This window comes from Photobacterium sp. DNB23_23_1 (assembly GCF_052873815.1).
Window position 1 is genome coordinate 1 of sequence record NZ_JBNNXT010000008.1, and the last position, 168697, is coordinate 168697.

Below are 168697 nucleotides of genomic sequence, written 5' to 3' on the forward strand. Positions count from 1 at the left end.
CTGCCGTTGCCCGTGCCAAAGCGCGTAAGGCTGCCCAACAGGCGCAAGCTGAATCGGCTGAAGAAGCGAAACCTGAGGACGCTGAACCAGCACAAGCCGAGGTCGATCCGAAGAAAGCTGCTGTCGCTGCTGCCGTTGCCCGTGCCAAAGCACGTAAGGCTGCCCAACAGGCGCAAGCCGAATCTGTCGAGGACGCGAAAACGGCCGAACCAGCACAAGCCGAAATCGATCCCAAGAAAGCCGCTGTCGCTGCTGCCGTTGCACGTGCAAAAGCGCGCAAAGCCGCAAAAGAAGCACAAGAAAAAAATGAGGAAAACTAACTGTGGCTTTTAATATTGCAAGCTCTCCCCATGCCCACAGTCGCCGAAGCACCAGTAGCTTGATGCGCACTGTTATCCTTTGTACAACATTGGGCGTTGCAGCCCAATGGTACTTTTTTGGCTGGGGCGTACTGCTCCAAGTCGTATTAGCTGCGACGCTGTGTATCACAACCGAAGCGGTCATTTTAAAATTACGCCAACGCCCGTTAATGCCTTATCTACGAGATAATAGCGCACTATTGACTGGCGTCTTAATTGGCCTTTCCATTCCGCCTTTAGCCCCTTGGTGGATAAGCGTGATCGGCTGCTTGTTTGCGATTGTTATCGCCAAACACCTTTATGGCGGGTTAGGGCAAAACCTGTTCAACCCGGCGATGGTTGCCTATGTTGTTCTGCTTATTTCGTTCCCATTGCAAATGACCACCTGGCTGCCGCCACAGTCATTAGCTGCCGAGCCGGTCACTTTAGTTGATAGTGCAAACGCGATCCTAACAGGCTTCACTCCAGATGGATTCAGTGTCCACCAGCTTCGCATGTCAGTAGACGGCGTAACGATGGCGACACCGCTCGATACCCTGAAAACGTCGCTGACCACAGGTCACACTGCAACAGAGATCCTGTCCGGTCCCGTCTTTGGCCTGATTGGTGGTATCGGTTGGGAGTGGGTAAATCTTGGCTTCTTGCTAGGTGGCCTAATCATGCTGAAAATGCGCGTGATCCAATGGCATATCCCGGTAGGGATGCTGGGTGCCCTATTTATTATCAGCAGCTTGGCATTTATGATCAGCCCAGATAATACGGCTTCACCGCTATTTCACTTATTTTCTGGGGCAACCATGCTCGGTGCCTTCTTCATCGCAACCGATCCGGTTTCAGCTTCGACCACAGTCAAAGGACGTTTGATCTTTGGGGCCTTAATTGGTGTGCTGATCTTTTTGATCCGAACCTTTGGTGGCTTCCCTGACGGGGTAGCATTCAGTGTCCTGCTTGCCAACATGTGCGTACCACTGATTGACTACTACACCCGCCCACGTACGTTTGGCCACTAAGGAAGCAACCATGATCAATGCAATGAAGAAAAATGGTGGCACCCTGGCTATTTTCGCCATTTTGGCCACCAGCTTAGTCTCGATAACCAATATGCTCACTGCTGGGAAAATCGAGCAACAACAGCAACAAGAGCTACTCAAAGTACTCAACCAGGTTATCCCGGCAGAAAGCCATGATAATGAGCTATACAAAAGCTGTACCCTGATCACCAGCGAACAGTACTTGGGTACCGACAGCCCAATGCCTGCGTATATTGCAGAGAAAGATGGTAAGAAAGTTGGTATGGCTATCGAGGCAATTGCACCTGATGGCTACAGTGGTGCCATTAGGCTTATCGTCGGGCTCAATCTTGAGAGTACCGTGACCGGCGTTCGGATCCTAAGCCATAATGAAACCCCGGGGCTTGGTGATAAAATCGAAACCCGCATCAGCGACTGGATTTACAGCTTTACTGGCAAGCGTCTAAACGGTGAGAAAGACACACGCTGGGCCGTACGTAAAGATGGGGGTGAGTTTGATCAATTTACCGGGGCGACCATAACCCCGCGTGCCGTCGTGGGCGCAGTGAAAAACGTCTCGCTGTATTACCAGACCAACCAGCAACGCCTTTTCGAACAGTCACTGAACTGCCAGGGTGAGTGAAAATGATGAATAAAGAACTGATGAAAAATGGCTTGTGGAACAATAACCCGGCAATTGTCCAGTTATTAGGCCTCTGCCCACTTCTTGCCGTTTCAGCCACGGTCACCAATGCCCTCGGACTTGGGTTGGCAACGACTGCAGTGCTGGTAGGTTCAAACTTGATAGTCTCTTTGGTTAGACAATGGGTACCGTCGGAAATCCGTATTCCAGTTTTTGTGATGATTATTGCCTCACTGGTAACCTGCGTACAGTTGCTAATGAACGCCTTTACCTATGGCTTGTATCAATCTCTGGGGATCTTCATCCCACTGATCGTGACCAACTGTATTATCATCGGCCGTGCTGAAGCCTTCGCATCAAAAAATGATCCTATTCCAGCCCTACTGGACGGATTATGGATGGGCTTCGGTATGACAGCTGCCTTGGTCGTATTGGGCGCGATGCGAGAAATTCTGGGTAACGGCACACTGTTTGACGGTGCAGACCGCCTACTCGGCGATTGGGCCGCCTCATTGCGTATCGAAGTATTCAGCTTTGACAGTAGCTTCTTGCTTGCCATCCTACCGCCTGGTGCTTTCATCGGTGTAGGCTTTATGATTGCTCTGAAAAATGTTATTGATAACAAGCGTGAACAGAAAGCCGCCAAAGCGCAGGACAAACCTGTTATTGAGCGCGCCCGTGTCACGACGACGAATTAAAATAATCTTTAACTGCTGGTGAAGGATCACCAGTAGAACAATGTTGGCTTTATCGCTGGAAGTAAGTATGAACAATCAAAAGCGCGTCGAAATTCTGGAACGATTACGTGCGGAGAATCCCCACCCAGAAACCGAACTTAACTGGAGCTCCCCTTTCGAATTGCTGATTGCAGTATTGCTTTCTGCCCAAGCAACTGATGTCAGTGTCAATAAAGCCACTGACAAGCTCTACCCTGTCGCCAATACCCCACAAGCCATATTTGATCTTGGTGTTGACGGTGTCAAAGAGTACATCAAAACCATCGGTTTATTTAATTCCAAAGCAGAGAATGTCATTAAGACCTGTAGGATCTTGCTTGATAAACACGGTGGCGAAATACCCGAAAATCGTGAAGCGCTGGAAGCTTTGCCGGGGGTTGGCCGTAAAACAGCGAATGTGGTACTCAATACCGCCTTTGGCTGGCCAACCATCGCTGTCGATACTCATATCTTTCGCGTATCAAACCGTACCAAATTTGCGATGGGGAAAAATGTCGATCAGGTAGAAGAGAAACTACTGAAAGTCGTTCCGAAAGAGTTCAAAGTAGATGTCCACCACTGGCTGATCCTGCATGGACGTTACACCTGCGTAGCGCGCAAGCCACGCTGCGGTAGCTGCATTATTGAAGATCTTTGTGAATACGGTAGCAAAACAGAAATTTAACGGCTAAATATGCCAGTATTATCACGCCCGCTTAAGCGGGCGTGAGTTTTTCAAACCAATCTAGTTGGTCTCTTGAGCTAGCACCACAGCACATTAGGCGTTATCGGTGTTATACCAACCTACATAAATATTTGATCAACGACTTATCCAGATTGGTATTACTCAACTTTGCCGAAATATTCAGTGACCGTTGCGACGAAAGACTCATCATTACTGGTTGGATCGTTAAATTCAATGGAGTAATAAGGCATGATGCTATCTTTTAGCTTCTCAGCAATTTGCATCTCTAGATTATCTACGCTGACTGTACTGACAACCTCATAGCTCTCGGCACGGTTAAGCTCCATCTCTTCAGCCTGTTCTTTGGTTATGCGCTGTGATTTTATTTCAGCCGATAACTCTTTATTAATTTGGTCAGCACTGCTGTCTACTACCACGTCATTCTGAGCAAACGCACAGCCAGCACCGAACAGCATAATCCATAGAATGTTTTTCATAGCCACCACCTTACTTAGTTATTATTCCCCAATAAATCTAGCTTGTTGGGAGTAAGTTGATGTATACAAATTTAAGACTGCACATTTTTGCTAGCAATTTAGCGCATTAAAAGTGGTGCTAAATAATAGTACGGCCAAGGGAAATGACAACCCGGCGGTTTTTATTACGACCAATTGGCGTGCTGTTGTCTGCAACAGGGCGTCGCTCACCGTAGGCTTCCACCTGAATTCGGTCTTCCGGAAGGCCCATCGCCATAAAATAGTCCTCTAAACGCTCAGCACGGCGCTCAGACAAGGATTGATTTGCCATTTTTCCACCTTGGCCATCGGTATAGGCCGCAACCAAAACCAAATCAACATCATCACTATAGCGTACAAAATCTGAAATCTGGGCTAGGCGCTGCTGCGACGCTTTGTTGAGTTGATCGCTACCCTGATCATAGTGAAGTACCGTAAACGCGATATCTTCAAAGCTGTACGGCAACAAATTATTCAGGCACTGGCTGAACTGATTGTACGCAGGACGGAAGGTTACCGCTGACAAAGCCACATCAATACGTTTGTTCCGCTGCTGCCAGTCCTGATAACTGAATGTAGGGTAACGCCCCGCTTCTAACTCAGACAATATGACCCAAGCTGTTTGCCCCCCCACATAGCCGTCAAACTGTTTGAAGAAGGTTAGGTTAGTGATCGGCTCTGCCGCAACTCCCGGCATCCAGCGCGGTGGCATCGAGACAAGATTAACATTGCGAGTCTCCCCCATAGGCCGGCGCATCTTCAATTCGAAATCGAGGTTGATTTTTTTACTGGCTTTGGACGTAAATAGGGCCTCGCCATAATTGGGAATCGTATGAAGCATCCGACATTCCAACGGTGTATCTACCGCTACTTTCCACGTGGATTGTGACGGTTGAGCAACATAAACAGGTGTTGCGTTCGCTGCACTGGCCATCACCATGGCGAATAGTGGTGCCACAGTGCAATATTGAATTTTCGAGATAGCCATTTTTCCACCCATTGCTGCTGTCCTGCCCTTCACGCTGCCTGTTCGTGCGTGATATTTTACGGCTCTTTATTTTATATCGGAAAATACCGAAAAAACTTTATACCCAGTCACTCACCTTTCCGTTGCATGATGTTGCATTAGAGCAGGGAAAGGTTTAGCTCATCCATCGAATCTGACATAATGGCCGACTATTTTACATTGATTTGCCGGTTTATGAGCCAAGATAACGAACTAAATACTTTGAAAAGTCGCTTTCGCGGCTACTTCCCAGTCGTCATTGACGTAGAAACTGCAGGCTTCAATGCCAAAACGGATGCACTGCTTGAGATCTGTGCCGTCACACTTCAGATGGATGAAGATGGTTGGCTGAAACCCGCGACGACTCTGCACTTTCACATCGCCCCGTTCGAGGGCGCAGTGATCCATAAAGAAGCCTTGGATTTCAATGGTATTCGCGACCCATTCAGCCCACTACGTGGCGCGGTTTCGGAAGAAGCGGCCCTGAAGGAAATTTACAAGCAGATCCGCAAAGAACAAAAAGCACAAGGCTGCTCTCGTGCCATCATGGTGGCCCATAATGCCAACTTCGACCACAGCTTTGTCATGGCAGCTTCAGAACGCGCGAAGTTGAAGCGCAACCCATTCCACCCATTTGCAACATTCGACACCGCAGCATTGAGCGGTTTGGCGTTCGGACAAACCGTATTGGCCAAAGCTTGTGCCACAGCCGGAATCGATTTTGATAACAAAGAAGCCCATTCCGCACTGTACGATACCGAAAGAACCGCTGAGTTATTTTGTGAGATTGTTAACAAATGGAAAAAATTGGGCGGGTGGCCACTGCTAGAAAGTCAAACAGACGATAGCGCCGACACCGAATAATTCAAACAACCCATACTCATAAGACCTCTGACCAAGCCCTTTAAAGTTGGGCTTGGTCACACTTCGATTCAAACAAGCCCATCGTTTTATGCCATTGTTTTAAACAAAAGCTAATCAAACATCGCTCAATTAGACATGTTTTTCAAAAACAATGCGTTACACTAGGTTAACAATTCTAAATTCCCGTTTTATACTGCCCAAACTGTTTCATATTGTTTCAAGTGGTATCACCACATAAACGATAACCTCTGGCTATTTATCGTTTATGCGTCCCTGCGTGTGAACAAATATGCTGTTCCCCTGTCGCTAAGGACTCCCTCCGAAACCCCGTGGTTCAGTAACACCTTTTTGCGTTTTTCATTCATGGATCGAAGAACAAGAAGCAACCAACTCTAAAAGGCACGTATAATAATGACGAAAAAAATTACTCTAACGGCCCTTGCCGTATCCGCTGCGCTCCTCAGTATCAACGCTCATTCCGCCGGATTTCAAGTTAACGAACATTCTGCTGCCGGCCTTGGACGCGCTTTCTCCGGGGAAGCAGCTATTGCAGACAATGCCTCGGTCATAGCTAGAAACCCTGCCGCTATGACAATGTTCGACCGGATGCAGTTTTCCGGTGCTATCTCTTACATCGACCCACAAGTAGATATCACAGCGCAATCAAGCGGTGAAAAGGCCACAGATGTTGCACCAACAGCCGTCGTTCCAGCAGGCTACTTCATCCAGCCAATTAACAACAAGTTTGCTTGGGGTCTGGCAATGTTTTCCAACTACGGTTTTGCCACTGAGTACCCATCCGATTTCACTTATGGCACCGATGCAGGTACAACCGACCTTCTGACCCTGAACCTTAATCCTAATATTGCTTACCGTATCAACGAAAATTTCAGTATTGGTGCAGGTGTTAACTTGGTGTATGCCGATGCTGAGCTAATTCGCCACTACGGCGGCCTTCAGCCATCAAACCCAAGTGCAGATTTCCTAAAGCTAGAAGGAGATACTTGGGAGTGGGGTTGGAACATCGGTTTCCTTTATGAAGTAAACAAAGATAACCGATTCGGCCTTAGCTACCGCTCGGAAGTTGAACTGAAGTTTGATGGTGACTTCACCGACTACACCGGTGCGTTTCTAAAAGATGGGGATGCAGACGATACCGTACCCGGCAAACTGAACGTGATCACCCCGGCTATCGCTGAGTTTGGCGGCTTCCATCAGCTAAACAACCAATGGGCAGTTCACTACGGCGTACAGTGGGTACAGTGGAGCAAGTTCAAAGAGCTACGTGCCACCAGCGATCAGTGTGTCGACAATTTGTGCCTACTTAAAGAAGAAGACTTTGACGATAACTTCCGCTATTCCATTGGTGCAACCTACAACCTAAACCCAGACTGGATCCTTCGTGCCGGCTTTGCATTCGATGAGCAAGCAGGCCAATCAACTCTAAGTATCCCTGATACCGATCGCTACTGGTACTCCGCTGGCTTTACTTACAACTACAGTAACCAGATGACGTTCGACTTTGGCTTTACCTACCTCTACGGCAAGAGCAATAGCTTCGAAGAGAGCGGCGAGACATTCCACGCCAGCAATGATGCGTACCTAACCTCTGCGCAGATCAATTACATATTCTAAACCGCTAGGTAGACATAAATTCAGTTAAGGGAACACCACAATGAAAAAAAGTATTTTAGCACTGAGCATTGCAGCCTCATTGGCACTGGCAGGCTGTGGCAATGACGCCAAAGTCGAGAATAAAGTCAGCTACGAAGATCACATCGTCAAAAGCCTACAAGCCGATACCAAAATCAAATTTGATATATTGACCGCCCCTATCCTGCCAACGTTCTTGGCCATGGACAGCACTGACGGGACACTCTCAACCGAAGGTAGTGTGGGTGATGACAACTACAACACGGATCTGTCCGATCCGTTAACCGCATTGGGTAAAACAGACGGCTGGAGTGTCTCGCAGCCAATCGTTGTGCCGTTCGATGGCGATTTAAATATGGTGAGCGCACAAGGCGCTTTCCACCTGATTGAGACCACCAGCCCGCTTTCTGGCGACCTGCAGGTGAAAGATCTCTTGGTCAATGGTGAAGATTTCACAGTTGTGACCCAGAGTGGCAATCTAACCGTTATTCCGACCAATCCATTGAATCCAAAATCAGAATACATGTTCGCAATTACCGATACCTTGGTTGATGGCGAAGGCGAACCGGTAGGTATGTCTGAGTCATATGCTGTGTTGAAAACAACAGTTAAACCACCAAGCAGTGACCTTATTGATGCACAAAAAGTCACCCATGCAATAGAAGCTACTATCGCAAAGGCTAAGGATATCGATTCCGAATCAATCATATACTCAAGCTGGTTCACAACAGCTTCTGTCGGCGATGTGCTTGATACCACCAAAGCCATCATTGCCCAGACAATTGCCACGGTACAAGCCGGAGGTAAAGCTGAAGATGTCTTAAAAGGTGAAGCCAATCCAAATAATGTGGACTTGAGTAGCTTGTACCAAATGAATATCAGTGAAGTCACAGATATCGCAAGCTTTTTTGATAGCAATACGACCTTGAGAGCACTGGTTGGTGATGACCAAGCCACCATTGATGCGCTAGCGGCTGGTTACGCGAGCAACGGAATAAAGATTTACACTGGTACCGTCAGCCTGCCAAACTTCCTCAACAGCAACACTGAAGATGAAGCATGGAAGAAAACGCCTTGGCAAAGTGCAGTACCTAGCCTTGCCAAGATCAGTAACGTCATGACCAGCGGTTCCGATGCCGATAAGGCTGCCGTTCAAGCTTCGTTAGACGGTATTGATATTGCTAAGCTACTTGCTGGCGACAGTGCCGAGTTCATCAAGCTGATTGGCCTTAAAGTCACTCTAGCTGATGGTTCGCAACTTGACGAAGAGCGTCTAGTCACCCAGTACAGTCCACTACCGCAAATACAATCGGTCGATCAAGTACCGGTGCTGATGCTCCTTCCTCCTAACGCAACACCAGGCGCTGTCGTTTACCAGCATGGTATTACTTCAGTTAAAGAAACCGCTTACCTATTTGGTGCTCAACATATCGGTGCTGCAGCGGCTAACTTTCTTGCTCCGAAAGCCATTGTTGCTATCGACCACCCACTTCATGGTGAACGTGCCCTTGCCGATGGTACAGTAACAACCGGAGCAACCGCTGACGTTTATATGAATCTGGAATACTTAAACGTTGCCCGTGACAATATTCGCCAGAGTATCATTGATGATCTCGGTGTTCGTACATCACTAACCGTCATGGCAATGAGTGGACTACCTACCTTCCCAAGCTTGAACGTCATGGATGTCAGCTTCTTCGGTCATTCACTGGGCGCGATTACTGGTATTGGTACTTACCGCTTGGGTAATGACAACATGGGCATACCTGCTGCGGATGCGATGTTTAACTTCACCTCAGGGGCATTTGCCAACCCAGGCGGCGGTATCCCATCTCTATTGCTAGAGTCTGCAACCTTCGGCCCAACGATTAAACACTCACTATTAGTGGGTGCGGATGAAGCGGCGTATATTGCAGCCTGCGGGAGTGTCGAAGACGGCGGCGCATGCTTTACAACTTTCTATAACAGCCTAGATGATACAACCAAAGCCAAGGTTGACAGTACATTCACTTCCTTTGCCTATGCGGCTCAAACGGTATTGGATACCGTTGATCCATATAACCTAGCAAGCAGTGTAAACGGTCCGGTGTATGTGATGCAGGCAGAGGGCGATACTGTAGTACCAAATAAGACTGGGATGTTTGGTATTGGCGGTACAGAGCCACTCGTGAAGCAGCTAGATCTGACCGCGTTAACAGGGAGTATTACTGGGGAAGTTAAACACATCGCCCGCTTCAATGCTGATGTTTCAAAAGCCCAACACAGTACAGTTATTGGTCCACAACTTGTAGACGGTGAAGGCAATCCTATATCACCTTCAGAGGCTCAAGCTGCAACTAATGAAGCTCAACTACAAGTCGTCACCTTCTCAGCGAGCGCTGGACAAGGCGTTATGGTCGGTGATGACACGCTGATAAAATAACGCCATTGGCATAAGTGACAACCAAAAGGCTAGCCTCTCGGCTAGCCTTCTTTTTATCTACACTCTCGATCTTACAGGTCGTCAGTATGCTCAGACAGGTACGCAGCCACACCCTGTGGTGACGCATCCATGCCCTCTTTACCTTTCTCCCACTGTGCAGGGCATACTTCACCATGCTCTTCATGGAACTGAAGGGCATCAACCATACGCAGCATCTCATCAATATTACGACCCAGTGGTAGGTCATTAACGATCTGATGGCGAACTAGGCCTTCTTTATCGATCAAGAATGAGCCACGGAACGCCACACCCGCTTCTGGGTGTTCAACATCGTAAGCCTGACAGATTTCATGCTTGGTATCGGCAATTAGCGGATACTGGACAGGACCAATACCACCGTCTTCAACGGCTGTATTACGCCATGCATTGTGAGAGAACTGAGAGTCAATGGATACCCCAATCACTTCCACGCCTTTAGCTTGGAAATCAGCTAAACGTTTGTCAAAGGCGATCAGCTCCGATGGGCAGACAAAGGTGAAATCAAGTGGATAGAAGAACAGCACCGCAGGCTTGCCTGCAATATGACTGTGTAGGTTAAAGGCATCAACAATTTCACCGTTACCAAGCACTGCTGCTGCAGTAAAATCAGGGGCCGGGCGGCCAACTAGAACACTCATAACAAACTCCATGTTGTTGACTTAGGTTATCTTCTGGTTTGATAACCAAAACCAAAGTAAGGCGAAACAGCAATACTTATGTACTGCTGCCGAATATTCATACAAAAATAGCGAAACCAGTATAAACAGGGTAAGGTGACAAGGCTTAGACATGCTGCACATTAAAAGAAAATTCCCTCACAACATGAATTTTTATTCTACATGTTGTAAATTAATTTCCTTTGAGCAGAACAGCCAGAAATAAATAACAAATATTGCACATAACGTGCAAACCTCAAGCAATTCACGACATAACACAATGGACGGATCTTAAGTTTATGAACCCAGTAGTAATATCGGTATGCGTCATGCTTTTACTCGCATTATTGCGAGTAAACGTTGTTGTAGCGCTTACCTTCAGTGCCATTATTGGTGGCCTGATTGGCGGGATGCCTCTTTCGGAAACCATTTCAGCTTTCGAAGGCGGTTTGGGTGGCGGTGCCACTACGGCATTAAGCTATGCCATGCTAGGTACTTTTGCTGTTGCGATTTCTCGCTCTGGCATTACCGATGTCCTAGCGCAAAAAGTGATCAAGCGTATCAGTGGCCATGACAATGCAGCTGCTGCAACGGGCGTTAAGTATTCTGTTTTAATCATTCTTGTGCTTCTAGCCATTTCTTCTCAGAATGCGATCCCAGTTCACATTGCGTTTATCCCAATTGTGATCCCCCCCCTACTTCACGTTTTCGCCAAGCTAAAAATTGACCGCCGGCTGATTGCCTGTGTGCTGACATTTGGTTTGGTGACACCTTATATGGTTCTGCCTGTTGGCTTCGGGGGTATTTTCCTCAACAACATCCTGTTGAAAAACTTGCACGATAATGGCTTAGACGTGACCGCAGGCCAAGTACCGGTTGCCATGTTATTGCCTGCATTAGGGATGGTTTTCGGCTTGCTGTTGGCGACTTTCTTCACCTACCGTAAACCACGCGAGTACTCTGAAGAGAAAATCCTAGCATCAGAGCCGGAACACAAAACAATCAACATGCAGCATGTTTACATTGCTGTAGGTGCAATTGTAGCGGCTCTCGGTGCCCAACTTTACAGCGGCTCGATGATCGTCGGTGGCCTTGTCGGCTTTATGGTGTTCACCTTTGGCGGTGTGATCAAGTGGAAAGAAACCCACGATGTATTCACCAAGGGTGTGCATATGATGGCGATGATCGGCTTTATCATGATTGCCGCTGCAGGCTTTGCCTCTGTCATGAAAGCCACGGGCGGGGTTGAAACACTGGTTAACTCGCTGGCTGATATCATTGGTGACAACAAGCCGTTGGCGTCACTGTTGATGCTAGTTGTTGGCCTTCTGGTAACTATGGGTATAGGTTCTTCGTTCTCGACTATCCCTATTCTGGCAACCATCTACGTGCCACTGTGTTTGACCTTCGGCTTTTCACCGCTGGCAACCGTTGCACTGGTAGGTACAGCCGCAGCATTGGGTGATGCAGGCTCACCAGCTTCTGACTCCACACTAGGTCCAACAGCGGGCCTTAACGCAGACGGACAGCACGAGCACGTATGGGATTCGGTTGTCCCAACATTCCTGCACTACAACCTACCGCTTATTGCATTTGGTTGGCTTGCTTCTATGGTGCTATAGCACAATTAAATTAGGTCATACACCTAACAATCACATAGGCCAGCCGGTTTTCCGGCTGGCCTTTTTTGTGCCCAATGTCCGAAATCCTCGTCGAACAAAAAATCATACACAGGCATTGGGACAAGTTTACCGGCTAATCAAATTTAATCACTGTAATGTCCGCTTGCTCAAACTCAAAACCACCCTCTGTACTCTCACCGAGCAATTAATACCAATCTGGATAAGTAGTTGATCAAGTATTTGCACAGGAAAAATAGTTGCTATCAAGGCAGATATTGCATATCGAGAGACGTTCATACAAAAACACCCCAAAGGTCAAAAACCACCGGGGTGTTTCAAAAAAGCGGTAAATAGAACAAGGCCACAGCCTTCTTCTATAAGCCAATTTTATCTTTAACGATTACTCTGCAGATGCTTCGCCGTCGCGACGCTCAGCCGCTTCTTTTACCAATGGCTGAAGTTCACCTTTCTGGAACATCTCGATAATGATGTCACAGCCGCCAACGAGCTCACCTTCAATCCATAGTTGAGGGAAAGTTGGCCATTGTGCGTAGGCTGGAAGCTCAGCGCGGATATCTGGATTTTGCAGGATATCGACGTAAGCAAATTTTTCACCACATCCCATCAGCGCCTGTGCCGCCTGAGAAGAAAAACCACAGCTTGGTAGTTTTGGTGAGCCTTTCATGTACAACAGAATAGCGTTTTCAGAAATCTGTTGTTTAATTTTGTCGATGGTTTCCATAGCTTCCTCTTACGACTTTGCTTTTAAGTTGACTATCACAGACATCATTCTACTTGGTCACGCGCCGGAAAAAAACGCCTAAAGAAAATAAGGATATTATTTTTCACTTCTTTTTAACCTTCAGATCTTTTAATAAAGAAAAAACTTGCTAAAATGATTTCACTGTCACAATTTAGACCAATACCTAGCGGTATAGTAATTCAGTGACAATAGTCAGTTTCAAATAATAAGTTGGCCTTAGCCGACTGGAAGTAATGTCAAGGGAAACGCCCCTTAACCAAAATGGAGAATCGAGCAATGGCATTCGAACTACCAGCTCTACCTTATGAAAAAAATGCTCTTGAGCCACACATCTCTCAGGAAACTTTGGAATTTCACCACGGCAAGCACCACAATACATACGTGGTCAAGCTAAACGGTCTTATCGAAGGTACTGAGCTTGAAGAAAAATCCCTAGAAGAAATCGTTAAGACTTCAACTGGTGGTGTATTCAACAATGCAGCTCAAATTTGGAACCACACTTTCTACTGGCACTGCCTAGCACCAAAAGCTGGCGGTGAACCAACAGGTGAGGTGGCTGACGCTATCAATACCGCTTTCGGTTCTTTCGAAGCATTCAAAGCAAAGTTCACTGACTCAGCAATCAACAACTTCGGCTCATCTTGGACTTGGCTTGTTAAGAAAGCTGACGGCTCTCTAGACATCGTTAACACGTCTAACGCTGCTACACCACTAACAGAAGAAGGTGTAACTCCTCTTCTAACTGTTGACCTGTGGGAACACGCGTACTACATCGATTACCGCAACCTACGTCCAGACTACATGAACGGTTTCTGGGCACTGGTTAACTGGGACTTCGTTGCGAAGAACCTAGCAGCTTAATCGCGCTAACATCCACCTAATTCAGCTCAACAAGTTGCTTTAAGCGTTATGAAAACGCCTGCTCTTCTGTTAACCAGATAGAGCAGGCGTTTTTTTAGCACTATGGCACGGCTGACAAGAAACTTAGTGCTTTTCAGCCAAGATGATACGCAAAGTACGACGTAGCGGCTCAGCAGCACCCCACAGCAACTGGTCACCGACAGTGAACGCATTAAGGTAATCATCGCCCATTGCCAGTTTACGCAGACGGCCAACAGGAACAGATAGGGTTCCGGTTACTTTAGTTGGACTCAGCTCTTGGGCTGTCACATCACGATCATTCGGGATCACTTTTACCCAATCGTTATGTGAAGCGATGATTTCCTCCACCTCGTCCATTGGCACAGCTTTCTTCAGCTTCAACGTCAGTGCCTGGCTATGACAGCGCATTGCACCGATACGTACACATGTACCGTCGATTGGAATAGGCTTGCTATCAAGGCCGAGGATCTTGTTGGTTTCTACCGACGCTTTCCATTCTTCCTTGCTTTGGCCATTATCGCGCTTCACATCAATCCAAGGGATCAACGAACCCGCTAGCGGTACACCAAACTCTTGAGCCGGGAAGCTCTCAGAGCGCATGGTTTCAGCCACCTTGCGGTCGATATCCAAAATAGACGTAGATGGATCAGCCAATTCACTAGAAACCGCATCGTTGATCACGCCCATCTGGCTGATCAGCTCGCGCATGTTTTTCGCACCAGCACCTGATGCCGCTTGGTAGGTTTGAGAGGTCATCCACTCAACCAAACCCGCTTGATACAAACCACCCACAGCCATCAGCATCAGGCTCACGGTACAGTTACCACCTGCGAAAGTATTCACACCCTTGTGCAGGCCTTGTTTCATCTGTTCATAGTTCACAGGATCAAGGGCAATAATGGAGTCTTGTTTCATGCGCAAAGTTGATGCCGCATCAATCCAAAAGCCTTTCCAGCCTGCTTGACGTAATGCTGGGTATACTTTCTCGGTATAACTACCACCCTGACAGGTGATAATCGCATCCAACTGTTTCAGGCGTTCAATATCAAACGCATCCTGAAGGACGCCAGCTTCCTTACCAAAATTCGGGGCTGGGATCCCAATTTGGGACGTAGAGAAAAAAACTGGCTCGATGACATTGAAATCACCTTCTTCAACCATACGTTGCATCAGGACAGAGCCCACCATGCCTCGCCAACCCACTAATCCTACTTTCATCATCTGCACTACTCTCCCTGATCATTGTTCTATCGGTATAACTATTGGCATTCTGGTTAGACCATTTCAAGAGCAGTCCCCAATAGTTATAACGACAGGCAGGCCTCCATCTATAGTAATTTCAGCCCCGAAACTCAAGCATAACTTGCAAAAAACCTGTAAAAAAAATCACCACACAGTGAACAAATCCAGCAAATAATATTACACCCTACGGTGATGAATGATAAACCCCCACATGGACTTTGGTGAAATTTCGGGCTAGAAGGCAAAAAACATAGCTCAAAACGCACTTCAAGCGTGAAATAACCAACAAAAATATGACTAAAAAATGAAATCTTTACCGAATCTCCACAAGCAGTTCGCATTACTTGTTTTGATCATTTCACCACATATTGATAACCTACCATGACTCGATTTAGCGAATCTTAATTCTAGAATACCACCTAAATTGTGATTACATCATCTATCTATTAATGAAATGTCACAAATAGAAACAACATGAAAAGCAGACAAAAAACATACAGAAAACAAATTAATCACGCTAATTCAACAACAATTCAAAATGCAAACGTACTATTTTAAAGGGTACTGGCTGCATTTTGTATCAGATCACATCTAGAGACATTTTCTATCGTGAGCATGAAATCTATCCGCTAGAGTAGCGGCAAATCAATGCCAACACTCTTTAACTGGCCATTTTGGTCATCAAAATCATTAAAAATTAATTCCTTGGGGCAAAAATACACAGTTCAAAGGAATAATCATTATTTACAGGCTCGAACTTACAAGGTTAGAAGTATGAACAAACAGACTGTAAAACTACCGTCGCTGACTCAGGTCTTTATCGCTCTCGGTATTTTTCTTGCGCTGGCTTTCTCTTTTACTGCGAAACTCGATTTACCTATCCAGTTAGCGCTTTACATCGGCTGGTTCGTGATCATGGCACTGGGCATTAGGCTTGGTCATGATTATAAATCGCTAGAAACAGCAGCAACCAAAGGCATTGCTAACGGCTTGGGTGCCGTGCTCATTTTGCTCGCAGTGGGTGCGCTTGTCGGTACTTGGATTGCTGGTGGTATTGTTCCAACTATCATTTATTACGGACTTAAAGCCATTCACCCATCCATCTTCTTACTTGCCACTATGCTGATCTGTTCTATGACGGCGCTGGCAACCGGTACCTCTTGGGGTGCTGCAGGTACCGCTGGTATTGCAATGATGGGGATTGGCCAGGGTCTGGGGATCCCGGCTCCAATGACAGCGGGTGCGGTGCTATCCGGCTGTTACTTCGGTGACAAAATGTCACCGCTATCGGACTCGGTAATTCTAGCTTCATCAATGTCGAATGTAGAGATTGTCGAACACATCAAAGGCATGCTACCAATTGCTCTTATCAGCTACATTATTACCGGTATCCTCTTTACCGGGGTTGGCATTCATTATGCGGGCAATGTCGACATGTCTCAGGTTGAGTCTGTTATCGTTGCGATGGATCAGCAGTTCGTGATCTCGCCATTCTCATTCGTACCAGTGATCATAGTTCTTGCCCTACTGGCTTTACGGCTTCCTTCTTTCCCGGTTATTTCTCTGGGTTCGCTACTGGGTATTATCTGGGCAGTAATGGTTCAAGATATGGACCCACTGGTTGCATTCAACACCGCTTGGGCCCCGTTCTCTATTGATTCAGGTGTCGACTTCATCGATGCCATCCTTAACCGTGGCGGCATGTCATCAATGCTAGGCTCGGTGGCTGTTATCATCTTTGGTCTTGGCTTCGGTGGGCTTCTGGATAAGGTTGGAGTCCTACAAACCATCGCAAAAATATTCGAAAAACGTGTCAACTCTGCTGGTAGCCTATCGGTGTCAACAATTGCTACAGCTTTCCTAGGCAATGTCTTCGGCTCGGCGATGTATGTATCACTGATCCTAACGCCAAAAATTTGTGCCAAGAACTACGACCGCCTCGGTTACCAGCGTAAGAACCTCTCTCGAAATGCAGAGTTCGGCGGTACCCTGACATCAGGCATGGTCCCTTGGAGTGATAACGGTATCTACATGGCCAGTATTCTAGGTGTCGCAACCTTCTCCTATGCGCCGTTTATGTGGCTGAGCTTTGTGTGCATTATCGTCACTATTGTCTCGTCGTACATGGGTTGGTTCGTTGATCGCTGTCCTCCAACTGTCGTCACAGACGAAGCTGGAGAAGAGAGTCAGTCACAAGCGACTCAGAGTCCACAACAAACAGCTTAAGTTTCTTCGGTGGCAAATTGTAAGGGCGCCTCAAGGGCGCCTTTTATTTCCAGTCAAGAATATAGTTGTAAACAAACATTAACCAAGATTAGACTAACCAGCCGGCAACAACACGCAGAATTATCATTCCTACCCAGCCTCAAAAACACCGTTCAAACACTAAAAACACACCACTGAAATGATTAATTAATAATAAAAAAACAATTAATCATGCTTAAAAACATCAGTTAGAAATATTATCTTTTGTTAATAGGATATTAATGTAGATCACGATCACAAATACCAGCCATTAGACCCATTGGATTAGTATTGAGTAGCACATATTGACCCCCGTCAATTATTTCCTCATGAGATCGGGGACAATGACCTCGTTTCTTTTTTGAGGACTCTGTAACAGCCGCTTTCTTTGTGAAGAAATGTTACAGATTCCTTATTTTGGCCAATCGGCCTTTTTGATTCCTAAGAGGTTACATATGAGCAATCCAGCAGAGAAAAACCAAAAGGTAACGATAGGTGCATACATTGCCCTAGCGTTCGCTTTTGTGTTCTTTTCCGGTTTACTGCAAACCAACGAGTGGTACGGTGTATTTGATTTCAACACACTGAACGGTTCATTCGGTACAATGGCAAACACTGTCACTACAGCTGCTGACGGTGCAGTAGAAGTAACACAAACCACTATGCGCGGTACTGGCGGTAGCGGTGCACGTGACGGTTTCCTATTTGCCCTAACATTGGTTCCTACCGTAATGTTCGCATTGGGTATGATTAATGTTCTTGAGCACTACGGCGCCCTAAACGCAGCACGTAAGCTTCTAACTCCATTACTTCGCCCGCTAGTCGGTCTTCCTGGCGATACTGGACTTGCACTGATCGCTTCTCTTCAGAACACTGACTCTGGCGCATCAATGACCCGCCAGCTGCAAGAAAGCGGCCACATCAACCAGCGTGAAACCGATGTGTTTGCGATGTTCCAGTTCTCTGCCGGTGCCACCATTGTTAACTTCTTCTCTTCTGGCGCGGTATTGTTCACTCTAACCTACGCTGACGGCAGCAACGCAGTAACCTCTTCAATTGGTCTGGCTGTTGTGATCATGTTCGTGATGAAATTTGTAGGCGCGAACATCTTCCGTCTATACCTAGCTGCCACTGATAAGAAAAACAACGTTTCTACTGAGAAGGAGACCGCATAATGTCTCAAGCAACTAAAAAACCAATGGTTACTGATATCTTCGTAGAAGGCGCGAAGAAAGGCTGGGCTATCTCGACGAGCTCTACGATCCCGAACGTACTGATGGCATTCGTGATCATCAAAGTGCTTTCTCTTACTGGTGCACTTGACGCTATGGGCGTTTTGTTCTCACCTATCATGGGTATCTTCGGCCTACCAGGTGAAGCCGCCGCGGTATTGATCGGTGCGTGGATGTCGATGGGGGGTGCGGTTGGTGTGGTAATCACCCTGTTTGACAGCGGTATCCTTGACGGTAACCACATTGCTATCCTGGCTCCAGCTATCTACCTAATGGGTTCTCAGGTTCAGTACCTTGGCCGTATCCTAGGTGTTATCGGTACAGAAGGCCGCCACATCCCAGTAATGGTTGCAATTTCTGTCCTAAATGCATTCGTTGCTATGTTCGTAATGAACATCCTAGTGTAAATACCTTTAAGGGGGCATTGCCCCCTTTTTCCTGTCGCTATTCCTACCCGTACAGGGTTCTCTCAGGAGCTAATATGAGTTTCTCACTGCAAGATTACTTGGAAGAACTACGCCCGCTAATCGATGTCGACTGCGGTACGCTAACCAAAGAAGGCATTGAAGTTATTGCCAACCAGATGGAACAAAAATACGTTGATCTGGGCTGGAACGTGAAGCGTGTTGATTGTGGCATCGCCGGAACAGGCCTTGAAGTGCGCAATAAGCCAGATGCTGAACACATTGACGTAATGCTTATTGGCCACATGGACACCGTTTTCCCTGTTGGCACCGTAGCTGCTCGCCCAATGACGTTTGATGAAAAGCGTGCCTACGGCCCTGGTGTCTCTGACATGAAATCTGGCCTGCTAAACGTTGTTTACACCCTGCGTGACATGGATCAGGAAACACTAGATAAACTGTCTATCTGTGTATGCATGAACCCAGACGAAGAAATTGGTTCGCTGCACTCGGAAGAATGGCTAAAGAGCGTTGCCGTTAATGCTAAAAATGTACTGGTTGCTGAAGCAGCCCGTGCTGATGGCTCTTTGGTTAAAGCCCGTAAGGGTATGGCTCGCTACCGCCTGACATTTGCTGGTAAAGCCGCACACGCTGGTAACGAACCACAAAATGGCCGCAGTGCAATCACTGAGATGGCAAACTGGATCTTGGCTATCAACAATCTAACCAATTTCGAAAGCGGCACAACGCTTAACGTGGGCGTGGTTAAAGGTGGTGCAGGTGCCAATATCGTTCCTGATCACGCAGAAGCTGTGGTGGATGTGCGTTTCTGGGACAACGACGAATACGCAGATGCCGACGCTAAGATCCGTGCAATGGCTGAAACGCCATTTGTTGACGGTGTCGCAATTACCATTGACCGCGAAGCACACAAACCATCTATGGTTCCTTCAGAGAAAACAGAGTCTTTGATGGCGTTGGTAGAAGAAGCAGGCCAAGAAGTGGGCATCAACATCACATGGCAAGAAGTCGGTGGTGGTTCCGATGCAAACCTAACAGCGGTAATGGGTATCCCTACACTGGATGGCCTTGGCCCTGCCGGTGCTGGTTTCCACAGCGCTGATGAATACCTTGAGCTTGAAACAATCGAGCCGCGTATCCAGCTACTGAAAAAAGTACTAACCAAAATCGCAGGCTAATCTAACGATAGATTACCCAGCATAAAGAAGGGCGCGCAGATGCGCCCTTTTTAATCCCCATTTATCACCTATCCTCTATCCCGATCCTTTTCATTCACCCGGTACGCTGCTAAGTATTTTTTCCGCACTTTTACAAGGTGACGCTGAGCCAAATGTGTCTGTGCCTTCAAGGATACACTCATCTCATTTCCATATAAATTCGCTGCCTATTAATAGGCTACCTAAATTTAAAACAGCGTACAATAATACTAAGCCAATCCATACAATCCGATACAAATAGCAGAACCACCCCACATAAGTAGCATTTTATATGAATGTTATTGGCGGAAATGATCTCGATCAATGACGCTGCTTCGCTTTCCTCGTATTCTCGCACTATAAGTTGCAATATAAATACACCTTTAAGGAATGCAATAATGTCGAACTTAGCAATGTTTTGTCATCAGTGCTCGATGGCCCAAACTGGCGGCTGCGGTAGCACGGGAAAAACCCAAGGCACCTGTGGTAAAGACGAAAACCTTTCTCGCCTTCAAGATATTATGATTTTCGGTCTGAAAGGCCTTTCTGCTTACCGTACCCACGCCGATGATCTGGGTGCAGATACTAAATCGGTTGATGACGTAATTGCCGAAACCCTATATTTCACACTAACTAACGTTAACTTCAGCTTTGAGCAGCACATTGCCCAATTGATGAAAATCGGTGGTGCCGGTAGCGAGATGATGTCTCGCCTGGGCGAAGCCCACCATGGCCGCCTAGGGATCCCTACCCCTGTATGCGTGCCACAAAACAAAGCTGAAGGTAAAGGTATTCTGGTTACCGGCCACGACCTTGAACTGCTTGAGCGACTGCTTATTGCAACCGAAGGTAAAGGTATCAACATTTATACCCACTCAGAGATGCTACCTGCACACGGCTATCCAGAGCTGCGCAAATACAGTCACCTAAAAGGTAACGTTGGTAAAGCTTGGTTCGACCAAAAGCAGCTATTCCAAAAGTGGAACGGTACCATTATCGTGACCACTAACTGTATTGTTCCGCCAACAGGCCGCGCAGATTATGCCGACCGTCTATACAGCTACGGTATTGTCGGCATCGATAACTGCCGCCAGCTTGAAGACGACTTCTCTCCACTGATCGAGCAAACACTGAGCCTGCCGGATATCGAAGGCTTCGACAGTGAAGACACCCTGATGACCGGCCACAACTACAAGACGATTCTTGGTTTGGCACCGCAGATCCTAGAAGCGGTCAACGAAGGCAAGATCAAGCAGTTCTTCGTCGTGGCAGGTTGTGATAAGCCAGGAAAACCAAATGATTACTTCCGTGAGTTGGCTCTGTCTATCCCTGACGATTGCGTCATCCTGACGTCTTCATGCGGTAAGTTCCGTTTCAACGACCATGATTTTGGTACGGTTCCGGGCACTGAAATCCCACGCTACCTTGATCTTGGCCAGTGTAACGACAGCTACGGTGCCGTGATGATCGCGCTGGCACTGAGCGATGCAATGGGCGTTGCTGTTAACGATCTGCCGGTGAATATCGTTCTGTCTTGGATGGAGCAAAAAGCGGTACTGATCCTATTGGCACTGTTCAACTTGGGTATCCAGAATATTTACCTTGGTCCTAACCCACCGGAGTTTGTTAACGAAGATATCTTTGCCTTCCTCCAGCAGCAATTTAACCTGCAGCTAACCGGTAATGCCAAAGATGACTTGGCCCGCATGCTAAACCCTCAACCGCAGCTAGACGTGGTTGAAGTGTAAATCGCACTAATGCCCTCGGGCCGGCCCTCTGCTACCCACTAGGGGTCGGCCCACCCTATTAAAAAAACTATAAACGCAGCAACCTGTTTGCCTGTGTCGATTACCTGTACCTGTTAGCCCTATGGAGCTAGTCATGTCTACTCATCAAAAAAGCCAATCGCAGTTTGTTACCATGGACGGCAATGAAGCCGCCGCGTCTATTGCTTATCGCTGCAATGAAGTGATCGGTATCTACCCTATCACTCCATCTTCTCCGATGTCGGAAGCCTGCGAGACATGGGAATCCCAGCAGAAAGAAAATATCTGGGGCCAAGTACCCCGAGTGCTCGAAATGCAATCCGAAGGCGGGGCCGCCGGTGCCGTTCACGGTGCCTTGATGGCTGGCGCCATGTCGACCACTTTCACATCGTCGCAGGGTTTACTGCTTAAAATCCCTAACATGTACAAAATTGCCGGGGAGCTTACCCCATTTGTCATGCATGTTGCCGCCCGTACCCTTGCCACTCATGCATTGTCGATCTTCGGTGATCACTCAGATGTTATGGCTGTACGCCAAACAGGCTTTGCCATGTTGGCAGCAGGTAGCGTCCAGCAAGCCCATGACTTTGCTCTTATTAGCCAAGCGGCAACACTAGAAAGCCGAGTACCCTTCGTGCATTTCTTCGATGGTTTCCGTACCTCGCATGAAATCAATAAGATCAAACTGATTGATGATACGACCCTGCACACCATGGTGGACAACGAGCAGGTCAATGCCTTCCGCGAACGCGGGCTAACCCCTGATGCGCCGAGCATCCGAGGCACAGCGCAAAACCCAGACACCTTCTTCCAAGCCCGTGAAGCATCGAACCTGTTTTATCAAGCGTGTCCTGATATTGTCGCGAGCAAAATGGCACAATTTGCCGAGTTGACCGGCCGCGAATACCGCCCGTTTGACTACTACGGCCATCCGCAGGCCAATAGCGTTATCGTCGTGATGGGCTCAGCCTCTTCAACAGTAAAACAAGCCGTTGACCACCAACTGGCCCTCGGCCAAAGAGTTGGCGTAATCACCGTACACCTATACCGTCCGTTCTCTTTAGCACACTTGATAGAGGTGCTACCGACCTCTGTCACAAATATTGCCGTACTTGATCGCACCAAAGAGCCCGGTGCTGTGGGTGAACCACTGTACTTGGATGTTATGGCAACCTTGCAGCAAGCCGTTGCCAACCAGCAGTACCCTCAAATGCCAGCCATTGTGGGCGGCCGCTATGGGCTTTCTTCCAAAGAATTCACCCCATCCCATGCCGCGGGTATTTTCAATGCCATGCGTGAACAGCAACTCAAGCATTCATTTACCGTTGGGATCGTCGACGATATCACCCATTTATCACTGCCGCTGCCAATCTCTATCGATGTAGAGCCCGCAAGCCGTTTGCGTGCATTGTTCTATGGTATTGGTGCCGACGGTACGGTCAGCGCCAATAAAAACACCATCAAGATCCTCGGTGAAAATACCCCTCTTCACACCCAGGGGTACTTTGTCTATGATTCAAAGAAATCAGGTGGCATCACTACCTCGCACCTGCGCATCGATCCCCAGCCAGTTGAAGCCCCCTACCTGATTGAACAAGCAGACTTTATTGCCTGCCATCAGTTCCAGTTCATCAACAAATTGGAAATGTTCGAAAAGGCCGCGCCTAAAGCCACCCTGCTTCTCAACAGCCCGCACGATGCCGATACCATATGGCAGCACCTGCCACGTGAAGTCCAGCAGGTCATCATAGGCCGTCAGCTAAAACTGTATGTCATCGATGCAGTCAAACTCGCCCGCGACCTTGGCCTGAAAAACCGCATCAACACCATCATGCAAGCGGGATTTTTTGCCCTTAGCAACTTAATGCCACTTGAAGAGGCACTCGGGCAATTAAAGGCAGCCATTGAGAAAAGTTACAGCAAACGTGGGCCAGCCATTGTTGAGGCTAACCATGCTGCAGTTGATGCCGCCGTCGAACATATTCAGGTTGTCGCTATTCCAGATGACGTCACCAGTCTCTTCCGTCGTCAGCCGGTAGTGAGCGAAAACGCGCCAGAATTAGTCAAACGTGTCAGCGCGATGATGATGGCTGATAAAGGTGATCAACTGCCTGTCAGCGCCTTCCCAGTAGACGGCTGCTGGCCGACGGCCACAACCCAATGGGAAAAACGCAACATTGCGCAGGAAGTACCTGTCTGGGAAGAAGATCTGTGTACCCAATGTAATATCTGTACCTTAGTGTGCCCGCATGCCGCCATCAGAGCTAAGACAGTCGCCCCCGGTGAACTTAGCGATGCGCCTGACGGTTTCAAGCATACCGACTACAAGCAGCGCGACTTCAAAGGCCAGGCCTATACCTTGCAGGTGTCGCCAATGGATTGTACCGGTTGTAACCTGTGCACCACGGCGTGCCCGGCCAGTGACAAGGACAACCCGGCCCGCAAGGCCATCAATATGGTACCCAAGCAACAAGTCATTGAGCAGCAAAACACAAACTATGAGTACTTCCTGCAACTGCCTGAAGTGGAGCGCATTGATATCAAACGTATCGATGCCCGTACCAGTCAGCTTCTACAGCCATTGTTCGAATACTCTGGTGCCTGCTCTGGTTGCGGCGAGACATCCTATGTCAAATTGCTTACCCAGCTATTCGGTGACCGCTTACTGATCGCCAATGCAACCGGCTGTTCATCGATTTATGGCGGTAACCTGCCGACCACACCTTATGCGATTAACAGTGATGGTCGAGGCCCTGCTTGGGCTAACTCGCTGTTCGAAGACAATGCCGAGTTCGGCTTGGGTATGCGCTTGGCATTAGACAGCAAACGCCACCATGCCCTGTCATTGCTTGATACTGCGCGCGATATTATTCCGGCAGAGTTAATTGAACAAATCCGCGAGGATGCCTTCGATAACAGCGAAACAGCTGTCGTGCGCCAACGTGGCAACCTTACCCGTCTGCGTGCCGCACTGCCTTACTCTATGCGCCAGCTAGATATTTGTGCCGACGACTTGGTGGCGAAAAGCAATTGGATTGTCGGGGGTGACGGTTGGGCTTATGACATTGGCTATGGCGGCCTGGATCATGTGCTTGCTGGGGGTGATAACGTCAACGTTCTGGTAATGGATACCCAAGGTTACTCCAACACCGGTGGCCAGCAATCCAAAGCCACACCGACCGGCGCCGTCGCCAAGTTTGCAACCCAAGGCAAAACCAGCCAGGGCAAAGATTTGGCGCTCAATATGATGATGCACGGCAACATCTATATCGCCAAGATCGCGCTGGGTGCCAATATGAACCAAACCATCAAAGCCCTTCAGGAAGCAGAAGCCTATCCGGGGCCATCCTTGGTGATCGCCTACTCACCTTGCATTACCCATGGTTTTGACATGGCTGAAGGTGTTGAGCATCAACAACTGTTAGTCGACTCCGGTCTATGGCCATTGTTCCGCTTTGATCCGCGCCGGATTGCCAAAGGACGCGCAGCATTGCAGATGGACTCGAAGCCAGCGAAAAAAGACATCGAGGAGCTGATCGGCCGTGAAGCGCGCTTCACCCAGATCAAACGCAGGGATCCGGCACGCTATGAGCAGAACCTCAACCGCCTTCGCCAACAGGTCAGCCACAAGCAACAGCTACTTGAACAACTCGCCCAGTGGAAACCAGAGCAAGACGCGAACAAGTAACCAATACAGAATTATTAGTAAACCCAAAGCTCACAAAGCGGCTGGCCAGACAATTTTACCGTTTGAAGCCAGCCTGCACCAAACGCTAGGAGACATAAAAAATGGCTAACATCGGTATTTTTTTCGGTAGCGATACCGGCAACACTGAAAAAGTCGCAGAGAGAATCGCAGCGAAACTGGCATTAGACCCTCAGGATATCGCAGGTAACAGTAGTGACATTTTTGATGATTATGATCTACTTATTCTTGGCACACCAACGGCTAACTACGGTGAAATGCAGCCTGACTGGGACTATTTTGTACCGGAAATGGAAGATGCCGATCTAAACGGTAAAAAAGTGGCGCTATTTGGCCTTGGCGATCAGGTGGATTACCCTGATAGTTTCCTTGATGCCATGGGCGAGCTAGCAGAAATGGTTGAAGAAGCCGGTGGTGAGCTAATCGGCGAATGGCCTACTGATGGCTATGAGTTTAATGATTCACGAGCCGTAAAAGACGGGAAGTTTATCGGTCTGGCACTGGATGAAGACCGCCAGCCTGAGCTTACCGATGATCGAATCGCAACATGGCTTACAACCCTAGGCCTGTAGACTACGTTCGAAATGAAGCTGAAATAGTAAGGGCTGCCAATGCAGCCCTTTGTTTAATCCTATCTTTCAGCGTCTTAGTCAATAATGAGCAAAAGAGGTTATGTAACGTAAGCTACTGCTGTAAAGAAGATGAAGACGTATCAACCTGCTCGCCACGACGCAAACAGTCAAACTTGAATTTTAGTGTTTGAAATGGACGCCGCCATACCAATTTAGGCAGAGCCCAACGCGACACATGGTTGAAATGTAAGCGTTTTGCCGGTTGATAGCAGTTGCTCTTACACTGGCTACAGTTAGGCTTTTCATTGCCAAGACGACATTTTTGTACGCGGTGTTCGACATATTCAATTAACCCTTCGCATTCAGGGCACATGATGGCACCACGGTGCAGCGTTTTACAATAAAGGCGAATCATCGCCTTTGCGGTATCCAACTCACGCTGCTGTCGAGCTGGACCAGAAGTTTGAACGATCATAGTGTCGCTATTATCCACTGCCGTGACTGCATTTATATGATCTCGATCAATTCAGGCTGGCGAACCAAACAATCACCAGTCTAAAACGAACTTAACTAGCACAATAACCTGTTCTTCGGCATTTCGCTCGAGTTCTAAGCACCGATCGCCGTTTTAGCAAGATAAGCCTCAGCTTTGGCAATCGTCAGGTCCAATACCCGCTCTATTTCTCGGCACTCTTCGACGGATACTGGCTCATTGTGTTTGAATTTCGTCTCTGCCGCACCGCAGCAACTTTGCAGCGGTTGCGCGCTCAAATTTGCCGCCACGCCCTTCAATGCATGGACAATATTCAGTGCATGAGCTTGCTGTCCCGGCTCTGACACTGCCGCAACCAACACCTGCCCCTTACCTACATTATCCTCAATGAAGATCTCCAGCAACATACACACCGTCTCTTCGTCACCGTCCATTGCTTCACGCAGTGCGTTGACATCTAACCAACTGTCTGACTCTGCCCCCTTATCAGGGCCCTTTTCCTGAACCGGCTCCGAGACTATATTTGGCTGACCTTGCAGGGGGATTTCTTGGCTGGAAGCATCTGTAGCTGATATTTCTTGGATACATGTATCTTGAACAGATACCTCTTGGGTAAGTGTATCTGTATTCTTTGGCTGTAACGCTTTGATTTTGTCACCTTCATCAAGAAAGGCTTGGATTTCCAATGCGGCAGGCGTAAAGACCAACTTTAGTAACTCACACAAATTTTCCAGCTTTTCATTATCAACCTGCGTTTTGGCTCCACGCTCAACCTGCTCGGCCAATGCATGGATCTGCTCGACGCCCAAACTGGCAGCAACCCCTTTCAGGCTATGGGATAACATCTGTACTTGATCTATATCGCCAGCTTGGAGTGCCTTTACGATTTTATGTCCATCATCAAAATGCTCATCGACAAACACCTCTAAGAGCATGATAACCATATCACGGTCGCCATCCATGGTATCAAGCAGGTAGTCACTATCGAAAATGGCCAAGGACTCAACATCGGTGGAAAGGCTCAATGTCTCAGGAGTGCTGCTGGGATGGCTCTCAAACTTGGGTTCAGCTTCGGCTTTCGGAGCAAAGCTGTCTTCATCTTTGGGCTCGAGCATAAAACTGTAACCAATACCTAACGCGGCTACCAGCGCCATAATTGAAAACACAATCAATGCGTATCCCAGCACACCAGACTGAGCGGTCCCCATATATAAACTCGGTAGTGCCGCGACAATTAACACGATACCAATCAAGCTCTTCGTTGAACTGCGGGTCTGACTGGGAAAAGACAATCTTTTGCCTAACGTTTTTTTCATGGTCACTCCTGTCCATTACAGCCCATGGCAATAAGCCACACCCTAACCAAGGCATAAAACAAATTCAAAAGTATGGAAAACTATACAAAAACTGTAGGCAAAAAAATTAGAGAGGTACAAACAAAATCAAAAATTGGCTAAAACATTAATAAAAAATGCAGCAAAAGTACGAGCAGCGAGGAAGCTGCCCGCACGATCAAGGTATTTAGCTATCGCTATTTAGCCGACGCAGCAACTGATCTTTCAGGTTTGGCGGGATCCCCTTTAAGGTCAGTGTATCGGTATCGGCATCATAGAAAATACGCTCACCCAGTAGCATACCATCAAAGTTGATGGTTACGCCGCCACCGGAACCGACGAATTTGGTCAATTTACGCATCGCCGTTCTATCAGCTGGGAAGCTTTCCTCCAGCTCATAGCCTTGCTGTGACGTGAATTGGTAGAAATCGGTGCCGTCATCAGATTCAGGTAATTCAGCAGCCAGTTCTTTGACCGTCACTTCATCGCCAGACTGCAACTGACCGTTACAGTAGTCATAAACCTGCTTGCGGTACTCCTGCTTTTCTTCTTTATCCATGCGTGAATCGGCACAGAAGTCTTCCACCGCCTGCATCAATACCTGATTTTGCTCTTTAACATCCAGGCCGACTTCAGCCTGTAGGAAGTCGAGGAAGAAGTCCGCAATCTTACGGCCAACACGCCCTTTAATGTAAGTCAGGTAACGGTTCGAGTCCGCGTCAGTTTCCCACGACGACAAATCAATGCGGGCTACGATATCCATTTTCGACACATCAAGATAATCAGTCGCACTGATATCCAACTGCTCAGTCACCTTCATGCTGTGGCAGGTAGGTAGCAGGCCGATAAAGAGGTAATCGGTAGCTAAAGATTGGTATTCCGCAATGACTAAGGTACCAGACTCTGCAAACGGATATTTCACCAATTCAGCCTGAAGTCGCTGGGCTGATTGGTTAGAAAATGTAAGAAAGTCTAACTCGCCACGACGAGACTGTTTCAACCAATGACCAAATTCGCTATCTTCAGAGAAGTGACCAAACCCTTTTGCTCCCTTACTGCTGTATACTCGATGTAACTCGGATACCAGTTCCTCAGTCGCGGTGTTATTATCAAGGGATTGTTTTCTAAGATGAATTTCCAATTCATCGTTTTCATTCTTGACTAATTGATGAAGAATGACGTTGGAAAGTGTGAGGCTCATAATGGAAAAATTTCAGTTAATCTAAAGTGTAGGTTATTATAAGTCGCTTTCCTTAACATTAAACAAGATTAAACAAGACTTCCTATGCCAATTACTTCAAAATACACCAATAAAAAAGTTGAACAAATCATTGATGATATGTTCGATGTATTAGAGAAGCATGATGCTTCTGCAGAACTCGCTCTGATGATCGTGGGCAACATTGCGACTAACATCATCAATGCCGATGTTCCTGCATCGCAAAGGAAAGCAATTGCAGAAAAATTTGCACACGCTCTACAGTCTTCAATCAAAGAAGACTAATCTTGTTTGCTGTGCCACAGCTATATAGGACTGGGAAACACTGACATCTATGGTCTCCAGCGGTAACAATTACAAAGACAAAGTCTCTCAGCTTATCAGCTGGGGACACTGGTTCAGTTTTTTCAATATTATCGCTGCCATGCTGTTGGGATCGCGGTATATTGCCCATTCCGAGTGGCCAGCGTCTCTGGTTGGCCAATTTTACCTGCTGCTTAGCTGGGTTGGCCATTTTGGCTTTTTAGTATTTGGCTTTTACATCCTGATACTCTTCCCTGCCAGTTTCCTAATCCCATCGCAACGCTTGATGCGGCTTTTTGCCGTGTTGGTGGCCACCACTGGCCTGACTGCATTGCTGCTCGACACCCATGCCTACGAAACGCTAGAGCTTCACTTGAGTCCTCTGGTCTGGGATCTGCTGCTAAGCGGAGAACGAACCGAGCTCAATGCCCGCTGGCAATATCTGTTTATTACCGTACCGGTGATATTCCTGCTCCAACTCGTGCTTTCTGAGTGGCTGTGGCGCAAACTCAGAAAACTTACCCGCAAACATGTTGGGGTACCTATCGCAACGGTCTTTGGGATCTGCTTTATCAGCAGTCATTTGCTGTACATCTGGGCGGATGCCAATTTGTACCGTCCCATTACCGCGCAGCGATCTAATTTCCCGCTGTCCTACCCAATGACAGCGAAAACCTTCATGGAAAAGCATGGCCTGCTTGACCGTGAAGAATATGCCGAACGCCTCAATGCCCAAGGGGTGGAAACCAGTGAACAGCTGCGCTATCCCCTGCAAAAAATGGCATTCAACGACCCAGGCACAGGCAAAAACCTGCTAGTCATAGTGATTGATGGGCTGCGAAGCGATATGGTCGAAGCAGAAACTATGCCTTACCTGTCGGCTTTTGCCACCCAAAATATCGATTTCGAGAACCACTACAGCAGTAGCAACGAAAATACGGCAGGTATTTTTGGCCTGTTTTACGGTTTGCCAAGCAGTTATATCAACAGTGCCCGCTCGAGCAATACCAAACCACTGCTCATCAGCACACTTGAAAAACGCGGATACCAATTCGGCTTGTTCGGTGGCGATAATCTCAGTCAAGATCCGATTTATACCGAAGCGATCTTCAACGGCCTTGCGCTGGAGGAAATAACCGGCACCAGTCAAGATGCAGAAGCGGTGGATAACTGGGCTTCATGGCTTGAGTCTGAAAAGACCAATTCGCCATGGTTTAGCTATATCGAGCTAACCTCAGTACAAAACTTTGAGGAAGGCGGTGATTACTCACCAAAATTTGAACCGTCTTTGGGCTCAAATAATGTCTCGGGCCAAAACACGAATTTGATATTGAAAAACAGCTACCGTAACGCAGCCCACTTTATTGATGAGCAGCTGATCCGTATTTTTGACCAGTTGGTCAGCCAGCAACTAATGGATGACACCATTGTCATCATTACGGCCAATCACGGAACGGAATTCAACGAAACCGGTAGCAATAGCTGGGGTGCCAACAGTAACTACAGCCAATACCAATTAAAAGTGCCACTCGTGATCCATTGGCCAGGCAGTGTCTCATCAGTAAGCGATAGGCTAACCAGCCACCTCGATATCGCGCCAACGCTGATGGAGTCGCTTCTAAATACCACCACGCCTGCGACTGCCTACAGCAGTGGGAACAGCTTGTTTAGCAATTCGACCAAGCGTCGCTGGATTTTGGCAGGTAATGAGAAAGATATCGTGATGATCCAGCCTGAGTCCACCACCGTGATCGATAAATACGGTAACTACCTGGTGTATAATCAAGACTATAAGCGGTTGGATTCAGCTAAGCCTAAACTCTCCACACTGATGCAAGCAATGCACGAGATGAAACGCTTTTACAAAACTGACTAATCACAGATCAACAAATGAAGAGGGCAGCCATTGGCTGCCCTTTTTGGTATTCGCGGTTGTTAGCAATTCATACCGATCTGGATAATACCAATCTGGATAAGTAGTTGATCAAGTATTTATGTAGGTTGGTATCATTATAAGTAATCGTTATTGTCGGCATAGCATTGCTCGTAGCCATCCTGCCAGCCATAAGCATATTTAACCTCGACCTCCATTCTTTCGGGATCTTGGCGAAACCCCTCCAAATGCGTCGCCGGTTCATTCGTGCGGCTATAACACCCATCTTGGTAGCCATCAAGATATGGCCGGGTAAAGCCCAATTCGGATAACCTTTCATGCCGGGTATCTGCACAGCCGACAAGTATCGAGACAATGAAAGCGATACCCACATACTTTGGTGAATAAGTCATAAACATCCGTATATGAATATAAACACCTAAAATGTAGCGGAGCATACCTTTCTGGCCTGTCTTAGATCCGATACTTCCGCTATCTTATATCTCAAAGCAGTGTATTAAGGACAATAACATGAGTAAGACCGTCTTAATAACCGGGGCAAACCGTGGTGTGGGATTGGCACTCACCGTGGCCTACCTAGAGGCTGGCTGGCAGGTGTATGCCTGCTGCCGTGACATTGCCAGCGCAAGTGAGCTGACCCGCAGGCAAAACATATTTCCTCACCTAACCATCGTAGAGCTGGATGTCACCGACCATGAAGCGATTTTGCACCTAGCGCAATCAATGGAAGCCACTAACCTGGATCTCCTTATTAATAACGCCGGTTATTACGGCCCCAAAGGATACGGCTTTGGTAACACCGATGCCGATGAATGGCGGAAAGTGTTTGAAATCAATACGATTTCACCATTAAAAATTACCGAGGCTTTTTATCCCCAACTCAAACAAGGCTCGCCCGGTGTCATTGCTTGTCTCTCCTCAAAAGTTGGCAGCATGGCCGAAAATACCAGTGGCGGGGGCTATATCTACCGCTCCTCCAAGGCTGCACTCAACTCTGTGGTCAAGAGCCTGTCCAACGATCTGTTACCTGAAGGTATTATTGCGGTTGCCCTTCATCCAGGCTGGGTACAAACCGAAATGGGCGGACCCAATGCCAAAATATCTGCACCCATAGCTGCAAAAGGGATCAAGCAGGTTATAGACAACCTAACTGTAGCCGACTCTGGATTATTTATGGACTACCAAGGTAACTATTTACCATGGTAAGACTTAGGGTCGCTTAGCCCCACATCTACTCTCCGATAAGGCTTAAACCTCCCTCTGGCACTCTCCATAAAGGCACGGCGTTTGACATCAGGGTTGGCTGGGGGCGCGACCGCATGCTGCTGATTAAACTTCTGATTGAAGAAGGTTTTGATGCGTTCGGCTTCGCCAACGGCTTTATTCATGCTGACTACAACCGAGGTCACTTTACCAGCTGGTCATACTCGTAATCCCACCCTCTCTGTGTTTCTATAAGAGTACAGGGAGGTGCTTATGAAAAAATGTTTATTATCAATAGGCTTAGTAGTATTAATGACAGGCTGCGTCGGCAAACCTGATACCTATTATCACTGGAATAGACATGGGTTTATAGAAAGTTATCAATTGCCCGACAGTGTGGCGGCGGTCGAAGGCTATAACATTAAAGCGACCATGAGAGTTGTCAGTGCTATGGGAGGTTTAGACATTAGGAGACAAGAAGATAGGATTTGGATATTAAAGCATAAATATCGCCAACAGTGCCAAGATATCGAAATAGTCAATGAAACGTTCATTGCTCCGCCTGAATCTTCGTTTATCGGTCGCGGCTCTTACACAATGGATGCAAAGTGTCTTTAAAAAATGGGGGCGTGATAGCCCCCTTATTGGAGATGCAAACTACGCTGCAATGCCAAGACGATTTTTCGTCTTGATGTATTTTTTGACGAACTCATCACGGACGATATCGTCCTCGGTAAACTCAATAATGCCGACATCAAACTCTTCGGCCATCATCTGTAGTTTCAAGTAAAGGCAAATCATTTCCTAGCGAGTCAAAGCAGTCCAGTGTATCTATAAGGCTTGTTCAGATAGCTATAAACTCAACTACAACACCCCCTCCGGCTTTTTTCTGCTCCTAGGGCTTCCATTCTTTACCAACACCTCTCGCTAAGCCCCATAAAGAAGCTCAAGGCTAACGGTACAGATTAAGTCAAGGATTCAGTAACGTCTAGACTCTAGGCACTATTTCCAATCTTCCTTCACAACGCTTCAGAATTAAGCGTTACCTCTAGTTAGTCGTTTCCACTAAGAGATAACCACCCGAACAACACAGGGCGACATAATGACAAGCAAAGGATCCTATGAAAAAGACAATGGCACTTGGCTTACTCGCCAGTAGTGTGTTGCTGGCCGGTTGCGGTGGGCAGTCAAACGTTAAGTTGGTCAAGGAGGGTATACTGCATGACGATCCGTCCCTGACAGTGGCACAGGCCCTCGATACCCGCAAAGTATGAGTAGCTACTAGCTGGGCTGAGAAGACGGATAACATAGGCGGGAGCTGGTTGAATAGAGCTGTACTGTCGAACGAGCTCGCTACACGCCATGAAGCAAAGCTAGTCCGCAACAAAGAAACCATCGACAGCCGTATAGAATACTGGCACGGGGAAATTAAGAAGAACCAAGGCTATGCCGCCAAATATGACAGCCAGTTAGATTTCCTTGCCACGATAACGGATGATGAAATCAACCACTTTAATACCTCCCCTTCCAATAGCGATGCCTTCCACACCATTTCTGACAAGCAGTACAACTCGGATATCCGAAACTGCATCTTACGGACAATGCCGCGCCAGACCTGTGACCGTGAGCGATGCCAACAGCGGCTTGTGAGGGAGAGCCAGCGCTATGAGGAGCAAACGGCCATCAACCAACAGCGCATTGATGATTATGGCTACCCGCTAGATGAAATGAACAGAAAACCCGGTTATCTGGTACGGCTGGGCTGGTAGAGGTGATCCAGTTTGCCATTACCCACGAAAATAGCTTCGAGGTCCATTCGACCAGCGTGGTACGAGAAGACTTTGACGGCAACTTGTATGAGACATCGATGCATACTGGGGCAGCCATCAAGCTCGCATATACCGACCAAGGTAAACATGTGCTTGATTACAAATAACCTTATCAAGCTAGCCGGCATCTTCAAGCTCAACTAGATATAACAACACCCGACAATAGCCGCGGGTTAAGAGGGGGCTGTTAATGTGTTGCAGCCCCCTCTCCTCGTTAACACTGGGCTTTGTTGGATTCGGTTTTGCTTTTGAATCAAGCGATAGCCGAAAAAGCCCTAATATTGATAGCTTTAGGTTATCAGTGTTCTAACATCAATAGATAAAACCAAATAAAAGTAATTAGCGCCTCTATAAGGTCATTTCAAATCGCGGCAAACTCAATGACAGCACCCCCGCCGACCTTATACTGCTTCTAGGACTTCCACTTTTTGGCGACGCCCCTACTCGCCTTTGGTATATGCTGCTATGCCCTTACGTATCTCCTTCATATACCGAGAGGACACCTTAACCCGCGGAATAACGTTGCTACCATTAACCGCAGGTCTCAACCTACACCGGCTTCATGTTAAGCACACTAGCCACTCAGGAAAAACAACGCTATAGCGCCCTGTAAAGCCCGCAGCTTGCCTTTTAGCACTCTCCGCACACCTATCCACACTAACAACGACAAGTCCCGCTGGGCGCTTAATAGAGCTCTTCTTGCTTTCGTTTCCGCAGCTCCCGGCAGTCTTTAACCATCTTCTTTTTCTGCTTAATACTTAGTTGGGCTGTGGTATGGGTGTTGTCCGGAAAATACCGGCGGAATAGTTTCGTGTTCTCCCTCAACTGCTTCTTGAGGGACGCCTTATGCTTTAAACCGTACGTTGCCACAAGCTTTATCCCACTGGAGTTAGCGATGTCCTTGCTGATGTAGTCAACCCACCCGAGATCGACGGGCAATGTACAGTAAACATGATCACCTTTGCGGTGCTGGTTAGCCCAATACTCGTTATCATGGTTAGGTTCCGCAGGTATAGGGCCAAACTGCTCTTCCTCAAGCATGTAGTCGACATTGTAGCCACGCTTCCTTGTCCAGGTCGGCAACACACATACTGCTTTGTTGTAGCCTTTTGAGATGCGTTTGCACCAATCCCGCAGCTGTTGCTCATCATCTTGTATCCAAGTCAGCATATGTAGGTGCCGAGATAGACGCTTAGGCTCGTCCTCAATGAACTCAAGGTCAGGCTTCGCGACCTTTCCCTTCTCAATCACCAACATAAACGCCTTGTTCCAGCCGCAGCCAGATTTATGTGAGCCACATAACCGGTCTTTGATGTAATTGGCTGCGTTTGGTGTGTTTAACGCATCAGCTATCACCTCATCACTAAGCTGAACCGTGACATGAACTGGCGTACCACGCTGCACTTTGGCTTGCTTGAAGATGTCTATTGCGTATAAACGGAAGGCTGGAGAGTAGCGGAGATACTTTGAAGGCTGGTAATAAACGTGTGTAAAGTAATGCCGGTTATTAAACTCATCTTCGTATAAGAAAACCTCTTGCGAGTGTTGCTCTAGCAGAGGAGCACTGTGAACAACCTTGTTACGGTCTGCGCTTTGTAAGGGAGTGATATAGCGTTTATTAAACTTATTAATTGTGTTACTGATCGCCCCTACTGATTCAAGATATTTAAGCTGCACCGCTAATAGCGACTCACTGCCCGCCCTTACTGGCTCTGCGCCATTCTCAATGGTTGATTTATCGCAATCCCTTTCGGGAAAATGTCCGTTTTGGGTAACTACATTCTGCATCAATTACTCCCTGTAAAGTGATACGTAACCCAACTCACCTAAAGGCCAACTCTACCTTCAGAACCTCAAGCAAGTAGCTATTGACCACATTGCCATTAACTACATCTACGCTACACCAAAAACATAAAGCAATCTATTAACAATTACCTATAAGATCTTGATTTAAAATTCTTATACTTGTACCCCATGAAGCCATATCAGACAAGAAACGTTAGAAGTGAATGCAGAGAAAACAACGCTAATGCCGAGGGGGAATTATTTTTTTAAAGTGCAAAGTAGCTCACAGAGACTTCCTGCTTTTTTGATGGGCTTGCAACCTGAAAGTCGTACGCTTACCCACCTGTTTAGCTATGAGTATAGCAATGCGGCTTAACCTACAACCATACCTAATGAGGCTGACAAACAACTTTTTGATATAGAAGATAGTGATATGTTGAAAAAATCAACCTATTACACCAAAAACTTCGGTATTGCATTGCTCACCTTAACAGGGCTACATGGTCTCCCCCGGTTGTAAACAACAGCGTCAGGTAATGGAAGGTTGGGACTGCCGCTCTACATTCGATCCGTTTACTTGTTTTGTTAACCTCCCCCCTTTGAAACCGTAATCATGAACAGGTATCAACAAACAACCGTTTAATGATACCCAAGAGTGACGGACCTACCGGTATCATAAAAATACCCCAAGCACTTTTTGATACCTGAACTATAGTGATACTACATATATGATACCAACCGAGGTCCCCTGCCATGTCCCACCGCACCTTTGCCTACTGCCGAGTCTCCACCGTCGAGCAGACCACGAAGAACCAAACCCTTGCCATCCGCAGCGCCGGCTATGCCGTCCCGGATAACCGCGTGGTGGCCGAACAGGTCTCCGGCAGTGTCCCTGCCATGCAGCGCGAGGGGTTCCGCACCCTCATCGACCACAAGCTGGAGCCGCGCGATACCCTGGTCGTGCTCAAGCTGGATCGCCTCGGGCGGGACAATATCGATGTCCAGCAGACGATAGGGACACTGGGCGAGCGGGGGATCAATGTGGTCAGCCTCGACCTCCCCGTGGCCGACTTGGCCAGCAGCGAGGGCAAGCTGATGCTGCAGATGTTCTCGGCCTTTGCCGAATTCGAGCGTAATCGTATCCGTGAGCGGACACAGGAGGGCCTCAACCGGGCCAAGGCGCAAGGCAAGAAGCTAGGGCGCCCTGTAGCAACCGGTACGACCGAAAAAGTCTTACAATGCAAGGCAGAAGGCTTATCGCAGGGCCTGACCGCTAAGCAGCTTGGATTGGGGATAGCGACAGTAAAGCGCCATTGGAACAAGCAGCCCTCGACGACGTGATGGTAAGCAAAATATGGCCACCTCAGGATAGTTAACTACCAATAGTTAACTACCAGTATTAACTCGTTTTTGGACAAAAACGCGTTAGGGTTGATTTTCGAATTTAGCAACTTCAGATAAGCTGACTTTGGGGAAACGAACCAAAGTCCAGCTAAGGCATGCCTGTCTAGTCGTTGACTGTTCAGAGGTTGACGCTACATATATTAAGTTGTGAGATGGGTATCTTCCGTTAGCGCTCAGTAAAAGATAAAGCTCTCCATCAGGACAAGCTGATGAAGAGCTCCAGCTATCGATTAAACGTCATCGAGAGAGAATGGCAAAACAGAATTTGAACCATCAAGAATTTTTAGTATCGGTGTTGGTGTGATGACCCCGTGTTCCATGGCTCTATCCAACGTGCTCTTATCAACCTCTCCCCAATTTGCTCGAGATGTTAGCCAATAGTATGACGGTGAATATAGATAAGCGTTGTCCAAGGATAAATTGTTATAAACCTCAATGTGCCACGAACCAGAAACATCTAGTAATGTCCAATTAGTCCATACATATTTTAGCTGTGATTCATTAGTTGAGTCATTGTATGTATTGACTAGTCGCGACCCAGTATCTTCAACGACTATTGCACAAGAGAAAAAGAAATCTCGCTGCTTTTTAGAACGCATTATATCAAAGTTTGTAAAGCTTCCATCCTCAAGCTTAATATGGAACTCTTGGCATTGTTCAATGTCATTTCGTACAAATAAATCGAGCACTTCTGGGTAAGATCCAGACATACCGTTCATATAACGTGAAAGCTCATACTGATAATGAGTAGTGTCATAATCAAGGCTATCCAGGGATATCTTTAATGACTCTAGAACTTCTTGCCTGTTTCTCTTCCTAACATTATCAAGATCATCATGAGAATCTAATGGAATAGAACGTATTACTGAGTGGTATTTAATCGGTGTGGCCATTTGATCATTAACAGTAGTTGCTGCACCAGAAAGCAGGCTGCTACCTATACTCGCACCGCTTAACAAACTCATTGCGGTGAATGTACCACTAGTAATGTTACTGCGGCGAGCCAATCGGTTATGATAGTCACCGGTAAACTCATCGAGGTTATTTGGGTTCTTAGGCTCGATGTTGTAGGCCTTCATCATGATATTCATAGCCTTGCTATGCTCAGTAGAATGAGTATGCGAAAACTGGTTTGAGTATAAAAGCTCATCATGACTTTGTGTGCTTGCACAGCCAACTAAAATAGTTGACGCTACTGTAATAGCAAATAATCCCTTACTCATCATATACTTCCGTGTATTCTTAGTGATCAAAAATGACAGCTATGCTTATACAGGCATAACAAGCGGTAAGCCATTGAGTTATTGTAACTATTTGTAGATTTCTAAGGTGAATCACTTGTTTTGAGTAGCAGAACAAGAGTTTTTCATGGGATCTAAAGCATAAGAAGTTATTATGATTAGCCTCAATATTCGTAACAAAGTTAGGGGCAGAAGTTTGCCAGGATGAGTCCTGGCACGAAGCTGGACAATTCTGTGTCAGGAATTTTGCTAATTTAGAAAGTTATTGATTAGGTTTGATATGGCAAAGTGGTGTCGCCATACCAAGCCAATACATCTCTGTATAAACACACAGACCAATACCGAAATGTGCTGTATTAAGGTTGATTTTCACCCGACTTATCTCGACGACGGAACCCTAAAAGAACAGCAGCATAAATTATCATGCCTACAGATAAGAAGTTAATTGCAAAACCTCGTCTCTCTGCAGGTGGTGTGTACCTATCCCCCTCATAATAAGAAAAGAACATTGATAAGCCTGTCGTGAAGTTATAGTTAAATTCTGGGCTGAACACCCTTACAACTTGAATTAGAAAGAAGATAATAAACAACCAAAGTCCAACTGTTTTTCTTTTAAAAGTAAAGTAACATGCGACGATACCAAACATTAAATATAGTAAGTATATTGGGTTAATAATACCGAACTGCCAGAAATAACTCACTGAATTGGAAAGACCAAGTACTATTAGAATAAATGAGAACAATGTAAATGTACTCTCGGTAAACTTCATCTTGCTAATCTCCCTTTAGCTATCGCCTCTTATTAAGGTGAGAGACAAGCAACAACTAAGCCTCTGAATACCAACAAAAAGACAAACCAGAAATATGATGAAAGTGCAATGCGTTTATTGCCCAATTGAGACACTTGTTAACTAGCACTTTCTAGTGTTCTAAAAACATCCATTCATCATCCATACCCTGCATTAATATGAAGTTATGTCCAACAAAATTAGTATCATGAGTTGGGTTTGGAATAAGGTATTTCTTGGCGTGAATACCTGCATATTTCATCCCCTCCTTTTCAACAATAGGTTTAAACTTTTCCCAAATAAGATCTGCTTTTCTTTTCAACTCTGCGAGTTCTAAAGTGTCAGTACGATAATTAATAATTAAAATCCATGCTTTAGTCTCTGTAGCCCAAACTTTAGCTAAGCCTTCGATTTGTACTACCTCAGAGTTCGATAAAATCATTGGCTTTGTTTGCTCTCTAAAGCCTAACCTCATAACTTCGTCTTTAGTTGCAGAGTAACTTACTACAGATACCAACATCAACAACAAGGTAATTGTATACTTATATGCAGCCTTCACTTGACTCCCCTTTCCAAGTGACAATTTTCAAATTATCACATCAAATTTACTCAAAGAATTGTGGCATAGCTAACTAAATGTAAGTAATTTTTCGTGTGAATACTGTGTGATATGTTGAAGAAATCAACATATCGTCACCATCTTTATCAAAAGGTCTTCTGAAGCAATAAGCTTGTATGGACAGGCTCAGCATTCTAATGAGTCATAAATTTAGCAAGTGGTAAATTCAAGAAAAAGTACTCCCATTGAAAATCTGCTAACAAACTTTGGGGCATAAGTGAGCTTAACCGAACGATCAAGTTCACATGAAAACAAAAAGCCCTACAAGAGGGCTTTCACAGGTTATCTGTAATATTGCTTCCGTCGCTTAGAATTATGCTTCCAGCATCTGGCTAGCTCATAGACATCCGAGCGGTAGTCATCCCACGGGTTCGCTAATGCCCTCCCCCTCGCTGCTCTGAGCTTGATGGGATAGCCTTTGCATTCCACTTGGTGCAAGAAGTAGTAGCTTTGCTCCTGCTTGGTTGAGAAATGCTTGAATATCCGGTTTCGGACTCTCGGGTACAGTGCCCACCCCGAATTATATCGGCTATTGTACTCTTGACGACCATGGTACTGCCTTTTTAACTTTTTCATTTACCCTCCAGGTTTACATTACCTAGAAGGGGTCCTCAGCGAAGTAATTCAATATAAGTTTCCACTTACTATAAGGGAATTTCATGCATTAAAAGTATACGGCATCTTGCGAACCTAGCAGCATGTAGTCTGTTCGTAAACATTTGCTCGTGCTTGATTTATCTTTTTCTCCAGAGCTATCCCTCTCTCAACCTCCTTGCCATACAGCGTAATCCAGCCCCTAACCGTACTTTCGGCAAATCCAACTTGCCTTGCAAATGCAGCTTTTGATAACTCACCGTCCATAACTATGAAATCTCTAACACACTGTTTTTTTGTATCCTCTGAAAACCGTTGTCCCATTGCTATTTCTTCAGTTAATAACCATACAATGAAGACTAGCATCGACGTTACCACATATCAATAAGCCATTGTTTTATAAGCATTACTTATACTTTAACAAATTTTACAACTCCCTTACAGCAACATTAGCAGTTAACCCCCCTACTTCCAGGTAGGGAGTTGAACCCGCGTCCAAAAAAATACTAGGGACTCGTCGATGGGAAGATGGAACTGTGTATCCGGCGGCTTGCACTACCCGCCCGGGCAGATAGACTGAGGATAGGAGGGGTCACCAACGGGTGTCACGCCCTCTGCGGAGCTTGCACGGCGCTACCGCGTTGATTGCAAGGCATTTTTATATGATTAGTCACGCACCGAGCCAGCTCCACCCATCAATTATATGGAGCTTTACACCCGCTATGAAGCACGTATGTTCCGCACTTAAGTCATCTCACGTGTTTCAACCGTTATAAACCTTTCCTTTTGTTAGCTTCTCCTCCTGATATGGGTCATACCGTTTATTTGATGATTCAAAGCTTACGGAATATGGTTCAAAGCCATCATTAAACACAAGCTTCGCCACAAAACTCCTTTTATGCCCTTTCGCCGATACCGGCCAAACCTTTATCTCATTAACAGCCCGTTGCATTAATTCTCGCACCTCTAACCTTGCTTCATAGTTCGAGGTGTCAAGTGCGTCATCGGCTACTTTTTTCCATCGTTCACTGAGATCACCATCTACCTTAGCAACATTAATTTGCGCTAATGCCAATTTACCTTCTAGCTCTTTCTTGGTCGCTTTACACTCATTGAGCTTCAGGCTTATCTGCGCAATATCACCGCTCAAGCTTGCTAACTCAACTAGGCGTTCAATTTTGCTCTCCGTGTCGGCTATTTGCTTGCTCAAAGTATGTATTTCATCATCCTTAGGCTTATTAACGCGGAACTTACTCATTCTCAGACGACTATGTATCAGGATTTCCCTTTCAAGGTGGGCACCAGCACAAGTCCAACCTTTACAGTTTGTTTTCCTATGAGTTTTCCCTAAGCAGTTATAGGTTATGTTGCCATGCCGATTTCGGTAACTACCAATCGGTGCCCCACAAAGCGCACACCTAGCCACTCCAATACCTGTGATGAAGTTTGCATGCTTATCTGAGCCTCTTGGCCTTTTACGGGACTGCCTAGCATCAACTAACCGGAAGTACTCCATTTCAGAAAGCACTGGTGGATAGTAATTAGCAAGGGTGTGTTCCTGCCCATCGATGGTGATCGCTCGTTCTCCTATCAACGAGCGGTTTTGGTGAATCTTAGTAATACTGGCATACGTCCACCCCTCACTCTTTTTATTCTTTCGAGTGGCTGGTGGCGGAAAATTGGCATTAAGATAATCGAGAATACGCCCAGTGCCATAGCCGTCGAGAATCATCATGCATACATGTTTGGCGACATCGAAGTAAACTTCATGCTCTTTGACCTCACGAGTTACCGGGTCAACTAAACACCACCAAACATGTGTTCCAACCGATTGAATTGCGTATGCCAGACCATTTTCAGAACGCCCCCCCTTCTGATGCTCTGCAATTAGCTTTAAAGCATTTCCTTTCGTTCGGTTGGATTTATGCAGGCTCTCATTATGAGCGCGCTCAAGGTAGACCATACTAAGCAATATATCGGTAAAGTCAGAATTACCCTCGCCATAAAGCTTGTCATCAATGGCTGAATAAACCCGGATACCGCTTTCAATCAGCTTTAAAAACAAGCTCTGGGCTGCAACAATATTTTGCCGAGACAATCGATCTAGGCTAAACAAAGCCAATATTGAACCAGGCTTCACCTGCCCTGTTTTCACTCCATCAATGAAACGCCCGAGTGCACCATCAAGATGCTCACCGTGGTATGCTGACTTACCATCATCAACAAAGCTTTCACTCGATATAGGCAAATCGTACTTTTGAGATAGCTCTTCGAGTTTAATGGCTTCTTTTTGGTGCGCTAAGCCTGTTCCCTTTTTTTGCTTAACGCTCGATATACGACTGTAGCTGTAAATCATTGGCATCCTTAATACTCCTTTGGATGATCCATTTGCAGCCACTATATATCACTAGGTGCATACTTCCTAACGTTTGGCGGACCCAATGCCCTAATCGATACTCAGGCATCCGCCGCAGGTCTGAAAAAAGTCATCGATAACCTCACCCCATCCGATTCGGGTTTGTTTATGGATTATCAGGGTAACTATTTGCCGTGGTAAAAGTCGATATTAATTTGCCAAATTAATAATAGAGATTGGGTTTTAACTATTCTGTTAGTACCTTTAATTAATATTATCCGGGAGTCCGAGCGACTTGCTGCTGATTAGCCTACTGATAGAGGTAGGCTTTGATGTACGGGCTAACAATGGCTGAATCTATGCTGGCGCATCCGGGACTGTAATAGGAGCCTGTACAATGGACTCCTTAGTTCTTTCCAATTCACTCATCTACCACAACATAAATTTCTCATTATTGATCCATATTAAACAGCCAACCGGTTTAATTTTTGCAACTTTTTGCTCGTACCATTCAGCAAAGGATGCAATTGATGCCATATCAGAGAGTTATATTTCTATCCGTCATTTTTAACACTTTGTGTGGATGTGTGGGTTTGCAAACTGCGAATGAAACTGCGTCGCAATTTGACCATATTACCAACAGTTACGTTGTTTATGATATTAAAACCCACAATGCTTTTTCTGATATGGATCAGATCAAAAAGGAGATAAATAATAGCGGTATCACTCTATACACTCCTGATTATCTTAATGGGTTTACATTCTTGATCATCTCACAAATCACTTTTTTAAGAAGTGAGGTTAACCAAAAGTCAGTAGCCAATATATCAACAACCATAGAAGGAATAGCTGATGAAGAATTTGCTGACTTAGTTATGTCATTTACAGAAAAAGAACTTAGAACCAATTCAACCCGTGGTACTCGATTCTATGATTTGACTAACTTTAATGCCAATCATGAAAGATTCGCAGTGATTGTATATGACGAATACACACTCACCCGGTTTAAATGGCCAAACGAACAAGTGTTACAAGATGCAGTGTCATTTAGCCTACTTCATGAAGTTGGCCATGCCCTTGCTGGTGTTAAAGGGTCGCCTGTATACGACTATATTTCTCAAGATACAACAGTCGATGAAGACACTCTAAGGTATTATATGGAAACCTATGCGGATATCTTTGCTGCTCAATTCGCATATTCTGATTTATCACATGCAAAGGCGTCTCAATTATTACTGCATATGATTGGCTTTAGGGCAAAGACATTAACGAGTTTTACACATGATACTAGTGACGTACTGATAGGCTTCAGAAAAAAAAGGGATAGCCAAGGCTACCCCAATGATTGACGTCAAATTACGGGAAGTGTTTATGCAATATGGAGTTTATAAATTTAAAGAAGAAGTTCAGTCAGTGTCATTGCTGTCCTATCTTGGACAACTGGAATTGCATCATTGATATCAAGGTTCATCTGATTCGCAGTAGTTACAATGCGTGTTTCATGAACCAGCCAATTGAAGTTTTCACCACGCTCAATGCTACTAACACGTGTTGATGCAACCGTGCTGTTGCTGTTTGATAATGATGAAGCATTGGCTGAAGCAGAGCGTGTTACGCTCTTATCACCATCTAGAGGGCGTTCACGGACCTGAACATCAAGTACAAATGTAAAGTAGGTGTCCTCAATTAAAGTATCAGCAAGGAAACCTACAGCTGCCACGGCAAGCCCAGCGCCTGCAGTTGAACGACCATCTGCACCTAGTACAGCCGCTGTTGAAGCACCGATAAGTGCTCCTTCAAACCCTGAAGATAAATAGCCATATGCTTCTTCTTTCGATGTATTTTTAGCTTGGATAACAGAAGCATTGATCATCATGTTTGCCTTATCAGGGTCGTCAGTAACAACAAACCCTTCAAGGGCAAGCTGACTTTTCAGCTTCTGCATAGTATCGCGTCGCATATTATTACCAGTCAGATCTCTCACACTGATATATACGATACGTTTAGCCGGAGCTACAGGTTCTAGTACCACCGCGCCAGCAACCTGAGATTCAATTACTAAATCTTGTTTTGTCATTGCAGTTTGCATTGCACCACAGCCAACTAATAGTGTAACCATTGTGCCAATGACAAGTCCTTTCATCATATTCACAGTTTTCATTTTTTTTCCTTTTTATTTTTTCCCGTATTCAGGTTTAATTAAGTATTGTTGTTTTAGTGTTTTTATTTATTCATGAAGGTGACTTTGATTCAAACCCAAACCGTCATTTTTATTTTTTTTCAAAGGTAATTGTGAGCTTTAGCTTATTTAGTGATAACTAAGTGGAATAAAGATCATCACTTTCAGGCCGTATCGCGCATAAGTAAAGTATGTCCTTTATCAGTAAGTAAAATATAACATTGATTTAAAAGCAATTATTCGCACCCTCGACCTTTTGTTACGAATGAGCGGTACATCATTTTATGAAACAGAATAAATTGATTACTTAAGGTATGAGAGGTTAGATCAATATGAATAATTTTTTAATTATGGATTATCTTTAATTTCTGAGCATATTAACATTACTGATATATTTTTAATCTAAATGACAGCAACGAACTATATTAATTTCACTCATAATCTTCCAGATATGTTTGGATTTATACTCCCTAGCCACTTATGACTAAATAGCTGTTCCTAATATTAGCTCTTTCAATAAATTGAGCTCAGTCTAAATTGTGCTATCCGAACAGTTACTGCAACAAAATCCACCCATGCAGAGGACTGAACTATGGCCATTATAGTGCCGATTCCTCATCCTTAACGTTAAAGAATGCGCAATGAGATTCAATCGACACTAGATAAATTTTCTGCACGTCGCTGGTTACCTGTTGCTTGCATTATTTGGTGGCAATATACATAAGAACTCTTTATCAGGAACCCACACCACGCCAAGAAGATAAAATAATGAAGAAATAAGAAAACACAGTATCACTAAAGTGGAGGTGGTATTATTGCGTAATAATTGGTTGACCATGATACTTTTTATACGTAACTCATTGATTATTAAATGAGCCACACCACCAACATCTATTTCGCTGGTGGTGTGACTTTTAAGTCAATACACTTTTTTATTTAATCCTTCCTGACGATGCCAGCAAAGAGCGTGTTTCGATGTTTAAGCTGAATCGTACCCCCTAACATGTACATAGAATCATAAATCTCGATGAATAAGTTACCTGTCGAGTGCTCGTCGGTCACACACGTTGATTCCTGAATAATAACGTCGTAGTTCAACTGATCTTCATTACCCAATCCGAAGTTCAATGCTTTTGCAGTAGTTATGCATCGCCCCTGCCCGGTGATGGTAAAGGTGTTATTTCCATTGTATGTATAGAACATATCATTGGTCGGTACTGAGTACTTTTTATCAAGTAACTCATCTCCACCAGTATGGCCTTGGGTCTTCCCGTAAAGGACAACATCCGATTCGGTTTGTTTATGGATTATCAAGGTAACTATTTGCCGTGGTAAACGATTAACCTTGGTAACCGTGATGTGCCTTGGTAACCATTATTGCAACGACTTAGCCCCATACCACTTCTACAATACCCTCTTACTTTTAGCTGGCTGAGCAATTAGCCAGTTACACCTATCCGTGTAGTTCGTCGCATTTTCGTCAACCAATCGTTAGAAAAGCGCTAATTTGCTATACCCATAAGCCTTTTATCGTAAAAAATTCGTAACAATAGTACGTCACAAGCTGCATTTACGACTTCACTCAACCAAAAACTATACCGGATACACAACAACTGGAGTTCCTTGGGAGCTGCAGTGTGGTAATGACACGAATTAATATCAACTATTTGGGAAGGTCACTTGGCGCAAGGTTCACACATTCAAGACTTTTACGATCGGGTGATCTCCCTTTCAGGAAAGTCACACGGTTTAAGGGCAACCTGTGAACAAATTTGCAGGAACCTACTGTTGAGCTTTTCCGTGCAAGATGCCACCTTGGTCGTCGTAGACGGCTCTGAATGGAAAATACTGCTAACCGTAGATAATGCAGGGATCAATTACCAATCCCCACCAATTGAATACCAAGAAACCAAGATATTTCCATTTGATCAGGTCACTCAAGCCGTGCGGTTACAAGTGGCTACTATTCGCGAGCTAAACAATACCTACCGCCTTTATCTCCCCTTAGAAAGGCGTTCGACGATCATCGGCTGCTTCATTGCCGATTTTCCCCAAAATAGGGTATCCAAACAATTTAAAGCCAAGGACTTCAGCTTTCTGGGTGTTTTACTTGCCTCTGAACTCAGTACCTCGATGACTGATGCCATCATCCAAGATAAGCACAGCAGCTGGCGTATTGCTGAGCGGGAGCTCAAAATTCGTCAGCACGAACAGCACAGCTTGCAGAAACAGCTCCAAGCCCTGCATGACATCTCATTCAGGCTATGGCGTGCCGACTCGCTCAACAGCATGCTCTTTACTGCTGTTGATGAAGCCAAAAAGCAACTCAACATCGACAGGATGGCGATATTCCTGTTCAAACCTGGCAACCGAATGCAAGGTACTTATGGTACCGATGTTCATGGGAATACAGTCAATGAGCATTATTTTGAGACGGAAATTCCTGACCTGTGGTTTTCGGTAAATCCACTACAGAAAAACGAAGAATACTTAGCAATTGAGGAAAACACCCCGTTGTACCATAACCTCATGGTGGTCGGATTCGGCTGGAGTGCCTATATAACTTTGTGGGATGAAGATACGCCGATTGGCTGGATAGCCTGTGATAACTTACTCAGTGGGATGCCGCTGCCGACCCATTTGCACCAGTTACTCAAGCAATTTGCCTTCATTGTCTCCCAACACTTGGTCAGACGCCAAGCTGAAGAGAAACTTATCCAGCTCAATACCGAACTGGAGCTAAGAGTAGCCGAGCGAACCCAAGCTTTGCAGCAGGCCAACGAAAAACTAGAAAAAGTCTCCCGCGAAGACTCACTAACTCAAGTGGCCAATCGCCGTCAGTTTGATGAACGTTTTTTTGATGAGTGGCGACGGGCCGAACGACATAGCCTACCAATTTCGCTACTGATTATTGATGTCGACCACTTCAAGGACTATAACGATAGCTTCGGCCATGCTGCGGGCGATCAGTGCTTAAAAATGATTGCTGCGACGCTGGCCCCTTTAGAGCGACGGGCAGGCGCGCTTTTTGCCCGCTACGGCGGCGAAGAGTTTGTCTTGCTACTGCCTGGCCAAGACCAACATGCGGCGCAATATGCGGCCGAACGGGCACTGGAAGCCATCAGGGAGCTCGCTCTACCGAGGAGAACACAAAATAGCGACACTACCGACATTGTCACCATCAGTATTGGCGGATGCACTCTCACGCCTTCGGACAATAATTCAGCCGATACCTTCTTCAAACTCGCCGATAATGCACTATATGAAGCCAAATCCTGCGGCCGTAATCAGCTATTCATGAATAACTACATTAACGATTTTAATCACGAGTTACTTCCCTAGTCCGTTTTTTTCGGAGCACGACGACGAGGGGAACGGACTTTACCAGAAGAAGAGCTTCTCGTTGGCGACTTACCGCTACCTTTGCTATAACGGCGCTTCTTAAATGGTTCTGGTGACTTCAAGTCACGTAGGCTCTGGGGAACCTCACTGGTTTTCACCTTTTCCATCAATTGTGTGACCTGCACTTCCAGCGCATCCATGAAAGGCTTGTAAGCGCACTTTTTATCGGCCATATCCTGCAACTGGTGCTCCCAGTGTGCCGTCATATCCGGATAAGTCGCCTCATTTGGCAAGGCATAGATCAAGCCTTTGCCCGCCTCTGTCGCGTGGATGCTTTTGCCTTGGCGCATCAATAGCTGCCTTTTAAACAGAATATCGAGGATCCCGGCTCGGGTAGCTTCCGTACCCAAGCCATCGGTATCGCGAAGAATTTTTTTCAACGAACTGTCAGAGACAAAGCGGGCGATCCCCGTCATCGCCTGTAACAAGGTTGCTTCAGTAAAGGCTTTTGGCGGTTCGGTCATCTTGTCCAGGATCTCACCATCACGACAGGTTAGTACCGTTCCCTTTTCAAGCGGGGGGACTTTATCAGCCAAATCGGCCTCTTTATCTGTCGGTTCATCCCGCCCCAGTAATGCACGCCATCCAGCTGACATCAACTGTCGACCGCGCGCAACAAACAACCCACCAGCTATCGTGAACTCCAACTTGGCTTCGCTGTATATCGCAGCCGGGTAAAACTGCATCAAGTATTGCCTTGCGATCAGCTGATATACCTTCTGCTCACCGCCACTTAGGCTCGCGCTATTGACTGATTTAGGGGTCGGAATAATCGCGTGGTGGGCATCGACTTTTTTATCATTCCAGGCTTTTGATTTCAGGCTGGTATCGGCCCCTTCAACCGCATTCAATAGTTTGCTATCGGTGTTAGCAATCGCTTGGCAAACATCCCCGGCCTGCTTGAAATGATCCATTGGCAGATAGCGGCTATCAGAACGTGGATATGTGATAACTTTGTGCTTCTCATACAATGACTGACATGTTGCTAGGACATCAGCCGCACTCATACCAAAACGCTTAGCGGCATCAATCTGAAGGGCCGACAATGAATACGGTAAAGGCGGTGCCTGACGGGTTTCCTTGCGCTCGGACGCTGTGACTTCTGCTGGCTGGCCTTTTATTCGGCTGACCACGTTTTCACAAAGCTTGCGGTTGAGTATCCGGCCATCTTCATCCTGCCAAGGCTTGCACGATTCACTCGGTTTCCACCTCGCACGGATCTCCTGCTGCTGGTATGGGATCAAGGCAAAAAGCTCATAGAAGGGTTTAGGTATGAAGTTGGCAATATCATCATCGCGACGGGTAACCAAGCCCAGTACCGGCGTTTGTACTCGGCCAACAGATAGCACCCCTCGGTAACCTCCTTTTTGGCCAAGCAACGTATAAGCACGAGTCATGTTCATGCCATACAGCCAGTCGGCACGGGAGCGGGCCAGTGCCGATACTGACAGCGGAATAAAATCGCGGTTGCTACGCAGTTTCCCCAGCGCACGCTTCACTGCGGCAGGGTTGAGATCGGAAATCAATAGCCGCTGCATCGCCGCTTTTTTTCCTTGGGCTAAATTGACGTAGTCAATCACCTCATCCACTAACAGTTGGCCTTCTCTATCCGGGTCACCCGCGTGGATCACTTCCCCAGCTTGCTTGCAGAGCTTCCTTACCACTCCCAACTGCTTCTTGGCTGTTTTACGGGGCGTCAACAGCCACTGCTGCGGCACTATCGGCAAGTCGAGGATATTCCACTTTTTGTATTTCTCGTCATACGCATCCGGCTCGACTTGTTCGAGTAAATGGCCGATACACCAAGTGACGATATCACCGTTGCCCGCTTCAATATAACCGTCATGGTTCTTGTGGGGCCGAGGCAACACGGCGGCAATGGCACGCCCGAGGCTGGGCTTTTCTGCAATATATAGACGAGACATAGTTGGAATTCAGTTGAATAACGTTGGCAAGTATTGGCTGAACTATAAGAAAAAACTGCGGTGAGAACAAGAAAATACTGGATATAGATACAGGTTGACGTTGTGAAAAAATAGCCCAGTCACTGGTGCTGGGCTTGTACTTATGAGCTTAAGCGCAATTTTCTGCCAACCAAGCTTTAACATCGGCATATTCGCCACGATAGGCAATGCGCTCTGCCTTCTTGCTTAGCTGGTAGGTGTACATCGGATCGTAATACTGCTCGAGCAGCAAGCTAAGCCAGTCATAATGACCTGACAGTTCACCACTGGACTGCATGACCTTAATAGCCTGCTGCTGTACCAGTAGCAACTTCTCGTAGCGCTGGTAGCCAAGGCGCTTGCGGATACTGAACATACCGTGCTCAAGGTACTGGGTAAAACGCTCCCAGCCCTCTTGCTCGCCGAATTCAGTACAGAAATCACGTTGCATCTTAACCACGTAGTCGTCCAGCAATCGTTCCAGTCGGACATCGAGTGGATCATCAACAATCGCTATCGGTGCAGCCTTCATCGCCTGGACAATAGGCAAAGGCACGCCGACCGATCCGATGATCTTCCCTTCATCTTCATAGACAAAGTGCGACACGCCCGCTGCTTGCTTCTTAAGCATGGATATCGCCAGCACATTTTCGAAATTAATCTGGGTACGCTGAGCTGATACATAGCGGCCAAATGACGAACCACGATGATTTGCTGCGCCTTCCAAATCGATCCCATTGGCAAGCTCATTGACCATGATCGTCTTGCCACAACCAGTATTACCACCAATCAAGGTCATCGGTTTGGTGGCTACATCATCGATAGTCTCGATCAAGAAGCGTCGCAGCGCCTTGTAGCCACCCTCGATAAACGGATAATCAATACCCGCTTCTTTCAGCCACTGCTGGGTAATACGCGAACGTAAACCGCCGCGGAAGCAATACAGATAGCCGTTTGGGTTAGCCTCACAAAATGCTTTCCACTGCGCGACTCGCTCGGCTTTAACCTCGCCGTTGATCAATTCATGGCCGAGGGCAATCGCCGCTTCCTGACCTTGTTCTTTGTAACATGTCCCTACCGCTTTACGCTCTTCGTCCAGCATCAAAGGGAGGTTACGGGAAGAAGGATAAGCACCTTGTACAAACTCCACCGGCGCACGCATATCCATCAGCGGCGTATCGTTGATTAACAACTGGCGGAAATCTTGGCAATTAGGGCGAGACATACTTAGCAAATCTCAATCAGTACAGTGTCATCGGCTGCAGCTGCAACCAGCTCGCCAATAGCATTGAGTTCAATGTCATGTTGCTGTGCCAAGGCTTTGACCTCGGCCTCCGCATTAGGTGCGACAGCTAATAGCAGACCACCAGATGTCTGGGGATCGCAAAGCAAGGCTTTTTGCTGATCGGTCATCCCCCCCAAACGGTGGCCGTAACTAGCAAAATTGCGCCCGGTGCCACCTGGTACACAGCCTTGCTCAATATAATCAAATACGCCCGGAAGGCTCGGTACCTGTGCAAAATCAAGCTTGGCTTTCAGACCGCTACCTTCACAAATTTCATTGAGGTGCCCCATCAAGCCAAAGCCAGTCACGTCAGTCATGGCTTTCACGCCTTCTACGTTAGCAAAATCAACACCGGGTTTGTTCAATTGACACATCCAGTCACGAGCCAAACCACGGTGTTCATCAAGCAACTTGGATTTTTTCTCTGCGGTTGTCAGCACACCAATACCAAGTGGCTTGGTCAAATAAAGCTGACAGCCCGCTTCCGCTTGGTTGTTACGCTTGACGCGATCAGTATCGACAATACCGGTTACCGCCAAGCCGAAAATAGGCTCCGGTGCATCAATCGAATGGCCGCCCGCCAATGAAATTCCTGCTTCACGGCAAACGGCACGCCCACCTTCAATCACCTGCTGAGCAATTTCTGGCGCCAATACATTGATCGGCCAACCAAGGATAGCAATAGCCATGATAGGTTTACCGCCCATGGCGTAGATATCGCTAATTGCATTGGTTGCCGCAATACGGCCAAAGTCATACGGATCATCAACGATAGGCATAAAGAAGTCCGTGGTACTGACCACTGCCGTACCATTGCCGAGATCGTATACCGCGGCATCATCCTTACTTTCATTACCCACTAGCAGATTAGGGTCGGCAAACGGAGCGAACTGCGTTCGTAGAATAGTATCAAGAACTTGAGGAGATATTTTACAACCACATCCTGCTCCGTGGCTGTATTGGGTTAGGCGAACACTTTCCATGACACGCTCCGGTAAATTGACAAGAGCAATAAATTCTACTCCTGCTGCCAGATCCTGTCATCAACCTGGATCAAAAAGGGGAAACCTATTGGCTTCCCCTTTCAATCAATATAATAGCGGCTATAGGTATTCAACAAATTGGCTGAGATCCCGCCCCGGCGCTTTAGCATCACGGCATCCCGGGGTCCCCAGGTACAGAAAACCGACAATCATATCATCACCCTGTACCCCCAAAGCCTGCCTCACAACAGCATGATAGGCCCATTTACCGGTACGCCAAAATCCGGCAAAGCCCTGAGCGACCGCCGCTAGTTGCATCGCCTGTACCGCGCATCCTGCCGATAAATGCTGTTCAATCACTGGCACCTTGTCATGCTCAGAGACTTTAGCAACTACCGTTATGACCATCGGTGCTCTGAAAGGGGCTTTACTCGCTTTTTGCAAGGTAAGTTCATCAGCCCCCTCACTATTCGCGGCTTCAACAAAGATATCGGCAAGCTTTTGTCGACTGTCGCCTTGAACACCACCCTCATGAGACACAATGAACCGCCAAGGCGTCAGACCGGCATGGTCCGGTGCTCGCAGTCCTGCACGGAGAATGGCGTCCAATGCTTCTCCCTGTGGCGCGGGTGCCACCATTTTGGGCAGCGACCGACGGTTGAGCAATAAGGTAAGTGCGTCCATAACAACCTCGTAAAAATCAGTAGTCACAATAGACGGTAGCATAGTTTGTTCAAACTAAATCCATTAAGAATGAATGGGCTATTGGCACTCAAGACAACAAAGGGGGGATCTGTACGAGTGTCAATGCAATTTGTACATTTCAGAAAAAGCGCTGGGTACGCTTTTCTCGGTACCCAACTTCTTTTGCTGTTCCTATTGCCCCGAGCCTATGGCCGCTCTTGCCAAACGGGTTCCTACAACTTCGCTGCCAGCTCAACACCTTGGCGGATCACCCGTTTGGCGTCAACCTCACCAGCGACATCAGCGCCACCAATCACATGGACATTGATGTTCTTGGCCTTGAGCGCATCAGAGAGCTCATCGACAGACGTCTGCCCAGCACACAGTACAATATGATCGGCATCCAATACCCGCGATTGGCCTTCGACAGTAATGTGCAACCCTTCATCATCAACCTTCTCGTAGCCCACCCCACTGAGCAGCTCAACCCCGCGCTTTTCCAACACTTTCTTGTGGATCCAACCCGTGGTTTTACCCGGCCCTTTACCCATTTTGCCCGGACGACGCTGCATCAACCACACCTGTCGCTGGCTTACATACTCTTCATGGGGATACAAACCACCAGCATGCTCAATCGACTTGTCAATTCCCCAGTCTTTCAGCCAGTCGTCCAAGTTTTGGTGCTCAGGCTCTGTCAGCATCGTAGACACATCAACACCGATCCCACCAGCACCAATCACAGCCACTCGCGAACCCAACTCTACCTTGTCTCGGATCAGGGTTTGGTAATCAATCACCTTCTCATGGTCAATACCCGGAATAGGAGGACGGCGTGGTTGAACACCTGTCGCGACAATTACTTCATCATATCCGCTCAGTTCATCAACCGAAGCCGCTTGCCCTAACTTCACATTCACGCCAGTTTGCTCAAGACGACGACTGAAGTAACGGATTGTTTCCTTGAATTCTTCCTTACCCGGGATCTGCATCGCAAGATTGAACTGTCCGCCAAGGTGATCATTCTTCTCGAACAAGTCGACGTCAAAGCCCCGTTCGGCAGCAGCAACTGCCGTCGCCATGCCAGCAGGCCCTGCTCCGACAATCGCAATACGTCGCTGACTCGCTGTCGGAGACAATACCAATTCCGTTTCGTAGCACGCCTGCGGGTTAACCAAACAACTGGCCCGCTTACCAACAAACACGTGATCCAAACAGGCTTGATTGCAACCAATACAAGTGTTGATGTCATCTGCCCTGTCTTGTTCAGCTTTCACCACAAAATCCGGATCAGCAAGGAACGGCCTAGCCATCGACACCATATCGGCTTGGTTACTAGATAAAATGTCTTCGGCCACCTGCGGAGTATTAATCCGGTTACAGGTCACCAAAGGAATCGAAATTTCAGACTTAAGCTTTTCTGTCACCCACGCGAAGGCCGCTCTTGGCACTTGGGTAGCAATAGTTGGGATCCTTGCCTCGTGCCAGCCAATCCCGGTATTAAGGATCGTTACACCAGCTTGTTCTAGTTGCTTAGCAAGCAACACCACTTCTTCATGGGTACTGCCCTGCTCGACCAAATCGAGCATCGACAAGCGGAAAACAATGATGAAGTCACGGCCAACCCGGGCGCGAACCGCTTTGACCAATTCAAGCGGGAAACGCATGCGGTTTTCATAACTCCCGCCCCACTCATCATAGCGATGGTTCGAACGCTTACAGATAAACTGGTTGACTAGGTACCCTTCCGACCCCATCAACTCAACCCCGTCATACCCCGCCTCTCGAGCCAGCTCTGAACTGCGGGCAAAGGCCTCTATGGTTTTTTTAATTTGTCGGGTACTCATTTCCTTGGGCGTAAATTTTGAAATAGGCGCCTTAATTGCCGACGCACTGACGGCAAAAGGATGCATGGCATAACGACCGGCATGGAGCAATTGCAAGGCTATTTTCCCACCCTCTTGATGCACGGCATCGGTGATCACCCGGTGCGCCCTGGCGGCGCGACCCGAACTGAACTCGGCACTTAGCGGGTGAAGACGACCGCGAAAATTCGGAGAGAAACCGCCGGTAACAATGAGCCCGACACCGCCCTTGGCCCTGGCAGCGTAGAAAGCAGCTAGTTTTTTGAATCCATCGCGGGATTCTTCCAGGCCAGTATGCATCGATCCCATCAACACACGATTACGCAATTGAGTGAAACCAAGTTCTAGCGGCGCTAACAGATGAGGGTAAGATTTATCGTCCATGGCTTCCATTCTTTATATAGTTATGGTCTGACCAGTATACGAATCAGGCAAACATATTTCAAACAATCGTTTACATAAACGCAACAATATATTGATTTGGATCTAACTATTCGTAAGAATAATGCATCGACATATTGATCGATAACTATCCTGCATTTGTTTAGCTAAACGGTTCACCCAATACGATTAATTACTGTAATTACTTGATTACTCGGTTAGCATAGAACTAAACCATTATTATTACGTCCAATCTTATATAAATTGCGAAACAAGCAGGCCAAAGGCCATTGCGAAAAATCAGGAACCTTCATGAAAGTGATCTTTAAAGGAATTGGAAAACTCTTCCGTTGGGTATGGAAACTAATCAGCTTTACTCGTCAGCTGATCATCAACCTACTTTTCCTCATTATCATCGGTGCGCTTTTCTTTGCCTTTACCGAAAGCGGTAAAGAACCAGAGTTACCGGAGCAGGCAGCATTAGTCTTAGACCTTTCAGGGCCGATCGTCGAACAGCGTACCAATACAAGCCCGTTAGATAGCCTCACCAGCAGTGCCTTTGGTAATGAGCAGACACAAGAAAACGTGTTATTCGACATTGTCGACACCCTGCGTACCGCAGCCACTGACGAGCGTATTACTGGACTGGTCCTCAATCTCCGTGATATGCAAGAGACTAACCTGACCAAACTCCGCTATATCGCCAAGGCGCTAAAGGAGTTCAAGCAATCAGGCAAACCGGTTTATGCCATTGGCGATCATTACAAGCAAAGCCAGTACTACCTGTCGAGCTTCGCCGATAAAGTTTTCATGTCACCTGATGGCGGTGTGATGTTAACCGGTTACGGCAGCTATACCCTTTACTACAAGACTCTGTTCGAGAAACTGGACGTCAATACCCATGTCTTCCGTGTTGGCACCTACAAATCCTTTGTCGAACCTTACACTTTGGACGGCATGTCTGACGAAGCCCGAGAGGCAAACACCGCATGGCTCAACCAGCTTTGGGGCGCTTACACTTCTGACGTTGCCAGTAACCGCCAGATTGAAGCCAGCACACTGACACCTGAACTTGATCAGTTTGTAACCGAGCTGAAAAGTGTCGACGGTGACTTTGCTCAACTAAGCAAAAAAATGGGCTTAATCGATGAACTCGTCAACCGTCCGCAGCTTCGCCAGCAACTCGTCAACGCCTTTGGCGAAAACGACGACCACAGCTTCAATCAGATCAGTTACTACGATTACCAGCCTACAATTGGTGATATCCAGCTGCCGAGCGACAACCAAATTGCTGTTGTGGTAGCCAGTGGTGCCATCATGGATGGCACCCAACAGAGAGGCAACGTCGGTGGTGACACTACGGCAGCCCTGCTGCGTGAAGCCCGCCTTGATGACAAGGTTAAATCTGTAATTCTTCGTGTCGATAGCCCAGGAGGCAGTGCCTTTGCCTCGGAAGTGATCCGCAACGAAGTTGATGCACTAAAAGCGGCTGGCAAACCTGTTGTGGTCTCGATGTCGAGTGTCGCAGCATCTGGTGGTTACTGGATTTCGGCCTCTGCTGACAAAATCATGGCCCAACCAACCACGATCACCGGTTCGATCGGCATTTTTGCCATCCTGACCACTTTCGAGAAAGGATTGGAAAAAATGGGGATCTACAGCGATGGTGTTGGCACGACCCCATTCTCGGGCGTCGGGGTTACCCGCGAGTTACCGCAGGGCATTGCTGACATCTTCCAGCTTGGTATCGAAAATGGCTACCAGCGTTTCATCGGTTTGGTTAGCCAATACCGCGATATGACTCTTGAGCAAGCAGATAGCGTTGCACAAGGTCGAGTGTGGACAGGTAAAGATGCCCTTGCCCTTGGCTTAGTTGACGAGCTTGGAGACTTTGATGATGCCATCGCCAGTGCCGCTGAACTGGCGACGCTAGGGGACGACTACGAGGTTCGTTGGATGGCCAAGCCATTGAGTACTGCAGAGATGTTCATACAGCAATTCAGCTCTGAAGTTAAGGTATTCTTCCACCAACTGGTGTGGGGTGAGCTGCCTGAAGCAATGCAACCTGTCACACAAAAAGTAGTAACAGATCTCTCCACCCTTGGTAACTTCAACGATCCAAAAGGGCAATATTCCTTCTGCGTAAACTGCCCAGAACTATAAAAGTGAGATCAGCCCGGCGTCACCGGGCTTTTTTTACGCTACATACACCGTATAATGCGCCCACCAAACCGATAATTCTGTACCTTCATATGGAAAGAAAACACATTTACATCGCCTACACTGGCGGCACAATTGGTATGCAGAAGTCAGACCATGGCTACGTACCCATTGCTGGTTTTATGGAACAGCAACTGGAAAGCATGCCAGAATTCCATCGTGCAGAAATGCCAAAGTTCACCATCCACGAATACGATCCCCTTATCGACTCGTCGGATATGACGCCAGCGGATTGGCAGCGCATTGCTGATGATATTAAAGCGAACTACGACAAGTACGACGGTTTTGTGATCTTGCATGGTACGGATACCATGGCATACACCGCCTCAGCCTTGTCTTTCATGTTCGAAAACCTCGACAAGCCAGTGATTGTCACCGGATCGCAAATTCCGCTTGCGGAGCTGCGCTCTGACGGCCAGAGCAACCTGCTCAACGCCCTTCACGTCGCGGCAAACTACCCGATCAATGAAGTTACTGTGTTCTTCAATAACAAACTGATCCGCGGTAACCGCAGTACGAAAGCCCACGCTGACGGATTCGGTGCCTTTATTTCACCTAACCTACCACCGTTGCTGGAAGCGGGTATCAACATTCAAACCAATAATGTTGAAATCGACAAGCAGCCAGATGGGCCATTCAAGGTTCATAACATCACACCTCAACCGATTGGCGTGATCACCATGTATCCGGGGATCTCACCAGAGGTGATCCGCAATACCCTCCGCCAACCAGTCAATGCCATGATCCTACTGACATTTGGTGTAGGTAATGCCCCGCAAAACAAAGAATTGCTGGATCAGCTAAAAGAAGCGAGCGAGCGTGGTGTTATCGTGATGAACCTTACCCAATGTCTGTCAGGCAAGGTCAATATGGGCGGCTATGCAACAGGCTGTGCCCTTGCCGATGCCGGTGTCCTCAGTGGATATGACATGACACCAGAAGCCGCACTGGCCAAGCTACATTTCCTTCTGAGCCAAAATCTACCAGTAGAAAACGTACGCAGTCTAATGCAACAAGATTTACGAGGCGAGCTAACGCTCTAATCCTCAATATCGCGGCAAGATGAATATAAACGGCAACCATTGGCTGCCGTTTTTTCTAGTTCTTCCCGCATAAACAGCAACTCGGCTACACTTTGACTATTCCTGTCAGTGAAAGGCCGTACGTACATTATGATCCTACATGGTTCCTCGATTTCACCTTTTGTCAGAAAAATCATGCTGGCCCTTGCTTATAAAGGGATCACCTATGAGCTGCAGCCCCTCAATCCCTATGTCGAAAAAGAACTGGCCCAAAAGCGCCATCCGCTGGGAAAAGTCCCCATATTGGACGTTGAGCAACACAGCATCATGGACTCCACGGTTATTGCCCATTACCTAGATGACCAATACCCTATTCCGCCGTTGTACCCCGGAGATGCCATCACCAGAGCCAAAATCCGTTGGTTGGAAGAGTACGCCGATACCCGCCTTACCTCGCTCATTGGCGGAGTGCTGTTCTACCAAAAAATACTCAGGGGAAAGATGCTCGATAAAGATGTCGATGAAGAAGCCGTTGAGCAATGTCTCGAAATCCACCTACCAAGAGCCATACAATACCTAGAAGAGCAACTGCCAGAACAGGATTACATCGGTGAGCACTTGTCGATGGCTGAAATAAGCTTGTGGAGCGTACTACGAAGTGGCTGGATGGCAGGGCTGAGATTTTCGCATTACCCGCGCTTAGATAGCTACCTCTCACGTATTGAGCAAGAGCCTTGGGTTGCTAATCTGGTTGGCGAAGAAGACCACGAGCTATCTGGCTTCTATTGCCCGCCCGTGGTACTCGCTAGCATCAAATAGTGTAGCTTGGTAGCGACACCTCAAAGTTCGTCGTGGTCAAAACGAACAATATCATCTGCCGTCATTTCAGCGGTTGAGGCATTGTCGCCTGCAAATTCCTTTTTCAGCTCTGCCTTCGATTTAAATTTTATCTCTCCCCCTTTCTCAACCGTCATGTGGGCAGCATCGGCATTATGACGCGACTGATATAACATTACCGCTTGCATTGAAGAGTCACGCTGTTCAGGAGTCAGGGAGCTACCGTCTGGCCACTTACCAATTTCAACCGCAGTGGCTAGCCGTTGGTAAACCTCTGGGGTCATAGCATTAAGCAAAGTTTCAAGATCCATTGCGTTTCACTTTTTCCATTTAATATTGTTGTTGCCCGCAGTAATAACAGTTTCTATTAAAGCTCGCCAAGGATACGTCGATAAACTGCTTGGGGGATCACACTGCTGAAAACCAGCGGCCCGCCGCAATCTTTTATCTCTTTTTTGATAAACTCGTAAATTAAAGCCACCTTTGCCGAAGTCCTTGAAAACTATAATGAGAAAAGCCACATTAAAACTTACCCTACTGCTGGCCAGTACTGTACTCCTTAGTGGCTGCTTTGAACGCCACCGCTCGACAGACAGCTTATGTCAGGCCGAGCCACAGCTTTGTGCCGATACCAACCTCAATGATGGCCAGTGTCGCCTGCAACGGGTCAGCCTCATTTGGCAGCGATACGATGTGCAAAAAGATCCAACCGACAAAAATAAATTCAAAGAACTGCAATACACCTACGATTACCAAAAGTGCCTGGAATATGCCGCCCGTATCGAGCCTACGGAATTGAAAGAGCGTAAAACCCACCGCACCCAAGCAATGCTCAGTGCTTACGCCTCGATCGACCGACTCAACACTGAGCTTGCCACATCGAACGATCCTGAGATCCTCTATTTTCGCTGGAGCCAAGGAAATAAAGAGGCGTTGCGGAAATTCTTGAGACTCGAAGGATCTTCAGCAATGGAAACGCCAGAGATGCAATTGGCACTAGCCACCTTCTATACATCGAAGGATCAGGAGAAAACCATTGGCCTACTCAAGCGAGCGCTTGAGCTCTATGCTCGTAAGCCGAAGATAAAACCAGAAATCCTCCAAGGCCTGGCCACGTTATCCCATCAACAAGGCGCTAGGGAACAAGCCTACCTTTGGGCCAAAGTCGGTGAAGCGTTAGCGATGCCGGTTGCCAAACAAGACAAATTAAATGCGTTCTATCCGATGAGCGACGAGCGACGTAATGAATTGAATGGCCAGGCAGAGATGATAGCCCGAGCACTTTATGACGGTGACTTCAACGCCAGCATGGCCGAGTAGCACCATTCAGCAGAGAGGCTATTAGGCATTACTCAAAGGCGCCCCGTGTAGAATGCAGGGCGTCACGATGAGCATAGGCATGAATACCCGCCTAACGGCTACTCGTCCTGTTGTTCGGGATCCTCATTCTCGTTTTTAAAAATTAAAGATACCGAATTAACACAATACCGCTCCCCGGTGGTTTTTGGCCCATCTGGAAATACATGGCCAAGGTGGCTATCACACTGAGCACAGCGGATCTCAATCCGGTGCATCCCATGGCTGTTATCTTCAATATATCGAATCACATCACGCTCAGCCGGCGCATCAAAACTCGGCCAGCCACAACCGGAGTCATATTTATTGCTCGAGTGGAACAATGGGGCCTGACAACAAGTACAGCTATACACACCCGTTTCACGGTTGTGCAGTAACTTACCCGAGAAAGGCGCCTCCGTTCCTTGCTCCCGACAGATGCGATACTGCTCTTCCGACAGTTTATCACGCCAATAAGAGTCTGATTTAACTGACATTACATTCCCTTCATTGAATTTTAACGTTATCTATCTGAAAAATGGTTGCCATTTACGTCAACTGTGGCACATACTTTCTGCTCGAAAGGATTTTACATCTTCACTGCTCATTTAAGCATATTTTGGGTGGGCTTCGTGTTGATATTAAAAGTTAATAACAGCAATGATTGATATTCATACAACATCTGTACGAATTTGCAGCGTTGTAGTTGGAATGTAAAAAAGATCCGAACTTTTTTTTGACCTCACGCAATTTAAGTTCGTTTTTCACTTGCAGGGTCACGTTATATTCTGTAATTTTACTACCAGTTATCTTTCATTAGAAATTAAGTTGTGGAGCAACTGTAATGACTATCAAAGTAGGTATTAACGGTTTTGGCCGTATTGGACGTTTTGTTTTCCGTGCTTCTGTAGAGCGTAACGACATCGAAGTTGTTGGTATCAACGACCTAATCGACGTTGAGTACATGGCTTACATGCTTAAGTACGATTCAACTCACGGCCGCTTCAACGGTACTGTTGAAGTTGAAGGTGGTAACCTAATCGTTAACGGCAAAACAGTTCGCGTAACTGCAGAGCGTAATCCAGCTGACCTTAAGTGGGATGCAATCGGTGTTGACGTTGTTGCTGAAGCAACAGGTATTTTCCTAACTGACGAAACTGCTCGTCAGCACATCACAGCTGGTGCGAAGAAAGTAGTTCTTACTGGTCCATCTAAAGACGCAACTCCAATGTTCGTTATGGGTGTTAACCAAGACTCTTACGCTGGTCAAGACATCGTTTCTAACGCTTCTTGTACTACGAACTGCCTAGCGCCAATCGCTAAAGTTCTTAACGACAAGTGGGGCATCGAATCTGGTCTTATGACTACTGTTCACGCTACTACTGCTACTCAGAAGACTGTTGACGGTCCTTCTGCTAAAGACTGGCGCGGTGGTCGTGGTGCTTCTCAGAACATCATCCCATCTTCAACTGGTGCTGCTAAAGCTGTAGGCGTTGTTCTTCCAGAACTAAACGGCAAGCTAACTGGTATGGCTTTCCGCGTACCAACTGCTAACGTTTCTGTAGTTGACCTAACAGTTAACCTTAAAGAAGCTGCTTCTTACGACGAAATCTGTGCTGCTATGAAAGCTGCTTCAGAAGGCGAAATGGCTGGCGTTCTTGGTTACACTGAAGATCAAGTTGTTTCTCAAGACTTCATCGGTGAAGTTCAGACTTCAGTATTCGATGCTAAAGCTGGTGTTGCTCTGACTGACAAATTCGTTAAAGTTGTATCTTGGTACGACAACGAAATCGGTTACTCAAACAAAGTTCTAGACCTAATCGCTCACATTTCTAAGTAATGTAAGCTTTTAGCTAGATAATAAAAGGCGACGCTACGGTGTCGCCTTTTTTGTATCTGGCTTTATACAAAAGCCGATATCAATATCTGATCAGTATTTGCTGGTTACAGCCGTAGATCTCAGTGCTAGACATCAGAGTCACTCATTACGGTACTCAACCTTGATAACAACTTATTAAGCTTGGTCTTCGTGTCTCCCAGCTTAGAAGCAGTAAACACCAGCTAAAAAATAATTACATATTTAACAAATAAGTTTTAACATGGATTGTTAATTTTCAAATAAAAAGAAGTATATAAATAACTGTTACTTTCACGTCAAAGTGGCAATTATTTATACATTGCTACAACTAAAGGATAGTCTGATGGATTTCAATACTCTTCCAGCAGTAGCAGCCTTATCGGATGCTGTTACCATCTGTGAATACCAAGGGATCAAGATAGTAAGAATCAACCATGCCCAAGCAGAAGCCGGGATTTCCCTTCATGGTGGCCACCTGATTTGGTTTAAACCACAAGGTGAAGAAGACGTTATTTGGCTGAGCGAAAAAGCTGAATTTGATACCACCAAGGCAATCCGTGGTGGTATTCCTGTCTGCTGGCCTTGGTTTGGCAAAGCAGCAGCACCATCACACGGTTTCGCCCGTAACAGTGAATGGACTCTTCAGGAGCACCGTGAAAATGACAGCGGTGTTATTGTCGCCCTGACGCTGTCCGACTCAGAAGCAACCCGCGCTATCTGGCCGCACAAGTTCCACAATGTGCTGACCTTCGAAATCGGTACAACCCTAAAAGTCTCGCTAACCTCAACCAATACGGATGATACGGCGTGGAGCTTCTCAGGTGCACTGCACACTTATTTCAGTGTCGCAAATATCCATGATATCCACGTAACCCAGATGGGCAACGAGTATGCTGACAGTACCCAAGGCGGTCAAATTTGCCAAGGCGGCGAGCAGCTGAGCTTTGAAGGTGAAGTGGATCGTGTCTATACCCAACCAGAGCCAACGGTAATGATCCACGACGGTAATAGCCGTAAAATTGCCGTCACTAACAGCGGCCACAATGCCGCGGTGATCTGGAATCCGTGGCAAGCGCTGTCAGAAAGCATGGGGGATATGGCAAACAACAGCTTTGAAACCATGGTATGTGTTGAGTCAACCATCCACAACAGCCAGAGCATAACCCTAGCGCCCGGTGAAGTGCATACACTTACCACGGAAGTCAGTGTAAAACGCTAACAACCTTTGCGGGGCTACCGCGTAAGATCAGCATATTGAATACCTGTACGGCAGTTTGCCGTCAGGTATCTTTTCATCCTCACCAACGTGAGATCAAATGGCTTTAATCCCTTTAAGCTGCTCTGATACATCAAGCTAGCATCTGCGAGTTAGCCTCAATAAGTACCCAGCCATTGCCATCAGGATCGGCAAAGGTCGCAAAACGCCCCCCAATCAAAGTTACAATCTCTGATAATGACACACCTCGGCTTGAAAGCTCATCATACGTCGAGTGGATATCATCTGTCTGCACCACCAGCCCCTGCACAGATCCGGCTTTCATCCCTCCAAAGGGCATCACCAAACTGATCGTGGTCTCAGCTCCTTTCGGTGCAAGTTGGATCCAACGCTTATGCTTATCTGCTTGGTGATCACGTATCAGCTCGAAACCCAGTGCATCACGATAAAACGTCAATGACTGGCTTTGATCAGACACAGGGATCGAAACAGTATCAACACGAGAAATACTCATTAAATAGGCTCCCCCCAAATATCGGCATTTTTTTAGCTTAAGCCAGAGTTTTTGATTTAGCTCTCAAAATAACTCCGGATCGCAAATTTTTGACACTCAAGCTAGACCAAAACATCATTACATAATTACTTTGATTTCCCGCGTATTTGCAAAAATCAGCCTTGCAAATTAGTGATTTTGCAAAAAAGCCATCATGCACTAGCCAGAGCATCATTTGTTACCCGTTGGGAGCGATGAAAACCTTTACATTCAGTAAATAACTCTGCTCTGGAAATAAATTTCATCATTTATGACTGTCTATTTTGACAAGCATGGGGAGTCACAATACATCAACATTTTCGTGATTTTTTTTAAACAAGACCTCTTGCAGAACCTGATTTATAGGAGGATAGTAAACAAATGAGCAAAATTTATTCAGCTTGTAAGGAACATCGAAAAAGGAAATTTAGTTTATAAACCAACAACTCAGTCAAGCACTTTAATCAGTTAGGTCTAGTCTTAAGATATGGGGGATGTGAAAGATTTGTGTTTTCGTCCTTTCTAATTGATTAAAGAACGATTCAGGGGGCATACCATGAGTATTTTTGACCACTATCGTCAACGCTATGAAGAATCCAAGGATGAAGAGCTTTCATTGCAAGAGTTCCTTGAGATCTGCCGTAACGATCGAAGCGCTTATGTCAACGCAGCAGAACGTCTGTTGATGGCTATTGGCGAACCCGAGATGATTGACACCGCTCAAGATCCGCGCTTGAGCCGCCTTTTCTCCAACCGTGTAATTTCCCGCTATAAAACCTTTGAAGATTTTTATGGCATGGAAGAAGCGATTGAGCAGATCGTTTCCTATCTAAAACATGCCGCGCAGGGCTTAGAAGAACGTAAACAGATCCTCTATCTATTAGGTCCTGTCGGTGGGGGTAAATCATCACTGGCTGAAAAACTGAAAAGCCTAATGCAGAAGGTACCCGTTTATGTGCTGACAGCCAATGGCGAGAGCAGCCCGGTAAACGACCATCCATTCTGTCTATTCGATAAAACTGAAGATGGAGATATCCTCAAGAAAGAATACGGTATCCCAGAGCGCTACCTCAACAATATCATGTCGCCTTGGGCTGCTAAGCGCCTGCATGAATTTGGTGGCGATATTACAAAATTCAAAGTTGTGAAAGTACGTCCATCCATTCTTGATCAGGTTGGTATCGCCAAAACTGAACCAGGCGATGAAAACAACCAAGATATCTCCTCGCTGGTGGGTAAAGTTGATATTCGTCAACTTGAACATTTTGCCCAAGACGACCCAGATGCCTATAGCTACTCAGGTGCACTGTGTAAGGCTAACCAGGGCTTGATGGAATTCGTCGAGATGTTCAAGGCGCCATTGAAAGTTCTTCACCCGCTGCTAACCGCAACACAGGAAGGTAACTACAACGGTACCGAAGGCCTTTCAGCCCTACCTTTCGACGGCATTATCTTGGCTCACTCGAATGAATCCGAGTGGCAGACGTTCCGTAATAACAAGAACAACGAAGCCTTCTTGGACCGCGTCTATATTGTGAAGGTTCCGTATTGCTTACGCGTTTCAGAAGAAATTCGCATCTACGAAAAACTCCTGCAAAGTAGTGAACTATCAGCAGCACCTTGCTCGCCAAGCACGCTGGAAATTCTGGCCCGCTTCACAGTGCTTTCTCGCCTGAAAGAGCCTGAGAACTCGAGTCTGTACTCGAAAATGCGAGTCTATGACGGCGAAACACTCAAAGATACCGACCCGAAAGCCAAGTCTTATCAGGAATACCGAGACTACGCCGGTGTCGATGAAGGGATGGCCGGACTATCAACCCGTTTCGCATTCAAGATCCTATCTCGCGTGTTCAACTTCGATCATTCTGAAGTGGCGGCCAACCCTGTTCACCTATTCTATGTACTTGAGCAACAGATTGAGCGTGAGCAGTTCCCACAAGAGCTGGCAGAAAAGTACCTTGAGTTCCTTAAAGGCTACCTAACGCCGAAATACGTTGAGTTTATCGGTAAAGAAATTCAAACCGCCTACCTCGAGTCGTACTCTGAGTACGGCCAGAATATCTTTGACCGCTATGTCAGCTATGCCGACTTCTGGATCCAGGATCAGGAATACCGAGACCCAGAAACTGGCCAGCTGTTTGACCGCTCGGCATTGAACAACGAACTGGAGAAAATAGAGAAGCCTGCCGGGATCAGCAACCCGAAAGATTTCCGAAACGAAATCGTCAACTTCGTGCTCCGTGCCCGTGCCAGTAACGCAGGTAAGAATCCGAACTGGACCAGCTACGAGAAGCTACGCACGGTTATTGAGAAGAAAATGTTCTCGAACACAGAAGAGTTACTTCCAGTTATTTCATTCAATGCCAAAACATCAACGGATGAGCAGAAGAAACACGACGACTTCGTTGCTCGTATGATGGAGAAAGGCTATACCCGCAAACAGGTCCGCCTACTTTCTGAGTGGTACCTACGCGTTCGTAAGTCTTCATAAACTGAGTGGTTTGGATGAATAAGGGGAGAGCTTATGGCGCATTTTATAGACCGCAGGCTCAACGGTAAAAACAAAAGCACGGTAAACCGTCAGCGTTTCCTGCGCCGTCACAAGCAACAGATTAAAGAATCTATTGCTGACGCGGTAAATAAACGCTCGATTACCGATGTGGAAAGCGGTGAGGATATTTCTATTCCAAGCCGTGACATCCGCGAGCCAAGCTTTCACCAAGGCCGTGGTGGACAACGTGAAGTTGTCCACCCGGGCAATGACCAGTTCAGCCCCGGTGACCGCATTGAACGCCCCCAAGGAGGGGGCGGACAAGGTGGAGCCGGTGAAGGACAGGCCAGCCCCGATGGTGAGGGCCAGGATGAATTCGTGTTCCAAATCTCCAAAGACGAATATCTCGATTTACTCTTTGAAGATTTAGAGCTGCCAAACCTTGAGAAAAATCAGCTCAACAAAATTGTTGAATGGAAAACGTTTCGCTCGGGCTTCAAGTCGTCCGGCGTACCGGCCAATATTGCCATTGTAAAATCGCTCCAGAATTCTCTGGCTCGACGTACCGCAATGACCGCCGCTAAGCGTCGCCAGCTTCGTGAGCTTGAGAAAACACTGGATCTGTTAATGAATACCGAACCAGCCCAACCTTTCGAGGAAGAGCGGGTGAAAAATGAGATCCAGGGGCTACGTCAGAAAATTAGCAGCGTACCGTTCATTGATACCTTTGATCTACGCTACAAAAACTACGAACGTCGGCCACAGCCTAGCAGCCAAGCGGTTATGTTCTGTTTGATGGATGTTTCAGGTTCAATGGATCAGGCAACCAAAGATATCGCCAAGCGCTTTTATATCTTGCTGTACCTGTTCCTTAACCGGACCTATAAGAATGTCGATGTGGTATTTATTCGCCACCACACACAGGCCAAAGAGGTGGATGAACATGAGTTCTTCTACTCTCAAGAGACTGGGGGAACCATAGTGTCGAGTGCACTGAGGTTGATGAATGATATCGTGAAGAAACGCTACTCCCCTGCCGAGTGGAACATCTACGCGGCCCAAGCATCGGATGGGGATAATTGGGCAGATGATTCACCGGGCTGCCGTGAGCTATTGGACAAGGAACTCTTGCCAGTAACCCGTTACTACTCATACATCGAAATTACACGCCGGGCACACCAAACACTATGGCGGGAATATGAGGCGCTACATGCCAGCCACAGTAACTTTGCGATGCAGAACATAAGGAGCGTGGAAGACATTTTCCCTGTATTCCGGGAGCTTTTTAAAAAGCAAGTCAGTTAACGTCGCTTTAGGGGGGATGTGCTATGGAGACAGTCGCTAAATCAAAGACACTCAGTGACGGTCCAGATTGGACATTCGATTTGTTGGATCAGTACCACAAGGAAATCAAGCGGGTAGCCGACCACTACCGGCTTGATGCCTATCCCAACCAAATCGAGATCATCACTGCCGAACAAATGATGGATGCTTATTCCAGTATTGGTATGCCTATCAACTACCATCACTGGTCTTTTGGTAAGCGCTTCATCGAAACTGAGCGAGGCTATAAACATGGTCAAATGGGCCTTGCATATGAAATTGTGATCAACTCTGATCCCTGTATTTCATATTTGATGGAAGAGAATACCATCACAATGCAGGCGCTCGTTATGGCCCATGCGTGTTATGGCCACAACTCGTTCTTTAAAGGGAATTATTTATTCAAGACATGGACAGATGCCAGTTCCATCATCGACTACTTGTTGTTTGCCCGTAAATACATCACCGAGTGTGAAGAAAAATACGGCGTGAATGAGGTTGAAAGGCTGTTGGACTCCTGCCATGCGTTAATGAACTACGGCGTCGACCGCTACAAGCGACCACAGAAAATCTCTATGGTCGAAGAAAAGGCACGACAGCAAGCCCGGGAAGACTACCTGCAAACACAGGTCAATTCATTATGGCGTACCATTCCGGTTACCCATGAGGAAGAAATCGAAGCGGAAGAAATACGATTCCCGGCGGAGCCGCAGGAGAATATCCTTTACTTCATCGAAAAGCATGCCCCTTTATTGGAGCCATGGCAGCGTGAGGTAGTCAGGATTGTGCGCAAAGTAAGCCAATATTTCTACCCGCAAAAACAGACTCAGGTGATGAACGAGGGGTGGGCAACGTTCTGGCACTACACCATTCTCAATCACCTTTATGATGAGGGCCTGGTGACCGACCGCTTCATTATCGAGTTTTTGCACAGCCATACCAACGTAGTGGCGCAACCGGACTACAACAGCCCGTACTACAGCGGTATTAACCCCTACGCGTTGGGCTTTGCGATGTTCCAGGATATTCGCCGGATCTGTGAAAATCCAACCGAGGAAGATAAATACTGGTTCCCGGATATTGCAGGAAAAGATTGGTTAGATACTCTTCACTTTGCAATGGAGAACTTTAAAGACGAAAGCTTTATCAGTCAGTTCCTGTCACCGAAAGTGATGCGTGACTTCAAGTTGTTTGCCGTCGATGACGACGACCGACATAACTATGTCGAAGTCAGTGCAATTCACAATGAGGAAGGTTACCGGGCTATCCGGGAGAAGCTCTCGTCACAATACAACCTCAGCAACAATGAGCCGAATATCCAAGTATGGAATGTCGCACTGAAAGGTGACCGCTCGCTAACCCTGCGTTATGTACCGCATAATCGCATCCCGTTAGCCGACAGCCACCAAGAGGTTCTGAAACACATGCACCGGTTATGGGGCTTTGACGTCACACTGGAGGAAGAGCTCGCCGATGGCCGTTCCCATATATTAGGAACCTGTCCAAACCGCGCGCAGTACAATACGGAGATCTGACCGAAGATTAAATTGCCTGTCAGCCTGTACCGACAACGCCAAAAACACCGTGTTGCCGCCACATACTTATTAACACTTAGAAACAAAAAGGAGATGCCATGGCATCTCCTTTTCTTTTGTACAATGTAATTCGCTTGGCTTACTGTTCTTCTTCGTACAGGTAGCGAGCAATTTCAATACGGTTAGCGTACCAAATTGCCCCACTCTCACGGCCGTATTTGCGGATACGATCAGCAACCATCTCAGGCTGACTGTTTTCACAGTATGACTTCATGTCTCTGTAAAATTCTAGAGCAAGCTCACAGGCTTCTCTCGACATAAAGTAGTAACCACCGACGCGGGTATAAATTTTGCGTAGACCATTGATTGTGAGTACATACAGGGTATTGCCTGATTTCGTCGCCAACCCTTGGAACATGCGGTAATCAAAGTAATTGAAAGCACGAGCGCGGCTAATAGCCTCGCACAGCTCAGGATCGTCTTTACCGTATTTATCGACGATCTTTTTTACTTCCTGCATCAAGTCAGCTTTGTCTTCACTGTGTTCAATATAATCAGCGAAGCTATCAGCCTTCAACAAGGCTTCACACTCTTCGATAACATGATCAATCAAAGTAGAAGATTCTTCCGGGTTACCCTTGATGGCATAGCGCATGTATACACTGCTGATGTCTGTGCGCGCCGAAAGAAGATCTTCCATCACGCCTTGAACATCTTGGCCATCAAGTGTAATTAGGGTATCGAGAATGCTCAGTCCCGAGGTGTCCATGTAGTTATTCACCCGTGTCGGTTTACCGTGCTGAATTGTCAGCCAACCATCACGAGCGAGACGCTGCAATACCTCACGAAGAGTCGTCCGTGTAACACCAATTAGTTCTGACAATTCTCGTTCTGCGGGAAGGATTGAGCCCTGTGGGAAGTGATTATTCCAGATACTCTCAATAATATATTTCTCAGCAAATGTTGCTGGGCTATCAGCCTTTATAACCATCTGATCAGTTTTCCAGTTGCTTCTTGCTCTATTTTTATTAACTCATCATACCACCAGTCTTTACTTATTGCCCACCTAATTACCAAAAGAAGTATCTCTGTTATCTATTTATAACCATGCACACTCATGTGAGTGATATACATTGAGCATACCCATACCACGCAACATTCGGCCCACCGTTTCGTCGGACCAAAATTTGACGAAGCTCAACGCAAAACGAAATTTGTAAGCATATATTTCACAGAGACATAGAAAAACACACACAAGCCTTTTTTTGCGATGAATTTTCACAATCTTAAATAAATTCATCTATAAGCACTTGACTGCGACGGATCTCGCGGTAGAGTTAGCACGTTTTCACTCTGGGAGCTGAACGGATGCTGCTGCCTGCTTTAAGTTAAACACCATCAAGGAAATGGTTTTTAGCTTAGAGGGTCTCTATAGAAAAATTAACCAAAACAATTACATAATGGTTACCCTCTCTCGGACTTCAAAGGCAAGATAGCAACGCAGCTTATTATTAGTATTTGCGTATATCAAGAGACTCGAACACATGGCAATTTCGCTAGGGAACGCTTTTATAAAAAACTTCCTCGGTAAAGCACCCGACTGGTACAAGGTCGCCATCATTGCTTTTCTGATCATTAATCCTTTTGTTTTCTTTTTGATTGACCCTTTCGTTGCAGGCTGGCTACTCGTTATCGAGTTCATCTTCACCCTGGCAATGGCATTAAAATGTTACCCATTACAACCCGGTGGCCTGCTCGCTATCGAGGCGGTCGCTATCGGGATGACCAGCCCTGAAATGGTCAAGCACGAATTGGTTGCCAATATCGAAGTGATGTTGCTACTGATCTTCATGGTTGCTGGCATCTACTTCATGAAGCAGCTGCTACTTTATATCTTCACCAAAATATTGATCGGCATCCACTCCAAAACCTTGTTATCGCTGGCGTTCTGCATGATGGCCGCTTTCCTGTCAGCTTTCCTTGATGCGCTGACAGTCATTGCTGTTGTGATCAGTGTTACTATTGGCTTCTACAGTATTTACCACAAGGTCGCTTCTGGCCAGGAACCCCACTCCTCACACGACCATACGTCAGATTCAAATATTCTTGAAGTCAGCCGTGACGACTTAGAAAACTACCGTGCCTTCCTGCGCAGCCTGCTGATGCACGCCGGTATAGGTACTGCACTTGGCGGTGTAATGACCATGGTGGGTGAGCCGCAAAACCTGATCATCGCCGATCAGGCCGGTTGGCTGTTCGGTGAATTCATCATTCGCATGTTACCAGTGACTCTGCCCGTATTTCTGTGCGGTATCGTCACCTGTGTATTGGTCGAAAAATTCCAAATCTGCGGCTATGGTGCTCGCCTGCCAGAAAATGTCCGCCGTATCTTGGTTGACTTCGACAACGAAGAGCGTAAACGCCGTACCAACTTGGATTATGCCAAACTGATCATCCAAGTGGTAATTGCGGTTTGGTTGATTGTCGGCCTTGCTATGCACTTAGCTGCAGTTGGACTGATCGGTCTGACCGTAATTATTTTGGCAACCTCGTTCACCGGTATAACCGAAGAGCACGCATTAGGTAAGGCGTTCGAAGAAGCCCTGCCATTTACCGCCCTGCTTGCCGTCTTCTTCTCGATTGTGGCGGTGATCATCGACCAGAAGCTGTTCGCTCCTATCATTGAAATGGTACTGAGCCTTGAAGGCAGCATGCAGATGACCATGTTTTATATTGCCAATGGCCTGCTATCTATGGTGTCTGATAATGTCTTCGTCGGTACGGTATACATCAATGAAGTTAAATCAGCACTGATTGACGGTATTATTACCCGTGAGCAATTCGACATGCTAGCTGTAGCCATCAATACCGGTACTAACCTGCCATCTGTTGCTACGCCAAACGGTCAGGCTGCATTCCTGTTCGCATTGACCTCGGCACTGGCTCCGCTAATCCGCCTATCCTACGGCCGCATGGTATACATGGCACTGCCATACACTATCGTGCTATCACTGGTTGGCTTGGCCTGTATCGAGTTCACTCTGGTACCTATGACACAGTGGTTCTATGATCTCGGTTGGATCACACAGGCGACAGTGGAGGCCGGTTCACATATTGCCCCGGTTGTTGGTCATTAATTGAATTTATCTAACATCTGATTGTCTGTATTAAAGCCCTGAATCATCAGGGCTTTATTGTATTTTTCGTTATTATTTGGTGCTAATATTTACCCTTAAGGCCAAATATATAACAGAAATTGATATTTATTTGATCTTTGTATACTCAAATAACAGTTAAGTGCTAAATCTGCTCGTGATGATAATGCATGACCGAAACCAAGTCGCTTTAGCCGTTAACCTTTCAACCAGGAAACCCGTATGTATTTTCTAAATACTTTTTCGAAGAGTCGACTTTCGTGGGCTATCTTGCTGGCTTTCATTATCTTTTTTGAAGCCTGTGCCCTGTTCTTCCAGCATGTAATGAAACTCGACCCATGTGTGATGTGTGTTTATGAGCGCGTTGCCATGATGGGGATAGCTTTTGCTGCAATTTTGGGAATGATCGCGCCAAAGAACAATGTTATTCGCTGGGCAGGACTTGCAGGTTGGGCTTACAGTTCTTACCAAGGCCTTGCACTGGCTCAAGAGCATGTCTCCTACCAGTTTCCGGAATTCCCATGGTCAGCCACCTGTGCGCTAGACGTAAACTTCCCAGCATGGGCACCGCTTAACCAGTGGGTTCCGTGGTTCTTTGAAGCCTCAGGCGATTGCGGCAAGATTGTTTGGCAATTCTTCGGCCTTTCAATGCCACAGTGGCTAGAAATTATCTTCGCTGCTAACTTGGTTGCTGTTGCTATTATCGTTGTCGCGCAGATCCTTGGAACCAAGAAAGACTAAATATTAAGTACATCCAGTAATCGATGCCCAACCGATACGCTGGCCTTTTTTTCCTTTGGCTTGAAAGCTAAACCGCAGTTGGGCTTACTTTCTTTTTCGCCAAATAGCAAAAAGCCGCATTCTTTCGAATGCAGCTTTTCTAAAAGTGGCGGTGAGTGAGAGATTCGAACTCTCGATACGTTGCCGTATACACACTTTCCAGGCGTGCTCCTTCAGCCACTCGGACAACTCACCAAATTGTACTGTTTCGGCGTGTCGCCTTAACAGAGTCGCACTATAGTGGCTGGGGTGGTAAAGGTCAACAAAAAACACTGCACAATCAATCAAGTGTTCACAATTACAGCAAAGATCTTGATTTACCTGTGAACAGTCCCACCTTGGTCACTACCCTGTTACTATATGGTATAAACCTAAATCGTGTTTTTCCAGCGGCAAGTGGCGTTGGACCAATCCAGATAAAAATTTACGAGAGCGAATTATGTCTTCATCTTTACGCACACTGCTGGAAAATCCACAACTGGCTCAACAGTTGCTTTCTGAAGCCCAGACCCGTGGTTTTGTTACCGCAATGGCGGCGGCACCGCACCTGATCAACCCATCCGAATGGCTGGCTTTCATGTGGGGTGGCGAGGAAACGTCTCCTTTTAACAGCCAAGAAGAACTAGAAACCTACGCTAATGCCATCATTGACCTATGGAACGAAAGCCGTGAAGCCTTGCTAGAAGGCAGCTGGCACTGGCCGCAAGGCTGTTCGCTAGATGATAAAGAGCTGGTATCTATCGATACCCGTGAATTTGCAGAAGGCCTACTTCAAGGCTGGCAGCTATCTCGTGATGACTGGGAAACTATCATGCCAGAAGAGAGCGAGAACAATGCACTGCTTGGCGGCGTGTTACTTTGCTTCAGCCTGCTGTACGATCCAGAAAATGCGATGGAAGCTCTTTCCCAGGAAGGTGCAGACGGCCTTGCCCAGTTCGAAGAAATCTTTGCTTCTGTCCCAACCATGCTAAGTGGCCTAACAATCCGTGCCTACCAACTAGTCAACGACGGTGAAGAAGACGCTTAGTCGCAAAAACACTCACTAAAAAGGCGGTAACTCAGTTACCGCCTTTTTTCACTACCGCAAAACCTGGCTAGCGAGCAAACAGCGAACGCAACGCCCCCCGCTGATGGCGGAAAATCATTACTGCGACCGGAATATTCATCAGCACACCATACAATAATGGCGTCAGTGCCAACTCAGGCTGCCCAAGCTGAACCACTGCAACAAAAATCGCAGTCCCCGCATTCTGGATCCCTACTTCTATTGCCAATGTCTTGGTCAACACCTCTCCGCCTTTGAGTAAACGGGCGACAATGATTCCAAGCGTCATACCCAGCAAGCACAAGGCAATCGCAACAATTGAGGCACTGGAAAATAACTGCTGGAACACCTGGCTATTCGCCGCTAAGGTAATAGCAACCGTGAACATCAGCACCCAAATCGATGAGCGCCCAGCCCACTTGGCAAAGCTCGCAAACCATTTGCCACGGCCAACATGATGACAGATCATACCGATTGAGACTGGCACCAAAGTCACCATGATCAGCTGTAAGATTGCCGTTTTAAGTGGTAACACTAACTGCGAGTCACTCAGAACGACAGGAAGCAGTAACGGTAGACTGAAAGGTATGATCAGGCTGCTTACTGCAGTCATAGAAATAGACAATGCGGCATTGCCGCCGGACAGATGGGTGATCACATTGGACGATGCCCCACCCGGTGCAAGCGCCAAGAGCCAGAGACCAACCGCTACAACCTCGGGCAATCCAAAAAAGTGGATCAAGGCCAATGCAATCAGCGGCAAACCAACCAACTGGGCAGCCAGTCCGGAGAAAATAAATAGCGGATAACGGCCAACCCGCTTGAAGTCAGCCAAAGACAGCGTCAGGCCAACGCAGTACATCATCCAAGCCAGCGCAATGGGCAAAGCAACAGTGAGCATTGTCAGTCCCATTTAAAACCTCCTATGTTTAAACGTAGAGTCTACGTCAATATGCGTTGTAGCACATAGAAAAAGAGCGACCAATGGCCGCTCTTTTATCTGTCGCTTTATGGTTTGTTACGCATTACCCTTCACATTAACCTGCAGTTGGGCTGCAAAGTCCAACATGCGGTTAAGTGGGATCAGCGATTTTTCGCGTAGCGACTCGTCAACAAAGATCTCGTGCAGCTCACCGCCTTCACGCAAGCCCTGCTCAATCGCCTTGAGACCGTTCATTGCCATCCACGGGCAATGGGCACAGCTTCGACAAGTGGCACCTGCGCCTGCTGTCGGTGCTTCGATAAGTTCTTTACCCGGTACCATCTGCTGCATCTTGAAGAAAATGCCTTTGTCGGTTGCGACAATCAACGTCTGGTGAGGTAAAGACTTGGCTGCCTTGATCAACTGGCTGGTTGAGCCGACCGCATCAGCCAAAGCCACCACACTGGCGGGTGATTCTGGGTGAACCAGAATCGCAGCCTCAGGATACAAGTGCTTCATATCACGCAAGGCTTTTGCCGAGAACTCGTCATGTACGACACATTCACCTTGCCACAGCAGCATTTCAGCACCGGTTTCTTTTGCGATATAACCGCCTAGATGACGGTCCGGTCCCCAAATGATTTTCTTGCCTTCGCTATCTAGCTGTTCAACGATTTCCAGTGCGATACTTGAGGTCACGACCCAATCAGCACGGGCTTTTACCGCCGCAGAGGTGTTAGCGTAAACCACTACAGTATGATCCGGGTGGTCATCACAGAATTTGCTGAATTCATCAATCGGACAACCAAGGTCAAGCGAACACTCAGCTTCCAGTGTCGGCATCAGTACGCGTTTTTCTGGGGTCAGGATCTTGGCCGACTCACCCATGAAGCGTACGCCACAAATCACAAGCGTTTTAGCTGGGTGCTGGTTACCGAACTTGGCCATTTCCAGCGAGTCACCAACGAACCCTCCGGTTTCTTCTGCCAGTGCCTGAATTTCAGGATCGGTATAATAGTGGGCCACCAGCACTGCATCTTTTTCCTTTAGCAATGCCTTGATTTTTGCCTTGTACGCCTGTTGCTCATCGGCAGTTAGCGGTGTTGGCTTAGGTGGAAACGGATAGACCATTTCAGAGGGATCAAAAGTAAGACTCATAGCTCGGTTGCTCTATTGCTGTCCATGTACAATCCGCGCATTATACACCGCAAACGTTCAAATATCATGGATCAAAAAAGGCCGGTTAACCGGCCTTTTTCAATACATACGAGCAAGCGCTTACAGCTTATCGAGATTACTTTTCGCCTGACGCGAACTGGTTGAGTTCGGGTAGGTCGAAATAACTTGCTGGTAGTATTTCTTTGCGTCTTCCGGCTTCTTGCTGCGCTCGGCAATAATACCTAGCTTCAACAATGCATCAGCACGCTTGTTAGACTTCTCAACACTGGCAACAGCGGTGAATTGCTCTGTCGCTTCAGAAAGTTGGTTTTGAGTAAAGTAGAGCTGGCCAAGCCAGTAATGAGCATTAGGCTTGTAGCTTGATTCAGGGTACGTGACCAAAAACGCTTTAAAAGCAGTAATCGCACCGGAGTAATCCTTCTCTTTTAGGATCAGGTTAACCGCGGATTCATACGCTTCATTCTCGCCCACATTACTGGAGTAAACTTCAGTACTTGCTTTATCCGATGCTGGCTCTTCAGTCGCCTTTGCCTGAGGCTGGCGATTAAGGCTGTCAACCTCTCGGTAGAGTTCGCGCTGACGCTCAAGCATCTGGCTGAGATCATAGCTGTTTTTTTCTACGATCCCTCGCAGCTCATCCATTTCGGTTGCCAGCTGATCCAGTTGCCGTTGCATATCCAACTGCACCTGGTTGCGTGCCTCAATCATCCTTTCCAGACGTTCCAGGCTACCGCCCTGCGCACTGTTACCACTGATTTCAGTAACAGGAGCAGGTGCGGCGACCACTTGGGTCGCCGCACCAACCAGCAACGTTAATGCGAGCGTTCGCATTGTGTTACTGTTCATCGTAATTACCTATTATGGCTTAGTAAACCAGAACCGAACGACGGTTCTTGGCGTAGTCAGCTTCAGTATGGCCAAGGACTAGTGGCTTTTCCTCACCGTAGCTAACAATTGAGATCTGGCTTGCAGATACGCCTAGCGCCTGAAGGTACTTAGCAACTGCGTTAGCACGACGCTCACCTAGGGCGATGTTGTACTCAGGTGTACCACGCTCATCGGCGTGACCTTCAACAATCACTTTTACTGCTGCGTTATCGCGAAGGTACTCTGCGTGAGCGGTTAGCATATCTTGGTAATCAGGCTGGATTTCAGCGTTGTCAAACTTGAAGTAAATAGTTTGTTCCTGACGTAGCTGCTGGCTGCGTAGTTCCTGCTCAGAAAGCACTGGCTCTTGCTCAACTGGCGATGTTACGACAGTCGATTGCTCTGTCGTTGAACCGGTGTTAGTTTCTGAAGCTGCAGAGCTATCAGTGCTGTCACTAGAGCTACACGCCGCTAGAGTGAACATTGGCAGCGCAATTGCCAATCCCTTTAAAACTTTGTTCAGTTGCATTTTATTTTCCTTTTTTATCGCTTGTTGCCGCTAACTTAGAGGAAAGGTCCCCAGGCGGGAGCCCTCACCCGCCCATTAGTAGCAGGTAATCTTGCCTTAAAACGCCCATCAATCGACACTAATGACAACTCGTTAGATTTGTTATTAACCGAGCTGTAAATCACCATGCCGCCATTCGGTGCAATGCTTGGTGATTCATCCAAAAATGTCTTGGTCAGTACCTGAACAGCATTGGTTTTTAAGTCTTGTTTAGCAATGTTATAGCCAGAATCAGACCTATTCACCATCACCAGGTAGCGGCCATCAGGCGTCAATTGACCACCGAGGTTCTGACTTCCTTGCCAAGTCAGGCGCTTAGTCGAACCGTCAGCTAAATTTACTCTATAAATCTGTGGGTTACCACCTCTGTCTGAGGTAAAAATTAAAGAGTCGCCGCTTGGATCCCAAAATGCTTCGGTATTGTTAGCCCGACCACGGGTGATCTGCTTCAATTCCTTGGTTTCTAGGTCTTTAATGTAGATCTGCAAGCTACCGCTCTTCGACAAAACAATGGCCAGTTTCTTGCCGTCCGGCGAGAAACGAGGACTACCATTATGACGCGGGAATGACGTCACCATTTCACGGGTACCTTTGTAGATATCCATAATGAAAATCTGTGCCTGCTGGTTCTCGAAGCTAACATATGCCAGCTTGCTGCCATCTGGCGACCATGACGGAGACATCAAAGGCTGCTGGGATTTCAGTACCAAACGTTCGTTGAAGCCATCGTAATCGGCAACACGGAGCTGGTACGGATACTCGGCCTTATCATCAATCACAACGTAAGCAATACGGGTAAGGAAAGCCCCTTTCTCGCCGGTCAGTTTTTCATAGACAATATCTGAAATACGGTGAGCGTAGTGGCGAAGGCGTGATTCTTTCACTGTGGCGCGATTATTTAAAAGAAGATGATCTTTGGTTAACACCAGCTCGCCATTCTCCAAGCCGCGGCTCTGACCGCTGGTCAACTGACCGCGCACCACATCAATAAGCTGGTAGTTGATCACATAATTGCCCTGCTCATTCATGGTTACAGTACCAGTCACCAAAGCATCAACCCCCATAGAGGTCCAGGCATTGTAATCTACCTGCTCTTCGTTAGAAGGCGTTTGTGGCATGTTACTGGTCGACACTGGCGAGAACTTACCGCTTCGACGGAGATCAGAGGCAATAACCGCTGAAATATCAGTCGGCATTTTGCCTGCCCCTTCCCATTTGAAAGGAACGACGCCAATCGGACGGGCTGAGTCCACCCCTTCCGTTATCACCAATTCCAGCTCTGCTTGGGCGATTTGGCTGAAACTCAGCAACGCCACGCATAAACCCAATAACCAACGTTTCATCATTACTCCTTCCTTATTGCGGGCTTACTGTTAGTCTGATGTTACGCAGTTGCTCTACAACCGCCTGGTCTTCTGGCATAGGGAACTGACTAACCTTAACCACCGCGGCTTTTGCCGCTCGGCAAAGTGCACTGTCACCGCTATCTTCCGACGCATCAAGAACCAAGCCATTGCTCGACAAGCGCATGCGGATCACACACTCCTTGCCGATAAAACTCTGTTCAACCAACAAGTTCTGCTGGATCATCTGTCTATAGATAGCGCCGTAGCGATCTCTTTCATCAGCCACAAACTGGCCGCGGGCACCGCCACGCAGCTCAGATTCGGCTTCAAGGCCGGCAAACATATCGTTTAATGCCGCTTCCTGCTGGCGTTGAGTTTCACGGGCTTCTGCCGCCTTGCGCTCGGCTTCCTCACGGGCTGCCTCTGCCTGGCGAGCTTCTTCTTCCGCTTTCTTCTTAGCTGCTACTTGGGCCTGGCGTTCGGCTTCTGCTTTCGCGGCTGCCGCTTCAGCTTGACGTTTCGCGTCTTCGGCTTGACGTTTTGCTTCCTCAGCTTTGCGTTGTTCAGCGACCTGACGCTGGCGCTCTTGTTCGGCTTTACGCGCCGCTTCCTGCTTCACCTTACGGTCAGCCTCTGCCTTGGCCGCTTGTTCTCGGGCCACACGTGCCGCCTCATCAGCTTTGCGCTTCTCTTCTGCCACCTTAGTCCGTTCAGCCGCCACTCGCTTGCGCTCCTGCTCGGCATCACGCGCTTCTTTCTCGGCTTTGAGTTTGTCCGCCTTGAGCTGACGCAAACGCTGCTCTTCTTCCTGACGCATTTTTTCCAATGCATCAGCTTGTTGCTCTAAACGCTTCAACCTGTCTTGTTCGGCGACTTTGGCCGCTTCACGTTGCTGGCGAATACGTTGCGCCTGCTGGTTCACCAACGCCGGATCGACCACCACCGCCTGAACGATGTTGCCCGACGGCTTGGGTTTTGTCATGACGAAATCCGATCCCCACAACAACATCACGACCAGTGAACCATGCATAAGTAACGAAATAATGAAGGCAGCACTGTAATCTTTCTTTTTCATCCTGCCTACCTACTTATTGCTCTAATGGCTCGGTCATCAGGCCTACCGACCCAACACCAGCTTGATTAAGGGCATCGAGGGTTTCGATGATATAGGCATAGGGTGCTCGAGCATCGCCGCCCACCAGTACCGCTGACTCTGGATTCAGCTGTAACTCAGCACGCACTCGAGTTAGCAGGTCATTAAGGCCAAGCCCACGCTGCATTTCGTTGTCATCCACACTAATGCCGAGGTGGCCATCTTGGCTGACCTCGACAATAATCGGTGGCTTTTCGTTGTTCTCGCCAACTAACTCGGCCGCTGTTTTGGCGGTCGTGGTACTCGGTAAGTCAACATCAACACCTTGGGTGATAAATGGCGCCGTCACCATAAAGATGATCAACAGTACGAACATCACGTCGATATAAGGTACAACATTGATCTCGCACGTAACTTTACGCTTCTTCAGTTGATAAGCCATGCTATTTACTCCTGGTGAGCAGCAAATGCCTGGCGGTGCAAGATGCTAGAAAATTCTTCCATAAAGGTCGCGTAAGAATGCTCAAGCTTAGAGACCTGATTGGTCAGCTTATTGAAGAACATTACCGCGGGAATCGCCGCAAACAGGCCGATAGCCGTCGCAATCAATGATTCAGCAATACCAGGGGCAACCATTGCAAGGGTCGCCTGCTTCACTGCTCCTAGGGCAATAAAAGCGTGCATGATCCCCCATACCGTACCGAACAAGCCGATATACGGGCTGATAGAGCCGACAGTAGCGAGGAAAGGTAGGTTGGTTTCGAGCTCTTCTACTTCACGTGATAATGCTACGCGCATCGCACGGCCAGCCCCGTCCATCACCGCTTCTGGCGCCTTGCCATTGCTGCGGTGCAAACGGGCGAACTCTTTAAAACCAGCATGGAAAATCTGTTCGGTGCCAGTTAGGTTCTCTTTTCGCGCTTCTACTTCTTGGTAAAGCTGCGACAAATCAACACCAGACCAAAAACGGTCTTCAAATCGCTCAACATGGTTCTTTGCCTGCGACAAAACTTGGGATCGTTTGATGATCATTGCCCAAGACGTGACAGACATACCCATCAAAATGAGTACAACAACCTTACCCAGCAGGCTCGCCTGTAGGAAAAGGTCTAAAATCGATAGTTCAGCAGTCACTTCGTTATCTCCGATAAAATATGCTCTGGGATCTTGATAGGTTTCAACGTATCGGGGTGGACACAGGCTACCTGAATCGATGCTCTACACAAGGTTTGCCCGTTATTGTTAACTAAAACCTGACAAAATTCGATAGATGCCCGGCGTATAGTATTAGGCCAGGTCCGCACAACAAGTTGCTCATCCAATGTGGCACCTTTGAGGTAGTCAACCTCCATATGGCGGACAACAAAACTGACTTTATCGGCGAACAAGTCGTTAAGACTGACACCGAAGTGGCGGAAGAGTTCCGTCCTCGCCCGCTCAAAAAACTTAATATAGTTAGCATGATAAACCAAGCCACCTACGTCCGTATCTTCGTAGTAAACCCTAATAGGCCATTCAAATGGGTGCTCTTCGGTCATTATCATTCCAACCATGGTGTTCGTGTGCCAATGTATTTAGGCTTTTACTCAATCGCTTACTATACCTAACTTGGCTACCTGATTGGAATCATGCATTGCTAGTAAACACACGGAGTTTTACTTTTTGATGACCTTGTCACTACTTATCATCCGTTACCAATACGTTACCTGGTTGTATTTTATCCGGATATAAAAAAACAGCCCATTACTCAATTGCAATGGGCTGTTTCAATTGTATATTTTTGTATCAGCGTGAGCAGTTTGAAATCACTTCGCTACGCTAAACGCAGAAACAAAATATAAGCCAATATTGGCAACGAGATGTACGGGGTGAAAAACACCTGCCAGTACCAACGGCGCGGAACAAAACCAACGCCGAAGATCATTGCGGCACACGTTGCCCATATCAGGGCTGGCGAGATCATCGGTCCGAATCCGCCAATCGCCTGGGCAAAGAGTGTGGGTTCCCACACCACCAGTCCTGCTGATGCCAATGACATCAGCAGCGCCACTATGCGCAATAGACCAAAATCTACCCACTGGTGGACACCCTTCACCCAGTGATCGAGGTTACTCACCAATATCCTCTTTATCCATATTTTCTGTCGCTTCAAGCCACAGCGCGTTGATAATACCGAATGAGCAAGCAAGAAGCACACCCAGGATCCAAGCGAAATACCACATAGTCTGTCTCCTTAGTACAGTGAGTTCTTGTTCTCTTCAATATATTTAGTATCAAGACGGCCAAACATCTTGTAGTAACACCAAGAGGTGTACGCCAGGATAATTGGAACCATCACCACCGCTACACCAGTCATGATGTTCAGCGTCAGTTCTGATGACGTCGCATCCCACATCGTCAAGCTATGAGCAGGGATCAGGCTTGATGGCATGATGAACGGGAATAGAGCAAAACCAGCAGTCAAGATAACACCCGCCATGGTCAGGCTTGAGGTAATAAACGCCAGCGCACCACGGTTTGCACGAGAGCAAAGCACGGTAAATACAGGCATAGCAACAGCCAATAGCGGTGCAATCCATAGTAGCGGATACGCATCGAAGTTATTAAACAGCGCACCGGTCTGGCGAACAACCTCTTTCGTCAGCGGATTTGATGGTGCATCTTTAATAATTTCAGATGTGATCACATACCCTTCAAGGCTCTGTGCCCAAAGGCCTGCAATTGCAAAGCACACTGCAGTTCCTACTGAGGTTCGCATCGCAACACGGCGTGCACGCTCACGGATAGCATCGGTTGTTTTCATCTGCAGGTATGCCGCACCTTGGGTTGTGATCATCAGAATGCTCACGATACCGCATAGCAAAGCAAACGGGTTCAGCAGGCCAAAGAACGATCCTTTATAAGTCGGAATCATGAACTCGTTCAGCTCGAATGGAACACCTTGCATCAGATTACCAAACGCCACACCGAAAATAACAGGCGGAACGAAGCTACCGACGAAGATGGCTTTATCCCATGCTTCACGCCATTTTGGATCTTCAATTTTTGAACGGTAGTCAAAACCGATCGGACGAAGCCAAAGTGCCGCCAGTGTAATGATCATGGCAAAATAAAAGCCAGAGAACGCAGTTGCGTATACTAAAGGCCATGCCGCAAACAGTGCACCACCTGCGGTGATCAACCAAACCTGGTTACCGTCCCAGTGAGGAGCTATCGAGTTAATCATTACTCGGCGTTCGCTGTCTGTCTTTCCGATAATACGGGACAGCACACCGACACCCATGTCAAAACCATCTGTGACAGCGAAACCGATGCATAGCACACCGATCAACGCCCACCAGATAAATCGCAATACTTCATATTCAAACATTGCTCAACTCTCCCTGATTATGCTTCAACCTGACGCGATACCACATTCTGCGGTGCATCATTAGTTTCAAAGTGGTAGCGGCCTGTTTTCAAGCTGCTAGGACCTAGACGAGCAAACTTGATCATCAGGTACAATTCAGCAATCAGGAACACTGTATACAGTGCAATAATTGCCAGCAAAGAAGTAATGATGTCAGAAGGTGCCAAATTTGACACAGCCATCGACACCGGCAGGATCTCACCTACCGCCCATGGTTGACGACCATACTCGGCAACGAACCAACCCGCTTCAATTGCAATCCAAGGCAATGGAAGACCGTAAAGCGCGGCTTTCAGTACCCATTTATTGTCAGTGATCTTGTGACGGCAAGACTGCACGAACGCTGCACCGATAATACCCAGCATCAAGAAGCCACAACCCACCATAATACGGAAGCTCCAGAATAACGGCCACACCGTCGGGATAGAGTCATCTGCAGCACGTGCAATGTCTTCATCTGTCGCATCAACAACATTGTCAGCATAAGGCTTAACCAGGTAGCCATAGCCAAGGTCATGTTTAACTTCATCAAATGCTGCGATGTTTTCTGGTGTCTTATCACCGGCACGTAATTTTTCCAGCAGGCCGTAAGCCACCATACCGTTACGGATACGGACTTCGTGTTCATCTTTCAAATCACGCAGACCGGTTACTTCCGTATCGATAGAACGTGTTGCGATAATACCCATTAAGTAAGGGATCTTGATCGCATAATCCGTTTCCATGGTTTCCTGATTTGGAATACCAAATAGCGTGAAGGCAGCAGGCGCTTCTTCTGTGTGCCATTCAGCTTCAATCGCTGCTAGCTTGGTTTTCTGAACGTCACCAAGCTCATAGCCTGATTCATCGCCCAATACGATAACGGATAGGATTGATGCCATGCCGAATGCTGCAGCAATCGCAAATGAACGGCGAGCGAAGGCAATATCACGACCTTTAAGCAGATAGTAAGAACTGATAGCAAGAACGAACATCGCACCGGTTACGTAGCCAGACGCAACAGTGTGAACGAATTTCACCTGTGCAACCGGGTTAAGTACCACTTCAGCAAAGCTTACCATTTCCATACGCATGGTTTCGAAGTTGAACTCTGCACCGACAGGGTTCTGCATCCAGCCGTTTGCAACAAGAATCCATAGCGCCGAGAAGTTAGAGCCAAGAGCAACGAGCCAAGTAACAGTAAGGTGCTGACGCTTGGATAGACGATCCCAACCAAAGAAGAACAGGCCAACTAGGGTAGATTCAAGGAAGAAAGCGATAAGCGCTTCGATAGCCAGCGGCGCACCGAAAATATCACCTACGTAGTGGGAATAATATGCCCAGTTAGTACCGAACTGGAACTCCATGGTAAGACCCGTGGAAACACCAAGGGCAAAGTTAATGGCAAAAAGCTTACCCCAGAACTTAGTCATGTCCTTGTAGATTTGCTTTCCGGTCATTACGTAAACCGACTCCATGATGGCGAGCAAGAAAGCCATACCTAGAGTCAGTGGGACGAACAAAAAGTGATACATCGCAGTTAATGCGAACTGTAACCGCGATAGTTCGACGATATCAGTGAACATTGAGAACTCCTTCTTTCGCCAGGCTGACTGACGACAGTACAACACAGTGCACTTATGGTTGGGCTTAGCAAAATGTAGCCAAACGTCGTCGCAATTTTTTCACCTTCCTGGTTGCCATCTTTATTGTTATCAACGGCATCCTTGATATGTTGCAACGCTGTACCAAATTGGTTAATTTGTTGTTAAGCTACAGCTAATAAAGTCATTGCTAATATTACTGACATTCGCTCTCAGGCTCAATGGATTAATTGCACAATTTGCTTTGATAAATATCAATAAACCCTGTTCACTTATTAACCACCACCACCTTGCTTGACCTAGATCAAGTTATTGCAAGCCATTTAGGCTGCTGGCAGTAAGAGAATAAAACGTCGGTGTTTTAAATCATCAATAGCCCTATTAATGCGACTTAACATTCTGTTTTATCCATTCATATTCCGGCCAATTACCCTTAGAAAAAAAGAGCATTAAATGAAAACAAAAAGATTGAATAACCCGCACAAATCATCATCAACCACCTATTTATAGATAGGTACAGTCACCAACAAATACAAACTAGGATTAGATTTAATAATCTGAATAGTGAATTTAATTCGCTTTTTGAACTATGGAAAATACCTATAATCAGCTCCAGAAGCAGATAAGGCCGCCCAGAGGCCAAAATTCCAATTTTGGGCGGGCTACAGGCTGTTTCCCCAACCACGTAAATTTAGATTGAGGAAGTAGATATGGCTCGTTTATTTGAAAAAATCGTTGCACTTTATCAACCAAGCTTTGCTGAAATGTACAAAAGCAGCTGCTAAAAAGCGCTCACAAAGCAAGCAATCGCCCTGTTGGCGATTAAATGCATTATCACTTGAATCCTTCGGCAGCCGTTTAGCTTGTTGTGGAGCTGTGACAATAAAAACATAATCCAAACAAAAACCAGCGCTGCTAAGTGTTAAAAAAACAAAAACGAGGCCATATAGCCTCGTTTTTGATAACAATAAATCTTATAAATAGATCTATTTAGTTTCCGGCACATCAAACCCGAAATGCAGGTAGGCACGGTGGGTGGCAATCCGACCACGCGGCGTGCGTTGCAAGAAGCCTTGCTGGATAAGGTATGGCTCAAGCACATCTTCGATGGTATCGCGCTCCTCACCAATGGCCGCCGCAAGGTTGTCCAAGCCAACCGGCCCCCCCATAAACTTATCGATAATCGCCATCAACAACTTGCGGTCCATATAATCAAAACCACTGCTGTCGACATCCAGCATATCCAGAGCTTTGGCGGCAACATCAGGACAAATATGGCCATTGCCTTTCACTTCGGCATAGTCACGTACCCGACGCAACAAACGGTTAGCGATCCGGGGTGTTCCACGGGCACGCATTGCCACTTCCATCGCGCCAGCTTCTTCAAGCGACAAATCTAGGCAATTGGCACTACGCTGAACAATCCCTTTCAGATCTTCCACCTTATAGTATTCAAGACGCTGAGTAATACCAAAACGGTCTCGAAGCGGCGATGTCAGTGAGCCAGCACGGGTTGTCGCACCAATCAAAGTAAACGGTGGCAGATCAATCTTAATTGAGCGCGCTGCCGGGCCTTCACCGATCATAATATCCAACTGATAATCTTCCATCGCCGGATATAACACTTCTTCTACCTGCGGGCTAAGGCGATGGATCTCATCAATGAACAACACATCATTTTCTTCAAGGTTGGTCAACAACGCCGCCAGATCACCGGCTTTTTCCAACACCGGGCCTGACGTGGTACGGATACTCACGCCCATCTCGTTAGCAACAATGTTGGCCAAGGTGGTTTTACCCAAACCCGGAGGGCCAAAAATCAATAAATGATCCAAGGCTTCATCACGTAGCTTGGCAGCCTGAATGAAGATCTCCATCTGACCACGAACATGATCCTGCCCCTTGTAGTCTTCGAGCAACTTAGGACGGATCGCGCGATCGACAATGTCTTCTTCGCGCGTAGTGGGGAAATCATTAGCGACCAATCTGTCTGCTTCTATCATCAAGCTTACCTAAATAGCGAAACCTAAAACTAAACGGGCAACCACGAGTTACACCATTGAACGCAGGGCGTCACGAATGATCATTTCGCTGGTCATCTCCGGCTGGGCAACCTGCGCAACCACTTTCGAGGCTTGCTGAGGTTTGTAACCCAGTGCAACCAGAGCACTGACCGCTTCATCTTCGGCTCGTGCCTGTGATGTCGTATCTTGTATTGGTGCGTTCGATGCCGCCGTATCAAGTGCAGGCGTAAACAGATCGCCCTCACCCCAACCTTTGAGACGGTCTTTCATTTCAACGACCAAGCGCTCGGCAGTCTTCTTACCCACTCCCGGAATTTTCACCAACGTCGTAACGTCTTCGTTTTCAACACTCAAGACAAACTGGCTCGCCGTCATTGCCGATAGGATAGCCAAACCCAATTTGGGGCCAACACCATTGGCTTTGATCACTTCGCGGAACAGATCACGCTCGCTTTTTTTGTTGAAGCCATAAAGCAACTGAGCATCTTCACGTACCACAAAGTGGGTCGAGATAATCGCTTCCTGGCCAACTTCCGGCAGCTCGTAAAAGCAGCTCATCGGCATCTGAACTTCATAGCCCATGCCGTTCACCTCAAGCAATACTTCAGGTGGTTGTTTTTCAATGATGATTCCACGTAGTCGGCCAATCACAGCAAGATCTCTTTTCTCAATCCACAAAATTGGCTCTAGGATAGTAAAGAGCTGGATGTATATCCAGCTCTTTTTTCATTCCTAGTCATGACCAACAGTCGTCGACTATGCCATTTGCTGGCGGCCCCCGACGACCTGATTAAGGCTCTCTGCCAATGTATTAAGTCGTTCAACCTGTTCGGCAAGTAATGCGCCTTGGGAGGCAACAGCATCAGAAACCTGATTAGTTTCGACCACACTGCTGGCGACAGCCTGGCTGGCGGAAGTCAGCTCCCTGAGCGCTTCAACTTGCTGGCTAATGGTTTCAGCCAACTGGGTAACGTCTACCGAGACACTGGTGACTTGCTCGATGATCCCACCCAGCTCTGATGTGCTGCTTTCAATAACGGCCTGCCCTTGCGATACCTCTCGACGGCTTCGCTCCAACAAGGCACGGATATCCACTGCCGAACTGTTACTTTTAGCCGAAAGCTCGCGGACCTGATCAGCCACAACGGCGAATCCCCTGCCCTGCTCACCGGCCCGTGCCGCTTCAATCGCTGCATTCAATGCCAACAAATTGGTTTGCTCGGCTACGGAAGTGATCACATCCGCCACCGACATGATCTCATCATTGCTACTCTGGATCCGAGCGATGGCCACTTTGGAAGCTTGAAGGGATTCGGAACTGGTTTCGGCTTGACGGTATATGATATCGCTACGCTGCTTCAGCTCAGTCACAAATTGATCAGACGCTTCCATCCCTTGGGTGAGGTGCTTCACTTGCTCACTCATTTGCTCTGCAGCACTGGCTTGCGACTCACAGTTGATATTCAAGGTGCCCACCTGCCGGTGCAGCGCTGATGATTGCTGCTCAATCACACCCGAAACTTGGGTTAAGGACTCAGCATTGCCGCTGGCTTTCTCCAACACATCAGATAACTGGCTTTCCCCCTGCTTGGCTTGTTCCGCGATAGCCTCGCTCGCCTTATAGGCTAACTCTGCTTGCTCAATTGCCACTTGCCTTTGCCGTGAAACCCACGCTTGGGCAACGACAATCACGACCAATGGCATTAAGAAACCAGACCAGGCCTCAATAGCAAGAGACGTTGGACTGAGTTCCACGTTAGGGAAAACCTGGCCCGATAGGTGGCTATTCACCATCCAGCCGGACACCAACACCACCAGTAATGACCACGTTGTTGCCGTGTACAGTCTTGCCGATAGATAAAAAGCCACAATCAACAACGGTAACCAGAAGGCCTGGGTTGATTCTGCAATACCGCCAGTTTGGTAAATGATATTGACGGCGTGGATCACCATACCTAGAAAGCCGATGTTCAAGGCAGCGTCGGCCTGCTTGCTAAGCCGAAAAATCACACCCGCTAGGCACTCTAGGCCCACCAGCAAAATAGACGTCATGACCAGTCCGCTGTGGTCATGTTCATACCACTTGAACAGGCTATATAGCCCAACAAAGAAAGACGTTAGTGTAAAAAACAAAAAGGTATCGACGTAGCGCGCGTCCTCGCCCTGCCAACTTATCGTGGTTGGCATAAACAGCGCTCGCCAAAGTGCCAATGGCGTCATGGAATCCGTTCCTTATTCTGTTTGGATTATTGTTATCAGGTAATTGCTATCAGGTATTGTTTCGAGTTTTTATGGATTTACTCAGCAGTAGTCACCATCACTTGGTCATATGACCTCTGACCAATATATGCCAATAAACAATATCGTTACATAATAAAAAAGCAGCCAAAGGCTGCTTTTTTGATCAAACACTCATTATGCAAGTAATGACAATAATAAGATAACGCTTTGTATTTTTGGTGGTTATCGATAGCGTCCACGGCGAGCTCCACGAGCTTGGCCAGCCATGGCGATCAGTGTTTTATGTGTATGGGCATGACAGATCGCCACCGCCAATGCATCGGCGGCATCAGCCTGGGGTTTACCCGGCAGCTTGAGTACCGAGCAAACCATATGCTGGACCTGTGCTTTGTCTGCCCCACCGGTTCCAACGACGGCCTGCTTAATCAAACGAGCTGCGTATTCACTGACCGGCAAATCGGCATTCACTGCGGCGACAATAGCACTGCCACGGGCTTGTCCCAACTTGAGCGCTGAGCTGGCATTTTTACCCATGAAGACTTCTTCGATGGCAAAGGCATCAGGCTGAAATTGGGTAATGACTTCACTCACTCCAGCATAGATTTGCTTGAGGCGACCCGGGATATCCTCAACAGAAGTGCGAATACAGCCACTACCGAGGTATTCAAGATGTCGCCCAACTTGGCGGATCACACCGTACCCGGTGATCCTTGAGCCGGGGTCAATCCCTAAAATAATAGACATAGTCTTCAGGCGTTACAGCTGCGCCGCAACCTCATCAGAAATTTCACCGTTATGGTAAACTTCCTGAACATCGTCCAAATCTTCCAGTGCATCAATCAGGCGAAGCAGTTTAGGTGCCGTGTCTGCATCCAGTTCAGCTTTGGTTGAAGGCACTAACGTCACTTCTGCATTCTGCGCTTCAAAACCCGCAGTATCCAACGCATCTTTTACCGAACCAAATTCAGCCGGCGTCGTAAACACGTCGATTGACCCATCGTCATTGGTTTCAACATCGTCAGCACCGCCTTCCAGCGCCGCTTCCATAACCGCATCTTCATCTAAACCTGCTGGGTAAGAAATCACACCTTTCTTATCAAACAGATAGCTCACACTGCCATCAGTACCTAAGTTACCGTTCGCCTTTGAGAAAGCATGGCGTACACCAGATACTGTGCGGTTGCGATTGTCAGTCATACACTCAACCATCACCGCGGTACCTGCAGGACCGTAACCTTCATAGATCACGGTTTCCATATTTTCTTCCCCCTCGCCACCGGCACCACGGCTAACAGCGCGATTGACAGTATCGCGGGTCATATTATTCGATAGCGCTTTATCGATAGCAGCACGCAGGCGTGGGTTATTGTCAGGTTCGGCACCGCCTTCTTTTGCAGCCACAACAATTTCGCGAATTAGCTTAGTGAAAATTTTACCGCGTTTCGCATCCTGTGCTGCTTTACGGTGTTTGATATTGGCAAATTTACTGTGACCAGCCATTTCATTCTCCGGATTCTATTAGGCATCTATGCCCAAGTTTCACAATCTGTAGGGGTATATACCCAAGCAACCTCAATAAAACATCTTCAGCAGGAGAGCGAGTTCAGCAAGCGGCGTGCAGCTGAGCATTAAATTTGAAGTCACTTGGGTATATAGGTTAGAAAAACAGACTGGCCTTTCGGCCAGTCTGTTTTGTTCGCTTATTGCTTATTCTTGCTCGGCGTTTTCTTTCTTCGCCAAGTTAACCGCAATCGCCAGCTCTTCAAGCGCGGCTGGGTTTGCCAGGCTTGGCGCATCTGTCAGTAGACATGATGCCGCTGTTGTTTTAGGGAACGCGATAACATCACGGATATTATCTGTACCACATAGCAGCATAACTAGACGGTCAAGACCGAATGCAAGGCCTGCGTGTGGTGGCGTACCGTACTTCAATGCTTCAAGTAGGAAACCGAACTTCGCTTTTTGCTCTTCAGCTTCAATACCTAGAATGCTAAATACTGCTGATTGCATGTCTGCATTGTGGATACGAACAGAACCACCGCCGACTTCGTAGCCGTTGATAACCATATCGTAAGCATTTGAGTTAGCCGCTGCTGGGTTAGCTGCAAGCTCTTCTGGGCTTACGCCAAGCGGTGATGTGAACGGGTGGTGCATCGCGTGCAGGTTACCTTCGTCGTCTTCCTCAAACATAGGGAAGTCGATAACCCATAGTGGTTTCCATGCTGACTTATCAGTCAATTCAAGGTCTTCACCGAGTTTAAGGCGAAGTGCGCCCATCGCTTCAGTTACAACACGCTTGCTATCAGCGCCGAATAGAATGATGTCACCCGTTTCAGCTTCAGTACGATCAAGAATGGCGTTAACAACGTCTTCGTTTAGGAACTTAGCAACAGGAGATTGAACACCTTCTAGGCCCGCTGCACGGTCATTCACTTTCATCCAAGCTAAACCTTTCGCACCGTAGATACCTACGAACTTAGTGTATTCGTCGATTTGCTTACGAGACAGTGAAGCGCCACCTGGTACGCGAATAACCGCTACACGGCCTTTTTCATCATTCGCAGGGCCAGAGAAAACTTTGAATTCAACATCTTTCAGAATGTCAGCAACATCAACAAGCTCTAGAGGGTTACGTAGATCTGGCTTATCAGAACCAAAACGACGCATCGCTTCTTCAAACTTCATGATTGGGAATGCGCCAAGATCTACGTTTAGTAGTTCTTTCCACATTTCAGTGATCATACGCTCAGTCACTTCACGCACTTCAGGTGCAGTTAGGAAAGAGGTTTCGATATCGATTTGAGTAAACTCTGGCTGACGGTCAGCACGTAGGTCTTCATCACGGAAACATTTAACGATCTGGTAGTAACGGTCAAAACCAGACATCATTAACAACTGCTTGAATAGCTGTGGTGACTGAGGCAGTGCGTAGAAGCTACCTTTGTGAACACGGCTCGGTACCAAGTAGTCACGAGCACCTTCCGGTGTCGCTTTAGTCAGTACAGGTGTTTCGATATCCAGAAATAGGTTGTCATCAAGGAAACGACGCACAAAGCTTGATGCTTTAGCACGTAGCTTGATGCGATCACTCATTTCTGGACGACGAAGATCAATGTAACGATACTTCAAGCGTTGCTCTTCAGAGTTCGTTTGGTTGAAATCTAAAGGAAGCGCTTCTGAGCGGTTGATGATCTCAAGGCCCGTTGCTAGTACTTCAACTTCACCAGTCGCCATGTCTTTGTTTACTTGGCTTTCCGGACGAACACGTACTTCACCAGTAAAACGAATACAGAATTCGTTGCGCAGCTGGTTCGCGACTTCGAATACTTCTTTCATATCCGGATCAACGACTACCTGAACAATCCCTTCACGGTCTCGCATATCAACGAAAATTAGACCGCCTAAATCACGGCGACGGTTAACCCAGCCGCATAACTCTACTGTTTGCCCTGCTAGGGACTTGTTCAGGTGACCACAATATTGGGTGCGCATATGAAATTCCCGATCTGTTTACTAACTTTCCTGTGCGTATGACGGAGCCCGAAGCAACCCGTCATACACAAGCTGAATCCTTCCCGGCCAATTTGATTAAACTTCACGCAACAATGACGCTAAGTCGGGCCGAGAGACAAAAATAACGACGTATTATATACCCAAGCGCCTTCAACATACATGATCAGCGAGAATTAATTGGCAAACAGCCCCAACAACGAACCATTGAGCTGGCAGCCCTTCTCAGGCATAGCACTTTGTATTTTGAAAAGACGAGGGGAATAAGGCGAAAGACCACTTTAAGGACAAGTCGCTAACAAGATCAAGGAAAAACCGGTTATCGGTGACCTAAAAGATTGACCTAGCACTAAAAGCCTTTGCACAATGGGCGCTACTTCTCACTTTGGAAGCCTTGCTATGCCGTTAACTCAAGTTAACCTCCCTGTTCGACTCGGCCTTGCCATGTGGTCTCACAACCATTGGCAGCAGAGCCTTTACGGTAGTGGTTGCAAAGCAGGTGAGCGACTCGCTAAGTATGCCGAGGTTTTTCACACCGTCGAGGGTAACACCACCTTCTATGCCACACCCGGGATCCCCACGGTAAAGAAATGGCATCAAGCCACAGAAGACGACTTCCGCTTTACCTTCAAGCTGCCCCAAGCCATCACCCACCAAAACCAACTGGTACACTGTGATCAACTGTTGGCTGACTTCTTTACCACCATGGCACCACTTGAAGGCAAGATAGGCCTGTGGAAAATCCAGCTACCGGCCCAGTTTGGCCCTGCCGCCCTGCCAGCCTTGGAAAAATTCCTCAAACGGTTACCAGCCAATTACCCCATCGGAGTAGAAGTACGCCATCCGGCCTTTTTTGCCAAGGGCGAGGAAGAAAAGCAGCTCAACCGCTTGTTAGTCGAACATGGGGCTAATCGTATCATCATGGATAGCCGACCTGTTTTTGCCGCGCCTCCGACCACTGAGGCGGTGATCGATGCCCACCAGCACAAACCCAAGGTGCCGGTGCATGCCATAGCAACCGCTGACTATCCGATGATCCGCTTTATCGGCCATCCCGATGACGTCAGCAACGATGCTTTTTTTGCCAACTGGCTAGTCCGGCTACCACAGTGGCTGCGCGACGGCAAACAGCCTTACCTGTTCATCCACACCCCGGACAACAACCATGCACCGGAGTTGGCCACCCGGCTGTATCGCATGCTGCAGAAAAAGGCCGCCGATACAAAACTGCCGGATGTGGATCTGCCAAAAGCAGAGCCGGATCCGCAGATAACATTGTTGTAGGACGATAAACGAACCAACATTGCAGTTTATCTAATCAAATGCTCAAAAAACTCTGGACAGCGGAGAAAATCAATAAAGACAAATGCGCTCATTTTCACTACAATACGCGACCTTTCAGCGGTGATGGATCACCCCAGTATGTAGATTGGCGCCAAAGGCGTGAAAAAGTTCATACTTATCATTTGGGATTTCTGTTTTTTTGTATAGATGAGGTTCGTGAAGATGGCCGGTCACGACAATATTTTTTCGGCACCGATAGATAAAATCGGTGATTTTACGTTTGACGAACGCGTCGCTGAAGTTTTCCCGGATATGATCCAGCGCTCGGTGCCGGGTTACAGCAACATCATTTCAGCCATTGGTATGCTGGCTGAGCGTTTCGCCAAGCCGCATTCGAAAGTGTACGACTTGGGCTGCTCGCTGGGAGCGGCAACCTTGTCAATGCGTCGCCATATCCAGCAAGAAGGTTGTGAAATCATCGCTGTTGATAATTCCAGCGCCATGGTTGAACGTTGCCGTCTGCATATTAACGCCTACCGCTCCGACACCCCGGTCCAAGTGGTAGAAGCGGATATCCGCAACATCGATATCAACGATGCTTCTGTCGTAGTACTGAACTTCACCCTTCAGTTTCTAGTTCCAGAGGATCGCCAAACGCTGCTTGAAAAAATTTATGCCGGCCTGCGCCCTGGGGGCATATTGATCCTGTCGGAAAAATACATCTTCGACGATGAGCGTGCCCACGAGCTGCTTATCGACCTGCATCACGACTTCAAGCGTGCCAATGGCTACAGCGAGCTGGAAATCAGCCAAAAACGCAGTGCCATTGAGAACGTCATGTTGCCAGACAGCATTGATACCCACAAGCAACGCTTTGAAAAGATTGGCTTCACAAGCTCAGAAGTTTGGTTCCAATGTTTCAATTTTGGCTCGATGTTCGCCATTAAATAAAGGTTTCTATTGTCTATGTTTACTTTTGCTGAGTTTTACCAGCTCCTTGCCCAGCATGAAACACTGCGCCCATGGCTAAACACCCTGCCAAAACAACTGAGCGACTGGGAAGAGCAAGCCCATGGTGACATGGCTCGCTGGATGCGTGCTCTGAAGAAATTTCCAACCGACATGCCGGATATCATCGACCTGAAAAATGCGGTCAGTGTCCGCAATGAAGACGGTATTGCTGACGGCGAGCAAAAACGCCTTGAAAGCTTGCTACGCTTGCTACACCCATGGCGAAAAGGCCCATATCAGATGCACGGCATCGATATCGATACCGAGTGGCGCTCAGATTGGAAGTGGGATCGTGTCCTGCCACATATCTCTCCGCTTAAAGGCCGCACGGTCTTGGATGTCGGTTGTGGTAATGGCTATCACATGTGGCGCATGCTGGGTGAAGAAGCCAAGCTGACCGTTGGTATCGACCCATCGAATCTATTCCTTATTCAGTTCGAGGCTATCAAGCGCCTGATGGGCATGGACGAGCGTGCCTACTTGCTGCCACTGGGTATTGAACAACTGCCTGAGCTCAAAGCCTTTGATACCGTTTTTTCTATGGGTGTGCTTTACCACCGCCGTTCGCCATTGGATCATATCATTCAGCTGAAGAACCAACTGCGTAAAGACGGTGAGCTTATCCTTGAGACCCTCGTCATCGATGGTGACGAAAACGATGTGTTAGTGCCAACCCACCGCTACGCCCAGATGCACAATGTCTACTTCTTCCCATCGGCCAAAGCATTAAAAGTGTGGATGGAGAAATGTGGCCTTGTTGATGTGAGAATCGTTGATGAGTGCGTAACAACCACCGACGAACAGCGTTCAACAGATTGGATGACCAACAATTCGCTACCGGAATACCTTGACCCTAACGATCCATCAAAAACAGTCGAAGGTTATCCTGCACCGAAGCGTGCCGTGCTAATTGCACGAAATCCTGACTAACTACTGACAAGGGGTGCTGTTCGCATCCCCTTTTCTACGCTAAAATACTGCCGCCTAAGAAAAAAGAAGTACCTCCGGGAGATAAAATGCTTCGCCGCTTTGTACCATTACTGACCTTTGCTGTCCTTTCTGGTTGTAGCCTTACCCAGCCACAACAAGACCAAGAGCAAACTATGCAAGCAATTAACATCATGGAAGATCGTGTCAATTTCCAGCTTGCAACCATGATCAAACAAATTGATGACCAAAACGCTAATATTGATAAGCTAGACAAGCAAATATCTACCTTGTCGGAAGATATGAGCCAACGCTACACGGATTCAACTTTACTTACCTTCACTGAAGAGGAAGAGGAAGAAACACCAATTCCTGCTATTGTCGACAACGATCCACGTATTGCTCACGGCAAAGTTATCCTGGGTGAAGAAGAATGGGTGTGGCTGGATGCGACCCAGAGCTTTTATAAAGCCCGTATTGATACGGGAGCAACGACCTCATCGGTCAGCGCGACCAACGTCCAAATTTTTGAGCGCGACGGTAAAGAATGGGCACGTTTCAATATGAACCATACCTCGGATGAAAACCCGAGTGAGGCTGATATTTTTGAGGCTCCGGTCGTTCGCTGGGTGAAGATCCGCCAAGCCAGTGCTAACGGCGCAAACCGTCGTCCGGTGATCGAAGCGTGGGTAAAACTCGGTCAGCTTCATGAAAAAGCACAATTTACATTGGCAGATCGCACACAAATGACCTATCCAGTATTATTAGGGCGAGAATTTTTCAAAGACATAGCGCTTGTTGACGTAGGTAAAAATTTTGTTCAGGGAATGAATGAGCAACAACTACAACAAAACTAATAACAAATGATGAGGACGTCATGACATCAAGAATCCCGTTTTATTTTCTTATTACCCTGTTAGTCATCGCAGGTGCGGCACTGAGTATGTACCGCCACGATGTCTACGGGGTGCCATGGACGCCGGGTGAAGAGCGTGCGCTATGGGAACTCGAGGCACGCATTGAGTTTGATGCCATTGGTGATCCGGTTAAAGTCTCCATGGCAGCACCGGAAACTCAGCAAGGCTTTACCCAAATTGATGAGAGTACCTCATCACCAGGTTATGGCGTCGCTCTCATTGACACCAACAAAGGCCGACGTGCTGAATGGTCCATCCGCGAGGCGACCGGCAAGCAGATTCTTTATTACAAAACCCAAATGCTGGTCGACGATCAGGCAAGCTTCAACATGGCCCCACCTAAAGGTGAGACCGTTGCAGTTAGCCTTGATAACCCGCAGCAAACTGCCGCTACCGCACTACTTGCCCAAGCTCGCAGCCTGTCTTCCGACAACATCACCCTTACCCGCGAGCTTATTAAGCAATTCAACGATCGCAACAATCAGAATTCTGCCTTGTTGCTCAACAGCCTCAGTCGCGAGCAAGCTATCATCAACCTGCTTTCTCTGGAAAAGGTCCACGCCCGTATTGTCGGGGGCTTACAGCTGGAAGATGGCCGACGTCGCCAAAGCATAACCCAAATGGTAGAGGTGTGGGGTGGCCAAACTTGGGAGCTGTTTGACCTTCAAACAGGCCAAGAAGGCAAACCTGACAATATCCTGCTTTGGAACCAACAAGGGCACTCCCTGTTGGACGTGATCGGTGGTCGCAACTCCAATATCAGTTTCTCGATCATTGCCCAGGACATCACACCGCAACAGGCAACAAGAGAAAAAGTTCAAGCCGAAGACTTACTTAACTTCTCGATCCACAGCCTTCCGGTTGAAGAACAGGCTATGTTCAAGACCATTATGCTTGTACCTATCGGTGCGTTGATTGTGGTATTCCTGCGTATCATTATCGGTCTGAAGACCTCTGGTACCTTCATGCCTGTTTTGATCGCGGTGGCGTTTGTCCAGACCCAATTGGTCACGGGTATTCTCGGCTTCCTACTGATTGTCGGTACCGGTTTGGTGATACGTAGTTACCTGTCTAAGCTCAACTTGCTTCTGGTGGCGAGGATCTCTGCGGTGATCATCACGGTTATCATGATTATCTCGGTATTTACCGTTGTCGCCTTCAAGATTGGCTTGGTCGAAGGCCTGACAATCACCTTCTTCCCAATGATTATCCTATCGTGGACCATCGAACGTATGTCCATCCTGTGGGAAGAGGAAGGCGCGAAGGAAGTTCTTGTCCAGGGTGGTGGCTCGCTACTTACCGCGGTATTCGTGTACTTAGCGATGACGAACCCGTTGATCCGCCACCTGACATTCAACTTTATTGGTATTCAGCTGCTTATTCTGGCGCTGATCCTAATGTTAGGTAACTACACTGGCTACCGTTTGAGTGAGCTACGACGCTTCAAGCCACTAGCGGAGGACTAAACTATGTCACTGTTTTCACAGTTTACGTCTCCGTTCAAGCTGCGTGAGCGCGGTATCATGGGGATGAACCAGCGCAACCACAGCTACATCGGCCGTTACAACGATCGTAGCCTGTACCCGCTGGTTGACGACAAGCTTAAAACCAAGCTGATCGCCAAGCAGGCCGGAGCCACGGTTCCCGAGCTTATTGGCGTTATCGACAGCCAGGTTTACGTTAAGCGCGTCCATGACATGGTTAAAGACTGGCCCGGCTTTGTTATCAAGCCGGCCCAGGGCTCTGGAGGTAAAGGGATCTTGGTTGTGGTCAAGCACAAAGATGGGGTTTACGTAAAACCGTCTGGCGCCGAGATCAACAAGCAGGATGTCGAACGACACATCACCAACACGTTGGCGGGACTGTTCTCTCTGGGGGGCAAAAACGATGTAGCGATGGTCGAAAACCTAATCCAGTTTGATGACGTTTTCGATGGCTTTAGCTATGAAGGCGTGCCCGATGTACGGGTTATCGTTTTCAAGGGCTACCCGGTAATGGCGATGATGCGCTGCTCTACAGCGGCGTCTGATGGCAAAGCCAACTTACACCAAGGCGCAGTCGGTGTGGGTATCGATATCGCGACCGGCAAGGCTATCCGAGCCGTCCAGTTCGACCAACCGGTTGAACGTCACCCTGATACTGACCGCTTACTGAGTGAGCTAGCAGTGCCAAACTGGCATAAGCTACTGACCTTGGCCTCCAGTGCCTGGGAGATGACCGGATTGGGTTACATGGGTACCGACATGGTGCTTGATAAAATTCACGGGCCCATGGTTCTTGAACTTAACGCCCGGCCGGGACTTGCGATTCAAACCGCCAACGGTGCCGGTCTGCTGCCGCGTCTTCAGCATATTGAAAATCTTGGTGTGCCATCCAAGCCGCCAACACCAGAAGAACGCGTCGCCTATGCGGCCGAACAGTTTGGTGTGAAATCAAAGTTCTAATAGTAATAACGTTGATATTCGGTTGTTAACATCGATATTAAGCCCCAGCCTTGTGCTGGGGCTTTTTTCTTTGCTCATCCTATGGCAATAATGAACCTTTGCAGCAGCGTAAAGGACTCATGAATGCACTCCGACACTCGGCAACTCGATCCCCTGTTTGATCAACATATCGACCGCACCAACAGCAACAGTATCAAATGGCAAAAATACCAAGGCCAAGATATTCTGCCGATGTGGGTGGCCGATAGCGACTTCAAGGTACCGCAGGCGGTCACCGATGCTCTGCATCAACATGTTGACCATGGTATCTTCGGTTATGGCAGTGCCCCAACAGCGCTGACCGATCTGATCGTCGAACGGATGCAGCACCTCTATCAATGGCATATTGAACCTGAATGGATTGTTTACCTACCGGGGCTGGTTTGTGGTATCAATTTAGCCGTTCGATCGGTCTGCCAGCCAGAGCAAGGGGTTGCCTGCCCGAGTCCAATTTATCCGCCATTCAAGTCTTCCGCCAAACTGGCCAAACGACCGCTGAGCAAGTTGCCTGTTACGCTTGAGGAACAGCGCTGGTTAATGTCATTAGATGACAGCGCCTTATTGCCTGATACACGATTGCTGTTATTCTGCAATCCGCTTAATCCCGGCGGCACCGTATATCGCAAGAACGAACTGGAAGCCGTTGCTGCATTTGCCCAGCAACATAAGTTAATTGTCTGTTCCGACGAGATCCACTGTGACTTATTGCTAGCACCCAATTGCCAGCACATTCCCTTCGCCAGCCTCAATGATGATGCCGCGCAGCGCTCCATCACCCTGCTTGCACCAAGCAAAACCTTTAATATCGCCGGGCTCGGAGCCTCGATGGCCGTTATTCCCAACCCGACGTTGAGACGAGAGTTCGTCCGCGCCAAGGCCGGGGTCGTACCCGACGTCAATGTACTGGCCTATACCGCCGCTCAGGCCGCCTATGCCCAAGGCCAGCCATGGCTGGAAAAACAACTCGCTTACTTAAGGCGCAACAAGGCCACGGTTGAACAGGCCATCAAGAACATGCCCTACCTTACCATCGCTCCAATAGAGGGAACCTACTTAGCATGGATCGATGCAACAGCATTACCGGTTAGCTCTCCGTTTAAGTTTTTCGAGCAAGCCGGTGTGGGGTTATCACCCGGTGCTGATTTTGGCAACCCAGGCTTTGTCAGGCTAAATTTTGGCTGCCGTCACCACACATTACTGAAAGCATTAAACCGAATGGAAAAAGCCGTTACGACGCTACAAGCACAACAAATGGCGAAAGAGTAACCATTCGATTGCCAACCCATACTTTTAATTAAAGAAATCATCAGCTGTACCGATACAAACCCCATAACACTGGTTTGTTTGATTCGGTACAGTTCTTAATGCAAATTCATTCACTCGACAAAGCACAGCTGATCAATGAAGTTCAGCTTGGTAGCCAACTCAGCCATGCGGTTGAGGGGGGACGTCGTGCCGATTTTGCCTTAATGCTAGCCCTGCTCTCTCCCGATCAACTTGAAACCACCCCCGTCGACGCACTTCCAGCGCAGGGCAAAACCGAACGCGAGCTCCGTGCTTACTTTGAGTTGCCCGAGCCACAGCCGCTTTCGACCAATGAAAGTAGTTATCAAAATGCCGCCCAGCAAGCCAAGGCCTTTCATGAAAGTGGCTTGGCCGATGCACGCCTGCTTGATGGGCTAAAGCCAACGCCACTGTCTTACCCGCCACAAGGCACAAAGGGCATGCCGGAGGAGGTATACCATAACCTTTCTGGCCACGAACGCCGCCTGCTGCCACCAACCGAAGATGCAACGATCAAGGCATCACCTCAGGATCTTTACCTTTCTTTGGTACAAGCCAAACGGTTCGCCGAAATGTACGGTGTATAACCCTCACCTTTACGGTATGAAAGGCAAACTTGCCTAATTTTCATGGCATGTTAGGCCAATTTACCAGTTATAGCGTTGATAAAGCTGTCATTACGGATTTAATTTCGTGACTGCCCTCATAGCTTTGTTACTTGAATGCTGCACTGTGATCACGTTTCACTAACATTTTATTGCTAGGTCGCGAGTTTGGGGGATTATTCACAGACATGCTTTCAGCGACTCCGTAACCTAACTACATGATTTGTAAGTTGGCTTTTTGACAGTAACAGTGTGTCGGCAGCCTAATATAGGAAGAGCTATGAATATCGCACATTCAGTCATTCTCATCACCGCTGCGGGCAGCCCGCTGGGTAAAGCCCTATCGCTGCACTTTGCTTCTCTAGGCGCAAAGCTAGCTTTGGTTGATGAGCGCCAACATGCCCTTAGCCAAACCCTGCAAGCATGCCAGGCCGCAGGCGCTCCCTGTCAATCCTACCTGATCCCAGATCAAAGCGAGAGAACGATTGGTACGCTGATCAACAACATCCACCAGCATTTTGGCAAAATCGAAGTGCTGGTTAATTGCTGGGTGGGGTCAGAATTACCGTTGTTGCTCAGTCCTTCATCAGTGGATAAGTTCAACCGTTCGATGAATGAAAAAGCGACCCCGTTCTTTACCTTCGGCAAACAAACTGCCCATTATATGCGGGATCACAATTGCCACGGCGTCATTATCAACCTGGCTGCGAATGAAGATTGTATCAATAGCTCTGTCCACTCAAGTTCAAAAGCCATCGTATCAGGCCTGACCCAGAGCTGGGCCAAAGAGCTTGCCGAGTTCAAAATCCGGGTCGGAGGTGTCGTGCCACTCAATATCGAGTGTCCCTGCAGTAATCACCCCAGCAAACTGAGCTCACCGCTTCAATATGAGATCGCCCGTAGCGCTGAATATATTGTTGCCAATGACTATTTCAACGGCAGAATGATTGAAGCCGAAGTCAGTTAATATCAACCTGGATAAGTAATACCAACCTACATAAATATTTGATCAGCCTTGCTACTTTTTGGCAGGCAATAAAAAAGCCCGCCAAAATGGCGGGCTAAATTCAGGTAGTCTTTCTTGCGCTAGCTAAGCTAAAACAATGCTTATGCTTCAGCTTTTTCTTTCTTTGCTTTCGCTGCTGGTTTTTCTGCAACTGGCTCAGATTTCTTGATAACTGAAGTACCTTCGTACGTCTCACCTTCAACGTAAGGCTTACCGTAGTAAGCAGCTGTTAGTACTTCTTTCAGCTCGCTGATTAATGGGTAACGAGGGTTTGCACCAGTACACTGGTCATCGAACGCTTCAACAGATAGCTCGTCTAGTTTCGCTAGGAAGTCAGACTCTGGAACACCTGCTGCCTGGATTGACAGTGGGATATCTAGGTCGCCTTTCAGCTCTTCTAGCCATGCTAGTAGACGCTCGATCTTCTGAGCAGTACGGTCACCTTCTTGGCTTAGACCTAGGTGGTCAGCAACTTCAGCGTAACGACGACGTGCCTGTGGACGGTCGTACTGAGAGAATGCAGTCTGCTTAGTTGGGTTATCGTTCGCGTTGTAACGTACAACGTTAGAGATTAGTAGTGCGTTCGCCAAACCGTGTGGAAGGTGGAACTCAGCACCAATCTTGTGCGCCATTGAGTGACAAACACCTAGGAAGGCGTTCGCAAACGCGATACCAGCGATAGTTGCTGCGTTGTGAACTTTCTCACGAGCGATTGGGTCGTTAGCACCGTTCGCGTAGCTCGAAGGTAGGTACTCTTTAAGCATCTTAAGTGCTTGAAGCGCCTGTCCGTCAGAGTATTCGTTCGCAAGAACAGAAACGTATGCTTCTAGTGCGTGAGTCACGGCATCGTAACCACCGAAAGCAGTTAGCGACTTAGGCATATTCATGACTAGGTTCGCATCAACGATAGCCATTTGTGGTGTTAGTTCGTAGTCAGCTAGTGGGTACTTAGCACCAGTCTTGTCGTCGGTAACAACCGCGAAAGGTGTAACTTCAGAACCTGTACCTGATGTCGTCGTGATACATACAAGCTCAGCTTTCTTACCCATTTTCGGGAACTTGTAAATACGCTTACGGATATCCATGAAACGCATCGCTAGTTCTTCGAAGTGTGTTTCTGGGTGCTCGTACATAACCCACATGATCTTCGCAGCATCCATTGGTGAACCACCACCAAGCGCTAGGATTACGTCAGGCTGGAAGCTCTTCATTGCTTCAGCACCTTTCTCAACAACAGAAAGCGTTGGATCTGCTTCTACGTCGAAGAAAGTTTGAACTTCAATGCCTTGCGCTTTAAGCAGGCTAACTACGTCATCTGCGTAACCGTTGTTGAATAGGAAACGGTCAGTTACTAGGAATGCGCGCTTCTTACCTTCTAGGTCGCTAAGAGCGATTGGAAGGCTACCACGACGGAAGTAAATTGATTTAGGTAGTTTGTGCCACAACATATTTTCAGCTCGCTTCGCTACTGTCTTCTTGTTGATAAGGTGCTTAGGACCTACGTTCTCAGAGATAGAGTTACCACCCCATGAACCACAACCTAGAGTTAGAGAAGGTGCGACGTTGAAGTTGTAAAGATCACCGATACCACCGTGGGTTGTCGGGATGTTTACAAGAATACGTGCAGTTTTTAGCTTATCACCGAAGTAACGGATACGGTCTGCGTTTACATCTTGGTTAGTGTAAAGACCAGATGTGTGACCGATACCACCGATCTCAACCATAGTGACGGCCTGAGCAACCGCGTCCTCGAAGTTGTCAGCACGGAACAAACCTAGTGTTGGAGACAGTTTCTCGTGAGCAAATGCGTCGTCGTAAGACACTTTACCCAGGCCTTCACCAACAAGTACTTTCGTATCTGCAGGAACTTTAACGCCCGCCATCTCTGCGATAGCTGCCGCTGGCTGACCAACGATCTTCGCGTTTAGGTTACCGTCGATAAGCAGTACTTTACGTACTTTATCGGCTTCTGCTTTGCTTAGTACATAAGCTTTGTGCGAAGCGAAACGCTCTTTTACTTCGTCGTATACTTCGTCAACTACGATTGCAGCCTGCTCAGAAGCACATACCACACCGTTATCGAATGTCTTAGACATTAGGATAGAAGCAACAGCACGCTTAACGTCTGCAGTTTCGTCGATAACAACAGGAACGTTACCTGCACCAACACCGATAGCTGGTTTACCAGAAGAGTAAGCCGCTTTAACCATACCTGGACCACCAGTCGCAAGGATAAGGTTGATGTCATCATGCTTCATCAGTGCGTTAGAAAGCTCAACTGAAGGCTGGTCGATCCAACCAATGATGTCTTTCGGTGCACCAGCAGCAATCGCAGCATCAAGGACTAGCTTAGCAGCATCGTTTGTTGAGTTCTTAGCACGTGGGTGTGGCGAGAAGATAATCGCGTTACGTGTTTTAAGTGAGATTAGAGATTTGAAGATTGCAGTAGATGTTGGGTTAGTTGTCGGTACGATACCGCAAATAATACCTACTGGTTCTGCGATAGTCATGGTGCCGAACTCTTCGTTCTCGTCCAAAATACCGCAGGTTTTTTCGTCTTTGTATTTGTTGTAGATAAATTCTGAAGCGAAGTGGTTTTTAATAACCTTATCTTCAACAATACCCATACCAGACTCGGCTACAGCTTGTTGAGCTAGAGGAATACGAGCATTGTTCGCGGCAAGAGAAGCTGCGCGGAAAATTTTGTCTACTTGCTCTTGAGAGTATGTAGCAAACTCTTTCTGAGCCGCTTTAACGCGTGCAACCATTGCATCTAGTTCAGCCATATTAGTAACAGGCATAGTTAACTCCTAACTTAAGATTGAAAACTTTTTAGTAAGGATGCGAAAACATCCTTGGGGGTTATCCGGGAGCTATCCTGCTCAAAAAACCGGTAACACACATACTTAGTAAATTGCTTTCAAAACTGATTATATTCTTTCACAGCTCGAAAATAATTGATTTAGATCACTTGTAACCATTTAGAGTTACACCATGCTATTTTTTGACGCATATCACCCAAGACACTAACCTGAATGGTCAAATTGTGACCCGATCGATTAATAACCAACAAACAGCAGCTGTATCACACCGACATCAAGCCATAAAATTACGTAATAAAGCTACACAGTTTGTCATATTTAGTTCATAACGAGAGCTGATTCACACTTTTTAAGGTCACCAATCCAGTTTTGTTTCATTAATGTAGCACGTAATCCGCTCATCAAAGAGTAACCTAAATCAACGCCTTTTACACCACCGCAACAAGATATTCATAAATAACTTTTTATAGGGGTAGATATAACTATTTTTAATTGGTGCAATACAGACTATTGGCTTAAAGTATCGCCGATCAACAGGTTTATACTGTTTTAATCGAAGGTTCGATCACGGGATGAACAAGCCTAGCTGACTTTAGTCACCATTCCCTGCGATGCAATTTCTTACCCTTTGGCTATTCTGGTTACCTGTTGGGCTTAAAACTCCCATAATTAATACTAAAATCTATATGCAAACATTTGAATTAGCCATTTTTCTGCAGTTTTTTGTTGGCCTGATTGCTGCCGTCAACCCGATAGGTATCATGCCGATTTTTGTCTCGCTGACTGGCCATATGAGCCCGGAAGAACGAAACAAAACGGCACTGACGGCCAACATTGCTGTCACTGTTATCCTGACCGTATCACTACTTGCGGGTCAGTTCTTGCTGGACATGTTCAGTATTTCCCTGGACTCATTCCGGGTCGCCGGTGGTCTGCTACTATTAACCATCGCGTTTTCGATGATGAGCGGTAAGCTGGGTGAAGATAAACAGAACAAACAGGAAAAATCCGAATCTGTCAGCCGTGAACAGATTGGCGTTGTACCACTAGCGATGCCATTGATGGCTGGCCCCGGTGCGATCAGTTCAACCATTGTTTATGGTTCACGTTACCCGGGGATGAGCAGCACGGTCGGTATTGCGCTAACTATCGTTGTTTTTGCAACCTGTTGTTGGATGCTATTTCGCGCGGCACCCATTATCGTCCGTTTCTTGGGCCAAACTGGTATCAACGTGATCACCCGTATTATGGGTTTGATTCTAGCCGCGCTGGGTATTGAATTTATTGCCAATGGCCTGCGTACCCTTTTTCCAGGATTAGCCTGATCAATTAAGCGGAAAACCTTCATTTTCTCCCACTCAAATAGCCGAATGTTCACTTCGGCTTTTGAATAACGCCTCCCCCCCCCTTCCGTACTCAATTTAATCAATAATCGCGACTAAAAATTGAGCGGTTTAGCATAACTATAAGATAAATAACTATTTGCGCTTCAGCGTCAACTATACTCGATTTAGTTCCTTTCCACCTACAGACTGCATCAGCCATTATGGGAAGACACGTTGAAAAATAAAGATAAAGTCATAGTTGGATGGCAAGAATGGGTGAGTTTGCCTCAACTTGGAATCGAAAGAATTAAAGCCAAGGTAGATACGGGCGCCAAAACCTCATGTCTACATACATTTGCCATCGAAGAATTTCGCAAGAATGAACAGCTCTGGATACGATTTTGGGTCCACCCCGTTCAGTCAAATGATGAGTTAGTTGTTCAGTGCGAATCACAGGTGTTAGACCAACGGTTAGTGAGGGACTCTGGCGGTCATCAGACACAGCGTTACGTTATTAATACGGAGTTAGTCGCTGGCAATTTATCTTTTCCGATCGAAATGACACTCACTCCAAGGGACAATATGAAATTCCGAATGTTGCTCGGTCGTACATCACTGAAGGCGAAAATGGTGGTTGACCCAGCGAAATCCTTCCTGCTTGCTAAGGAGTAACACGTAGTGAAAATAGGTATTTTATCCCGCAACAAAGAATTATATTCAACTCGCCGACTCATAGAGGCGTGTGAAGCTCGTGGACATGAACACAAAATCATTGATGTGCTTCGTTGTTATATGAACATCAACTCAACATTACCCTCCATTCACCTTAAAGGAGAGGAACTTGAAGGGTTTGATGCCATTATTCCTCGTATTGGCTCATCCGTCACTTTCTATGGATGTGCTGTGTTGCGGCAATTTGAAATGATGGGGGTTTTTCCTGTCAATGAATCAGTCGCTATTACTCGCTCTCGGGATAAATTACGTTCATTACAATTACTGTCGCGTAAAAATATTGGCATGCCCATCACTGGTTTTGCTAGTAAACCGGGTGACATTAAAGATTTAATAAAAATGGTTGGCGGTGCACCTGTCGTCATAAAATTATTGGAAGGCACACAAGGTATTGGTGTTGTGCTTGCTGAGACTCCAAAAGCCGCAGAAAGCGTAATTGAAGCATTCATGGGGCTCAAAGCAAACATTATGGTACAGGAATATATCAAAGAAGCTGGTGGTGCTGACATTAGGTGTTTCGTTATTGGTGATAAAGTGATAGCCGCCATGAAGCGACAAGCACAGGCTGGTGAATTTCGTTCAAACCTCCACCGAGGTGGAGAAGCCTCACTCATACGAATAACGCCAACAGAAAGAAAAACCGCCGTTGAAGCGGCTAAAGTGATGGGACTCAGTGTCGCTGGGGTCGATTTACTACGCTCCGAACGTGGCCCCTTAGTCATGGAAGTGAACTCTTCCCCGGGTCTAGAAGGCATAGAAACAGCAACGGGCAAAGATGTGGCTGGTATGATCATCGATTACATTGAAAAAAATGCCCACTCAAAAAGGACAAGAACTCGTGGTAAAGGTTAAAAAAAATCAGCCTTTTCAATGTAGCGATGCAATCGTAAACCCGGGCGAGAGAGTTAGCGTGGACTTGGAAGTCGCCCGGCTATATACCCATTCAAAACTGTCGGTCACATTAGAAATAGTTAACGGCCGCCTTGCTGGCCCTACATTACTTGTTGATGCAGCTATTCACGGCGATGAGTTGAATGGCGTTGAGGTTGTGCGCCAATTATTAGCCAAAATCGATCCGCATAAACTGAGGGGGACCTTAGTTGCCGTGCCTGTCGTTAACGTGTTTGGCTTTATTCATAAGTCTCGCTATCTACCGGACAGGCGCGATCTCAACCGCTCTTTCCCAGGTTCGCCACGCGGATCCATTGCGGGACGTATTGCCTATCAGTTCTTCAATGAAGTTGTCATGAAGTGCACGCATGTTATTGACCTTCATACCGCTGCCATTCATCGCACAAACTTACCTCAAATACGGGCTAACCTGAGCAATCAAGCCTCCTCCCAAATGGCCATGGCTTTTGGTACACCTGTTGTTATAGATGCTTCTTTGCGTGATGGGTCATTACGCGCCGTAACTGAAAAAGCAAACATTCCCATCATTACTTATGAAGCGGGTGAAGCATTAAGATTTGAACCCTATGCTATCAATGCGGGCGTGAGGGGAATCCACAGGGTCATGAGACAACTTGAAATGCTACCGCAAAAGAAACTACTTAAAACAAAGCAGCCCGTAGTTGCGAGCGCTACCCGATGGATACGGGCAGATCTTGATGGCATTCTTCGCTCCCACGTTGCTTTAGGGCAACGCGTTGAAAAAGATCAGACGATAGCTTACATCAGCGATCCATTAGGCAGCGAGGAATTGGCCGTCAAAGCAATACAAGGCGGCATTGTTATCGGTCAACAAACATTACCATTAGTCAATGAAGGTGATGCTATTTATCACATTGCTTATTTTGATGAACCCGATCACCTTGTAGAAGAAAATGTAGAGCTTTATTTAGATAATGTAATGGAAGACAATGACGTTGAGATAAAAACGGGGTTCGAAATCAATAGATGACCAGTAAAAAAGTCATCTATCAATTTCAATTAATTATTACTACCGTAAGATTATACGCTAACAAATAAGTTTAGTAGTAAAACCGGATACCAAACACATCGTCGGCGTAGTCGAAATCGAGGCTTCCTTGTAAACCGAACTCTTGCGTTCCTTTTTTAAGGTCAACAAAAAACGTTGCAAAAGAGAAAATACTCGAAACGATAAATAGTGCCACTAACTTTTTGTTCATGATAATTATTCATTAGGACTGGCAATTATTATCTTTTTTGCCATATGCATGAATAGTATTGCTGCCGCTATATCTGGTACCGTAATTCCATTTAAACTTAAGCCGTTAAATATTTATCCAGCGGTTGCAGGTTCAGTAATACTAACGACTGTAACAGATGTTGTGGTTTTTTTAGTCTTTCTAGGACTTGGTGCTATTTTCCTTGTTTAGAATTAATTTACATTTATACCAATCTGGATAAGTAGTTGATCAAATATTTATGTAGGTTGGTATTATAGCTAATGTTTTTTATTTTTATAAAATACTATCCCCAAGTAACGTCAAGTTACTGGGGATAGGCACTTAAGTGGATGAAGAACAAAGTATTCTAGTTACATGCTTCACTTTTCCAAACCACTTCCCAAATTCCATAGATAGGGCTTCTTAATACCGATTTACCTACCACGCGCTCTATTCTACTGTCTCTCTGAGCATTCCACCCATAGTCTGGGTACTGGCTATTCATTTGATAATGGTAATTGTCTGAACTGCTGCTAACCTCAAAGCTATCTTTACATGTACCAGTACGTAAATCAGTTTCAATTGATGCCCAGCGTGGTACCACACCGGTGTCTAGATCATGTAAAAAGAATGAGCCGCTATATTCTGTATAGCAATCGCTTGCACTAGAGCACTGCCAATAATGAATGTGTTTTTTTGACCTAAATTCAAAGTGGGGTTGTTTCAAAACAGTACTATTTGACTCACTTATTTTGTTTATTCCGCTTAAATTTAACGCTAGTGTTTGTTCACTAACATCATCATTACTCGAACACGCCACTAAAAATACGACACAAAGTATGAAGCTTATTATTTTAGACATGACGAACTCCTAAGAACTCACGATGAGTAAGGTATGACGAAGTGCGATCATATCGGTTACAACATGATAAACACAGTTCAATATTAGTTCTTAGAAGTAATGCACCCGTCTCACGATTGAGACTCTAGCCTATCTAAATAACTATAGCCTTGATTTGATAGCTGATGATTATTACAGGAAAATAAAAAGCCGGAGCAAAAACTCCGGCTTTTCAATTACGAAAAAGGCTAACCTTTACTTACGACGCCAAGTTGTACCTTGAGGGCCGTCTTCCAGAATGATCCCCATCGCAGTCAGCTTGTCACGGGCTTCATCCGCTGCCGCCCAATCTTTTGCGGCACGAGCATCTAGGCGTTGTTGGATTAGCGCTTCAATTTCAGCCACATCATCGTCTTCACCTGCGCCACTCTGAAGGAAAGCCTCTGGGTCTTGACCCAATAGGCCAAGTACATCAGCCAATTCACGCATACGTGCACCCAGAGCTGATGCCGCGGCAAGATCTTCGGCTTTCAGACGGTTGATTTCACGCGTCATGTCAAACAGTGCCGAGTAAGCTTCTGGTGTGTTGAAGTCGTCATCCATCGCTTCTTTGAAGCGTGTAACAAACTCATCACCACCAGCGGCTTCAACAGAGCTATCAAGACCACGAAGTGATGTGTACAGGCGCTCAAGTGCAGAACGAGCCTGCTTCAGGTTATCTTCGCTGTAGTTTAACTGGCTGCGGTAGTGGCCAGACATCAGGAAGTAACGCACAGTTTCGGCGTCGAAGTGGCCCAATACATCACGGATCGTAAAGAAGTTACCCAAAGACTTAGACATCTTCTCGCGGTCAACCATTACCATACCGCTGTGCATCCAAGTATTCACGTACTGGGAACCTGTTGCACAGCAAGACTGGGCAATTTCATTTTCGTGGTGCGGGAACTGCAAGTCTGAACCACCGCCATGGATATCAAAATGATCACCCAAAATAGCAGAGTTCATCGCTGAACATTCAATGTGCCAACCCGGACGGCCTGCGCCCCATGGTGACTCCCACGTCGGTTCACCCGGCTTGGACATCTTCCACAGTACAAAATCAAGTGGGCTACGCTTAGCCGTTTCGATGTCAACACGTGCACCGGCTTGCAGCTGGTCAAGATCTTGTTTAGATAGCTTGCCGTATTCGTCAAACTTACTCACTTCAAACATTACGTCACCATTATCGGCCACGTAGGCAAATCCGCGCTCAATGAGACGCTCACACATTGCGATAATTTCAGCAATGAAATCAGTCGCACGTGGCTCGATATCGGGGCGCTTCATACCTAGCGAGTCAAAGTCAGCGTGCATTTCGCCGATCAGGCGCTCGGTCAAAGAGTCACAGCTTTCGCCATTCTCTGCTGCACGCTTGATGATCTTGTCATCGATGTCGGTGATGTTACGAACAAAAGTCAGATCGTAACCCGAGTAACGCAGGTAGCGAGAAACCACATCGAATGACACAAAAGTACGACCGTGACCGATGTGACAGAGATCGTAGATGGTAACCCCACAGACATACATGCCAACTTTACCTGGCTGAATGGGTGTAAATTCCTCTTTCTGTCTTGTCAGTGAGTTATAGATCTTCAACATGTCTCTTCGATACTCATTATTGGGGGTTACGGTATAAGGCTGTAATTACACCTTTATTGGCAAGCTAAGGCAAGGAAAAATACCGTTCAGGCGGCTTATGCCCGTGTAAAGTATATCGCCCAGCCGTAAATTTGCGCACCCTACCTTGCCGATGCATCACATGCGAACTAAACGACCTTCATCTATAGTTAGGCAACAGGCTAATTTTTCACCTATTTGAGCCAGAGAAAGCGAACAACGTCAGTTAATATTGACGCCTAGGTCGGTTAAGATAGAATCCAATGTTTAAAGCAATATACACCTATCAAAGGACAAGCTCATGGTAACGCTTCACACTACTTTTGGTGACATCAAAATCCAACTAAACACTGAGAAAGCGCCGGAAACCTGTGCAAACTTCCTGCAATACTGCCGCGACGGCTTCTACAACGGTACGTTGTTCCACCGTGTTATCGATGGTTTCATGGTTCAGGGCGGCGGTATGTCTTCTGGTATGGAAGAAAAAGAATCACGCGCTCCGATCAAGAACGAAGCAAGCAACGGCCTAAGTAACAAGATTGGCACGCTAGCAATGGCTCGCACTATGGAACCGCATTCAGCAAGCTCTCAGTTCTTCATCAACGTGAACGACAACAAATTCCTAGATTTCAAATCAGAGACACCTGATGGCTGGGGTTACTGCGTATTTGCTGAGGTTGTTGAAGGCATGGACGTCGTAAACAAGATCAAAGGCGTTGCAACGGGTAACTGGGGTTACGTTCACCAGGACGTACCGGTAGAAGAAGTTGTTATCAACAACGTAACTATCGAAGAGTAAGACTTCACAAAGGGTGGCCGTTGTGCCACCCTTCCCGCCTATGACCACACTTTTTATTTCTGATCTGCACTTGAGTGCCGACAGGCCAGATATCACCGCCTGTTTTCTTCATTTTATGTCCGCGGAGGCTCGTGGTATTGATGCCCTCTATGTCTTGGGCGATCTATTCGAAATGTGGATTGGTGATGACGACGACTCCCCTTTCCACCAGCAAATTAAAACGGCCTTCCGCCAACTGACCGACAGCGGTGTCCCTTGCTATTTTATCCATGGCAACCGGGATTTTCTCATTGGAAAGCGGTTCAGCCAAGAAACCGGCGTCCAGCTGCTGCCTGAGCACACCGTGGTTGATCTCTATAACACTCCAACTCTGATCCTGCACGGAGATACCTTGTGTACGTTGGATGAAGGCTATCAGCGCTATCGCAAGAAGGTACATAACCGCTTTATTCAATGGCTGTTCTTCCAGCTGCCACTGAGCTATAGGCAGCGTATCGGTGATAAAATGCGTAGCGGCAGCAGCCAAACCAATCAAGCCAAAAGCCAATCCATCATGGATGTAACGCCAGATGAAGTCATCCATGTCATGGCCGAGCATCAGGTCAGGCAGATGATCCACGGCCATACCCACCGCCCTGATTTCCATACCCTTACAGTCAACGAGCAAGCAGCCAGCCGTATCGTGCTTGGCGATTGGTATGATCATGGCTCTGTATTAGTTTGTACCCCGCAAGGCTGCCAGCTCGAAACGCGCGATTTTCAACCGCAATAGCTTCCGGGCCATAATAGTTCCCTTGCGAATATTCAGCCACTCAGAAACAAAAAAGGTACGCCATCGCGTACCTTTATTATATCAAAGAGGCCAACCTCAAAGGGTTATTTACCCAACCCCGTCAATGCCTCGTTTCCAGCATTCGGTCGATCTTTTGCCCACGAGCGGTACATAGTAATTGAGGTATACAACACCACGCCAATCACCAACCACGCCAACAAGTGCAAATCCAATGACTTCACTAAATACGCCGCAATGACCACACAGATAGGGCCAGTAATCGCCACAACCAACGCCGCACGGCTATTAATCCGGTTCATACGAATAAAGCCACCCGCCGAGAAGAAGCTCAAGAAAGCACAGGAACACATCATGATCGGAAAAGCCGCCAACGGATGCATACCCAGCAAGTACACCATGGTCATGCACGGGGCATAAAGGCCAATCCCTACCGTCATTAACGCACCGAACAAGAAGTTACCAGCAATAGCTACCGCCAATTTCCAACCCGTTAGCCCGAGTTCAAGCCCCCCCAAAGGGAAAAGCTTAAGCTGACCGGCCAGCATTAGGCTTGCAACGACCAATAGAGCGATACTCATTACCAAGCGGATCAACTGGCGATCCCAGCTTGACACCAAACGAGCACCAACTGTCGCCCCCAAACACGCAGCCAGCACCATACTAACAAGGGTCGTCGGGTCGACGTCTACAGCCGTCAGGAAAATAAGCGATTGAACCACCGTCGCCAACACCGCCTGGCAATTCAACGTGCCCGGCAAAAGCTGATCATCAATAAGTTTGAACTGTTTATATCCTGCGGTTTTGATGGCAAAGCTACCCACCCCTAAGGTGTCACAAAAGTTGGCAAAGCCACCAATAAGGCCAATGGGTAAAATTTTTGTTTGTGCTTCCTGCACTCGATTTTTTCGCCACGAAACAAGTAGCATGGCGATGAAAATCAGTCCACCTACAAGCAATCCCGCTTGTATGAATGTGAATACTGTCATGAGTTACACAAATTTTTTCGGAAAGGCGCGGATTATCCATTATGCTCGAGCATATTTCCATGCTTGAAATCATGACAAATAATAAGAAACAGTAACACTGTCTTAATCGGGTTATTTTTGTCATAATTTGTACGAAAAGCCATACATCAGTCATGAAATGCAACCGCGTTTATAATGACTACCATGCCTAAGAACGACTATTGTTTACATGAATTCATATCTTGCCAGACAGCCTGTACTAAATAGGGAAAAGGATACCATCGGTTATGAGTTGCTATTCCGAGATGGCCCGAAAAACAGCTTCCCTGATATTGGTGACGAGCAGGCAACTCATCGCCTGCTGACAGATAACTTTTTAAGCTCTGGCAATAGTGATGTGACCTCGGGAAAAAAAGCCTTTGTTAATTTCCCACACTGTAGCCTGATCAACCGGGTACCGCTGCTATTTCCTAAAAAAAGCTTCATTATTGAAATACTGGAAACTTGCCAGCCTGATGATGAGCTTTGGGAAGCCGTGGTAGAACTTCACCGAGCCGGTTATACCTTAGCCTTGGACGATTTTACTCCTAGCCCTGAATGGAACCGCTTTATCCCGTATGTTCATATTATCAAATTTGATCTTCGGGTGACGCCATTGGCCAAGGCGAGCTTTTTTATCCGCCGCCACAAAGAAAAAGGCAGCCGCCTTACCTTTCTGGCAGAAAAAGTTGAGACCCATGCCGAGTTCATGGCGGCCAGCGAAGCCGGATTTGACCTGTTCCAAGGCTATTTTTTCAGCCGCCCTGAAATCGTGCGTAAGAAAGCGCTCAAGCCTTCTGCCCTCACGACTTTGCGACTATATCGTGAAATAATCTCTGCCGAAGTCGACTTTAACAAGGTAGAGCAGATTATCGCCACCGACTTAACGCTGTCATACAAGTTGCTGCGCCATGTCAATAACATGACTTATACCCGCGCCAAGCCCATCTCCTCCTTCAAACAGGCATTGGTGTATTTAGGCGAAGAGAAACTACGACGCTTTGTGACCTTTGTTGCGACCTCCCATGCGGTTGAAAACAAACCCGAATCGCTTTACTTCTTATCGCTACAGCGCGCCCGCTTCTGTGAACAGTTAAGCCAACAATTCCAGTTACGAATAGACAGTAACCAAGCCTTCTTAACCGGTTTATTTTCCCTGCTCGATTCTATCCTCGAGCAACCTATTGAAGCGCTGATTGACCAATTACCACTGGATAAACCCGTCCAGCACGCCCTCATTAACCGCAAAGGCCACCTAGGGGGACTATTGCGCCTAGCTATTGCCTACGATCAAGCTGACTGGCAGACCATTGAACGGCTGTGCAAAGCACTAACGATTGATGAATCAATCGTTGCAGAGGCCTATCTTGAATCTTTAAAATGGGCAACTGTCTTTGAGCAAACATTACCGAGTAAACCATGACCCAATCCCCCCTGTCGTGTCCATGTGGCAGCCAACGTCCGCTGGCTAAGTGCTGCCAACCTATCCACCAAAATCCAAGTTTAGCTAACCACCCAGAGCAATTGATGCGCTCCCGTTACAGCGCCCACGTGCTGGGGTTAGTCGATTATGTTGTGGCAACCTACCACCCTAGTTGCGAAGCAGAGCAACACCGTGAAGCGATTGCCGAATCGGTCAATAGCCAATGGCTGGGTCTAGAGGTAATCAACAGCGAAATTGCGACAGAGACCGAAGGTTTTGTCGAGTTCAAAGCGTTTTATCAAGATGGCGACGAGCAATACTGCCTACACGAACGCTCTCGCTTCATCAAAGAGGCAGTTAATGACCAACTCCAATGGTTCTACATTGACGGCGAATACCCAGGGCCTTCAAATTCCGAAGAGCACCGTGCAGCTGTCGAGAAGCATAAGCCAACCTCAGCAGTAAGCGATAAGATCGGCCGCAATGATCCTTGCCCATGTGGTAGTGATAAAAAATACAAAAAGTGTTGCGGTTAATACCAACCGATACCTTCATTTAGCGCCCCTGCCTATGCAGGGGAGCTTTCTCTTCCAGAACATTATTCACCAATTCGAATAACCACCTTCTAGGTTGTCTTTACTCTCCCCCAGATCACCGTTAACGGTTCGTAAAACACCTTGTTGCAAACGCGCATGCAGCATCTTGTGGTAACCGCTTAAAAACGTCTAATATCATCGCATCATCCCTATAGTTGACTGTATTTTACCCATCACCTAATCACCGCCTGATAAATTTTTAATATTTCCGTAAAATTGCTATTGCAAAATAAATCCAGCTTCGTTAGTGTGAATCACAAGCAAGCGTTAATAATGATTTATACAGAGTACATAACTATGCGTATCCCAATGGTAAACTTTCACCACCATCATCATCCTGATTAGTCTTTCGGGAGGATACGCCTCGCTCTGGAAGACGCAAAAAATACTCTTCCAGCGGTCGTCATAGTACAGATTACAAGGCCCTCGGAAGAGACATCTTCCGAGGGTTTTTTCGTTTTCAGGCTCAACATCGAGTAACAGGGATTAAAACAATGCAGACACAACGACTACGAATTGCGATTCAAAAAAAAGGACGCCTGAGCAAAGAGTGCCAGGAACTGCTTAAGCGCTGTGGCGTGAAGTTCAACATGTTGGGCGAGCGCTTGGTGGTACACTCTGAAAACATGCCAATTGACCTACTGCTGGTACGTGATGATGATATCCCAGGCCTGATCATGGACGGTGTGGTTGACCTTGGTGTCATTGGCGAAAACGAACTGGAAGAAGTCGGCCTTGAGCGTGAAGCCCGTGGTGAGCCAGCAAACTACATCAAACTTCGACGCTTGGACTTCGGCGGTTGCCGCTTGTCGATTGCCATCGACAAAGATGCCCAATACAACGGACCTCAGGACTTGCAAGGTAAGCGGATTGCGACCACCTACCCGCAGTTGGTAAAGCGCTATATGGACGAGCTGGGCGTGACTTTCAGTACCTGTATGCTTAACGGCTCAGTCGAAGTTGCCCCACGAGCTGGACTTGCCGATGCTATCTGTGACTTAGTCTCAACTGGGGCAACACTGGAAGCCAATGGCCTAAAAGAAGCAGAAGTGATCCTTCGCTCTAAAGCGGTTCTTATCCAGCAGACTGGTGACCTAGCTGCTGACAAGCAAGCCCTTATCGAGCGTTTGCTAACCCGTATGCAGGGTGTCATCCAAGCCAAAGAATCCAAATATATCATGCTGCACGCGCCAGCAGAGCGCCTTGACCAAATCAAAGCACTGCTACCGGGCGCTGAAGATCCAACCGTGTTACCTCTTTCACAGGATAAAAGCCGCGTAGCCGTTCATCTTGTTAGCTCCGAAAACTTGTTCTGGGAAACCATGGAACAACTTAAAGAACTGGGCGCTAGCTCAATCCTGGTTCTACCAATTGAAAAAATGATGGAGTAAGCAATGAAAACCGTTGTGTGGCAATCCCTTAGCATAAACCAACAAGAAAACCTGCTTGAGCGCCCAGCAATCACCGAAGGCGCCAACATCACCGCGATTGTTGCCAATGTGATTGCTGACATCCGCAATCGTGGCGATCAGGCCCTGCTTGAGCTGACTGAAAAGTTTGACGGTGTTAAACCTGATAGCATCAAGGTCAGTGAAGATGAAGTATCCGCCGCCTGTGCGAGGTTGAGCGATGACATGAAGCAGGCGCTACAGCAGGCCTACAAAAATATCGCGACCTTCCACAAAGCGCAAAAACAACCCACTTTGCGGGTCGAGACCCAACCGGGTGTAGTGTGTGAACAAGTGACCCGCCCGATCAACTCTGTGGGCTTGTATATTCCGGGCGGCAGCGCCCCATTGCCATCAACGGTTCTCATGCTTGGTGTACCAGCCCAGATTGCAGGCTGCCGCGAAGTGGTACTTTGTTCACCGCCACCGATCGCCGATGAAATCCTCTATGTCGCCAAGCTGTGTGGCATTACCAATATCTATAACGCCGGTGGTTCGCAAGCTGTTGCCGCCATGGCTTACGGCACCGAGACCGTGACCAAGGTGGATAAAATTTTCGGCCCAGGTAATGCGTTCGTTACCGAAGCTAAGCGCCAGGTCAGCAATGACTTTCGCGGCGCAGCGATTGATATGCCAGCAGGCCCATCCGAAGTCTTGGTCATTGCCGATAACAGTGCCGATCCTGATTTCATTGCCGCTGACTTGCTCAGTCAAGCCGAGCACGGCCCTGACTCACAGGTCGTCCTGCTCACACCGGACCCAAGTATTGCCGATCGTACCGCCGATGCGATCCAACAACAGCTCAAGGCCCTACCCCGTGCAGACATTGCCCGCCAGGCGCTTGGCTCAAGTATTTTGATTGTGGCCGAAAGCCTGACCCAATGTGTATCGATTTCCAACCACTACGGTCCAGAGCACTTGATTGTTCAAACCCGCAATCCGCGAGATCTGGTATCGCAACTGGATAATGCAGGATCAATATTCCTCGGTAACTGGTCACCGGAATCGGTGGGCGATTACGCTTCCGGAACCAACCATGTATTACCAACGTACGGCTACACCCGTACTTATTCAAGCCTGGGTTTAGCCGACTTCAGCAAACGCATGACAGTACAAGAGCTCAGTGCCGATGGCCTGAGAGAGTTAGCGCCAACAGTTGTCGCTATTGCCGAAGCCGAAGGTCTCGATGCCCATAAACGTGCAGTCACAATCCGTATGGAAAAACTGATCGGCACAAACGATGTAAACAATGAGGCATAAAATGAAAATAGATCAACTGGCACGGAAAACAGTTCGCGAGCTGACACCTTACCAGTCAGCACGTCGCCTTGGTGGCAGCGGTGATATCTGGCTCAATGCCAACGAGTCGCCTTTTGCCAATGAATATAACATCAACTGCGATCGCCTCAATCGCTACAGCACCTGCCAGCCAGCAGAGCTAATTGCAGCCTATGCCGATTACGCTGGTGTCCGCCCAGAGCAGACCCTGACCTCACGCGGCGCCGATGAAGGTATTGAGCTGCTGATCCGCGCATTTTGCGAGCCAAACCAAGATAGCATTCTATACTGCCCACCAACTTACGGTATGTATGCCATCAGTGCGCAAACCTTCGATGTCGGCACCAAGACCGTTCCGCTGACCGAAGAGTGGCAGCTTGATCTTGAGGGCATCCGCGACAACCTCGATGGGGTTAAACTGGTCTTTGTTTGCAGTCCAAACAACCCAACAGGCAACCTGATCAAGCGTCAGGATATCGAAACCTTGCTGGATATGACTCAGGGCAAGGCACTGGTTGTGGTCGATGAGGCATACATTGATTTCTGCCCTGAGGCCACAACGGCCAATATGCTGGATCAATACCCGAACCTGGTTGTGCTGCGTACTCTGTCTAAGGCCTTTGCCCTTGCCGGTCTGCGGTGTGGATTTACCTTGGCCAGCCCAGAGGTCATTGATCTGCTATTAAAAGTCATTGCCCCCTACCCAGTATCGGTTCCGGTAACCGATATCGCGGTGCAAGCGCTGTCCCCTGCTGGTCGCGCCAAAACCAAATTCCAGGTACTGGATATCGGTGCCAACCGCGCTTATCTCCAAGCTGGCCTCGGTATGCTGAAAAACGTGACCGTTTTTGAAGGCTACGGCAACTACCTACTGGTGAAATTCCCCGATGCAGAGGCCCTGTTTAACGCCCTGTGGGATCACGGCATTATCCTGCGCCGTTCACCAATAGAAAACTGTATCCGGATCAGCATCGGTAACCGCGACGAATGTGAAAAAACACTGGCCTTCATCCGAGAGCAGCTAGGACAAAACTAAGAGAAAAGGACAACACTGTGAGCAAGGAAAAAATCTTATTTATCGACCGTGACGGCACCCTGATTGTTGAACCGCCTATTGATTTTCAGGTCGACCGCCTAGACAAGCTCAAGCTGGAGCCCTTTGTGATCCCTGCATTGCTAAAGCTTCAGGATGCAGGTTACAAGTTAGTGATGGTCACGAACCAAGACGGCCTTGGCACCAGCAGCTACCCACAAGAAGAGTTCGATGCCCCGCATAACATGATGATGGAGATCTTCGAGTCGCAAGGAGTGAAATTCGACGATGTGCTGATCTGCCCGCACTTCAATGAAGACAACTGCAGCTGCCGCAAGCCAAAACTTGGGCTCGTCAAAGACTACCTTCAACAAGGCAAGGTGGATTTCGAAACATCGGCAGTGATCGGCGATCGCCAAACCGATCTCCAGCTGGCTGAAAACATGGCTATCCGTGGTATCCAGTACACCCCGAACTCTAGCGAAGAGGACGGCATGAACTGGCAACAGATCGTTAAAGATCTAACCACTCGCCCACGGATCGCCGAGGTGGTGCGCACCACCAAGGAAACCGATATCCGAGTCAAGGTTAACCTGGATGAAACTGGCGGCAACCACATTGCCACCGGCCTTGGCTTTTTCGACCACATGCTGGATCAAATTGCGACCCACGGCGGTTTCCGCATGGAGCTGACCGTCGATGGCGATCTGCACATTGATGATCACCACAGCGTAGAAGATGCAGCGCTGGCACTGGGTGAAGCCTTGAAGACGGCCCTTGGCGACAAACGCGGGATCGGCCGATTTGGTTTCAGCCTGCCAATGGACGAATGCCTGGCCCAGTGTGCACTGGATCTATCCGGCCGCCCATTCTTGAAGTTCGACGCAACGTTCAGCCGTGAGCAGGTAGGTGATTTATCGACGGAAATGGTCTCGCACTTCTTCCGCTCACTAACCGATACTCTAGCCTGTACGCTGCACCTGTCATCGACCGGTAACAATGATCACCACATTGTCGAAAGCCTGTTCAAGGCCTTTGGTCGTACCCTGCGCCAAGCTATTCAAGTGGAAGGCAACGAGCTGCCAAGCAGCAAGGGAGTATTGTAATGTCAGCGCCTAACCAACAAGTCGTTATTATCGATACCGGTTGTGCCAATGTGTCATCAGTGCGTTTTGCCATCGAGCGGCTAGGCTACCCGGTAACGGTAAGTAAAGATCCCGAGGTCGTTTTGGCAGCAGACAAACTCTTCTTGCCAGGCGTCGGCACTGCCAGCGAGGCAATGAAAAACCTCGAAGAACGTGATCTTATCAACCTGGTAAAGAAGGTTGATAAGCCGCTGCTTGGTATATGTTTGGGGATGCAGCTCCTCGGTGAGCTGTCGGAAGAGCAAGGACAAAGCGGTACCGAAAAGGTCGATTGCCTCGGCTTGTGTGGCGCGCCGGTGAAAAAGATGCAAACCGGCAATCTGCCCCTGCCTCACATGGGCTGGAACACCGTTGCCGCGGAAGCTGAACACCCTCTATTTAAAGACATCCCAGCAGAGAGTTACTTTTACTTTGTTCACAGCTATGCGATGCCAGTGTTCGGCGAACCAGAATCTGAGCAAGGTAAAGGTCGAACGATTGCCCGTTGCGAATACGGACAACCATTCACCGCAGCGGTACAGAGCGGCAATTACTACGGCGTGCAATTCCACCCTGAACGCTCAAGCAAAGCCGGCTCGCAACTGATCAAAAACTTTCTGGAAATGTAAGGACAAGGACGAATTATGATTATCCCCGCACTCGATTTAATTGACGGTCAGGTTGTCCGCCTATTTCAGGGAGACTATGGCAAGGTCACCGAATACAAGGTTGATCCTGCCGAGCAGTTCAGCCTCTACCACCAAGCTGGTGCCGGGTGGCTACACTTGGTTGACCTTACCGGTGCCAAAGATACCGCTGCCCGCCAGTTGACTTTGATCAGCAAGTTGCTGGCTAGCACACCGGCCAATATCCAAATTGGCGGAGGCGTTCGTACCGAGCAAGACGTTGCGGATCTTCTCAATGCCGGCGCTCAGCGCGTGGTGATTGGTTCAACGGCCGTGAAACAACCTGAATTGGTCAAAGGCTGGATGGAAAAATACGGCCCTGAGCGTATTGTGCTGGCACTGGATATCAATATTGATGCAAACGGCAAGCGTAATGTCGCCGTTTCTGGTTGGCAAGAAGACTCGGGCGTGACGATCGAAGCCCTGCTCGATAACTTCCTGACTGTCGGCCTCAAGCATGTTTTGTGCACCGACATTTCCCGTGACGGTACATTGGAAGGCTCCAATGTCGAGCTCTACCAAGATCTTTGTGCCCTTTACCCGCAAGTACAATTCCAGTCATCGGGTGGAATTGGTTCACTCGATGATATCGCCGCCCTAAAAGGCTCAGGCGTTGCTGGCGTGATCGTTGGCCGAGCCCTGCTTGATGGCAAATTTACCGCTGAGCAGGCCTTTGCTTGCTGGGCAGAATAAGGCAAGGAGATTGACAGATGTTAGCTAGACGAATAATTCCCTGCCTTGATGTAAGAGATGGTCAAGTAGTTAAAGGGGTACAGTTCCGTAACCACGAAATTATCGGTGACATCGTTCCGCTCGCCAAACGTTATGCAGAAGAAGGCGCCGACGAGCTAGTGTTCTATGACATTACCGCGTCCAGTGACGGACGGGTAGTCGATAAGAGCTGGGTTGCCCGTGTGGCAGAAGTGATCGACATTCCTTTCTGTGTTGCCGGCGGGATCAAATCTGCCAAAGACGCCAGCCGTATCTTGCAGTTTGGTGCTGATAAAGTTTCGATCAACTCGCCAGCATTAGCTGATCCAAACCTGATCACTGAGCTTGCTGATAAATTTGGCGTGCAATGTATCGTGGTGGGCATCGATTCCTACTTTGATGCCGATACCGGCAAATACCAAGTCTACCAGTTCACTGGAGACGAAAGCCGTACCAAGGCTACCCGCTGGGAAACTCGCGACTGGGTGCAGGAAGTCCAGCGACGCGGTGCTGGTGAAATTGTCCTCAACATGATGAATCAGGACGGCGTTCGCAACGGTTACGATCTCACTCAACTCGACATGGTGCGTGACGTCTGCCATGTGCCGCTTATTGCCTCGGGAGGTGCCGGGGAGATGGTGCACTTTGCCGATGCCTTTAACAAAGCGAATGTCGATGGTGCCCTTGCCGCATCGGTGTTCCACAAACAAATCATCAATATTGGTGAGCTCAAGCAATATCTGAAACAACAAGGTGTGGAGATCCGACTATGAGCCTAGCAAGCAGCATTAATTGGGACAAAGTAGACGGATTGGTTCCGGCTATCGTGCAAGACAACACCAGCGGTCAGGTACTGATGCTGGGGTACATGAATGACTCAGCATTGAGCAAAACCCTTGAAACCCAACAAGTCACTTTTTGGTCTCGCACCAAAGAACGTCTTTGGACCAAAGGGGAAACCTCCGGCAATGTGTTACAACTCAAAAGTATCAAACTCGATTGCGACCAAGATACCCTGCTGGTGAAAGTTGACCCTATCGGCCCAACCTGCCACTTGAATACCACAACCTGCTTTGACAGCGATACCGCTGAAGAAGGACAGGTTGAGCAGCCTGCTCTGGTGTTCCTTCATCAACTTGAACAGGTCTTGGCTTCTCGTAAAGGTGCCGATCCCGAATCGTCCTATACCGCCAGTTTGTATGCCCGTGGGACCAAGCGGATTTCGCAGAAGGTGGGTGAAGAAGGCGTTGAAGTCGCGCTTGCGGCAACGTCGGGTGACAAGGCGGAATTAGTCTGTGAGTCAGCTGATTTGATCTACCACCTGTTGGTGCTTTTGCAAGATCAGGGGATGTCGCTGTCGGATGTCACGGCCAAGTTACAAGAGCGCCATAAATAGAGCGACTTGACAATTGGTTAACAAAAAGCCCGGTCAAAATTGGCCGGGCTTTTTATTGAATGCAATATTTAGCGCTCAAGGGCTTCCTTGTAGTGCTTTCGGCATACCGATACATAGCGATCGTTACCACCAATTTCAACCTGATCACCGTCAGCAATTGCTTTGCCGCTGGCATCTTGGCGGATTACCATATTGGCTTTACGGCCACAATGGCAGATGGTTTTCAATTCAACCAATTTATCTGCCCACGCAAGTAAATAACGGCTTCCTGCGAATAATTCACCACGAAAATCACTGCGCAACCCATAGCAAAGCACAGGTATATTTAACTTGTCGACGACTTCCGTTAATTGATAAACCTGCTCTTTGGTTAAAAACTGGCATTCATCAATCAATACGCAGTCAACTTTTTGTGTTGCATTCATATCTTGCAGGCGGGCGTAAAGATCATCGCTTGCATTAAAAAGCTCAGCTTCTTCTTGCAAACCAATACGAGAGCTGACCATGCCTTTGCCATAACGGTCATCAATCGCCGCGGTAAAAATCACCGGCGTCATACCCCGCTCGCGGTAATTAAATGATGACTGTAATAATGTTGTCGACTTACCCGCATTCATTGCCGAGTAATAGAAATACATCTGGGCCATTAAGCTTCCCTAGTAATACGATTGGTGCGTAAAAAATCAGCCGAGATGCTACAGAAAAGCCCTTCAGATTGAAAGGAGCAAGCTCAACTTCTTTGTAACCAGATAGCGGACAACCTCACATCTCACTGAAATAAAAAAGCCTGCATCAAAATACAGGCTTTTTCATATTCAAACGATCAGCATCAAGCGTTAGCCGTTGCTTCCTGAGGACGGCGAGATAGCCATGACAATCCAGCACAAGCTAAGATAAAGGCTACGGTTGCGGCCAAGAACGACACCGCGAGAGAACTGGTGAAGCCAAGTACCAAGAAGCCAATGGTTGATACTACTGCCATCGACAACGCATACGGTAGCTGAGTAGAGACATGATCAATATGGTGACAACGGGCACCTGTCGACGACAGGATAGTCGTATCAGAGATAGGCGAACAGTGGTCACCAAAAACAGAACCCGCCAATACTGCGCCTAGCATAGGTAGCATTAGCATGATATCCGTCGCGGCAGCTAAATCACCCGCGATTGGTAGCATGATGCCGAACGTACCCCAAGAGGTACCGGTTGAGAATGCCATCAGGCCTGCAAGCAAGAACAGAATAGCAGGCAACAGCATCGGGCTGATATTCCCTTCCACCATTGTCGACAGGTATTTACCGGTCGCCATATCGCTGATCACCGAACCGATGCTCCACGCAAACAGCAGGATTAAAATCGCGCCTAACATAGACTTAGCACCGATCCACAACGTAGACGACACATCAGCCGCCGGGATACGCTGGCGGATTACAGGAATAAGCGCAGCAACAAAACCCACAAGGCCACCGTAGACCAGAGACATACCCACATCGGTATTCTCAAAGGCGCCTAATACATTAAACGCAAGGCCGTCAGCTGCCAGCGCTTGGTAACCCGTAAAGATCATAAAGAAGAAAGTCGCCACAATCAGCATCACGATTGGCATGATAAGATCGGCAACACGACCATTTTTGCTTTCTTCAATTTCAAGTTCATCATTCAGATCTTTGGCACGGCTGTCGTCATCACCTTCGTCAAAACCGCGGCAGTGACTGGCTTCTAGCTCGTGTTTTTTCATCGGGCCAACATCAATTTGGAACCACGCCACCACGAATACCATCAGCAGGGCAAACACTGCATAGAAATTCATTGGTGCCAGCTGCACGAATGCACCCAACGGAGTATATTCCGTCACACCATGCGATGCCAAAATACCGCCAATCAAAGTGATAATATAGGCACCCCAGCTAGAAGCAGGCATGAGCACACACATTGGCGCAGCTGTTGAGTCAAGGATATAGGCCAGCTTAGCGCGGGAAACATAGAAACGATCTGTCACTGGACGTGAGATCGAACCAACGGCCAAACTATTGAAGTAATCATCAACAAAAATAAACACACCCAAGAAAGCAGCTAGCAGTTTAGCACCACGCTTGCTCTTGATTTTAGTTTGTGCCCATTCAGCAAATGCACGGGTACCGCCAGAAAGTGTTAGCAATGCTGTGGTCATACCCAGCAAAATAAGGAAGGCGACAATACTCATGTTCCAGCTGTTAATGGCACCGTCATCAATAAACAGCCCTTTAACCGTGGTTCCAATATAGTTTGCGGTGCCACCTACCGAAAAATCAGTCAGCAGGAATGCGCCCAACAGGACACCAACACCCAAAGAAACTAAAACGCGTCGTGTAAGGATTGCCAAACCCAATGCAACCAAAGGTGGCAACAATGACATGGCGGAATGGGAAAAATCTACAATATTCATGATCTCGACTACAACCGATCCTGGTTGGAGATCTACTGTTTAACACGACATCTTGTCGTGTATAGAAGAGCATAAGGAAGGGATAAGGCCCTTTTCCGACTCCACAGTAGCGCTCCATAGTTAATGTAATTATATACTATGGCAGTGTTATCCCTATTCGGTGACAACCCCAGCAAGTTGGCTTGATAATCCGAGCTTGCTTCGGCAACGGCTCCTTTCGTAAATCCTCATCGGTATCACCCTACGATTTACTACTAATAGACGATGCACCTCTACCCTTAGTCTAGGTTTGGTCAATTCTACGGAATAGACATTCAAATGCAACCAGTTAACGTGAAAAAAATGACACAAATAGTGAATAGTCTTGCCGCAAAGAACAAGAATTAGACAGTTAAAAGCAATTTTTCATACCCATTGCATATGAAATTGATGGCAATTATTTAACCGTCCCTGTTGATTGTGGATAAGAATATTTACTCATCTCGACCATTACAATCTATTACAAATGAGAAATGAACCCAGTAAATTGCAAAAAAATAAATAAACACTTCATTTTTTAATTGGCATCGCCGTATTAAAAGTATTATTATTGCAATTATTGAATTGTCACTGCTATTATTAATTTATAGTTTTAGACCTACAGGAAATAAAAAATGTCTGATGCAATGAAAGCGCTACTTAACCTTCGCAGCCTTCGCGCTCTTTCTCGTGAATATTCTCTTGAGCAACTACAGGAAGCGCTAGAAAAACTTCAAACTGTTGTTACTGAGCGTGAAGAGTCTGAAGCTGAAGAAATCGCTAAAGAAAAAGAACGTACAGAAAAACTAGCTCAATACCGTGAAATGCTTCTTGCTGACGGCATTGACCCAGAAGAGCTTCTAGCAACTCTAAATAAAGCTCCTAAAGCGAAACGTGCACAGCGTCCAGCTAAATACCGCTTCATCGATGAAAACGGTGACGAGAAAACTTGGACTGGTCAAGGCCGTACACCAAGTGCTCTTAAAAAAGCTCTTGATGACGGTAAGTCTCTAGAAGAATTTGAAATCTAATAGTTCAAATCATCTGCGAACATCTAAAAAAACCCGACTTTTGTCGGGTTTTTTATTATCCGTTCAACGTCAGAAGCCTTTTATTTAAACCTTTGATTTTCAAAGGCTAAACTTGTATTACCAAGTGCATAGTAACAACACGTTTGGTTTGAACACTATATGACAGTCAATAATAAACCATTGGTATTGCGCCATCATTACAGGTTATTGGTGAGTCTTTACTTACTTTTTAGCATAAAAAGCCAGACCTTTTAGCCTGACTTTTTTGTCATATTATGACATTAACGAATCTGATCGGCTAAATGACTTACCGCTAAGGCGAAATAGTGCGAACGGTTCCACTTAAGTAAGGATTGGTAATTACCGTAGATCAAGTAGGCTCGACCATGTTTATCATCCGGTTGGATAAGCCATGCTTCAATATCAACACTCGGCAGTACCTGGCCATTAAAACGGCGAACACCTAATCGTTGCCAGTCTACTAGGCTTTTGGCTTTGCTCTTTTCAACCCCCATCAACGAAGCATCGATAGAAGCGGGTAATGAAACTTGTCGGCCCCAGGTATATTGATCATCCCAGCCCGCTTTTTTTAAATAATTCGCGGCAGAGGCAAAAACATCAGCCTCTGTCTGCCAGATATCAATCTTTCCGTCATTATTGCCATCAACTGCATAAGACAAAAATGACGTTGGCATAAACTGAGGTTGCCCCATCGCCCCCGCCCAAGAGCCCTTCATCTCTTTTGGACTAATATGGCCAGCATCCAATATTTCCAGCGCCGCCATGACCTGCCCGCGAAAAAACGCTTCACGACGACCTTCATAAGCCATAGTTGATAAAGCTTCAACCACATTATAATTACCCATCAGGCGACCGAAATTACTTTCCACCCCCCACAGGGCAACAATAAAGCGTGGCTGAACGCCATATTGCTGGCCGATTTTATCCAGCGTTGATTTATGCTGACGATAAAGCTCATTTGCCTGCTTTACTTTCCAAGCTGGCACCGCACGCGGAATATACTCATCCAGCGTCAATTTACGCTCTGGTTGGTTTTTATCCGCTTTTACTGCACGTTCGACAAACGTAATGCCCTCAAAAGCAGAGTTGATAATCGACTCTGAAATTCCTTTTTCCTGGGCTTCTACTTTTAGTCCTTCGACATAATCATCAAATCCCTCATCAGCATAAACTGCCGACGATAATCCTAACCCTAAGGCCACAAAGGCCGATATCAATCGCTTATGCATAGTTTATCCTTTGCTGCTGGCGGCTTTATCCGCTTTGTATTGCTCCAGTAAGTTTGGCACGGGTGGCGGTACTTGCAGGTAATATCCATTTCCTTTGAGTTCCACTTTCACTTTTTCGATATCTGCCTGTGCCAACTTATGCCGTTCATCTAACTTAATTACCATGACAAATTGTGGCGTACCAAATGTTTTCAACAAAGCGTCAGGTACTGGTGAGAAATCATCTTTATTGTTGATATACAGATAGGTATTATCTTTTTTAGGGCTTTTGTAAATAGAACACAACATATTGTCGGTAACCTGTACGTTAATTTCGCTCTTTGTCAGACAACGATTCACGCGAATCATTCCCCTGTCGAGGGTGAATCGCCTACTTGATGAGACGGTTGTCTGAATTTCCAACGCAAAAGCAAGGATAGCTTGCTGATATACGGTTTGGAATATAACATGCAAGTTACCCAAGAGATAACGTTCCCGAACGACTAATTTAGCGACAGTCATCAGCAAACATGACAAAATCTGCAGAACTCAAGGGAGGCTCATTCACCCTCTCTGCCCTCCATTTAGTGGACGGCGACATACAGCAAGCAGTTAACTTTCTCAAAGAGAAGGTTGAGCAGGCTCCCCATTTCTTTTCAGCAGCCCCCATCGTCATTGATGTCAGCCAAGCCGGAAATAAGTTGGACTTCGCGTTACTAAAAAGCCAGGTCAAAAAGGCCGGAATGATCCCTGTCGGAATAAGTGGTTGCAAACAACCTGAACTGCAAGAACGGGCGAAACAAGCCGGATTTGCCATCATGAATGCGGCCAAACAGGCCAAAGCGGCTGAGCCTGTGATGACACCGACAAAAATCATTAAGAATCCAGTTCGGTCAGGGCAGCAAATTTATGCTAAAAATAGTGATCTGATAGTATTGGGACATGTAAGCCCTGGAGCAGAAATAATTGCTGATGGTTGTATCCATATTTATGGAACCCTACGAGGCCGTGCTATCGCCGGGGCCAACGGTCAAAAAGAGGCGAAGATATTCTGTCATAACTGCCAACCGGAGCTCATTTCCATTGCTGGAAATTACTGGTTAAGCGACAAAATACAAGAAGAGTTCTGGGGAGAGAATGTCGTTATCTCGCTGGCTGAAAATAATTTGAACATAGAGCAAATGGCTTTATAGCGTTTAATAAGGAATTTTAAGATGGCACGAATTATCGTTGTTACCTCAGGTAAAGGTGGCGTTGGTAAAACGACCTCGAGTGCAGCTATTGCATCGGGCCTTGCACTTACAGGCAAGAAAACAGCGGTGATCGATTTCGATATCGGCCTGCGTAATCTTGACCTCATCATGGGCTGCGAACGTCGTGTAGTATATGACTTCGTCAACGTCATCAATGGTGAAGCTAACCTAAACCAAGCACTTATCAAAGACAAGCGTGTCGACAATCTGTATGTCCTGCCCGCTTCCCAAACCCGTGACAAAGACGCGCTGAGTCGTGAAGGCGTCGAACGTGTTTTCAACGATATGACTGAAATGGGTTTTGATTTCATTATCTGTGATTCACCGGCAGGCATCGAGACCGGCGCACTGATGGCGTTGTACTTTGCAGATGAAGCCATCGTCACCACCAACCCAGAAGTCTCTTCTGTGCGTGACTCAGACCGTATTCTTGGTATCCTCGACTCTAAGTCCCGCCGTGCCGAGCAAGCCGAAGACCCAGTGAAAACTCATCTACTGCTAACACGCTATAACCCAGCTCGTGTGACATTAGGTGAAATGCTGAGTGTTGGCGATGTCGAAGAAATTCTTCATATCCCTCTACTCGGAGTGATCCCTGAAAGCCAAGCGGTACTGAACGCCTCAAACAAAGGTGAGCCAGTCATTTTTGACAAAGAATCGGATGCGGGTATCGCCTACGAAGATACCGTTGCTCGATTGCTTGGTGAAGAGCGTCCCTTCCGCTTCCTTGAGGAAGAGAAGAAAGGCTTCCTAAAACGCCTATTCGGAGGGTAATACACGATGGCATTGTTAGAATTCTTCCGCCCCAAGAAAACAACGACTGCCAGTCTAGCCAAAGAGCGGCTGCAAATTATCGTTGCTGAACGCCGCTCTGCTGATCAAAGTGCACCTAGTTATTTACCGCAGTTGAAGCAGGATATCCTGGACGTCATCCGCAAGTATGTTGAAATCAGCCCTGAGCAGGTAACAGTCAACCTCGATCAGAAAGAAGAAGATCTTTCCGTACTCGAACTCAACGTTACCCTACCTGACGAAGAAAAGTAATACCAACCTCGACTTACTCCTATTAAAAAGCCCCGCACACAATGCGGGGCTTTTTGTTTGCTATAAAGCGGCTTTCGTTATGCCCTTAATCTTTTTTCAACAGGGGCAAGACTTTTTTTTCAAACAACGGTTTGCGCCATGTCTTTAGCATATCCGGCATGTTTTCAGCCGGTGAGTCTTTTTTCCAAGCCCACGAGATCAACTGGTTGATCTGTTTTTTCGATGCTAAGAACTCAGCCATCAGACCGGTTTCCGCCTCCACCGCCGTCACCACATCTTTGATATGCTTAACTTTCTGCTTGTAACCCGGAAAGTCCACTAGCCTACTGAGCTTTTCAGGGTACTGTTCTTGCGGCATGTCATCGACATCGTGAACCATTTTCAGCAAACGGTTAGCATGGCGTTGAATCTCCATGCTCTCGAAACCTTCTTTGGCCATTACCGCTTTGGACTTAATGCCGAAACGGGCCAGCTTCCAAAGATGCAGCTCTTTGACCACGAAATTGAGGGCCAAGTCGCGCTTACGCGCTTCCAATAAACGCCACTTGGCCGCTTTTTGCAAAATAGCCAGTTGCTTAGGGTTTAGCTGCCAAGCGTTTTTGATATCAAGGTAGGCTTTATCTGGATCTATGGTCTTGACCCGCTTGAGCATCAAACCAGCACACTCCTGCGCCAGTGCCTCTTGCCAGCCTTTATCAACCACTTGCGGCATCAGTTTCTGGTAAAGCGGCAGCAAATAGTACACGTCGGCAGCGGCATAATCGAGTTGACGATCGGTCAATGGACGAGCGAGCCAGTTAGTTCGGGCTTCGCCTTTATCAAGCTCAACACCAAGAAAGTCCTTAACCAAGGTACCGAAGCCGGCTGACACACCGTAGCCAAGGAATGAGGCCATCACCTGGGTATCAATCATCGGCACCGGTAAGCAGCCGGCGTAATATTGGAAGACTTCCAAATCTTCACCACAGGCATGAAGTACCTTGATCACCGATTGGTCACGCAGCAGGTCCCACAACGGTTCTAAGTCATCTATCGCCAACGGGTCGATCAATGCCAAAGACTCACCGTCAAACAGCTGGATCAAGCCAAGCTTCGGATACAGTGTGCGGGTTCTAACAAACTCGGTATCTAACATTACCGCTGTCTGGCGGCGCGCCTGGAGGCAGATCGTCTCCAACCGTTCGCGGTTGGTAATTATTTCAAAATTCACAGTATTCTCACCATAAATACCAAACTGAGCAATATGCTGAGCATATCAGAGTTCTCTCTGCCGTTTGAGAACAACCTAAATTGAAGAAGATATAGTTACTCTACATCAATGCAATTTGGGGAAGTTATCGAATGGCAGAGAAACTCCCAAAGGGCGAGTTTAAAAAGCACAACTACTTCGTTACTTGCTTTAGATGGATATGAATACACCGGCAAACAAGTGCCTTGTATCTGCACTTTTTAATTCTCGCTGATAGAACAGAATATTACTCAGCTTGGTATCAAATGCCGGCTTGAGGCCGGCATTCTTTGTATTAATTCACGATGCGCTTACGCACTCTGGCTTTGCTGAGCAGACTCTTCACGCAATGCTCGGCGGAGGATCTTACCGACATTGGTTTTTGGAAGCTCATCTCGGAACTCAACAATTTTCGGCACCTTGTAACCTGTCAGGTGCTCGCGGCAGTGCTCAAGCAGCTCTTCGCGAGTTAGGCTAGCGTCGCGCTTAACTACGCAGATCTTGACCAACTCACCTGAAACCTCATGAGGTTCACCGATCGCTGCCACTTCCAACACTTTACTGTTGAGGGCAACGACATCTTCAATTTCATTCGGATAGACGTTAAAGCCTGACACCAAAATCATGTCTTTTTTGCGGTCAACAATATGCAGGAAGCCTTCATCATCAAAACGGACAATATCGCCCGTTGATAACCAACCGTCTTCAGTCAGTACTTCTTTGCTCGCTTCTGGGCGCTGCCAGTAACCTTGCATTACCTGAGGACCACGGACTTGAAGCTCACCAGTCTGGTCATTAGCCAGTACCAAGCCTTCGTCGTCAACAATACGGACGTCTGTTGACGGTACCGGCAAACCGATAGAACCATTATAGTCGGTCAAATCATACGGGTAAGCAGCAACCAATGGTGAACACTCAGTCAGGCCGTAGCCTTCTAGCAAGTAGTTGCCCGTGATTTGCTTCCACTTTTCAGCCACGGCACGTTGTACCGCCATACCGCCACCGACCGATAGACGAAGCTGGCTGAAGTCAATTTCATGGAAGTCTTCATTATTGACCAACGCGTTGAACAAAGTATTCACACCGGTGATCGCTGTAAACGGATAACGCTGCAACTCTTTAACAAATGTCGGAATATCACGCGGGTTGGTGATCAGCAGATTCCGCCCACCCATTTCGATAAACAGCAAGCAGTTCACGGTCAGGGCAAAAACATGGTACAGCGGCAGCGCTGTCACAATCAGTTCGCGACCTTCGGTCAGAACCGGACCATAAGCTCCCTTGGCCTGCATCACGTTGGCCAGCATATTACGGTGGCTTAGGACCGCGCCTTTGGCTACGCCCGTCGTACCCCCGGTGTACTGCAAGAAAGCAGTATCTTCGCCAGACATAAACGGCTTAACATATTGCATGCGGCGGCCTTTCCGCAGGGCCATACGCATCGAAGTCGCATGCGGAAGGTGGTATTTAGGTACCATCTTCTTGATGTATTTCACGACAAAGTTAACTAATGTGCCTTTCGGGCGTGACAGCTGGTCACCCAGACTGGTCAGTACCACATGCTGAACGCTGGTGTTTTTAACGATACTTTCTAGGGTGTGGGCGAAGTTAGAAACAATGACGATAGCCTTGGCACCGGAGTCGTTCAACTGGTGCTCAAGCTCTCGCGGAGTATAAAGTGGGTTAACATTCACCACCACACAACCGGCACGTAAAATACCAAACAAGGCAATAGGATACTGAAGTAAATTAGGCATCATCACCGCTACGCGGTCACCTTTTTTCACCTTCAGTTCATTTTGCAGGTAGGCGGCAAAAGCACGGCTACGCTCTTCCAGTTTGCGGAAGGTCATGACCTGTCCCATATTGATGAACGCCGTCTGATCAGCGTACTTCTGTACTGACTGCTCAAACATTTCAACCAATGACGGATACTGATCCGGGTTAATTTCAGCCGGTACATCTTCCGGATAGCGGTTAAGCCAAACCTTATCCACTTTGCACTCTCCTTATTGATTTTGGCATGGTGCCTATACTGTGCTGGCGGGTAATTAAAACATGTGGTTACACCGCATTACAGCACACTTAACATACAAGTAACACTGACCTATTTAGTCAATGCATTAAAATTTGAACTGAATAACAATATCTCACCGATCACCCGTTCAGGGCTGTCCAGGTGACAGTGGTGGCCACCAGCAATCTCTACTTGCTCAAGCTGTTGCCACTCTAGGGCTTGAGATTGGCTCATTTTCAGCTGCCGATAACCGGTTTGCCCGATGAGCGATAACACCGGACATTGCACCGATCCCACCAAGGCACTGACCTGCTCTGGTGTCATTCTATATAACGACTCACACCTCAAGCGGTTGTCATGACGCCAATACCAGCGGCCATCACGCTGATAAACACCGCGCTCTACCACTGGCTTGATCTGCTCTGGCAGTAGGCCGTTAACCGCACAACGCAGATCCAGCGCCTGCAGGAAAGAATCCATGGAACGATTCTGTCGCTGATGCGCCCTTGAACGGTAGCGCTGTCGACTTTCAATACCCTGACGTAGTCGCTCCGGGGCATTTTCCGCCGCCTGTGATAGTGGAGACAAGCCTTCAATCAGCACCAAAGAGGCGACCTTATCGGCAAACGCCGCAGCATAAGACATTGCAACCAAAGCGCCCATCGAGTGACCAGCAAGCACCACCTGCGGCTGATCTAATAAAGCGACCAGTTGGGCCAAATCATCGACATAATCGAAAAAGTGGTAGAAGTTATCTGCCGCTCTCGGTGCCGACAACCCGTGCCCAGGCCAATCTATGGCGATGATATGGAAGTGCTCGGCCAATTTGCCAAACAAAGGGGCAAAACTTGCGGCATTATCCTGCCAACCATGTAGCATTACCATGACTGGCTTTTGCGTTAAAACAGCGCTTAACTGGGCTTTGTTCTCTATCGGTAATGGGGCAGAAAACGAGGCTAACCCTGACAACATCTGATCGGCTAACTGGAGCTCTATCTGATACATAGCAATCTACTTGGTCACCCGCTCTCTGACTTCAGCCCTTGAGAAACCATTATAAATAAGGCTGGGTGAACACTGTAGACCGACACAGCTCCTGAAACGGTCAAAATCATCGATCCAGACTTCCTGTTTCACTTGCCATAGTTGGGTTCCAGAGGCTGCAACGACTGGGAAACGGTAGTTAAACTCACCCACCTTGCCTTCTTCTTCCCCAGCAACGTGTCCCGCAACAGAAACCAGTCGCCCTGGATGGTATTCAATAGGCTCTAGGAAGCCATCAACATACGCGACAAAGCGCGGTTGGGCGCTGCTACCCAATTTGGGTTTACCGTCACTGCCTATCGGCATGGCTACGATTTCCAACCGGGTTTTATGTTCGCCATTATCAATTGCTGCAATCACCCCGCCGAGGCGGATCGCCTGGCCAAAATCTTGACCTGTAGGATCGCTAAGCACAGTGACATCTGTGATTGGGTCATCACTATCAGTCATGAGGGCCTCAGGTACCGCGGCGCAGCCTATCATAGTCGCAGCAAGCAACCCAACGATTAGCTTCCTAAACATCGGTAACTCCATTGTAAATGATGAATATCCACGCAATCCCCTGACTTTCAGGCAACGAATCACACGGCTTATTCCAAACAGACATGGTATTAAACATAGACATCGACCCCGACCAGCATCGAGAGTTCATCTCGCTTTTGCTGGTGCATCACCCCCATATAGCTCTCCAGCGCCTGGCGGTTTTTACCTTCAGGCTGATCATACTGAATTTGAGAGTGGGCTGCGCCTAGCAACTCAGGATCACGCACCGATTGAGCAACGGCTTTGGCAACAGGGGTTGGGTCACCGGCTCCTTGCACAGGGGCGCGGGTAACTTTCGTCTTTGAAGGCGTTTGGGGTATTGTGACAGGAAGGCGCTGAATAGAAACCATAGGAAACGTCCAGTATCCAAGTGATTGCCGAGTATGCTACGACAATAGTATGCATACACGGCAATGAGGCAAACGTATTATTCGCGACCCGGCAACTTTTTCCAGGTGACAGTATCACGAAGGTACACCGGGCTAGCTTCCTCAGCTATCACGGCCTCGCCACGAGCCAATGCATATTTGGCTAAATGCACCATATCTGCGGCATCCGGGTAAAGTACTGAACCCGATACGGCTTCAACAGGCAATTGTGCCAGTTGATCAGCATAGCTTTCCCAACCTGTACCGGCCGTTAACCACTGCCCTTCACTCATTGGCAGTTGCGTGATCAACATCTCAGGCTTAATCACTAACTCACTGCCTTGCACTGCCCAGTCGCCATCTGCCTGACGACGATACTGGCCCCAGTAGATTTCATTCATGCGGGCATCAATGGCTGCCATGACCTGCTCGGCCTGATGCTGGCGATATGTACCCTGTGCCATCGCGGCCAAGGTCGAGATACCTAGCATTGGCAGATCTGCGCCAAATGCCAACCCCTGAGCAATACCAATGCCGATACGTACCCCGGTAAAGCTACCTGGGCCACGGCCAAAAGCCAGTGCATCAAGTTGGTTTAATTTAAGGCCAGCCTGTGCCAGTACGTTATCCACCATAGGGAGTACCTTAGTGGTGTGCTCACGTGGCGCATACTCACAGTGAGAAATCACTTCATCGCCCACCAGAAGGGCTACGGAACAGTTTTCGGTTGCAGTATCTACTGCAAGAATTTTGTTGCTCATTCAAGCCTCTGAATGCTGTTCTTCGATTGTGGCAGGCTCTTGGCGGCCATTAACCGAAGATAAGAATTGCCCGACGCTAACAACATCCCGAGTTCGCGGGATAGACGGCAGGCTGTTAAGAAAGACCGCGCCATAAGGACGCGTTACTAACCGGTTGTCACAGATCACCAGGACACCTTTATCCTGTGTGTCACGAATAAGTCGACCGACCCCTTGCTTGAGGGTGATCACCGCATCCGGGATCTGTACTTGCGCAAAAGGATCTCCGCCACGTAAACGGCAGTCCTCTATGCGCGCTTTCAGCAGCGGATCATCCGGTGCTGTAAAGGGTAATTTATCAATGATAACACAGCTTAGGGCTTGCCCTCTAACATCCACGCCTTCCCAGAAGGCACCGGTCGCTATCAATAAGGCATTGCCCCGCTCAAGGTATTCCGCCAGCAACTTCTGCTTGGTCGTTTCACCCTGCACCAATACCGGAAGGTCGAGCTTGGCCCGGAACCCTTCGGCCAACTCACGCACCATCTGATGTGAGGTGCACAAGAAGAAACAGCGCCCTTGGTTCTCTTCAATAACTGGGGCCATCATCTCCACCAGCCTGTCAGCAATACCAAAACTATTAGGCTCAGGCAAAAAGCGAGGCACGCACAGTAAGGCCTGTTGCTGGTAATCAAAGGGACTTTCCAGCGAAAACTGCTGTTTGGGTTTGAGCCCCAGGCGCTGGCTGAAGTGGCTAAAGTCATCATTCACCGCAAGGGTCGCCGAGGTAAAGATCCACGCCCCGCCCTGCTGCTCAATCTGTTCGTTGAACTTATCGGCGACCGACAATGGCGTTATATGCAAGTTGAAATGGCGCGGGGTACATTCATACCAGTAGGAATAGCCCGTAATGCTGGTATCGCAGACCCGCTCTAGTCGCGCCTTAATCAAGGTTGCCCGCTCAAAGGCTGCATCCAGCAACTGGCTCCGGCCCAATGCCAGCTTCAGAACTTCATGGGTGAGATCCAAGGCGTCAGTCAACCGGGTAATTTCACGCTGAATCGCCTGGCTGGTTATCGCTTCGCGCCAATTGCCACGAAAACCGGGTTCGCCAAGCACAATACGCATATCTGCCGCCGCTTGATGCAGCCTGTCGGCGGTTTTTTGCAGCTGGCGCATATCTTTAGCTTCGGTGCGGTAGCCTATCTCGACATCTTTCGCCAGCTCTTGGATCTGGCGACTAGATAAACTCTGGCCAAAATACTGGCTGGCAATATCTGGCATCTGATGGGCTTCATCAAAGATGAATACTTCAGCTTCAGGGATCAACTCACCAAAGCCGGTTTCCTTGATTGCCTGATCGGCCAAGAAAAGATGATGGTTTACCACCACGACATCAGCTTCCATTGCCCGACGGCGCGCTTTGACCACGAAGCAATCGTCATAGGACGGACATTCCCGACCGAGGCAGTTTTCATTGGTCGAGGTGATCATCGGGATCACCGGGCTGTCTTCGGCAATATCTTCACAATCACCCAAGTCACCGCTCTTGGTCGATGATGACCAGCCCCGAACCTGAACCAGTTGGCTGAGCAGCTTCGGATCGGTATGGACGCCGTGGCTTTCAGTGATTTGACGGCTCAGCCGATCAAGGCACAAGTAATTAGACCGCCCTTTGAGCAAAGACACCCGACCGGTAAAGCCGAGGGCATCCGCCATTAACGGCAGATCTCGGTGGAACAATTGTTCCTGTAGGTTCTTGGAACCCGTAGAAATTATGGTCTTTTTTCCACTGACCAAAGCCGGCACCAAATAAGCAAATGTCTTGCCGGTTCCCGTTCCCGCTTCAACAACAAGCTGGCTCTCGGTCTTGATGGCATCGGCCACGGCTTGTGCCATATCGATTTGCGGTTGGCGGGCCTGGAATCCGGGGATGGCTTTATCTAACGCACCACCGGAGGCAAAAAACTTGGCTATCATAGGCTTTCGAATATCTGGACTTTAGGCTATTTGCTTGAGAAAAACGGGCTTAAGGCAACACCGTCGATTGACCTGGCATTATGCCAATATTCCAACTAAGCAGCCATGATTTATTCCCGTTCAAGATTTAGCCTTTGACCCCGCAAGCAATCCAAGGTAAATACTATGAAACCGGATTTGACAAAATAGTAGTTCAAGGAAGAGCACCATGGAAAAGAAAACCCTGCTGACCGATTGCCCTGATGCGATGGGTCTGATCAGCAAAATCACCAACATCTGTTACAAGCACCAACTCAACATTGTTCATAACAATGAGTTTGTCGCTCACTCCCATAGTCAGTTTTTTATGCGCACCGAACTGGAAGGCTACTTCAATGACGAAACCTTCCTTCTCGATCTCGACCATGCACTGCCAGAAGGGAGCCAGCGACGCCTGATCGGTTCTGAGCGTAAGCGCATTGTGATCATGGTGACCAAAGAAGCTCACTGTTTGGGAGATATTCTGGTCAAAACCTTTGATGGAACACTTGATATCGAAATTGCCGCCATTGTTGGCAACTACGATGATTTGGCAGAGCTCGCCCGCAACTTTGGCGTTCCTTACCATCACATCAGCCATGAAGGGATCAGCCGGGACGAGCATGAGGCCCTATTGCTTGAAACGGTGCAACAGTACACGCCGGATTATGTGGTGCTGGCCAAATACATGCGTATCCTCACGCCGAATTTCGTTGCCCAGTTCCCCCATAAAATCATCAATATCCACCATAGCTTCCTGCCCGCTTTTATCGGTGCCAAACCGTACCAGCAAGCTTTTGAACGCGGGGTAAAAATTATCGGAGCCACGGCCCACTTTGTGACTAACGACCTTGATGAGGGCCCGATCATTACCCAGAACGTGATTCCGGTTGACCATAACTTCAGTGCCAAAGACATGGCACGGGCAGGCAAAGATGTTGAAAAGTCGGTGCTGAGTAAAGCCCTAGGCTTAGTGATTGATGATCGAGTCTTTGTTCACGGGAACCGGACTGTGATTTTGTAATCACCAACAACACTGAACGCCAAGCAGCAGGGCAAATTATCAAAAACGCATAAAGACATCCATGTCGCTCCTACCCACCGCCCATGGTGGGTCGGTTTTGCTCATTTACCCTGCATCTGTCGCAAAAGCAGTACCGCAGATTCGATCAGTTCAATAAAGGAGTGACTTCTTTGCTTACTCCGCTTCACTTTCAATTACCGCCTTTAACGAATGCGGATGCAGCTTGATACACACCCCATCGAACTTGAAAGCATAGGTTGGGTTGGAAAGGCGCTCTTTCTCACCTGACGGGCTGCTGGCTTTCACCTTAATGCCTTTATCGACTAATTTGTCCCACTGACTCGCTAACTCAGGAAACGCTTGATCCAAAGTGACCTTCAACGCATCGGTATCACTCGCCTTTGACGGGATCACAAATTCGACATGCTCCCACCCCTCTTGTGAATATGCTTTCTCACCCGGATACGGTAATTCCAACGCTTCGATCTGCCAAGGGCCGCAGCTAAGCGGGGTATCAAAACCAATCACTACAATCGGCCGGCCGTTGATTTCATTGGTCGACCATTCCTTGCCATGCGCCAACCACGCCTTGTGTAACTGCTCTGCAACCTCCCAGTCGTTGACCCGCAAAGCAATATGATCGGCTTGGTAACCGGCAAGCGATAGACCCAACTCGCCGGCAAGGCGTTCAATTTTTGCCATGAAAGCGGGTAACTGGGCCAACATTTGCTCTGGTAACAGACCTCTTTGTTCTAGCTTGTGCATGTCTTTTCTCCAATTAGTCACGCTGAGCGATTGAACGCATAATTATCCACAGTTTTCGGCTTGACAACAGCCCTATTCGCATCGGCAAAGCCCTTGTGCTGGCTAGACTCCTGCATATTTTTCACCCCGCTATGGATATTAAAAAAAAATCGCAATCTATTGTCTTTACGGCTTGCCAAACCACCTAAATTTGTGGGTATTATTAGGGCAATGCAACTAGCGTATTCAAGATGTCTCCCCTCTTCCACTTCTGAGGCGGCCCCGTCAAAAATACTCACGTAAATAAATTATCACTTGGTGCTATCTTTAATAGGCCAATGGTCGTGATTATTTTTGACGGTTATATCCCTTGAATACGGTGCCGTTTTTGCCTCGCCAATTTGCATTACTTATTGGCGTTACAAACGATTTAAAGGATAAGCGTGTGAACATTCAAGCACTCATTAATGACAAAGTATCTCAGGCACTAGAAGCCGCAGGCGCACCTGCCGGTAGCCCTGCTGCAGTTCGCCAATCTGCAAAAGCACAATTTGGTGACTACCAAGCCAACGGTGTAATGGGCGTAGCCAAAAAGTTGGGTACTAACCCTCGCGAGTTCGCACAAAAAGTTATCGAACAGCTAGACCTTGACGGTATTGCTGAAAAAGTTGAAATCGCCGGCCCTGGCTTTATCAACATCTTCCTGAGCAAAACATGGCTTGCCGAGCAAGCGGAAAGTGCCCTGAAAGATGAACGCCTAGGCGTATCAACTGAAGAACAGCAAACTATTGTTGTTGATTACTCTGCACCAAACGTTGCTAAAGAAATGCACGTCGGTCACCTACGTTCAACCATCATCGGTGATGCAGTGGTACGTACCCTTGAGCACCTAGGCCACAAAGTGATCCGGGCTAACCACATCGGTGACTGGGGTACGCAGTTCGGTATGCTTATCGCTAACCTTGAGCGTGTACAGAAAGAGTCTGGTGAAGTTTCTATGGAACTTTCTGATCTGGAAGCGTTCTACCGCGAATCGAAAAAGCTTTACGATGAAGATGCCGAGTTTGCAGCACGCGCACGTAACTACGTAGTTAAACTCCAAGGTGGTGACGAGTACTGCGCTGATATGTGGAAGAAGCTGGTTGATGTCACTATGATCCAGAACCAGCGCAACTACGACCGCCTAAACGTATCGCTAAGCCGTGATGACGTGATGGGTGAGTCAATGTACAACGACATGCTGCCTGGCATCGTTGCTGACCTAAAAGAAAAAGGTCTAGCGGTTGAAGATGACGGCGCACAAGTTGTGTTCCTCGAAGAGTACAAGAACAAAGACGGCGAGCCTATGGGTGTGATCATCCAGAAGCGCGACGGCGGTTTCCTTTACACCACCACTGATATCGCTTGTGCCAAATACCGTTACGAGCAACTTGGTGCAAACCGTGTGCTTTACTTCATCGATTCCCGCCAGCACCAGCACCTAATGCAGGCTTGGACTATTGTCCGTAAAGCTGAATACGTACCAGAAGCGGTAAGCCTTGAGCACCATGCTTTCGGTATGATGCTGGGTAAAGACGGCCGTCCATTCAAGACACGTGCCGGTGGTACCGTTCGCCTAGCCGACCTTCTTGACGAAGCCGAAGTGCGTGCAGCGAAACTTATTGAAGAGAAAAACCCAGAGCTAGGTGCTGAAGAGAAAACCAACATTGCCAACACGGTTGCAATGGCTGCGGTGAAGTATGCGGATCTGTCTAAGCACCGTACAACAGACTACATCTTCGACTGGGACAACATGCTAGCGTTCGAAGGTAACACAGCTCCGTACATGCAGTACGCATATACCCGTGTCGCTTCTATCTTCAAGCGTGCTGATGTTGAGCTTGCTGATCTGACTCACCCTGTCGTGATTAACGACGAGAAAGAACAAGCATTGCTTTCTACCCTACTTCAGTTCGAAGAAGCAGTACAAAGTGTTGCTCGTGAAGGTCAGCCACACCTGATGTGTACTTACCTGTTCGATCTTGCCGGTAAGTTCTCAAGCTTCTACGAAGCCTGCCCAATCCTGAACGCTGAAGAAGAGATTAAGCAGAGCCGTCTGAAACTGGCCCTACTGACTTCGAAGACAATCAAACAAGGCTTGGATCTTCTGGGTATCGAAACCCTTGAGCGCATGTAATAAAACGCTGACATAATTCGGTAAATATCTAATAATTCATAGCCTTCTAAGGTATCCTTAGAAGGCTATTTTATTCTTTATAGCCACGTTGCGTCAGAAGACCCGTAATAATGGATGTTAGGTATGAGTAACGACAGCTTTGCGAAATCAACGGAGATCTTGAAACAAGCCGTTCCCCTGATGATTAAGCATAGGGTCCCCACCACTCCAACCAACTATGCTCTGTGGTATACCTATAGCTCTCAGCAAAACCCCTCGCTTAATATGGCGCTCGACCATGGTATCGAAGCAATTGGCCATTGTACGCCGACGTTGTGCGAGACCCTATACCAAAACCATCTCGCCAGCCAAACTGACAGCGACGTCAGGCAACTCAAACTTAGCCTCACTGCCATGATACAGGAACTCTCACACAGCATGGCTGATACCCTGTCGGATACCAACAGCTTCCACAATGCACTGGAGTCAACTTTCGGCCAGCTGGAGCAGGTTGGAAAAGATGGCATATCCCTTGAAGAAACCATAGGCTTGGTCCGCGAACTGCTCCGCGAGTCTCAGCAAATGCGCCAGTCAACCGGGCTATTCCAAGGCCAACTTTATTCAGCCCAACAAGAGATCCAAACCTTGCGGGTTGCGCTAAATAAAAGCCAACAGCAAGCCAATGAAGATGCACTGACCAAGCTCTACAATCGCCGAGCCTTTAATCAGGATATTCAAAGTTATCTCGACAACCAGATCCCCACCAGTCTCATTTTACTCGACATTGATCACTTCAAATTTTTCAATGATGAGTTCGGTCATCTTATGGGCGATCAAGTTTTGAAAATGGTAGCCAAAAGGCTAACGGAGTGTTGCCGTGATTATGCCAAAGCCTATCGCTTTGGAGGGGAGGAATTTGCTATTTTGCTGCCACATAAATCACTGCCTTCGGCCCGCCAGCAAGCGGAAACCATGCGTAGGGCCATTGAGAAAATTTCGGTACTCGACAAGAGGTCCGGACAGCGGATCAATTCAGTGGCCGCCTCTTTTGGGCTCAGCAGCTCCCAGGAAGGGGAGCACAGTATGGCACTTATCGAACGCGCCGATCATTTCCTCAACCAAGCCAAGCAGCTAGGTCGAAACCGCGTACTGCCGATTTCCTAGCCTAACACTGTCCAATAAAGCCCAACGCAACATGCTATCGCGATAAGTCAACCGCCGACTGACTAACCGCCTGAGCCCTTAGCTACTGACCAAACCGCTGACCGCCTTTATGCTGCAGCCACCCCAGCTCCTCCTGGGTCGATAAGCGACCAAAAGCCGCATTACGGTGCGGGAAGCGACCAAAGCGCTTAATGACATCATGATGGCTGACCGCATACTGATAGAACCCTTCGAAAGTCTCAGCATGTGCAGGGCTGACAGCCTGCATCAAACGGTCAAAACGAAATACCGCTTCCTCCTGATCCTCAATAGCTTCTGAATGTTCAAGAGGCAAATAGAAAAACACCCGTTCTATCGGCGTAAGAGCCAAGTCTTGATCCTTTGCCAAACCACGCTTGCACAGGGCCAGAGCCAATGAGTCATAGCGAAATGCCGCACTTAAGCCGCGGTAAATATTACGACTGAATTGATCGAGCAGAATAATCAGTGCGAGGGTTCCTCTTGGCTCCTCGGTCCAGGCGCTTAGTTCACCTAACCCAGCCTGGCTCACTTGCTGCTGGAAGCGTTCAGCGATAAGTTGATCCGTTTCTTCCCCACCACGGAACCATAGTTTATTCCGATCCGTGACCGTTACTTCCTCACCTATCTCACCGAACCAAAAGTCCAGCACATCTTGATATTGAGCACCCATGTCTCACTCCTATCTAGAACTTCGTCACGATACCGCTGATTCTTCAACGCGGATAAACCCGAACCCACTTTCTGATCACAACCTATTTCACTGACGCGCAATTAAATTACCGACAACCATGGCAGAAAGCATTGCTACTGCATTATATTCACATTATCGTATTGCCATCAGTGCAGCTCTTGATACCGGTATACCCAAGTAACCTACATCTTGAGGTTACTTGGGTATATCCTACCCCAAAGCCCATTTTTGGCTGTTGGCAAATATCTCAGCATGTGAGCTGCACAATACAATTAAGGAATAGCCCTATGCAATTTTCACTTCATCCGAGACTGGCCGCAGATACTACTATTGTAGGTAACCTTCCCTTGTGTCAGGTTTTGCTTTCCAAAGAAGCGCTAGGTCCTTGGTTAATATTGGTTCCCCGTAAAAACGACCTTCGCGAAATCCACCACCTGCCTGAAACCGAACAGCTTCAATTAATGAAAGAGTCCTGCGCTGTAGCGACGGTGCTAGAAAAAGATTATCAGGCCGACAAAATCAACGTCGGCGCCTTGGGAAACCTTGTCCCGCAACTGCATGTCCACCATATTGCCCGCTTTAAAAATGATGTTGCTTGGCCGGGCCCTATCTGGGGCAATACCGACGGCACCCAGCGCGATGACGCTCTGCAACAAGCTCTTACCGAAGAGTTAAGGACCGAGCTGAGCCACATCGACGGTTTCAGCGTCGTGGAATCATAAGGTAAAAAAAAAGGCAACCCGCAGGCTGCCTTTTTCTTTTCGCTTGCTTGCTTGCTAGCCACGCATAACGGTGACTGAAAGCTCATCACTCTTGAGCGGGCGATACCAGATTTCTTGCGCGCTCTGGCAACACCCATCACTATCGCAGCCGATCAGCTCCTTGCCCAACTTGCCTTTGCGGATCCATACCTCCAGCATGGCCTCGACGCCGTCTTCGGACATTCCGAACCGCATTGCCAATGCCTTGCGGCTGGCGCGACCGTGTTGCTCAATATACTGTTTCAGCTGCTGCAGGATCATAGGGTGACGAGCTCCTCAGTTTGCATTTGCTGTCCCTTACGCTTGAAGGTAATAAATAGGCCAGCATTGATAGCCGTGAACAAACCAATCCACATCATGCTCGTTGCCGGGTGATCGGCAAAGTGAGCGATCTGGTAGTAATAAGTTGCAAAGGTATACGCCAGTAACATGGTATATGACGCAATGAACAGCGAATACTTCTGGCCAAATTCACGCACATAAGCCCCCATAGCTGCTGCACAAGGCGTGTAGAGCAAAATGAAGATCAAATATGCCATTGCCGCTGCAGAACTCACAAAGTGCGCCTGAATGTTACCAAAGATTGATACATCGACTTCCTGCTCTTCTGCAACCGCCGCTGTATCATCTAATTCCCCGACATCAATACCTAATGGGTCAGAGTAGCTTAGTCCAGATAGGTTATCACCAATGCTCGCTACCGCTTCTTGTAGGCTTCCCGCCAAGTCATACTCGGCTTCTTCCTCTCCTTCAGCAGGCGCATACAAGTTATTCAGAGTTCCCACTACAGCTTCTTTGGCAAAGATCCCCGTCAGAATCCCCACGGTTGCAGGCCAGTTATCGTCCTTCACACCAATGGGGGCCAGCACAGGTGTTATTACCTGAGCCGTTTTTGCCAGTACCGAGTTTGGCGTATCTTCGTTACCGAACGAGCCATCGGTACCCAATGAGTTGAAGAAGCTCAAAATAGCCACAACCATGACGATGGTCTTACCGGCACCCAACACAAACTTTTTCAGCTTCTGCCAAGTTTTGATGCCCACATTACGCAGTGTCGGCATCTCGTAGTCTGGCATTTCCATGATAAAGCTATCGCTGCTACCTGGATAAATAGTATGGCGTAGCACCAAACCGGTCAGAACGGCAGCCGCAATACCCAGCAGGTACAAGCCAAACACCACATTCTGGCCGTTTTCAGGGAAGAAAGCCGCCGCAAATAGCGCGTAGACCGGAAGTCGAGCACCGCAAGACATGAATGGCGCCATTGCGGCTGCCAGTTTGCGCTCACGCTCTTGCTCCAGCGTACGGGTTGCCATGATTGCCGGTACGTTACAACCAAAGCCCAGCACCAATGGTACGAACGCTTTACCCGGTAAGCCGACTTTTTGCATCACCTTATCAAGAACGAAAGCTGCACGTGCCATATAACCTGAGCTCTCGAGCATTGCCAAGAACAGATACAAACAGGCAATAACCGGAATAAATGTTGCGACAGTCTGGATACCACCACCGATACCATCGGCAATCACAGTCACCAGCCATACCGGCAGGTGATCATCAAGTAGGTAATGGCCTCCATCCACCAGAATTGCGCCAACACTGATATCGAAAAAATCGATAAAGGCGCTACCGATGTTAATGGAGAACATGAACATCAGGTACATCACGACAAAGAAGAAGGGGATACCGAATGCACGGTTGAGCAATACGCTGTCAATATTGTCACTCAGACTACGACTCAGTTTACCTTCCTGACGGCGGACTTTGCTGCAAAGTTGATGCAAGTAGCTATAGCGGACATCGGCAACCTGGATATCAGGATCGACATCAACCATCAAGTTATTGCGAACATTACATACCTGATTCTTTTGCTCTTCAGAGAGCCCGTTGATCACTAAGGTGTCATTTTCCAGCACCCTGATTGCTTGCGCGCGACTGTTTAGTTGATCAGCGGTAAAAAATGTTTCTGTCTCGGCAATAGCTTGCTCAAATTGGGTACCGTAATCCAGTGTTAGTTCGTTAACCGCAATCCCCTGAGCCAGCATTTTGTGCAGATGGATTTTAAATTCATTCACCTGCTTGAGGTTATTTGCCGACAGACTCAATACCGGACAACCCAACGCTTTTTCGAGCCCTTTGATGTCCAATTTCTGGCGCTGACGTTCTAGCACATCCATTTTATTCAGCACGACAACCATTGGTCGGCCCAACTCACGCAACTGAAGGGTCATGTACAGGCTACGCTCAAGACAAGAAGCATCAACCACGTTGATGATGACATCCGCCGGCATGGTCAATATAGCGCGAGAAGCAATCGCTTCATCCAAACTATTGACGTCGTTGGCACTATCAAGATTGTAAATACCTGGAAGATCAGTCAGCGCAAAGCTATCGCCAGCACACTCGTAACGGCCCGTTTTCTTTTCTACTGTTACCCCAGCCCAGTTACCAACCTGCTGCTTGGCCCCTGTCAGGCCGTTGAACAAGGTTGTTTTACCGCTGTTAGGGTTACCTACTGTCAGAATACTGTACGGCATCAGTTCACCTCCACATCAATGCTTTCTGCAAGTTGTTTACGCAACGCAATATCCACACCGCGTACTCGCACCTGCAGAGGATCCCCTAAAGGTGCCACACGAATAACACTCACAGGCGTATTGGGCAGCATCCCCATAACCATGAGCTTTTTACGGGTAGCGGCTGGTAAGCCAGCTAAACTGATAACCCTTCCTTCGGCCCCGCATGACATTTCTGACAGTTTCATTCTGAATCGCCACCCTAAATAAGAATAATTAGCATTAGTGCTTACAATGTTACAGATTGAAACACATTGTTTGTTGTTTTAAATCAAAAAAAAGCCCTCATTTTTGCAGTAATTGTTTGCAAAATTGACAGGTGGCACACTTAAAAATCCAACTGGTTGCTTTTTAAGCATTCGGATAAAAACATCAACGCACATACTTTAAAACAATTATTTATATTAAAGCTGGGTCATGGATTGTTCGATTTCATATATGAGCGCCACATATACCCAGGCGGCATTGCGCCACCTAGGTAAATAAGCATAAAAGGAAGAATATGTTAGGTACGTGATATGATCGGTCGACCATATCACGCGCTATTCTTTATCAGAGGAGACGCCACTGGCAAACTCAGAAGGTGATTGACCACAATAGGCCTTGAACCTAGCGTTAAAGTAGGAAGCATCCTTAAACCCACATGCAAGAACAACATCTGACACCTTGTCTCCTTGCCTAAGCATTACCGCCGCTTGTTCAAAGCGAAACTGAGTGACGTAGTCTGTGAAAGGTGCACCGAACTCCCGCCTGAAACGACGCTGGAAAGTCCGCTCCGACATCAGAAGCGTCTTGGCTGCTGCTGAGGAACCAAAATCCGGGTAATGAAAATGATCCGAGACCAAAGACTGAACATTATCTTGCCATTTACTTCCTTGATACTCTTCAAAAGATGGCCCCTTCTCTAGATTCGCTTGCTGTTGCCTAAGCAAGTGGTCAATTTCAACGAGCATCGATTGAGCCTGCAGTGGCTTCGTCAATACTCTATCGGCCCAGCTGACGGAGAGAAGCTCATGTTGGTTACTCTTTGTCGCACTGCTGACAGCTACCATTATCGGTCCATGTTTGCCAAAAAAGTCATCCCTTAAACCTTTAAGCAACTCAAAATCACTTGGCTCAAGCACTGACAGGTCAACAAGTAAAACATCAGGGAAGGGGCCATCAAGCAACATTAGATCCTCATAATCTCCCCGTGTATGAGTAACATGAAAGCGCTCAGATAACTGTTTGCTCCACTCAGTATCAGCGTCAGCCTCTTCACCGATAGCCATAATCCAAAAGCCTAATTCTAGCGACTCTTTCTGGACTCTTTGCACTGAACTCCCTGAGAGGCTGGCAATTAATGGCAGGCGAAGAATAAATTCACTCCCTACACCTTGATAACTAATTACCGAAATTGTCCCCTGGTAAGTCTCCACCAGTTGCTTAACGGAACTCAGACCCAGGCCAAAGCCTCCTTCGGGACTGTATTGTGGCTTTTCTTGGTAATAGCTATCGAACAAATGGGCTTTCGTCTGCTCTGACATTCCACGGCCGGTATCACTGACCGAAATAACCAGCTGCTGTTCCTGCTCCTTAACATTGACGGTGATCCCCCCTTTGCTATCCGTGTATTTCATTGCATTGGATAATAAGTTGCCCAGCATGATCTCGAGGTGATAAGGGGCAAGATCAATACATGTCTCAGCTGAGATATGATCTTCAAGACAAAGGGCTATCTGCTTTTTCTCGGCTTCGATTTGCCAGCTCATACAGCAAGCCTGAATAATCGGGCCGACTAATTGTTCACAAGGTTTGTCAGGTTCGACCAACGCAAAAACATCGCGGGCCAACAGTTGCTCGGTGACGTGCAAGGCGTGGGTTATATTCCTCTCGGTAATATCAATTTTGCTCGGGGTCTGGCAGTACGGTCGAAGATCTGACAATAAACCGAGCGACAGCTGCAATGGGGTTCTCAGCTCATGGGAAAGGTGTGCCATGATATGCTGCCGAACATCCAATATTCGCTGCAAATGCACATTACTCGCATTGAGTTGTTTCTTCTGCAACTCAATTTTGGCCGTCTTATGAAATACAGCCTGCTTGAGCTGCTGCGTTTGATCCCGAAATACCCGACTACGCCAGTAGAAGAGCAACAACACCAGTAACAACACCGATAAAACCACAAAGCCTATCAACGCTTGATAAACTCGCCACGCAGATTGGACCGTGAAAACATGGCTCAGTTCGCCGCCTTCGTCAGCAGATGGCTTAACTCGACGAACTTGCAATGTGTAACGCCCGGCAGACAAGGCCCCTACGGATAACAGTGGCTGCGTGGCAATTTGCCACTCTCCAGCCTGTTCGTTTTCATCAACCAAACGATATTGATACAAGAGTGAGCTTGACGGCATGGTCTCGAGCTTAAAGGCAATTGTCGATCCGTAAGGCAAGCGTCTCAGCTGGCTCCAAGAATCTCCCAGTGGCCAAATATCATCATCAACCCATACCGCACTCAGCGACAATTCAGGCTCGACGATATTTTCGTCGAACAATACCTCATCAGGAATACTCAGCAGCCCTTGTCGATACCCTAGCACCAACGCGTTCATGTCATCATGCAAGCAGGCACGAGAGCCCACATCATCAGGCAGTAAACCGCTACCGAAGCCAAAGTGCTGCTTTAAATCTGCATAATAGCTTACAAACGAAAGCCCATTGCTTGAGGAAAGCCATACCCCATTACTGCCACCAGCTAGACAATATGGTCGAACAAGCTCGGACGAAAGTTGAACTTCTTGCAATTTGATCGGCTTCAGGCTCTGAGATACCAACAGCGTGTAATTCGTCGCCACCCACAATTGTCCCATTCGATCTTCATAAATATCAACGATCCCCCCATGCTCATCAGTACCCGGCACGAAGTGGAGCATGCCTGCATCAAACTTGTACATACCATAGGTTGTGCCTACCCAGATCTGATGTTCACTGTCTTCCACGATACTGGTGATATGCTCGCCGCCCACCGGATCCCTCAACCAGTAATTGCCAAAAGGCATCCACTCCCTGAACTCCGGCCAATATCGGTACAGCCCGTTTTCAGCCCCGACCCAAACCGAGCCGAAATGATCCACCTCGACCCGATTGATTGTATGGCCTTGTATATCTTGCGGCATGCTGATGCGCTGTATACGGGACTGTCCAACCTCATAAAACGCCAACCCTTTCTCCAGCAATATCCAAAGTCGACCCTCAAACAAAATCAGCTGTTTGATTGCACCTAAGTCAGGGACGTGCTGGATAACATCGAACATTGGCGAGAGTTCAAATAAGCCATTATCGGTCGCCAACCAATAATGACCATTACTGGCATAGGCAACATCAGTAATCAAACCAGCATCTATTTTCCCACTCCCTTTACCCAGCAGCATTCGGTTTAGCCGCTGAGAACCCACTGGCAACTGACTCACTCCCTTTGGAGTAGAGACCCATAAGTTCCCCTGACGATCTTGGTGAAGATCCAACACACGGCGGTCAGGTAACGCATACTGATCGTAATCAGAGGGCATAAAATGCTGGCTTACCGTCATATCCAGCCCCATCAAATAGAGCCCCATGGTGCTGCCAACCCACATTCCTTCATGGGTTGCTTGCAGGCTAAGTACAGCCCTTTCGGTCCCTTGACCATCGAGAGACTGCAATATGCCGTCCTTGCCTTTGATTACCCCTCGCCGCGTACCAAACCATAGCTCACCGAGCAAATCTTGCTCCACAGCCGTAACATAGTGATCATCTAGTATTTTCGTGGGTGGTAAGTCCGGTGACTGGTATTCGTAAACCCCCTGCTGGGCGGCAACATACAGGTAATTGTCAGCCACATATAAACCCGATAGCTTTATCGGATGGGGAAAGGGCAAGAAGTGCACATTCGGTTCGTCCTCCGAAAGGCGGTACAATCCCCTGCGATTGGCAAACCAGGCGTCATTGTCCAGTTGGACTACCGACTCAATCGGGATCTGACTAATATTGTGCCTTTCCAGTAGGGCTAGTTGCGGAGAATAGGAGTAGGCATGGCTGTCTTTGACCAACCAAAGTGTTTTGTTCACCACAGCCATATCGGTCACACCGGTGATCGGCTTACCTTCTCTGTCAAGCGCGGGCTTTAGGTTCGAGCCATCATAAAATTGGAGTTGACCACGGATATCAACCAGCCACAGCCCCTTATTGGAATCATTGACAACTTTACGAACGGACAGTGTGCTTATCCCGTTTAGTTCTGACATTGAATGGAAGAGGAAGCTCGAGGCAAAAGCTGGCGTCGAATTAACCAGTCCCATGACCAAGATAAAGGCCACAAGTAATAATCGTCTGTCCATAACAGCGTAAATTAAATCCCAACCTCATGAAAACCCCGTTATTATGCAGTATTGACCATTTTAATATAAGCTGAGATTTATAAAATGAGGCAAAATGCATAAAAAAACGCACCTGAATGCGTTTTTTTATCTTTCTCATGCATCAAACCACAGGGAGAAAAACTATTCTGATTTCAGGCACTGGCTAAAACTGTTGCCCAATGTCTGGAGGAATTCCACATAGCTACCATCACCATAGGCAATATCGGTACCCATTGGATCCAGCGTTCCAATATTGACTCCCGTCCCCCTTACAACACTGTCAACCACAGCAGGTGAGAACTGAGGCTCACTGAAAACACAGTGCGCGTGCTGATCTTTCAATGAATTACGAATTGAAATCAAAGTTTTAGCACCTGGTCGACGGTCCGGTTCAACCGTAAAGTGACCAAGGTTGTTAAGACCAAATTGCTCTTCAAAATAACCATAACCATCATGGAAGACAAAATAGCCGCGATCAACGACAGGGGTTAACGTCTGCTCGATAGCCACCATTGCCGTTTTCACTTCATCAATAAAATTAACAAGGTTTGCTTCAAACTTATCTTTATGGGCTGGGTCAAGTGCTACCAACTTGTCAGTGATCACTTGCGCGGCTTGGACTGCCTGCTCTGGGCCTAACCAAAGGTGAGGGTCAATACCATCGTGGCTGTGGCCATGGTGATCGTGATCGTCGTGATCATGACCTGCGTGGTCATCATGCCCGTGATCATCGTGATCATGACCTGCATGTTCGTCGTGAGCTTCACCATAATGGCGGAAGTGAATGCTGTCCTGCTCCGTCAACGTCAGGACGTTTTCCTTGTCCTCAAGAATCTTGGTCAGGAACCTCTCCAGTTCAGGGCCAACCCAAATAACCAAGTCTGCATCATTGAGCTTTCTCGCATCCGAAGGACGCAGCGCATAATCATGTGGTGATGCACCTGCTGGCAGCAGTGTCTCTGTCGACGTTACGCCTTGGGTCAACTCCTGGACAATCATGGTGATTGGCTTCACGGTCGAAACCACTTTGAGGTCTTGAGCGTAAAGTGAAGGTGAACACAACAAGCCAAGGGTGCTACATGTAAGGAGTAAACGGCGCATATAAGTTTCCCTGAATAATTCTTGATTACAACATTTGCCGAAGATGTTATATTATAACATCTCACTTTGGCAAATATCTAAGCAAAGAAATATATGACCTCCTTAGTTGAATTACAGTCGGTCACAGTCACATACTCGGAAAGGCATGTGCTGGATCAGGTTTCCCTGAAATTAGAGCGGGGCCAGATCACTACCCTGATTGGCCCTAATGGTGCCGGCAAGTCGACACTTGTCAAAGTCATCACGGGTTTGACCAAACCAACAGTAGGAAACATTATTCGCCAGAAAGGACTTCGGATTGGCTATGTGCCGCAAAAATTGGCACTCAACAACACACTTCCGCTTAGCGTTGACCGCTTCATGCGCTTAGCCGGTCGTTACAAAGATGCACAGCGTATCGAGGCACTCGAACTTGTCAGCGGTAAGCACCTGCACCATAGCAATATGCACTCGCTATCCGGAGGTGAGATGCAACGCGTATTGCTCGCTAGGGCGCTACTGCAAAAACCAGACTTGCTGGTGCTTGATGAGCCAGTGCAAGGGGTTGATGTCAATGGTCAGCTAGAGCTGTACAGCCTGATCCAAACCCTGCGTGATAAGCTTAACTGCGCCATTTTGATGGTCTCTCACGACTTGCACCTGGTAATGGCAAAAACTGATCATGTTATTTGCCTGCACCATCATATTTGCTGCTCTGGCGAACCAGAGGCGATCACCAGTCATCCATCGTATGTTGCACTGTTTGGCCGCCACCAATGTGAACAACTGGCGCTATATCAACACCACCATAACCATGAGCATGATTTATCTGGCAACCCAGTCGGTCCCTGCCAGCATGAACACCAGCATTCAGAACAACAAGAGATAAACAATGCTTGATTTATTGCTGCCCGCACTGATTGCGGGCATTGGCATCGCCGTGCTTGCCGGCCCACTGGGCTCCTTCGTCGTTTGGCGTAAAATGGCGTATTTTGGTGACACCCTATCTCATGCCTCACTACTGGGTATTGCGCTTGGGTTCTTGTTCAATATCAACCTAAACCTTGCATTGCTCATTTGCTGCCTGGCATTAGCTGTTATTCTTGTCGGCCTACAAAAACAAAAATATGTGGCGACCGACACCCTACTCGGCATACTCGCGCACAGTGCCCTGTCGCTTGGCTTGGTGGCTGTCAGCTTCCTTGATCATGTCCGTATCGACCTGATGTCATACCTATTTGGTGATTTGCTCGCGGTCACACCTTCTGATCTACTGTGGATATATGGTGGCGGTGCGATTGTGATGACGATGCTGATCACCTTATGGCGACCATTACTATCAATGACCATCAATGAAGAGTTGGCACAGGTCGAAGGGGTAAATGTCGATCTAATGCGCCTGCTGCTGATGATTATGGTGGGTATGGTAATTGCCGTTGCGATGAAATTTGTTGGCGCGCTGATCATTACCTCCTTGCTGATCATCCCTGCCGCTACTGCACGCAAATTCTCACGCAGCCCGGAAATGATGGCCGCGCTGGCATCAGGATTGGGTATTATTGCCGTTATGTGTGGTCTAGCCATGTCTTGGCACTATGACACTCCGGCAGGTCCGTCTGTGGTAGTAGCTGCCGCTGCTTTGTTCCTGCTCAGCCAATTCAAGCGAGCCGAAGCCTAATTTCTATAAAAAAGGTAAACACAGCAGTCCATCCCGGGCTGCTGCCCTTCTCTTCCCCACAGCTATGCCAACATTTCAAACCAACAAACTGTAATCAAATTATACCAATCTGGATAAGTCGTTGATCAAGTATTTGCACTGGAAAAATCGTTGTTATCAAGGCAGAGATTGCAGTAACTAGTGGCTCTAATTACAAAATATCTAACGCAGAGAACAGCGATTTTAACCTGCAAGACTGATCAAATATTTATGTAGGTTGGTATTAAGCCTCACCTTGTCAGTTAAACAAACTGCGATGACGACTATTGCACGCGCTCTTTACTTGCATGGCTGTTCGTAGGTGCTTGGTTTCTGGTAGGTAGTCAAGCAGGCATTGGAAATACGCCTCATCTTTGTCCGACAACATGAAGTTATCGATATAGAGCCGATGACAGGCGTTGGTCATCAAGTTGGCTGATGTACCATTTTCGGCCAATGATACATGTTCGAGAATGCAGGTCTCGTAACCTTCCTTGTCTTCTTTCGCCACGCTAAACGCCGGACTTAACGCGAATATCAGCAGTAAGGCCACCTTTCTCACTGTCAGCCCTCCGGATCACTTACCTCTCCTAAGCATATACGTATACCCATCTAGCTACCTACGACCATGTGTAGCCAATAAAAAACCCGCCATTGGCGGGTTTGATATATGCGAGTATTTGGGAATTTACCAACCAGTCACTTCACGCAATGCTTTACCGATATCGGCAAGGCTCTTCACAGTTTTCACACCTGCCGCTTCCAATGCCTGGAATTTATCTTCTGCGGTACCCTTACCACCAGAAATAATCGCACCAGCGTGGCCCATGCGCTTACCCGGAGGCGCAGTAACACCTGCAATGTAAGAAACGACCGGCTTGCTGACGTGTTCTTTGATATAGGCAGCCGCTTCTTCTTCTGCGGTACCACCGATCTCACCGATCATAACAATTGCTTCGGTTGCCGGATCTTTCTCAAATAGCTCAAGCACATCAATGAAGTTCGAACCTGGAATTGGGTCACCACCGATACCGACACAGGTCGACTGGCCGAAGCCTTCGTCTGTGGTTTGCTTGACCGCTTCATAGGTCAATGTACCCGAACGAGATACAATACCGACTTTACCCGCTTTGTGGATATGGCCCGGCATGATACCGATCTTACACTCATCCGGTGTGATCACACCCGGACAGTTAGGACCGATCATACGTACGCCAGCTTCATCAAGACGAACTTTAACATCCAACATATCCAGCGTTGGAATGCCTTCTGTAATCGTCACAATCAGCTCGATACCTGCGTCAATCGCTTCAAGGATCGCATCTTTACAGAACGGCGCTGGTACATAGATAACCGTTGCCGTTGCGCCTGTGGCTTCAACGGCTTCACGAACAGTATTAAATACCGGCAAGCCGAGGTGCTTGGTGCCACCTTTACCCGGTGATACCCCACCGACCAACTGCGTTCCGTACTCAATGGCTTGCTCTGAGTGGAATGTCCCCTGACCGCCAGTAAAACCCTGACATATCACTTTGGTGTCTTTATTAATTAGTACAGACATTATTTACCCTCCGCTGCAGCAACAACTTTTTCCGCTGCTTCAGTTAGGGAAGTCGCAGCAATGATATTCAAACCACTCTTCGCTAAGGTTTCAGCCCCTAGCACCGCATTGTTACCTTCAAGACGGACGACAACCGGCACTTCGACACCGACTTCTTCGACCGCACCAATGATCCCTTCAGCGATCAGATCACAGCGAACGATACCGCCAAAAATGTTAACCAATACCGCTTTTACATTGGTATCAGACAAGATGATCTTGAATGCTTCAGTAACACGCTCTTTGGTCGCACCACCGCCGACATCAAGGAAGTTCGCTGGCTGACCACCGTGCAGGTTTACAATATCCATAGTCCCCATTGCCAAGCCAGCACCATTGACCATACAGCCAATATTGCCATCAAGTGCAACGTAGTTTAGCTCCCACTGTGCTGCATGTGCTTCACGCTCATCTTCCTGCGAAGGATCGTGCATTTCGCGAAGCTTAGGCTGGCGATATAGCGCATTGGAGTCAATGTTGATCTTGCCGTCAAGACAAAGCAGGTTGTCATCACCGGTGATCACCAATGGGTTGATCTCCAGTAGAGCAAGGTCATAATCAGCAAACATGTTACCCAGGCCTAGGAAGATCTTAGTAAATTGCTTGATCTGGTCGCCTTTCAGGCCCAATTTGAATGCCAGCTCACGGCCTTGATAAGGCTGCGGGCCAACGAGCGGATCAATCGCCGCTTTGTGGATTAGCTCAGGGGTTTCCTCAGCCACTTTTTCAATTTCCACACCGCCTTCTGTCGACGCCATGAACACGATACGACGTGTACCACGATCGACAACTGCACCTAAGTACAATTCATTGGCAATATTCGAAGCTTCTTCAACCAGGATCTTGGTCACTGGCTGGCCATTTGCATCTGTCTGGTATGTTACCAGGTTCTTACCCAACCACTTCTGGGCAAAACCCTTGATTCCTTCTTTGGTGTCATGAAGCTCCACACCACCCGCTTTTCCACGGCCGCCAGCATGAACCTGGCATTTCACGACCCATTTATCGCTACTGATTTTACCTGCTGCTTCTGCAGCTTCTTGTGGCGTATCGCAAGCATAACCTTCTGGAACTGGCAGACCGTACTCGGCGAACAGCTGTTTCGCCTGATATTCATGCAAATTCATGATGTTCTATCCGTTTTCTTATCCCTTGAGGGATTGTTATATCCATGTGAAATACTCTTCGGTATTTCTTCGATTGTAACTGCAAGAATGGCAGGCCAACTGTCGAGCCACACCGGCCTGCCTGCAAGGTTACACGTCTAAAAGCAGACGTGTAGGATCTTCAAGTAGTTCTTTGATGGTAACCAAGTAACCTACTGACTCACGACCATCAACCAAACGGTGATCATAAGACAGGGCTAGGTACATCATCGGTAAGATTTCAACCTTGCCATCAACAGCCATTGGACGGTCAGCAATCTTGTGCATACCCAAAATTGCAGACTGAGGCGGGTTGATAATTGGCGTCGACATCAATGAGCCAAATACACCGCCATTGGTAATGGTGAAGTTACCGCCGATTAACTCATCAACGGTCAGTTTGCCATCGCGTCCCTTGATTGCCAACTCACGGATACCTTTTTCAATTTCCGCCAAGCTCAGCTTGTCACAGTCACGTAGAACCGGCGTCACCAAGCCACGTGGCGTTGATACCGCAATGCTGACGTCAAAGAAGTTGTGATAAACGATATCGTCACCATCAATCGAGGCATTGACCTCAGGAAAACGCTTCAGCGCTTCAACAACAGCTTTCACATAGAAAGACATAAAGCCCAGGCGAATACCGTGGCGCTCTTCAAAGATGTCTTTGTACTGCTTGCGCAGATCCATGATTGGCTTCATGTTGACTTCATTGAAGGTCGTCAGCATCGCCGTGCTATTCTTCGCTTCAAGCAAACGCTCTGCCACACGCTTACGTAGGCGAGTCATCGGTACGCGCTTCTCGCTACGGTGAGCAAGCGGCGCTCCAATCTTGGCTTCCACAGCAGGTGCTACTGGCGCAGGCGCTGACTTGCCCTCTTTCACATAGGCTTCAACATCATCGCGTGTAATGCGGCCACCGACACCGGTACCTTTTACATCACCGGCGTTAATGCTGTGCTCAGCCAGCAGGCGACGCACAGCAGGGCTTAACGCTTCATTGGTCTCATCCCCCAGCGCTGCAGTATTGCGCTTGTTAGGCGATGACTCTGCTTCAGCAGGGACGTCCTGAGTCGGTTCGCCAGCAACTGCACCCGCCTTGATCTTACCGATCAGCTGCTTGGTCAGTACTGTGGTACCTTCACCTTCGAGAATTGCTTCAAGAATACCGTCTTCCGGTGCCGGTACTTCCAACACCACTTTGTCTGTTTCGATATCAACCAGAACTTCATCACGGCTTACAGTATCGCCTGGCTGCTTGTGCCAAGTAGCTACTGTTGCATCTGCAACTGATTCAGGTAAATCGGGAACCAGAATTTCGATCGTCATATCGGTTTTGTCCTTTTTGTTCCAGTTCTTACTAATTTATTGTCAATGCGTCTTCAATCAACGCTTTTTGCTGTTTCAGGTGAACCGACATGTAGCCTACAGCCGGTGATGCCGAGGCTGGGCGGCCTGCATACTCTAGCTGAGCACCGGCCGGAAGCGCAGAACGGAAGTTGTGCTGGCTGGAGTACCATGCACCTTGGTTCTGAGGCTCTTCCTGACACCAAATAAAATCAGTCACATGCTGATAGTCTGACAGGGCAGCTTCAACGTCTTCTTTCGGGAATGGGTAAATCTGCTCAATACGAACGATGGCAACGTCAGTTTGCTCGTTCTTACGACGCTGCTCCAGCAGGTCGAAATACACCTTGCCCGAACAGAACACCACGCGTTTGACCTGTTTCGGATCAAGATCGTCCACTTCACCAATCGCTGGTTGGAAAGACCCGTTAGCCAAATCATCCAAAGTGGACGTACATAACGGGTGGCGCAATAGCGATTTCGGTGACATCACCACCAGTGGACGACGCATAGGACGAACGACCTGGCGGCGCAGCATATGATATACCTGAGCAGGCGTAGATGGGATCACCACCTGCATATTCTGCTCGGCACACAGCTGCAAGTAGCGCTCAAGACGCGCCGATGAGTGTTCTGGACCTTGACCTTCATAGCCGTGAGGCAGCAGCATGGTCAAGCCACACATACGGCCCCATTTCTGCTCACCGGAGCTAATGAACTGATCAATCACTACCTGGGCACCATTGGCGAAATCACCAAACTGGGCTTCCCAAAGCGTCAGGCCACTTGGCTCTGCCGTTGCATAACCATATTCAAAGGCCAGCACCGCCTCTTCTGACAATACCGAGTCGAAGACTTGGAATGGGCCCTGTTTGTCATGGATATTGGCAAGCGGGATATACGTACTGGCGTCGCCTTGATTATGAAGCACCGAGTGACGGTGGAAGAACGTACCACGGCCTGAATCCTGACCAGTGATCCGGATACGGTGACCTTCATCGACCAAGGTGGCATACGCTAAGGTTTCAGCCATCCCCCAGTCTACAGCCTTCTCTCCGGCAGCCATCGACAAGCGATCGTTGTAGAGTTTCTGCACTCGACTCTGAAGCTTGTGACTTTCTGGGAACTGACACACTCGCTGGGCCAATTCGTTCAAGCGTATTGGATCAACCTTGCTCGGCCAATCGACTGTCCAGTCATGACCGATATACGGTTCCCAGTCAACAGAATGGAGCTTCATCGGACGCCATTCTTTGACCACACACTCACCACGATCAAGGGCATCACGGTATTCATTAATCAACGAGGTTGCCGTTTCCAGAGATACAGCCCCTTCATCGGTCAAGGCATCAGCATAGATCTTACGCGGCGTTGGGTGCTTCTTGATTTTTTGGTACATCAACGGCTGAGTCGCATTGGGCTCGTCCGCTTCATTGTGACCATGGCGACGGTAACAAACCAAATCAATCACTACATCGCGCTTGAAGGTGTTACGGAAATCAAGGGCGATACGGGTAACAAATGCTACGGCTTCAGGATCATCGGCATTCACATGAAAAATCGGCGCCTGCACCATCTTGGCGATATCGGTACAGTACTGGGTTGAGCGCATATCGCGTGGGTTAGACGTAGTAAAGCCAATCTGGTTATTCACCACAATACGAACAGTACCGCCGACACGGTAGCCGCGCGACTGTGACATATTGAATGTTTCAGCAACCACCCCTTGCCCCGCAATCGCCGAATCACCATGGATAGTGATCGGAAGTACTTGTGAGCCGTCTTTATCACCCAAGCGGTCTTGTCTTGCTCGTACCGAGCCGACAACCACCGGGTTTACAATTTCCAGGTGAGACGGGTTGAATGCCAATACGAGATGGACGTCACCGCCTGGTGTTGCAAAGTCAGCCGAGAAACCTTGGTGATACTTCACATCACCGGTACCCCACGTGTCATCATGCTTACCGGCAAACTCGTCGAACAAGTCCTGTGGCTTTTTACCCAGAACGTTAACTAGCATGTTCAGTCGACCACGGTGAGCCATGCCGACCACTACCTCACGGGCACCATTGGTACCAGCATAGCGGATCAGCTCTTTAACCATAGGGATCAGGGCGTCACCACCCTCGAGTGAAAATCGTTTTGCGCCAGGGAATTTAGCGCCTAAATAACGCTCAAGCCCTTCAGCAGCCGTTAGCTCATCCAAGAAAGTCAGTCTTTCCTCCTCGGAGAATGCGCCACGGCCCACCACCGACTCAAGACGCTGCTGAAGCCAGCGTTTTTCATCAGTATTGGTAATGTGCATGTATTCAGCACCGATTGAACCACAGTAGGTTTTTTTCAGTGCGTCATAAAGTTCTGACAGCTTCATGGTCTCCTGCCCAATGGCAAAAGAACCGACATTGAATGTCTCGTTGAAGTCGTCGACGGTCAGGTTATGGTACTCAGGATCGAGATCGGATACTCGCTCCTGCTGCCATAGCCCCAACGGATCTAAGTTTGCATGCTGGTGCCCGCGGAAACGGTATGCGTTAATCAACTGCAATACCTTAACCTGCTTAGCATCAACATCTGGATCGCTGACGGTAGCACTTAGATGGGTTGTTTCCTTCGCTAGACGCCGGAAGTAGTCACGAACCCGCGAGTGAGGCTGTTCAACAACCGTCTCATTCACGACAGGCAGCTCACTGAAAACGTGACGCCATTTCTCATCTACTAATTCTGGGTCGCTAAGATACAACTCGTAGAGTTCCTCTACATAAGTTGCATTGGCGCCAGCCAGGTGTGAAGACTCAAGCCAAGCCTTCATAACGCCGTTTTGCATTGTTTTCCCTTAACCACTAGTTATCGCCATTTTCCCGGTTATCAGACCGGAATTGAAGCTGGCTCCAGAGAGCGAATCATAAAGCCAGCATATCGATAATACTTATATTTATACCGCGCGTTTTAACAACATCGTCTTGATGTGTCCAATCGCTTTCGTCGGATTTAACCCTTTAGGACAAACATTTACACAGTTCATGATGCCATGGCAACGAAAAACGCTAAAAGCGTCGTCCAGATCGGATAAACGTTCATCAGTTGCAGTATCACGACTATCAATTAGCCAGCGATAGGCAGCCAGCAGACCAGCTGGTCCGATGAATTTATCCGGATTCCACCAAAATGATGGGCACGACGTCGAACAACATGCACACATAATGCACTCGTAAAGTCCATCAAGGTGAGCACGCTCTTCCGGCATCTGCAGGTTTTCACGCGCCGGCGGCTGGGCACCGTCATCGATCAGAAATGGCTTCACTTTGGCGTAGTTGGTGTAGAACTGTTCCATATCAATGATCAAGTCACGGATAACGGGCAGGCCAGGCAACGGGCGAATCACTATCGTGCTCTTGTCGGTCAACACTGACAGCGGTGTGATACAAGCCAAGCCATTTTTACCATTCATATTGATGCCGTCGGAACCACATACCCCTTCGCGGCACGAACGACGGAATGACAGGGTCGGATCTTGCTCTTTGAGCAAAATCAGCGCATCAAGCACCATCATGTCAGAGCCTTCTGGCACCTCAAGGGTATAGCCCTTCATGTGCGGCGCATTGTCTACATCAGGGTTATAGCGGTAAATCGAGAAATTCAGTTTCATAATTCTATCCTCCCCTTAGTATGTACGCGCTTTCGGCGGAAATGCCTCACGATGAACCGGTGCCATATTGACATCACGCTTAGTCATCTGCTCTGTCTCTGGGTTGTAGATAGAGTGGCACAGCCATTGTTCATCATCACGCTCAGGGAAGTCGAAACGGGCATGGGCTCCTCGGCTTTCGGTACGGTAATTCGCCGCGACTGCCGTTGCGTATGCCGTTTCCATCAGGTTTTCAAGCTCTAGACACTCAACACGCTGGGTGTTGAACTCGGTCGATTTATCCGACAAATGCGCATTTTTCAGGCGCTCACGAATCACTTTCAGCTCTTCCAAGCCTTTCGCCATTGCATCTCCTTCACGGAATACCGAGAAGTTGTTCTGCATGCACTGCTGAAGATCTTTACGGATTTGCGTCGGATCTTCACCACCCGTACTGTTTTCCCAGCGGTTATAACGCTCAAGAGACGCCTCGATATCCGCTTCAGTGGCAGGTTTCGCTTCCGCTTGCTTCTGCAGTGTTTCACCAAGATGAAGCCCTGTTGCACGGCCAAAGACCACTAAGTCAAGCAAGGAGTTACCGCCAAGACGGTTCGCACCATGCACCGATACAGAGGCAATTTCACCACACGCAAATAGGCCCTGAATCTCAACATCAGTGCCACGTTCATCTTGTTTGATCGCTTGACCAGACACTTGGGTTGGGACGCCACCCATCATATAGTGACAAGTAGGAATAACAGGAATAGGCTCTTTAACAGGATCGACATGAGCAAAAGTACGCGACAGTTCACACACACCCGGTAGGCGAGACTCCAGCACCTCTTTGCCTAAGTGATCAAGCTTCAGCTTGATATGTGGCCCCCAAGGGCCATCACAGCCGCGACCTTCACGGATCTCAACCATCATTGAGCGAGCAACCACATCACGGCCAGCCAAATCCTTCGCATTTGGTGCATAACGCTCCATAAAGCGTTCGCCGTCTTTGTTGAGCAAGTAGCCACCTTCACCTCGGCAGCCTTCTGTCACAAGTACACCAGCCCCCGCAATTCCCGTCGGGTGGAACTGCCACATTTCAATGTCCTGCATCGGTACGCCAGCACGAATCGCCATCCCCACGCCATCACCGGTATTGATGTGTGCGTTGGTTGTTGAGGCGTAAATACGACCGGCACCGCCGGTAGCAAGAATGGTGGCCTTCGATTTGAAGTAACACACTTCACCCGTTTCCATACAAAGCGCAGTACAGCCTAAAATAGCGCCGTCTTCGTTCTTGACCAGATCAAGTGCATACCATTCAGAGAAAATTGTTGTTTTATGTTTAATATTCTGCTGGTACAGGGTATGGAGCAATGCATGGCCAGTACGGTCTGCTGCCGCTGCCGTTCGTGCCGCTTGCTCACCACCAAAGTTCTTCGACTGGCCGCCAAATGGACGCTGATAAATAGTGCCATTATCAAAGCGAGAAAACGGTAGACCCATTTTTTCTAGTTCAATAACAGATTTTGGCCCGTTCTTACACATGTACTCGATTGCATCTTGGTCACCGATATAGTCCGACCCTTTAACGGTATCGTACATATGCTGTTCCCAGTGATCTTCATGTGCATTACCAAGGGCGACTGTGATGCCCCCTTGTGCCGATACGGTATGAGAACGGGTTGGAAATACTTTGGAAAGCAACGCACACTTTAGGCCCTGCTCAGAAATTTGTAGTGCGGCACGCATTCCTGCACCACCAGCACCGATTACTACGGCATCAAACTCTCGTACTGCAATGCTCACTTACGCACCCCACACAATAAAGAAACCTGAAAACAGGTAAACAAAAAGAACAGCGACTACACCAAATTGAATACCCGCTCGAAGCGCGGCAGGCTTAATGTAGTCCGTTAGTATTTGCCAGAGGCCGATCCAGGCATGAATTAAGATCGACAACAAAGCCAACATGGTGAAAACCTTAGTACTTAGCTTGCCAAAAAAGGCCGTCCAGGTTGCAAAGGTCAGTTCTGGGCCAAAGGCGAAGAAGCCCACCATATAAAGGGTGTACAGCGTAAGAATGATGGCGGTAGCACGGATCAGAATAAAATCATGAATTCCATTGCGGCCGATTGTTGAGACGTTACTTACCATACCAGGCCTCCTGCAAACAAAGACAGAACACCGACGATGACAAAACTCACTTTGGCACTTTTGATCCCGGTTTCCATTTCTTCAAAATACCCCATGTCCATCATCAAATGACGGATACCCACCACGATGTGATAGAACAGCGCTGTCAGAATGCCCCACAGCACCAGTTTCACGAAAAAGCTGTCTACGATACCAGCAGCGCTCGCGAATCCTTCAGGGGATGAAAGGGAAAGGCTTAACAGCCATAGCAGGATAGCCACGGCAACGAAGGTGATCACGCCGGAGACGCGATGCAAGATAGACGCTATCGCAGTTAGGGGAAAGCGAATCGTCTGTAGGTCGAGGTTGACAGGTCTTGGCTTATTTACTTTCACGGTGATTGCCCACTCAGCTCCATTGAAGCAATGTTATTGTTATCACTCCCTGCTTCCACTGACGCCGAACAAGTGCATTAACACAACTGTAACCCTAGGTTGCAATTATGTTTTACATGCAAATGTAAAACAGTGCCTTACCTAACTTACTCTAATTATTGACAACTTTGGCAATTGTGTCTGGCGGCGGCAGAACCAGAGACCTGCCGCGAGTATACGCCCCGCAACAATCAAATACAAACACTGTTACATGACCTCTAACACGGTTTTAGAAATTTGCATCTTTTTATCCAAAGTTATTAACAAGTGCACACAAGCGGGCACAAAAATTGACATTTGGGCCGCTGAACGGTACAACAAACGTACATCCGCCTTGGATTAGGATTATAAAAACAAAGGAGATTGTTATGGCAGACAAGAAAGCTACTCTTCACATTGAAGGGAAAGCACCCGTCGAACTGCCGATTATCGGGGGCACTGAAGGGCCTGAAGTAATTGATGTACGTAAGCTTGGAGCTAACGGTTATTTTACATTCGACCCTGGTTTTCTAGCCACTGCATCATGTGAATCTCAAATTACTTACATTGATGGTGATAAAGGTATTCTGCTTCACCGCGGATATCCGATTGACCAATTAGCCAATAACGCCGACTACCTGGAAGTTTGTTACATCCTTCTTTACGGTGAAGTTCCGACCCGCGAGCAGTACGAAACATTCCGTACCACTGTTACTCGTCACACCATGGTGCATGAGCAAATCTCAAGCTTCTTCCATGGCTTCCGCCGTGATGCGCACCCGATGGCTGTAATGTGTGGCGTAGTGGGTGCATTGGCTGCGTTCTACCACGATTCACTGGATATCAATAACGATACCCACCGTGAAATCACTGCATTCCGCCTATTGTCGAAAATGCCGACATTGGCAGCAATGTGTTACAAGTATTCAAACGGTCAACCTTTCATCTTCCCACGTAATGATTTGGATTATGCAGAGAACTTCCTGCATATGATGTTTGCTACACCGTGCGAAGAGTATGAAGTTAGCCCTGTTGTCGCGCGTGCAATGGATAAAATATTTACCCTACATGCCGATCACGAGCAAAATGCATCAACCTCAACCGTTCGACTAGCAGGCTCTTCAGGCGCTAACCCATTTGCCTGTATTGCCGCAGGTATCGCTTCACTATGGGGTCCTGCGCACGGCGGAGCCAACGAAGCTTGTCTGAAGATGCTGGAAGAAATCGGCAGTGTTGACAAGATCCCTGAGTTTATTGAACGCGCGAAAGACAAAGATGACCCATTCCGTCTTATGGGCTTCGGTCACCGTGTTTACAAGAACTACGATCCACGTGCAACAGTGATGCGTGACGCCTGCCACGATGTTCTTCAGGAGCTGAATATTCAGGATCCTCTATTGGATGTCGCGATGGAGCTTGAGCGTATTGCCCTATCCGATGAGTACTTCGTAGAGAAAAAACTGTACCCGAACGTCGATTTCTACTCCGGTATTATCCTGAAAGCGATCGGTATCCCAGTTTCAATGTTTACGGTTATCTTCGCTATGTCACGAACGATTGGTTGGATTGCCCATTGGAATGAAATGCATAACGATCCTGGCAACCGCATTGGCCGTCCTCGTCAGCTGTACACCGGTTACAACCAGCGTGAATTCAGTCCGCTGCATGAACGTGAATGATAGATAGTCTTCACTAAGTGAAAGGGCCTTCGGGCCCTTTTTTGTTATCGGGCGATGGGCGATGGGCGATGGGCGATGGGCGATGGGCGATGGGCGATGGGCGATGGGCGATGGGCGATGGGCGAT

154 protein-coding genes, 1 tRNA gene, 2 pseudogenes, 1 riboswitch and 1 other annotated feature are annotated in these 168697 nt (G+C 47.7%); of the genes and pseudogenes, 77 read left to right on the forward strand and 80 right to left on the reverse strand.

The window, feature by feature from the left end:
* From ACVA53_RS07050 to nth, 5 genes and pseudogenes are all read left to right on the forward strand, one after another.
* Positions 1-320, forward strand: a pseudogene (locus ACVA53_RS07050) (electron transport complex subunit RsxC); the annotation flags it as partial.
* A gap of 2 nt (positions 321-322) precedes the next feature.
* Positions 323-1369, forward strand: a complete 1047-nt coding sequence (gene rsxD / locus ACVA53_RS07055; protein WP_446504787.1) for an electron transport complex subunit RsxD — start codon at positions 323-325, stop codon at positions 1367-1369.
* 10 nt (positions 1370-1379) lie between these two features.
* Complete coding sequence (gene rsxG, locus ACVA53_RS07060) at positions 1380-2012, forward strand: electron transport complex subunit RsxG (RefSeq protein WP_255042036.1); 633 nt, start codon at positions 1380-1382, stop codon at positions 2010-2012.
* Between the two features lie 2 nt (positions 2013-2014).
* On the forward strand, positions 2015-2710 hold the full coding sequence (locus ACVA53_RS07065; RefSeq protein ID WP_446504788.1) for an electron transport complex subunit E: 696 nt from the start codon (positions 2015-2017) through the stop codon (positions 2708-2710).
* Between the two features lie 67 nt (positions 2711-2777).
* Positions 2778-3413: an endonuclease III gene (gene nth / locus ACVA53_RS07070; RefSeq protein WP_446504789.1), complete on the forward strand. Its 636-nt coding sequence runs from the start codon at positions 2778-2780 to the stop codon at positions 3411-3413.
* 158 nt (positions 3414-3571) lie between these two features.
* Here the strand turns inward: nth and ACVA53_RS07075 are convergent, their stop codons facing one another.
* Together ACVA53_RS07075 and motY are read right to left on the reverse strand one after the other, a co-directional pair.
* Positions 3572-3910, reverse strand: coding sequence for a hypothetical protein (locus ACVA53_RS07075; protein WP_255042033.1), 339 nt, complete (start codon positions 3908-3910; stop codon positions 3572-3574).
* 118 nt (positions 3911-4028) lie between these two features.
* On the reverse strand, positions 4029-4868 hold the full coding sequence (gene motY / locus ACVA53_RS07080) for a flagellar protein MotY (protein WP_446504841.1): 840 nt from the start codon (positions 4866-4868) through the stop codon (positions 4029-4031).
* Between the two features lie 261 nt (positions 4869-5129).
* Between motY and rnt the strand changes: the two genes are divergently transcribed.
* From rnt to ACVA53_RS07095, 3 genes are all read left to right on the forward strand, one after another.
* Positions 5130-5798: a ribonuclease T gene (gene rnt, locus ACVA53_RS07085; protein ID WP_255042032.1), complete on the forward strand. Its 669-nt coding sequence runs from the start codon at positions 5130-5132 to the stop codon at positions 5796-5798.
* A gap of 411 nt (positions 5799-6209) precedes the next feature.
* On the forward strand, positions 6210-7433 hold the full coding sequence (locus tag ACVA53_RS07090; protein ID WP_446504790.1) for an outer membrane protein transport protein: 1224 nt from the start codon (positions 6210-6212) through the stop codon (positions 7431-7433).
* Positions 7434-7473: 40 nt separating this feature from the next.
* Positions 7474-9873: a VolA/Pla-1 family phospholipase gene (locus ACVA53_RS07095; protein WP_446504791.1), complete on the forward strand. Its 2400-nt coding sequence runs from the start codon at positions 7474-7476 to the stop codon at positions 9871-9873.
* 71 nt (positions 9874-9944) lie between these two features.
* Here ACVA53_RS07095 and ACVA53_RS07100 read toward each other — a convergent pair whose 3' ends face one another.
* Positions 9945-10550 (reverse strand): peroxiredoxin C, encoded by a 606-nt coding sequence (locus ACVA53_RS07100; RefSeq protein WP_446504792.1) that lies wholly within the window; start codon positions 10548-10550, stop codon positions 9945-9947.
* Between the two features lie 317 nt (positions 10551-10867).
* Between ACVA53_RS07100 and ACVA53_RS07105 the strand changes: the two genes are divergently transcribed.
* The gene (locus ACVA53_RS07105) at positions 10868-12190 is read left to right on the forward strand and encodes a Na+/H+ antiporter family protein (protein WP_255042025.1); all 1323 of its coding nucleotides are present in this window, start codon (positions 10868-10870) and stop codon (positions 12188-12190) included.
* Between the two features lie 400 nt (positions 12191-12590).
* Here ACVA53_RS07105 and ACVA53_RS07110 read toward each other — a convergent pair whose 3' ends face one another.
* On the reverse strand, positions 12591-12932 hold the full coding sequence (locus ACVA53_RS07110) for a Grx4 family monothiol glutaredoxin (protein WP_255042023.1): 342 nt from the start codon (positions 12930-12932) through the stop codon (positions 12591-12593).
* Between the two features lie 297 nt (positions 12933-13229).
* Here ACVA53_RS07110 and sodB point away from each other — a divergent pair, with 297 nt between their 5' ends.
* Positions 13230-13814 carry a superoxide dismutase [Fe] gene (gene sodB, locus ACVA53_RS07115; RefSeq protein ID WP_255042022.1) on the forward strand — a complete coding sequence of 195 codons (585 nt, stop codon included), beginning with the start codon at positions 13230-13232 and terminating at the stop codon, positions 13812-13814.
* A 123-nt stretch (positions 13815-13937) separates the two neighbouring features.
* Here the strand turns inward: sodB and asd are convergent, their stop codons facing one another.
* Positions 13938-15053, reverse strand: a complete 1116-nt coding sequence (gene asd, locus ACVA53_RS07120) for an aspartate-semialdehyde dehydrogenase (RefSeq protein WP_255042095.1) — start codon at positions 15051-15053, stop codon at positions 13938-13940.
* A gap of 798 nt (positions 15054-15851) precedes the next feature.
* Here asd and nhaC point away from each other — a divergent pair.
* The 7 genes from nhaC (at position 15852) to fldA (ending at position 26218) form a co-directional block, all read left to right on the forward strand.
* Positions 15852-17303 carry a Na+/H+ antiporter NhaC gene (nhaC, locus tag ACVA53_RS07125; protein WP_446504793.1) on the forward strand — a complete coding sequence of 484 codons (1452 nt, stop codon included), beginning with the start codon at positions 15852-15854 and terminating at the stop codon, positions 17301-17303.
* A gap of 473 nt (positions 17304-17776) precedes the next feature.
* Entirely contained in the window at positions 17777-18496 is a 720-nt protein-coding gene (locus ACVA53_RS07130) for a nucleoside recognition domain-containing protein (RefSeq protein WP_255042018.1), read from the forward strand.
* On the forward strand, positions 18496-18960 hold the full coding sequence (locus ACVA53_RS07135) for a YjiG family protein (protein WP_039469360.1): 465 nt from the start codon (positions 18496-18498) through the stop codon (positions 18958-18960). The genes ACVA53_RS07130 and ACVA53_RS07135 overlap by 1 nt, the downstream gene beginning before the upstream one ends.
* Before the next feature lie 74 nt (positions 18961-19034).
* On the forward strand, positions 19035-20156 hold the full coding sequence (locus ACVA53_RS07140) for a M20 family metallopeptidase (RefSeq protein WP_255042015.1): 1122 nt from the start codon (positions 19035-19037) through the stop codon (positions 20154-20156).
* A gap of 416 nt (positions 20157-20572) precedes the next feature.
* The gene (gene hcp / locus ACVA53_RS07145; protein WP_446504794.1) at positions 20573-21922 is read left to right on the forward strand and encodes a hydroxylamine reductase; all 1350 of its coding nucleotides are present in this window, start codon (positions 20573-20575) and stop codon (positions 21920-21922) included.
* A 133-nt stretch (positions 21923-22055) separates the two neighbouring features.
* The gene (nifJ, locus tag ACVA53_RS07150; RefSeq protein ID WP_446504795.1) at positions 22056-25628 is read left to right on the forward strand and encodes a pyruvate:ferredoxin (flavodoxin) oxidoreductase; all 3573 of its coding nucleotides are present in this window, start codon (positions 22056-22058) and stop codon (positions 25626-25628) included.
* A gap of 101 nt (positions 25629-25729) precedes the next feature.
* Positions 25730-26218: a flavodoxin FldA gene (gene fldA, locus ACVA53_RS07155; protein ID WP_255042011.1), complete on the forward strand. Its 489-nt coding sequence runs from the start codon at positions 25730-25732 to the stop codon at positions 26216-26218.
* Between the two features lie 112 nt (positions 26219-26330).
* Here fldA and ACVA53_RS07160 read toward each other — a convergent pair whose 3' ends face one another.
* From ACVA53_RS07160 to yejK, 3 genes are all read right to left on the reverse strand, one after another.
* Positions 26331-26693 carry a nitrous oxide-stimulated promoter family protein gene (locus ACVA53_RS07160; RefSeq protein WP_255042010.1) on the reverse strand — a complete coding sequence of 121 codons (363 nt, stop codon included), beginning with the start codon at positions 26691-26693 and terminating at the stop codon, positions 26331-26333.
* A gap of 134 nt (positions 26694-26827) precedes the next feature.
* Positions 26828-28027, reverse strand: coding sequence for an Hpt domain-containing protein (locus ACVA53_RS07165; RefSeq protein WP_446504796.1), 1200 nt, complete (start codon positions 28025-28027; stop codon positions 26828-26830).
* Positions 28028-28232: 205 nt separating this feature from the next.
* Positions 28233-29246 (reverse strand): nucleoid-associated protein YejK, encoded by a 1014-nt coding sequence (yejK, locus tag ACVA53_RS07170; protein ID WP_446504797.1) that lies wholly within the window; start codon positions 29244-29246, stop codon positions 28233-28235.
* 84 nt (positions 29247-29330) lie between these two features.
* Between yejK and ACVA53_RS07175 the strand changes: the two genes are divergently transcribed.
* Positions 29331-29549 carry a DUF1414 domain-containing protein gene (locus ACVA53_RS07175; protein WP_107350142.1) on the forward strand — a complete coding sequence of 73 codons (219 nt, stop codon included), beginning with the start codon at positions 29331-29333 and terminating at the stop codon, positions 29547-29549.
* 49 nt (positions 29550-29598) lie between these two features.
* Positions 29599-31443 (forward strand): DUF3413 domain-containing protein, encoded by a 1845-nt coding sequence (locus ACVA53_RS07180; protein WP_255042006.1) that lies wholly within the window; start codon positions 29599-29601, stop codon positions 31441-31443.
* 134 nt (positions 31444-31577) lie between these two features.
* On the opposite strand, the gene ACVA53_RS07185 is transcribed toward ACVA53_RS07180, so the two are convergent.
* A complete protein-coding gene (locus ACVA53_RS07185; protein WP_446504798.1) occupies positions 31578-31853 on the reverse strand; it encodes a hypothetical protein in 276 nt (91 codons plus the stop codon).
* A 118-nt stretch (positions 31854-31971) separates the two neighbouring features.
* On the opposite strand from ACVA53_RS07185, the gene ACVA53_RS07190 reads away from it, so the two are divergent.
* Complete coding sequence (locus ACVA53_RS07190; RefSeq protein WP_446504799.1) at positions 31972-32667, forward strand: SDR family oxidoreductase; 696 nt, start codon at positions 31972-31974, stop codon at positions 32665-32667.
* A gap of 270 nt (positions 32668-32937) precedes the next feature.
* Positions 32938-33282, forward strand: a complete 345-nt coding sequence (locus tag ACVA53_RS07195) for a hypothetical protein (protein WP_446504800.1) — start codon at positions 32938-32940, stop codon at positions 33280-33282.
* 39 nt (positions 33283-33321) lie between these two features.
* Here ACVA53_RS07195 and ACVA53_RS07200 read toward each other — a convergent pair whose 3' ends face one another.
* Complete coding sequence (locus ACVA53_RS07200) at positions 33322-33450, reverse strand: hypothetical protein (RefSeq protein ID WP_255042001.1); 129 nt, start codon at positions 33448-33450, stop codon at positions 33322-33324.
* Positions 33451-33785: 335 nt separating this feature from the next.
* Between ACVA53_RS07200 and ACVA53_RS07205 the strand changes: the two genes are divergently transcribed.
* From ACVA53_RS07205 to ACVA53_RS07215, 3 genes are read left to right on the forward strand one after another with little or no spacing between them, the layout of a single operon-like run.
* On the forward strand, positions 33786-33938 hold the full coding sequence (locus ACVA53_RS07205; protein WP_255045449.1) for a hypothetical protein: 153 nt from the start codon (positions 33786-33788) through the stop codon (positions 33936-33938).
* Between the two features lie 48 nt (positions 33939-33986).
* Positions 33987-34433: a hypothetical protein gene (locus ACVA53_RS07210; RefSeq protein ID WP_255045451.1), complete on the forward strand. Its 447-nt coding sequence runs from the start codon at positions 33987-33989 to the stop codon at positions 34431-34433.
* Between the two features lie 2 nt (positions 34434-34435).
* Positions 34436-34600: a hypothetical protein gene (locus tag ACVA53_RS07215; RefSeq protein ID WP_255045452.1), complete on the forward strand. Its 165-nt coding sequence runs from the start codon at positions 34436-34438 to the stop codon at positions 34598-34600.
* A 577-nt stretch (positions 34601-35177) separates the two neighbouring features.
* Here ACVA53_RS07215 and ACVA53_RS07220 read toward each other — a convergent pair.
* On the reverse strand, positions 35178-36281 hold the full coding sequence (locus tag ACVA53_RS07220; RefSeq protein ID WP_446504801.1) for a hypothetical protein: 1104 nt from the start codon (positions 36279-36281) through the stop codon (positions 35178-35180).
* 750 nt (positions 36282-37031) lie between these two features.
* Between ACVA53_RS07220 and ACVA53_RS07225 the strand changes: the two genes are divergently transcribed.
* On the forward strand, positions 37032-37619 hold the full coding sequence (locus ACVA53_RS07225; protein ID WP_446504802.1) for a recombinase family protein: 588 nt from the start codon (positions 37032-37034) through the stop codon (positions 37617-37619).
* A 293-nt stretch (positions 37620-37912) separates the two neighbouring features.
* On the opposite strand, the gene ACVA53_RS07230 is transcribed toward ACVA53_RS07225, so the two are convergent.
* From ACVA53_RS07230 to ACVA53_RS07255, 6 genes are all read right to left on the reverse strand, one after another.
* Positions 37913-38908 (reverse strand): hypothetical protein, encoded by a 996-nt coding sequence (locus ACVA53_RS07230; RefSeq protein ID WP_446504803.1) that lies wholly within the window; start codon positions 38906-38908, stop codon positions 37913-37915.
* A gap of 371 nt (positions 38909-39279) precedes the next feature.
* Positions 39280-39693, reverse strand: coding sequence for a hypothetical protein (locus tag ACVA53_RS07235; RefSeq protein WP_446504804.1), 414 nt, complete (start codon positions 39691-39693; stop codon positions 39280-39282).
* A 151-nt stretch (positions 39694-39844) separates the two neighbouring features.
* Positions 39845-40270, reverse strand: a complete 426-nt coding sequence (locus tag ACVA53_RS07240; RefSeq protein WP_446504805.1) for a hypothetical protein — start codon at positions 40268-40270, stop codon at positions 39845-39847.
* 342 nt (positions 40271-40612) lie between these two features.
* A complete protein-coding gene (locus ACVA53_RS07245) occupies positions 40613-40906 on the reverse strand; it encodes a hypothetical protein (protein WP_446504806.1) in 294 nt (97 codons plus the stop codon).
* A gap of 114 nt (positions 40907-41020) precedes the next feature.
* Entirely contained in the window at positions 41021-41290 is a 270-nt protein-coding gene (locus ACVA53_RS07250) for a hypothetical protein (RefSeq protein ID WP_446504807.1), read from the reverse strand.
* 397 nt (positions 41291-41687) lie between these two features.
* Positions 41688-43286 (reverse strand): recombinase family protein, encoded by a 1599-nt coding sequence (locus tag ACVA53_RS07255; RefSeq protein ID WP_446504808.1) that lies wholly within the window; start codon positions 43284-43286, stop codon positions 41688-41690.
* 69 nt (positions 43287-43355) lie between these two features.
* Here ACVA53_RS07255 and ACVA53_RS07260 point away from each other — a divergent pair.
* Together ACVA53_RS07260 and ACVA53_RS07265 are read left to right on the forward strand one after the other, a co-directional pair.
* Positions 43356-43481: pseudogene (locus ACVA53_RS07260) on the forward strand (short-chain dehydrogenase); the annotation flags it as partial.
* A 329-nt stretch (positions 43482-43810) separates the two neighbouring features.
* Positions 43811-44629, forward strand: coding sequence for an ImmA/IrrE family metallo-endopeptidase (locus ACVA53_RS07265; protein WP_446504809.1), 819 nt, complete (start codon positions 43811-43813; stop codon positions 44627-44629).
* Between the two features lie 44 nt (positions 44630-44673).
* Here the strand turns inward: ACVA53_RS07265 and traT are convergent, their stop codons facing one another.
* A complete protein-coding gene (gene traT / locus ACVA53_RS07270; RefSeq protein WP_446504810.1) occupies positions 44674-45441 on the reverse strand; it encodes a complement resistance protein TraT in 768 nt (255 codons plus the stop codon).
* A gap of 954 nt (positions 45442-46395) precedes the next feature.
* On the reverse strand, positions 46396-46773 hold the full coding sequence (locus ACVA53_RS07275) for a hypothetical protein (RefSeq protein ID WP_446504811.1): 378 nt from the start codon (positions 46771-46773) through the stop codon (positions 46396-46398).
* 474 nt (positions 46774-47247) lie between these two features.
* Between ACVA53_RS07275 and ACVA53_RS07280 the strand changes: the two genes are divergently transcribed.
* Positions 47248-48801, forward strand: coding sequence for a GGDEF domain-containing protein (locus ACVA53_RS07280; protein WP_255040040.1), 1554 nt, complete (start codon positions 47248-47250; stop codon positions 48799-48801).
* Here ACVA53_RS07280 and ACVA53_RS07285 read toward each other — a convergent pair.
* The 5 genes from ACVA53_RS07285 to ACVA53_RS07305 form a co-directional block, all read right to left on the reverse strand.
* Positions 48798-50786, reverse strand: a complete 1989-nt coding sequence (locus ACVA53_RS07285) for a DNA topoisomerase III (protein ID WP_255040041.1) — start codon at positions 50784-50786, stop codon at positions 48798-48800. The two genes, ACVA53_RS07280 and ACVA53_RS07285, sit on opposite strands and share 4 nt — an antisense overlap.
* Before the next feature lie 148 nt (positions 50787-50934).
* Positions 50935-52029: a tRNA 2-selenouridine(34) synthase MnmH gene (gene mnmH / locus ACVA53_RS07290; RefSeq protein WP_255040042.1), complete on the reverse strand. Its 1095-nt coding sequence runs from the start codon at positions 52027-52029 to the stop codon at positions 50935-50937.
* Between the two features lie 2 nt (positions 52030-52031).
* A complete protein-coding gene (gene selD, locus ACVA53_RS07295) occupies positions 52032-53072 on the reverse strand; it encodes a selenide, water dikinase SelD (protein ID WP_255040044.1) in 1041 nt (346 codons plus the stop codon).
* Positions 53073-53192: 120 nt separating this feature from the next.
* Positions 53193-53756 carry an NAD(P)H nitroreductase gene (locus ACVA53_RS07300; protein WP_255040045.1) on the reverse strand — a complete coding sequence of 188 codons (564 nt, stop codon included), beginning with the start codon at positions 53754-53756 and terminating at the stop codon, positions 53193-53195.
* Between the two features lie 233 nt (positions 53757-53989).
* Positions 53990-56002 (reverse strand): NADPH-dependent 2,4-dienoyl-CoA reductase, encoded by a 2013-nt coding sequence (locus ACVA53_RS07305; RefSeq protein WP_446504812.1) that lies wholly within the window; start codon positions 56000-56002, stop codon positions 53990-53992.
* Between the two features lie 309 nt (positions 56003-56311).
* Between ACVA53_RS07305 and sppA the strand changes: the two genes are divergently transcribed.
* From sppA to ACVA53_RS07320, 3 genes are all read left to right on the forward strand, one after another.
* Complete coding sequence (gene sppA, locus ACVA53_RS07310; RefSeq protein WP_255040047.1) at positions 56312-58162, forward strand: signal peptide peptidase SppA; 1851 nt, start codon at positions 56312-56314, stop codon at positions 58160-58162.
* Positions 58163-58251: 89 nt separating this feature from the next.
* Entirely contained in the window at positions 58252-59262 is a 1011-nt protein-coding gene (gene ansA, locus ACVA53_RS07315; protein ID WP_255040048.1) for an asparaginase, read from the forward strand.
* Between the two features lie 129 nt (positions 59263-59391).
* Positions 59392-60060 (forward strand): glutathione S-transferase family protein, encoded by a 669-nt coding sequence (locus ACVA53_RS07320; RefSeq protein WP_255040049.1) that lies wholly within the window; start codon positions 59392-59394, stop codon positions 60058-60060.
* Between the two features lie 20 nt (positions 60061-60080).
* Here the strand turns inward: ACVA53_RS07320 and ACVA53_RS07325 are convergent, their stop codons facing one another.
* Positions 60081-60389 carry a YeaC family protein gene (locus tag ACVA53_RS07325; protein ID WP_255040050.1) on the reverse strand — a complete coding sequence of 103 codons (309 nt, stop codon included), beginning with the start codon at positions 60387-60389 and terminating at the stop codon, positions 60081-60083.
* 196 nt (positions 60390-60585) lie between these two features.
* Here ACVA53_RS07325 and ACVA53_RS07330 point away from each other — a divergent pair, with 196 nt between their 5' ends.
* Positions 60586-61398 (forward strand): DUF2989 domain-containing protein, encoded by an 813-nt coding sequence (locus ACVA53_RS07330; protein ID WP_446504813.1) that lies wholly within the window; start codon positions 60586-60588, stop codon positions 61396-61398.
* 98 nt (positions 61399-61496) lie between these two features.
* Here the strand turns inward: ACVA53_RS07330 and msrB are convergent, their stop codons facing one another.
* The gene (msrB, locus tag ACVA53_RS07335; protein WP_255040053.1) at positions 61497-61910 is read right to left on the reverse strand and encodes a peptide-methionine (R)-S-oxide reductase MsrB; all 414 of its coding nucleotides are present in this window, start codon (positions 61908-61910) and stop codon (positions 61497-61499) included.
* A gap of 347 nt (positions 61911-62257) precedes the next feature.
* Here msrB and gap point away from each other — a divergent pair, with 347 nt between their 5' ends.
* Complete coding sequence (gap, locus tag ACVA53_RS07340) at positions 62258-63253, forward strand: type I glyceraldehyde-3-phosphate dehydrogenase (protein ID WP_255040054.1); 996 nt, start codon at positions 62258-62260, stop codon at positions 63251-63253.
* A 361-nt stretch (positions 63254-63614) separates the two neighbouring features.
* Positions 63615-64490 (forward strand): D-hexose-6-phosphate mutarotase, encoded by an 876-nt coding sequence (locus tag ACVA53_RS07345; protein ID WP_255040055.1) that lies wholly within the window; start codon positions 63615-63617, stop codon positions 64488-64490.
* Positions 64491-64620: 130 nt separating this feature from the next.
* Here ACVA53_RS07345 and ACVA53_RS07350 read toward each other — a convergent pair whose 3' ends face one another.
* Positions 64621-65001 carry a VOC family protein gene (locus ACVA53_RS07350; protein WP_446504814.1) on the reverse strand — a complete coding sequence of 127 codons (381 nt, stop codon included), beginning with the start codon at positions 64999-65001 and terminating at the stop codon, positions 64621-64623.
* A gap of 574 nt (positions 65002-65575) precedes the next feature.
* On the opposite strand from ACVA53_RS07350, the gene ACVA53_RS07355 reads away from it, so the two are divergent.
* Genes ACVA53_RS07355 through ACVA53_RS07365 form a run of 3 tightly spaced genes read left to right on the forward strand, consistent with a single transcriptional unit; the run spans position 65576 to position 70368 of the window.
* Complete coding sequence (locus ACVA53_RS07355; RefSeq protein ID WP_255040057.1) at positions 65576-67510, forward strand: PrkA family serine protein kinase; 1935 nt, start codon at positions 65576-65578, stop codon at positions 67508-67510.
* A 33-nt stretch (positions 67511-67543) separates the two neighbouring features.
* A complete protein-coding gene (locus ACVA53_RS07360) occupies positions 67544-68815 on the forward strand; it encodes a YeaH/YhbH family protein (RefSeq protein ID WP_255040058.1) in 1272 nt (423 codons plus the stop codon).
* Between the two features lie 23 nt (positions 68816-68838).
* Positions 68839-70368, forward strand: coding sequence for a SpoVR family protein (locus tag ACVA53_RS07365; protein ID WP_255040059.1), 1530 nt, complete (start codon positions 68839-68841; stop codon positions 70366-70368).
* 139 nt (positions 70369-70507) lie between these two features.
* Here ACVA53_RS07365 and fadR read toward each other — a convergent pair whose 3' ends face one another.
* The gene (fadR, locus tag ACVA53_RS07370) at positions 70508-71359 is read right to left on the reverse strand and encodes a fatty acid metabolism transcriptional regulator FadR (protein ID WP_255040060.1); all 852 of its coding nucleotides are present in this window, start codon (positions 71357-71359) and stop codon (positions 70508-70510) included.
* A 553-nt stretch (positions 71360-71912) separates the two neighbouring features.
* Between fadR and nhaB the strand changes: the two genes are divergently transcribed.
* Both nhaB and dsbB read left to right on the forward strand, forming a co-directional pair.
* Positions 71913-73505 carry a Na(+)/H(+) antiporter NhaB gene (gene nhaB, locus ACVA53_RS07375; RefSeq protein ID WP_446504815.1) on the forward strand — a complete coding sequence of 531 codons (1593 nt, stop codon included), beginning with the start codon at positions 71913-71915 and terminating at the stop codon, positions 73503-73505.
* 240 nt (positions 73506-73745) lie between these two features.
* On the forward strand, positions 73746-74264 hold the full coding sequence (gene dsbB / locus ACVA53_RS07380; protein WP_255040062.1) for a disulfide bond formation protein DsbB: 519 nt from the start codon (positions 73746-73748) through the stop codon (positions 74262-74264).
* A 146-nt stretch (positions 74265-74410) separates the two neighbouring features.
* Here the strand turns inward: dsbB and ACVA53_RS07385 are convergent.
* Positions 74411-74498 (reverse strand) — tRNA-Ser (locus ACVA53_RS07385).
* 244 nt (positions 74499-74742) lie between these two features.
* Here ACVA53_RS07385 and ACVA53_RS07390 point away from each other — a divergent pair.
* The gene (locus ACVA53_RS07390; protein WP_255040074.1) at positions 74743-75330 is read left to right on the forward strand and encodes a UPF0149 family protein; all 588 of its coding nucleotides are present in this window, start codon (positions 74743-74745) and stop codon (positions 75328-75330) included.
* Positions 75331-75397: 67 nt separating this feature from the next.
* Here ACVA53_RS07390 and ACVA53_RS07395 read toward each other — a convergent pair whose 3' ends face one another.
* The 19 genes from ACVA53_RS07395 to aspS all read right to left on the reverse strand — a co-directional run bounded on the left by ACVA53_RS07395 (position 75398) and on the right by aspS (position 94072).
* On the reverse strand, positions 75398-76261 hold the full coding sequence (locus ACVA53_RS07395) for a bile acid:sodium symporter family protein (RefSeq protein WP_255040075.1): 864 nt from the start codon (positions 76259-76261) through the stop codon (positions 75398-75400).
* 105 nt (positions 76262-76366) lie between these two features.
* Complete coding sequence (gene nadA / locus ACVA53_RS07400) at positions 76367-77428, reverse strand: quinolinate synthase NadA (RefSeq protein WP_255040076.1); 1062 nt, start codon at positions 77426-77428, stop codon at positions 76367-76369.
* Positions 77429-77548: 120 nt separating this feature from the next.
* Positions 77549-78295: a tol-pal system protein YbgF gene (gene ybgF / locus ACVA53_RS07405; protein ID WP_255040077.1), complete on the reverse strand. Its 747-nt coding sequence runs from the start codon at positions 78293-78295 to the stop codon at positions 77549-77551.
* A 19-nt stretch (positions 78296-78314) separates the two neighbouring features.
* Positions 78315-78845 (reverse strand): peptidoglycan-associated lipoprotein Pal, encoded by a 531-nt coding sequence (gene pal, locus ACVA53_RS07410; protein WP_255040078.1) that lies wholly within the window; start codon positions 78843-78845, stop codon positions 78315-78317.
* A 35-nt stretch (positions 78846-78880) separates the two neighbouring features.
* The gene (tolB, locus tag ACVA53_RS07415; RefSeq protein ID WP_255040079.1) at positions 78881-80230 is read right to left on the reverse strand and encodes a Tol-Pal system beta propeller repeat protein TolB; all 1350 of its coding nucleotides are present in this window, start codon (positions 80228-80230) and stop codon (positions 78881-78883) included.
* 10 nt (positions 80231-80240) lie between these two features.
* Entirely contained in the window at positions 80241-81305 is a 1065-nt protein-coding gene (gene tolA, locus ACVA53_RS07420; RefSeq protein ID WP_446504816.1) for a cell envelope integrity protein TolA, read from the reverse strand.
* A gap of 13 nt (positions 81306-81318) precedes the next feature.
* The gene (gene tolR / locus ACVA53_RS07425) at positions 81319-81765 is read right to left on the reverse strand and encodes a protein TolR (RefSeq protein WP_446504817.1); all 447 of its coding nucleotides are present in this window, start codon (positions 81763-81765) and stop codon (positions 81319-81321) included.
* A gap of 5 nt (positions 81766-81770) precedes the next feature.
* Positions 81771-82457, reverse strand: a complete 687-nt coding sequence (gene tolQ / locus ACVA53_RS07430) for a protein TolQ (protein ID WP_255040082.1) — start codon at positions 82455-82457, stop codon at positions 81771-81773.
* Positions 82454-82861: a tol-pal system-associated acyl-CoA thioesterase gene (gene ybgC, locus ACVA53_RS07435; protein WP_255040083.1), complete on the reverse strand. Its 408-nt coding sequence runs from the start codon at positions 82859-82861 to the stop codon at positions 82454-82456. Before ybgC ends, tolQ begins: the two co-directional genes overlap by 4 nt.
* A 275-nt stretch (positions 82862-83136) precedes the next feature.
* A complete protein-coding gene (gene ybgE / locus ACVA53_RS07440; protein ID WP_446504818.1) occupies positions 83137-83439 on the reverse strand; it encodes a cyd operon protein YbgE in 303 nt (100 codons plus the stop codon).
* Complete coding sequence (cydX, locus tag ACVA53_RS07445) at positions 83432-83545, reverse strand: cytochrome bd-I oxidase subunit CydX (RefSeq protein ID WP_044622852.1); 114 nt, start codon at positions 83543-83545, stop codon at positions 83432-83434. The genes ybgE and cydX overlap by 8 nt, the downstream gene beginning before the upstream one ends.
* Before the next feature lie 11 nt (positions 83546-83556).
* Entirely contained in the window at positions 83557-84693 is a 1137-nt protein-coding gene (gene cydB / locus ACVA53_RS07450) for a cytochrome d ubiquinol oxidase subunit II (protein ID WP_255040085.1), read from the reverse strand.
* Between the two features lie 17 nt (positions 84694-84710).
* Positions 84711-86297: a cytochrome ubiquinol oxidase subunit I gene (cydA, locus tag ACVA53_RS07455; RefSeq protein WP_255040086.1), complete on the reverse strand. Its 1587-nt coding sequence runs from the start codon at positions 86295-86297 to the stop codon at positions 84711-84713.
* 1004 nt (positions 86298-87301) lie between these two features.
* Complete coding sequence (ruvB, locus tag ACVA53_RS07460) at positions 87302-88318, reverse strand: Holliday junction branch migration DNA helicase RuvB (protein ID WP_255040087.1); 1017 nt, start codon at positions 88316-88318, stop codon at positions 87302-87304.
* A gap of 48 nt (positions 88319-88366) precedes the next feature.
* On the reverse strand, positions 88367-88990 hold the full coding sequence (gene ruvA, locus ACVA53_RS07465) for a Holliday junction branch migration protein RuvA (protein WP_255040088.1): 624 nt from the start codon (positions 88988-88990) through the stop codon (positions 88367-88369).
* Positions 88991-89095: 105 nt separating this feature from the next.
* Positions 89096-90559, reverse strand: a complete 1464-nt coding sequence (locus ACVA53_RS07470) for a methyl-accepting chemotaxis protein (protein ID WP_446504819.1) — start codon at positions 90557-90559, stop codon at positions 89096-89098.
* Positions 90560-90802: 243 nt separating this feature from the next.
* The gene (ruvC, locus tag ACVA53_RS07475; protein ID WP_107350185.1) at positions 90803-91324 is read right to left on the reverse strand and encodes a crossover junction endodeoxyribonuclease RuvC; all 522 of its coding nucleotides are present in this window, start codon (positions 91322-91324) and stop codon (positions 90803-90805) included.
* A 12-nt stretch (positions 91325-91336) separates the two neighbouring features.
* A complete protein-coding gene (locus ACVA53_RS07480) occupies positions 91337-92080 on the reverse strand; it encodes a YebC/PmpR family DNA-binding transcriptional regulator (protein ID WP_255040089.1) in 744 nt (247 codons plus the stop codon).
* A gap of 207 nt (positions 92081-92287) precedes the next feature.
* Positions 92288-94072: an aspartate--tRNA ligase gene (aspS, locus tag ACVA53_RS07485; protein ID WP_255040090.1), complete on the reverse strand. Its 1785-nt coding sequence runs from the start codon at positions 94070-94072 to the stop codon at positions 92288-92290.
* 417 nt (positions 94073-94489) lie between these two features.
* Here aspS and ACVA53_RS07490 point away from each other — a divergent pair, with 417 nt between their 5' ends.
* The 9 genes from ACVA53_RS07490 (at position 94490) to ACVA53_RS07530 (ending at position 103568) form a co-directional block, all read left to right on the forward strand.
* Positions 94490-95374, forward strand: coding sequence for a DUF72 domain-containing protein (locus tag ACVA53_RS07490; RefSeq protein ID WP_446504820.1), 885 nt, complete (start codon positions 94490-94492; stop codon positions 95372-95374).
* Between the two features lie 222 nt (positions 95375-95596).
* On the forward strand, positions 95597-96325 hold the full coding sequence (gene cmoA, locus ACVA53_RS07495) for a carboxy-S-adenosyl-L-methionine synthase CmoA (RefSeq protein WP_255040092.1): 729 nt from the start codon (positions 95597-95599) through the stop codon (positions 96323-96325).
* A gap of 15 nt (positions 96326-96340) precedes the next feature.
* A complete protein-coding gene (gene cmoB / locus ACVA53_RS07500) occupies positions 96341-97315 on the forward strand; it encodes a tRNA 5-methoxyuridine(34)/uridine 5-oxyacetic acid(34) synthase CmoB (RefSeq protein WP_255040093.1) in 975 nt (324 codons plus the stop codon).
* A gap of 86 nt (positions 97316-97401) precedes the next feature.
* Positions 97402-98169 (forward strand): ATP-dependent zinc protease family protein, encoded by a 768-nt coding sequence (locus tag ACVA53_RS07505; RefSeq protein WP_446504821.1) that lies wholly within the window; start codon positions 97402-97404, stop codon positions 98167-98169.
* Positions 98170-98189: 20 nt separating this feature from the next.
* Complete coding sequence (locus tag ACVA53_RS07510) at positions 98190-99695, forward strand: inactive transglutaminase family protein (RefSeq protein ID WP_255040095.1); 1506 nt, start codon at positions 98190-98192, stop codon at positions 99693-99695.
* A 9-nt stretch (positions 99696-99704) separates the two neighbouring features.
* Complete coding sequence (locus tag ACVA53_RS07515) at positions 99705-100673, forward strand: alpha-L-glutamate ligase-like protein (protein WP_446504842.1); 969 nt, start codon at positions 99705-99707, stop codon at positions 100671-100673.
* 123 nt (positions 100674-100796) lie between these two features.
* Positions 100797-101978: a MalY/PatB family protein gene (locus ACVA53_RS07520; protein WP_446504822.1), complete on the forward strand. Its 1182-nt coding sequence runs from the start codon at positions 100797-100799 to the stop codon at positions 101976-101978.
* Between the two features lie 98 nt (positions 101979-102076).
* Positions 102077-102583: a VC2046/SO_2500 family protein gene (locus ACVA53_RS07525; RefSeq protein WP_255040097.1), complete on the forward strand. Its 507-nt coding sequence runs from the start codon at positions 102077-102079 to the stop codon at positions 102581-102583.
* 298 nt (positions 102584-102881) lie between these two features.
* Complete coding sequence (locus ACVA53_RS07530; protein ID WP_255040098.1) at positions 102882-103568, forward strand: SDR family oxidoreductase; 687 nt, start codon at positions 102882-102884, stop codon at positions 103566-103568.
* Between the two features lie 140 nt (positions 103569-103708).
* Here the strand turns inward: ACVA53_RS07530 and adhE are convergent, their stop codons facing one another.
* On the reverse strand, positions 103709-106408 hold the full coding sequence (gene adhE, locus ACVA53_RS07535) for a bifunctional acetaldehyde-CoA/alcohol dehydrogenase (protein WP_255040099.1): 2700 nt from the start codon (positions 106406-106408) through the stop codon (positions 103709-103711).
* 707 nt (positions 106409-107115) lie between these two features.
* On the opposite strand from adhE, the gene ACVA53_RS07540 reads away from it, so the two are divergent.
* The 4 genes from ACVA53_RS07540 (at position 107116) to ACVA53_RS07555 (ending at position 110389) form a co-directional block, all read left to right on the forward strand.
* Complete coding sequence (locus ACVA53_RS07540) at positions 107116-107754, forward strand: YchE family NAAT transporter (protein ID WP_255040100.1); 639 nt, start codon at positions 107116-107118, stop codon at positions 107752-107754.
* A 234-nt stretch (positions 107755-107988) separates the two neighbouring features.
* Positions 107989-108426, forward strand: a complete 438-nt coding sequence (locus ACVA53_RS07545; protein WP_255040101.1) for an ATP-dependent zinc protease family protein — start codon at positions 107989-107991, stop codon at positions 108424-108426.
* Positions 108427-108432: 6 nt separating this feature from the next.
* Positions 108433-109338 (forward strand): 30S ribosomal protein S6--L-glutamate ligase, encoded by a 906-nt coding sequence (gene rimK / locus ACVA53_RS07550; protein ID WP_255040102.1) that lies wholly within the window; start codon positions 108433-108435, stop codon positions 109336-109338.
* Complete coding sequence (locus ACVA53_RS07555) at positions 109325-110389, forward strand: succinylglutamate desuccinylase/aspartoacylase family protein (protein WP_446504823.1); 1065 nt, start codon at positions 109325-109327, stop codon at positions 110387-110389. Before rimK ends, ACVA53_RS07555 begins: the two co-directional genes overlap by 14 nt.
* A gap of 70 nt (positions 110390-110459) precedes the next feature.
* Here the strand turns inward: ACVA53_RS07555 and ACVA53_RS07560 are convergent, their stop codons facing one another.
* Entirely contained in the window at positions 110460-110618 is a 159-nt protein-coding gene (locus ACVA53_RS07560; protein ID WP_446504824.1) for a hypothetical protein, read from the reverse strand.
* Between the two features lie 18 nt (positions 110619-110636).
* Between ACVA53_RS07560 and ACVA53_RS07565 the strand changes: the two genes are divergently transcribed.
* Entirely contained in the window at positions 110637-110828 is a 192-nt protein-coding gene (locus ACVA53_RS07565) for a magnesium transporter (RefSeq protein WP_446504843.1), read from the forward strand.
* A 157-nt stretch (positions 110829-110985) separates the two neighbouring features.
* Here ACVA53_RS07565 and ACVA53_RS07570 read toward each other — a convergent pair whose 3' ends face one another.
* Both ACVA53_RS07570 and cysS read right to left on the reverse strand, forming a co-directional pair.
* Positions 110986-111480, reverse strand: a complete 495-nt coding sequence (locus ACVA53_RS07570; protein WP_446504825.1) for a hypothetical protein — start codon at positions 111478-111480, stop codon at positions 110986-110988.
* 234 nt (positions 111481-111714) lie between these two features.
* A complete protein-coding gene (gene cysS / locus ACVA53_RS07575; RefSeq protein WP_255040107.1) occupies positions 111715-113097 on the reverse strand; it encodes a cysteine--tRNA ligase in 1383 nt (460 codons plus the stop codon).
* A 319-nt stretch (positions 113098-113416) separates the two neighbouring features.
* Here cysS and ACVA53_RS07580 point away from each other — a divergent pair, with 319 nt between their 5' ends.
* Positions 113417-113914 carry a peptidylprolyl isomerase gene (locus ACVA53_RS07580; protein WP_255040108.1) on the forward strand — a complete coding sequence of 166 codons (498 nt, stop codon included), beginning with the start codon at positions 113417-113419 and terminating at the stop codon, positions 113912-113914.
* A gap of 40 nt (positions 113915-113954) precedes the next feature.
* The gene (lpxH, locus tag ACVA53_RS07585) at positions 113955-114686 is read left to right on the forward strand and encodes a UDP-2,3-diacylglucosamine diphosphatase (RefSeq protein ID WP_446504844.1); all 732 of its coding nucleotides are present in this window, start codon (positions 113955-113957) and stop codon (positions 114684-114686) included.
* A gap of 104 nt (positions 114687-114790) precedes the next feature.
* Here the strand turns inward: lpxH and ACVA53_RS07590 are convergent, their stop codons facing one another.
* Complete coding sequence (locus ACVA53_RS07590) at positions 114791-115693, reverse strand: sulfite exporter TauE/SafE family protein (protein WP_446504826.1); 903 nt, start codon at positions 115691-115693, stop codon at positions 114791-114793.
* 208 nt (positions 115694-115901) lie between these two features.
* Here ACVA53_RS07590 and ACVA53_RS07595 point away from each other — a divergent pair, with 208 nt between their 5' ends.
* From ACVA53_RS07595 to hisIE, 10 genes are all read left to right on the forward strand, one after another.
* Positions 115902-117134, forward strand: a complete 1233-nt coding sequence (locus ACVA53_RS07595; RefSeq protein ID WP_446504827.1) for an EAL and HDOD domain-containing protein — start codon at positions 115902-115904, stop codon at positions 117132-117134.
* Positions 117131-117670 (forward strand): YchJ family metal-binding protein, encoded by a 540-nt coding sequence (locus ACVA53_RS07600; protein WP_446504828.1) that lies wholly within the window; start codon positions 117131-117133, stop codon positions 117668-117670. Before ACVA53_RS07595 ends, ACVA53_RS07600 begins: the two co-directional genes overlap by 4 nt.
* A gap of 380 nt (positions 117671-118050) precedes the next feature.
* Positions 118051-118188, forward strand: a sequence feature (His leader region).
* Between the two features lie 36 nt (positions 118189-118224).
* Positions 118225-119121, forward strand: coding sequence for an ATP phosphoribosyltransferase (hisG, locus tag ACVA53_RS07605; RefSeq protein WP_446504829.1), 897 nt, complete (start codon positions 118225-118227; stop codon positions 119119-119121).
* Positions 119122-119124: 3 nt separating this feature from the next.
* On the forward strand, positions 119125-120438 hold the full coding sequence (gene hisD, locus ACVA53_RS07610; RefSeq protein ID WP_446504830.1) for a histidinol dehydrogenase: 1314 nt from the start codon (positions 119125-119127) through the stop codon (positions 120436-120438).
* 7 nt (positions 120439-120445) lie between these two features.
* On the forward strand, positions 120446-121492 hold the full coding sequence (gene hisC, locus ACVA53_RS07615) for a histidinol-phosphate transaminase (RefSeq protein WP_446504845.1): 1047 nt from the start codon (positions 120446-120448) through the stop codon (positions 121490-121492).
* 17 nt (positions 121493-121509) lie between these two features.
* Positions 121510-122595 carry a bifunctional histidinol-phosphatase/imidazoleglycerol-phosphate dehydratase HisB gene (gene hisB, locus ACVA53_RS07620; RefSeq protein WP_255040115.1) on the forward strand — a complete coding sequence of 362 codons (1086 nt, stop codon included), beginning with the start codon at positions 121510-121512 and terminating at the stop codon, positions 122593-122595.
* Positions 122595-123242, forward strand: a complete 648-nt coding sequence (gene hisH, locus ACVA53_RS07625) for an imidazole glycerol phosphate synthase subunit HisH (protein WP_255040116.1) — start codon at positions 122595-122597, stop codon at positions 123240-123242. Before hisB ends, hisH begins: the two co-directional genes overlap by 1 nt.
* A 15-nt stretch (positions 123243-123257) precedes the next feature.
* Positions 123258-123992: a 1-(5-phosphoribosyl)-5-[(5-phosphoribosylamino)methylideneamino]imidazole-4-carboxamide isomerase gene (gene hisA / locus ACVA53_RS07630; protein WP_255040117.1), complete on the forward strand. Its 735-nt coding sequence runs from the start codon at positions 123258-123260 to the stop codon at positions 123990-123992.
* A 17-nt stretch (positions 123993-124009) separates the two neighbouring features.
* Entirely contained in the window at positions 124010-124783 is a 774-nt protein-coding gene (hisF, locus tag ACVA53_RS07635; protein WP_446504831.1) for an imidazole glycerol phosphate synthase subunit HisF, read from the forward strand.
* Positions 124780-125406: a bifunctional phosphoribosyl-AMP cyclohydrolase/phosphoribosyl-ATP diphosphatase HisIE gene (gene hisIE / locus ACVA53_RS07640; RefSeq protein WP_255040119.1), complete on the forward strand. Its 627-nt coding sequence runs from the start codon at positions 124780-124782 to the stop codon at positions 125404-125406. The genes hisF and hisIE overlap by 4 nt, the downstream gene beginning before the upstream one ends.
* Positions 125407-125474: 68 nt before the next feature.
* Here hisIE and ACVA53_RS07645 read toward each other — a convergent pair whose 3' ends face one another.
* Complete coding sequence (locus ACVA53_RS07645; RefSeq protein WP_255040120.1) at positions 125475-126053, reverse strand: thymidine kinase; 579 nt, start codon at positions 126051-126053, stop codon at positions 125475-125477.
* A gap of 182 nt (positions 126054-126235) precedes the next feature.
* The gene (locus ACVA53_RS07650) at positions 126236-127831 is read right to left on the reverse strand and encodes a Na+/H+ antiporter NhaC family protein (RefSeq protein WP_255040122.1); all 1596 of its coding nucleotides are present in this window, start codon (positions 127829-127831) and stop codon (positions 126236-126238) included.
* Positions 127832-127930: 99 nt separating this feature from the next.
* Positions 127931-128114: riboswitch (Lysine riboswitch) on the reverse strand.
* A gap of 370 nt (positions 128115-128484) precedes the next feature.
* On the opposite strand from ACVA53_RS07650, the gene ACVA53_RS07655 reads away from it, so the two are divergent.
* Positions 128485-128880, forward strand: coding sequence for an H-NS family histone-like protein (locus ACVA53_RS07655; protein ID WP_255040123.1), 396 nt, complete (start codon positions 128485-128487; stop codon positions 128878-128880).
* Positions 128881-129161: 281 nt separating this feature from the next.
* Here ACVA53_RS07655 and ACVA53_RS07660 read toward each other — a convergent pair whose 3' ends face one another.
* Positions 129162-130130, reverse strand: coding sequence for a lytic murein transglycosylase (locus ACVA53_RS07660; RefSeq protein ID WP_446504832.1), 969 nt, complete (start codon positions 130128-130130; stop codon positions 129162-129164).
* Positions 130131-130133: 3 nt separating this feature from the next.
* Positions 130134-130418: a YcgL domain-containing protein gene (locus ACVA53_RS07665; RefSeq protein ID WP_255040237.1), complete on the reverse strand. Its 285-nt coding sequence runs from the start codon at positions 130416-130418 to the stop codon at positions 130134-130136.
* Positions 130419-130639: 221 nt separating this feature from the next.
* Between ACVA53_RS07665 and minC the strand changes: the two genes are divergently transcribed.
* From minC to minE, 3 genes are read left to right on the forward strand one after another with little or no spacing between them, the layout of a single operon-like run.
* A complete protein-coding gene (gene minC, locus ACVA53_RS07670) occupies positions 130640-131302 on the forward strand; it encodes a septum site-determining protein MinC (RefSeq protein WP_446504833.1) in 663 nt (220 codons plus the stop codon).
* Between the two features lie 21 nt (positions 131303-131323).
* The gene (gene minD / locus ACVA53_RS07675) at positions 131324-132136 is read left to right on the forward strand and encodes a septum site-determining protein MinD (protein ID WP_255040126.1); all 813 of its coding nucleotides are present in this window, start codon (positions 131324-131326) and stop codon (positions 132134-132136) included.
* A 6-nt stretch (positions 132137-132142) separates the two neighbouring features.
* A complete protein-coding gene (gene minE / locus ACVA53_RS07680) occupies positions 132143-132406 on the forward strand; it encodes a cell division topological specificity factor MinE (RefSeq protein WP_255040127.1) in 264 nt (87 codons plus the stop codon).
* 85 nt (positions 132407-132491) lie between these two features.
* On the opposite strand, the gene rnd is transcribed toward minE, so the two are convergent.
* The 7 genes from rnd to ACVA53_RS07715 all read right to left on the reverse strand — a co-directional run bounded on the left by rnd (position 132492) and on the right by ACVA53_RS07715 (position 140326).
* On the reverse strand, positions 132492-133616 hold the full coding sequence (gene rnd / locus ACVA53_RS07685; protein WP_255040128.1) for a ribonuclease D: 1125 nt from the start codon (positions 133614-133616) through the stop codon (positions 132492-132494).
* A 329-nt stretch (positions 133617-133945) separates the two neighbouring features.
* Entirely contained in the window at positions 133946-135631 is a 1686-nt protein-coding gene (gene fadD, locus ACVA53_RS07690) for a long-chain-fatty-acid--CoA ligase FadD (protein WP_255040129.1), read from the reverse strand.
* A gap of 110 nt (positions 135632-135741) precedes the next feature.
* The gene (locus tag ACVA53_RS07695) at positions 135742-136656 is read right to left on the reverse strand and encodes an alpha/beta fold hydrolase (protein ID WP_255040130.1); all 915 of its coding nucleotides are present in this window, start codon (positions 136654-136656) and stop codon (positions 135742-135744) included.
* Between the two features lie 6 nt (positions 136657-136662).
* A complete protein-coding gene (locus ACVA53_RS07700; RefSeq protein ID WP_255040131.1) occupies positions 136663-137217 on the reverse strand; it encodes a Slp family lipoprotein in 555 nt (184 codons plus the stop codon).
* 89 nt (positions 137218-137306) lie between these two features.
* Positions 137307-137588, reverse strand: coding sequence for a hypothetical protein (locus ACVA53_RS07705; RefSeq protein WP_255040132.1), 282 nt, complete (start codon positions 137586-137588; stop codon positions 137307-137309).
* 77 nt (positions 137589-137665) lie between these two features.
* On the reverse strand, positions 137666-138367 hold the full coding sequence (gene tsaB, locus ACVA53_RS07710) for a tRNA (adenosine(37)-N6)-threonylcarbamoyltransferase complex dimerization subunit type 1 TsaB (RefSeq protein ID WP_446504834.1): 702 nt from the start codon (positions 138365-138367) through the stop codon (positions 137666-137668).
* Positions 138368-140326 (reverse strand): ATP-dependent DNA helicase, encoded by a 1959-nt coding sequence (locus ACVA53_RS07715; RefSeq protein WP_255040134.1) that lies wholly within the window; start codon positions 140324-140326, stop codon positions 138368-138370.
* A gap of 208 nt (positions 140327-140534) precedes the next feature.
* Between ACVA53_RS07715 and purU the strand changes: the two genes are divergently transcribed.
* Positions 140535-141368 carry a formyltetrahydrofolate deformylase gene (gene purU, locus ACVA53_RS07720; RefSeq protein ID WP_255040135.1) on the forward strand — a complete coding sequence of 278 codons (834 nt, stop codon included), beginning with the start codon at positions 140535-140537 and terminating at the stop codon, positions 141366-141368.
* 174 nt (positions 141369-141542) lie between these two features.
* Here the strand turns inward: purU and ACVA53_RS07725 are convergent, their stop codons facing one another.
* Entirely contained in the window at positions 141543-142133 is a 591-nt protein-coding gene (locus tag ACVA53_RS07725; RefSeq protein WP_255040136.1) for a VOC family protein, read from the reverse strand.
* Positions 142134-142557: 424 nt separating this feature from the next.
* On the opposite strand from ACVA53_RS07725, the gene argS reads away from it, so the two are divergent.
* Positions 142558-144288, forward strand: a complete 1731-nt coding sequence (gene argS / locus ACVA53_RS07730) for an arginine--tRNA ligase (protein ID WP_255040137.1) — start codon at positions 142558-142560, stop codon at positions 144286-144288.
* Positions 144289-144411: 123 nt separating this feature from the next.
* Complete coding sequence (locus tag ACVA53_RS07735) at positions 144412-145431, forward strand: GGDEF domain-containing protein (protein ID WP_446504835.1); 1020 nt, start codon at positions 144412-144414, stop codon at positions 145429-145431.
* Between the two features lie 82 nt (positions 145432-145513).
* Here ACVA53_RS07735 and ACVA53_RS07740 read toward each other — a convergent pair whose 3' ends face one another.
* Entirely contained in the window at positions 145514-146122 is a 609-nt protein-coding gene (locus ACVA53_RS07740; protein ID WP_255040139.1) for a DUF924 family protein, read from the reverse strand.
* A gap of 308 nt (positions 146123-146430) precedes the next feature.
* Between ACVA53_RS07740 and ACVA53_RS07745 the strand changes: the two genes are divergently transcribed.
* Complete coding sequence (locus tag ACVA53_RS07745; protein ID WP_255040141.1) at positions 146431-146865, forward strand: HIT domain-containing protein; 435 nt, start codon at positions 146431-146433, stop codon at positions 146863-146865.
* Positions 146866-146919: 54 nt separating this feature from the next.
* Here the strand turns inward: ACVA53_RS07745 and ACVA53_RS07750 are convergent, their stop codons facing one another.
* The 5 genes from ACVA53_RS07750 to znuA all read right to left on the reverse strand — a co-directional run bounded on the left by ACVA53_RS07750 (position 146920) and on the right by znuA (position 154957).
* On the reverse strand, positions 146920-147165 hold the full coding sequence (locus ACVA53_RS07750) for a FeoC-like transcriptional regulator (RefSeq protein ID WP_255040146.1): 246 nt from the start codon (positions 147163-147165) through the stop codon (positions 146920-146922).
* A complete protein-coding gene (gene feoB / locus ACVA53_RS07755; protein ID WP_255040147.1) occupies positions 147162-149441 on the reverse strand; it encodes a Fe(2+) transporter permease subunit FeoB in 2280 nt (759 codons plus the stop codon). Before feoB ends, ACVA53_RS07750 begins: the two co-directional genes overlap by 4 nt.
* Positions 149441-149668 (reverse strand): FeoA family protein, encoded by a 228-nt coding sequence (locus tag ACVA53_RS07760; RefSeq protein ID WP_255040148.1) that lies wholly within the window; start codon positions 149666-149668, stop codon positions 149441-149443. Before ACVA53_RS07760 ends, feoB begins: the two co-directional genes overlap by 1 nt.
* A gap of 354 nt (positions 149669-150022) precedes the next feature.
* Complete coding sequence (locus tag ACVA53_RS07765; RefSeq protein WP_446504836.1) at positions 150023-153835, reverse strand: ATP-binding protein; 3813 nt, start codon at positions 153833-153835, stop codon at positions 150023-150025.
* A 162-nt stretch (positions 153836-153997) separates the two neighbouring features.
* Positions 153998-154957, reverse strand: coding sequence for a zinc ABC transporter substrate-binding protein ZnuA (znuA, locus tag ACVA53_RS07770; RefSeq protein ID WP_446504837.1), 960 nt, complete (start codon positions 154955-154957; stop codon positions 153998-154000).
* A 93-nt stretch (positions 154958-155050) separates the two neighbouring features.
* On the opposite strand from znuA, the gene znuC reads away from it, so the two are divergent.
* Positions 155051-155836, forward strand: a complete 786-nt coding sequence (gene znuC, locus ACVA53_RS07775; protein WP_255040151.1) for a zinc ABC transporter ATP-binding protein ZnuC — start codon at positions 155051-155053, stop codon at positions 155834-155836.
* Complete coding sequence (znuB, locus tag ACVA53_RS07780) at positions 155829-156614, forward strand: zinc ABC transporter permease subunit ZnuB (protein ID WP_446504838.1); 786 nt, start codon at positions 155829-155831, stop codon at positions 156612-156614. The genes znuC and znuB overlap by 8 nt, the downstream gene beginning before the upstream one ends.
* A gap of 277 nt (positions 156615-156891) precedes the next feature.
* Here znuB and ACVA53_RS07785 read toward each other — a convergent pair whose 3' ends face one another.
* The 9 genes from ACVA53_RS07785 to sdhC all read right to left on the reverse strand — a co-directional run bounded on the left by ACVA53_RS07785 (position 156892) and on the right by sdhC (position 166874).
* On the reverse strand, positions 156892-157194 hold the full coding sequence (locus ACVA53_RS07785; protein ID WP_255040154.1) for a VF_A0006 family four-cysteine protein: 303 nt from the start codon (positions 157192-157194) through the stop codon (positions 156892-156894).
* Positions 157195-157320: 126 nt separating this feature from the next.
* A complete protein-coding gene (gene sucD, locus ACVA53_RS07790) occupies positions 157321-158193 on the reverse strand; it encodes a succinate--CoA ligase subunit alpha (protein WP_255040155.1) in 873 nt (290 codons plus the stop codon).
* Positions 158193-159359, reverse strand: coding sequence for an ADP-forming succinate--CoA ligase subunit beta (sucC, locus tag ACVA53_RS07795; RefSeq protein WP_255040156.1), 1167 nt, complete (start codon positions 159357-159359; stop codon positions 158193-158195). The genes sucD and sucC overlap by 1 nt, the downstream gene beginning before the upstream one ends.
* A 129-nt stretch (positions 159360-159488) precedes the next feature.
* Positions 159489-160706: a 2-oxoglutarate dehydrogenase complex dihydrolipoyllysine-residue succinyltransferase gene (odhB, locus tag ACVA53_RS07800; RefSeq protein ID WP_446504839.1), complete on the reverse strand. Its 1218-nt coding sequence runs from the start codon at positions 160704-160706 to the stop codon at positions 159489-159491.
* Positions 160707-160737: 31 nt separating this feature from the next.
* Positions 160738-163548, reverse strand: coding sequence for a 2-oxoglutarate dehydrogenase E1 component (sucA, locus tag ACVA53_RS07805; RefSeq protein WP_255040158.1), 2811 nt, complete (start codon positions 163546-163548; stop codon positions 160738-160740).
* A gap of 108 nt (positions 163549-163656) precedes the next feature.
* Positions 163657-164370 carry a succinate dehydrogenase iron-sulfur subunit gene (locus ACVA53_RS07810; protein WP_255040159.1) on the reverse strand — a complete coding sequence of 238 codons (714 nt, stop codon included), beginning with the start codon at positions 164368-164370 and terminating at the stop codon, positions 163657-163659.
* Between the two features lie 15 nt (positions 164371-164385).
* Positions 164386-166152 carry a succinate dehydrogenase flavoprotein subunit gene (gene sdhA, locus ACVA53_RS07815; RefSeq protein ID WP_255040160.1) on the reverse strand — a complete coding sequence of 589 codons (1767 nt, stop codon included), beginning with the start codon at positions 166150-166152 and terminating at the stop codon, positions 164386-164388.
* Positions 166153-166500 carry a succinate dehydrogenase, hydrophobic membrane anchor protein gene (gene sdhD / locus ACVA53_RS07820; protein WP_255040161.1) on the reverse strand — a complete coding sequence of 116 codons (348 nt, stop codon included), beginning with the start codon at positions 166498-166500 and terminating at the stop codon, positions 166153-166155.
* The gene (sdhC, locus tag ACVA53_RS07825; RefSeq protein ID WP_446504840.1) at positions 166494-166874 is read right to left on the reverse strand and encodes a succinate dehydrogenase cytochrome b556 subunit; all 381 of its coding nucleotides are present in this window, start codon (positions 166872-166874) and stop codon (positions 166494-166496) included. Before sdhC ends, sdhD begins: the two co-directional genes overlap by 7 nt.
* Positions 166875-167281: 407 nt before the next feature.
* Between sdhC and ACVA53_RS07830 the strand changes: the two genes are divergently transcribed.
* Positions 167282-168571: a citrate synthase gene (locus ACVA53_RS07830; RefSeq protein WP_255040164.1), complete on the forward strand. Its 1290-nt coding sequence runs from the start codon at positions 167282-167284 to the stop codon at positions 168569-168571.
* The last annotated feature ends 126 nt before the right edge of the window (positions 168572-168697 follow it).

Coding starts and splice junctions, on each gene's coding strand:
- rsxG (WP_255042036.1), top strand. CDS start 1,380: ATGATCAATGCAATGAAGAAAAATGGTGGCACCCTGGCTATTTTCGCC.
- ACVA53_RS07065 (WP_446504788.1), top strand. CDS start 2,015: ATGATGAATAAAGAACTGATGAAAAATGGCTTGTGGAACAATAACCCG.
- nth (WP_446504789.1), top strand. CDS start 2,778: ATGAACAATCAAAAGCGCGTCGAAATTCTGGAACGATTACGTGCGGAG.
- ACVA53_RS07075 (WP_255042033.1), bottom strand. CDS start 3,910: ATGAAAAACATTCTATGGATTATGCTGTTCGGTGCTGGCTGTGCGTTT.
- motY (WP_446504841.1), bottom strand. CDS start 4,868: ATGGTGATGGCCAGTGCAGCGAACGCAACACCTGTTTATGTTGCTCAA.
- rnt (WP_255042032.1), top strand. CDS start 5,130: ATGAGCCAAGATAACGAACTAAATACTTTGAAAAGTCGCTTTCGCGGC.
- ACVA53_RS07090 (WP_446504790.1), top strand. CDS start 6,210: ATGACGAAAAAAATTACTCTAACGGCCCTTGCCGTATCCGCTGCGCTC.
- ACVA53_RS07095 (WP_446504791.1), top strand. CDS start 7,474: ATGAAAAAAAGTATTTTAGCACTGAGCATTGCAGCCTCATTGGCACTG.
- ACVA53_RS07100 (WP_446504792.1), bottom strand. CDS start 10,550: ATGAGTGTTCTAGTTGGCCGCCCGGCCCCTGATTTTACTGCAGCAGCA.
- ACVA53_RS07105 (WP_255042025.1), top strand. CDS start 10,868: ATGAACCCAGTAGTAATATCGGTATGCGTCATGCTTTTACTCGCATTA.
- ACVA53_RS07110 (WP_255042023.1), bottom strand. CDS start 12,932: ATGGAAACCATCGACAAAATTAAACAACAGATTTCTGAAAACGCTATT.
- sodB (WP_255042022.1), top strand. CDS start 13,230: ATGGCATTCGAACTACCAGCTCTACCTTATGAAAAAAATGCTCTTGAG.
- asd (WP_255042095.1), bottom strand. CDS start 15,053: ATGAAAGTAGGATTAGTGGGTTGGCGAGGCATGGTGGGCTCTGTCCTG.
- nhaC (WP_446504793.1), top strand. CDS start 15,852: ATGAACAAACAGACTGTAAAACTACCGTCGCTGACTCAGGTCTTTATC.
- ACVA53_RS07130 (WP_255042018.1), top strand. CDS start 17,777: ATGAGCAATCCAGCAGAGAAAAACCAAAAGGTAACGATAGGTGCATAC.
- ACVA53_RS07135 (WP_039469360.1), top strand. CDS start 18,496: ATGTCTCAAGCAACTAAAAAACCAATGGTTACTGATATCTTCGTAGAA.
- ACVA53_RS07140 (WP_255042015.1), top strand. CDS start 19,035: ATGAGTTTCTCACTGCAAGATTACTTGGAAGAACTACGCCCGCTAATC.
- hcp (WP_446504794.1), top strand. CDS start 20,573: ATGTCGAACTTAGCAATGTTTTGTCATCAGTGCTCGATGGCCCAAACT.
- nifJ (WP_446504795.1), top strand. CDS start 22,056: ATGTCTACTCATCAAAAAAGCCAATCGCAGTTTGTTACCATGGACGGC.
- fldA (WP_255042011.1), top strand. CDS start 25,730: ATGGCTAACATCGGTATTTTTTTCGGTAGCGATACCGGCAACACTGAA.
- ACVA53_RS07160 (WP_255042010.1), bottom strand. CDS start 26,693: ATGATCGTTCAAACTTCTGGTCCAGCTCGACAGCAGCGTGAGTTGGAT.
- ACVA53_RS07165 (WP_446504796.1), bottom strand. CDS start 28,027: ATGAAAAAAACGTTAGGCAAAAGATTGTCTTTTCCCAGTCAGACCCGC.
- yejK (WP_446504797.1), bottom strand. CDS start 29,246: ATGAGCCTCACACTTTCCAACGTCATTCTTCATCAATTAGTCAAGAAT.
- ACVA53_RS07175 (WP_107350142.1), top strand. CDS start 29,331: ATGCCAATTACTTCAAAATACACCAATAAAAAAGTTGAACAAATCATT.
- ACVA53_RS07180 (WP_255042006.1), top strand. CDS start 29,599: ATGGTCTCCAGCGGTAACAATTACAAAGACAAAGTCTCTCAGCTTATC.
- ACVA53_RS07185 (WP_446504798.1), bottom strand. CDS start 31,853: ATGACTTATTCACCAAAGTATGTGGGTATCGCTTTCATTGTCTCGATA.
- ACVA53_RS07190 (WP_446504799.1), top strand. CDS start 31,972: ATGAGTAAGACCGTCTTAATAACCGGGGCAAACCGTGGTGTGGGATTG.
- ACVA53_RS07195 (WP_446504800.1), top strand. CDS start 32,938: ATGAAAAAATGTTTATTATCAATAGGCTTAGTAGTATTAATGACAGGC.
- ACVA53_RS07205 (WP_255045449.1), top strand. CDS start 33,786: ATGAAAAAGACAATGGCACTTGGCTTACTCGCCAGTAGTGTGTTGCTG.
- ACVA53_RS07220 (WP_446504801.1), bottom strand. CDS start 36,281: ATGCAGAATGTAGTTACCCAAAACGGACATTTTCCCGAAAGGGATTGC.
- ACVA53_RS07225 (WP_446504802.1), top strand. CDS start 37,032: ATGTCCCACCGCACCTTTGCCTACTGCCGAGTCTCCACCGTCGAGCAG.
- ACVA53_RS07230 (WP_446504803.1), bottom strand. CDS start 38,908: ATGATGAGTAAGGGATTATTTGCTATTACAGTAGCGTCAACTATTTTA.
- ACVA53_RS07235 (WP_446504804.1), bottom strand. CDS start 39,693: ATGAAGTTTACCGAGAGTACATTTACATTGTTCTCATTTATTCTAATA.
- ACVA53_RS07245 (WP_446504806.1), bottom strand. CDS start 40,906: ATGAAAAAGTTAAAAAGGCAGTACCATGGTCGTCAAGAGTACAATAGC.
- ACVA53_RS07250 (WP_446504807.1), bottom strand. CDS start 41,290: ATGCTAGTCTTCATTGTATGGTTATTAACTGAAGAAATAGCAATGGGA.
- ACVA53_RS07255 (WP_446504808.1), bottom strand. CDS start 43,286: ATGCCAATGATTTACAGCTACAGTCGTATATCGAGCGTTAAGCAAAAA.
- ACVA53_RS07265 (WP_446504809.1), top strand. CDS start 43,811: ATGCCATATCAGAGAGTTATATTTCTATCCGTCATTTTTAACACTTTG.
- traT (WP_446504810.1), bottom strand. CDS start 45,441: ATGAAAACTGTGAATATGATGAAAGGACTTGTCATTGGCACAATGGTT.
- ACVA53_RS07285 (WP_255040041.1), bottom strand. CDS start 50,786: ATGTCTCGTCTATATATTGCAGAAAAGCCCAGCCTCGGGCGTGCCATT.
- mnmH (WP_255040042.1), bottom strand. CDS start 52,029: ATGTCTCGCCCTAATTGCCAAGATTTCCGCCAGTTGTTAATCAACGAT.
- selD (WP_255040044.1), bottom strand. CDS start 53,072: ATGGAAAGTGTTCGCCTAACCCAATACAGCCACGGAGCAGGATGTGGT.
- ACVA53_RS07300 (WP_255040045.1), bottom strand. CDS start 53,756: ATGGACGCACTTACCTTATTGCTCAACCGTCGGTCGCTGCCCAAAATG.
- ACVA53_RS07305 (WP_446504812.1), bottom strand. CDS start 56,002: ATGGACGATAAATCTTACCCTCATCTGTTAGCGCCGCTAGAACTTGGT.
- sppA (WP_255040047.1), top strand. CDS start 56,312: ATGAAAGTGATCTTTAAAGGAATTGGAAAACTCTTCCGTTGGGTATGG.
- ansA (WP_255040048.1), top strand. CDS start 58,252: ATGGAAAGAAAACACATTTACATCGCCTACACTGGCGGCACAATTGGT.
- ACVA53_RS07320 (WP_255040049.1), top strand. CDS start 59,392: ATGATCCTACATGGTTCCTCGATTTCACCTTTTGTCAGAAAAATCATG.
- ACVA53_RS07325 (WP_255040050.1), bottom strand. CDS start 60,389: ATGGATCTTGAAACTTTGCTTAATGCTATGACCCCAGAGGTTTACCAA.
- ACVA53_RS07330 (WP_446504813.1), top strand. CDS start 60,586: ATGAGAAAAGCCACATTAAAACTTACCCTACTGCTGGCCAGTACTGTA.
- msrB (WP_255040053.1), bottom strand. CDS start 61,910: ATGTCAGTTAAATCAGACTCTTATTGGCGTGATAAACTGTCGGAAGAG.
- gap (WP_255040054.1), top strand. CDS start 62,258: ATGACTATCAAAGTAGGTATTAACGGTTTTGGCCGTATTGGACGTTTT.
- ACVA53_RS07345 (WP_255040055.1), top strand. CDS start 63,615: ATGGATTTCAATACTCTTCCAGCAGTAGCAGCCTTATCGGATGCTGTT.
- ACVA53_RS07350 (WP_446504814.1), bottom strand. CDS start 65,001: ATGAGTATTTCTCGTGTTGATACTGTTTCGATCCCTGTGTCTGATCAA.
- ACVA53_RS07355 (WP_255040057.1), top strand. CDS start 65,576: ATGAGTATTTTTGACCACTATCGTCAACGCTATGAAGAATCCAAGGAT.
- ACVA53_RS07360 (WP_255040058.1), top strand. CDS start 67,544: ATGGCGCATTTTATAGACCGCAGGCTCAACGGTAAAAACAAAAGCACG.
- ACVA53_RS07365 (WP_255040059.1), top strand. CDS start 68,839: ATGGAGACAGTCGCTAAATCAAAGACACTCAGTGACGGTCCAGATTGG.
- fadR (WP_255040060.1), bottom strand. CDS start 71,359: ATGGTTATAAAGGCTGATAGCCCAGCAACATTTGCTGAGAAATATATT.
- nhaB (WP_446504815.1), top strand. CDS start 71,913: ATGGCAATTTCGCTAGGGAACGCTTTTATAAAAAACTTCCTCGGTAAA.
- dsbB (WP_255040062.1), top strand. CDS start 73,746: ATGTATTTTCTAAATACTTTTTCGAAGAGTCGACTTTCGTGGGCTATC.
- ACVA53_RS07390 (WP_255040074.1), top strand. CDS start 74,743: ATGTCTTCATCTTTACGCACACTGCTGGAAAATCCACAACTGGCTCAA.
- ACVA53_RS07395 (WP_255040075.1), bottom strand. CDS start 76,261: ATGGGACTGACAATGCTCACTGTTGCTTTGCCCATTGCGCTGGCTTGG.
- nadA (WP_255040076.1), bottom strand. CDS start 77,428: ATGAGTCTTACTTTTGATCCCTCTGAAATGGTCTATCCGTTTCCACCT.
- ybgF (WP_255040077.1), bottom strand. CDS start 78,295: ATGAACAGTAACACAATGCGAACGCTCGCATTAACGTTGCTGGTTGGT.
- pal (WP_255040078.1), bottom strand. CDS start 78,845: ATGCAACTGAACAAAGTTTTAAAGGGATTGGCAATTGCGCTGCCAATG.
- tolB (WP_255040079.1), bottom strand. CDS start 80,230: ATGATGAAACGTTGGTTATTGGGTTTATGCGTGGCGTTGCTGAGTTTC.
- tolA (WP_446504816.1), bottom strand. CDS start 81,305: ATGAAAAAGAAAGATTACAGTGCTGCCTTCATTATTTCGTTACTTATG.
- tolR (WP_446504817.1), bottom strand. CDS start 81,765: ATGGCTTATCAACTGAAGAAGCGTAAAGTTACGTGCGAGATCAATGTT.
- ybgC (WP_255040083.1), bottom strand. CDS start 82,861: ATGACCGAAGAGCACCCATTTGAATGGCCTATTAGGGTTTACTACGAA.
- cydX (WP_044622852.1), bottom strand. CDS start 83,545: ATGTGGTATTTCGCTTGGATCCTGGGTGTGCTTCTTGCTTGCTCATTC.
- cydB (WP_255040085.1), bottom strand. CDS start 84,693: ATGTTTGAATATGAAGTATTGCGATTTATCTGGTGGGCGTTGATCGGT.
- cydA (WP_255040086.1), bottom strand. CDS start 86,297: ATGTTCACTGATATCGTCGAACTATCGCGGTTACAGTTCGCATTAACT.
- ruvB (WP_255040087.1), bottom strand. CDS start 88,318: ATGATAGAAGCAGACAGATTGGTCGCTAATGATTTCCCCACTACGCGC.
- ACVA53_RS07470 (WP_446504819.1), bottom strand. CDS start 90,559: ATGACGCCATTGGCACTTTGGCGAGCGCTGTTTATGCCAACCACGATA.
- ruvC (WP_107350185.1), bottom strand. CDS start 91,324: ATGTCTATTATTTTAGGGATTGACCCCGGCTCAAGGATCACCGGGTAC.
- ACVA53_RS07480 (WP_255040089.1), bottom strand. CDS start 92,080: ATGGCTGGTCACAGTAAATTTGCCAATATCAAACACCGTAAAGCAGCA.
- aspS (WP_255040090.1), bottom strand. CDS start 94,072: ATGCGCACCCAATATTGTGGTCACCTGAACAAGTCCCTAGCAGGGCAA.
- ACVA53_RS07490 (WP_446504820.1), top strand. CDS start 94,490: ATGCCGTTAACTCAAGTTAACCTCCCTGTTCGACTCGGCCTTGCCATG.
- cmoA (WP_255040092.1), top strand. CDS start 95,597: ATGGCCGGTCACGACAATATTTTTTCGGCACCGATAGATAAAATCGGT.
- cmoB (WP_255040093.1), top strand. CDS start 96,341: ATGTTTACTTTTGCTGAGTTTTACCAGCTCCTTGCCCAGCATGAAACA.
- ACVA53_RS07505 (WP_446504821.1), top strand. CDS start 97,402: ATGCTTCGCCGCTTTGTACCATTACTGACCTTTGCTGTCCTTTCTGGT.
- ACVA53_RS07510 (WP_255040095.1), top strand. CDS start 98,190: ATGACATCAAGAATCCCGTTTTATTTTCTTATTACCCTGTTAGTCATC.
- ACVA53_RS07520 (WP_446504822.1), top strand. CDS start 100,797: ATGCACTCCGACACTCGGCAACTCGATCCCCTGTTTGATCAACATATC.
- ACVA53_RS07525 (WP_255040097.1), top strand. CDS start 102,077: ATGCAAATTCATTCACTCGACAAAGCACAGCTGATCAATGAAGTTCAG.
- ACVA53_RS07530 (WP_255040098.1), top strand. CDS start 102,882: ATGAATATCGCACATTCAGTCATTCTCATCACCGCTGCGGGCAGCCCG.
- adhE (WP_255040099.1), bottom strand. CDS start 106,408: ATGCCTGTTACTAATATGGCTGAACTAGATGCAATGGTTGCACGCGTT.
- ACVA53_RS07540 (WP_255040100.1), top strand. CDS start 107,116: ATGCAAACATTTGAATTAGCCATTTTTCTGCAGTTTTTTGTTGGCCTG.
- ACVA53_RS07560 (WP_446504824.1), bottom strand. CDS start 110,618: ATGAACAAAAAGTTAGTGGCACTATTTATCGTTTCGAGTATTTTCTCT.
- ACVA53_RS07570 (WP_446504825.1), bottom strand. CDS start 111,480: ATGTCTAAAATAATAAGCTTCATACTTTGTGTCGTATTTTTAGTGGCG.
- cysS (WP_255040107.1), bottom strand. CDS start 113,097: ATGTTGAAGATCTATAACTCACTGACAAGACAGAAAGAGGAATTTACA.
- ACVA53_RS07580 (WP_255040108.1), top strand. CDS start 113,417: ATGGTAACGCTTCACACTACTTTTGGTGACATCAAAATCCAACTAAAC.
- lpxH (WP_446504844.1), top strand. CDS start 113,955: ATGACCACACTTTTTATTTCTGATCTGCACTTGAGTGCCGACAGGCCA.
- ACVA53_RS07590 (WP_446504826.1), bottom strand. CDS start 115,693: ATGACAGTATTCACATTCATACAAGCGGGATTGCTTGTAGGTGGACTG.
- ACVA53_RS07595 (WP_446504827.1), top strand. CDS start 115,902: ATGAATTCATATCTTGCCAGACAGCCTGTACTAAATAGGGAAAAGGAT.
- ACVA53_RS07600 (WP_446504828.1), top strand. CDS start 117,131: ATGACCCAATCCCCCCTGTCGTGTCCATGTGGCAGCCAACGTCCGCTG.
- hisG (WP_446504829.1), top strand. CDS start 118,225: ATGCAGACACAACGACTACGAATTGCGATTCAAAAAAAAGGACGCCTG.
- hisD (WP_446504830.1), top strand. CDS start 119,125: ATGAAAACCGTTGTGTGGCAATCCCTTAGCATAAACCAACAAGAAAAC.
- hisH (WP_255040116.1), top strand. CDS start 122,595: ATGTCAGCGCCTAACCAACAAGTCGTTATTATCGATACCGGTTGTGCC.
- hisA (WP_255040117.1), top strand. CDS start 123,258: ATGATTATCCCCGCACTCGATTTAATTGACGGTCAGGTTGTCCGCCTA.
- hisF (WP_446504831.1), top strand. CDS start 124,010: ATGTTAGCTAGACGAATAATTCCCTGCCTTGATGTAAGAGATGGTCAA.
- hisIE (WP_255040119.1), top strand. CDS start 124,780: ATGAGCCTAGCAAGCAGCATTAATTGGGACAAAGTAGACGGATTGGTT.
- ACVA53_RS07645 (WP_255040120.1), bottom strand. CDS start 126,053: ATGGCCCAGATGTATTTCTATTACTCGGCAATGAATGCGGGTAAGTCG.
- ACVA53_RS07650 (WP_255040122.1), bottom strand. CDS start 127,831: ATGAATATTGTAGATTTTTCCCATTCCGCCATGTCATTGTTGCCACCT.
- ACVA53_RS07655 (WP_255040123.1), top strand. CDS start 128,485: ATGTCTGATGCAATGAAAGCGCTACTTAACCTTCGCAGCCTTCGCGCT.
- ACVA53_RS07660 (WP_446504832.1), bottom strand. CDS start 130,130: ATGCATAAGCGATTGATATCGGCCTTTGTGGCCTTAGGGTTAGGATTA.
- ACVA53_RS07665 (WP_255040237.1), bottom strand. CDS start 130,418: ATGTTGTGTTCTATTTACAAAAGCCCTAAAAAAGATAATACCTATCTG.
- minC (WP_446504833.1), top strand. CDS start 130,640: ATGACAAAATCTGCAGAACTCAAGGGAGGCTCATTCACCCTCTCTGCC.
- minD (WP_255040126.1), top strand. CDS start 131,324: ATGGCACGAATTATCGTTGTTACCTCAGGTAAAGGTGGCGTTGGTAAA.
- minE (WP_255040127.1), top strand. CDS start 132,143: ATGGCATTGTTAGAATTCTTCCGCCCCAAGAAAACAACGACTGCCAGT.
- ACVA53_RS07695 (WP_255040130.1), bottom strand. CDS start 136,656: ATGTATCAGATAGAGCTCCAGTTAGCCGATCAGATGTTGTCAGGGTTA.
- ACVA53_RS07700 (WP_255040131.1), bottom strand. CDS start 137,217: ATGTTTAGGAAGCTAATCGTTGGGTTGCTTGCTGCGACTATGATAGGC.
- ACVA53_RS07705 (WP_255040132.1), bottom strand. CDS start 137,588: ATGGTTTCTATTCAGCGCCTTCCTGTCACAATACCCCAAACGCCTTCA.
- tsaB (WP_446504834.1), bottom strand. CDS start 138,367: ATGAGCAACAAAATTCTTGCAGTAGATACTGCAACCGAAAACTGTTCC.
- ACVA53_RS07715 (WP_255040134.1), bottom strand. CDS start 140,326: ATGATAGCCAAGTTTTTTGCCTCCGGTGGTGCGTTAGATAAAGCCATC.
- purU (WP_255040135.1), top strand. CDS start 140,535: ATGGAAAAGAAAACCCTGCTGACCGATTGCCCTGATGCGATGGGTCTG.
- ACVA53_RS07725 (WP_255040136.1), bottom strand. CDS start 142,133: ATGCACAAGCTAGAACAAAGAGGTCTGTTACCAGAGCAAATGTTGGCC.
- ACVA53_RS07735 (WP_446504835.1), top strand. CDS start 144,412: ATGAGTAACGACAGCTTTGCGAAATCAACGGAGATCTTGAAACAAGCC.
- ACVA53_RS07740 (WP_255040139.1), bottom strand. CDS start 146,122: ATGGGTGCTCAATATCAAGATGTGCTGGACTTTTGGTTCGGTGAGATA.
- ACVA53_RS07745 (WP_255040141.1), top strand. CDS start 146,431: ATGCAATTTTCACTTCATCCGAGACTGGCCGCAGATACTACTATTGTA.
- ACVA53_RS07750 (WP_255040146.1), bottom strand. CDS start 147,165: ATGATCCTGCAGCAGCTGAAACAGTATATTGAGCAACACGGTCGCGCC.
- feoB (WP_255040147.1), bottom strand. CDS start 149,441: ATGCCGTACAGTATTCTGACAGTAGGTAACCCTAACAGCGGTAAAACA.
- ACVA53_RS07760 (WP_255040148.1), bottom strand. CDS start 149,668: ATGAAACTGTCAGAAATGTCATGCGGGGCCGAAGGAAGGGTTATCAGT.
- ACVA53_RS07765 (WP_446504836.1), bottom strand. CDS start 153,835: ATGGACAGACGATTATTACTTGTGGCCTTTATCTTGGTCATGGGACTG.
- znuA (WP_446504837.1), bottom strand. CDS start 154,957: ATGCGCCGTTTACTCCTTACATGTAGCACCCTTGGCTTGTTGTGTTCA.
- znuC (WP_255040151.1), top strand. CDS start 155,051: ATGACCTCCTTAGTTGAATTACAGTCGGTCACAGTCACATACTCGGAA.
- znuB (WP_446504838.1), top strand. CDS start 155,829: ATGCTTGATTTATTGCTGCCCGCACTGATTGCGGGCATTGGCATCGCC.
- sucD (WP_255040155.1), bottom strand. CDS start 158,193: ATGTCTGTACTAATTAATAAAGACACCAAAGTGATATGTCAGGGTTTT.
- sucC (WP_255040156.1), bottom strand. CDS start 159,359: ATGAATTTGCATGAATATCAGGCGAAACAGCTGTTCGCCGAGTACGGT.
- odhB (WP_446504839.1), bottom strand. CDS start 160,706: ATGACGATCGAAATTCTGGTTCCCGATTTACCTGAATCAGTTGCAGAT.
- sucA (WP_255040158.1), bottom strand. CDS start 163,548: ATGCAAAACGGCGTTATGAAGGCTTGGCTTGAGTCTTCACACCTGGCT.
- ACVA53_RS07810 (WP_255040159.1), bottom strand. CDS start 164,370: ATGAAACTGAATTTCTCGATTTACCGCTATAACCCTGATGTAGACAAT.
- sdhD (WP_255040161.1), bottom strand. CDS start 166,500: ATGGTAAGTAACGTCTCAACAATCGGCCGCAATGGAATTCATGATTTT.
- ACVA53_RS07830 (WP_255040164.1), top strand. CDS start 167,282: ATGGCAGACAAGAAAGCTACTCTTCACATTGAAGGGAAAGCACCCGTC.